This is a genomic window from Streptomyces sp. B6B3, assembly GCF_039871525.1.
In the GTDB taxonomy this organism is placed as follows: domain Bacteria; phylum Actinomycetota; class Actinomycetes; order Streptomycetales; family Streptomycetaceae; genus Streptomyces.
Genome location: NZ_JBDPLU010000001.1, coordinates 337450 through 568135, shown reverse-complemented (window position 1 = coordinate 568135; position 230686 = coordinate 337450). Strand labels below are relative to the sequence as shown.

The 230686-nt window shown below is 73.8% G+C and carries 191 protein-coding genes and 9 pseudogenes (2 of these 200 running past the window's edge); 103 read left to right on the top strand and 97 right to left on the bottom strand.

What is annotated here, in order from left to right; all coding sequences use genetic code 11:
- The 3 genes in view from ABGB06_RS02425 to ABGB06_RS02415 are tightly spaced (at most 1 nt apart) and all read left to right on the top strand, a layout consistent with a single transcriptional unit that may run on beyond the window.
- Window positions 1–1372: the end of an SDR family NAD(P)-dependent oxidoreductase gene (locus tag ABGB06_RS02425; protein WP_347584928.1), read on the top strand. Its footprint begins 2309 nt before the window's first position; 1372 of the gene's 3681 nt are visible here — the last part of the coding sequence; the start codon falls outside the window, past its left edge; its stop codon occupies window positions 1370–1372.
- A 1-nt stretch (window position 1373) separates the two neighbouring features.
- The gene (locus ABGB06_RS02420; RefSeq protein WP_347584927.1) at window positions 1374–2756 is read left to right on the top strand and encodes an MATE family efflux transporter; all 1383 of its coding nucleotides are present in this window, start codon (window positions 1374–1376) and stop codon (window positions 2754–2756) included.
- Window positions 2753–3943, top strand: a complete 1191-nt coding sequence (locus ABGB06_RS02415; protein WP_347584926.1) for a glycosyltransferase family 4 protein — start codon at window positions 2753–2755, stop codon at window positions 3941–3943. The genes ABGB06_RS02420 and ABGB06_RS02415 overlap by 4 nt, the downstream gene beginning before the upstream one ends.
- 97 nt (window positions 3944–4040) lie before the next feature.
- On the opposite strand, the gene ABGB06_RS02410 is transcribed toward ABGB06_RS02415, so the two are convergent.
- Window positions 4041–4667: a TetR/AcrR family transcriptional regulator gene (locus ABGB06_RS02410; RefSeq protein ID WP_347584925.1), complete on the bottom strand. Its 627-nt coding sequence runs from the start codon at window positions 4665–4667 to the stop codon at window positions 4041–4043.
- A gap of 56 nt (window positions 4668–4723) precedes the next feature.
- Between ABGB06_RS02410 and ABGB06_RS02405 the strand changes: the two genes are divergently transcribed.
- Complete coding sequence (locus ABGB06_RS02405) at window positions 4724–6322, top strand: MFS transporter (RefSeq protein WP_347584924.1); 1599 nt, start codon at window positions 4724–4726, stop codon at window positions 6320–6322.
- A gap of 13 nt (window positions 6323–6335) precedes the next feature.
- Here the strand turns inward: ABGB06_RS02405 and ABGB06_RS02400 are convergent, their stop codons facing one another.
- Complete coding sequence (locus ABGB06_RS02400; protein ID WP_347584923.1) at window positions 6336–7088, bottom strand: class I SAM-dependent methyltransferase; 753 nt, start codon at window positions 7086–7088, stop codon at window positions 6336–6338.
- 196 nt (window positions 7089–7284) lie between these two features.
- Window positions 7285–8166 (bottom strand): annotated as a pseudogene (locus tag ABGB06_RS02395) (family 43 glycosylhydrolase); the annotation flags it as partial.
- A gap of 498 nt (window positions 8167–8664) precedes the next feature.
- On the opposite strand from ABGB06_RS02395, the gene ABGB06_RS02390 reads away from it, so the two are divergent.
- From ABGB06_RS02390 to ABGB06_RS02365, 6 genes and pseudogenes are all read left to right on the top strand, one after another.
- A complete protein-coding gene (locus ABGB06_RS02390; protein ID WP_347585429.1) occupies window positions 8665–9993 on the top strand; it encodes a DUF2252 domain-containing protein in 1329 nt (442 codons plus the stop codon).
- Between the two features lie 495 nt (window positions 9994–10488).
- Window positions 10489–11469 (top strand): sugar phosphate isomerase/epimerase, encoded by a 981-nt coding sequence (locus ABGB06_RS02385; RefSeq protein WP_347584922.1) that lies wholly within the window; start codon window positions 10489–10491, stop codon window positions 11467–11469.
- 205 nt (window positions 11470–11674) lie between these two features.
- A complete protein-coding gene (locus ABGB06_RS02380; protein ID WP_347584921.1) occupies window positions 11675–13810 on the top strand; it encodes a PQQ-dependent sugar dehydrogenase in 2136 nt (711 codons plus the stop codon).
- A gap of 141 nt (window positions 13811–13951) precedes the next feature.
- Window positions 13952–15133 (top strand): annotated as a pseudogene (locus ABGB06_RS02375) (lycopene cyclase family protein); the annotation flags it as partial.
- A gap of 394 nt (window positions 15134–15527) precedes the next feature.
- A pseudogene (locus ABGB06_RS02370) lies at window positions 15528–16274 on the top strand (methyltransferase domain-containing protein); the annotation flags it as partial.
- Between the two features lie 208 nt (window positions 16275–16482).
- A complete protein-coding gene (locus ABGB06_RS02365) occupies window positions 16483–18063 on the top strand; it encodes an FAD-dependent oxidoreductase (RefSeq protein WP_347585427.1) in 1581 nt (526 codons plus the stop codon).
- 153 nt (window positions 18064–18216) lie between these two features.
- On the opposite strand, the gene ABGB06_RS02360 is transcribed toward ABGB06_RS02365, so the two are convergent.
- The 4 genes and pseudogenes from ABGB06_RS02360 to ABGB06_RS02345 form a co-directional block, all read right to left on the bottom strand.
- Entirely contained in the window at window positions 18217–19182 is a 966-nt protein-coding gene (locus ABGB06_RS02360; protein WP_347585425.1) for a DUF5914 domain-containing protein, read from the bottom strand.
- A gap of 296 nt (window positions 19183–19478) precedes the next feature.
- Window positions 19479–20534 carry a phytoene/squalene synthase family protein gene (locus ABGB06_RS02355; RefSeq protein ID WP_347584920.1) on the bottom strand — a complete coding sequence of 352 codons (1056 nt, stop codon included), beginning with the start codon at window positions 20532–20534 and terminating at the stop codon, window positions 19479–19481.
- 413 nt (window positions 20535–20947) lie between these two features.
- A pseudogene (gene crtI, locus ABGB06_RS02350) lies at window positions 20948–22423 on the bottom strand (phytoene desaturase family protein); the annotation flags it as partial.
- Window positions 22420–24384, bottom strand: coding sequence for a polyprenyl synthetase family protein (locus ABGB06_RS02345; protein WP_347584919.1), 1965 nt, complete (start codon window positions 24382–24384; stop codon window positions 22420–22422). The pseudogene crtI and the gene ABGB06_RS02345, both read right to left, overlap by 4 nt.
- Window positions 24385–24554: 170 nt before the next feature.
- On the opposite strand from ABGB06_RS02345, the gene ABGB06_RS02340 reads away from it, so the two are divergent.
- The 3 genes from ABGB06_RS02340 (at window position 24555) to ABGB06_RS02330 (ending at window position 28713) form a co-directional block, all read left to right on the top strand.
- Entirely contained in the window at window positions 24555–25949 is a 1395-nt protein-coding gene (locus tag ABGB06_RS02340; RefSeq protein ID WP_347584918.1) for a deoxyribodipyrimidine photo-lyase, read from the top strand.
- 56 nt (window positions 25950–26005) lie between these two features.
- Complete coding sequence (locus ABGB06_RS02335; RefSeq protein WP_347584917.1) at window positions 26006–27553, top strand: SDR family oxidoreductase; 1548 nt, start codon at window positions 26006–26008, stop codon at window positions 27551–27553.
- Between the two features lie 581 nt (window positions 27554–28134).
- On the top strand, window positions 28135–28713 hold the full coding sequence (locus tag ABGB06_RS02330) for a sigma-70 family RNA polymerase sigma factor (RefSeq protein ID WP_347584916.1): 579 nt from the start codon (window positions 28135–28137) through the stop codon (window positions 28711–28713).
- A 45-nt stretch (window positions 28714–28758) separates the two neighbouring features.
- Here ABGB06_RS02330 and ABGB06_RS02325 read toward each other — a convergent pair whose 3' ends face one another.
- The 10 genes from ABGB06_RS02325 to ABGB06_RS02280 form a co-directional block, all read right to left on the bottom strand.
- Complete coding sequence (locus ABGB06_RS02325; protein WP_347584915.1) at window positions 28759–29025, bottom strand: DUF6332 family protein; 267 nt, start codon at window positions 29023–29025, stop codon at window positions 28759–28761.
- A gap of 32 nt (window positions 29026–29057) precedes the next feature.
- Window positions 29058–30446: a nucleotide pyrophosphatase/phosphodiesterase family protein gene (locus ABGB06_RS02320; protein WP_347584914.1), complete on the bottom strand. Its 1389-nt coding sequence runs from the start codon at window positions 30444–30446 to the stop codon at window positions 29058–29060.
- Window positions 30443–31636 (bottom strand): metabolite traffic protein EboE, encoded by a 1194-nt coding sequence (eboE, locus tag ABGB06_RS02315; protein WP_347584913.1) that lies wholly within the window; start codon window positions 31634–31636, stop codon window positions 30443–30445. Before eboE ends, ABGB06_RS02320 begins: the two co-directional genes overlap by 4 nt.
- Window positions 31637–31643: 7 nt before the next feature.
- Complete coding sequence (locus ABGB06_RS02310; protein ID WP_347584911.1) at window positions 31644–32516, bottom strand: TatD family hydrolase; 873 nt, start codon at window positions 32514–32516, stop codon at window positions 31644–31646.
- Complete coding sequence (locus tag ABGB06_RS02305; protein WP_347584910.1) at window positions 32516–33076, bottom strand: EboA domain-containing protein; 561 nt, start codon at window positions 33074–33076, stop codon at window positions 32516–32518. The genes ABGB06_RS02310 and ABGB06_RS02305 overlap by 1 nt, the downstream gene beginning before the upstream one ends.
- Window positions 33070–34113 carry a sugar phosphate isomerase/epimerase family protein gene (locus ABGB06_RS02300; protein WP_347585423.1) on the bottom strand — a complete coding sequence of 348 codons (1044 nt, stop codon included), beginning with the start codon at window positions 34111–34113 and terminating at the stop codon, window positions 33070–33072. Before ABGB06_RS02300 ends, ABGB06_RS02305 begins: the two co-directional genes overlap by 7 nt.
- A gap of 283 nt (window positions 34114–34396) precedes the next feature.
- Window positions 34397–35827: an SCO3242 family prenyltransferase gene (locus ABGB06_RS02295; RefSeq protein ID WP_347584909.1), complete on the bottom strand. Its 1431-nt coding sequence runs from the start codon at window positions 35825–35827 to the stop codon at window positions 34397–34399.
- Entirely contained in the window at window positions 35824–36966 is a 1143-nt protein-coding gene (locus tag ABGB06_RS02290) for an inositol-3-phosphate synthase (protein WP_347584908.1), read from the bottom strand. The genes ABGB06_RS02295 and ABGB06_RS02290 overlap by 4 nt, the downstream gene beginning before the upstream one ends.
- A 139-nt stretch (window positions 36967–37105) precedes the next feature.
- Complete coding sequence (locus tag ABGB06_RS02285) at window positions 37106–38491, bottom strand: ThuA domain-containing protein (RefSeq protein WP_347584907.1); 1386 nt, start codon at window positions 38489–38491, stop codon at window positions 37106–37108.
- An 8-nt stretch (window positions 38492–38499) separates the two neighbouring features.
- Window positions 38500–40968 carry a PQQ-dependent sugar dehydrogenase gene (locus ABGB06_RS02280; RefSeq protein WP_347584906.1) on the bottom strand — a complete coding sequence of 823 codons (2469 nt, stop codon included), beginning with the start codon at window positions 40966–40968 and terminating at the stop codon, window positions 38500–38502.
- A gap of 290 nt (window positions 40969–41258) precedes the next feature.
- Here ABGB06_RS02280 and ABGB06_RS02275 point away from each other — a divergent pair, with 290 nt between their 5' ends.
- Window positions 41259–41480: a type II toxin-antitoxin system CcdA family antitoxin gene (locus tag ABGB06_RS02275; RefSeq protein WP_347584904.1), complete on the top strand. Its 222-nt coding sequence runs from the start codon at window positions 41259–41261 to the stop codon at window positions 41478–41480.
- Entirely contained in the window at window positions 41477–41800 is a 324-nt protein-coding gene (locus ABGB06_RS02270; RefSeq protein WP_347584903.1) for a type II toxin-antitoxin system PemK/MazF family toxin, read from the top strand. Before ABGB06_RS02275 ends, ABGB06_RS02270 begins: the two co-directional genes overlap by 4 nt.
- A 51-nt stretch (window positions 41801–41851) precedes the next feature.
- Here ABGB06_RS02270 and ABGB06_RS02265 read toward each other — a convergent pair whose 3' ends face one another.
- Window positions 41852–44995, bottom strand: a complete 3144-nt coding sequence (locus ABGB06_RS02265; RefSeq protein ID WP_347584902.1) for a glycoside hydrolase family 38 C-terminal domain-containing protein — start codon at window positions 44993–44995, stop codon at window positions 41852–41854.
- 178 nt (window positions 44996–45173) lie between these two features.
- Here ABGB06_RS02265 and ABGB06_RS02260 point away from each other — a divergent pair, with 178 nt between their 5' ends.
- The 3 genes from ABGB06_RS02260 to ABGB06_RS02250 all read left to right on the top strand — a co-directional run bounded on the left by ABGB06_RS02260 (window position 45174) and on the right by ABGB06_RS02250 (window position 49773).
- Window positions 45174–47639, top strand: coding sequence for an ROK family protein (locus ABGB06_RS02260; RefSeq protein WP_347584901.1), 2466 nt, complete (start codon window positions 45174–45176; stop codon window positions 47637–47639).
- Between the two features lie 74 nt (window positions 47640–47713).
- Window positions 47714–48736 carry a hydroxyacid dehydrogenase gene (locus ABGB06_RS02255; protein ID WP_347584900.1) on the top strand — a complete coding sequence of 341 codons (1023 nt, stop codon included), beginning with the start codon at window positions 47714–47716 and terminating at the stop codon, window positions 48734–48736.
- 101 nt (window positions 48737–48837) lie between these two features.
- Window positions 48838–49773 carry an NAD-dependent epimerase/dehydratase family protein gene (locus ABGB06_RS02250; RefSeq protein ID WP_347584899.1) on the top strand — a complete coding sequence of 312 codons (936 nt, stop codon included), beginning with the start codon at window positions 48838–48840 and terminating at the stop codon, window positions 49771–49773.
- On the opposite strand, the gene ABGB06_RS02245 is transcribed toward ABGB06_RS02250, so the two are convergent.
- Window positions 49760–50686: a LysR family transcriptional regulator gene (locus tag ABGB06_RS02245; RefSeq protein ID WP_347584897.1), complete on the bottom strand. Its 927-nt coding sequence runs from the start codon at window positions 50684–50686 to the stop codon at window positions 49760–49762. The two genes, ABGB06_RS02250 and ABGB06_RS02245, sit on opposite strands and share 14 nt — an antisense overlap.
- Window positions 50687–50813: 127 nt before the next feature.
- Here ABGB06_RS02245 and ABGB06_RS02240 point away from each other — a divergent pair, with 127 nt between their 5' ends.
- Together ABGB06_RS02240 and ABGB06_RS02235 are read left to right on the top strand one after the other, a co-directional pair.
- Window positions 50814–52064, top strand: a complete 1251-nt coding sequence (locus tag ABGB06_RS02240; protein ID WP_347584896.1) for an MFS transporter — start codon at window positions 50814–50816, stop codon at window positions 52062–52064.
- A gap of 107 nt (window positions 52065–52171) precedes the next feature.
- Complete coding sequence (locus ABGB06_RS02235) at window positions 52172–53518, top strand: MFS transporter (protein ID WP_347584895.1); 1347 nt, start codon at window positions 52172–52174, stop codon at window positions 53516–53518.
- 87 nt (window positions 53519–53605) lie between these two features.
- On the opposite strand, the gene ABGB06_RS02230 is transcribed toward ABGB06_RS02235, so the two are convergent.
- Entirely contained in the window at window positions 53606–54079 is a 474-nt protein-coding gene (locus ABGB06_RS02230; RefSeq protein WP_347584894.1) for a carboxymuconolactone decarboxylase family protein, read from the bottom strand.
- Window positions 54080–54166: 87 nt separating this feature from the next.
- Window positions 54167–55657 (bottom strand): ATP-binding protein, encoded by a 1491-nt coding sequence (locus ABGB06_RS02225; RefSeq protein WP_347584893.1) that lies wholly within the window; start codon window positions 55655–55657, stop codon window positions 54167–54169.
- A 287-nt stretch (window positions 55658–55944) separates the two neighbouring features.
- Between ABGB06_RS02225 and ABGB06_RS02220 the strand changes: the two genes are divergently transcribed.
- The 3 genes from ABGB06_RS02220 (at window position 55945) to ABGB06_RS02210 (ending at window position 57296) form a co-directional block, all read left to right on the top strand.
- On the top strand, window positions 55945–56247 hold the full coding sequence (locus ABGB06_RS02220; protein WP_347584892.1) for a hypothetical protein: 303 nt from the start codon (window positions 55945–55947) through the stop codon (window positions 56245–56247).
- Between the two features lie 159 nt (window positions 56248–56406).
- Complete coding sequence (locus ABGB06_RS02215; RefSeq protein WP_347584891.1) at window positions 56407–56808, top strand: ATP-binding protein; 402 nt, start codon at window positions 56407–56409, stop codon at window positions 56806–56808.
- Between the two features lie 104 nt (window positions 56809–56912).
- A complete protein-coding gene (locus tag ABGB06_RS02210; protein WP_347584890.1) occupies window positions 56913–57296 on the top strand; it encodes a hypothetical protein in 384 nt (127 codons plus the stop codon).
- Between the two features lie 102 nt (window positions 57297–57398).
- Here the strand turns inward: ABGB06_RS02210 and ABGB06_RS02205 are convergent, their stop codons facing one another.
- Window positions 57399–58274 (bottom strand): glycoside hydrolase family 16 protein, encoded by an 876-nt coding sequence (locus ABGB06_RS02205; protein WP_347584889.1) that lies wholly within the window; start codon window positions 58272–58274, stop codon window positions 57399–57401.
- Window positions 58275–58420: 146 nt separating this feature from the next.
- Here ABGB06_RS02205 and ABGB06_RS02200 point away from each other — a divergent pair, with 146 nt between their 5' ends.
- Window positions 58421–59779 carry a WD40 repeat domain-containing protein gene (locus ABGB06_RS02200; RefSeq protein WP_347584888.1) on the top strand — a complete coding sequence of 453 codons (1359 nt, stop codon included), beginning with the start codon at window positions 58421–58423 and terminating at the stop codon, window positions 59777–59779.
- 50 nt (window positions 59780–59829) lie between these two features.
- The gene (locus tag ABGB06_RS02195; RefSeq protein ID WP_347584887.1) at window positions 59830–60000 is read left to right on the top strand and encodes a hypothetical protein; all 171 of its coding nucleotides are present in this window, start codon (window positions 59830–59832) and stop codon (window positions 59998–60000) included.
- Here the strand turns inward: ABGB06_RS02195 and ABGB06_RS02190 are convergent.
- Complete coding sequence (locus ABGB06_RS02190; protein ID WP_347584886.1) at window positions 59997–61418, bottom strand: MFS transporter; 1422 nt, start codon at window positions 61416–61418, stop codon at window positions 59997–59999. The two genes, ABGB06_RS02195 and ABGB06_RS02190, sit on opposite strands and share 4 nt — an antisense overlap.
- Before the next feature lie 26 nt (window positions 61419–61444).
- Here ABGB06_RS02190 and ABGB06_RS02185 point away from each other — a divergent pair, with 26 nt between their 5' ends.
- A complete protein-coding gene (locus ABGB06_RS02185; protein ID WP_347584884.1) occupies window positions 61445–61966 on the top strand; it encodes a CGNR zinc finger domain-containing protein in 522 nt (173 codons plus the stop codon).
- Between the two features lie 24 nt (window positions 61967–61990).
- On the opposite strand, the gene fdhD is transcribed toward ABGB06_RS02185, so the two are convergent.
- Window positions 61991–62827 (bottom strand): formate dehydrogenase accessory sulfurtransferase FdhD, encoded by an 837-nt coding sequence (gene fdhD, locus ABGB06_RS02180; RefSeq protein ID WP_347584883.1) that lies wholly within the window; start codon window positions 62825–62827, stop codon window positions 61991–61993.
- Window positions 62828–63147: 320 nt separating this feature from the next.
- Here fdhD and ABGB06_RS02175 point away from each other — a divergent pair, with 320 nt between their 5' ends.
- Both ABGB06_RS02175 and ABGB06_RS02170 read left to right on the top strand, forming a co-directional pair.
- Window positions 63148–63813, top strand: a complete 666-nt coding sequence (locus tag ABGB06_RS02175; RefSeq protein WP_347584882.1) for a lytic polysaccharide monooxygenase — start codon at window positions 63148–63150, stop codon at window positions 63811–63813.
- Window positions 63814–64121: 308 nt separating this feature from the next.
- Window positions 64122–66176 (top strand): translation factor GTPase family protein, encoded by a 2055-nt coding sequence (locus ABGB06_RS02170; RefSeq protein ID WP_347585421.1) that lies wholly within the window; start codon window positions 64122–64124, stop codon window positions 66174–66176.
- A gap of 207 nt (window positions 66177–66383) precedes the next feature.
- Here the strand turns inward: ABGB06_RS02170 and ABGB06_RS02165 are convergent, their stop codons facing one another.
- The gene (locus ABGB06_RS02165; RefSeq protein ID WP_347584881.1) at window positions 66384–67331 is read right to left on the bottom strand and encodes a DNA-formamidopyrimidine glycosylase family protein; all 948 of its coding nucleotides are present in this window, start codon (window positions 67329–67331) and stop codon (window positions 66384–66386) included.
- A 113-nt stretch (window positions 67332–67444) separates the two neighbouring features.
- On the opposite strand from ABGB06_RS02165, the gene ABGB06_RS02160 reads away from it, so the two are divergent.
- Window positions 67445–67600, top strand: coding sequence for an LPFR motif small protein (locus ABGB06_RS02160; RefSeq protein ID WP_347584880.1), 156 nt, complete (start codon window positions 67445–67447; stop codon window positions 67598–67600).
- A gap of 128 nt (window positions 67601–67728) precedes the next feature.
- Here the strand turns inward: ABGB06_RS02160 and ABGB06_RS02155 are convergent, their stop codons facing one another.
- Window positions 67729–69234, bottom strand: a complete 1506-nt coding sequence (locus tag ABGB06_RS02155) for a vanadium-dependent haloperoxidase (protein ID WP_347584879.1) — start codon at window positions 69232–69234, stop codon at window positions 67729–67731.
- 443 nt (window positions 69235–69677) lie between these two features.
- On the bottom strand, window positions 69678–71084 hold the full coding sequence (locus tag ABGB06_RS02150; RefSeq protein WP_347584878.1) for a glycoside hydrolase family 6 protein: 1407 nt from the start codon (window positions 71082–71084) through the stop codon (window positions 69678–69680).
- Window positions 71085–71313: 229 nt separating this feature from the next.
- Between ABGB06_RS02150 and ABGB06_RS02145 the strand changes: the two genes are divergently transcribed.
- The 5 genes from ABGB06_RS02145 to ABGB06_RS02125 all read left to right on the top strand — a co-directional run bounded on the left by ABGB06_RS02145 (window position 71314) and on the right by ABGB06_RS02125 (window position 74620).
- Entirely contained in the window at window positions 71314–71484 is a 171-nt protein-coding gene (locus tag ABGB06_RS02145; RefSeq protein ID WP_347584876.1) for a hydrophobic protein, read from the top strand.
- Window positions 71485–71622: 138 nt separating this feature from the next.
- On the top strand, window positions 71623–71979 hold the full coding sequence (locus ABGB06_RS02140; protein ID WP_347584875.1) for a PadR family transcriptional regulator: 357 nt from the start codon (window positions 71623–71625) through the stop codon (window positions 71977–71979).
- Complete coding sequence (locus ABGB06_RS02135) at window positions 71976–72704, top strand: hypothetical protein (protein ID WP_347584874.1); 729 nt, start codon at window positions 71976–71978, stop codon at window positions 72702–72704. The genes ABGB06_RS02140 and ABGB06_RS02135 overlap by 4 nt, the downstream gene beginning before the upstream one ends.
- A gap of 248 nt (window positions 72705–72952) precedes the next feature.
- Entirely contained in the window at window positions 72953–74188 is a 1236-nt protein-coding gene (locus tag ABGB06_RS02130; RefSeq protein ID WP_347584873.1) for a cellulose-binding protein, read from the top strand.
- 234 nt (window positions 74189–74422) lie between these two features.
- Window positions 74423–74620 carry a DUF397 domain-containing protein gene (locus ABGB06_RS02125; protein WP_347584872.1) on the top strand — a complete coding sequence of 66 codons (198 nt, stop codon included), beginning with the start codon at window positions 74423–74425 and terminating at the stop codon, window positions 74618–74620.
- A gap of 93 nt (window positions 74621–74713) precedes the next feature.
- On the opposite strand, the gene aceA is transcribed toward ABGB06_RS02125, so the two are convergent.
- The 3 genes from aceA to ABGB06_RS02110 form a co-directional block, all read right to left on the bottom strand.
- The gene (gene aceA, locus ABGB06_RS02120) at window positions 74714–75976 is read right to left on the bottom strand and encodes an isocitrate lyase (protein ID WP_347585420.1); all 1263 of its coding nucleotides are present in this window, start codon (window positions 75974–75976) and stop codon (window positions 74714–74716) included.
- Between the two features lie 242 nt (window positions 75977–76218).
- Window positions 76219–77154, bottom strand: a complete 936-nt coding sequence (locus tag ABGB06_RS02115) for an NAD(P)H-binding protein (RefSeq protein WP_347584871.1) — start codon at window positions 77152–77154, stop codon at window positions 76219–76221.
- Window positions 77151–77576: a nuclear transport factor 2 family protein gene (locus ABGB06_RS02110; RefSeq protein ID WP_347584869.1), complete on the bottom strand. Its 426-nt coding sequence runs from the start codon at window positions 77574–77576 to the stop codon at window positions 77151–77153. The genes ABGB06_RS02115 and ABGB06_RS02110 overlap by 4 nt, the downstream gene beginning before the upstream one ends.
- Window positions 77577–77662: 86 nt before the next feature.
- Here ABGB06_RS02110 and ABGB06_RS02105 point away from each other — a divergent pair, with 86 nt between their 5' ends.
- Window positions 77663–78271 (top strand): TetR family transcriptional regulator, encoded by a 609-nt coding sequence (locus ABGB06_RS02105; RefSeq protein WP_347584868.1) that lies wholly within the window; start codon window positions 77663–77665, stop codon window positions 78269–78271.
- Between the two features lie 163 nt (window positions 78272–78434).
- Here ABGB06_RS02105 and ABGB06_RS02100 read toward each other — a convergent pair whose 3' ends face one another.
- Window positions 78435–79088, bottom strand: a complete 654-nt coding sequence (locus ABGB06_RS02100; RefSeq protein WP_347584867.1) for an SDR family NAD(P)-dependent oxidoreductase — start codon at window positions 79086–79088, stop codon at window positions 78435–78437.
- Window positions 79089–79194: 106 nt separating this feature from the next.
- Here ABGB06_RS02100 and ABGB06_RS02095 point away from each other — a divergent pair, with 106 nt between their 5' ends.
- Window positions 79195–79566 carry a MerR family transcriptional regulator gene (locus ABGB06_RS02095; protein WP_347584866.1) on the top strand — a complete coding sequence of 124 codons (372 nt, stop codon included), beginning with the start codon at window positions 79195–79197 and terminating at the stop codon, window positions 79564–79566.
- Window positions 79567–79699: 133 nt separating this feature from the next.
- On the opposite strand, the gene ABGB06_RS02090 is transcribed toward ABGB06_RS02095, so the two are convergent.
- The gene (locus ABGB06_RS02090) at window positions 79700–80059 is read right to left on the bottom strand and encodes a zinc ribbon domain-containing protein (RefSeq protein ID WP_347584865.1); all 360 of its coding nucleotides are present in this window, start codon (window positions 80057–80059) and stop codon (window positions 79700–79702) included.
- Between the two features lie 197 nt (window positions 80060–80256).
- On the opposite strand from ABGB06_RS02090, the gene ABGB06_RS02085 reads away from it, so the two are divergent.
- The 4 genes from ABGB06_RS02085 to ABGB06_RS02070 all read left to right on the top strand — a co-directional run bounded on the left by ABGB06_RS02085 (window position 80257) and on the right by ABGB06_RS02070 (window position 86193).
- Entirely contained in the window at window positions 80257–81699 is a 1443-nt protein-coding gene (locus tag ABGB06_RS02085; protein ID WP_347584864.1) for an integrase, read from the top strand.
- 83 nt (window positions 81700–81782) lie between these two features.
- On the top strand, window positions 81783–83609 hold the full coding sequence (locus ABGB06_RS02080; protein WP_347584863.1) for a hypothetical protein: 1827 nt from the start codon (window positions 81783–81785) through the stop codon (window positions 83607–83609).
- A gap of 41 nt (window positions 83610–83650) precedes the next feature.
- Window positions 83651–85756, top strand: coding sequence for a hypothetical protein (locus ABGB06_RS02075; protein WP_347584862.1), 2106 nt, complete (start codon window positions 83651–83653; stop codon window positions 85754–85756).
- On the top strand, window positions 85756–86193 hold the full coding sequence (locus tag ABGB06_RS02070) for a hypothetical protein (RefSeq protein ID WP_347584861.1): 438 nt from the start codon (window positions 85756–85758) through the stop codon (window positions 86191–86193). The genes ABGB06_RS02075 and ABGB06_RS02070 overlap by 1 nt, the downstream gene beginning before the upstream one ends.
- On the opposite strand, the gene ABGB06_RS02065 is transcribed toward ABGB06_RS02070, so the two are convergent.
- From ABGB06_RS02065 to ABGB06_RS02055, 3 genes are all read right to left on the bottom strand, one after another.
- A complete protein-coding gene (locus ABGB06_RS02065) occupies window positions 86173–87543 on the bottom strand; it encodes a hypothetical protein (RefSeq protein ID WP_347584860.1) in 1371 nt (456 codons plus the stop codon). The genes ABGB06_RS02070 and ABGB06_RS02065 overlap by 21 nt on opposite strands.
- Before the next feature lie 140 nt (window positions 87544–87683).
- Window positions 87684–88625, bottom strand: a complete 942-nt coding sequence (locus ABGB06_RS02060) for a hypothetical protein (RefSeq protein ID WP_347584859.1) — start codon at window positions 88623–88625, stop codon at window positions 87684–87686.
- Window positions 88626–88629: 4 nt separating this feature from the next.
- A complete protein-coding gene (locus ABGB06_RS02055) occupies window positions 88630–89028 on the bottom strand; it encodes a hypothetical protein (protein ID WP_347584858.1) in 399 nt (132 codons plus the stop codon).
- A 378-nt stretch (window positions 89029–89406) separates the two neighbouring features.
- On the opposite strand from ABGB06_RS02055, the gene ABGB06_RS02050 reads away from it, so the two are divergent.
- Window positions 89407–93102, top strand: a complete 3696-nt coding sequence (locus ABGB06_RS02050; protein ID WP_347584857.1) for a tetratricopeptide repeat protein — start codon at window positions 89407–89409, stop codon at window positions 93100–93102.
- Window positions 93103–93555: 453 nt separating this feature from the next.
- On the opposite strand, the gene ABGB06_RS02045 is transcribed toward ABGB06_RS02050, so the two are convergent.
- Window positions 93556–93732 (bottom strand): hypothetical protein, encoded by a 177-nt coding sequence (locus ABGB06_RS02045; protein ID WP_347584856.1) that lies wholly within the window; start codon window positions 93730–93732, stop codon window positions 93556–93558.
- Window positions 93733–93914: 182 nt separating this feature from the next.
- On the opposite strand from ABGB06_RS02045, the gene ABGB06_RS02040 reads away from it, so the two are divergent.
- A complete protein-coding gene (locus ABGB06_RS02040; RefSeq protein WP_347584855.1) occupies window positions 93915–97526 on the top strand; it encodes a CHAT domain-containing protein in 3612 nt (1203 codons plus the stop codon).
- A gap of 275 nt (window positions 97527–97801) precedes the next feature.
- On the opposite strand, the gene ABGB06_RS02035 is transcribed toward ABGB06_RS02040, so the two are convergent.
- The 12 genes from ABGB06_RS02035 to ABGB06_RS01980 all read right to left on the bottom strand — a co-directional run bounded on the left by ABGB06_RS02035 (window position 97802) and on the right by ABGB06_RS01980 (window position 113022).
- The gene (locus ABGB06_RS02035; RefSeq protein WP_347584854.1) at window positions 97802–97939 is read right to left on the bottom strand and encodes a helix-turn-helix domain-containing protein; all 138 of its coding nucleotides are present in this window, start codon (window positions 97937–97939) and stop codon (window positions 97802–97804) included.
- Complete coding sequence (locus ABGB06_RS02030) at window positions 97936–98511, bottom strand: IS607 family transposase (RefSeq protein ID WP_347584853.1); 576 nt, start codon at window positions 98509–98511, stop codon at window positions 97936–97938. The genes ABGB06_RS02035 and ABGB06_RS02030 overlap by 4 nt, the downstream gene beginning before the upstream one ends.
- Window positions 98512–98788: 277 nt before the next feature.
- Window positions 98789–100939 (bottom strand): exo-alpha-sialidase, encoded by a 2151-nt coding sequence (locus ABGB06_RS02025; protein ID WP_347584852.1) that lies wholly within the window; start codon window positions 100937–100939, stop codon window positions 98789–98791.
- A 530-nt stretch (window positions 100940–101469) separates the two neighbouring features.
- Complete coding sequence (locus ABGB06_RS02020; protein ID WP_347584851.1) at window positions 101470–102516, bottom strand: dihydrodipicolinate synthase family protein; 1047 nt, start codon at window positions 102514–102516, stop codon at window positions 101470–101472.
- Window positions 102516–104135, bottom strand: a complete 1620-nt coding sequence (locus ABGB06_RS02015; RefSeq protein ID WP_347584849.1) for an FAD-dependent oxidoreductase — start codon at window positions 104133–104135, stop codon at window positions 102516–102518. Before ABGB06_RS02015 ends, ABGB06_RS02020 begins: the two co-directional genes overlap by 1 nt.
- Window positions 104136–104167: 32 nt before the next feature.
- Entirely contained in the window at window positions 104168–106339 is a 2172-nt protein-coding gene (locus tag ABGB06_RS02010; protein ID WP_347584848.1) for a trehalase family glycosidase, read from the bottom strand.
- Window positions 106336–107157, bottom strand: coding sequence for an ATP-binding cassette domain-containing protein (locus tag ABGB06_RS02005; protein ID WP_347584847.1), 822 nt, complete (start codon window positions 107155–107157; stop codon window positions 106336–106338). The genes ABGB06_RS02010 and ABGB06_RS02005 overlap by 4 nt, the downstream gene beginning before the upstream one ends.
- Complete coding sequence (locus ABGB06_RS02000; RefSeq protein WP_347584846.1) at window positions 107154–108317, bottom strand: ABC transporter ATP-binding protein; 1164 nt, start codon at window positions 108315–108317, stop codon at window positions 107154–107156. The genes ABGB06_RS02005 and ABGB06_RS02000 overlap by 4 nt, the downstream gene beginning before the upstream one ends.
- Window positions 108318–108532: 215 nt before the next feature.
- Window positions 108533–110086 carry an ABC transporter substrate-binding protein gene (locus tag ABGB06_RS01995; RefSeq protein ID WP_347584845.1) on the bottom strand — a complete coding sequence of 518 codons (1554 nt, stop codon included), beginning with the start codon at window positions 110084–110086 and terminating at the stop codon, window positions 108533–108535.
- Window positions 110087–110111: 25 nt separating this feature from the next.
- Window positions 110112–111008 (bottom strand): ABC transporter permease, encoded by an 897-nt coding sequence (locus ABGB06_RS01990; RefSeq protein ID WP_347584844.1) that lies wholly within the window; start codon window positions 111006–111008, stop codon window positions 110112–110114.
- Window positions 111005–111934, bottom strand: a complete 930-nt coding sequence (locus ABGB06_RS01985) for an ABC transporter permease (RefSeq protein ID WP_347584842.1) — start codon at window positions 111932–111934, stop codon at window positions 111005–111007. Before ABGB06_RS01985 ends, ABGB06_RS01990 begins: the two co-directional genes overlap by 4 nt.
- On the bottom strand, window positions 111931–113022 hold the full coding sequence (locus ABGB06_RS01980; RefSeq protein ID WP_347584841.1) for a LacI family DNA-binding transcriptional regulator: 1092 nt from the start codon (window positions 113020–113022) through the stop codon (window positions 111931–111933). The genes ABGB06_RS01985 and ABGB06_RS01980 overlap by 4 nt, the downstream gene beginning before the upstream one ends.
- Window positions 113023–113295: 273 nt before the next feature.
- On the opposite strand from ABGB06_RS01980, the gene ABGB06_RS01975 reads away from it, so the two are divergent.
- The 3 genes from ABGB06_RS01975 to ABGB06_RS01965 all read left to right on the top strand — a co-directional run bounded on the left by ABGB06_RS01975 (window position 113296) and on the right by ABGB06_RS01965 (window position 115787).
- A complete protein-coding gene (locus tag ABGB06_RS01975) occupies window positions 113296–114192 on the top strand; it encodes a phytanoyl-CoA dioxygenase family protein (protein ID WP_347584840.1) in 897 nt (298 codons plus the stop codon).
- The gene (locus ABGB06_RS01970; protein ID WP_347584839.1) at window positions 114189–115268 is read left to right on the top strand and encodes a helix-turn-helix transcriptional regulator; all 1080 of its coding nucleotides are present in this window, start codon (window positions 114189–114191) and stop codon (window positions 115266–115268) included. The genes ABGB06_RS01975 and ABGB06_RS01970 overlap by 4 nt, the downstream gene beginning before the upstream one ends.
- An 84-nt stretch (window positions 115269–115352) precedes the next feature.
- Window positions 115353–115787, top strand: coding sequence for a CBS domain-containing protein (locus ABGB06_RS01965; protein WP_347585418.1), 435 nt, complete (start codon window positions 115353–115355; stop codon window positions 115785–115787).
- A 98-nt stretch (window positions 115788–115885) separates the two neighbouring features.
- Here the strand turns inward: ABGB06_RS01965 and ABGB06_RS01960 are convergent, their stop codons facing one another.
- Entirely contained in the window at window positions 115886–116482 is a 597-nt protein-coding gene (locus ABGB06_RS01960; RefSeq protein ID WP_347584838.1) for a DUF6328 family protein, read from the bottom strand.
- Between the two features lie 99 nt (window positions 116483–116581).
- Here ABGB06_RS01960 and ABGB06_RS01955 point away from each other — a divergent pair, with 99 nt between their 5' ends.
- The 5 genes and pseudogenes from ABGB06_RS01955 to ABGB06_RS01935 all read left to right on the top strand — a co-directional run bounded on the left by ABGB06_RS01955 (window position 116582) and on the right by ABGB06_RS01935 (window position 120785).
- A complete protein-coding gene (locus ABGB06_RS01955; protein ID WP_347584836.1) occupies window positions 116582–118438 on the top strand; it encodes a thiamine pyrophosphate-requiring protein in 1857 nt (618 codons plus the stop codon).
- Window positions 118439–118515: 77 nt separating this feature from the next.
- Window positions 118516–119061 (top strand): type 1 glutamine amidotransferase domain-containing protein, encoded by a 546-nt coding sequence (locus ABGB06_RS01950; RefSeq protein WP_347584835.1) that lies wholly within the window; start codon window positions 118516–118518, stop codon window positions 119059–119061.
- A gap of 13 nt (window positions 119062–119074) precedes the next feature.
- Window positions 119075–119305 (top strand): annotated as a pseudogene (locus ABGB06_RS01945) (MFS transporter); the annotation flags it as partial.
- Window positions 119306–119331: 26 nt separating this feature from the next.
- Window positions 119332–119550 carry a hypothetical protein gene (locus ABGB06_RS01940; RefSeq protein ID WP_347584834.1) on the top strand — a complete coding sequence of 73 codons (219 nt, stop codon included), beginning with the start codon at window positions 119332–119334 and terminating at the stop codon, window positions 119548–119550.
- A 128-nt stretch (window positions 119551–119678) separates the two neighbouring features.
- The gene (locus ABGB06_RS01935) at window positions 119679–120785 is read left to right on the top strand and encodes a Vms1/Ankzf1 family peptidyl-tRNA hydrolase (protein WP_347584833.1); all 1107 of its coding nucleotides are present in this window, start codon (window positions 119679–119681) and stop codon (window positions 120783–120785) included.
- A 146-nt stretch (window positions 120786–120931) separates the two neighbouring features.
- On the opposite strand, the pseudogene ABGB06_RS01930 reads toward ABGB06_RS01935, so the two are convergent.
- The 5 genes and pseudogenes from ABGB06_RS01930 to ABGB06_RS01910 form a co-directional block, all read right to left on the bottom strand.
- Window positions 120932–121496, bottom strand: a pseudogene (locus ABGB06_RS01930) (MBL fold metallo-hydrolase); the annotation flags it as partial.
- 346 nt (window positions 121497–121842) lie between these two features.
- Window positions 121843–122355, bottom strand: coding sequence for a hypothetical protein (locus ABGB06_RS01925; RefSeq protein WP_347584831.1), 513 nt, complete (start codon window positions 122353–122355; stop codon window positions 121843–121845).
- A gap of 100 nt (window positions 122356–122455) precedes the next feature.
- Window positions 122456–122803 (bottom strand): annotated as a pseudogene (locus ABGB06_RS01920) (DUF6766 family protein); the annotation flags it as partial.
- Window positions 122804–122822: 19 nt separating this feature from the next.
- Entirely contained in the window at window positions 122823–123167 is a 345-nt protein-coding gene (locus tag ABGB06_RS01915; RefSeq protein ID WP_347584829.1) for a DUF3140 domain-containing protein, read from the bottom strand.
- A 207-nt stretch (window positions 123168–123374) separates the two neighbouring features.
- On the bottom strand, window positions 123375–125510 hold the full coding sequence (locus ABGB06_RS01910) for a catalase (protein ID WP_347584827.1): 2136 nt from the start codon (window positions 125508–125510) through the stop codon (window positions 123375–123377).
- A 170-nt stretch (window positions 125511–125680) separates the two neighbouring features.
- On the opposite strand from ABGB06_RS01910, the gene ABGB06_RS01905 reads away from it, so the two are divergent.
- The 5 genes from ABGB06_RS01905 to ABGB06_RS01885 all read left to right on the top strand — a co-directional run bounded on the left by ABGB06_RS01905 (window position 125681) and on the right by ABGB06_RS01885 (window position 128614).
- A complete protein-coding gene (locus tag ABGB06_RS01905) occupies window positions 125681–125971 on the top strand; it encodes a hypothetical protein (RefSeq protein ID WP_347584825.1) in 291 nt (96 codons plus the stop codon).
- A 112-nt stretch (window positions 125972–126083) separates the two neighbouring features.
- Window positions 126084–126635 carry a hypothetical protein gene (locus ABGB06_RS01900; RefSeq protein WP_347584824.1) on the top strand — a complete coding sequence of 184 codons (552 nt, stop codon included), beginning with the start codon at window positions 126084–126086 and terminating at the stop codon, window positions 126633–126635.
- Between the two features lies 1 nt (window position 126636).
- Window positions 126637–127080, top strand: a complete 444-nt coding sequence (locus ABGB06_RS01895) for a phage holin family protein (protein WP_347584822.1) — start codon at window positions 126637–126639, stop codon at window positions 127078–127080.
- Window positions 127056–127643 (top strand): DUF3618 domain-containing protein, encoded by a 588-nt coding sequence (locus tag ABGB06_RS01890; RefSeq protein ID WP_347584821.1) that lies wholly within the window; start codon window positions 127056–127058, stop codon window positions 127641–127643. The genes ABGB06_RS01895 and ABGB06_RS01890 overlap by 25 nt, the downstream gene beginning before the upstream one ends.
- Window positions 127637–128614: a YihY/virulence factor BrkB family protein gene (locus tag ABGB06_RS01885; protein ID WP_347584819.1), complete on the top strand. Its 978-nt coding sequence runs from the start codon at window positions 127637–127639 to the stop codon at window positions 128612–128614. The genes ABGB06_RS01890 and ABGB06_RS01885 overlap by 7 nt, the downstream gene beginning before the upstream one ends.
- A gap of 89 nt (window positions 128615–128703) precedes the next feature.
- Here the strand turns inward: ABGB06_RS01885 and ABGB06_RS01880 are convergent, their stop codons facing one another.
- Together ABGB06_RS01880 and ABGB06_RS01875 are read right to left on the bottom strand one after the other, a co-directional pair.
- Entirely contained in the window at window positions 128704–129114 is a 411-nt protein-coding gene (locus tag ABGB06_RS01880; protein ID WP_347584818.1) for a ChaB family protein, read from the bottom strand.
- Window positions 129115–129160: 46 nt separating this feature from the next.
- On the bottom strand, window positions 129161–130174 hold the full coding sequence (locus ABGB06_RS01875) for a polysaccharide pyruvyl transferase family protein (RefSeq protein ID WP_347584816.1): 1014 nt from the start codon (window positions 130172–130174) through the stop codon (window positions 129161–129163).
- 90 nt (window positions 130175–130264) lie between these two features.
- Here ABGB06_RS01875 and ABGB06_RS01870 point away from each other — a divergent pair.
- From ABGB06_RS01870 to ABGB06_RS01860, 3 genes and pseudogenes are all read left to right on the top strand, one after another.
- Window positions 130265–131110: pseudogene (locus ABGB06_RS01870) on the top strand (glycosyltransferase); the annotation flags it as partial.
- A gap of 51 nt (window positions 131111–131161) precedes the next feature.
- A complete protein-coding gene (locus ABGB06_RS01865) occupies window positions 131162–132070 on the top strand; it encodes a glycosyltransferase (RefSeq protein WP_347585416.1) in 909 nt (302 codons plus the stop codon).
- A 323-nt stretch (window positions 132071–132393) separates the two neighbouring features.
- Window positions 132394–132804: a PPOX class F420-dependent oxidoreductase gene (locus tag ABGB06_RS01860; RefSeq protein WP_347584815.1), complete on the top strand. Its 411-nt coding sequence runs from the start codon at window positions 132394–132396 to the stop codon at window positions 132802–132804.
- On the opposite strand, the gene ABGB06_RS01855 is transcribed toward ABGB06_RS01860, so the two are convergent.
- The 10 genes from ABGB06_RS01855 to ABGB06_RS01810 all read right to left on the bottom strand — a co-directional run bounded on the left by ABGB06_RS01855 (window position 132782) and on the right by ABGB06_RS01810 (window position 144266).
- Window positions 132782–133759 carry a glycosyltransferase family 9 protein gene (locus ABGB06_RS01855; protein ID WP_347585414.1) on the bottom strand — a complete coding sequence of 326 codons (978 nt, stop codon included), beginning with the start codon at window positions 133757–133759 and terminating at the stop codon, window positions 132782–132784. The genes ABGB06_RS01860 and ABGB06_RS01855 overlap by 23 nt on opposite strands.
- Before the next feature lie 157 nt (window positions 133760–133916).
- A complete protein-coding gene (rfaE2, locus tag ABGB06_RS01850) occupies window positions 133917–135446 on the bottom strand; it encodes a D-glycero-beta-D-manno-heptose 1-phosphate adenylyltransferase (RefSeq protein WP_347584814.1) in 1530 nt (509 codons plus the stop codon).
- Window positions 135443–136126 (bottom strand): SIS domain-containing protein, encoded by a 684-nt coding sequence (locus ABGB06_RS01845; RefSeq protein ID WP_347584813.1) that lies wholly within the window; start codon window positions 136124–136126, stop codon window positions 135443–135445. Before ABGB06_RS01845 ends, rfaE2 begins: the two co-directional genes overlap by 4 nt.
- A 126-nt stretch (window positions 136127–136252) precedes the next feature.
- Complete coding sequence (locus tag ABGB06_RS01840) at window positions 136253–137545, bottom strand: glycosyltransferase (RefSeq protein WP_347584812.1); 1293 nt, start codon at window positions 137543–137545, stop codon at window positions 136253–136255.
- Entirely contained in the window at window positions 137542–138525 is a 984-nt protein-coding gene (locus ABGB06_RS01835; RefSeq protein ID WP_347584811.1) for a glycosyltransferase, read from the bottom strand. Before ABGB06_RS01835 ends, ABGB06_RS01840 begins: the two co-directional genes overlap by 4 nt.
- Window positions 138522–139583, bottom strand: coding sequence for a glycosyltransferase family 9 protein (locus ABGB06_RS01830; RefSeq protein WP_347584809.1), 1062 nt, complete (start codon window positions 139581–139583; stop codon window positions 138522–138524). Before ABGB06_RS01830 ends, ABGB06_RS01835 begins: the two co-directional genes overlap by 4 nt.
- A complete protein-coding gene (locus ABGB06_RS01825) occupies window positions 139580–140230 on the bottom strand; it encodes an HAD-IIIA family hydrolase (protein ID WP_347584808.1) in 651 nt (216 codons plus the stop codon). The genes ABGB06_RS01830 and ABGB06_RS01825 overlap by 4 nt, the downstream gene beginning before the upstream one ends.
- Before the next feature lie 7 nt (window positions 140231–140237).
- Window positions 140238–141296, bottom strand: coding sequence for a glycosyltransferase (locus ABGB06_RS01820; RefSeq protein ID WP_347585412.1), 1059 nt, complete (start codon window positions 141294–141296; stop codon window positions 140238–140240).
- A 56-nt stretch (window positions 141297–141352) separates the two neighbouring features.
- Window positions 141353–143236, bottom strand: coding sequence for a carbamoyltransferase C-terminal domain-containing protein (locus ABGB06_RS01815; protein ID WP_347584807.1), 1884 nt, complete (start codon window positions 143234–143236; stop codon window positions 141353–141355).
- Window positions 143237–143321: 85 nt separating this feature from the next.
- Entirely contained in the window at window positions 143322–144266 is a 945-nt protein-coding gene (locus ABGB06_RS01810) for an NAD-dependent epimerase/dehydratase family protein (RefSeq protein WP_347584806.1), read from the bottom strand.
- Between the two features lie 204 nt (window positions 144267–144470).
- Between ABGB06_RS01810 and ABGB06_RS01805 the strand changes: the two genes are divergently transcribed.
- From ABGB06_RS01805 to ABGB06_RS01780, 6 genes are all read left to right on the top strand, one after another.
- The gene (locus ABGB06_RS01805) at window positions 144471–145529 is read left to right on the top strand and encodes an NAD-dependent epimerase/dehydratase family protein (protein ID WP_347584805.1); all 1059 of its coding nucleotides are present in this window, start codon (window positions 144471–144473) and stop codon (window positions 145527–145529) included.
- Window positions 145530–145589: 60 nt separating this feature from the next.
- A complete protein-coding gene (locus ABGB06_RS01800) occupies window positions 145590–146546 on the top strand; it encodes a TIGR03557 family F420-dependent LLM class oxidoreductase (RefSeq protein WP_347584804.1) in 957 nt (318 codons plus the stop codon).
- Between the two features lie 60 nt (window positions 146547–146606).
- The gene (locus tag ABGB06_RS01795; protein ID WP_347584802.1) at window positions 146607–147485 is read left to right on the top strand and encodes an SDR family oxidoreductase; all 879 of its coding nucleotides are present in this window, start codon (window positions 146607–146609) and stop codon (window positions 147483–147485) included.
- A gap of 117 nt (window positions 147486–147602) precedes the next feature.
- On the top strand, window positions 147603–148022 hold the full coding sequence (locus ABGB06_RS01790; protein WP_347584801.1) for a CBS domain-containing protein: 420 nt from the start codon (window positions 147603–147605) through the stop codon (window positions 148020–148022).
- A 63-nt stretch (window positions 148023–148085) separates the two neighbouring features.
- Window positions 148086–148472: a DUF2267 domain-containing protein gene (locus ABGB06_RS01785; protein ID WP_347584800.1), complete on the top strand. Its 387-nt coding sequence runs from the start codon at window positions 148086–148088 to the stop codon at window positions 148470–148472.
- Between the two features lie 187 nt (window positions 148473–148659).
- Window positions 148660–149406, top strand: a complete 747-nt coding sequence (locus ABGB06_RS01780) for a methyltransferase domain-containing protein (protein ID WP_347584799.1) — start codon at window positions 148660–148662, stop codon at window positions 149404–149406.
- 13 nt (window positions 149407–149419) lie between these two features.
- Here ABGB06_RS01780 and ABGB06_RS01775 read toward each other — a convergent pair whose 3' ends face one another.
- Both ABGB06_RS01775 and ABGB06_RS01770 read right to left on the bottom strand, forming a co-directional pair.
- Window positions 149420–150418 carry an aldo/keto reductase gene (locus tag ABGB06_RS01775; RefSeq protein WP_347584798.1) on the bottom strand — a complete coding sequence of 333 codons (999 nt, stop codon included), beginning with the start codon at window positions 150416–150418 and terminating at the stop codon, window positions 149420–149422.
- Window positions 150419–150449: 31 nt separating this feature from the next.
- On the bottom strand, window positions 150450–151022 hold the full coding sequence (locus ABGB06_RS01770; protein ID WP_347584797.1) for a dihydrofolate reductase family protein: 573 nt from the start codon (window positions 151020–151022) through the stop codon (window positions 150450–150452).
- 153 nt (window positions 151023–151175) lie between these two features.
- On the opposite strand from ABGB06_RS01770, the gene ABGB06_RS01765 reads away from it, so the two are divergent.
- From ABGB06_RS01765 to ABGB06_RS01740, 6 genes are all read left to right on the top strand, one after another.
- The gene (locus ABGB06_RS01765; RefSeq protein WP_347584795.1) at window positions 151176–152267 is read left to right on the top strand and encodes an NAD-dependent epimerase/dehydratase family protein; all 1092 of its coding nucleotides are present in this window, start codon (window positions 151176–151178) and stop codon (window positions 152265–152267) included.
- Between the two features lie 68 nt (window positions 152268–152335).
- Window positions 152336–153886, top strand: a complete 1551-nt coding sequence (locus ABGB06_RS01760; RefSeq protein ID WP_347585410.1) for an NAD(P)/FAD-dependent oxidoreductase — start codon at window positions 152336–152338, stop codon at window positions 153884–153886.
- Window positions 153887–153939: 53 nt separating this feature from the next.
- A complete protein-coding gene (locus tag ABGB06_RS01755) occupies window positions 153940–154404 on the top strand; it encodes an SRPBCC family protein (RefSeq protein WP_347584794.1) in 465 nt (154 codons plus the stop codon).
- A gap of 73 nt (window positions 154405–154477) precedes the next feature.
- Window positions 154478–156193 carry a cytochrome c oxidase subunit I gene (gene ctaD, locus ABGB06_RS01750; RefSeq protein ID WP_347584793.1) on the top strand — a complete coding sequence of 572 codons (1716 nt, stop codon included), beginning with the start codon at window positions 154478–154480 and terminating at the stop codon, window positions 156191–156193.
- Between the two features lie 2 nt (window positions 156194–156195).
- A complete protein-coding gene (locus tag ABGB06_RS01745) occupies window positions 156196–156567 on the top strand; it encodes a hypothetical protein (RefSeq protein ID WP_347584792.1) in 372 nt (123 codons plus the stop codon).
- A 39-nt stretch (window positions 156568–156606) separates the two neighbouring features.
- Window positions 156607–157782: a zinc-dependent alcohol dehydrogenase gene (locus ABGB06_RS01740; RefSeq protein ID WP_347584791.1), complete on the top strand. Its 1176-nt coding sequence runs from the start codon at window positions 156607–156609 to the stop codon at window positions 157780–157782.
- Window positions 157783–157911: 129 nt separating this feature from the next.
- On the opposite strand, the gene ABGB06_RS01735 is transcribed toward ABGB06_RS01740, so the two are convergent.
- A complete protein-coding gene (locus tag ABGB06_RS01735) occupies window positions 157912–158103 on the bottom strand; it encodes a DUF2795 domain-containing protein (RefSeq protein ID WP_347584790.1) in 192 nt (63 codons plus the stop codon).
- Window positions 158104–158328: 225 nt separating this feature from the next.
- Between ABGB06_RS01735 and ABGB06_RS01730 the strand changes: the two genes are divergently transcribed.
- From ABGB06_RS01730 to dpgD, 3 genes are all read left to right on the top strand, one after another.
- Entirely contained in the window at window positions 158329–160998 is a 2670-nt protein-coding gene (locus ABGB06_RS01730) for a SpoIIE family protein phosphatase (RefSeq protein WP_347584788.1), read from the top strand.
- Window positions 160999–161171: 173 nt separating this feature from the next.
- Window positions 161172–163058: a sialidase family protein gene (locus ABGB06_RS01725; RefSeq protein WP_347584787.1), complete on the top strand. Its 1887-nt coding sequence runs from the start codon at window positions 161172–161174 to the stop codon at window positions 163056–163058.
- A 71-nt stretch (window positions 163059–163129) separates the two neighbouring features.
- Window positions 163130–163945, top strand: coding sequence for an enoyl-CoA-hydratase DpgD (gene dpgD, locus ABGB06_RS01720; RefSeq protein ID WP_347584786.1), 816 nt, complete (start codon window positions 163130–163132; stop codon window positions 163943–163945).
- A gap of 133 nt (window positions 163946–164078) precedes the next feature.
- Here the strand turns inward: dpgD and ABGB06_RS01715 are convergent, their stop codons facing one another.
- Window positions 164079–164888: an SAM-dependent methyltransferase gene (locus tag ABGB06_RS01715; RefSeq protein WP_347584785.1), complete on the bottom strand. Its 810-nt coding sequence runs from the start codon at window positions 164886–164888 to the stop codon at window positions 164079–164081.
- Window positions 164889–165077: 189 nt separating this feature from the next.
- On the opposite strand from ABGB06_RS01715, the gene ABGB06_RS01710 reads away from it, so the two are divergent.
- Genes ABGB06_RS01710 through ABGB06_RS01700 form a run of 3 tightly spaced genes read left to right on the top strand, consistent with a single transcriptional unit; the run spans window position 165078 to window position 166176 of the window.
- A complete protein-coding gene (locus ABGB06_RS01710; RefSeq protein ID WP_347584784.1) occupies window positions 165078–165284 on the top strand; it encodes a type II toxin-antitoxin system VapB family antitoxin in 207 nt (68 codons plus the stop codon).
- Window positions 165275–165694 (top strand): PIN domain nuclease, encoded by a 420-nt coding sequence (locus tag ABGB06_RS01705; protein ID WP_347584783.1) that lies wholly within the window; start codon window positions 165275–165277, stop codon window positions 165692–165694. The genes ABGB06_RS01710 and ABGB06_RS01705 overlap by 10 nt, the downstream gene beginning before the upstream one ends.
- Window positions 165695–165705: 11 nt before the next feature.
- Complete coding sequence (locus ABGB06_RS01700) at window positions 165706–166176, top strand: hypothetical protein (RefSeq protein ID WP_347584782.1); 471 nt, start codon at window positions 165706–165708, stop codon at window positions 166174–166176.
- On the opposite strand, the gene ABGB06_RS01695 is transcribed toward ABGB06_RS01700, so the two are convergent.
- Window positions 166131–167147, bottom strand: coding sequence for a LacI family DNA-binding transcriptional regulator (locus tag ABGB06_RS01695; protein ID WP_347584780.1), 1017 nt, complete (start codon window positions 167145–167147; stop codon window positions 166131–166133). The two genes, ABGB06_RS01700 and ABGB06_RS01695, sit on opposite strands and share 46 nt — an antisense overlap.
- A 187-nt stretch (window positions 167148–167334) precedes the next feature.
- On the opposite strand from ABGB06_RS01695, the gene ABGB06_RS01690 reads away from it, so the two are divergent.
- The 3 genes from ABGB06_RS01690 (at window position 167335) to ABGB06_RS01680 (ending at window position 170819) form a co-directional block, all read left to right on the top strand.
- Window positions 167335–168693 carry an extracellular solute-binding protein gene (locus ABGB06_RS01690; RefSeq protein WP_347584779.1) on the top strand — a complete coding sequence of 453 codons (1359 nt, stop codon included), beginning with the start codon at window positions 167335–167337 and terminating at the stop codon, window positions 168691–168693.
- A 120-nt stretch (window positions 168694–168813) separates the two neighbouring features.
- Window positions 168814–169845 carry a sugar ABC transporter permease gene (locus ABGB06_RS01685; protein ID WP_347584778.1) on the top strand — a complete coding sequence of 344 codons (1032 nt, stop codon included), beginning with the start codon at window positions 168814–168816 and terminating at the stop codon, window positions 169843–169845.
- Between the two features lie 5 nt (window positions 169846–169850).
- The gene (locus ABGB06_RS01680) at window positions 169851–170819 is read left to right on the top strand and encodes a carbohydrate ABC transporter permease (RefSeq protein WP_347584777.1); all 969 of its coding nucleotides are present in this window, start codon (window positions 169851–169853) and stop codon (window positions 170817–170819) included.
- A gap of 33 nt (window positions 170820–170852) precedes the next feature.
- On the opposite strand, the gene ABGB06_RS01675 is transcribed toward ABGB06_RS01680, so the two are convergent.
- Window positions 170853–172034: a substrate-binding domain-containing protein gene (locus ABGB06_RS01675; RefSeq protein WP_347584776.1), complete on the bottom strand. Its 1182-nt coding sequence runs from the start codon at window positions 172032–172034 to the stop codon at window positions 170853–170855.
- 302 nt (window positions 172035–172336) lie between these two features.
- Here ABGB06_RS01675 and ABGB06_RS01670 point away from each other — a divergent pair, with 302 nt between their 5' ends.
- From ABGB06_RS01670 to ABGB06_RS01655, 4 genes are all read left to right on the top strand, one after another.
- Window positions 172337–173641, top strand: coding sequence for an ABC transporter substrate-binding protein (locus ABGB06_RS01670; protein WP_347584775.1), 1305 nt, complete (start codon window positions 172337–172339; stop codon window positions 173639–173641).
- 140 nt (window positions 173642–173781) lie between these two features.
- Window positions 173782–174744, top strand: coding sequence for a sugar ABC transporter permease (locus ABGB06_RS01665; protein ID WP_347584773.1), 963 nt, complete (start codon window positions 173782–173784; stop codon window positions 174742–174744).
- Window positions 174741–175649 (top strand): carbohydrate ABC transporter permease, encoded by a 909-nt coding sequence (locus ABGB06_RS01660; RefSeq protein WP_347584772.1) that lies wholly within the window; start codon window positions 174741–174743, stop codon window positions 175647–175649. Before ABGB06_RS01665 ends, ABGB06_RS01660 begins: the two co-directional genes overlap by 4 nt.
- Window positions 175650–175723: 74 nt before the next feature.
- Window positions 175724–177373: an alpha-amylase family glycosyl hydrolase gene (locus ABGB06_RS01655; protein ID WP_347584771.1), complete on the top strand. Its 1650-nt coding sequence runs from the start codon at window positions 175724–175726 to the stop codon at window positions 177371–177373.
- Window positions 177374–177427: 54 nt separating this feature from the next.
- On the opposite strand, the gene ABGB06_RS01650 is transcribed toward ABGB06_RS01655, so the two are convergent.
- Complete coding sequence (locus tag ABGB06_RS01650; RefSeq protein WP_347584770.1) at window positions 177428–178039, bottom strand: hypothetical protein; 612 nt, start codon at window positions 178037–178039, stop codon at window positions 177428–177430.
- A 165-nt stretch (window positions 178040–178204) separates the two neighbouring features.
- Here ABGB06_RS01650 and ABGB06_RS01645 point away from each other — a divergent pair, with 165 nt between their 5' ends.
- Complete coding sequence (locus ABGB06_RS01645; protein WP_347584769.1) at window positions 178205–178411, top strand: heme-binding protein; 207 nt, start codon at window positions 178205–178207, stop codon at window positions 178409–178411.
- A gap of 88 nt (window positions 178412–178499) precedes the next feature.
- Here ABGB06_RS01645 and ABGB06_RS01640 read toward each other — a convergent pair whose 3' ends face one another.
- Entirely contained in the window at window positions 178500–178853 is a 354-nt protein-coding gene (locus ABGB06_RS01640) for a hypothetical protein (protein ID WP_347584768.1), read from the bottom strand.
- Window positions 178854–179086: 233 nt separating this feature from the next.
- On the opposite strand from ABGB06_RS01640, the gene ABGB06_RS01635 reads away from it, so the two are divergent.
- The 3 genes from ABGB06_RS01635 to ABGB06_RS01625 all read left to right on the top strand — a co-directional run bounded on the left by ABGB06_RS01635 (window position 179087) and on the right by ABGB06_RS01625 (window position 181242).
- Complete coding sequence (locus ABGB06_RS01635; RefSeq protein WP_347584766.1) at window positions 179087–179647, top strand: putative glycolipid-binding domain-containing protein; 561 nt, start codon at window positions 179087–179089, stop codon at window positions 179645–179647.
- A gap of 129 nt (window positions 179648–179776) precedes the next feature.
- Window positions 179777–180691, top strand: a complete 915-nt coding sequence (locus ABGB06_RS01630) for a MerR family transcriptional regulator (RefSeq protein ID WP_347584765.1) — start codon at window positions 179777–179779, stop codon at window positions 180689–180691.
- 215 nt (window positions 180692–180906) lie between these two features.
- Complete coding sequence (locus ABGB06_RS01625; RefSeq protein WP_347584764.1) at window positions 180907–181242, top strand: YnfA family protein; 336 nt, start codon at window positions 180907–180909, stop codon at window positions 181240–181242.
- A gap of 25 nt (window positions 181243–181267) precedes the next feature.
- On the opposite strand, the gene ABGB06_RS01620 is transcribed toward ABGB06_RS01625, so the two are convergent.
- From ABGB06_RS01620 to ABGB06_RS01560, 13 genes are all read right to left on the bottom strand, one after another.
- A complete protein-coding gene (locus tag ABGB06_RS01620; protein WP_347584763.1) occupies window positions 181268–182734 on the bottom strand; it encodes an MFS transporter in 1467 nt (488 codons plus the stop codon).
- 117 nt (window positions 182735–182851) lie between these two features.
- Complete coding sequence (locus ABGB06_RS01615) at window positions 182852–183232, bottom strand: VOC family protein (protein ID WP_347584762.1); 381 nt, start codon at window positions 183230–183232, stop codon at window positions 182852–182854.
- A 21-nt stretch (window positions 183233–183253) separates the two neighbouring features.
- On the bottom strand, window positions 183254–184351 hold the full coding sequence (rhaS, locus tag ABGB06_RS01610) for a rhamnose ABC transporter substrate-binding protein (protein ID WP_347584761.1): 1098 nt from the start codon (window positions 184349–184351) through the stop codon (window positions 183254–183256).
- 4 nt (window positions 184352–184355) lie between these two features.
- Window positions 184356–185456 carry an ABC transporter permease gene (locus tag ABGB06_RS01605; RefSeq protein WP_347584759.1) on the bottom strand — a complete coding sequence of 367 codons (1101 nt, stop codon included), beginning with the start codon at window positions 185454–185456 and terminating at the stop codon, window positions 184356–184358.
- Window positions 185446–186747 carry an ABC transporter permease gene (locus ABGB06_RS01600; RefSeq protein ID WP_347584758.1) on the bottom strand — a complete coding sequence of 434 codons (1302 nt, stop codon included), beginning with the start codon at window positions 186745–186747 and terminating at the stop codon, window positions 185446–185448. The genes ABGB06_RS01605 and ABGB06_RS01600 overlap by 11 nt, the downstream gene beginning before the upstream one ends.
- Entirely contained in the window at window positions 186744–188384 is a 1641-nt protein-coding gene (locus ABGB06_RS01595; RefSeq protein ID WP_347584757.1) for a sugar ABC transporter ATP-binding protein, read from the bottom strand. Before ABGB06_RS01595 ends, ABGB06_RS01600 begins: the two co-directional genes overlap by 4 nt.
- 347 nt (window positions 188385–188731) lie before the next feature.
- Window positions 188732–189277, bottom strand: a complete 546-nt coding sequence (locus ABGB06_RS01590; RefSeq protein WP_347584756.1) for an ATP/GTP-binding protein — start codon at window positions 189275–189277, stop codon at window positions 188732–188734.
- A gap of 31 nt (window positions 189278–189308) precedes the next feature.
- Window positions 189309–189695, bottom strand: a complete 387-nt coding sequence (locus tag ABGB06_RS01585) for a DUF742 domain-containing protein (RefSeq protein WP_347584755.1) — start codon at window positions 189693–189695, stop codon at window positions 189309–189311.
- Entirely contained in the window at window positions 189692–190123 is a 432-nt protein-coding gene (locus ABGB06_RS01580) for a roadblock/LC7 domain-containing protein (protein WP_347584754.1), read from the bottom strand. Before ABGB06_RS01580 ends, ABGB06_RS01585 begins: the two co-directional genes overlap by 4 nt.
- Window positions 190123–193071 carry a nitrate- and nitrite sensing domain-containing protein gene (locus tag ABGB06_RS01575; protein ID WP_347584753.1) on the bottom strand — a complete coding sequence of 983 codons (2949 nt, stop codon included), beginning with the start codon at window positions 193069–193071 and terminating at the stop codon, window positions 190123–190125. Before ABGB06_RS01575 ends, ABGB06_RS01580 begins: the two co-directional genes overlap by 1 nt.
- 237 nt (window positions 193072–193308) lie before the next feature.
- Window positions 193309–194493, bottom strand: coding sequence for an NAD(P)/FAD-dependent oxidoreductase (locus ABGB06_RS01570; RefSeq protein ID WP_347584752.1), 1185 nt, complete (start codon window positions 194491–194493; stop codon window positions 193309–193311).
- A gap of 59 nt (window positions 194494–194552) precedes the next feature.
- Window positions 194553–196106: an amino acid adenylation domain-containing protein gene (locus ABGB06_RS01565; RefSeq protein WP_347584751.1), complete on the bottom strand. Its 1554-nt coding sequence runs from the start codon at window positions 196104–196106 to the stop codon at window positions 194553–194555.
- Window positions 196103–198103 carry a beta-ketoacyl synthase N-terminal-like domain-containing protein gene (locus ABGB06_RS01560; protein WP_347584750.1) on the bottom strand — a complete coding sequence of 667 codons (2001 nt, stop codon included), beginning with the start codon at window positions 198101–198103 and terminating at the stop codon, window positions 196103–196105. The genes ABGB06_RS01565 and ABGB06_RS01560 overlap by 4 nt, the downstream gene beginning before the upstream one ends.
- Window positions 198104–198843: 740 nt before the next feature.
- Between ABGB06_RS01560 and ABGB06_RS01555 the strand changes: the two genes are divergently transcribed.
- Window positions 198844–199887 (top strand): GAF domain-containing protein, encoded by a 1044-nt coding sequence (locus ABGB06_RS01555; protein ID WP_347584749.1) that lies wholly within the window; start codon window positions 198844–198846, stop codon window positions 199885–199887.
- A gap of 119 nt (window positions 199888–200006) precedes the next feature.
- Here the strand turns inward: ABGB06_RS01555 and ABGB06_RS01550 are convergent, their stop codons facing one another.
- Window positions 200007–200738, bottom strand: coding sequence for an FHA domain-containing protein (locus tag ABGB06_RS01550; protein WP_347584748.1), 732 nt, complete (start codon window positions 200736–200738; stop codon window positions 200007–200009).
- A gap of 271 nt (window positions 200739–201009) precedes the next feature.
- On the bottom strand, window positions 201010–203043 hold the full coding sequence (locus ABGB06_RS01545; protein WP_347584747.1) for a serine/threonine-protein kinase: 2034 nt from the start codon (window positions 203041–203043) through the stop codon (window positions 201010–201012).
- A gap of 135 nt (window positions 203044–203178) precedes the next feature.
- Here ABGB06_RS01545 and ABGB06_RS01540 point away from each other — a divergent pair, with 135 nt between their 5' ends.
- Together ABGB06_RS01540 and ABGB06_RS01535 are read left to right on the top strand one after the other, a co-directional pair.
- Window positions 203179–203817 carry a nucleoside/nucleotide kinase family protein gene (locus ABGB06_RS01540; RefSeq protein WP_347584746.1) on the top strand — a complete coding sequence of 213 codons (639 nt, stop codon included), beginning with the start codon at window positions 203179–203181 and terminating at the stop codon, window positions 203815–203817.
- Window positions 203818–203868: 51 nt separating this feature from the next.
- Window positions 203869–205155, top strand: a complete 1287-nt coding sequence (locus tag ABGB06_RS01535; protein WP_347584745.1) for an MFS transporter — start codon at window positions 203869–203871, stop codon at window positions 205153–205155.
- A 153-nt stretch (window positions 205156–205308) separates the two neighbouring features.
- On the opposite strand, the gene ABGB06_RS01530 is transcribed toward ABGB06_RS01535, so the two are convergent.
- From ABGB06_RS01530 to ABGB06_RS01520, 3 genes are read right to left on the bottom strand one after another with little or no spacing between them, the layout of a single operon-like run.
- On the bottom strand, window positions 205309–206154 hold the full coding sequence (locus ABGB06_RS01530; protein WP_347584744.1) for a DUF4232 domain-containing protein: 846 nt from the start codon (window positions 206152–206154) through the stop codon (window positions 205309–205311).
- The gene (locus tag ABGB06_RS01525; RefSeq protein ID WP_347584743.1) at window positions 206138–206620 is read right to left on the bottom strand and encodes an RNA polymerase sigma factor; all 483 of its coding nucleotides are present in this window, start codon (window positions 206618–206620) and stop codon (window positions 206138–206140) included. The genes ABGB06_RS01530 and ABGB06_RS01525 overlap by 17 nt, the downstream gene beginning before the upstream one ends.
- Window positions 206621–206642: 22 nt before the next feature.
- On the bottom strand, window positions 206643–207968 hold the full coding sequence (locus tag ABGB06_RS01520) for a hypothetical protein (RefSeq protein WP_347584742.1): 1326 nt from the start codon (window positions 207966–207968) through the stop codon (window positions 206643–206645).
- A 211-nt stretch (window positions 207969–208179) separates the two neighbouring features.
- Between ABGB06_RS01520 and ABGB06_RS01515 the strand changes: the two genes are divergently transcribed.
- The 3 genes from ABGB06_RS01515 to ABGB06_RS01505 all read left to right on the top strand — a co-directional run bounded on the left by ABGB06_RS01515 (window position 208180) and on the right by ABGB06_RS01505 (window position 211140).
- On the top strand, window positions 208180–209112 hold the full coding sequence (locus ABGB06_RS01515; protein WP_347584740.1) for an endonuclease/exonuclease/phosphatase family protein: 933 nt from the start codon (window positions 208180–208182) through the stop codon (window positions 209110–209112).
- A 156-nt stretch (window positions 209113–209268) separates the two neighbouring features.
- Window positions 209269–209703 carry a type II 3-dehydroquinate dehydratase gene (gene aroQ, locus ABGB06_RS01510; RefSeq protein ID WP_347585409.1) on the top strand — a complete coding sequence of 145 codons (435 nt, stop codon included), beginning with the start codon at window positions 209269–209271 and terminating at the stop codon, window positions 209701–209703.
- 153 nt (window positions 209704–209856) lie between these two features.
- Window positions 209857–211140: a phosphoribosyltransferase family protein gene (locus ABGB06_RS01505; RefSeq protein WP_347584739.1), complete on the top strand. Its 1284-nt coding sequence runs from the start codon at window positions 209857–209859 to the stop codon at window positions 211138–211140.
- A gap of 372 nt (window positions 211141–211512) precedes the next feature.
- Here the strand turns inward: ABGB06_RS01505 and polX are convergent, their stop codons facing one another.
- Window positions 211513–213243, bottom strand: a complete 1731-nt coding sequence (polX, locus tag ABGB06_RS01500; protein ID WP_347584738.1) for a DNA polymerase/3'-5' exonuclease PolX — start codon at window positions 213241–213243, stop codon at window positions 211513–211515.
- A 105-nt stretch (window positions 213244–213348) separates the two neighbouring features.
- Between polX and ABGB06_RS01495 the strand changes: the two genes are divergently transcribed.
- The 3 genes from ABGB06_RS01495 (at window position 213349) to ABGB06_RS01485 (ending at window position 217300) form a co-directional block, all read left to right on the top strand.
- Entirely contained in the window at window positions 213349–214548 is a 1200-nt protein-coding gene (locus ABGB06_RS01495; protein WP_347584737.1) for a site-2 protease family protein, read from the top strand.
- 134 nt (window positions 214549–214682) lie between these two features.
- Window positions 214683–215687, top strand: coding sequence for a sulfotransferase (locus ABGB06_RS01490; RefSeq protein ID WP_347584736.1), 1005 nt, complete (start codon window positions 214683–214685; stop codon window positions 215685–215687).
- A 104-nt stretch (window positions 215688–215791) separates the two neighbouring features.
- Entirely contained in the window at window positions 215792–217300 is a 1509-nt protein-coding gene (locus tag ABGB06_RS01485) for a sulfatase-like hydrolase/transferase (RefSeq protein ID WP_347584735.1), read from the top strand.
- 63 nt (window positions 217301–217363) lie between these two features.
- Here the strand turns inward: ABGB06_RS01485 and ABGB06_RS01480 are convergent.
- Together ABGB06_RS01480 and ABGB06_RS01475 are read right to left on the bottom strand one after the other, a co-directional pair.
- A pseudogene (locus ABGB06_RS01480) lies at window positions 217364–218365 on the bottom strand (glycoside hydrolase family 5 protein); the annotation flags it as partial.
- A gap of 239 nt (window positions 218366–218604) precedes the next feature.
- Complete coding sequence (locus ABGB06_RS01475) at window positions 218605–220566, bottom strand: ATP-binding protein (protein ID WP_347584733.1); 1962 nt, start codon at window positions 220564–220566, stop codon at window positions 218605–218607.
- A 211-nt stretch (window positions 220567–220777) separates the two neighbouring features.
- On the opposite strand from ABGB06_RS01475, the gene ABGB06_RS01470 reads away from it, so the two are divergent.
- From ABGB06_RS01470 to ABGB06_RS01460, 3 genes are all read left to right on the top strand, one after another.
- Window positions 220778–221509 (top strand): helix-turn-helix domain-containing protein, encoded by a 732-nt coding sequence (locus ABGB06_RS01470; protein WP_347584732.1) that lies wholly within the window; start codon window positions 220778–220780, stop codon window positions 221507–221509.
- A 37-nt stretch (window positions 221510–221546) separates the two neighbouring features.
- Window positions 221547–221864 (top strand): hypothetical protein, encoded by a 318-nt coding sequence (locus ABGB06_RS01465; protein WP_347584731.1) that lies wholly within the window; start codon window positions 221547–221549, stop codon window positions 221862–221864.
- Window positions 221865–222254: 390 nt separating this feature from the next.
- Window positions 222255–223223: a hypothetical protein gene (locus ABGB06_RS01460; RefSeq protein WP_347584730.1), complete on the top strand. Its 969-nt coding sequence runs from the start codon at window positions 222255–222257 to the stop codon at window positions 223221–223223.
- A gap of 361 nt (window positions 223224–223584) precedes the next feature.
- Here ABGB06_RS01460 and ABGB06_RS01455 read toward each other — a convergent pair whose 3' ends face one another.
- Both ABGB06_RS01455 and ABGB06_RS01450 read right to left on the bottom strand, forming a co-directional pair.
- Window positions 223585–224106 (bottom strand): roadblock/LC7 domain-containing protein, encoded by a 522-nt coding sequence (locus ABGB06_RS01455; RefSeq protein WP_347584729.1) that lies wholly within the window; start codon window positions 224104–224106, stop codon window positions 223585–223587.
- Window positions 224103–226766: a nitrate- and nitrite sensing domain-containing protein gene (locus ABGB06_RS01450; protein ID WP_347584728.1), complete on the bottom strand. Its 2664-nt coding sequence runs from the start codon at window positions 226764–226766 to the stop codon at window positions 224103–224105. The genes ABGB06_RS01455 and ABGB06_RS01450 overlap by 4 nt, the downstream gene beginning before the upstream one ends.
- Before the next feature lie 430 nt (window positions 226767–227196).
- Between ABGB06_RS01450 and ABGB06_RS01445 the strand changes: the two genes are divergently transcribed.
- From ABGB06_RS01445 to ABGB06_RS01430, 4 genes are all read left to right on the top strand, one after another.
- A complete protein-coding gene (locus ABGB06_RS01445; RefSeq protein ID WP_347584726.1) occupies window positions 227197–227994 on the top strand; it encodes a hypothetical protein in 798 nt (265 codons plus the stop codon).
- A gap of 322 nt (window positions 227995–228316) precedes the next feature.
- Window positions 228317–229105: a lysozyme gene (locus ABGB06_RS01440; RefSeq protein ID WP_347584725.1), complete on the top strand. Its 789-nt coding sequence runs from the start codon at window positions 228317–228319 to the stop codon at window positions 229103–229105.
- A 71-nt stretch (window positions 229106–229176) separates the two neighbouring features.
- A complete protein-coding gene (locus ABGB06_RS01435; RefSeq protein ID WP_347584724.1) occupies window positions 229177–229938 on the top strand; it encodes a spermidine synthase in 762 nt (253 codons plus the stop codon).
- Between the two features lie 156 nt (window positions 229939–230094).
- A protein-coding gene (locus ABGB06_RS01430; protein WP_347584723.1) for a response regulator transcription factor crosses the window boundary here: on the top strand, window positions 230095–230686 show its 5' portion. It continues 254 nt past the right edge of the window; 592 of the gene's 846 nt are visible here — the first part of the coding sequence; its start codon is at window positions 230095–230097; its stop codon lies beyond the right edge, outside the window.

The window sequence follows — 230686 nt, the reverse complement described above, 5'->3', positions numbered from 1 at the left end:
CGTCACGGTGCGGGTGCTCGACGTCGACGACGCGGTGCCGGCCGAGCGGCTGCGCGCGGAGATCCTCGCCCCACAGGCCGGCGTGTACGCGCTGCGCGGCACGGACAAGTACCGCGAGACCTTCGTCGAGTTGCCGGAGATCCCGGCGGTCCGCGACACGTACCTGCGACCCGGCGGCGCCTATCTGATCACCGGCGGTCTCGGCGCCATCGGCCTGGAGACGGCCCGGCACTTCGCGGCCGCCGCCCCCGGCATCCACCTGTACCTGCTCGGCCGCACCGGCCTGCCGCCGCGCGCCGAACGGGACGCGGTCGCCGCCGACCCGCGGCATCCCGCCGCGGCGCGCGTCACGGCGGTCCGCGAGATCACCTCGCTCGGCGCGACGGTGCACCCGGTGGCCGCCGACGTCGCCGACGAGGCCGCGCTGGCGGCCACGTTGGACGCCATCCGCGCCGCGCACGGCCGGGTGGACGGCATCGTGCACGCCGCCGGCGTGCCGGGAGACAACCTCGTCGCGTACCGCGAGGCCGCGGAGTTCGCGTCCGTGCTGCGGCCGAAGCTGCGCGGCGCGTTCCTGCTGCACCACCTGACCCGGGCCGACCGGCCCGACTTCGTGCTGCACATGTCCTCGGTCGCCGCGGTGTTCCCGGCGCTCGGGCAGGCCGACTACGCGGCCGCGAACTTCTACCTGGACCATCTGGCCCGGACCCTGGACACGCCGGAGCACCGCGTGGTCAGCATCCAGTGGGTGGCCTGGCGGGAGGTCGGCATGGCGGTCGCCGCCGGCGTCAACGAGGACCTGATGTTCCGGTCGCTGCGCACCCGCGCCGGCCTCGACCTGATCGACGCGGCGCTGCGCGGCGACCGGGCCGGGTTCTTCGCCGGCGAGGTCAACTACGGCAGCGAGCTGATGGGCGTCCTGCCGACCTACCACGTGGCCCTCGCCGAGGAGATCACGGACAAGATCGACACCGGGTTGGCGGCGCTCGACGAGCGGATCAGGCAGAAGGTCGCCCGTGTGCGGGAGGCCGTGGAGGCCACCGAGGTGCGGCTCACCGGGCGCCCCGACGGCGACTACACCGAAAGCGAGTGGCTGGTGGGCCGCTGCCTGTCGCACGCCGTCGGCTACTCGACGATCGACGTGCACGCCGACTTCCGGGACATGGGCGGCGACTCGATCATGGCGCTGACCATCGGCAGCAACATCTCCGCCTGCCTGGGCCGCCCGTTCGACACCGTCGACCTGATGAGCGAGCGCACCGTGGTCGCCATCGGCCAGCTCATCGACACCAAGTACGACGCCGACGCGGCGGACGCGGCGGACGATGACGACGCCTGGCTCGACGAGTTGCTGACCGCGCCAGGGGACTGACGTGCCGGACCTCATCCAGGGGCCGCCGCTGACCGGCATCGTCGGGATCGCGGCCCCGTTGGCCCTGGCCAGCCTGCTCCAGCAGGGCTACCTGCTGGTCGACAGCGCGGTCGTCGGCCGGTACGTGGGCGTCACCGGGCTGGCCGCGATGGGCGCGGCCCAGCCGCTGTACGCGATCCTCAGCTCGCTGTTCACCGGCGTCTCCGGCGCGTTCGCGGTGCGGTTCGGGCACCTCACCGGCGCCGGGCGGCAGCACGACGACACGAGCGCGCTGGTGGCGCTCGCGGTCTGCACCGCGGCGTGGTCGGCGGTCTGCGCCGCGGCCGCGGTGCTGGCCGCCCGGCCGCTGCTGGCGCTGATGGGCGTGACCGGCGAGGTCGCCGCCGCGGCCCACACGTTCGTGGTGACGCTGTGCTCGGGCATGGGCGCGATCTTCGCGCTCGGCGCGGTGTGCGCGGTCCTGACCGGCCGCGGCGACGCCCGCCGGGCCACCGGCCTGATGATCGCCGCGAGCGTGCTGAACGCGGCGTTCGCCTGGCTCTTCGTGGGCGGCTGGCGGCTCGGCATCGCCGGCGCGGCGCTGGCCGTGCTCGCCGCCAACGCGCTGACCGCGGTGGTCGGGGTGGCCCGCCTGGTGCGCGAACAGCGGCGGCGGCCGTCCGGGGCGGCGGCGGTCACGGCCGCCACGGTGCGCGCGGAGGTGCGGCGGGCGCTGCGGATCGGCACGCCGATGGCCGTGCAGTACCTGCTGATCGGCGTCGGCGTGCTGGTCCTGGTGTGGATCATCACGCCGTTCGGCGAGGCGGCGCTCGCGGCGCTGACCGTGGTCGCCCGGCTTGAGCTGCTGACCAGCGTGCTGTTCCTGACGCTGTCCGGCGCCCTGATGGTGTTCACCGCGCAGAACACCGGCGCCCGGGAAAACGGGCGCGTCCGGGACGGGATCCGCCACGCCGTCTGGCTCGGCACCGCGCTCACCGCGCTGGTGTCGCTGCTGCTGCTCACCCAACGCGGGCCGATCGCCGCGCTGTTCTCCGACGGTCCGGAGACCCGGCTGATCACCGAGCGGTACATCCTGGTCACCGCGCCGTTCTTCCTGTGCTACACGCTGACGGTCGTGCTGCACGGCTGGTTCAACGGCATCGCCCGCACCGTCGTGCCGTTGGTCTGCACGGTGGTGTCGCTGGGCGCCGTGCGGCTGCCGTTGTCGTACACGCTGGGCCACGCATGGGGCGTCGACGGCGTCATGTGGGCGACGGTGATCGGCTGGGCCGTCGGCCTCGGCTACACGCTGCTGGCCACCCGGAGCGCGGTCACCGCGCCGCTCCCTCCTCCGGATCGAGAGGGCGAACCGATGACGGCCACGGACGCCGGGGGCGAACGGTGATCCGCTCACTCTTCGTCAGCGACATCCTGCCCCGCCGCCCCGCCGGGGGCGCGGTGCAGCGGATGCACGTGGTCACCGGGGCGCTCGCCGACCTGGGCCCGGTGGACGCGCTCTACCTCGTGCCGCCCGGCACCCCCGCGCCGGCGCCCGACGAGGCCGGCCACTTCGTCCGCACCGGCGTCGCCGCCGTGCCGCCGTACACCGGCACGCGCGCCTTCCTGGAGATCGCCGCGCGCGGTCCCTCCGCCGCCTACGCCGGTCACCAGCGGCGCGTGCTCGCCCCCACCGCCCTGCCTGCCTGGTCCACCGAAACCCGCTACGACGTGGTGTGGTTCAACCGGGAACGCGCCTGGCTGCCGCTGCGTGGCCGGTTCACCGGCCGCACCGTCGTGGACGTGGACGACTTCGAGGACGTGCTGATCCGCCGCTGGGTGCGGCTCGGCCGGGGCGTGTGGGGCGCGCCGCTGACGCCGTGGCAGCGGCTGCAGGCGCGCCGTTCGATCGCCTGGTGGGGCCGCGTGCACCGGCGGGTGGCGCGGGACGCGGCCGTGGCCGTGGTCGCCTGCGCGGGCGACGCGGCCCGGCTGGGCGCGGGGCGGACGGTGGTGGTGCCGAACACGTATCCCGTGCCCGCGCCGGGGCCGCCGCGCGCCGACGGCGGCGCGACCATCCTGTTCCAGGGCTCCTTCGACTGGGCGCCCAACGCGGACGGCGCCGCCTGGCTGACCGGCGAGGTCCTGCCGCTGATCCGGGACCGGGTGCCGGAGGCGAGGGTCGTGCTGGCCGGCGAGTCCACCCCGGACGTCGCGGCACTGGCCGGCCCGCACGTCGAGGTCACCGGCGCGGTCCCGAGCATGACGCCCCGACTGCGGGCCGCCGATCTGGTGGTGGTCCCGTTGCGGGTGGGCAGCGGCACCCGCATCAAGATCCTGGAGGCGTTCGCGCACGGTGTGCCGGTGGTCAGCACCACGATCGGCGCCGAGGGCCTCGACGCCGTCCCCGGTGAGCATCTGGCCGTCGCCGACACCGCCGACGGCCTGGCCCGGCACTGCGCGGACCTGCTCACCGACCCGGCCCGGCGGACCACGATGGCCGCCGCCGCGAGCCGACTGCACGCCGGCCGGCACCTCCCCGAACACGCGGCCGGCCTCGTGCGGTTGGCGGCCCGGCGGGGGGCGGTGGGGTAGCACCTGCGTGCGGTTTCGTGATCCGCCGCGCCGCCACCAACGGTACGGCCCGACTTGTCCGCCGGCTCCGGCCACAGCCGGGAATCCCACGCGCGGCTCAGTCCCCCGGTGGTGGTCCGGGCGGCGGTGCCTGGGCGGGCAGGAGGGCGTCGAGCCAGCCGGTGACCACCGCGCGGATCAGCTCGGGCGGCGTCTGGTCGGGCCACATCGCGGCGCGGAAGGACAGGCCCTCGGTGAGGGCGCGGAACTCGGCGACCAGGGTCTCGACGTCCCGGCCCGGCGCGATGCCGCCCTCCCCGGCCAGCCCCTCGATGCCGCTGCGGCACAGGTCGGTGATCTCGTCGTTGACGGTGGCGGCGATCTCGCGGAACGCCGGGACCACCCGGGCGCGGGCCATGAACGCGTAGTAGATGGCGTTGGACTGCCGGGACTCCTCGTCCAGCGGGAGGAGCGCCCACAGGTAGCGCTCGACGACCTCCCGTGCGGTGCCCTCGTGGGAGATCGCGGCGAGCCGGGCGGCGTCGCGTTCGTCCACCAGCCGGAGGGCGTAGCGCTGGAGTTCCTCCTGGCTGCCGAAGTAGTGGCTGATCGCGCCGAGCGACAGCCCGGCCTCGGTGGCCACCGCGCGCACCGTGGCGCGCTCCAACCCCTCCCGGGCGACGACGCGCCACAGGGCCTCGGCCACCTGACGGCGGCGCTGGTCATGATCGACATGGCGGGGCACTCGTGACATGGTAGCCGCGGGACGTAGTAGATCAATTGTTCTGTTACCGTGGGTACATGACTGGGGGGAGCGCAGAGAACGGGGAGTGGGCGACGCGGCGCGAGTCGCACGCCCTGTGGGCCGCCGCGCTGGCCAACGGCCCGGCCGAGCTGGTGGACTTCGTGCTGCCGCTCTGGTCAGGGCTGGAACTCGGCCTGAGCGCCACCGAGGCGGGGATCCTGATGGCGCTGGAGATGGCGGTCTCGGTGCTGGTTCGCCCGCTGGCCGGGGTGCTGGCCGACACCCGCGACCGGCGCCGGGTGGCGGCCGTGGGCGCCGTGCTGTACGGGGTGGCCTGCGTCGGATACGCGGTGGCCGGCGCGTTCGCCGTGGCCGCGGGCGCCGCGGTGCTCAGCGGCGTCGGCGGGGCGCTGCTGTGGGTGACGGTCCGGGCCATGGTCGGGGAGCGGCTGGCCGAGGACTCGGCGGTCTACCCCCGGCTGATGGGCGCCCAGGAGAACGGCGCGTGGGTCGCCTTCCTCACCGGCCTGTCCGTGCTGGGGGTGGCCGGCTTCCCCGGACTGTTCCACGGCTGCGCCGCGGCCTGCCTGCTCGCCGCCGCGATGCTGCTGACGGCACCCCGCCGCCGGGCGGCTCCGAGCCCGGCGACGGCCGGGGGTCGCGGTGGCGGCGCGGGCCTGGTCCGCGGGTTGCGGCCGATGCTGTTGGCGGTGGCGTTCACCATGACCGCCGAGGCGGCGGTCGCCATGCTGCTCCTGCTGCACCTCGAACGCGGCTTCGGGATGGGCGTGGTGGAGGCGGCGTACGTCTTCCTGCCCGGCGCGATCGTGATGGGCCTGCTGCCGGAGCGGCTGCACGCCCTGGTGGTGCGGTTCGGCCGCACCCGGCTGCTGGCGGCGGCCTCCGTGTCCAGCGCGGGCTTCGCGGTCGGACTCGCCTGGGCGCCGAACCCGTGGGTGATCGCCGGGCTGTGGGTGCTCAGCGGCGTCGCCTGGGCGGTGGTGATACCGGTTCAGGAGGCCGTGATCGCGGAGGCGTCCGGCGGGCGGATCGGACGCGGCATGGGCCTGTACGAGGCGGCGGCGCTCGTCGGCGCCGCGGTCGGCGCGCTGGCGGCCGGCATCCTGTACGACGCCAGCTCCTGGACCGTCGCCTGCCTGGTCGCGTCCTGCATCATCCTGGCCGGGGCCGTCGTGGTCCCCCGCGCGGTCCGCTCCCTGGGCGTCGCGGAGCACCCACCGCCGGCGCCCGTGCGGCCCGAGCGGCCCGAGCGGGCGCCAAGCGCCGCGGCCGGCGCGACGGAAGCCCCGGCGCCCGGACCGGCCGCCGCCGCGGAGATACCGGAGGCACCGGTCGCACGGGCGCCCGCGGCGGGCCCGGGCCCGCGTCGCCAGCTGGCGGAGCTGGCCGCGCACGCCGCGTTGTTCGCCGGCGCGCACGTCGCGCTCGGCCTCGCCGACCTGTCCTGGCTGGTGGACCTGGCGACCGAGGACACCCGGGAGACGCTGCTGCGCGGCAACGGCGCACGCGAGGACCTCGACGACGGCCTCTCCGACGTCCTCTACGGCGCGGGCCGGATATGGGTGTTCGTGCTGCTGGTCGACGTGGCCGTGCGCGGCTACCGGATGATGGCCGCGACGGCCCGCGCCCGGTAGGGCGGATCAGGTCTCAGGTCCGGATCATCGTCCAGGTCAGGAACGTGTACCGCAGGTCGTGCTCCGCCCAGTGCACGCAGCGTTCCTCCGACCGCAGGTCCACCGGTCCGGTGAGCTCCAGACCGTGGGTCGCCGCCAGCGCGAACGCCGCCTCCATCTCCCGCCGGTCGAACACCCGGATCGGCCCGCCGTAGGCGCGTCGGCCACGCGTGTCGGTGGGCTCCGCGAAGTAGTCGGTCGACGTGACCAGCACCCCGCCGGGACGCAGGATGCGCGCCATCTCCGCGAAGTACGCGGCCAGGTCGACGCCGTGCTCGATAACGCTCAGGCAGGTGACCGCGTCGAAATGCCCGTCGGCGAAACGGGTCGCGGTGAGGTCGCCGTGCTCCAGCCGGATCGGTCCGCAGCGGACCGGGCGTTGGAAGACCAGGTTGATGCCGGTCAGGTCGCGATAGCCGTACAGATAGAGCCAGCGCAGGAGTTGCGAATAGTACTCGGCGCCCGCGTCCAACACCCGCGCCTCGGGCCCGGTACGGCTCAGCACCTCGTGCAGCGCCCCCAACGAGTCCCACGTCTTCGGCGCGTCCCACACCGGCGGCAGCCCGAGCCGTTCGGCCTCCGCGACCGCGGCGTCGATCTCGTCCCGATCGCGCAGCACGGCGTTGACCGGAAACGTCGCCGGCGGCTCCCGGTGCCCGAGCCGCCAACGCAGGGCCATGTAGAGCGGAAACCCGAACCGGGTGTACTCCAGCAACGTGGTGGTCATGACCGCCACGCTAGGCATTTCCGTGGCCGCGTCGGGGAGTTGACGTGCCCGGCACGACGAGGGTGCGCTAATTCCTGGCGGTGTTGCCCGATCGGCGGGTGAGGCGTTGCCTGTGGGGACACGGAAGGCGGGGCCGCGGGGCCTGGGAGGGTGCGCGGCACCCGCCTTCCGTGCGTTCGGTCGCGCGGTCGCGCGGTCAGCGGTCTCCCTGGGGGATGGGGTGGGGGTCGACGCCGTCCAGCGTCGGGGTGACCGGCTGCATGAGGTTGTCGTCGGAGAAGCGCAGCTCGTCGATGGCGGTCTCGCGGTGCGTGCCGTCGCCGTCCGGGATGGCGAACCGGTGGTAGACGACGTACCAGGCGTCGGTGCCCGGCACCTGGATCACCGAGTTGTGGCCGGTGCCGAGGATGCCCTGCCCGGGGTCCTTCTGGAGGATCACGCCGTGGTTGGTGAACGGGCCCGTGGGGGTGGGGGCGGTGGCGTAGCCGACCCGGTAGTCCTCGCTGCGGGTGTCGTCGATCGAGTACGTCAGGTGGTAGGTGCCGTCGCGTTTCACCATGAACAGGCCCTCGCGGAAGTCGGCGAGGTTCGGGATCTCCACCACCCGGTCGGGGTCGAAGGAGACCATGTCGTCGTTGAGCGGGACCACCCAGGCGGAGCCGTTGCCCCAGTACAGGTACGGCTGGCCGTCGTCGTCGGTGAACACGGCGGGGTCGATGGCCTGTCCCGAGCCGTCCGGGTTGGCGGGGATCAGCGGCTCGCCCACGTCGGTGAACGGGCCGAGCGGCGAGTCCGAGACCGCGACGCCGATCTGGGCCTCGGCGCAGAAGTAGAAGTAGTACCTGCCGTCCCGTTCGGCGATGGTGGGCGCCCAGGCGCGCGACTCGGCCCAGTCGACGTCGGGGCCGAGATCGAGGATGACGTCGTGCTCCTCCCAGTGGACCAGATCCCTGGACGACCAGACGCTGAACGTCGTTCCGCTCCAGCCCTCGAAGCCGTCGGTGGTCGGGTAGAGGTAGTAGGTGTCGCCGAAGGCGACGATGTTCGGATCGGCGTGGTAGCCGGGGAGCACGGGGTTGCTCCGCGGCTCGGGGGATTCGGCGGCGGGCCCGGCGGCGGGCTCGGCCGCCGCGGTGGCCGGGGGCGCGTCCACCAGGCCCACGGCCGTGGCCAGGACGAGGGCCAGGGCCGCCAGCAGGGCGCGGAGTCGGACCGCCCCGGCCTCACATGCGCGCATCACTCCCATAAACCATCAAACTCCCTCGAAGCGGGGCGTGTTTGCGTAAACATCAACGTGCGGACGTTGGTGAGTATGGAGTGATCCTGTCCACAGTCAAGCCCTCTCGCACAGGAAACCTCAGAAACCAACGCGCCGGGTCGGCGCCGTACCGACCCGGTCGTGGCCCGGGACTGACCGCGAGTAGCCTCGGCGCGGTGGAGGGTCGGCGCGGCACGCGCCGGCGGGGAACACGTCGCCAGGAGGCGCATCACGATGTCGTCCGAGTCGTCCGAGTCGTCCGAGTCATCGGATCTGCCTGACTCCTCGACCCAGCGGGCCGTGCGGGCCAAGCGGGCCATGTCCGCCCACGCGGAGCGGCGCGGCGAGGAGATGCTCACCGTGTTCGACACCGCCTTCGGGCAGCTGCTCACGGCCGACCCGACCGCGTTCCGGATGAAGTTCCGGAAGATGGCGGCCTCGGCCTTCGCGTTCTACCGGGGCACGGCCTGCCTCTTCTACCACGACGTGGACACCCGGCGGGCGCGGAACGCGGACAGCGACTTCCTGGACGAGCACACCTCCCGGGTGTGGATCCACGGCGACCTGCACGCCGAGAACTTCGGCACCTACCTGGCGTCCAACGGCCGGCTGATCTTCAACGTCAACGACTTCGACGAGGCGTACGTCGGCCCGTTCACCTGGGACCTGAAGCGGTTCGCCGCCTCGGTCGCGCTGATCGGCTACACCAAGGCGCTCAGCGACGAGATGATCAGCGAGCTGGTCCGCACCTACGCGGCCGCCTACCGGGAGCGGATCGGCGCGCTGGCCGCCGGCGTCGCGCCCGCGGAGGTGCCGCCGTTCACCCTGGACACGGCCCGCGGCCCGCTGCTCGGCGCGCTGCATGACGCCCGCGCCCGCACCCGTTTCCACCTGCTCGCATCGATGACCGAGATCCGTGGCTTCGAGCGGCGGTTCACGCCGGGCGGCGGGGCGTTGGAGCTGGACGCGGCGACCCGGCGGAAGGTGCTGGACGCGTTCGAGGGCTATCTGGCGACGCTGCCCGAGTCGAGCCTGACCCGGCCCGACTCGCACCGGGTGAAGGACGTGGTGGGGCGCCGCGGCATCGGCATCGGCAGCGCGGGCCTCCCGTCGTACAACATCCTGCTGGAGGGCAACAGCGACGCCCTGGAGAACGACGTCGTGATCTACCTGAAGCAGGCGGGCGTCCCCGCGGTCTCCCGGCACGTCACGGACGCGGCGGTGCGCGAGTACTTCCTGCACGAGGGCCACCGCACGGTCATCTCGCAGCGCGCGCTGCAGGCGCATGCCGATCCGTGGCTCGGCTGGACCGAACTGGACGGCGAGGGCCAGCTGGTCGCCGAGGTGTCGCCGTACGCGGTGGACCTGGACTGGTCGGACCTCGACGAGCCGGAGGAGATCGCCGAGGTGGTCGCCGACCTGGGGCGGGCCACCGCGACCATGCACGCCGCGGCCGACGACGAGTCGAGCGGCCACTCACTGGTGCCGTACTCCACAGAGCGGGCCATCGACGCGGCGATCGGCTCGGACGAGGCCGGATTCGCCGACCTGCTGGTGGACTTCGCGCACGACTACGGCGCCCGGGCCAGAACCGACCACCAGATCTTCGTGGACCTCTTCCGCAACGGCCGCATCCCCGGCCTGTGACCGCCTGAGTCCCACGGGCCGAGCCCGATGGGGGCCGCCCGCTGCCCGGCGGCCCCCTCGCCGCCCGCGACACCAGCGGCGGCGGCGCCTCCCGGGGCTCCGAGGGCCCGGGGGCACGCGCCGCTCTGCCGTGATCCTCCCCGCGCCCCCGGAACGCGGGCCGATCCACGGCTCGTGCGGGCCGCGCGGAGGGCCGCTCGACGCGTCGCGGGATCCCGCGCGGCGAGCGCCACGCTCAGCCGATCCGTGCTCGCGCACCGTTCGCCTGACGGTCCGTCGGGTGACCGCGCGTGCGCCGATGTGCACGGGGCGAACACTTTGCCCTTGGGCCTCACGAGTTTCGCATTCGAGTGCGGAACTTTCTATTGACGCCGTTTAAAGTCCTTCCTACTTTGTCCGCACTGGTGCCGTCGCACCCCCGCCCAGGAGTACGAGGACCACTACCCCACCCGACCTCCGCCAGCCCTGCCCAGAGATGAGTGACAGGAGAGCCGTATGTGTTACGGATTGCCGGACGATCAGGCGCTCGCCGCGGCGCGCGCCCACCGCGCGCCAGGCAGGCGTTCGCTGCTGAAGGGCGCGTTCGCGGCGGGGCTCGGCTCGGTCGCCGCCGTCGCCGCCTCCGCGGGCACGGCCAGCGCGCACGGTCGCGGCCAGGACTGGGACTGGGACTGGGGGTGGGGATCGGCCCACGTGCCGCGCCATCGCATCAGCCTCCAGCTGTACTCGATGCGGGACGACCTGAACGGCGACGTCGGCTTCGACGAGACGCTGCGCCAGGTCGCGGAGCTGGGCTACCCCCGGGTCGAGCAGGCGCTCGGCTACTTCGGCCGCACCGCCGAGGAACTGCGCGACTTCTATGACGAGTTGGGCATCCGCTGCACCTCCAGCCACGACGGCATCAGCGAGGACGAGGACGCCCTGCGGACCAAGCTGCGCAACGCGCGGACCCTCGGCCAGTCCTTCATGGTGGTGCCCTACCTCCAGTCCGAGAAGCTGGACGACTGGAAGCGCTGGGCGGAGCAGATGAACCAGGAGGCGGCGGCCGCCCGCCGGTTCGGGCTGCACTACGGCTACCACAACCACGCCCACGAGTTCACCACCGACCTCGGCCGCGGCCGCACGCCGTGGGACGTGCTCACCTCGGAACTCGACCCGCATCTGGTGCACCTGGAGATCGACATCTACTGGGCGGTCACCGGCGGCATCGAGAGCGGCGACGGCGTCCGCGACCCCGAGGGCTTCGCGATCGACGTGATCCGCCGCGCCCCGCAGCGGGTGCTCCAGTACCACGTCAAGGACCGCGACCCGGAGACCGGCGACATGTGCGACCTGGGCACCGGCATGATCGACTTCCGCCCGATCTTCCGGGCCCACGACGTGCTCGAGTACATCGTCGAGAACGACACCCCCGACGTCACCCCGCAGCAGACCGCCGCGGTCGGCTACGACTACCTGCGCGGCCTGCGCTGCTGACGCCGCGCCCCGCGCGCGGCCTCCCCCGATCGCTCCCCCGGGTCCCGGGTCCCCCCACCCACCTCTCCCCCGCCTTCCAGGATCAGCGCCGCCGGCCGGCGGCCACCAACCGCCGGCCCCTCGCTCCCCCGGCCCGCGGCCCGGCAGCCGCGAAGCCGTACCCCCCACCTCGTTGGGAAGCCACGGAACGCCATGAAAGGCAACCATGCGTCGCACCATCCCCGTACTCGCCACCGTGGCCCTGGTCGCCACGGCCCTCATCAACGCGCCCATCCCCTCGGCCGCGCACGGCGGACACCATCCGGACGATCCACCCGCCGACAGCGACTTCCAGAAGGTCACCCTCAACGACACCCCGGGTGAGCCGATCGACCTGGTGGTCCTGCCGGACAGCCGGGTGCTGCACACCACCCGCGCCGGCGAGGTCTGGCTCAACGACGCCGACACCGGCACGAACACCCTCGCCGCGGAGCTGGACGTCTACCAGCACGACGAGGAGGGCCTGCAGAGCATCGCGGTGGACCCGGGATTCGGCATCACCAACAAGTGGATCTACCTCTACTACGCGCCGCCGTTGAACACCCCGGAGGACGACCCCGACACCCCGGACGTCAACGAGGGCGACGCGCCGACCAGCGGCGAACCGGCGGACTTCGAGCCGTTCGAGGGCGTCAACCGGCTGTCCCGCTTCAAGCTGACCGGCGACGAGATCGACCTGTCCAGCGAGCAGCAGATCATGGAGGTGGAGACCAGCCGCGGCCAGTGCTGCCACGTCGGCGGTGACATCACCTTCGACAGCGACGGCCACCTCTACCTGTCCACGGGTGACGACACCGACCCGTTCGCCTCCGCCGGCTACACGCCGATCGACGAACGGGAGGGCCGCAGCCCGTACTTCGACGCGCAGCGCACCGCCGCCAACACCAACGACCTGCGCGGCAAGGTGCTCCGCATCGACGTGCGGCGGGACGGCTCGTACGACATCCCCGAGGGCAACCTCTTCGAGCCCGGCACGGAGGGCACCCGGCCCGAGATCTACCTGATGGGGCTGCGCAACCCGTTCCGAATAGAGATCAACCCGCGGACCGACGAGCTGTACGTCGGCGACTACTCGCCGGACGCCGGCCAGGCGGACCCGGAGCGCGGACCCGCCGGCACCGGCAAGTGGTTCTCCACCCAGGAAGCCGGCAACTACGGCTGGCCGTACTGCGCGACCGCCGAGCTGCCGTACGTCGACTACGACTTCGAGACGCAGGAGTCGGGCGAGGAGTTCGACTGCGCGGCCCCGGTCAACGAGTCGCCGCACAACACCGGCCTGACCGAACTGCCGCCGGTGCAGCAGCCGCAGATCTGGTACCCGGGCGCCGAGTCGGCGGAGTTCCCCGAGCTGGGCACCGGCGGCATCGCCCCGATGGCCGGACCCGCGTACGACTGGAGCTTCTGGACCGCCCTCGACCCGACCCCGGTCGCCTGGCCGAAGAGCTTCGACGGACTGCCGCTCTTCTACGACTGGACCCGGGACTACATCAAGGGCTTCGAGCTCGACGGCCCGGCCGGCGAGCTGAGCAGCATCCAGGACGTCCTGCCGAGCATGGACGTCGTCGGCGTCATCGACATGGAGTTCGGCCCCGACGGCGCGCTGTACGTGCTGGAGTACGGCTCCGGGTACTTCGCCGAGAACGAGGAGGCCCAGCTCGCCCGCATCGACTACATCGGGCCGAACGGCAACCACTCGCCGGAGCCCGCGGTCGCCGCGGACGTCACCAGCGCCCAGGAGCCGCCGCTCACCGTGAACTTCTCCAGCGAGGGGACCACGGACGCGGACGGCGACCGGCTGCGCTACGAGTGGGACTTCGACTCGGACGGCCGGGTCGACTCCCGCGAGCCCAACCCGACCCACACCTACACCGAGGTCGGCGCCTACGCGGCCAGCCTCCAGGTCACCGACGTGGGCGGCCGGCACCGGGGCCGCTCGGCCTCCGCGGAGGTGCAGATCGTGGTGGGCAACGAGGCCCCGACCGTGACCTTCGCGACCCCGGAGGACGGGCAGGAGTTCCACTTCGGTGACCGCGTCGCGTACGAGGTGCAGGTGACGGACGACCAGCCCGTGGACTGCTCCCGGGTGTCCGTGGACTACGTCCTCGGCCACGACGACCACGGGCACGGCATGTCCACGTCCTACGGGTGCACCGGCACGATCCTGACGTCCGTGCCGGACGGCCACGATCCGGAACACGACGACCTGCACGGCGTCTTCCACGCCAGCTACACCGACCCGGGCGAGGACGGGCTCCCCGAGCTCAGCGGCAGTGCCGAGGTGGTGTTGACCCCGGCGCACTGACCGATCTCGGGGGCCGACCCCCCGTTCCCGCCCACCCGGCCCCGCCGCGGGCGCGGAATGTCGGGGAGCCGGGCGCGCGAGGGCCCGGGACCCGAGCAGCGGGAGGCAGCGGTGGGCGACGGGCGCGGGCACCAGGGGGATGTGGCGGACGTGGCGATCGTCGGGGCCGGGGCCGCCGGGCTCTGCCTCGCCCACCAGCTCCGCTCCCCCGCCGCCGGCCCCGAACCGCCCAGCGTCGTGCTGCTGGACGCGCCGCCGGGCCCGCTCCGCCCGCCGCCGCGCACCTGGTGCTTCTGGGAGGGCGAGCACGGCGACCACGACGACGCGGTCTCCGCGGTGTGGCGGCGGCTGCGGGTGCACGGCCCCGACGGCCGGCGCCTGGAGGGCCGCCCGACGCCGCTGCGGTACAAGCGGATCCGCTCCGACGACCTGGCCGCCACCGTGCTGGCCCGGCTGGTCGGCCGCCCCGGCTTCCGGCTGCTGCACGCCACCGTCCACCGGGTGCGGGACGTGCCGGGCGGCGCCGAGGTGCGGGGCGTGCACGCCGACGGCACGCCCCTGGTGCTGCGGGCGCGCTGGGCGTACGACTCCCGGCCGCCCGAGCGGCTGCCCGCCGCCCGCACCACGCTGCTCCAGCACTTCCGCGGCTGGTTCGTGCGCACCGAACGGCCGGCGTTCGACCCCGGGGTCGCGGAGCTGATGGACTTCCGCACCCCGCAGCCGGCCCGCGGCGTGTCGTTCGGTTACGTGCTGCCCACCGGGGAACGCGAGGCGCTCGTGGAGTACACCGAGTTCTCCCCGGTGTCCTCGCCCACGGTGCTCGACACGGCCGGATACGAGGCGGCGCTGCGCCGGTACGCCGGCGAGGTGCTGCGGCTCGGCCGCTACCGGATCACCGGCGTCGAACAGGGCGTCATCCCGATGACGGACGGCCGCTTCCCGCGCCGCGCCGGCGCCTCGGTCTTCCGGATCGGCACCGCCGGCGGCGCGACCCGGCCGTCCACCGGCTACACCTTCGCGGCGGTGCAGCGGCAGAGCCGGGCCGTGGCCGCCGCGTTCCGCGCGGGCCGGCCGCCCGTGCCGCCACCGCCGCACGCGGGGCGCTGCCGCGCGATGGACGCGGTGCTGCTCCGCGCCCTGGCCGAGGGGAGGGTGGCCGGGGCGGAGCTGCTGTGGCGGCTGGTCGCCGGGGTGCCGATGGAGCGGCTGCTGTGCTTCCTCGACGGCGAGACCCGGCTCCTGGAGGACGTGGCGATCGGCCTGCGCCTGCCGCTTCGCCCGATGCTGCTCGCCGCCGCCGGGCTCCCCCTGCGGCCGCGCCGCGTCCCGCCGGCGCCCCTCCGGGCGCCGGCGGACGGCCGACCGGGGGCGCCGCCCCCGACGCCCCCACCGGCGCACCGGCCTCCCACCGCGGGCAACGCACTCACCGGCGGCGCCCGGACGTCGGGCTCCTGGCCGACGGACCGGCCGCCTCCCGCGTACGGCCCCGCCGGGGCCGATGCCCCGGCCCTCCGGCCGGCCGGCCCGCGCCCCTCCGAGGCCAACACCCCCGGCCCGGCCGGCGACGGCGGCGGGGACGGCGGCGTCGACGCGGCCCCGACGCCGGACTCGTCGACGGGACGCCGGGGCCGCGCCGCCCCGACCTCGGAACGGGATGGCGCGGCCGGCACGGTCACGCTCGGCATCCGGCCGCCGCACCCGGAGAGGGGAGCGCGACATGGCCACCGTTGATGCACGCGCGGCCGGTTCGGGCCCGGGAAGCGCGGCCGTGTTGCGGGAGGGGGTCCTGTCCGCCGCGTTCGATCGGGCGGCCGGGCGGTATGACCTGATGGTCGCGCTGAACCCCGGCTACCACGCCGGCCTGCGGCGGTCCGCGCGGCGGCTCGGCCTGCGGGACGGCGGGGCCCGGCCGCGGGTGCTGGACCTCGGCTGCGGGACCGGCGCGTCCACGGCCGCGCTGCTGGCCGCCGCGCCCGGCGCGCGGATCACCGCCGTGGACGCCTCGGCCGGGATGCTGGCCCGCGCCGCGGCCAAGTCGTGGCCGCCGCACGTCCGATGGGTGCGGGCCGACGCCGGGAGGCTGGCCGGGGCCGGGGTGCGCGGCCCGTTCGACGCGGTCTTCGCCGCGTACCTGGTGCGCAACTTGCCCGAACCGGCGCGGGTGCTCGACGAGGCGCGCCGGCTGCTGGTGCCGGGCGGCCGGCTGGTCGTGCACGAGTACACGCTGAGCGGCCGGCGCGCGCACCGCGCCGTCTGGGGCGCCGTCTGCGGCGCGGTGGTGCTGCCGCTGGCGACGCTGACCGGCGACGGCCGGCTGTACCGGCATCTGTGGCGCAGCGTGGTGGAGTTCGACACGGCCGCGGAGTTCCACGCCCGGCTGCGCCGCGCCGGCTTCACCGACGTCCGCACCCTGCCGCTGCCCGGTTGGCAGACCGGCATCGTGCACACGTTCACGGCGCGCCGGGCCCATGGCGCCGAGGACCCCGACCCCTCGGGCACGTCGGACCGCGCGGCCCTCCTCGACGACGCGGGACGCCCGGTCCCCTCGGTCAGCGACGGTGGCGGAAGCGGCGGGCTCGGCGGCGACGGCGAGTCGGGCGAGGCGGCGGACCCCGGCCCCGGCCGCCGCGGCAGCGGGCGTCGTGCGGGGCGGGGCTGACGTGGGTGGGGTGTTGACGCGCGGGGTGGTGGCGCCGGGTGGGCGGGACGCGCGGGCCTGCCGGTTGGCGCCCCGGCCGGGGCGGGTCGGCATCACCGGCCGGCCGCCCGCCGTGGCCGTGGCGGGCGGCGGCATCGCCGGCCTCGCCGCCGCCACCGCGCTGGCCGAACGGGGCGTGCGGGTCACGCTGTACGAGCGGGACGACGTGCTCGGCGGCCGGCTCGCGGGCTGGTCCACCGAACTGGCCGACGGCTCGTCCGCGACCATGACCCGCGGCTTCCACGCCTTCTTCCGGCAGTACTACAACCTCCGCGCGCTGCTCCGCCGGGCCGATCCGGGGCTCGGAATGCTGACCGCGCTGCCCGACTACCCGCTCCAGCACGCCGACGGCTCGCGCGACAGCTTCCGCCGGGTGCCGCGCACCCCGCCATGGAGCGCGCTCGGCTTCGTGGCCGCGAGCCCCTCGTTCGGCTGGGGGGACCTGCTGCGGATGAACCCGCGCGGCGCGCTGCCGTTGTTCGACGTCCGGGTGCCCGGCGTGTACCGGCGTCTTGACGGGGTCAGCGCGCACGACTTCCTCTCCGCGATCCGGTTCCCGCCGGCGGCGCGGGCGTTGGCCTTCGAGGTGTTCTCGCGGAGCTTCTTCGCCGACCCGCGGGTGCTGTCGGCCGCCGAGATGGTGCTGATGTTCCACATCTACTTCCTCGGCTCCAGCGAGGGCCTGCTCTTCGACGTGCCGCGCGAGCCGTTCCCGCAGGCGCTGTGGCGGCCGTTGGCCCGGCATCTGGAGCGGCACGGCGCGCGGCTGCGTCCCGGCACCGCCGTGCACAGCGTGACGCCCGTGCCGGGCGGCGGGCTGCGGGTGGTGACGGACGGCTCCGACGGCGGCGCGGCCGAGCGGCACGACGCAGTGGTGCTGGCGCTGGACACGGCGGGACTGCGGGCGGTCGTCGCCGCCTCGCCGGGGCTCGGCGACGCGGCCTGGCGGAACCGGATCGAACGGCTGCGCACGGCGCCGCCGTTCCTGGTCTCCCGGCTCTGGCTGGACCGCCGGGTCGCCGCCCGGCGACCCGGCTTCCTCGGCACCAGCGGCTTCGGCGGTCTGGACAACATCAGCGTGCTGGAGCGGTACGAGGGCGAGGCGGCCCGCTGGTCGGCGCGCACCGGCGGCTCGGTCGTCGAGTTGCACGGGTACGCGGTGCGGCCCGGCACGGACCGGCGCGCGGCGCAGCGCGCGCTGCTGGACGGGTTGCGCCGGGCCTGGCCGGAGACCGGCGCGGCGCGGATCGTGGACGCCCGGCACGAGTGGCGGGACGACTGCCCGCTGTTCCCCGTGGACCGCTTCGCGGACCGTCCGGGCGTGCGCGGCCCGCATCCCACGGTGCTGCTGGCCGGCGATCTGGTGCGCACCCCGTATCCCGTCGCGCTGATGGAACGGGCCGCGACGACCGGCTTCCTGGCCGCCAACGCCCTGCTCGAACGCTGGGGTGTGCGCGGCCACCCCCTCTGGTTCCCGCCCGACCGGGGCCGCACGGGCGCCCTCCGCGCCCTCGCCCGCCTGGCGCCTCCCCGTCGGGGCGACTACGCGACCTAGCCACCGGCCGCGGTCGTCGCGGCGCTCGCGGGCGGGCGTCTTCACGATCTTCCTGACGCTGTCCGCCATCGAGTACAGGATGCTGGGCCTCGGCATGGCCACGGCCATCCTGGTCGACGCCACCCTGGTGCGTGGCGTCCTGCTCCCGGCGGGTCAGCCGGGGAAGGTGCCGGTGGTGCGGAGGGTGTGGCGGCGTTCGGCGTAGGCGAGGTCGTCGCGCCAGAGGCGGGCGGCGGCCGCGCGGATCAGCGGGCGGACCAGCGGTGACAGGGCACGGGCCAGGGCGAATCCGGGGCGGTCCGAGGTGGCGACCACCGCCTCGATGACGGCGGTGCGCGGCGCGCCCCGGGCGTCGGGGGCCAGCGGCGTCGCGTGCGTCTCGACCACCGAGCCGCGGCCCTCCCCGTCCGTGATGCGCATCAGCACCGTGCGCGGCCCCGGCGCGGTGAACTCCGCCCGCACCGGCACCACCGCGCGCCCCGCGACCCGGAACGACACCTCGACCACGAAGGCGTCGCGGTCGTCGGCGGACGGGGTGTCCAGCACGGTCAGGCCGACGAAGGCGTACGGGTGGAACCACGCGCCGTGCCACGGGTCGAGCCGGTTGGCGACGACGTCCTCCGGCTCGCACCGGCCGATGCCCGTGTAGACGGCGCTGATCGCGGCGGCGGTCGCCGGCCGGATGGGGACCGGCGGCCGGTCCGTGGGCCGCTCGCCGCCCGCCCGGTCGAGCCGCACCCAGGCCAACACGCCGTCGTCGTGGGCCGGATACGGCTCCCAGCCAGCGAACGGGCCGCCGTCCAGGGCCAGTCCGTGCCAGTGGCACACCAGCCGCCCGCAGTGCACGACGCTGTCCCGCAACGGCGCGCCCAGGTGCGGGCAGGCGCCGGGCCCGGCGCGCAGCCGGCCGGCGGCGTCCCGCCAGGCGACGACCTCCGTGCCGGCGACGGTCCGGCCGAACGGGCGGCCGGATCCGACGGCGGTCGACGGGCCGAGCACGAACCAGTTGCCGGTCGGCCGCGCCTGGGCCCGCTTCAGGGCCTCGGCGATCAGCGCGGGACTGGCCGCCCGCCAGGTGGGCGCCTGCTCCGCCCACGGCTCACCCCGCCGCAGCCGCAGCGGCAGGCGCGACGGGCGCTCCGCGCCGTCGTGCCCCGGCGCGGAGCGCCCGGCGTCCCGCGCGCCAGGGGCGGGAGGGCGGTCCGGACGCTGCTGTGGTGCGGCGCTGTCGGCGCTGTCGGAGGGCCGCGTCGAAGGCTCGGGGAGAAGCGACCCGACGGCCTCGACCGAGCCGGACGCCCGGACCGGTGCGTCCCGCGTGGCCGGCGGGGCCGGTGCCGCCGAGCCGGCCGGACCGGTCGCCGCCGCCCGGGCGGGGGCACGGCCAGGCCGGGACGTCGGGTCGTGGGGGGCCATCAGACCGCTCCTCGGGGCGTGTCGGTTCCGGGAGTGCGGGCCGCCGTCCGCAGGCCGGACGACCCGGCGGTGCCGGCCGCCGGGCCGGTGCCCGGCACCGGGACCGCGGCCTCGGCCGCACGGGTCGGGCGGGCGCGGCGCCGTGCGGCCCTCGCCTCGAACAGGCCGGCAAGGGCAACCGCGGCGCGGCGGCGCCCGGGCACGGCGACCCGGCGGTGCAGCGCGGCGTATCCGCTGGCGGCCACCGCGTCGAGGATCTCGCCGTACAGCGTGAACGCGGTCCGCACACACGGCCGGGACACCGGATCGAGCAGCGCGAGGCCCGGCGCCGCGCGCCGGTACGCGCGGCGGGTGAGCTCCTCGGCGTCGCGGAGCGCGGCGCGCACCCGGGGGTCGGTGCGCCCGGTGTCGCGGCAGTTCCGCAGCAGCGCGCGGTCCACGCCGTGCGCGGCCAGCACGTCGGCGGGCAGGTAGACACGGCCCCGGTCCAGGTCCTCGCCGACATCGCGCACGAAGTTCGTCAGCTGGAACGCCACGCCGAGCTCGGCGGCGTACGGGGCCGCCTCGTCGGGCGGCCCGACGGTGCCGAGCACGGGCAGCACCTGGAGCCCGATGACGGCCGCCGAACCGTGCATGTAGCGGCGCAGGTCGGCGTAGGTCGGATAGTCCGTGACGTACAGGTCGCTGCGCATCGCGGCCATGAAGTCGTGGAAGTGCCGGTGGTCGATGGCGTACCGGCGCGCGGTGTGCGCCAGGGCGAGCACCACCGGATCCGTGCTGTGTCCCGAGCGCAGCCCGCGCATCAGCCGGGAGCGGAGCACGGCGAGCCGGTCAGCCACGCCGGCCTGGCCGGTGGTGGGGTGGTCCACGATGTCGTCGGCCCAGCGGGCGAAGCCGTACAGCGCGTGCACCGCCGGGCGGCGGTCCGGCGGCAGCAGCCGGGTGGCGAGGAAGTACGTCCGCCCGTGCCGGGCGTTGAGCCGGCGGCAGACCAGGTACGCGGCCCGCAGTTCGGGGTCGGTGATGCCGGCCGCGTCCAGCTCCCGGGCGCTCATCGCGGTTCCCTCGCCGGGGCCCCGGGCGCCGGCCCGGCGCGCCTCGGCGCCGCGGACTCGGCGCGGGACCGCGCCGACGTCGGCGCCCCTCGCGGAGCTGCCTCGTCCGCCGGGGCCCCGTCCGCCGGGACCGCCAGGACCGGCGGATGCGGATGCGGTGGGTCGACGACGAGCTCCGCCGCCGACGCGGCCGCCGGAGGCAGCGGGGATTCCAGGCCGGCCGCGTCCGCCCGAGCAGCCGAGGGCGCCCAGGCGGTCGGGCCCGCCGGCGCCTCCTCCGCTGCGCCCACCGGAGCCGCCGCGGCCGGCGGAAGGGGCGGAGCCGCGGCGTCCGCCGAATCCGGCCCGGCCGCCGGTGCGCCTGCGTCCGCCGCGCGGCGCGCCGGGCGGCGTCGCGCGGGCGAGGGCGCCGCGCCGGTCACTCGGGCCGCCGCGAGTTTGCCGGAGATCAGGACGGGTGGCACGCCGACGCCGGGCGTCGTGCCGCAGCCGGCGATGACCGCGTTGTCCAGGCCACGCACCAGGTTCCGGGGCCGGAAGGGGCCGGTCTGGGCGAGGGTGTGGGCCAGCGAGAACGGGGTTCCGGCCGGATGGCCGCGCGCGGTCCAGGTCGCCGGGGTGACCAGCACCTCCTCCTCGATCGCCGCGCCCAGACCGTCCAGGCCGCGCCGCTCCAGCTCGCCGACCAGCCGGTCCCGGTACCGGGGGCCGAGCTCCCGCCAGTCCACGGCGCGCGGACCCAACTCGGTGTTGGGGCAGGGCGCGAGCACGTAGAGCAGCTGGCGGCCGGGCGGGGCGAGCGAGGGGTCGGTCGCGGTGGGCCGGGTGACCAGCAGCGACGGGTCCGTCATCAGCCGGCCGTCGCGGGTGAGTTCCTGGAACGTCTGGCGCCAGGCCGTGCCGAACGACAGCGTGTGGTGCGCGAGCCGCGGCCAGTCGCCGCGGGCGCCGAGGTGCAGCACGACGGCCGAGGGCGCGTGGCGCGGCGCGGTCGGCCGGCGCGGACGGTGGCCGAGCAGCCGGTAGACGACCGGCAGGTCGGGGGTGAGGACCACGGCGTCGCACGGGATCCGGCGCCCGCGCGCGGTGCGCACGGCGGCGATCCGGGTGCCGATCCGCTCCAGCGCGGTCACCTCGCTGCCCCAGTGGATCTCGGCGCCCGCCTCGGCGGCCGCGGCGGCCATCGCCCGGGGCAGCGCGTGCACGCCGCCGCGGGGGAAGAACACGCCGGCGACGGTGTCCATGTAGGCGATGACGGCGTAGGCGGCCAGCGCGCGGGCCGGCGGCACCCCGGCGTACAGCGCCTGGAAGGTGAACACCCGGCGCAGCCGGGCGTCGGACAGGAACCGCCCGATGGTGGCGTCCAGGCGGCCGAAACCGCCGAGCGCGGCGAGCCGGGCCAGGTCGGGGGTCAGCAGCCGCAGCGGCGAGTCGAAGTTGGCGTCGATGAAACGGTCCCGCTGCACGGCGTGGAGCCGGGTCAGCCACCGGCGCAGCCGCAGGTAGCCGGCGGCCTCGCCGGGGCCGGCGAACCGTTCCACCTCGGCGGCCATCGCCTCGGCGTCCGTGTGCACGTCCAGCCGGCTGCCGTCGACGAACTCGGCGCGGTAGGCCGGGTGCAGCGGGAGCAGTTCGACGCGGTCCCGCAGCGAGGCGCCGACGGCGGCGAACGCCTCGTCGATCACGTCCGGCATGGTGAGCACGGTGGGCCCGGTGTCCATCCGGTAGCCGCCGCGCTCCAGCAGCCCGGCCCGGCCGCCCGGGATCCGGTCGCGCTCCACGACGGTCACCCGCCGGCCCGCGCCCAGCAGGTGCAGCGTGGCCGCCAGCCCGGCCAGCCCGGCCCCGACCACGACCACGTGGTCCGTGGGCCCGGCGACCCGCCTCACGCCCCCGCCTTTCCGGCGTCGTCACCCTCGCCGGGGCCCCGGAGGGCCCGGGAGGTGCCGTCGCTTCGCCCCGGGGTCTCGGGGACGGGGTGGGCGTCGCCCGGTTCGGAGGCGCTGGTCAGCGGCCCGATGGGGTCCCGGTCGCGGCGGCTCCGCCACCACGGGTTCGCGGGCTCCTGGGCGCCGGCCGTTCGTTCCTCGGCCGGAACTCCGGCGGCGCTCCGGCGGCGGGCGCCGTCGACCGTCGAGCCGCCGCCACCGGGCGCCGCGCCGTCCGAGGCCCGGCCGGGCTCCGAGCGGCCAGACGGAACACGTCGGACCTCCGGTCCGGGCGGGGCGGGGGACGCCCCGGCCCGGCCCGGGTCGTCGCCCTCCTCGCCCGCCGCCCGGCGCCGTGGCGCCGACGCGTCCGAACGACCCTTCCGGGGTTCGGCGGCCGGCTCGCGAGGGCCTGACGGCCCGTCGCCTCGATCCGGTGGCGGCGTCATCCCCGGCGCGACGCCGGGATTCGCCGCACCGCCGAATCCGGCCGGCGGCGCCGGCTGCGCGGCACTCACCCAGCCCTCTCCGGACTCGGCCGCCAAGGCCCGCCGGCCAGCGGCGACCCGATCCCCGAGCTCGGGCGCCGGACCCGCTTCGGCGGAGGCGGACGACGACGCCGGGCGCGGAGCGTCGGGCCCCGGCTGCGGAGCAGCACATCCGACCCCGCCGGATGCGGACGACAGGGTCTGCCGGGGGGCGGCGGGCCGCGGCGTTGCGGGCTCGGCCGGCAAGGCCGGTGGCGGGGTGGGAAGCCCCGCCGCGCGGTGGAGGAGGGCGTCGAGGCGGCGGCGGGCCTCGGGATTGACGTTCGTCTCCGCGAGCCGCTGCCGGGCCCGGCCCAGCAGCAGGGTGATGCGGTCCTCCACCTGCGCGCGGGCGCCCGTGGTCTCCAGCACCGCGCGGACCCGTTCCAGCTCACGGTCCCCGAGTTCGGGGCGGCCCAGGCCGTCCCACAGCACCGCGAGCGCCGCCGTGTCGCCGGCCGCCTCGGCGCGGCTCTTCGCCACCGCCACCAGATAGGTGAGCTTGCCCGCCCGCAGGTCGTCGCCGGACGGCTTCCCGGTCTCCGCCGGGTCGCCGAACGCGCCCCGCAGGTCGTCGCGGAGCTGGAAGGCGATGCCCGCGCACCGGCCCGCGCCGCGCAGCGCCGCGATCGTCGCCTCGTCGGCGCCGGCCAGCGTCGCGCCCAGCGCCAGCGGCCGTTCCACCGTGTACCGGGCGCTCTTCAGCCGGGCGATGCGCAGCGCCCGGGTGACCGACAGGGACGCCGTGGCCGGGGCCAGCAGGTCGAGGTACTGGCCCGCCACCATCTCGGTGCGCAGGTCCCGCCAGACCCGCCGCACGTCGTGGCACAGCCCGGGCGCCAGTTCCACCTCGGCCACCAGGTCGTCGGCCCAGCTGAGCGCCAGGTCGCCGGCCAGGATCGCCGCGGCCCGGCCGAACTCCGCCGGGCAGCCGCGCAGCTCCGCGCCGACGTGCCGCGCGGCGAACGCGGCGTGCAGCGCGGGCGCCCCGCGCCGGGTCTCGGAGCCGTCCATGACGTCGTCGTGCACCAGCGCGCAGGTCTGGATGAGTTCCAGCGCGGCGGCCACCCGCAGCGTCGCGGCGGCGGCCCGGCCGCGCTCCAGGCCGCCACAGGCCCGCCACGCCCACCAGGCGAACGACGAACGCCACCGTTTGCCGCCGCTCAGGGTGAAGCCGGCGACGCGCTCGGCCACGTCGCGGGCGAAGGTCTCGTCCGCCGCCCTGGCGTGGGCCAGTCGGTCGTCCAGGTAGTCGCGGAGCACCCGGCCCACGGCGCCCGGCACGTCACCGTCGACCGAGCCCGGTTCGCCGCCGATACGCGGCGGCGCCACGGGCCGGCCGCCCGCGGTCCCGGGTCGCGCGGGACGGGGTGCGACCGCACCTGCAGGGCGCATCGCCCCTCCTTAGGTCGGAGTCCGGGGTCGGTGTCGGTTCCCGCCGGGCGGCCGCACCGGATGCACCCGTGACCCGAACGCCGCACCGGGACCACCCCGGACGCCCGCATCCGGGCCGTCGCCCGGTGTCGGGGGTCGCGCGCGGGACCCGGCCGGACGAGAGTGGTGTCATGCGCGTCTCGGTCGCCCTGTTCACCTCCGACCTGCGGCTGCACGACAATCCGGTGCTGCGCGCCGCGGTCCGCGAGGCGGACGCGGTGGTGCCGCTTTTCGTGCGCGACTCCGGCATCGAGGCCACCGGCTTCGTGGTGCCCAACCGGATGGCCTTCCTGGCCGACTGCCTGGCCGATCTGGACACCGGCCTGCGGCGGCGGGGCGGACGGCTCATCGTCCGTTCGGGTGAAGTGGTCGAGCAGGTGTGCGCGCTGGTCACCCAGTGCGAGGCCGGCGCGGTGCACGTCGCGGCCGGGGTCAGCCTCTACGCCCAGCGCCGGGAGCGGCGGCTGCGGGAGGCGCTGGAGGCGATCGGCTGCCGGCTGACCGTGCACGACGCCGTGATCACCGTCGTGGCCCCGGGCCAGCTGACGCCGCAGGGCAACGACCACTTCGCGGTCTTCACCCCGTTCTTCCGCCGCTGGTCGGCGGAGCCGCTGCGGGAACCGCAGGCCCCGCCCCGGGAGGTGCGGGTGCCCGAGCGGATCCCTTCGGAGCGGCTGCCCGAACGCGACCGGATCCCGGGGGTGGCACCGGGCCTGGCGCCGGGCGGCGAAGGCGCCGGGCGGGAGCGGTTCACCGCCTGGCTGCGCTCCGGCCTGGCGGACTACGACGAGTGGCAGGGCGACCTGGGCGCCGACGCCACCTCCAGGCTGTCGCCGTACCTGCACTTCGGCGCGCTGTCCCCCGTCGAGGTGGTGCACCGGGCCAGATCCCGCGACCCCGACTCCGTCGACTTCGTGCGGCAGATGGCCTGGCGCGACTTCCACTACCAGCTGCTGGCGGCGCGGCCGCGCGCGTCGTTCGAGAACTACCGGGAGCGCGGCGACCGCTGGCGGGACGAGCGGATCGCGCGGGAGGACATCGAGGCGTGGCGGGAGGGCCGCACCGGCTACCCGGTGGTGGACGCGGCGATGCGGCAGATGCGGCACGAGGGCTGGATGCACAACCGCGCCCGGCTGCTGGTGGCGAGCTTCCTCACCAAGACGCTGTACGTCGACTGGCGGATCGGGGCCCGTTTCTTCCTCCGGCACCTCGTGGACGGCGACATCCCGAACAACCAGATGAACTGGCAGTGGGTGGCCGGCACCGGCGTCGACACGCGCTTCAACCGGGTGCTCAACCCGGTGGCCCAGGGTCGCAGGTACGACCCGGACGGGGAGTACGTCAGGCGCTGGGTGCCGGCCCTGGAACATCTGACGGGCTCCGCGGTGCACGAGCCGTGGAAGCTGCCCGAGGACGAGCGCGCCAAGCTGCGCTACCCGGATCCGCTGATCCCGCTCTCCCGCGGCCTCGAACGGTTCAAGGAGGCCCGGGAGCTCGGGTACGACGACGACGGCGGCGGCCGGTGAGGGCGGGACCGGCCGGGGCAGGGCCGGAGGGGCCGGGGTCGGGCCGGCGCTGCCTGGTGACCGGCGCGACGGGCTACGTCGGGGGCCGGCTGGTGCCGCGGCTCCTCGCCGCCGGGTACGCGGTGCGCTGCCTGGCCCGCCGGCCCGCGAAGATCGCGGAGCGGCCGTGGGCGGACGACGTGGAGACCGCGGAGGGCGACATCGCGGATCCGGACGCGGTGGACGCCGCCCTGCGCGACGTGGACGTCGCCTACTACCTGGTGCACGGTCTGGGCCGGGGCGACGACTTCGAGGCGGCGGACCGGCACGCGGCCCGGCTGTTCGGCGACCGCGCCCGGGCCGCCGGGGTGCGGCGGATCGTCTATCTCGGCGCGCTCACCCCGGCCGGTATCCCGAACGACCGCCTGTCCCCGCATCTGCGGTCCCGGGCCGAGGTCGGGCGGATCCTGCTGGCCAGCGGGGTGCCCACGGCGGTGCTGCGGGCCGCGGTGGTGATCGGTTCAGGCTCGGCGTCGTTCGAGATGCTGCGCCAGCTGACCGAACGGCTGCCGGTCATGGTCACCCCGCGCTGGGTCCGCACCCGGCTCCAGCCCATCGCCGTCGACGACGTGCTGCGGCTGCTGGTGGGCTGCGCCGAACTGCCGGACGACGTGAACCGCGGCTTCGACGTCGGCGGGCCCGACGTGCTGACGTACCGGGACATGATGCGCGCCTACGCGGCGGCGTCCGGCCTCCGCCGGCGGCTGATCGTCCCGGTCCCGGTGCTCACCCCGCACCTGTCCGGCCTGTGGATCCGGCTGGTCACGTCCGTGCCGCCGGGGCTGGCCCGGCCGCTGATCGAGTCACTGCGGCACGAGGTGGTGTGCCAGGAGCGGGACATCACGGCCTACGTGCCGGATCCCCCGGGCGGGCCCGCCACGTTCCGGCGGGCACTGACGCTGTCGCTGCGGCGGGTGCGGGGCGGGCAGGTGCCGGGCCGCCGGGTCGTCGCGGCTCCGCCGTGGACCGGGCCCGCCGACCCGCTGCCCACCGACCCCGGCTGGTCGGGCGGCAGCCTCTACACCGACGTGCGCGAGCGGCCGGTGGCGGCGCCGCCGGCCGCGCTGTGGCGAGTGGTCGAGCGGATCGGCGGGGACAACGGCTGGTACTCCGCGCAGCTGGCGTGGGTCGCGCGCGGCTGGCTGGACCGGCTGGTCGGCGGTGTCGGCCTGCGCCGGGGGCGGCCGGATCCGGAGCGGCTGCGGGTGGGCGACCAGGTCGACTTCTGGCGGGTGGAGGTGGTCGAGCCCGGCCGGCTGCTGCGGCTGCGCGCGGAGATGCGGCTGCCCGGGCTGGCGTGGCTCGAACTCCGGGTGGACGAGGACGCGGCCGCCGGCGGATCGCGCTACCGGCAGCGGGCGCTCTTCCACCCGCGGGGCCTGGCCGGACACGCCTACTGGTGGGCGATCTCCCCTTTCCATGCCGCCGTCTTCGGCGGCATGGCCCGCACCATCGCCCGCACGGCCGCCTCCGGCGGTTCCGCCGCGTCACCCGACCGGGCCGGCGGCCCGGTCGGGAAGGAGCGGCGCCGCCCGGGCCGGGGCGGCCCGGGCGGCGGCCACTGACGCCCCGGCCGGCCCCGGCGGCTCCCCACGACACCGCGGGCGCGCCCCGGACCCCGACCTGACGGCCTCGACCCGCGCCCGGCCCAGCCCGGCGACCGCCGCGCGACGCGCGGACCGCACGGCCCCAGGGCCTCGCCCCCGACACCCGACCGGGCAGCCCGACCCGCGCCCGGCCCAACCCGGCAGCGACCACGCGACGCGCGGACCGCACCGCCCCGGGGCGCGCCCCCGACACCCGACCGTCGGCCAGCCGCACACGGCGGCTGCCGCCCAGTCCCGGGAGCGCGGCTCCCGGATCCCGAGCCTGACGACCCGGCCCGCGCCCGGCCCAACCCGGCGACCGCCGCGCGACGCGCGGACCGCACGGTCCGGGGGCGCGCCCTCGGGCCGCCGACCTGACCGCCCGGCGGCTGCCGCGCGCAGCGCGGGCCGCTCGGGCCGCGCGGCCGCGGCCCCGGATCCCCCGGCAAGGGGCATGCGGCCAACCGTGCGATGTCGGGGCACTCGTGCGGTGTGCGGGAACGCTCCCGGGCCCGCGTCCGGGGACACTGCGGTGGCCCCGACCGGAAGGAGCAGTCGTCATGGCGATCACCACCGTGCCCGCGCCGTCGTCGCTCACGGACGCGGAGGTGGCGGCCGGCCTCGTGCGCGGCGAGGAGGCCTGTCTGGGCGTCGCCTACCAGCGCTGGGGCGGGCTGGTGCAGGCGCTCGCCTGCCGCGCGCTGGCGGACGCCAGGGAGGCCGAGGACGTGGTGCAGCAGGTGTTCGTCGCCGCGTGGCACGGCCGGGAGGGCTACCGCCCGGACCGCGGGCCGCTGCCGTCCTGGCTGGTGGGCATCGCGCGGCGGAAGATCGCGGACGCGTGCGCGGCCCGGGCCCGGCGGGCCGAGCTGGTGTCGGCCGCCGGCGGCGCGCTGCCGGCGGACGGAGCGGCCGCCGAACAGCCGGACGCGGTGCTTGACCGGGTGCTGCTGCTGCGCGAGCTGGGCAAGCTGCCGCCCGCGCAGCGCCGCGTGCTGTGCCTGGCGTTCTACGGGGAGCTGTCCCAGGCACAGATCGCGGAGCGCACGGGCCTGCCGCTCGGCACGGTCAAGAGCCACACCCGCCGCGGCCTCCGCCGCCTCCGCCGCGGCCTGAGCGCGGACCCGACGCGCCCCTGAGCCGCGCCGGCCCCCGCGGTCCTGGCCGCCGCGGGAGCATGCCGGTCAACGCTGTTCGCGGAGGTGGCGGGCGTGTCCGCGCAGCACGTGCACGACACGGAGCACCGCGAGGAGTCCCGCCGCCACCGCGCCGGTGCGGACCAGGAGGTCCTCGACGCGGTGCGGAAGGTGCCAGACGGCGGCGGGGCCGGCGATCGCCGCCAGGACGAGGGCGCCGAGGAGCGCCGCGCTGAACAGCGCGTAACCGATCTCGACGGTGATGCCGTCCCGTTCAGCCTGGCTCCACGGTCCTCTCCCCTTGCCTCTCCCCATGCCAGCGAGTATCACACCGAACCGACGGCCCGTCACACCCCGGACAGGCGCAGCATCAACGGCTTGACGTCCGTCGCGTTCAGCGGGGCGCCGGTGAGGGCGTCGGGGTCCGAACACAGCAGCACCGGCTGGTCGCGTTCGTCGTCGGGAAGCCGCCCGTGGCTGCCGCGCACGTACGAGGGGTCGAGCGGGATCACGTTCATCCGGTAGCGCAGCCCGAGCTTCTTCCTGGCCAGGGCCAGGGCGGCGCGTGGTTTCGCCATCCTGTCCGCCGGGTCGAAGAACAGTTCGGCCGGGTCGTAGCCGGGCTTGCGGTGGATCTCGACGGTGGGCGCGAAGTCGGGGGCGCGCTCGTCGTCGAGCCAGTAGTAGTACGTGAACCACGCGTCGGGGTCGGCGACCGCGAGCAGTTCGCCGGAACGCGGGTGGTTCAGGCCGTGCTTGGCGAGCCCGTCCGCGTCCAGCACCTCGGCCACGCCGGGCAGTTCGGCGAGCACCTCGCGGGTGCGCCGCAGGTCCTCGGGGCGGCGCACGTAGACGTGCGCGACCTGGTGGTCGGCGACCGCGAAGGCCCGGGAGACCCACGGGTCCAGGTACTCCATGCCGGCCTGTTCGTGCACCTCCAGCAGCCCGGCGCGGCGCAGCGCGCGGTTGATGTGCACAGGGTGCTGCACGGGCGTGATGCCGTATTCGGAGAGCACCACCACGGTCGCGCCCGCGGCCCGGGCGTCGGCGAGCAACGGGCGCAGCACCGTGTCCAGTTCGGCCGCGGCGGCGCGCGCCTCCGGCCCGTGCGGACCGAACCGCTGCAGGTCGTAGTCCAGATGCGGCAGGTAGACCAGGGTGAGGTCGGGGCGGTGGGTGCGCAGCAGGTGGCGGGCCGCGTCGGCGATCCAGCGGGAGGAGGCGATGGCCGCGGTCGGCCCCCAGTACTGGAACAGCGGGAACGGGCCGAGCTTCCCGGTCAGTTCGTCGTGCAGCGCGGCGGGCCGGGTGTAGCAGTCGGGGTCCTTGCGGCCGTCGGCGTGGTAGATCGGGCGGGGGGTGACGGTGAAGTCGGTCTCGGCGCCCATCGCGTACCACCAGCAGACGTTGGCGACGGTGTAGTCGGGGCGGGCGCGGCGCGCCGCGTCCCACACCTTCTCGCCGCCGACCAGCGCGTTGTGCTGCCGCCACAGCAGCACGTCGCCGAGGCCGCGGAAGTACCAGCCGTTGCCGACGATGCCGTGTTCGGCGGGCGGCGCGCCGGTGAGGAACGTGGCCTGGGCCGAGCAGGTCACCGCCGGCAGCACGGTGCGCAGCGGGGCGCGGGAGCCGTCGCGGGCCAGCGCCGTGAGGCTGGGCAGGTGCGGCAGCAGCGCCGGGGTGAGGCCGACGGCGTTGATCACGACCAGGGGTGAGGCGTCCTGCGGGCCGGTCATGGCAGCTCCTTGAGGCCGAGAGAGATCAGCTGGTCGCGGGCGAGGGCGAGTTCGGCGGCGATCCCGTCGGCGAGGCGGTCCGGGGTGGTGGGGCGCAGCGCCGGCGGCAGCACCTGCCAGGTGTAGGTCTCGACCTCCAGGTGGCGGGTGAGCGGGGTGGGGCCGCCGACCAGCCGGGCGAGGGTCCTGGTGACCAGCGGCAGGGTGGCGGTGAGCGGCGACGCGGGTTGGGCGTGCAGCGGGACGTGCAGGTGCACCCGCCAGGGTCCGTCGCCGGGCAGGGCGTCGGGCCCGTCCAACGCGATGTCCAGGTCGTCCCGGGCGGCGACGGGGCCGGTGTTCGTCCCCTGCGGACGTTCCCGGGTCTGGTGCAGGAAGCGCGGTTCGGCGAACTCCGCGAGCGCGGCCCTGACCTCGGGCAGGTCGGGCCGTTCCGCGTGCAGCGCGGCGGACAGTTGGGCCTTGACCACCGGGACGCCGGCCGCGTCCAGCCGGTCGACGGCCGCGTCGGGGTCCTCGAAGGCGGTCGCCAGGTGGCAGGTGTCCAGGCAGACGCCGACGCGGTGGGTGGGCGGCGCGCCGGACCCGGTGAGCAGGGCCGCGGCCTGTTCGGTGGTCTCCACGACGCAGCCGGGCTCGGGTTCCAGGGCGAGGCGGATGCCGCGCCCGGTCTCCTCGGCGAGCGCGTCGAGGCGTTCGGCGAGGTCGGTGAGCCGGGCCAGGGCGCGGTCCCGCGCGGTGTCGGGGAACGGTTCGCGCCAGGCCAGCGGCAGGGTGGAGATGGTGCCCTCGGGCTCGTCGTCGGGGAGCAGCGCGGCGAGGATCCGGGCGAGCGTGGTGGTGTGGTTCAGCCGCTCCGGCGTGGTCCAGTCGGGGTGGTAGACCCGCCGCTTGACCCGGGCCTGGCCCCAGCCGCGGTACGGGAAGCCGTTGAGGGTGACCACCTCCAGGCCGTTGGCGCGGAGTTCGGCGCGGAGCGCGCGCAGCGCCTCGGGCTGTTCGGCGAGGGTCTGGGCGGCGTCGGCGGCGAGCCACAGGCCGATGCCGAGCCGCTCCCGGCCGAGCCGGCGCCGGACCGGGGCGCAGTGGTCGCGCAGCTGCGCCAGCACGCCGTCGAGGGTCTCGGCCGGGTGCACGTTGGTGCAGTACGCGAGGTGGACGGTGCTGCCGTCGGGGTGCCGGAATCGCATCGGCGGCTCACCCCTTCGCCGGCTCGGCCGGCGCGCCACGGAGGATGGAGTTGCCCTCGAAAAGCTCGGGCTGGTCGGCCGTGGGGTCGTCGAGGTCGAGCCGGCCGCTCTGGCCGTAGAACGCCACGGGGTTGCGCCACAGCACGCGGTCCACGTCGTCGTCGCCGAACCCGGCGGCGAGCATGGCGTCGCCGACCTTGCGGGTTCTGAGCGGGTCGCTGCGGCCCCAGTCGGCGGCCGAGTTGACCAGGATCCGGTCGAGTCCGTGGCGCTGCAGCACCCGGATCATCCGGTCCACGTCCATCTTGGTGTCGGGGTAGATGGAGAAGCCGAGCCAGCATCCGCTGTCCTTGGCGCGGTCGACGGTGACCTCGTTGAGGTGGTCGAGCAGGACGCGCTCCGGGGGGAGTTCGGACTCGGCCAGCACGGCGAGGGTGCGCTCCAGGCCCGCGGCCTTGTCGCGGTGCGGGGTGTGCACGAGGGCGGGCAGGTCGTGCCGGGCGGCGAGCTCCAGCTGCGCGGCCAGGGCCTCGTCCTCGGCCGGGGTCATGGAGTCGTAGCCGACCTCGCCGACGGCGACGACGCTGTCCTTGTTCAGGTAGCGCGGCAGCTCGTCCAGCACCGGGGTGCACCGCGGGTCGTTGGCCTCCTTGGGGTTGAGCGCGATGGTGCAGTGGTGCGCGATGTCGTACTGGGCGGCCCGGTAGGGCTCCCAGCCGAGCAGCGCGTCGAAGTAGTCGAGGAAGCTGCCGACCGAGGTGCGGGGCTGGCCGAGCCAGAACGCCGGCTCGACGACGGCCCGCACGCCGGCCGCGCGCATGGCCTCGTAGTCGTCGGTGGTGCGGGAGGACATGTGGATGTGCGGGTCGAGGATGCGCATCACGGCTCCATCAGGCGGCGGACGTCGTCGGGTACCGGCCGTCCTGCGGCGGTCCGTTCGGCGGCGTAGTCGGCGAGCATGCGGACGAGTTCGGGGTCGGCGCGGTCGTCGAGCGAGGCCACGGCGTCGAGCGGGACGTCGACGAAGACGCACTTGAGCACGGCGTGCCGCCACAGGTGCTGGTCGAGGTGGCGGGCGGCGTACGGGCCGACGGCGGCGGCGACGAGACGGGCGTCGTTGGTCCGCAGCGCGTCCTCGACGAGGGGCAGCGCGGCGGCCTCCAGGTACGGCAGGTGCGGCAGCGCGAGCAGCACGGCGCGGCGCTCGGCGGCGTCGCCCTGGTGGTAGAGGCGGGCGACGGTGTCGGCGTCGGGGCGGGCGGCGTGCAGCAGCAGCACCCGGGCCGGCTCCGCGGCGCCGGCCCCGACGCGCCGGCGGGCGGCGGTGAACGCGGCCTCCCAGCCGCCGGCCTGGTCGGTCTGGTCGGCCTGGTCGGCCTGGTCGGCCACCCAGGCGCGGGCCTCGGGGGTGAGGCGGGCCTCCAGTTCGCTGATCAGCATGCGGCGGCGTCCCTCCGTGCGGCGGGGTGGACTGCGGCGGCCGGGCGACGGGTCCCGGCCAGGCCGGTCGCGAGGTCGGTGGGCCGCGGGGTGCGGGCCGCCTGGGCGGTGGCCGTGGCGCGCCGGAGGAACGCGATCGAGCTGCGGGCCAGCGCGGGACCGGCGTGCGAGTGGCGGGGCAGTTCGACGGAGACCAGGCCGTCGTAGCCGGTGTCGGCGAGCGCGGCCAGCACCGGCGGGAAGTCGATCTCCCCCTCGCCGAACGGCAGATGCTCGTGCACGCCGCGCCGCATGTCCTCGATCTGCACGTGGGCCACCCAGGGCGCGGCCGCCCTGACCAGGTCGGGGATGGGCTCGGATTCGAGGCACCGCAGGTGGCCGATGTCCAGGGTGAGGGCCAGGCCCGGCGGGTCGCCGAGCCGCTCGCGCAGCCGGTGGAACGCGGCGGTGGTGTCCAGCAGCATGCCCGGCTCGGGCTCCACGGCGAGCGGCACGCCGGCCCGCCGGGCGGCGGCGAGCACGGGCCCGAGCGCCCCGGTGAGCCGGTCCCAGGCGGCCTCCTCCGAGGTGCCGGGCGGGGTGATGCCGCTGAAGCAGTGCACGGCGCCGGCGCGCAACTCGGCCGCCACGGCGACGGCGTCGAGCAGCAGCCGAACCCGGCGGGCGCGGGCGTCCGGGTCGGGGTCGAGCAGGCTCGGGCCGTGCTTGGCGGTGGGATCCAGCACGTAGCGGGCGCCGGTCTCGACGGCCGCGCCGAGCCCGATCCGGTCGAGGTCGCGGCCGAGCCGGGCGGCCCGCGGCAGCAGGTCCGGGGCGCACGGGTCGAGGTGCATGTGGTCGAGGGTCACCGCGACGCCCTGATAGCCCAGATCGGCCAGCAGTCGTACCGCGTCGGTCAGCCGCAGGTCGGTGAGGCCGTTGGTGCCGTAGGCGAAACGGAGGCCCTGCGGGCGGTCCTGCCGGCCGGTGTCACCGTGACGACCGGGCGAGACGTCGGCGGCGGGGTGGGCGCGGGGTGGGTGGGCGGGGGTACTCATGTGGGGGTTACCTTCCTGGACGGCCGCCAGCAGGTGGCCGGTGCCGATGGCGCGGGGCGCGCCGGGAGGAACGTCGCCGGCGTTCATGGCGGAGCCGCGTCCCTGACCAGCGGCCACACGGCGGCCACCTCCTCCGCCACGCGGCGACGACCGCCGACGGGAGCGCCACCGACCGGGAGACCGGGGCGCCGCGGGGGGAAACGACGGGCCACCGCCGCACGGCGAACACCACCCGGACGACCGGAGCGCTCAGGGGCGACCGAGGCGCGGCCGCCGGAGGCGCTCATGTGGGGGTCACCTTCCTGGACAGCCGCCGGGCGGCGACGAGCGCGAGCAGCAGGGCGGGCGGGGCGAGACGGGGCGCCCCGGCGCGGGCGGCGAGCGTGGCCTGCAACGGCAGCAGGCCCTGGAGCCCGCCCACCACCCCGGCGCGCATCCGCGCCCCGGTCGGCTCCCGCACGGCCCGCACCAGCGGCGGCACGACGGTCGCCAGGTAGACGCCGACGGAGGCGGCGAGCGCCGCGCGGGTGGCGGGCGCGACCGGCTCCGCGGGCCGCTGCCGCGCCGCCTCGCGCACCGCGACCCACCCGGCGCCGGCGGCCAACGCGGCCTCGGCGGCCGCGGAGGCGGCGGAGGCGCCGCTGCCGGCCCCGGATGAGTCGGCCGCGCCGGTACCGGATGAGGTCCCGGCCGAGGAGCCGGGCGCGGAACCATCCGGCCGGGACAGGCCGGTGGCGCGGGCGGCCGTGACGAGGCCGAGCGCGGCAAGGCGGCCGCGCGGGCCGGCCTGCGGGGAGCGCACGCCCGACGGGCCCGCCCCGGGGCGGCCGCCGACCGGCGCTCGGGCCCCGGCGACCGCGCGGGCCGCTGTCAGGGCGGCGAACGCCGATCCCCAGCGCCGCCGCCCCGGCGCGGCCCCGTGGCCGGTGGCAGCGGCGGCGGGGCGGGTGGGGGGCACGTCCTCCGCCGCGTGGTCGGCGGCCCGGGCGGCGGCCACGGTGGCCAGAGCCGCCGCGCGGGCGCGCCAGCCGGCGGTGGGGCGGGCGGCGCCGGCCGCCGCGAGCGTCGCGACCCGGCCGGGCCAGGGCGAGCCGGTGCGGCGGGGGCGCGCGGTCGTGCCCGCGATGGCGGCGGTGGTGAGCAGGGCGGTGGCGGGGGTGGTGCGCGGGCCGCCGTGCACCTCGTGACGGGAGATGCTGGTCAGGGCCAGGGTGTGGGCGGCGAGCAGCGCGGCCGGGCGGGCCGCGGGACCCATCGGGCGGCCGGTGGCGGCGGCGCCGAGCAGCAGGTTGAGGCCGCGGGCGGAGGCCATCGCGGCGGGTCCCGCCGGCGTGTTCTTCAGCCACAGGTCGTAGCCCCAGACGGCGGCGGTCAGGGCGGCGGCGGTGGACAGCGTGCGGCGGGATCCGGTGGCGGCGGCGAGGCCGAGCCCGGCGCCGGTCAGCGCGGTCGCGGCGGCGAGCGCGGCGCCGGGGCGGACACGCCCGGACGGGATGGGCCGGCCCGGCCGCTCGGCGGCGTCGATGTCGCGGTCCGCCCAGTCGTTGAGCGCCATGCCGGCCCAGTACAGGCAGAGGGACGCGCCGATCACCGGGCCCGTGTGCCGGACGGTGGCGCCGCCGGCGGCGGCCGCGCCGGCGAGGAGGTCGCCGGGCACGGTCAGCGCGGCAGGGCCGCGCACGAGTTCCACCCAGGCGCGGGCCGTGGGGTTCACGGGCGGGCCTGCTCTGCGGGCTCGGCGGGCCGGGTGAGCCGGCCGGCCAGGTCGAGCAGCGCGGCGTACTGCTCGCCCAGCGCGGCGGGGCCCTCGTCGGGGTCCTTGAAGTAGAAGCCGAGTCCGGGCACCGGACCGGCCAGGCCGGCCGCGTGGGCGCTGGCGAGCAGCCGGACCAGGTCCAGGACGAGCGGCGCCGCGAGCGCGGAGTCGCAGCCCTGCCAGATGGTCTGGAGCAGCATCCGGGTGCCGAGGAAGCCGTCGAACGCGACGTGGTCCCAGGCGGTCTTCCAGTCGCCGAGCGCCGGCACGTTGTCGATGTGCACGGTGCCCTCGGGCTGCTCGCCGAGGATGTCGTTGAGCACCCGGGCCTTGCCGGCGTTCTTGGCCGCGGCGGCGGCCGGGTCGGCCAGCGCGGCGCCGTCGCCGCCGCCGAGCAGGTTGGCGCCGGACCAGGAGCGCACGGTCAGCGCCCGTTGCGTGAACATCGGCGCCAGGGCGGCGCGGAGCAGCGTCTGTCCGGTCTTGCCGTCCCGCCCGGCGTGCGGCAGCCCCGCGGCGAGGGCGCGTTCGGCGAGGCCGGGGGCGCGCATGCCGGTGGCGGGGGTGAAGTTCACGTAGGGGCAGCCGGCGGCGACGGCCGCCGCCGCGTACATCGGGCTCGGGTCCGTGCTGCTGCCCTCGGTGGAGGCGACGTTGACCACGACCGTGCGGGCCAGGCCGTTGCGCTCGGTGAAGGCGGCGATGTCGGCGGCCAGGCGGTCCGCGAGTTGTTCGCCGGGGTGCGCGGCGCCGGGGCGTATCTCGGCGTCGGCGGCGGCGAGTTCGGCGGCCACCGCGGCGGGCAGTCCGGGCGGCAGCACGCCGGCGGCGACGAGTTCCTCGGCGCGTTTGGGCAGCGGCGTGGCGGCGGTGTCGTGGCCGCCGAACACGAGGTCGTCGAGCGCGGGCAGCGCGCAGCCGGCGAACGGGGGCAGGGCCGTGACGAGCCCGGTGGGCGGGTGGAGGCCGGCCGCGAGCGCGGCCCGTCCGGCGGCGGTGGTGGTGGCGACCGAGCCGCGGGCGCCGACGAGCCATACGCCGACGCGTTCCCGGCCCGCGCGGTCCTGGCCGACATGATCCTGGGGAGACGTGGTCATGACGCACCTTCCTTGCCCTGTTTCCTGGCCCCGGGTCTCCGTGGTCCTGGGGGCCGTGCTCTCTTCGGTTGTCGCCACGGTGTCCGGCCGCGCTCGGGCGCGGCCGGACACCGTGGGGTCGTGCTCGGATCGGCCCGGGTCAGCAGCCCGGGTCGGCCGGCAGTTCCGCGATGCGCACGTCGCGGAACGACACCACGTCGGTGTCGCCGTGGTTCTGCAGACCGATGTATCCGTCAAGGAGGCTACGTGCGGGGTCGGTGTTGGTGAAGTCGTTGATCAGGGTCCCGTTGAGATAGACCCGGATCCGTTCACCCTCGACCCTGAGCTCGTAGGCGTTCCACTCCCCCGGCGGGTTGAGCGCCTCGTCGCGGGCCTCCAGATCGGCCGACTGGAAGCCGTAGATGGAACCGGTGGTGCGGTCGTCGGTGTCCGTGGCGTCGATCTGGATCTCGTAGCCGTTGTCCACCGCGGTCCACGGGTCGTCGGAGGCCGGGAAGCCCACGAAGATGCCCGAGTTGCTGTCGCCCTGCATGCGCCAGTCGAGCTTCAGCGAGTACGAGTTGTACTCGTCCGCCTCGTACCAGAACAGGCCCATGCCGCCCTCGGAGGTGAGGGTGCCCGCCTCCTCGTCCAGCACGAAAGAGCCTGGTCCGGCCTGCGACCAGCCGTCCAGGCTGGGGCTGGTGCCGTCGAAGATCGGCGTGTACTCGGGCTCGGGGTTGGTGTTCCCGCCGCCGCAGTCGGCCTCCACCACGCCGGCCGCCCAGCGGACGCCGCCGAGCAGGTGGCGCAGGAAGTCCGGCTCGGCGTAGGACTCGGCGGTGTGGCCGAGGCCGGTGTAGAACGACCGGCCGCCCTCGTAGTTCTGGCACCACGAGATCGGGTGGTCCTCGCCCATGCCCCCGCCCTCGTAGCTGGTCTCGTCGAGCGTGGCCAGCACGTGGGCGTCGGTCCGGGGGTTGGACTGGTAGTTGTACCACTCGTCGGTGCGGACCCACTGGTCGCCGAGGTGCGCGGTGGCGTCGTGCTCGTGGTCCTCGACCTGGATGGTGGCCTCCTGGATCGCCGGGTGCGACGCGAACCACGCGCCGGCGAGCCCGCCGTACCAGGGCCAGTCGTACTCGGTGTCGGCGGCGGCGTGGATGCCCACGTAGCCCCCGCCGCCCTCGATGTAGCCCTCGAAGGCGGTCTGCTGGGTCTCGTCCAGCACGTCGCCCGTGGTCGAGAGGAAGACCACCGCCTCGTACTGCGCGAGGTTCTCCGCGGTGAACGCGGTCGCGTCCTCGGTCGCGGTCACCGTGAAGTTGTTCTCGCTGCCGAGCTGGGTCAGCGCGGCGATGCCCTCGTCGATCGAGTCGTGGCGGAAGCCCGCGGTCTTCGAGAAGACCAGCACCTCGTAGGCGGCATCTTCGGGTGCCGCAGTGTCGGGCGCGGCGGCGGCGGACGCGGCCGGCAGGGCGGCGGCGCACAGCAGGCCACCGGCCGACCAGCAGGCGAGCCTGCGGATTCGTGGGGACAGCCTCATGGGTGGTGTCACTCCCCTTCGGCGGATGTGGGGGTTGTCGTGGGGGTTGAACTGGGGGTTGGACTGAGAGTTGAGGTGGGGGATGGGGTGAGGATGAAGTCGTCGACGTTGAAGAGGTCGCCGGCTCCGGTCGGGCCGGTGAAGACCAGGTACAGCTCGGTGGTCTCCGCCGGCTGGTTGGACAGGGTCGTGGTGACGTCCTGGTAGGTTTCCCAGCCACCCGTGACCGGCACCTCGACCGAGCCGAGCAGCGTCCCGTCGGGGGCGCCCGCGCGGACCTCTATGGTGCCGCCCGCGCCGGCCGATGCGACCCGCGCGGTGAACTCGCCGGCGTCGGCGAGGTGGTACGGGTGGTAGGAGATCCAGTCGCCGCCGGAGATGAACCCGGTGGCGTGCCCGCCGTGGGCCGACGCCTGGTCCACCACCTCGACGCCGCTGCTGTTCCCGAAGTGCTCGCCCTGCCGGTGGGTCGGCTGGGAGACGCGCTCGGTGACGCCGGTCAGCGGGGGCTGGCCGTTCGCGCCGCCGTCGGTGTACTCCGCCCGGAAGACGCCGTAGATGTTGGCGTTCGCGTCGTGCTCGCCGTCGGAGAGCGTCTGCAGGGTGCCGGAGCAGCCGGTGGTCGAGGTGAGGTCGTGGTGGTGGTTGTCGTGGCCGAGCGCGAAGGTCAGGGTGACGTTCGCGCAGTCGATCTCGCTTTCCTCGGGATCGGTGACCGTGATCTCGAACGGCACCGCGTCGCCGAAGTCCACGAGCTGCCCGTTGTGCGGGAGGTTCAACTGCACCGTGGGGGCGGTGTTGCCGACCGTGACGGGGATCGAGGCGTTGGCGGTGAGGCCGGCCCCGTTGGTGACCGTCAGCTCAGCCGTGTACTGGCCGTTGGTCTCGTAGGTGTGGGTGGGGTTGGCGTCGGTGGAGGTGCCGCCGTCGCCGAAGTCCCAGGCGTAGCCGAGCGCCGAGCCGCCGGGGTCGCTGCTGCCCTCGGAGCTGAACCCGACGGCCAGCGGCGCGGTGCCCGAGGTCGTGTCGGCGGCGGCCCTGGCGATCGGGGCGAGGCCGCCGGAGGTGTACTCGACGCGGTAGAGCCCGGCGACGTCCTGTCCGCCGATGCCGTAGTCGAGCACGTACAGCGCGCCGTCGGGGCCGAAGGTCATGTCCATCACCTGGGTGCCGGTCCAGGGGAAGTCGTTGATGGCCGTGACCCCGCCGCTGCCGTCCATCTCGACGCGCTTGATCCACTGCCGGCCGTACTCGCCGGCGAAGTAGTCCCCGTCGTACTCCTGCGGGAACTTCACGTCGGACTGGAGGTCGGGGTCGTAGTTGTAGACCGGGCCGCCCATCGGGGACTCCGAGCCGTTGCCGAACTCGGGTACGGAGTTGCCGTCGTAGGGGATCCAGGCGGGCTGGGCGGGCGGCAGGTCGGTGAGGCCGGTGTTGTTCCGCGAGGTGTTCCGCGGGGCGCCGCAGTCGAAGGTGCCGCCCGAGGCGCCGGAGCCGAAGTCGTAGTCCACGTAGGCGTCGTTGTCGCCGGTGCAGTACGGCCAGCCGAAGTTGCCCGGTTCGGTGATGCGGTTGAACTCGACCTGGCCGCCCGGTCCCCGGGTGTCGGAGGGGCCGCCGGCGTCGGGTCCGTAGTCGCCGAGGTAGACGACGCCGGTCGCGTCGTCCACGCTCATCCGGAACGGGTTGCGGAAGCCCATGGCGTAGATCTCGGGCCGGGTGCCCTCCGTGCCGGGCGGGAAGAGGTTGCCCTCGGGGGTGGTGTAGCTGCCGTCCGCCTGCGGGGTGATCCGCAGCACCTTGCCGCGCAGGTCGTTGGTGTTGCCCGAGGAACGCTGCGCGTCGAAGGCCGGGTTGCGGTCGCCGCGCTCGTCGATCGGGGTGTAGCCGTCGGAGGCGAACGGGTTGGTGTCGTCGCCGGTCGACAGGTACAGGTTGCCCTGGGCGTCGAAGTCGATGTCGCCGCCGACGTGGCAGCACTGGCCGCGGCTGGTGGTGACCTCCAGCATGGAGATCTCGCTGCCCAGGTCGAGCGTGCCGTCCTCGTTCAGAACGAACCGGGACAGCCGGTTCACGCCCTCGAACGAGGCGAAGTCCGCCGCGGAGCCGAACTCCGGCGCGTCGCCGGCCGGGGTGTCGAGCGGCGGGGCGTAGAACAGGTAGACCCAACGGTTGGCGGCGAAGTTGGGGTCCACGGCGATGCCCTGGAGCCCTTCCTCGTCGTGGTCGTAGACGGTCAGCCTGCCCGCGACGCTGGTGGCGCCCTCGGACGTGGTCAGGCGGACTGTGCCGTCGCGCGCGGTGTGCAGCACCGAGCGGTCGGGCAGGACGGCCAGCGACATCGGCTCGCCCATTTCGGCGTTGCCCGAGGCGAGCGACACCTGCTGGAACTCGGCGGCGGCGGGCTCCGCCGGCGCGGCGGGGTCGGCCGAGGCCGACGACAACGCGCTGGTGAGGGGGACGGCTGCGGCAAGCATGGCGCCCACCACGGCCGCGACAACGACTCTTGCTCTCCTGTGCACTTGGATCCTCCGCACTGAACCCCACGCCAGCGCACCGATACGCGACAGGACGGTAACAACTTTCCCCGACAATGGAACCCCTTTGAACGGAGAAAGTCGTATCTCCATCGCCGACTGGACAAAGGTCGGCGAGGGCTGAGCGGAAGGGCCGCAGGCGACCGCGCCAGCGCTGCGTAGCGCTCACTCGCACCATCGCATGTGCCCAACTCGCCTACCTCGGGTCATACAGAGGTATGCTCTTGTGCATGAGCCCTCGTTCGCGGACTACGGTCACCTTGCCGGACGACCTCCTCGCCCACGCTCGTGCCGTCGCCCCCGGCGGCAATCTGTCGGCCTACATCGAGCACGCGCTTCGAGCCCAGCAACTGCGGGACGCGGCCCTTGCACTACAGGCCTGGCGCGTGCGGGCGGCTCGCGAGGCCGAAGTCGAGGAGTTCGCCGACATCTTCGGTGAGGACGTCGCGTGACGCCCACGGTCGCCCGCGGCCAGGTCTGGCGCGTCCAACTGGCCACCAAGACCCGCGCGGTGGTCATCGTCGAGTCGGACGCCGCCCTTGCCGCGCTGCCGGGCACCGCCGTATGCATGATGATCGACGAGACCCAGGGCGCCCCGGACACGGTCGTCACCATCCCTATGGCGCGCCCGGTGCACGGGGCTGCCGTCGCCGTCGACCTCACAGCCCTGACCGACAAGCGCCTGACGGCCGGCGAGTTCCTCGGCGCCGTGGACACGGAGACCATGGACCGCATCTCCGCCGCCCTGCGCGTCACCCTGGATCTCACCTGACCGGCGCCGTCTCGCTCAGTGGGCGAGCCGGCGCCGGCGGAGACCCGCTCGTCAGGGAGCCGGCGTCAGGCGCAGCGTCCGGATCTCGAAGGGACGGAGCCGCAGGGCCACGTCGCCGCCCGCGGTGCGCGGGAGTTCGGCGTCGGTGGGGGCCTCCAGCAGATCGCATGCGCGGGCGTCGGCCAGCGGGAACGACGCGGACAGGGTGGCGGCCGCGGAGCCGCCGCGCGACTCGTAGAGCCGCACCACCACGTCGCCCGACCGGTCGTCGGCGAGCTTGACCGACTCGACGACCACCTGCGGGTTGTCCAGGGTCACCAGCGGCGCCACGTCGGCCGCGCCGGGGCGCGCCCGGAGCGGCAGGTTCGCCGCGTAGCCGCCGGCCACCGCCGCGCCCAGGTCGGCGCCGGCCGCCAGGGCGTAGCTGAAGCTGTGCCGGCCCCTGTCGGCATGGGGGTCCGGGCTGTGCGGCGAGCGCAGCAGCGAGAGCCGCAGCGTGGTCGTGGTGCCGCCGTCAGGCCGGGTGGTGCGGGACACGTCGTGGCCGTAGGTCGAGTCGTTGAGCACCGCGGCGCCCCAGCCGTGCTCGCCGACGTGCACCCAGCGGTGGTGCCACAGCTCGAAACGGGCCGCGTCCCAGCTGGTGTTCTGGTGGGTGGGCCGGCGCACGTGCCCGAACTGGATCTCCGCGCTCTCGTGTTCCGCGTGCACGTCCAGCGGCCAGGCGGCCTTCAGCACGGTGTCGCGCTCCTGCCAGTCGATCTCGGTGCGCACCACCAGCTCGCGGCTGCCCGCGGCGAGTTCCAGGAGCTGGGTGACGCGGGAGGCGCCGGCCGCGCCGAAGACCCGGGTGACCCGGACCGAGGCGAGCAGCGGGCCCGCGTCGACGGCCTCCACCGACTCGGCCTCGGTGAGGTCGGTGACGGTGTTCCGGTACGCCCGGTCGATGTTCCACGCGCTCCACTTGGTGGGGTCGTCCGGGTGCGTCTGGAGCAGGTTGCCGGCCGAACCGGGGGCGAGCGCCTCGCGGTCGGCGGTGAGGTCGCGCACCGAGCGGACCAGCCCGGCGTCGTCGATCCGCACCCGCAGCAGGCCGTTGTCGAGGACGTGACCCCCGCCGGCGGGCTCCAGGCTCACCGGCGCCGGCGCGTCGGCCGCGGCGCCGGCGGCGGCCAGGCCGGTGCCGAGGCCGGCGGCGGTCACCGGGACGGCGAGCCGGCCGTCGACCAGGCGCTGCGCGCCCGCCGGCTCCGGCGCGGTGCCGGCCGGCAGCACGCCGACACCCGCCCGCGCGAACGGTCCCGCGTTGAAGACCGTCAGACCCTCCCCGCCGTCGCCGCCGGCGAGCGCGTCGAGCGCCGTGCCGACGATCTCCTCCAGTTCCGCGTGCATCTCCGCGTAGGCGGCCTCGGCCTGCTGGTGCACCCAGGAGATGGAGGAGCCGGGCAGGATGTCGTGGAACTGGTGCAGCAGCGCGCGGCGCCACAGGCCCTCGAGGCGCTCGTGGGGGTAGTCGAGCCCGGTCGCCAACGCCGCCGTCGCCGACCAGAGTTCGGCCTCCCGCAGCAGCGCCTCGGCGCGCCGGTTGCCGCGTTTGGTGCGGGCCTGGGAGGTGTACGTGCCGCGGTGCGTCTCCAGGTAGAGCTCGCCGCGCCACACCGGCAGCGAGCCGTCGGCGTACTCGGCGCGCGCCGCCTCGAAGAAGGCGTTCGGCTGGTCCACGCTGACCTTCGCCGAGCCCTCCAGGTTGCGCAGCCGCCGCGCCCGCTCCAGCATGTCCCGGGTGGGCCCGCCACCGCCGTCGCCGAAGCCGAACGGGGCCAGCGAGCGGGTCGAGATCCCCTTGTCGGCGAAGTTGGCGACGGCGTGCGCGAGTTCGTCGCCGGTCAGCTGGGCGTTGTAGGTGTCGATCGGCGGGAAGTGGGTGAAGACCCGGGTGCCGTCGATGCCCTCCCAGTCGAAGGTGTGGTGCGGCAGCGTGTTCGTCTCGTTCCAGGACAGCTTCTGGGTGAGGAACCACTTCGCGCCGGACAGCCGGGCGAGCTGCGGGTAGGCGGCGGTGTAGCCGAAGGAGTCGGGCAGCCAGACGCCCTCGGTGCGCACGCCGAGCTCCTCGGCGAAGAAGCGCGTGCCGTAGACGAGTTGGCGGGCCAGCGCCTCGCCGCCCGGCAGGTTTCCGTCCGCCTCGACCCACATGCCGCCGACCGGCGCCCAGGTGCCGGCGGCCACCGCCTCCTTGATGCGCGCGAAGATCTCCGGGCGCCGCTCCTTCATCCAGGCGTACTGCTGGGCCGAGGAACAGGCGAAGACCAGCTCCGGGTACTCCTTGGCCAGGGTGGTCATGTTGGTGAAGGTGCGGGCGCACTTGCGGATGGTCTCGCGGATCGGCCACAGCCAGGCGGAGTCGATGTGCGCGTGCCCGACCGCCGAGAGGGTGTGCGCGGAGGCGTGCGCCGGGCTCGCCAGCACGCCGGCCAGCGCCTCCCGGCCGCGCTCCGCGGTGCCCGGCACGTCGGCCAGGTCCACGGCGTCCATGGCGCGCTCCAGGGCGACGAGGATCTCGTGCCGGCGCGGGCTGGCCAGCGGCAGCTCCCGCATCAGCTGGTCGAGCACCTCGATGTCGTGCATCAGGTGCCAGACGGCGTTGCGCCGGACCGCGAGGCCCGCGACGTTCAGCCGGTAGAGGTGCTCGCTGCCGGCGGTGGCCGGATTGCCGTAGTGCTGGCCGACCGCGTGCGAGCCGTTGATCGGCGGGTTGGCGGCCATCTCGACGTACAGGTCGACGGGCTCCCCGCCGGCGGCCGGCTCGGCCAGCAGCACGGAGCGGTGATACGGGTGTAGCCCCTGCAGCGGGGCGCCCGAGGCGTCGTGGACCAGGCCCTCGGCCTGGCCTCCCGGCCCGTCGGCGAGCTCGAAGCCGAGGTCGAAGACCGCCTCGACCCGCTCCCCCGCGAACGCGGCGGGGATCTCGCCGGTGACCCGCAGCCAGGTGGTGGCCCACGGGCCGCCCCAGGTGTCGCCGAGGGCGATCGGACCGTACTCGGCGGCCAGCGCCTCGCCGACCGGAACGGGTTCGCCCGGCACATGCCAGGCGGAGAGCGTGAAGGGGTGGACGGGACCGTGGAGGGCGGGGGCGAGGCGGGTCTCCAGGAAGCGGGTGACGCGCTCCTCGACGAGCATGCGGTTGTCGTGCACGGGTACGTTCTCCGTTGCTGTGGGCCCGACAGTGCTGAATTATGTAAATCCAATGGATTGATTTAGTCAATGCCCCGCCGTGCACTGCCCGGAAGTCGCCGAGATTTCGGCCGGAGTCGCCGGATCGTTGGCCAGTAAGTACTTTTACAGGGGTGGGAAAGCGTGTTGGATGGTGCCCATGCATGAGGGTCCGGAACTGGTGCTCACCCCCGCCGAGCGGGAGGCGCTGCGCGCCTGGTCGGCGGGGCGTCCCGATCGCGGGGTGCGAGCCCGGATCGTTCTGGACGCCGCGGACGGCGTCTCGGTCTCCGACAGCGCGCGGGCGCTCGGCGTCTCCCGGCCGACCGTGGCGTCCTGGCGCGGCCGGTACGCGGCGCAGGGCCTCGCCGGCCTGGAGCACCGTCCGCGCAGCGGCCGGCCGCCGCGCATCGACGACGCCGACGTCATCACCGTCACCCTCGCCGGGCCGCTGCCGCCCCGCACCGCCTGGTCGGCGCGGGGCCTCGCGGACCACCTCGGCGTCTCGCACACCGCGCTGAGCGCGGTGTGGCGGCGCTGGGGCGTGACCGGCGACGACCCCACGTCGGTGACGGTGCCCACGAGCCCGCCGTTGCCGTGCGCCCATCCGCGGCTGCTGGGGCTGTGGCAGCAGGCCAACGCGGGGGCGCTGGTGCTCGCCGAGGGCGCTCCTCCTCCCCCTGCTCCCCCTGGTTCCGAGGGCTCCGAGGGTCTGGGAGGCGCCGCCGGCGACCCGCCTGGCGCGCCGGCCGACGCGACGGAACGCCTGGACCACGCCGCCACCGTCACCGCCGCGTTCGGCCTGCTCACCCCACCGCCGCTGCCGCCGGTCCGGCACGCGGCGCCCCGCCGTCCCGGCGCGGCGGGCGCGGGGGCCTCGCACAGACCGCCCGGACCGCATGGACCGCCCGGGCCTCCGGCTGCTCCTCCGGTGGCTGTTCCGGCGGAGCCGGCCGCCGCGGTGTCCACCGAGGGGCGCGCGGCGTTCACCGCCCTGCTGCGCGACCTGCGCGAGCGGCATCCCGACCTCGACCTCCGGGTGCTGGTCTGGGATCCGGGCTCCGAGTTGCCGGACGCGCCCCTCGACCTGCGCGCCGCGCCGGAGTACGCGAGTTGGCAGGGCACCGCGGGCGTCGTCGCCCAGCTGGAGCTGCGGCACCGGCCCGACGACGCGCGCGCGGTGATCGACTCCGTGGTCGCGGCGCTACGCGCGCACGCCGCCGAGCCCGGCGGCGGCCACTTCGCCTGGCAGCGCCCTGGGGCCACCGCCCGGGCCCCCGTCGTCCCGCTCCAGGCCCTCGGCGGCCTGGCCGGCGCCCCCACGCGCGCCCCGCGCGCGTTCGACCAGCTCGCGCTCGGCTCGTTCAACGAGAAGCTCGTCATCGAGAGCATCCGCGAGGCCGGCGCGCTCAGCCGGGTGGAGATAGCCGAGCGGACCGGGCTGACGCCGCAGGCCGTCTCCCGCATCACCCGCAACCTGCTCACCTCCGCCTTCCTCGTCGAGACGCCGCCCGACGAGGACCGGCACCGGACCACCGGCGACGGGCCCACCGCGAAGGGCAAGCCCCGGGTGCCGCTGCGGCTGCGCGCCGACGCGGCCTGCGCCATCGGCATCCACCTCGACCCCGAGATGGTCACCCAGGTGCTGGTGGACCTGTGCGGCGGCGTGGTGGAGCAGCGCCGGCTCCCGCTGCTCGGCCGGCACGACCCGGACTGGGTCATCGACAGCGTGGCCCGGATGGCCCGCGAGACCATCGAGGCCCGCCGCCCCGCCACGGACGAGTTGCTCGGCGTCGGCGTCGCCGTGCCGGGACCGCTGGACGCCGAGGCCGGTGTGGTCCTCAACCCGCCGCTCTTCGACAGCTGGCGGAACGTGCCGCTGCGCGCCGCGCTCGCCGAACGCCTCGGCGTTCCCGTCACGGTCGAGAAGGACGCCACGGCGGCGGCCATCGGGGAGCGTTGGATCGGCGCGGGCGAGCGCGCCGGCGACTTCGTCTATCTCTACCTCGGCGCCGGCGCGGGCTGCGGCGCGTTCCTCAACGGCGACGTGTACCGGGGCCGGACGGGCAACGCGGGGGAGTTCGGACAGCTCTGCGCGCTCGCCGTCGGCCGGCTCGACCCGGAGGGCCGCCCGGGACTGGTACCGGAGTGCGCGCCGATGTCCAGCGTCGTGGAGAAGGCCACGGCCGCCGGCCTCGCCATACCGGCGGACATCCCCCCTGGCCCTGACGGCCCGGGAGGTGCCCCCGCGAGCGCCTACGAGCATGTCTGCGCCGCGGCGGTGGCCGGCGACGAGCGGGCCGCCGGCGCGATCCGGGACGTCGCCCGGGTGGTGGCCAGGGGCGCCATCGGCGTCACGGACCTGCTGGACACCACGCTGCTGGTGGTCGGCGGCCCCGCCGCGCCCGCGCCGGTCGCCGGGCTCTACCTGTCGGAGATCCGGGCCGCCGTCAACGCGTATCCGGTGGCCCGGCACGTCCGGCGGGTGCACGTGGCGCACTCGTTGCTGAACGAGTCGGCCGCCGCGATGGGCGCCGCGTCCGGCGTCTTCCACGCCTCCTTCGCGCCCCGGTTGCGCACCCACGCCCGCGGGCTGGGCCCGCGCGCCGTCAGCCACGGAAAGTAACCCGCACGCCCGCACGCCCGCACCGCACGCCCGAACCCACGCACGCCCGCACCGCCCCGTACCAGGAGCCAGCCATGCACCCGCGCCGCCCCGTCGCCGCCCTCGCCATGAACCGTTTCGGCGCCGAGCAGGTGCTCAGCGAGGACACGCTCGCCGCGCTGGGCGCGGTCACCGACCTCCGGTACCCGCCGCTGCTCGACGACTTCACCGCCGACGGTGCCGACGCCGTGCTGGCCGAGGCCGAACTGCTGGTCACCGGCTGGGGTTGCCGGCCGCTGGACGCCGCGGTGCTGGCGCGCGCCCCGCGGCTGCGGGCGATCGTGCACGCGGCCGGCACCGTGCGGCACCACGTCACCGAGGCGTGCTGGGAGCGCGGCATCCGGGTCTCCTCGGCCGCGGCGGCCAACGCGCTGCCCGTCGCCGAGTACACCCTCGCGATGATCCTGCTGGCCAACAAGCGGGTCCTGGAGATCAGCGCCGACTACCGCCGGACCAGGGCCCGCCGGGACTGGGCGGCCGGCCTGCCCGCGGACACGCCCCTCGGCAACTACGGCAGCACCGTGGCCGTGCTCGGCGCCTCGTTGATCGGGCGTCGGGTGCTGGAGCTGCTGCGCCCGTTCGGCCTACGCGCCCTGCTCTACGACCCGTACGTCTCCCCGGAGGAGGCCGAACGGCTCGGCGCCCGGTCGGTCGGCCTGGCCGAGGCGTTCCGCGCGGCGGACGTGGTCAGCGTCCACGTGCCGCTGCTGCCCGAGACCCGCGGGCTGGTGAGCCGCGACCTGATGGGCTCGATGCGGCGCGGCGCGATGCTGATCAACACGGCGCGCGGGGCGGTGGTGGACCAGGACGCGCTCGCCGAACTGGCCGGCGCGGGTCGGATCCGGGCGGTGCTCGACGTCACGGACCCCGAGGTGCTGCCCGCCGACCATCCGCTGTGGGCGTGCGAACACGTGCTGATCAGCCCGCACATCGCCGGTTCGGTGGGCAACGAGACGCGCCGGCTGGGCGAGCTCGCGGTCGCCGAGGCCCGCCGCTACGCCGAGGGGGACGACTTCGCCCACCCGGTCCTGCGCGAACGGCTCGGCGTCACGGCCTGACCCGCCGAACCGTGGGCCCGCGCCCCGTGTGCGGGAGGGCGCCGTCGGCGATGATGGGGGCGGCTTCGCCGTCCCGGTGAAGCCGTGCGAAGGAGATGCGGATGTCGTTACACGTGATCGTCGGCGCCGGTCCTGTCGGATCGGCCGCGGCGCAACTGCTCGCCGAGCGCGGTGACCGGGTGCGCGTCGTGACCCGGAGCGGCTCGGGCCCCGAGCACCCCGCGGTGGAACGGGTCGCGGCCGACGCCACCGACGCCGACGCCCTCGCCCGGCTCTGCGACGGCGCCGCCGCGCTCCACAACTGCGCCGCGGCGCCGTTTCACCGTTGGGCCACGGACTGGCCGCCGCTGGCCGCCGCCCTCCTCGGCGCCGCCGAGCGCTCCGGCGCGGTGCTGGTGACGGCGGCGAACCTGTTCGGCTACGGGCCGGTGGAGGGCCCGATGACCGAACAGACTCCGCTGGCCGCCACCGGCGTGCAGGGCCGGGTCCGCGCCGGCATCTGGCGGGACGCGCTGGCGGCGCACGAGGCCGGGCGGGTCCGGGCCACCGAGGTGCGCAGCTCCGACTACCTGGGCGCGGGTACCCAGTCCCTGCTCACGGTCCAGGTGCTGCCGCGCGTCCTGGCCGGACGCCGGGCCAGCGTGCCGGCCGACCTCGACGCCCCGCACAGCTGGACCTACACCGGCGACGTGGCCCGCACGATGGTCGCCTGCGCCGACGACGAACGGGCCTGGGGCCGCCCCTGGCACGCGCCGACCGCGCCGCCCGTCTCCATCCGCGACCTCGCCACCCGCGCGTGCGCCCAGGCCGGCGCCCCCGCCCCGCGCCTGTCCGTGATGCCCGGGCCCGTCTTCTGGTTGGGCGGCCTGACCAGCCCGCTGGTCCGCGCCCTCCGCGAGACCCAGTACCAGTTCCGCCGCCCCTTCGTGATGGACTCCACGACCACGACCACCACCTTCGCCCTCGAACCCACCCCCGTCACCGACTCGCTCCGCGAGACCGTCGACCACCTCGCCCGGTCCGCTACGCCCAGGTAGGCGTCCACGTCTCGGCGGCGGGGGGATCGGGGCACCGGGGGTGGAGGTGGGTGCGGAGGGCGGTGAGGGTGGGGTGGGGGTTGTCGCGGTGCCAGATCAGGGAGTGGGGGTAGACCGGGGTCGGGTCGCGTACGGCGATGCGCCGGAGACCGTGGTCGGCGGGCCAGACGAGGCGGGTCTGCTCGCCGACGAAGGTCGCCAGGGAACGGGAGTCGGCGATGGTGTCGAGCAGCGGCTCGGTGCCGAAGTCGGGCCCCGTGACCTCGATGGTGAGGCCGAACGCGGCGGCGAGGTCGCCGTAGTAGGCGGCCCATTCGGTCCCGGGCACGATGCCCGGCATCCAGATCCGGTGCCCGACGAGCTCCGTGGGCCTGACCGTGCGGGCGGCGGCGAGTTCGTGGGCCGGTCCGGTGAGGAGTTGTACGGCCTCGTCGAAGACCCGGGCGGCGTCGATGTCGTCGGGGAGGTGCCGTCCTGGCATGGTGACGGCGCGGAAGGACGCGTCGATGGTGCCGGATCTGATGGCGTCGACGGCCGCGTCGGCGTCGAAGAGGGTCACGACGTCGAGTTCGGCCTCGGGGTGCGCGCGGTGGAAGTCGCCCAGCAGGGCGGCCGGGGCGAGCTTCCGACCGATCACGTCGACGCGCAGCGCGCGGCTGCCGGGGCGCACGGAGGCGAGCGCCCGTTCCTCGGCCCGTAGCAGGTCGCGGGCGTGGGGCAGGAACGCCTGTCCGTCGATGGTGAGGCGCACGCCTCGTGCGGTGCGGGTGAACAGCCGCACGCCGAGGTGCCGCTCCAGCGTGGCGACGCGCTTGGAGACCGCCTGCTGGGTGATCGAGGCCTCGTCGGCGGCGTCCTGGAACCGTCCCGCGTCCGCCGCGGCCACGAAGCTGCGCACGGCGTCGAGATCCACGCCGACACGGTAGCGACACAACGGATGGTTGGGGCCACCCGGCCGTCCGGTTGTTTGATCTGGCGGTCGGATCGTCGCTTGGATGCCGGAGGTCAGCGGATGGTTGTGCGGCGGTAGGCGGGGTGCGGTGCGGAGGGCAAGTGAACGGTCGCTGGGGCGGCGGTTCGGGTGGTTGTGGGCGGCGTTCGCGATCAGCTCGTACGGCACGGCGTTCGGGTTCGGCGCGTTCCCCCTCATCGCGGTCCTCGTGCTGCACTGCGGGCCGACCCAGGTGGCGGCGCTGGCCGCGGCGGGACGTCTGGTGGGGGCCGTGGTCGCGGTGCCGCTCGGTCCCTGGGTGGAGTTCCGCCGGAAGCGACCGGTCATGATCGCGATGGATCTGGTCCGGTTCGTGGCGGTCCTGAGCATCCCCGTCGCGTTCGCGCTCGGCTGGCTCGGCTTCGCCCACCTCCTCGTCGTCTCCGTCGTCGTCGCCGCGGCGGGCATCGCCTTCCGGGCGGCCAGCGGCGCGTTCCTGAAGTCGCTGGTGCGGCCGGAGGACCTGCTCGTCGCGAACAGCCGGTTCGAGTCCACGACGTGGACCGCGACCTCGGTCGCACCGCCGCTCGGCGGAGCCGCGATCGGAGTGTTCGGCCCGGTGACGACCGTGCTGGTCGACGCGGTCAGCTACCTGCTCTCCGCGCTGGGCATCCGCGCCATCGGCGGAACGGAACCGCGCCCCGCGCGGGACGCCGCGCCGCGGCTGCGCGCGGGCGACCTCGTCGAGGGATGGCGTTTCATCCTCGGCGACCGCACGCTGCGCCCGCTGTTCCTCAACGCCATCGCGGTCAACGGCCTGATCATGGCGACGGAGCCGCTGCTCGCCGTGCTCCTGCTGGGCGATCTCGGCTTCTCGCCCTGGCAGTACGGCCTCGCGTTCGCGGTCCCCTGTGTCGGCGGTCTCGTCGGCTCGCGGCTGGCGCGCCGGCTCGTGGCGCGGTTCGGGCGGCACCGGATGCTGCTGGCCTCCGGGGTGCTGCGCGCGTGCTGGCCCGTCTGGTTGGCGTTCGTCGTGCCCGGCGTGCCCGGGATCGCGCTCGTCATCGCGGTCCAGTTCGGCCTGGTGACCTGCTGCGGCCTGTTCAACCCGGTGCTGGCCACCTACCGGCTCGACCACACCGCCCCCGACCGGATCGCCCGCACCCTTTCCGCGTGGGCGATCAGCGCCAGCGTCAGCATCGCGGCCCTCACCGCCCTGTGGGGTGTGCTGGCCGCCGTCACCAGCCCGCGCGCCGCGATCGCGGTCGCCGGGGTGCTGCTCCTCGCCACCCCGCTGCTGCTCCCCCGCCACGAGCGGACGCCCCGTGGGGCGGGGGAACGGGCCGCCAGCCTCATCTGACGGGGGTGGTGGCGGGCGGAGAAACGCGTTGGCGCGGGACCGTGGGCTCGTTACCATCCGTGGGTTCTTCCGGGCCCGGAGCCCGGGGCGAGGTGGGGAGGGACGTGATGGCGGAACCGGGGACGGAACCGGAACCGGAACCGGAACCGGGGCCGGGGCCGGGTGGCGGTGGGGCGGCGGCGCGGGGCCGCAGCCGGGGCGGCGCCGTGCTGATCGGCGCGCTGGTGGTCGACTCCGTGGGGAACGGGCTGTTCCTGCCGCTGTCCCTGGTGTTCTTCACGGAGCTGACCGACGTGCCGCTGGGCCTGCTCGGGGTGCTGCTGTCCGTCGCCAACCTGATCACGCTGCCCGTTCCGGTGTGGGCCGGACAGCTCACCGACCGGATCGGTGCCGTGCCGGTCGTGGTGGGGTCGCAGCTCCTCCAGGCCGCCGGCTACTGCGCGTACAGCCTGGTCAGCGAGCCGGTGGGGATCTTCGTCTCGGCCAGCCTCGTGGCGATCGGCGTCCGGTTCTTCTGGTGCGCGATCTTCACGCTGATCGCCGACTACGTCGACGGTCAACCGGCCCAGGGCCAGGGCCGGGGCAAGGGCCGGGGCAAGGACGCCTGGTACGCGTGGGCCGCCACCTCCCGCACCGCCGGCATCGGTGTCGGCGGGCTGGTGTCCGGCGCCGCCGTCTCGTTCGGCGGGGACACGCTGTTCCGGACCCTCGCCTACGCCGCCGGCGGCTGCTTCCTGGCCGCGGGACTGGCCATCGCCGCGCTGGTCCGCGCGCCCCGGCACCGGGACGCGTCCGAGCCGGCGGCGGACGCCGGCTACCGGACGCTGCTGCGGGACCGCCCGTTCCTCGGCCTGATCGGCGTCAACACGGTGCACGCCACGTCCACCATGATGCTCGCCCTGGCCATGCCCACCTTCGTGCTCGACGGGCTGGACGGGCCGACCTGGCTGACGCCCGCCCTGCTGGTCGGCAGCACCGTCCTGATCTCGGTGCTGACCGCGCCGGTCGTGGCCCGGCTCACGCATCTGCGCCGGACCCGTTCGATCATGCTGGCCGCCGCGCTGTGGTCCACGTGGGCGCTGGTGCTGGCCACGCTCGGGCCCGGGCACCCCGGTCTGGTGGTGCCCGTCCTGATCGGCGCGACGTTGCTCTTCACGCTCGCCGAGGTGATCCACGCGCCGATCTCCATGGCGCTGGCCGCCTCCGTCGCGCCGACCCACATCAGGGGCCGCTACCTCGCGACGTTCCAGTACTCCTTCGCCATCGGCGGCATCATCGCCCCCGCCTTCTTCACCAGCCTCTTCGAGCTGCACCGCTCGCTCCCCTGGCTGGCCCTCGGCGCGGCCAACGTGGCGAGCATCGCGGCCATGTTCCTGCTGGAACGGCACCTCCCGGCGGCGTCCCTCCGCGACCGTCCCCCGACGGCGGCTCCGGAGACCTCGCTGCCGGCCTAGCCGGTCGGCCGGCCCTCGGCCGGGACCGCCGCCGCCGGATGCGGCGGCGGCGGGCCCGGCCGCCCCCTCGTTACCCGGACAGGCTCGTCACCCGAACATGCCGGGCTGGTAGTCGCCGGCGGGCTGCTGGACGATGCAGTTGAGCCGGTTGAAGGCGTTGATCAGGGCGATCAACGACACCAGCGCGGCGAGCTGGTCCTCGTCGTGGTGCTTGGCCGCGTTCGCCCAGACGTCGTCGGGGACCCCGCCGGCCGCGTCCGCGAGGCGGGTGCCCTGCTCCGCCAGCTCCAGGGCGGCGCGCTCGGCGTCGGTGAACACCGTGGCCTCGCGCCAGGTGGCGACCAGGTTGAGGCGCACCTGGGTCTCGCCGGCGTGCGCGGCGTCCTTGGTGTGCATGTCGGTGCAGAAGCCGCAGCCGTTGATCTGGCTGGAGCGGATCTTCACCAGCTCCGCCGTCGCGTGCGGCAGCGTCGAATCCGAGATCGCCTTGTTCGCCCCGATGAGGTGCCTCAGGAACGAGGCGGCGACCTTGTTGTCGAAGAGGTTCAAGCGGGCGTCCATCGGTGAGCTCCTCTGCCGTTGTGCGGATGCTTCACCTGCTTGACACCGCAGCCCGAGGAGATGTGACGGCTCCGGATGTGACCTGCGTTACCCGTGCCCGTCCCGCGCGCCTCGCCCGTACAGCGTCGCCAGATCGACCAGATGAACGCTCGGATCGTCCTCCGCCGCCGCCCGCGCCCTGTCGTCGAAACCGGCACCGCTGAAGCACAACAGGCGCGTGGCGCGCGTGTCGTAGCGGCCGGACCGCGCGATCAGATCGCGGAGGCCCCGCAGGCGTTCGACGTGGCCGAGGCCCATCGTGTCGTTCCACTTGGCCTCGCCGATGGCCAGCAACGGTGTCGTCCCCCCGTCGCCGATGCCGAGGACGGCCACGTCGACCTCGTGGCCCACCCGGGCCTTCTCGTCGTGGACGACGCCGTGCCCGACGCGCGCGGGCAGTCCGCCGAGCAGATCGGGCTCCGCGTGGTGCAGGGCCCAGTCTCGGCAGAGCTGTTCGTAGTGCGGTCCCAGGACGTTGCCGGCGAAACGCCGCTGGCTGGCCTGCCAGACCCGGGCGGCGTTGCCGGGGCGCTCCAGTTGGTCCCAGACCGGACGCATGATCGCGTGGTAGAAGCCGATCAACGGTTCGGCGATGCGGTAGGTGGGCCGGTTCTGGCGGAACACGTCGGCGTCCCGGTGCAGGAGGCCGGCGTCCTCCAGCACGTTGATGGGGTGGGCGATGTCGGTGGCCTTGCGTTCCAGATAGCCGGCCATGCCACCGCGCGTCGCGTTCCCGTCGGCGACGGCGGCCAGCACGGACAGGTACAGGGCGGTGTCGCGGAGGTCGGGCTCCTCGGCGAGGAGATAGCGAGCCTCCCGGAAGAGGGGCGTCTCGGGATTGAGAACGGTGCGGACGACCCAGTCGTCGAAGTCCTCCGGGCCGCTGGGCGCGTCCCCCCGCGCGAACTCACGCCGGTACGCGGGCGTACCTCCGACGACCGCGCCGACCCGGACCGCCAGGCGGGGATCCGCGAGGCCCCAGAACTCCGCCGCGAGGCGGTAGTCGAGGGGACGCACGACCAGTTCCAGGCCCGCACGCCCCCGCAGCGGGGCGTTCCCGGACAGCAGCCGCCCCATGAACGACAGCGCCGAACCACACAGCAGGAGCCTGGACCGGGAGGCGGTGCGCTGGTCGCGCAGCGGACGCAACGCCTCCTGGATGATCGACGGAAGCTCTGGGTTGGCCTTGGCGAGGTACGGGAACTCGTCGATCACGACGGGCACGGGTCGTTCGGTGCCCAGGGCGAGCAGGGCGTCGACGGCCTCCGACCAGTCGGCGAAATGAAAGGGGCTGGCGGGGCGAACGTGGGCCGTCAGCGAGGCGCTGAGCCGACGCAACGACTCGGCGTCGGCGGCCTCGGTGGCGCCGAAGTAGAACCCGCCCGCCGCCCGGCAGGCGGCGTCAAGCAGGAAGGTCTTCCCCTGCCGGCGCCGGCCGGAGACGACGCCGAGTGTCGCGCCCGGCTGCACGTCGGTGATGAACCGCGTGAGCGCCGACCATTCGTGATCTCGGTCGAACATCTCGACGGGTTTGTCCATGCCGAGGACTCCCGAGAAGTAGGGGTACAGTTCTGTAAAGTGTAGCCCTATCTCCTTGACCTCACTCCCGAACGCGCCCGTGGGACGTCCTCTCGGCGTTCCGCCTCGCCTTCCGTACGGCTGCTGGCGGGCATAGTCTGAAGGGCTTTCCACGCTCGTGGATCGCGCCCGCCGACGCGGCGGGTCACACGGACGCGGGAAGGAGGGTGGTCACCGTGCGCTGGAGAACCTGGCCGCCCGCCCGGAAGGTCTCCGGGGGTTCGGGCGGCGGTTCCGGAAGGAACGAGATGTCCCGCACGGACAGGACCAAGCCGTTGTGGGTGCGCCACGCGGAGCACCGCCCCCGGCCGGTCCACGATCACCGTCACGGCGCCTGTGACCTGCCGCCCCGCCCGACCCGGGAGCTGGCGGACACCCGCTGCCGGTGGGAGCACCCCGCCGCGCAGCTCTACTTCGGCACCTGCTGCGCCGGATGCAAGGTCCGCTCCCACATCAGGGAGTGGCAGCAGATGGTCAGGGCCAGCAACCGCAAGGCCCGTTACGCCGGCCGCCGCGAGGCTCGCCGTTGGATCCCCGAGGACGACGGCTGAACGAAGACTGGGGGGAGCGTCACCTTGCGACCACCCAGACCCATCACATGGAGGGAAACCACCCCTCTCACCGTTGCACGTGACTGGTCACGTGACCCGTGCTTGACCTGGTGGGATGCGCTCAGCGACCGGCCGGGCGCGGTGGGTGAGGAGGGGCACATGCGGGAACGTGGGCATGTGCTGGCGGTGGGGCGGTATCGGCGGGAGCCTGGGGCCGTGGGGCGGGCGCGGCGGACGGTCGCCGCCGCGTACGCCGCGCATCCGTGGGTGGACGGTTCGCTCGTCGCCCTGCTGGTCTCCGAACTGGCGACCAACGCCGTGCTGCACTCCACCGGCCCGGACTTGCTGTGCCACTCCCCTTCGCCGCTCGACGGCAGCATCCAGGTCGAGGTGCACGACGGTGGCGGCGGGCCGCCGCTGCTCCGCCAACCGACGGCCGCCGACGATCACGGCCGCGGCCTCGTACTTCTGGACCTGCTGGCCAGCACCTGGCGCACCGAACCCACGTCAGCCGGTAAGAGTCTTGTCTTCACCCTGACCAGGGAAGCGTGCCTGCCCTGATCGGCCGTCGGCCGAGCACCCCACACTCCGTGGGAGGGGTCCCGGGCCGGTAGGGCCAGGATCGCGGGCGGGGTCGCTCGGGCCGCGCACGGATGGGAGGCGAGATGGCCACGGCTGCTGTGCTCTTCGGCGTGATCGTTGCATCGATCGGGCTGCTCTGGTTCCTTGCTACGCGACGTGATCGCCGATTGCTCAGGTACCTTGAGCGGCCCTCTCCGGGGCCCGTCCAGGGGCGCATGCGGGTGCCCGCTGGGGACGCCCGCGCCAACGAGCTCGCGAACGAGCTTCTCGCGATCGGCCGGCGCGGGGGATTCCTGACGATGCAGGGGAAGGACGCGCGGACCCGGGCCATCGGTGCCGAACTGGACCGGATGGGCGGGATGCAGATGATGCTCGATGTGCACGACGTCGTTGCTGCCGAGATCGGCAGGTTGCCCGCACGGGAGTTGGAGGCCGCGTGGGACGGAATCGGTGACTGGATGGGCTGATCCGCCGGGGACGACCAGTCCCCGCGGGCGCACGCGACGGCCCCGCCAGCCTGGTGGGGTGGCGGGGCCGAGAGGTCGGGCGGTGGTGAGGTTGGTGGGGTATCAGCTCGTTTCGACGCGGACGTAGTCGACGGTCATCTGTTGGGGGAAGACGGTGGTGTCGTCGGGGTAGCCGGGCCAGTTGCCGCCGACGGCGAGGTTGAGGATCAGGAAGAAGGGCTTGTCGAAGACCCAGGGGTCGCCGCCGAGGTCGGCCGGGGTGAGGGTCTGGAACGCGTTGCCGTCCACCGACCAGGTGATGGAGTCGGGGGTCCAGTCGACGGCGAAGGTGTGGAAGCCGTTGGCGAAGATGTCGCCGTTGGGGAGGGTGTAGCTGGAGCCGATGCTCTCGCCGCCGGAGTAACCGGGGCCGTGGATGGTGCCGTAGGCGGTGCCCGGCTGGTGGCCGACCAGCTCCATGACGTCGATCTCGCCGCAGTTGGGCCAGCCGACCTGCCCGATGTCGTCGCCCAGCATCCAGAAGGCGGGCCAGATGCCCTGGCCCTGGGGGAGTTTGATGCTGGCCTCGACGTGGCCGTACTGGGCGGTGAACCGCCCCGAGGTGTTCATCCGGGCCGAGGTGTACTCGCAGGGGCCGTAGTAGCACTGGTAGTTGTTCGGGTTGCCGGCCTCGGCGGTGATGACCAGGTTGCCGTTGCCGTCGAGTTCGGCGTTCTCGGTGCCCTGGGTGTAGTACTGGAGCTCGTTGTTGCTGATGTTGTCGCCCGTCTCCAGCTGCCATTTGGCGCCGTCGACGGCGGAGCCGGCCGCGCCGTCGAAGGTGTCCTCGAAGACCACCTCGTAGGGCCGGGGCTCGGACGTGGCGGTGGGTTCGGGACCGGCCTGGGCGTTGGTGGTCAGCAGCGTGGTGACGCCCAGGGCGAGCACCGTCGCGCCGACGAGCCAGCGGCGGCGGTGTGCGCGCGTGGGACCTCGCATCGAGATCACATCCATCCATCGTTCCGTGGGGGGACCTTCATTGGACCGTCGCCCCACGGGCCCCGCAAGGCATCCGGTGCGGTTCCGGAACCGGAGGACGGGATGACGGGCGGTCACTGTCAGTGGCGACCAGTAGCGTGGCCGGCATGAATGGTGTGGAGACCACGACGACGCTGCGGTCGTCGGCCGGGGCGGGGAAGACGCGGTTCTACCGGATCGCGGTCGACGGGTCGCGGCTGGTGCGCGTCGCGTGGACCGAGGGGCGGACGCCGCGCGAGACGGTGGTCGAGTGTGACAGCGAGCGCGAGGCGGCGCGGGAGTCCGCGAAGCTGCGCGGGAAGAAGCTGCGGGAGGGCTTCGCGTACGTGGCCGACGCGGAGCGGGCGGCGCACGGTGACGTGGTGTTTGACGTGCAGGTGCCGAACCGCTGCTCGGCGGAGGCGTTCGACCTGTCGCCGGACGGCCGGACCCTGGTGGTCGGGACGATGCTCAGGGAGGCGTACGGCGCGGAGCTCCACCTGATCGACGTCGGCACCGGCGAGCGGCGGCTGGTGCACGCCGAGGCCGTCGCCCCCACGGGCGAGGGGGCGGGCGGGCCGACGCAGACGTTTCTGCACGCCGCGCTCTTCGACGCCACGGGCACCCGCTTGGTCTACGCGATGAACGGGGAGACGCGGCTGCTCGATCTCGGCTCGGGGGAGACGCAGGTGCTGGCGCGGTACGAGGAGTTCGCGGACGCCCGGTTCAATCCGTTCCGACTGCGGCCGGCCCTGGACGCCGCTCGCCGGCGTCTGCTCCTCTTCGACGCGGGCGACCGGGTCCGCGTGCTGGGCCCGGAGCGCAGCGATGGGGGCGCCTCCCAGGCCTCCGGGGCCTGGGGGAGGGACCCCCTCTTCGAGACGGGCACCGCGCGGCCCGGCTTCGAATGCTGGGCCGCCGGCCTGTCGCCCTCCGGGCGGCTGTTGGCGCTGTGCTTCTCCAGGGGCTCGCGCTATCGGGCGGACGATCCGCAGGTCACCGAGGTCGAGATCTGGGATGTCGACCGGGGGGTGGAGCTGTGCCGGATACCGATGGGCCGGCCGGCGTACGTGGTCGGGTTCGACCCGTCGGAGACCGAGTTGGTGGCCGCCGTCGAGTTCGCCGACGGGCCCTGCGCTTTCTCGGTGGAGACGGGCCGACTGCTGTGGCACTTCCCCGACCCGTTCCGGGACGACCGCTGGGCCACCTGCTACGGCTGGGCGTACTCGCCGGACGGCGGGACGCTGGCCATAGGCCGGCGTGGGGAGACCGAGGTCGTCGACGCCGCCACGCGGCGGGCCGATCCGGCCTTCGCGCCCATCCCCGGCGACGCGGGCACGGGCCGGACCAGGACGGTCAGGTTCTCCGCGGACGGCGGGCTGATGGCCGCCGGCGGCGACTCCGGCCGGATCATCCTGCGCCGCCGCTGCGGGCCCGGCCCGGCATCCGCCCCGGCTACCGCGCCGGCTCCGCCGGGTACGCGCTGATCATGGTGCCCGGATAGGCCTCGGGCGGCTCGGCCAGGTAGTGCTCCTGGTTGTCCAGGAAGGCGCGCGGCTTCGCGGACGACGGCTCCTCGCTCGACGCCTGCGTCCTGGACCGGCTGAGCGCCCAACTGTCCGACCTGGACGCCCGCATCGCCGACCTGTGCCAGGCCCGCACCGCCCTGGCCGGGCTCCTCACCGCCTCCCGGGCGAACGCCGCCTAGGCAGTGTCGCGGGCCGGGGGGTCGGTGGCCCGGCCGTTTCGGGTGGCGGCGTGGCGGCGGCGTTCCGCGGGGGCCGTGATGATCAGGGCGACGGCGGTCATCGCGGCCAGCAGGCCCCAGGCCGGGGCGAAGCTGCCGGTGAGGTCCCTGAGCAGGCCGAGCACGGGCGGCACCAGGATGATGGCCGTCTGGTTGACGGACATGGCGAGGCCGAGGGCGAACCCGGTCCGTCCCGGCGGCGCGGATTCGGCGACGTACGCCACCCAGGGGCCGTACCAGCCGAAGCCGAAGAAGCCGAGGCCGACGAGCACGACGCAGGCCACCACCGGTGCGCGTCCCGCCGGGGTCATCAGCACCCCCGTTCCGGCGATCGCGGCGACCATGCAGAGCATGACGGTCGGGTAGCGCCCGGCACCGCCGGAGCCACCGGAGCCGCCGCGGTCGCTCCAGGCCGCCAGGCCGATCCGCCCGAGGACGCCGGCGCCCTGGGCCGCCACCAGGACGAGGGCCGCGGTACCCGCGCCGACGGACGCCACGTCGTGGAGGTACAGCACCGTCAGGATCCCCACGCCGTACTGCACCGAGATCAGGCTGACCCCGGACAGCATGATCGTCACCATGGCGGGTTCGCGCAGCATCCGCAGCCGCCCGGCGAGGCCCGAGCCGCGCCCGTCACGCCGCCGCGCGCCCGGACCGGGCGCCGGTTCGGGCGCGGGAACGGGTGCGGGAACGGGCGCCGGCTCGGGCGGCCGGCGGTGGAAGGCCGTGAAGACGCCGGCGCCCAGCAGCGCCACGAGCGCACCGGCCACCAGCGCCGCCCGCCAGCCGTGGGCCTCGGCGAGCAGCGGCAGCGCGGCCGAGGCCAGCGCGGCGCCCAGCGGCAGCCCCGCCTGCCGGACGCCCATCGCCAGTCCCCGCTGCGACGCGTGGAACCAGGACGCCACCGACTTGCTGCCGCCGGGCTGAACGGTGCTGTACCCGGCGCCGACGACCAGCAGGACGACGAGCAGCCAGGCGTATCCCGGCGCCAGGCTCCCCACGCCCAGGCCCACCGCGACCACACACGCGCCCAGCCCGACGATCCACCGCTCGTCGTAGCGGTCCAGCAGTTCGCCGGCCACCAGCAGCCCGACCAGCGGCACCAGTTGGACGGCGGAGACCAGCAGTCCCAGCTGGGTCGTGCTCAGGCCCAGGTCACGCTGGAACTGGAGGCCCAACGCCCCGATGCCCTGCACGAAGAAGCCGGCCGCGGCCTGGGTGAAGGTGGCGATGCCGAGGATGACCCAGCGGTACCGCCACGCGTCACGCGCCGAGGCGCCGGGCGTGGAGGCGCCGGGCGTGGAGGCGTCGGGCGTGGAGGCGTCGGCGCCGGGCGGGCCGCCTCGGGCCGGTGCGGGGCCACCGGTGCGTGGTCTCATGCGGACCAGCCTGTTGTAATGGTCTTATGCATCTCAACCCTTACGGCGAGGGTGCCGTGAAACTGGCCGCGGACCTCGCCAACCGGCCGCCGACGAGCGCCGAGGAACTCGCGGACCGCTGCCGCACCGCCGGGATGGCGCTGGAGCTCCCGGTCACCCCGCACGACCTCGACGCCACCCTGGCCACGCTCGCGGCGTGGGAGGAGGTCGTCGACGCCGCCGACGAACCCCGGCGCGCCGCGTCGCTCAACCAGATGCTCGCCGCGGCCAGCGCCCATCCGCGGCTGACCGACCACGCCGGCAGCGGCTGGCACCTGCACTACCGCGACGACCGGCAGCCGCTGGGCGCCCTGCTGTCCTCGCTGATCGCCGTCGGCACCGCACTGCACCTGGCGGGCCGCGGCATGCACCGGCTCCGACGCTGCGCCGTCACGGACTGCACGGCGATCTTCGCCGACACCTCCCGCACCGGCCGCCAGCGCTACTGCTCGCAGCGCTGCGCCAACCGGGACGCGGTACGCCGGCACCGCGCCCGCGCCACGGGGTGACCCGCGCCCGGCACGCCCCCGGCCCTACGGGACGAGGGCGGCGTCGAGGCGATGCGGCGCGGCGTAGATGTTCATCGAGGTGCCACGCAGGAAGCCGATCAGGGTGAGGCCGGTCTCGTCGGCCAGGTCGGCCGCGAGGGAGGAGGGCGCGGAGACCGCGGCCAGCGCCGGGATGCCGGCCATCACCGCCTTCTGCACCAGCTCGAACGACGCCCGGCCGCTGACCATCAACACCGTGCCGCGCAACGGGAGCAGACCGGCCCGCAGCGCGTGCCCGACCACCTTGTCCACCGCGTTGTGCCGGCCCACGTCCTCGCGCAGGCACAGCAGGTCACCGGCCCCCGAGAACAGCCCGGCCGCGTGCAGCCCACCGGTGGAGTCGAAGACCCGCTGGGCGCGGCGCAACCGGTCGGGCAGCGCGCTGAGCAGCTCCGGGCTCAGCTCCAGCGGGTCCTCCGCCACCGACCAGGCCGCGACCGTGCGGACCGCGTCCAGACTGGCCTTGCCGCACAGCCCGCAGGAGGAGGTGGTGTAGACGTTGCGCTCCAACGAGGCGTCCGGAGGCGCGACCCCGGGCGCCAGGGCGACGTCCACGACGTTGTAGGTGTTGCCGCCGTCCGCCGTGGCCCCCGCGCAGTACCGGATACCCGCGACCTGGTCCGCGCGGTGCAGCACACCCTCGCTCACCAGGAAACCGACCGCGAGGTCGAAGTCGTGCCCCGGGGTACGCATCGTCACGCTCAGCGGACGACCCCCGACCCGGATCTCCATCGGCTCCTCGGCGACCAGCGTGTCAGGACGATGACTCACCACCCCGTCCCGGATCCGCAACACCCGCCGCCTCGCGGTCACTCGCCCCATGGGCCACGTCCTCTCCTGGTCCGGTGCTGGTCCTCGTCCGGTGCCGGTCCTGGTCCTGGACCACCGGTCGGGGCCCGCGGCGCTCCGGCCGGGTCGGCCGAGGGCGCGCCCAGCACGCCGGGCGTCCAGCGTAGGCGGCCCGGCACCGGCCGGCTCCGCGAAACTCCTCGTTTTCCCCTTCGAATCACCATCTGCCGTACACATAGCGCCCATTGAGAGACCATCAGGTGTTTCGAATGTGCCCCTCCGGGTAAAGCCTGGGTAATTTGGGAGCGCTCCCAACGCTGGGACTCATCGCCGGAAGAGGGAGATCGCACGAGATGAACAACGCCCTGGTACACAAGAGATGGACGCTCCGCGTCTTCGCGCTGCTGTCGGCGGCGCTGATGCTGTGCCTGATGCCCTTCTCGAACTCGGCCAACGCCCACGGTTCGACCATCAACCCCGCCTCGCGCAACTACCAGTGCTACCGGGACTGGGGCAACGACCACCTGAACCCGTCCATGGCCCAGCAGGACCCGATGTGCTGGCAGGCGTGGCAGGCCAACCCCAACGCCATGTGGAACTGGAACGGCCTGTACCAGAACAACGTCGGCGGCAACCACCAGGGGAAGGTGCCGAACGGGACGCTGTGCAGCGGCGGCCACGCCGAGAGCGGTCGCTACGACGCCCTCGACACGCCGGGCGCCTGGCGCACCACCAGCGTCGGCAGCAGCTTCACCGTCCAGCTGTACGACCAGGCCAGCCACGGTGCCGACTACTTCCAGGTGTACGTCACCCGGCAGGGCTTCAACCCCGACACCGAACGCCTCGGCTGGGACGACCTGCAGCTGGTCACCACGACGGGCCGCTACGGGCCCAGCCAGAACTACTCGATCCCCGTCAGCGGCGTGACCGGACGCAGCGGCCACCACGTGGTCTTCACCGTCTGGCAGGCCTCCCACATGGACCAGGTCTACTACCTGTGCAGCGACGTCCGGTTCTGAACCGCTGAGCCACCGCGAGAGCCGCACCAGAAGCCTGAGCCGCACCACCACCGTCAGAGCCGCACCAGCAACCTGAGCCGCACCACCGGCTCGGGAGCCGCACCGCCGGGCGCCACCGCGCGCCCGGTGGTGCGCTCGTTTTAATGCCGCGACCGGCCGAGCGCGGTGCGCTAGGGTCGGCCGCGTTCACATACGTCACGGGCGGGCCGGAAGCACCGGCCACGGGAGTGAGGAGAGCGAGATGCGGCGTTGCCTCGGAGTTTTCGAGTCGCTGTCTTCCCACTTTCCGACTCCCGAGGACCCAGGTGATCAGCAACACCCTCAATATCGGCATTCTCGCCCACGTCGACGCCGGTAAGACCAGCCTCACCGAGCGGCTGCTGTACGACAACGGGGCCATCCCCGAGCTCGGCAGCGTCGACGCCGGCAGCACCCAGACCGACTCCGGCGACCTGGAACGGGCTCGGGGCATCACGATCCGTTCCGCGGTCGCGGCGTTCGCGGTCGGCGACCTCCAGATCAACCTCGTCGACACCCCGGGACACCCCGACTTCATCGCGGAGGTCGAACGCGCGCTGTCCGTGCTGGACGGCGCGGTGCTCGTGCTCTCCGCCGTGGAGGGCGTGCAGGCGCAGACCCGCGTCCTGATGCGGTCGCTCCGCGAGCTTCGGCTCCCGACGCTCCTCTTCGTCAACAAGATCGACCGCAGGGGCGCCCGGCACGGCGACCTGCTCGCCGACATCCGGCGGAAGCTCGCCCCGCACCTGGTGCCGATGAGCACGGTGCTCGACCCCGGCACGCCGGGCGCCCGGGTGCGCCCCCGGGCCGACCGGCGGCAGGCGGTCAGGGAGCGGACGGCGGAGACGCTCGCCGAACACGACGACGCGCTGCTGGCCCGGCTGGTCGACGGCGCGGTGCCGCCGGCGGCGGAGCTGCGGCGGCTGCTCGTCGAGCAGACCGCCGCGGGCCTCGTCCATCCGGTGTTCTTCGGCTCGGCGCTGACCGGCGAGGGCACCCGGGAGCTGGTCGACGGCATCAGGTCGCTGCTCGTGCCACCCACCGCCCGCCGCGACGCGCCCACGCGCGGCACGGTGTTCGCGGTGGAACGGGCGGCCGGCGGCGAGAAGGTCGCCTACCTGCGGCTGTTCGCGGGCGAGGTGCGGGAGCGGGAGCGCGTCACGTTCCGCCGACGCGAGCCGGGCGGCGCCTCGTTCGCCTACGACGGGCGGATCACCGGCGTCGAGGTCGTCGCCGCGCCCGATGCGGCGACGGGCGGGGCGCCGGGGCGGGGTCGGCTGGCCGCGGGCAGCATCGGTCGGCTCCGGGGCCTGGCCCGGGTCCGGGTCGGCGACCGCCTCGACGCCCCCGATCCGGTCGCCGACCCGGACCCGGCGCGGACACCGACCTCGGGCTTCCACTTCTCCCCGCCCAGCCTGGAGACCGTCGTGCGCCCCCGGCGCGCCGGCCAGGAGGCGCGGCTGCACGCCGCGTTGACGAGCCTGGCCGACGAGGACCCGTTCATCCGCACCCGGCCGGCCGGCGACGGCGGCACCTCGGTGCTGCTCTACGGCGCCGTGCAGCAGGAGGTCATCGCCGAACGGCTGCTTCGCGCCCACGACATCGAGGCGGTCTTCGAGGAGATCCGGCCCGTCTACGTGGAGCGGCCGGCCGGGGTCGGCGAGGCGAGCCAGGAACTGGGGCCCGGCACCGACCAGTTCTGGGCGACGATCGGGCTCCGGGTGGCGCCGGCGCCGACCGGCTCCGGCGTGGCCTACGCGAGCGACGTGGAGTGGGGTGCGCTGCCCCGCTCGTTCCACCGGGCGATCGAGGAGACGGCGCTGCGGACGCTGGAACAGGGCCTGTACGGGTGGGAGGTCACCGACTGCACGGTGACGCTGTTCCGGGTGGGCTACGACGCGCCGAACAGCGTGGCCGCGGACTTCCGCAACCTCACGCCCCCGGTCCTGCTGCGGGCGCTCCGCGCGGCGGGCAGCCGGGTCTACGAGCCCTGCCAGTCGGTGGAGGTCGAGGTCCCGCGCGACGCGCTCGGCGCGGTCGTCGGGTTCCTCGCCCAGCTCGGCGCGGACGTGACGGGGTCGGCGGAGCGCGGCGCGTCCTGGGTGGTGACGGCCGACCTGCCGGTGCGGCTGGTGCAGGACCTGACGCGCGCCCTGCCCGGCCTGACGCACGGCGAGGGCGCGCAGTGGGCCCGCCCGGGCCGGGACCGCCCGGTCCGCGGCACGCCGCCGCTCCGCGAGCGGTTCGACGGCAACCCGCTCAACTACGACGAGTACCTCCGCTTCCTGTCCAACCGCGACCTGGCCGGCACGACGAGCGCCACGCGCGGCGGGGCGGGAGGCTGACACAACCGGCCACGGTGCGGGCCCACAACGGTGCGGGGCCTTCCGGCCGGGGCGGTCCCGGGCCCGCGACGGCCGGCGCGGGGACCGGATACCCCCGGGGGCCCCGTCTCCCGCACGGGCCGGACGGCGGGGCCCCGGCCGCCCTCGGATTCGAAGGGCGAACCACCACCGGCCACCGCCGCGCGGCCCGGACGCGGCCGACTCGGCTCAGGGCGTGGTCGGGGAGGGGCCGGGCTGGCAGTGGGGGCACCAGTAGGTGGGGCGTTCTCGGCCGATCTCGCCGTGGGTCTCGTCGGCGACCCGCACCGGGGTGCCGCAGCGCGGGCAGGGGCGCCCGGCCCGCCCGTAGACGTGCAGGCGCTGGCGCGGCGCGTCGGCGGGCACCCCGGCGACGGGAACGCGTCGCGAACCCCCGCGGGTCCGGGCGAGCGGGGGGTGCCGGGCCGCTCGTTCGCCGCCGCCCGATCCCCCGCCCCCGGCGGGGCCCGCGGGGCCGGTACCACGGTCGGCCGCCAGGCCGACCGTGGTCCGCATCGGGCGGTCCCGGTTGGCCTCCAGCAGTCGCCGGGCCAGCGCGAGCAGCCGCTCCGGCGCCGGCACCTCGCCGACCGGCAGCCACGGCGTGACTCGCACCAGGAAGCAGAGCTCGGCCATGTACACGTTGCCGATGCCGGCCAGGTTGCGCTGGTCGAGGAGCGCCGAGCCGATCGGCCGGGCCGGGTCGGCGAGCAGCCGGCGCAGCGCCTCGTCCTGGTCCCAGTCGGGCCCGAGCAGGTCGGGTCCGAGATGGCCGACCACGCGCCGCTCGTCGGCGGTGCGCAGCAGGTCGAGAACGGGTAGCCGGTAGCCGACGGCGGTGCGGTCGGCCGTGCCGAGGATGGCGCGGATCTGGTGCGCGGGGCCGCCACGCCACCGCTCCCCCGGCGCGTACACCTGCCACGCGCCGTCCATCCGCAGGTGCGAGTGCAGGGTCAGCCCGCCCTCGATCCGGGTCAGCAGGTGCTTGCCGCGCGGCGTGACGTCGAGGACCTCGCGGCCGCGCAGGTCGGCGGTGGCCAGCCGGGGCACCCGCAGGTCGGAGCGGACGAGGCGCCGCCCGGCCAGCGCGGTGTGCAGCCGCCGGGCGGCCTGCCAGACGGTGTCGCCTTCGGGCATGCCCCCATGATGCGGTATCGCGTGATGCGGTATCGCGCACCTTCTCCGGCGCCGGCCGACCCGGGGCGGCGGACCCGGTGTTTCCGCTGTCGGCAGCGGGTTACCCGTGATGCATGTTCCGAGCGATAGCAGACATCCTCCGCGCGACCGGTGGCCTGCTCGCCACCATCGTGACCTTCCCCTTCCGTGTCGTGGCGCGGCTCTTCGGTGGAGCCTCGGACACCGCGCACCGGGGGCGGCGCGCCACGCCGCGTCGCCGCCGCGTCTGAGAAGAACACTGGCGCACGTCCGAGCGCGACGGCCGGCCGGCATTCGCCGGCCGGCCGTTCTCCGCGCCGGAGCCGGCCGTCGGTCCCGCCGGTCGACGTCAGTCCCCGCCGGTCGACGTCAGTCCCCGTCAGTCCACGTCGCCGTCAATGTGGCGGCGCACGAACGCGTAGGCGCGCTCGGCGACCCGCGGGCCCAGCTCCCAGCTGGCCTCGACGGTCGCCGGGAAGTGCACCCCGCCCCACACCCGGCTCATACCGCAGTCGTGGTTGTACTCGTCGAACGTGTCCCAGCGCAGGTTCAGGTCGGTCGCCGGCGTGAGCCCCGGCTCGACCAGTGAGGAGCCCTGCGGCAGGGTGACCGCGTAGCCGATCTCGTCCGAGTCGAGGTAGAGGCTGGCGGCGTGGGCCTGCGCGGCGGCGAGCGTGGTCGAGCCCGACGGGTACTCCGCGTGGTCGCCCACCCTGATGAAGCTGGTCCACTGGGTGGCCGGGAGGCTGACCGTCCCCTGCCCCGCCCCGCCCCAGGCGGTGATCTCGCCGTCCCCGTACACGTACCGGACGGCGCTGAACGGCCGCACCGCGTCGTGCCGCACCTTCTCGCTCCAGGCCGCGATGCCGGCGTCGAACGTGGCCGTGGAGCAGACCAGGCACAGCTCGATCCAGCCGTCGAGGTCCAGCTGGTGGTGCTCGCACATGGCGGCGACGGCCCGGCCGATCCCGGTGAACTTGTTGTCGAAGAACTCGGCCATCATCTTCTGCTCGTCCGTCAGCGCGGCGGACGCGGCGACCACCTCCTCGACCTGCTCGCGGTAGCCGGCGCCGCGGGGATCGCTGGTGGGCGGCGGCGGGATGCGGAACTCGGCCGGGTCGTCGAACGAGTACGGCTTCGTGACGGACCAGTGCGGCAGCGAGAACGCCTGCACCGTGAACGCGCCGAAGTCGGACGGGAAGCTGGGGTCCAGGCGCCGCAGGTGCGGGCCGAGCTCCGGCTGCCAGTGGGCGGGCTCGGTGAGCTCGAAGGCGGTGTTCCGCGGCTGGTAGCCGATGTAGTCGGCGTACGGGCGGCGGTTGAACCGGCGTCCGCCCTCGTCGCCGAGCTGGTTCATCCCGTCGTGCATCCTGGCCTCGACGACGCCCCATCCGGCGAGGTTGCCGATGCCGATCGGGTTGTCGGTGCTCTCCTGCCGGTCGTCCGGATCGAGGCCGAACCGCAGCATCACCTCCCGGCGGTCCTCCACCACCTGGGGCAGCAGCCCTTCCAGCACCCGGAACGCCCCGTAGAGCACCGCGATGTTCTTGTTCCGGTTGGTGTGCTCGCTCGTGGGCCGGCGGTCCAGCCGCGTGTAGATGCCGACGGCGGTCGCGTGGTACGGCGCGGTCGCGTCGAACCAGGCGGTCTGCGAGAGGTGCGTGACGCGGAAGATGATCGGCACGTCCATCGCGGCGACCGGCTCGTACAGGATGGTGCTCCAGCCGAAGAAGAAGTCCCGGATGATGTTGCCGTTGTCGAAGTCGAAGTCCTCCGGCTCCACGATCGTCCGGTCGCTCGGCGCGGCCGTCGAAACGGCCGCTCTCGCCGTGGAGTTCCCCCCGACGAAGCCCAACCCCGCTGCCCCGAGCGCACCCTTCAGCACGTCACGACGCTGTGGCCCGTAACCACGCATCCCCGGTCCTCCCCTCTCGTTCGCGTGAACACTCACGCGCTCACATGAGAGCAGCGGCCGGAGAGGCCCAACAAGAACACCCTGACCAGCGTCACCCCGACGAGCGAAATCCGTCGAATCCACATCCGATCCGCCCCGCCCCCACCCCACCCCGACGCACTACGGCGCACGCCGGGCGCCACGACCGCGTGCCGATGGCAGGACGGCGCCTCAGGCCGGTGTCCCTGGGGTGCCCGGGTGACGCGTAGACCAGGTGCACAGTGCGTCGAGCCCCGTCGACGGGACAGCGGACCCGGCCGCCCGCCGTCACCTCGTACTCCCACTGCGGATACTCCCGTCCGCCGATACTCCCGTCCGCCGAGCGTTCCCTGGCGTAGCGGCCGGCCGGGGTTCCGACCGGGGTCAGGGCCGGGTCAGGGGAGCGGCGGCCAGGCGTTGGCGAGCAGGCTCGCGAAATGCTCGGCGAACCACCGGCCGGTGGGCGGTGCGGCGAGCAGCGCCCCGGTCGGGTTGTTCCCGTTGCCGGCGTTCCCGGTGTACGTCGGATCGCAGAGCGGCGTGAAACCGGCGTTCTCCTGCGGCAGCGGGATGCTCGCGCCATCCGACTCCCCCGGCGGCTTGACCCACGCGTAGGCGTCGATCCCCGGTTCGGGCGCGGCGGTCGGCCGCTCGCCGAGGCCGGCGCCGGCCTGGTTGCACCAGTTGCCCTGGTGCAGGCGGCGGTCGGTGCGCCCGGCCTCCACGTACTCCTCCGCGGTGGTGGCGGGTCCTGGTCCGGTCGGGCGGTCGGGCCCGCCCCAGCCGTTCCGCGAGGTGTCGACCAGCGCGCCGATCCCGGGGTCGAAGCCGCGCTCGATCGCCGCCTCCCGGAAGGCGAGCGCGTACGGCACCTCGTCGGCGAAGCCGTTCCCCGCCAGCCAGCCGCTGCCCTCGCTGACCGGCTCGCCGTCCACCACGTCGTCGGCGGCGAAGTACGGCTCGTGTGTCGCCGCGTAGCCCGCCACGTTGGTGACGAGGCCGTGCACGGCGTCGACGGTGCCGCCGGCGGCCGTCGCGGCCCGGTACATCACCTCGACCGCCGCGTCGAAGGTGTCGTCGAAGCCGAGCTGGCCGTGGTTGCCGATGTCGAGGTAGGGATAGACGTTCGGCAACGTCCCGAGCCGGGCGAGCGCGTAGCCCACGCCCTCCAGGTACACCCCGTTCGCCGCCACCTGCCGGCAGCCCTCGGTGGCCTCCGGACGGTCGCCGGTGTGGGTGACCATCCTGGCCAGCGAGTCCGGTTCGACGACGGCCACGACCCGCAGGTCGGCGTAGGCCGGGTCGGCCAGGATGTCGGCGATCGGGTCCACGAACTCCTGCCGGTAGCGCGGCAGCTCGTCGAGCCACATCTCGGCGTTCGACATCAGCCAGTCGCAGTCCCGGTACGGCAGGTCGTTCAGCACCACCTGGACCACGTCGGCGCCCTGCTCCAGCGCCGCGTCGAGGTGGTCGCGCAGCCCCATCGCGCCGTCGAGCCCGGCCACGGAGGCGATGAAGTCCAGCCACACGGCGGTCGGCTCGCCGGCCACGGCCGCGCCGCCGGGTTCGGCGGCGGCGCGCGCGGACCACTCGGGGTTCACGTAGACCCGGGCGCCGGCGTACGGGTTGTCCACCCGGACCGCCGCGGCCTCGGCATACGGGTCGGCGGGTGCGGCAGGCGCGGCGGTCGCTGCGGGAGCGGCACCCGCGGTGCTCAACAGCCCGGCGGCCAGCGCGAACGCGCCCACGACGGGCAGCACCCGGCAGGTGCGGCCGGAACGGGCACGGCTACGGGGTTCCATGGCATCTCCTACCGTGGGAGCGCTCCCAGACGAACGGAGCCTAGCGGCCCTCGACCCGCCCGAGAAGGCGTCCGACGGCCCCCACCCGGCCCGCCCGAACGGCCCACCCACACAACCCGGGCGTATCGCCCGCGGAAACGGGGGTACTCGTTCAACTTCCCGGAACGACCCCGAGGATCCGAGAGATCAGAGAGATCACGAGAGACGAGAAAGGCAAGGAGGACCCGACATGGTCGCCCTTCTTCTGGTGCTGCTGCTGGCGTTGCTGTTGTTCGGCGCCGGCTTCGCGCTCAAGGTGCTCTGGTGGTTCGCGGTGGCCGTGCTGGTCATCTGGCTGGTCGGCTTCTTCATGCGCTCCACCACGGTCGGCGGCACCAGGTCCCGCTGGTACCGCTGGTAGCTGACGAGCACTCAGGCGGACGAGCACGCCGCCCAACACGCCCACGGCCCGGGCCGCCCCACACGGAAGGCGGCCCGGGCCGAGCGCTCAATCCCGGAGGGTTGGTGCAAGGAGGCGCGGCCAGGTACCTTGTGGTGCATGGTACTGGATGGGGGGTCCCGGTCCGGCGTGAGTCAACTCCGGCGGGGGGTTCTGCAGTTCTGCGTGCTGGCGCTGCTGCGGGACCAGGAGAAGTACGCCTTCGAGCTGGTGCGGGAGCTGTGCGACGCGCACGGGATGGTGACCAGCGAGGGCACCATCTACCCGTTGCTCTCCCGACTCCGGAAGGAGGAGTGGGTCAGCTCGTCGTGGCGGGAGTCCGACACGGGGCCGCCGCGCCGCTACTACGCGCTGACGCCCGAGGGACGCAAGGCCCTCGCCGACTTCACGGCCGAGTGGGGGCCCTTCCGGGCCACGGTCGATCACCTGCTGGACAGTGAGGAGAAGCACCCGTGACGTCAGTGCGGCACTACCTCGTCGAGGACTACCTGCGACGCCTCGACAACGCCTCCACGCCCCTCTCCTCGGACCGGCGCGCGGAGCTGCGGCAGGAGATCACGGAGCACATAGACGCCGGCCTGGAGGAGGCGGAGGGCGTCTACGCCGCCGCGGTGCGGAACCTGCTGAAGCGGCTGGGACCGCCGGGGGACATCGTGTCCGCGGAGCTGTCCGCGGCGCGGTCCTGGAGTTCGCTGCCGGCCATCAGGCCGCCGGCCCCGCCCGCCACCTCGGTCGATCCGCCGGAGCCCGTCGCCCCGCCGGAGCCGGCCGCACCGCCCGCCGCCTCGGTCGATCCGCCGGAGGCCGCCGCGCTCCCGGAGGCCGCCGCGCCCCCGGAGGCCGTCGACGCGCCGGAGCCCGCTGGTCCGCCCGTTCCGCCGAAGCCCGCGAACCCTCCGCTTCCGGCCTTTCCGCCGGCTCCGGCGAAGCCGCCGAGGCCGTCCGCGTTAGGGCCGGGCGTCGCCGACAGAACGCGTTCACCAGCGGTTCCGCCCGTTCCGGCGGTTCCTCCGCTCCCGACGGCGGTCGTCCTGTGGGTCGCGGCGTTGGTCAGCATCGTGCTCGCCGTCGGCCTGTTCGCCACCGCGAGCGACGGAGCGTCCGGCCCGGCCGAGGAGCCCGCCATCCAGGAACCCGGACCGTTTCCCACCCCGGGGGGTCCGCGGTTGACCGAGCAGTGACGCTGCGTCAGTTCGTCGCTCACCAGCCGTAGTACGTGCGTGTTACAGGGGGGTTGCGCGGGCGAGGAGCGCCCTTGTAGCGTTTCCGTTTACTGGGCCACAGTTGGGGCCTGGGGGCAGCTTCGACGATCTACCTGGTCCGGTGTTTCTCGCCGCTTGGCGTGTACCGGCAGGCAATATCACTCCATGCCGTAGGGCGTGGAGGGCTTTTCTTGTCGGCTGCGCGCCTTCTCATGGAGGTCCCCCCAATGCGCTTCCATCGCTATCGCCCCAGGTGGGTCGTCGCGGTCTTCGTGGCCCTCGCCGGCCTGACCGCCACCATCCTCCCCCAGGCAGGCGCCGCCGAGGTCGTGCCCCTCGCCGAACACAATGGTGCCGACTGCAACGTGCAGAACCCGGGCAGTCCGTCGTCCAACTCCATGCTGCCGGACCCGTTCCTCTCGAACGACGGTTCGCGCATCACCGCCGCCTCCGAATGGGAGTGCCGGCGGGCGGAGATCCACGAACAGGCCGAGCAGTACGCGTACGGGTCGAAGCCCGCGCCGCCGGACAGCGTCACCGGCACGGTGTCGTCGAACAGCATCACCGTGAACGTGTCGGACAACGGCAGGAGTTCCAGCTTCTCCGCGTCGGTGTCCCTGCCGAGCGGCACCGGTCCCTTCCCCGCCGTCATCGTCTACGGCGGCTTCGGGGCCGACACGGCCACCATCCGCAACTCCGGCGCCGCCGTGATCAGCTACGACCCCTTCTCGGTCGGACGCGAGGGCACGCCGCGCAACAACAAGCAGGGCGCGTTCTACAGCATCTACGGGAACACCAGCAGCACCGGGTTGCTCATGGCCTGGGCCTGGGGCGTCAGCCGCATCATCGACGTCATCGAGCAGTCGGGCGGCAACATCCTGAGCGCCGACGCGACCGGCGTGACCGGGTGCTCGCGGTACGGCAAGGGCGCCTTCGTGGCCGGCGCGTTCGACCAGCGCATCGCCCTGACCATGCCGATCGAGTCGGGCACGGGCGGCGCTCCCATCTGGCGCGGGGTGAACTCGGAGAGCGGTGCCCAGTCCCTGGGCAGCGCCTACGGTGAACAGCCGTGGATGGGCGACGCGTTCGGCTCCTACACCGGCAATCCGAACGGCCTGCCGGTGGACACCCACGAAATCATCGGCATGGTCGCGCCGCGCGGACTTCTCATCATGGAGAATCCGCATATCGACTGGCTGGCCGCCAGGTCGGGAAGCGTGGCCGCGCTGGGTGGCGCCGAGGTCTACAAGGCACTCGGCGCGGAGGAGAACATCACCTACTGGTCCGCCATCAGTGACGGCAACCACTGCGCCGTCCGAAACGAATGGCGGGCGCCTCTCCAGAACTACATCCAGGCGTTCCTGACCGGAAACGGCACTCCGAACGGCCAGATGCAGATCGCGTCCAACAAGGCCGGAAATCTTTCGCAGTGGCGGAACTGGACGACTCCGACCCTTAACTGACAGAAATCAGGCTTCTTTCCGAACAGGACCCGAAACGAGACCCGAAGCCCGGCGCGCGAGCGCCGGGCTTCGGCGTTTCCCGCGCTCACCACCCGGTCACGCCACACGGTGACCGTCCCACCCCGCGACGCCGAGCGGTGCGGCGGTCGAAGTTGTCCTACGATCAGTTCGAGACGCGGCGCTCGTCCCCCGGGAATCCGTCGCGCTCATCCCGCGCCTGATGGAGGAGAGCAGATGCGAGTCCCCCGGCCCGACCTGAGTTCCGCTGCGTGGCGCAGCAGCAGCTACAGCAATGCGAACCGCGGCGAATGCGTGGAGGTTTCGGGGGACTTCCTCGGATTCGTCCCTGTCCGGGACAGCAAGAATCCCGGGGCCGCGTTGGTCATACCGACCGCGGCGTGGCGGGCGTTCGTCGATCACGTGAAGCGCTGAGCCCGCCGGGGCCGGTCCCGTGCCCCGGACGACGCTGTCGCGCCGGGGCACGGACGGGCCGGGCAGGTGGGTGGGCCGGGCCGGGCCGGGCGGTCAGTGGAACTGCTCGGCCTCGGTGGAGCCGGCCAGGGCCGTGGTCGCCGACTCGGGGTGCACGGTCGTGGAGACCAGGTCGAAGTACCCCGTGCCCACCTCGCGTTGGTGCCGCACGGCGGTGAACCCCTGCTTCCGCGCCGCGAACTCGCGCTCCTGGAGCTCCACATAGGCCGTCATGCCGTGGTCGGCGTAGCCCTGCGCCAGGTCGAACATGCCGTGGTTGAGCGAGTGGAACCCGGCGAGGGTGATGAACTGGAAGCGGTAGCCGAGGGCCGCCAGTTCGCGCTGGAAACGGGCGATCTCGTCGTCGTCCAGCGCCGCCTTCCAGTTGAAGGAGGGCGAGCAGTTGTAGGCCAGCAGCTGGTCCGGGTACCGCTCGTGGATCGCCTCGGCGAACTCCCTGGCCTGGCCCAGGTCCGGGGTGCCGGTCTCCATCCACAGCAGGTCGGCGTGCGGCGCGTAGGCGAGGCCGCGGGCGATGGCCGCGGCCATGCCGTTCCGCACGCGGTAGAAGCCCTCGGCCGTGCGTTCGCCGGTGCAGAAGCGGGCGTCGCGCTCGTCCACGTCGCTGGTCAGCAGGTTCGCCGCCAGCGCGTCGGTCCGGGCGACGATCAGCGTCGGGACGTCCAGCACGTCGGCGGCCAGCCGCGCGGCGTTGAGGGTGCGGACGTGCTGGGAGGTGGGCACCAGGACCTTGCCGCCGAGGTGGCCGCACTTCTTCTCCGAGGCCAGCTGGTCCTCGTAGTGGATGCCGGCGGCGCCGGCGGCGATCATCGCCTTGGTGAGCTCGAACGCGTTGAGCGGCCCGCCGAATCCGGCCTCGGCGTCGGCGACGATCGGGGCGTACCAGTCGGTGGGGTCGGCGCCGCCCTCGGCGACGGCGATCTGGTCGGCGCGCTGGAGCGCGTTGTTGATCCGACGCACCACCTGGGGCACGGAGTTGGCGGGGTACAGGCTCTGGTCGGGGTAGGTGTGGCCGGCCTGGTTGGCGTCGGCGGCGACCTGCCATCCGGAGAGGTAGATCGCCCGCAGCCCGGCCCGCACCATCTGCACCGCCTGGCCGCCGGTCAGGGCGCCCAGCGCGTGCACGTACCCGCCCTCGCGCAGGTCCCGCCACAGCCGTTCGGCGCCGCGTCGGGCGAGGGTGTGCTCCTCGCGGACGCTGCCGGACAGCCGGAGCACGTCCCTGGCGTCGTAGCTGCGCTCGATCCCCGCCCAGCGCGGGTCCGTCGCCCAGCGTCGGGCGAGGCTCCCGGCCATCGCCTCGATGGCCTCCGTCCGCGTCGGCGCGGATGTGGCGCTGGTGATGGCGCTGGGCGCCGGGGTGGATGTCGGGGTGGATGTCGGGGTGGAGGTCATGGCCGTCTCCCGTCTCTGCTGCCGCATGGGTGTCACTGAGTGTCGTTCTCGCGGGGCGCCGCGGCCACGACGGCGCCCCGAATGTGGCCATGAAGCCACTGTGTCAGTGGCACTCAGTGCCGTCAACAGATGAGACTGATCGATCACAGATGAGCGCTCGGCGGCCGTCCCAGGGCCCCCTGCGGCCGCTCCGGGCTCGGTCCGGAACCACCGGTCGCCCCGAAACCGTCGCCGCCGCCGCACCGCATCTCCCTTCCCAGGAGGGCGCGGAAGGCGCCGGGAGGCCGACCCGTGAGGCGCTGGACCGTGTCGGTCAGGCGCTCCTCCGACCCCTCGGCGATGGCCTGGTCCATGGCGGCCAGCATGGTGGCGAACCGGATCGGTATGAGTCCCGTGAGGCGATCGCGCAGTTGCTCGTAGGACAGACGGCGGTGGACCACGAGCCGGCCGGTGGCCTCGGTCATGATCGCGGCGACGTCGTCGTAGCTGAGCGCCTCCGGTCCGGTGAGGACGAGATCGGCGTTGGGAGCGCGTTGGTCGGTCAGCGCGCGGACGGCGACGGCCGCGATGTCCTCGGCGTCGACGAAGCCGACCCGGCCGGCCCCGGTGGCGGTCCGGATGACGCCCTCCTCCCGGATGCTGAGGGCGTGCGCGTGTGCGCCGGTGACGTTCTGCATGAACCACGAGGGCCGCAGCACCGCCCACTCCGCGAACAGACCGGGCAGCGCCTGGTGCACCGCCCCCACCGCCGGGCCGCCCTCGGGGATGGCCGAGGAGCTCAGCAGCACCGCCCGCCGGACGCCCGCGGCGCGAGCCCGTCGGAGGAACGGCAGCATGACCGCCGCCGGGTCGAAGTCGCCCGGGGGCGGTACGAGGTAGACGCGGTCGGCGCCGTCCAGGGCGGCGGCATGGGTGGCGGGCTCGTACCAGTCGAAGGCGACCGGCTCGGCGCCGGCGATCCGGGTGGCGTGGCGGCTGGCGGCCCTGACGCGGTGACCGGCGACCGTCAGCCGCGCGGCGGTGCGGCTTCCGGTGGTGCCGGTGGCGCCGATGACCAGGGTGGTGCCGGTGGTGGTCATCGGCTGCTCCCGGCGAAGTCGGCGCCAGGCTCCTGGACGGCGAGGGGGTTCCAGTAGTCGCGGTAGGAGGTGATGTGTCCGTCTCGAACGGTCACGACGACGATGTAGGTCATGTCGAAGGGAGCGTCGCTCTCCACCAAGCGGCCGACGCCGCGCATCTCGACCACGATGGTCTGTGGGTCGGTGGTCTGATGGATCCGCAGGTCGGGGAAGTCGTGCAGGTCGATGTGGTCGGGGTAGTGGCGCATGTAGGCGGCGATGGCCTCCTTGCCCTCCAGACGCCGGGGCCAGCCGTCGGGGGCGAAGGGGAACTCCGCGACGCCGTCCTCGGCCCACAGGGCGACCCACGCGGGTATGTCCTTGTCGAGCAGCAGTCGCAGGCTGTGGCGGTACAGATCCGCCGGGGAGGTCGGTGCGGACATGGGTATCCTCCAAGTCATAGAATCCGGACCCTAGGTCCGCTTTGACGATACGGACCGCTAGTCCGTTTTGCAAATGGAGGTGCGGCATGCCCGAGCGCAGGCCCCGCAAGGACGCCGTCCGTAACCGGGAGGCCCTACTCGCGGCCGCCGACGCCCTCTTCGCCCGCTGCGAGAGCCCCGAGGACGTCACCATGGCCGATGTCGCGGCGGCGGCCGGCGTCGGTAAGGGCACACTCTTCCGAGCCTTCGGCGATCGCGCCGGGCTGATCCGCGCGCTGTACGAGGCACGACTCGAACCGATCGGGGAGGCCGTCGAAGCCGGCCCACCGCCCCTGGGACCCGGCGCCCCGCCCCGGGAGCGCGTGCTCGCCCTCCTCGACGCCGTTCTGTGCTTCAAACTCGACAACCGGCGCCTCGCGCTGGCCCTGGAGGAGGGCGGGAGCGGCAGCCCGTACCAGGCGGAGCACTACGGTCGGTGGCACGGCCTGCTCCTGGCCCTGCTGGAGCAGATCCCCGCCCTGACCGACCGCGACTTCACCGCTCATGCCCTCCTGGCGGCGACACGAGCCGACCTCGTCGAGCATCTGGCCGGACAGGAGCGCGTGCCTCGGGGGAGGATGCGGGAGCAGTTGGCGAACCTCGCCATCAGCATCCTGGTTTCCGACCCGCCGCGGGGATCGACCGCCGAGGGCTGATCGAGCCGAGCCACGTCGGGCCCCGGGGCCCAGGGCCGGGAACCCGGTCTGCGGGCCTCCCGGCGGATCTGCACCACCCCGAGCCGGCGGGTCGGTTCCCTGTACACCGTGCGGCGATGCGGCCGCCGAGGCACCCGTGATCCGGGAGGCGACCCGACGTCGCTCACCGCGCGGTCCCGCCCGTCCCTGTGCCGTGAACGACCTCGTGCCGCCACTCGGCGCGCGGCTGGGTGTGCAGGCGCCAGTAGTGCTCGGCGATGATCTCGGGATCGAACGGGGTGCCGGGCGCCACGGGCCCGTCGATGGTGACGCTGGCCGCGTGCACGCCAGCGGCGCCGTAGGTCTGGTCGAGGAGCGTGACCAGGGTGCGGACGGCGGCCTTGCCGAGGGAGAGCGAGACGTACTCCGGCTTCGGCTCCGGCATCCCGCCGGTGACGAGGAACGAGCCGCCGCCGTGGTCGGCCATCGCGGGAGCCAGGTGCGCGGCGGCCGTGAGCGCGCCGAGGACGTTGACCGACCAGGCGCGGAGCTGGCCCTCGGCCGGCAGCTCGCCGATCCGGTCGGGGCGGATCAGCGCCGCGTTGTAGACCACGACCTCGGGGACGCCGAACGCGGCGGTCGCCCGGTCGAGGGCGGCGCGCAGCGCGTCCTCGTCGGTGACGTCGGCGGTCAGCGCGAGCGTCCGCGCGCCGGGCGGCGCCAGGTCGCTCCGGTCGGTCCTGGCGACCAGGGCGACCGGCAGGCCGGCCCGCGCGAACCGGTGCGCCACGGCCCGCCCGACCCCCGGCCCGACCCCGATGATCAGCGCTCCCGCCATTGGTGGCCCCTTCCTCGCCCCTTGGAATGTCCCTGACGGCGCCGACGTTAGGGCGTGACATCGGTGTGAGGGTCAAGGCTGGCCCGCGTGGACGGGAGGCGGCGGAATGCGGATCGGCGCGCTGGCCGAGGCGACCGGGGTGAGCCGGCGGCTGCTGCGGTACTACGAGGAGCAGGGCCTGCTCCGACCGCGGCGGCTGCCCAACGGCTACCGCGAGTACGCCGCCACCGACGTCTCCGCCGTCCGGCGCATCCGCGTGCTGCTCGCCGCCGGGCTGCCCACCGCGGTCATCGCCCAGCTGCTCGACTGCGTGCACGACGAGGGCGCGGCGATCGTGCCGTCGTCCTGCCCCGGGATGGTCGGCCGGCTGCGCGACGAGCGACGCCGCCGGGCGACGGAGATCGCCCGTCTCCAGGCGTCCCAACGCGCCCTCGACACGCTGCTGACCGCCGCCCTCGCGCCCGCACCAGGCGACTGAGTGGTGGCCCACGGGGAGTGCGTGCCGTCGTGGCCGACGGCGGTGACGGCGAGTTGGCAGATCGCCAGGTCACGGTCGGCGAGCTGCGGGAGGTCGTGGACCGGGTTGAGCGTGGCCGTTGCCGAGACCGTGGTCAGGTCTCAGCATCCCGGACATTTCGGCCCGGGAGGTCCGTCACATCACAAAAGCGTGAGGGCTTCGGCTTGAGTACGGTCTCTCGCTTCCGTCTGCCGCTGGTGCGGCAGGGTTGCGCCACCTGCCCGCCCCGGGCTCGCCTTGCGGCGGGTGCGGGTGACGCGGGTCTTCTGGTCGGCTCCACGAGGCTTCGATACACCACCGGGGCGGTGTCCTGGTCTCCGGCCACTCCGGTACCAGTTACTGCGGCTGCCGCGAGCGCGGCGAGGTTGAGTGCGGCGTTGTCGTCCCGGTCCAGAACCAGGCCGCAGGCGTCGCATTCGTAGGCCCGGACGTGCAGCGGCAGCTTGGCTTTCACCGCTTCTCTACTCTTTCCTGACCTGTCGGATACGGGAGAGCAGTGAGAGGTCTGCGTGGGTGTCGGAACTGGGTGGCTGGTCGAGTTCTACGATTTCAACCGGCCCGTTGCCCCGCCGGAAGAGGAGTGGGCTCGCGAGCTCGGGGACGTCCTGGCACGGGCGCAACGGAACGGCGCGCGTCACCGGACTCCCTCTCTTGTTCCCGGTCGACGACCGGCGGCCGGACCCACGGGTCAACCTGTACTTCCGTAATAGCCGGATCGCCTCCCGACAACCGTCGACCTGGCGGCGGTACGCCTACTCACTCGCGGTGTGGCTCGGTTTCCTGGACAGCATTGGCATCGCGTGGGACGAGGCGACCGGCGAGGACTACACGGACTTCAAGTTCTGGCGGATCACCGACTTCCGCAACGACGAGCGCGTCCAACCCACGTCCTTCGACACCGACCGGGCGGCGCTGAACTCTTTCTACTCCTGGGCCGGCCCTCTCTACGGGTGCGCCAACCCCGTTGCGCCCGGCTACACCTTGAGACCGGCCGATCCGGGCGACATCGCTCCAGCACAAGGTCGGCGCGACCCTGCTCGTCCGGCCGGCTCGACCCGGCGGAGGGTGAAGTGGCTGCTGCGCGGAGCCTTCGAGCAGTGGCGGGATATCGGCTTCCGCGGCTACGGCTTCGACGGGTTGCGTGCCGAGGGTTGGCGCGGCGCCAACGAGGACCGGGACTGCGCCTTCGTCGACGGGCTGTACGGCACGGGCCTGCGGCTGGCGGAGTGGGGCAGTGTCCTGGACGTCGAGCTGCCTTCCCTGGAGATGGCCGGCCGGTTCCCTCGGGCCCTCCTGGCTCGTGCTTGTACGAAGGGCAAGCGGGACGGGCGGGAGTACCGGGTTCCTGCCGGTGTCGTGTCGTCCCTGAATGGCTACCTTGATCGGGTCGAGGGCTCCCGTGCGGAGGCGATCCGGCGGGCCCGGCGGGCGGGCCGCTACGACCGCATCCCGGGTATGAAGATCGTCACGGGATTAAGCCCGCGGGCCCGGACGCTGACCATCCTGACGGATCAGGGCAGCACCACGCGGTCGATGGACTCCCTGGAGCCCGAGGAGCGTCTGTTGCTGTTCCGGCCCACTGACGACGGCCTGGAGCCGCTGGCGGTTTGGCTCGGGGTGAACGGGCTGCCGATGCGGGCCCATAGCTGGCAGAAGCGGTTTGCCGAGGCCAACAAGCGCGTCGCCGCGGCGTGGCGGCACGCTGGTGGCCGGAGGGCGGTACCGCTGTTCTGTCGCCCGCACATGTGTCGGCATTCCTTCGCCCTGCGGTGGTTTTCGATCTTGTCGCTGGTGTGGAACCAGCGGGTGGAGGGCTTCACTGACGCCGAGCTGCGCGAGTTCCGGGACCAGTTCGGCGATGTGTGGTTCCAGCTGGCCGGTCTGCTGGGCCACGCGAACCCGCAGATGACGAGGGACTGGTATCTGGAGCCGTTCACCGCGCTGGAGACGGACTACCTGATGGCGCTGCTCGATGAGGAGGAGCACGCCGCCGTCAGCAGGCTCGCAGAGCGCATCGGGGCGACGAGCGACAGGGTGCTGCGCCGCGTCGGCCCGGCCGGCACGGCGGTGCGCCCGGCGGAGGGTCGGCCATGAATCGGCGAGGTCGACGGGCCTCCCTGCCTCCCGAGGGCTGGCAGGCGCCGGAGCGGCTGCTGGTAGAGGGCGGCCAGTGCGCGGTGCGGTACATCGAGGAGAAGGGCCGCCGCTCGCGCGTCTTCGACTTCAGCGGCGTACCGGTCTCCGGCGTGCTCCAGCGGTGGCTGGCTGAGGTGTTCGCCACGGCCACCGGGCCGCGCCGCGGGGTGAAAAGCATCGCCACGGCCGGCTCGTACTACACGATGCTGGTGCGGTTCGCGACGTTCCTGTCGAAGCGGAGCGACGCGCCGCAGCGGCCTGAGGACATCTCCACCGCCCACGTGGCAGCGTTCAAGCTTTCGCTGTCGCCGGGCTCGCGGCTGCCGTCGGCGTGGCGGCTGCGGACGCTGATGCGTGATGTGCCTCGCCTTCCGGCGGCAACGCGCGCGGCGATCGTGCATGGGCGGCTGCCGGAGCGGGAGACGGACGCGGTGCTGGCCTACAGCGAAGACGAGCGGCAGCAGATCCTGACCGCCGTCCGCCACGATGTCCGCTTGGCCCGCGACCGTATCCGCACATCCCGCGCTCTGCTGGATCGCTACCGCCGGGGCGAGGCGAAGGACGGTGAGGAACGGCTCGGCTGGGCCCTGGACGTGATCGACCGCACCGGTGACGTCCCGCGCGACGGTGGGGGCAGCCCGGTCACCTGGGCGAGGCGGTACGGCGGAGTCCGGGCGATGCTGGCCCGGTTGTGCCTGACGCGGCTGGAGGCGGCGGCGTTCTCCCTGCTGCTGGTGGACATGACCGGTGAGAACTTCGGCACGGTGGCGACGTGGCCAGCCGCGCACTTCCGCCCCGACGGCGGCGTAGCCGGCGCCCCGGCACTCGCTGTCCTGGAGGCAGCCAAGCCGAGGCGGGGACCAGACCGCGAGTACATGGCCACGCCAGTGGAAGACCTCCCCGACAGCCTGGCCAGTCTCGTCGAGGGCGCCGAGAGCGAAGCGCGGCTGTTCCGCTCGCCGCTGCGGGCGTACCTGCTGTTGCTGGAGCTGACCGATCTGTCGCGACGGCACGGCGACCACGGCCTGGCGCTCGGATACGTACGGACGACGATGCTTCACCACGGGCGCTGGGCCGGCGGGATCGCCTCCCACCACACGAGCGACTGGGCGGTGGGTCACGGTTTCCCGCTCCTGCCCCGGCGCGGCTGGCCGACGGCCGGCGCGCAGGAGGTCTCGGGCGCCGACAATGATCCGGGGCCAGACGATCAGGCCGGTGGACTGCCGAGCGTTGACGCGGGCAGGCTGCGGCAGACTGCGTTGGAGCGCACCCGGCACCCGGTCGCGCACAGCCGCCAGACCCTCAACGACCGCTATCTGCGGCGCAGCCCTGCGGTGCAGCGCGAAGGCCGCGAGATCGTTCGAACCGCGCTGGAGGAACAGGTCGCCAAGGCCCGCGACCGGCAGCAGACGCCGGTCTTCAGTGCCATGTTCGTGGCGATGGCCGAGGTTGATCCGCAGCAGGCAGCGGCCGAGATGGGTGTGGACGTCGAGGTCCTCAAGCGGATTCTGGTCGGGCAGGAGGACACCGTTCTGGCCAGCTGCGCCGACCACCACGACGGTCCCGACACCCCACCGGGCGAGCCGTGCACCGCGTCGTTCCTGGCCTGCCTGGGCTGTCGGAACGCCCGCGCCCTGCCCCATCACCTACCGGTACAGGTCTATGTCCGAGACCGGCTCGCGCAGTTGCGCACCCACCTGGACCCGGACGAATGGGACCTCCGTTACGGGGATGCCTTCGCCCAGCTGACCCACCTGCTCGGGCCACCCCACTACACGGCTACGGACGTGCAGCAGGCCCGCGAACGGCTCGCCAGGAGCGAGCGGCACCTGGCCGATGACCTCCTGAAGGGACGATGGGACCTGTGACCACCACACCGGCTTCCGCAGCCCAGAGGGATACGGCTGATGTGCCCTGGCCCGCCCCGGACACGATCGTGCTGCGGGGCCGACCGCTGCGGCCCGGGGTGGCGCGGGCCGAGCTGTCCCGATTCGCCGAGGAGCAGTGGGTGGTGGACCACGCCGAAACCGACGCGCACTGGGTCGGCCGCCGCCTGCACTGGGAGAAATTCCCGCGAGACTTCACCAACGCTGCCAAGGCGTTCGCCCTCGCGGTACTGGACCACCCCCGCCCTCCCGTCCTGACGGCGGGTCCGCAGGGCGACTCGGCGGCGCTCGACACGCTGCGCGCGTGGACTGAGAATCTGCTGGTCTTCACCCAGTGGCTGCACACCCAGCGCGTGCGCCGCTTCGCCGACGTCACCGGGGACGACCTGGAGCGCTACCTCGTTCATGTGCTCGACCTCCCCCGCAGCCCTGGCCGCCGCTCCCAGCTCCTCCAGGCGGTCCGCGTGCTGTGGGCCTACCAGGACCACCTGCCCGCGTCCTGCCGCCTTCCCGGGCCGCGACCGTGGGGCGCCCCCTCCAGCCTGGAGCTGGCCGACGCCGTGGTGAAAACCCGGCACAACCGCACCCCCCGCATCCCGCCGGAGACGATGGAAGCCCTGCTGGCGTGGTCGCTGCGCATGGTGGAGGACTTCGCCCCCGACATCCTCAGCGCGCACTCCGAGCACCGGCAGCTGCTGAACGGCACCCACCCGGTGACGAAGTCCTTCGTCGGCCAGCAACACCACCCGACCACAGACCTGGCCGTCGCGCACGTACGGCAGCTGGCCGCCACGGGCGGCAGCCTCCCGGGCAAGGCCGATGAACACGGAAAGACCGTACTGGACGTCTCGCACCTCGCCCGGCTGCTGGGCTGCCACCATCACCGGGTCCGCAGGATCTCCGCCAGCGTCCTCGCCCTCGCCCGCGAGTACGGCGTACCGCTCGCGCCGGATGCCGATCTCGGCACCATCACCGGCCTGCTGCACCAGGCTCCGTGGCGCAGCCGGCCGATCGGTCTGCGCGAGCTGCGGCCGCTCGTACGCCACCTATCCGCCGCGTGCTTCGTCGTGATCGCCTACCTGTCAGGCATGCGGCCCGGCGAGGCTCTCGGACTCCGCCGCGGCTGCCTAACGATCGACGACCAGGGACGGGTGAGCGTGGGCGGCCGTCCCAGCAAGGGCAACTGGCGCGACCCGGACGACCTTCAGACCGCCACCAAGACGTGGACGGTTGTTCCACCGGTGGCCACTGCGATCGGCGTGCTGGAATCGCTCGCTGACTGTCCGCTCCTGTTCCCCTGCTCCCGCTGGCAGGCCACCCGCCGCCAGCGCGAGCATCGGGCCGCGACGAGCCAGGAGACCAACAAGCAGGTTCGCGCCTTCATCGACTGGGTCAACGCCACCTTCCACCAGCCCGACGGAGGGCCAGCGATCCCGCCCGACCCCGGCGGCTGGAACCTCCACGCCGCGCGGCTGCGGCGCACCCTGGCGTACTTCGTGGTCCGCAAGCCCGGCGGCCTGATCGCCTGCGGCCTGCAGTACGGCCACGTCCACACCCGAGTAACGGCCGGCTACGCCGGGCACGCCGACTCCGGCTGGCTGGACGACCTCGCTGTCGAACGCCTGGAGATGATCGTCGACCAGATCGAGGACGACGTGGCGGCCCTGGACGCCGGCGAGCATGTCAGCGGTCCAGCCGCCGACGACTACCGGCGCCGTGTGAGGCGCGCCGCCCCGTTCGCCGGGCGGGTGGTCAACACGGTCCGCAACGTCGAACGGCTCCTGGACAGCGCCGACCCCGCCATCCACCACGGCCAGGCCATGACCTGCGTCTACCGACCCGAGACGGCCGCCTGCCGCACGACCCGCCTCGAAGCCGGGCTGCCCGCCGACGGCCCGGATCCGTCCGCATGCCGGCCCACCTGCCCGAACCTCGCCTACACCGACCGCGACATCGACACGCTGCGCGACCTCCTTGCCCACCAGGAAGCGGCCGCGAGTGACCCACTAGCCCCGCGACCCAGGCGGGACCGGGCCACGTTCCAGGCCCACCGCACGCGCGGCGTCATCACACGACACCAGGCCAGCAGCCCCGAGCCCGAGGCCGGCACCACCACGGAGGCAAGCTGATGGGCGGCACACCACGCGACCCCCTCGCCGATCGGGCGACGATCACGGCGGCCGCCGAACGGCTGCTGACCGGCAACCCGCTGCGGTCGAGCACCGGAAAGCTCACCACCAGCGAACTCGCCATCGAGGCCGGACTGCGCCGCGACATCCTCTACCAGCACCGCGACCTCGTGGAGAGCTACCAGGCGCAGATCAAGACCCGCGACGCGGTCCCCGAGGCGATGGCCGCCATGGCCCGCGAGCTGGAAGAGGCCCGCGAGGAGCTGAAGTCGGTCCGCCAGGAGCTGGCGGCCGAACGCGCCGCGACGGCCCTCCTTCGCCGAGCCGTCACCGAGCTGACCATCGAAGCCGAAGCCGCCGGGCGGCCAGGCGGCCGGGCCCCGCGGGGCGTAACACCGTTAGTTCCCGGTGTGAGGTCACGCCATCGGGCCGGATGATTCCTGGATGGCCTGCTCCAGTTCGGTGTAGCGAAACGGGCTATCCGGCTCCTCCAGCTCGCGCACACGACGTAGGAACACCTGCCACGCTTCGTCCCCCCGGACAGCCGAAGGGACGAGCGAGTAGAACCGAACAGCGAGTTCGGGCATCGCTGCCGCGGTGCGGCACTCGTAGTTTTCAGCCCACGCGGACAAGATGTCACCGAGCTGGCGCACGTCCAGGTGTGGGGCACAGCTCGGTACGGCCGACCTGGCAAGGGACTCAGCCATGCGCCAACTGCCGGCCGCCGTCAGGATGCCGGCCACATAGTCGGAGAGGTACGGCCCGGCTCGGTTATGAGCGATGACGGATGCCTGCTGATCCGGAGACAGACTGCGGAACTTCTCTTCGAGCGACGGCAGGGCCTGTCGGATATGCGGGATCTCCACGAGACCGAGCAGGCTGGTCTCCTCGACGGTCAGAGGCTGGTAGGGGATGGCGGCGATCCGCTCAGCGTAGTCCGCGAGCTGCGCCTTCATAGCCTCGTCGACCTCCTCCCAGAAAGCGTTAAGGTCACCGAGTCGCACAAGCGCCCGAATCTGTCGCTCAAGGGGCTGCTGCCCCAGGCGGCCGACTACGGAGGCGATCGCCCGCTGCACGACGACACCGTCGCGCCCGGCGAACGCACGCACGCACGCCGCATAACGGTCGGACATGACTCCGGCATCGAGAGCACCGTGGCTTGACAGTTCAAGGAGGGCTTCCTTGACTGCGAAAACGACGATGTTCCGCCGCGTCGCGGACTTCACCCGATCGAAGAAGGTCTGAGTCAGGTAGACCGGGCTGCCGACGAAGGACACCTCCTGGACGTGCTCGCGGAAGCGTTCCACCGCCTTCCGGCCCTGGCTCGGCGGATGGATCAGCAAGGCATCCACCGCTGCGGTCAGGTGGGCTCTGGCGTACTCGGTCGACGGTGTGAAGAGCTCGCCCAGCGGGCGCAGGGACGGGTGGGCAGCAAGGTTGCGATCTTCCTTCAGCCGCTCCAGTTCGCGTCTCTGCACGAAGTCGACCAGGTCCAGCTTCTCGGCGACTTCAAGAATCGTGTTCTCGACATCGAGCATGGTGCGCACGGCCTCACGGTCGGGCTTCTGCCGCGCTTCGTCGATCCTCTGCACGACCGCCTTGGCCTCACCCTCCTCGTCCTCTGCGAGCTGATACAACTTGTGGATCAGATCCGTGCACACAGCCGTCCACGTCAGGACCATGCACGCGCGCGCGGAGCCGGTGGTGTAGCAGCGGTAAGCCTCAGCTACCAGGGGCCGGACCTCCTGATGCCAGACCTGGTTGACTTTCCGCTCAAGATCCATCATCGGCACCGCTCCTCGGTCGGACGTGTCTCGTCGCCCCGGCGGCCGAAGGCGGACGCCGAGGAGGTCAACCTCGCCTGGCCCGAGCACGTCGGTCGGCGGGGCTTCGAACGGACCTTAAGGGGTGGGGCAGCGTAGCGGCTTTACACGATGGGGCGCGGAGGTGGCGTGGGCGTGAGGTGGCGGGTGAGGGTGTCACCGACCTCGGGGGTGAGAGGGCCAGTGGCATCCACGCCGAGGCGGTCGGCGAGGTCGCGAGCGTGGAGTCGGGTGGTGGCTTCCAGCAGCAGGGCGTAGGTGTGGCTGGCGGCTCGTGTGCGGACGCGGGCGGTGAGGGTGAGAGCGGTGGTGATGAGGGCGGCGGGCCACCACCATGCGGTGAGGGGGAGGTAGAGCAGGGCCCAGGCGGCCACGGTAGTGGCGCGGGTGAGGGCCTGGCGGGCGGCGGTGATCTCGGTGCGGGTCTCCTCGGGCAGGGTCAGCCACAGGGGGGGCCATACGATGACCAGGTCCAGGCCGTGGTCGCGGTCCAGGCGCACGGCCGCGGCGTTTAGGCGGTCGCCGCTCCAGGTAGGGCGGGCGGGCTTCTCGTAGGCGATGCGGGTCATGGCGCGTTCGGCGGCGTGCCGGGCGGTGGGGTCGGCCCACTGCCTGCGGGTCCGGATCTCTGCCGCATCGTCGCGGTGCTGGTGCCAGGCGTCGGCGGCGGAGGTCCACCGGCGGCGTCGGCGGATGGTTCGCCAGGCTGCGAGCTGGCGGAAGGGGGGTGGCCAGGTGGGCCAGTCGGCGGCCAGCCAGAGCCGTTCGACCAGCGAGCCGATGGCTTGGGCGGCAAGTCCCGCTGCGGCGGCGCCGGCCAGTACAGCAGCCAGCAGCAGCACTTGGCCGCCGGCCGTGTCCGTGGCGGGGTGGTGCTCGGCCCAGGTGGTGATCTGGTCGGTGAGGCGAGCCAGGTCGAAGGGATGAGTGTGACCGAGGGCGTGGGAGGTGGTGGCGACGGCGATGTAGAGGGCGCCGGGCAGGACCAGCAGGGACAGCCACCGCTCGGCGAGTTTCTGGCCCAGGGCCGTCAGGAAACCGCCCACCGGATTAGAGCCGGTCCCGGCGCAGGGCGGTGCCGCTGATCGCGCAATGTGGTACATCGACTGTGGCTTGGGGCCACCAGTAGCGTGCGCACCGGCTGGTCGGGCACAAGTACACCCGCTCGCCTGGTCGGTCGTCGCTGATGCCGACAGGCCGCAGACTGCGGAGCCCCTGGCCGTTGTCGGAGTAGCCGTCCAGCCCGAGCGGATCGCCGCCGGCCTGGAGGACCGCGTGCAGCACCGCGAGCGGACCGGCGAGGTTCCCGCCGCTCTGCGCCGCGGTCAACACCTGCTCCATCGGGACCTCGTCCCCGCCCGGCCCCTGTAGCAGATCCCTGCGGATCTCCCCCAGATACGCGCACACCACCGCCAGTCTCTCCGCCGCCTCCTGATGCTCTCCGGTCATGTATCCCCCCTCTTATCCCGTTCTCGCCCCCGATTGGCGCCCGGCCAACTACTCTGTCATGGTGCTTGGTTGCACGCACCACGGGCGTACGCGGGCCTTCCCCGCGAGCTCAGTGTGGGCACGCCACGAGGCGCTGACGGACATCGGGGATCATGGATGCGTGAGAGACTTCTGAGATCGATTATGGCCCGGATGCAATGGGTCACCAATACTGGCGACTCTTCCCTAGCCCTGGACCCAGAAGCCCTCACTGAAGCCCGGCAACTCGCCGAACACCTTCACACCAGCACCGGTGATGCAAGCGACATACCAGCCTGGGAGATGCTCGGTTGGTTTCACCTCCTCCGGTGGGCGAATCTTCCGGAGGACCAAGATGCTGTGGACCTGAACGCCGCGGTGGAAGCATTCCTCCCCGGTTTCCTCACCGGTTCCAGCACCGATCTACCCAAATACTTCCTTCCGCTGCTTGCCGAGGCCGCAGCTCCCCACGCCATTAGGCAGGTCAAGCAGGCACTAGTCTCCCCCGACGCGGACCAGCTCATTGCTGCCATTGACCTGTGCGAACGCCTGATACATGCCATCCCCACCGACAACCCGAACCAAGCAGCGATGCTGTCCACCCTCGGGATCGCGCTGCAGGGACGATTCGAGAGCACCGGAGACCAGACGGCCCTGGACGAAGCCATTACTACCGGGCGCGCAGCAGTGGAAGCCACCCCTACCGACCACCCCAACCAGGCCGTGCACCTGGTCAACCTGGGGGCCGCACTAGCGGTCCGGTTTGAGCGCAGCGGGGCCCTGGACGACATGGACGAAGCCATCGAGCGTCTTCGGGCAGCCGTCGAGGCCACCTCCACCGACCACCCCGATCGAGGAACGACGCTGTCCAAGCTGATGGGCACGCTGACCATGCGGTTCAAGCACTCGGAGGATCTGGCGGACTTGGATGAGGCCATCACCACCGGGCGCGCAGTTCTACAGGCAACCCCCACCGACCACCCCGACCAGGCCGGGCGTCTGTCCGTCACGGGCGCCGCCCTGCACATTCGGTTTGAGCGCAGCGGGAATCTGGCGGACTTGGATGAGGCCATCACCATCGGGCGCGCAGCAGTGGAGGCTACCCCCACCGACCACCCCGACCGTGCACGGATGTTGTCCAACCTGGGGACCGCGCTGCGGGACCGGTTCCGGCGGAGCGGAGACCCGGTGGACCTGGACCAAGCCATCGACCGGCTTCAGACCGCGCTGCAGGCTACCCCCACCGACCACCCCGACCGTGCACGGATGTTGTCCAACCTGGGGACCGCGCTGCGGGACCGGTCCGAATGGAGCGGGGATCTCGCGGACGCGGATGAAGCTCTCGACCGGCTTCAGACCGCGCTGCAGGCCACCTCCACCGACCACCCTGCCCGAGCAACGATGGTGGCCGACCTGGGGAACGCGCTGTGGGCTCGGTTCCGGCGGAGCGGAGACCCGGTGGACCTGGACCAAGCCATCGACCGGCTTCAGACCGCGCTGCAGGCCACCCCCACCGACCACCCCGACCGTGCACGGATGTTGTCCAACCTGGGGACCGCGCTGCGGGACCGGTTCGAGCAGAGCGGGGATCTCGCGGACCTGGACCAAGCCATCACCGCCGGACGCGCAGCGCTGCAGACTACCCCCACCGACCACCCCGACCGGGCAGCAATGCTGAACAACCTGGGGGGCGCGCTGCGGGCCCGGTTCGAGCAGAGCGGGGATCTCGCGGACCTGGACCAAGCTCTTGACTGGCTTCAGACCGCGCTGCAGGCCACCCCCATCGACCACCCCCACCAGGCCAGGCATCTGTCCGCCTTGGGTATCGCGCTGCACATCCGGTTTGAGCGCAGCAGGGATCTCGCGGACTTGGATGAGGCCATCACAGCCGGACGCGCAGCGTTAGAGGCCGCCCCCACCGACCACCCCGATCGAGCGCGGATGTTGTCCAACCTGGGGGCCTACCTGCGGGCCTGGTTCGAGCAGAGCGGGGATCTCGCGGACCTAGACCAAGCCATCACCGCCGGACGCGCAGCGCTGCAGGCCACCCCCACCGACCACCCCGCCCGGGCAGCAATGCTGAACAACCTGGGGGCCTCGTTGTCGGCTCGGTTCGAGCAGAGCGGGGATCTCGCGGACCTAGACCAAGCTCTTGACTGGCTTCAGACCGCGCTGCGGGCCACCCCCACCGACCACCCCGACCGTGCACGGGTGTTGTCCAACCTGGGGGGCGCGCTGCGGGACCGGTTCGAACGGAGCGGGGATCTCGCGGACCTAGAGGCGGCGGTGTCAGCCGGCGAAAGAGCCTTGGAGGTAGTCTCGGCGGCGCCTTCGAGCCGTATTCAGACGGCTTGGGTGACGGCCCGGCTAGTCGCGGGGTCGGATGCGGGGCGGGCCGCAGATACGGCGGAGGCTGCGGTGCGTCTGCTGCCCCAGGTAACTCCCCGCCAGTTGGGGCGGCGTGATCAGCAGTATGCGCTCAGCCTATGCGCCGGTCTGGCCGGGGACGCCGCCGCGCTGGCCCTGGCCGATCCTCGCGGGACTCAGCAGGAACGGGCAACTCGGGCACTACGGCTGCTGGAGGCCGGCCGGGCGGTCATTCTCAGCCACGCGCTGGATGTCCGCAGCGATCTCGCCGACCTGAGTCAGCGGCGCCCCGACCTGGCCACGCGATTCGTTCAGCTGCGCGACCAACTCGATCAGCCCACGGACATCGCCACCGCCACCGTGAGCGAGGACCTCGACGTCGCCGCGGTTCGCCAGGAGCGCACCGTGCGTGACCGACACGGTCTGGCCCGCGACTTCGCCAACATCCTGGCCGAGATCCGCGCGCTGGAGGGGTTCGCTTCCTTCGCGCTCCCACCCACCACCGAGGAACTTCTCACCGAGGCAGAACAGGGCCCGGTCGTCGTGTTCAACGTCAGCCGCTATCGCAGCGATGCCCTGTTACTGATCCACGATGGCATCACCCACCTGGAACTCCCCCAGCTCGCCGAAGACGCGCTGATCGAGCAGGTCAACACCTTTCACCAAGCGTTGCACGCCACCGCCTGGGGCGACAGCAGAGAGCAGCGGCGGCAGGCGCAGGACGTCGTGACCGGTGTCCTGCAATGGCTTTGGGACGCCGCCGCAGGGCCGGTTCTGAAGGCGCTGGGCCACCACCGTCAGCCGTCTACGGACGGCCATTGGCCGCGGGTGTGGTGGGCATTAGGCGGACTACTCGGACTACTGCCCCTGCACGCCGCCGGCCACCACACCGACCCCGCCGACGACCCGCACCGCCGCACGGTCATGGATCGGGTCATTTCCTCCCATACTCCCACCATTCGGGCCTTACGTCACGCACGCCAACACGCCCATCGGGAGACCCTTGCCCTGGACGCGCCCGCCCATGGGCTTGTCGTCGCGATGCCCACCACTCCCGGCCTGCCCGACCACGGCCGCCTGAACCACGTCGGTGCTGAGGCCGAGATGCTCCGCCGCCACCTACCCCGCACCGTCCTACTGTGCGAACCCGATCAGGCCGGCCCAGACAGCCTTTCCCCCACCACACCGACCAAGGCCGCCGTCCTGAACCATTTGCCCGATTGTGCCATCGCACACTTCGCCTGCCACGGCGCCAGCCATCCCACAGACCCCTCCCAAAGCCAACTGTTGCTCCACGACCACGAAAGCGACCCGCTCACCGTTGCTAGCCTCGCCCCCGTCCAACTCGAGCACGCCCGCTTGGCCTACTTGTCGGCCTGCCGCACCGCGGCCATCGACACCGCCAACCTGATCGACGAGGCTATCCACCTGACCTCCGCCTTCCAACTCGCCGGATTCCCCCACGTGGTGGGCACCCTGTGGGAGATCGACGACCAGACCGCCGTCACCGTCGCCGACACCTTCTACACCCACCTGCGCACCCCCGACGGCACCATCGACACCGGCCGGTCGGCTTGGGCCCTCCATCAAGCCGTACGTGGCCTGCGCGACGGCCACGACCTCCCAGCGCAGCTCGACCGGACCAAGGTTCCCTTCTTGTGGGCCGCATACCTCCACGCCGGCGCCTGACCAAATGGCCCGGGTGCTCGATCACCGCAGACGGGAGATCGCTTGGAGTCTTCGGGACGGTGGCGGTCGCGGAAGTTTCCTGATTCCAACCGAATTTGGGGCGGTGTACCAGCGACCAATGCGGATCACGCGTAGAAGTGGCAAGCGCTGCGCTCAGGGGCTGCCGAGGTATTGAACGATGCCCGCCTCAAAGCTGACAGGGCCATCCGACGCTCCCGTGGCCGCGCATAGACTGACGGCGTAGACCTCGAGCGCGAGAAGAGCCGGATCACCTCTCACTTCGCGGCACCTCTCACGGCCCCGCACTCAGCTGGAAGGATGCTGCGCGGATGCCGCTGCGGTCCGGAGGGCTACGAGCCCATCGCGACTGACACCGAACGTCACGGTATGTAGTGTGCTGACCGCAGAGCTTAGGTTGTGACGGACAATCCCATCGTCTCTCAAAGGCGCACCTCAGCACGTTGTGTCAACAACCCCGGTGAGATCTCCGCCGTCCCGCACGGCGGCCAGCACCCGATCCACCGGGGCCTCGTCCCCACCCGGCCCTTGGCGCAAATCCCGGCGGATGTCCTCCAGATAAGCGCACACCACCGCCAGCCGCGCCGCCGTCTCCCCGTGCTCCTCGGCCATAAATCCCTCCCCGTCTGGTTTCTCCTCCGGCCAGCTATTCAGCCAACTACCCTGGTTCAGTGCCGGGTTGCATGGCCCACATCAGGGTACGCAGGGGCTTCCCCCCGCGGCTCCAAGCTGAGCATGCCACGGTGCGCATTGGGATATAGGGGGTCAGGATGCTTGAGGAACGGCTGGCCGCGGTGCGGGCCCGGCTGCAACGGATCGCCGACACCGGGGACCTTTCCCCTGCGCTGGAACCCCAAGCGCTCACCGAGGCCGAGCAACTCGCCACACTCCTCCAGACCAACACCCCTGGTCGTTCAATCAACGTGCCTGCCTGTTATGCGCTCGGCTGGCTCCTCTTCCACCGATACGAGGCACTCCCGGACGGGCAAGGCGGGAGGGAACTGGACGCCGCGACGGCGATGTTCACCGGCTGCTTCCTCTTAGGCGCCAGCGGTTTGCCCGAACCGCTGCTGCCGCGGATTGCCGAAGTAGCAGCGCCGCACGCCGTCGGCCTGCTCCGGCAGGCGATGGCCTCCGGTGAGCCTGGCCTCCTTTCCGCGGCCGTCGACCTGTGGCAGCGCATGGCGCACGCTATTCCCGCCGACCACCCCCAGCGAGCGGCGGTTTTGTCCGATCTGCTGAATGCCCTGCGCATCCGGTATGAGCGTGTCGGGGAGCTGGCGGACTTGGAGGACGCCATCACGGCAGGGCGGGCCGCGGTCCAGGCGACCCCCACCAACCACTTCCAGCGAGCCGGGCGTCTGTCCAACCTGGGGGCGGTGCTGCACCTCCGGTTCGAGCGTGTCGGGGAGCTGGCGGATCTGGAGGACGCCATTGACCGGCTTCGGGCTGCGGTCGAGGCCACCCCCACCAACGACCCCGATCGGGCCGGGCGTCTGTCCAATCTGGGGGTCGCACTGGAGAGCCGGTTCGGGCGTGTCGGGGAGCTTGTGGACCTGGAGGACGCCATCACGGCAGGGCGGGCCGCGGTCGAGGCCACCCCCATCTACCACCCCGCCCGGGCCATGTTCCTGTCCAATCTGGGGGGCACGCTGGGGAGCCGGTTTGAGCGTGTCGGGGAGCTGGCGGATCTGAACGACGCCATCGACCGGCTTCGGGCCGCGGTCGAGGCCACCCCCATCTACCACCCCGACCAGGCCATGTTCCTGTCCAACCTGGGGGCTGCACTGGCGAGGCGGTTCGAGCGTGTCGGGGAGCTGGCGGACCTGGAGGACGCCATCGACCGGCTTCGGGCCGCGGTAGAGATCACCCCCACGGGTCACCCTGACCGGGCCGGGCGTGTGTCCAATCTGGGCGCCTCGCTACGCACCCGGTTTGGCCATGTCGGGGAGCTGGCGGACCTGGAGGACGCCATCACCGCCGGGCGGGCCGCGGTCGAGGCCACCCCCACCAACCACCCCGACCGCCCTGGACACCTGTCCAACCTGGGAAACGCGCTGGGGGACCGGTTTGAGCGTGTCGGGGAGCTGGCGGACCTGGACGACGCCATCGACCGGCTTCGGGCCGCGGTCGAGGCCACCCCCACCAACCACCCCGACCGGGCCGGACACCTGTCCAACCTGGGGATCGCCCTGCACACCCGCTTTGGGCGTGTCGGGGAGCTGGCGGACCTGGACGACGCCATCGACCGGCTTCGGGCCGCGGTCGAGGCCACCCCCACCAACCACCCCGACCGCCCCGGATACCTGTCCAACCTGGGGATCGCCCTGCACACCCGCTTTGGGCGTGTCGGGGAGCTGGCGGACCTGGACGACGCCATCGACCGGCTTCGGGCCGCGGTCGAGGCCACCCCCACCAACCACCCCGAACGGGCCGGCCGTCTGTCCAATCTGGGGAACGCGCTGGGGGACCGGTTTGAGCGTGTCGGGGAGCTGGCGGACCTGGACGACGCCATTACCGCCGGGCGGGCCGCCGCCGAGGCCACCCCCACCAACCACCCCGACCGGACCAAGTACCTGACGAGCCTGGGGATCGCGCTGCACACCCGCTATGTCCGAAATGGGGACCGAGCGGACCTGGACGCGGCGGTGACCGCCTACGACGAGGCATGGCGCATTGTCTCGGCGGCCCCTTCAGTCCGTATCAGGGCGGCTACTGCGGCGGCTCAGCTGGTCGCGGAGTCGGATGCGGCGAACGCGGCGGATGCGGCGGAGGCCGCGGTGCGGCTACTGCCCGAGGTCACCCCCCGTCAGTTGGGACGAGGCGATCAGCAGCACGCGCTCGGCCGGTTCACCGGCCTGGCCGGGGACGCCGCCGCGCTGGCCCTGGCCGATCCTCGCGGGACTCAGCAGGAACGGGCAACTCGGGCGCTGCGGTTGCTGGAGGCCGGCCGAGCGGTGCTCTACGGCCAGGCGTTAGAGGTCCGCAGCGACCTCACCGACCTGGGCCAGCGACATCCGGACCTGGCCGCGCGGTTCGTCAGGTTGCGCGACCAGCTTGATCAACCCACCCCCGCTGCGAGCGAGGGCATCCACGCCGCCGGGGGGCGGCCAACGCGCGCTGCGCCGGACCGGCACCGGCTCGCCCGCGACTTCGCGCAGACCCTGACCGAGATCCGCGCCCTGGAGGGATTCGCCTCCTTCGCCCTCCCACCCACCACGGAGGAACTCCTCACCGAGGCCGAACAGGGACCGGTCGTGGTGTTCAACGTCAGCCTCTACCGCAGCGACGCCCTGCTGCTCACCAACAGCGGCATCACCCACCTGGAACTGCCCCACCTCACCATCAGCGCCCTGATCGAAAATGGCCTCTCCTTCCACCAGGCGCTGCGCACCACCACCTCGGGCGGCAGCAGAGAACAGCGACGGGAGGCGCAGGATGACCTCACCAGAGTCCTGGAATGGTTGTGGGATGCCGCCGCGGGGCCGGTCTTGGAGGAGCTGGGCCACCACCGCCAGCCGTCGGCGGAGACCGAGTGGCCGCGGGTGTGGTGGGCGCCAGGCCCGCTGCTGGGACTGTTCCCCCTGCATGCCGCCGGCTACCACACCGACCCTGCCGACGACCCCCACCGCCGCACCGTCATGGACCGGGTCATCTCCTCCCACACCCTCACCGTCCGCGCCCTTCGGCACACCCGCCAGCACACCCGAAGCCAACCGCCAGTCTCGGACACGCCCGCCCAGGCACTGGTCGTCGCGATGCCCACCACCCCCGGCCTTCCCGGTCACGGCCGTCTGCACCACGCCGCCGCCGAGGCCGAGATACTGCACCGCCACCTGCCACGCACCGTCCTACTCCGCGAACCCGACCCCGCCAGTCCGCCCAGCTCTTCCCCGAGCACGCCGACCAAAACCTCCGTTCTGGGCCACCTCCCCACCTGCTCCATCGTGCACTTCGCCTGCCACGGCGCCAGCCACCCCACCGACCCCTCCCAAAGCCTGCTGTTCCTCCACGACCACGAATCCGACCCGCTCACCGTTGCCAGCCTCGCCCCGGTCCGCCTCGATCACGCCCAGCTTGCATACCTATCGGCCTGCCGTACTGCGGCCATCGACGCGGCGGTCCTAGCCGATGAGGCCATTCACCTGACGTCTGCGTTCCAGCTCGCTGGATTCCCCCACGTCGTGGGCACGCTGTGGGAGATCGACGACCAGACCGCCGTCACCGTCGCGGACGCCTTCTACACCTGCCTGCGCGCCCCAGACGGGACCATCAACACCAGCCGGGCTGCCTGGGCCCTCCACCACGCCGTGCGCGGCCTGCGCGATGGCCACGACCTGCCCGCGCAACTCGACCGGACCCGGGTCCCCTTCCTGTGGGCCGCTTACCTCCACGCCGGCGCCTGAACCGATCTCGAACTCGGCAATCGCGCGCACGGTGGCTTTCGTGCCCCGACCGTGGTCGAGGCACGAAGCATGGCCCTACCCGAACTCCGCCCGGCTCTTCTCGGAACCCGACAACGTCGCTTCCGACAAGCGACTTGACTAGTGAATGGCTCGCCGCACCCCTGGTTGAACGCCTTCCGCAGCGACGGCAGCGACCACGGCCGCCACTCGGTCAGCTCCGCCTCGGCGATGCCGTACGTTTCCTCGGCCTTGCGCTGCCACCAGGAGGCGGTTACTCAGCCGACAGCCCAGTTGTACGCGGCACGCGCGGCACCGCAGTGCGAGCGCAGCGCGTGCTCCTGGGTGGCATTCGGGTCCAGGGCGAACCGGTACGCCTGCACGACGAACCCGGGCTGCGGCTGGAACTTCTTCACTCGGCGGCCTCGCCGGTCGCTACCGCGACCGCGCGGGCGGCCTGGTACTTCGCCGCCCGCCGTCCGTACAGGCGGGCGCACATCGAGGTCAGTACCTCGGTGATGTCCCGCACCAGGTCATCGGCGGTCTCGGTGGGGTCGAGGACGACCAGGCGCCGCCCGGATGCGACCAGGACGGCTTCGAGGTGTTCGACGCCGAACCGGGCCAGCCGGTCGCGGTGCTCAACCACGATCACCGCCACCTGCGGGTCGGACAGCAGGCGGTGCAGCTTGCGGCGCCGCCCGTTCAGCCCTGAACCCACTTCGGTGACGACCTCGGCAACGGCCAGGCCCAGCCTGTTCGCGCCGGACACGACCCGGGCGGCCTGCCGGTCAACGTCACACTTCTGGTCGGCGGACGACACGCGGCAGTACGCCACGACACGCCCGTGCGACTGGCCGGCGACCTCGTCGACCAGCCACGTCCCGGACGGCGCCTGGCGAACGGGGACGGGCATCTTCCCGTCCTTCACCCACCGCCACGCGGTCTGGTAGCTCACGCCCTGCTGACGCGCCCACTCCGAAAGCTTCACAAGGCCACGCCAATCAAGACATGTGACTAGAGATGACTATGACGACTAGAAAATCTGTAGCAGCTTTCACCCCCCAGGAACGTGGCGTCCGCAGGGGAGCCGGCGGCCTCGTAGACCTCGTAGTGGTGCACGGCGGTCGCGTCCCCGGGCGGTGCCCAGGCCAGGCGCGCGGACATGCGTCCGGTGCCGGTGCGCTCCACCCTGACCGCCAGCCGCCCGGGGGCCGGCGGGGCGGCGACGTGCTGGGCCATGCGGGTGATCGGTGACCGTCGCCGGTTCAGTCGGTGCGGATGATGCGGAGGGCGTCGGCGACGACGTAGCCGTCGGCGGCGTTGGTGAGGCGGACGGTGGTGGACCGGCCGGCCAGCAGGTCGTAGTGGCCCAGTGAGGCCCAGGTGCCGCCGCGCGGTTCGACTGAGCCGGGCGCGCGCTGGTCGATCCGGACGGTCTCGGTGCCGCCGGCGTGCGCGACGGCGTACGGGGCGTTGCTCGCGCGGTTCTCGTGCGGCGTGTACGAGACCTGGATCTCGTAGCGGCCGTCGTGCGGGACGACGGGCTCCCAGCGGACCTCGTGGTCGCCGGTGCCGGCCGGGGCGGTGCGGTAGTTGCCGCCGTAGTAGCCGGGCACGCCGGTGGCGGCGCTCCAGGTGCCGCCGAGCACCCGGTAGCCGGCCTCGTCGTTGTCGACCAGCACCTCGTTGCGGAGGTCGGGCCCGGCCGGGGCGGTGAGCAGGCTCAGCGTGTCGAGCGCGATCAGCGAGCCGCCGCCGCGGCCCGGGCCGGCCAGGGCGAAGCGGACCGTGTGCCGGCCCTGGGCCAGCTCCAGGCCGCCGAGATGCGCGACGTCGTAGCCCTCGGCGTGCTCCTGGGTGGTGTCGATGACCGCGGTGCGGGGCGGGGCGGTGCCGTCGACGGAGATGCCGACGAGCCCGCCGGCCGCCGGCCGGTGGTAGCGCAGCAGCAGTTCGTACGCGCCGGCGCGCGGGACCTCGACGGCGTACTCCAGGTAGGCGCCGGACGGGGCGTTCGGGGTGTCGGGGGTTAGGACGGCGCGCGCGCCGCCGCGCGCGAGCGGGTCGGGCACGACGGCGAGACCGCCGCCGGCGACGACCGGCTGCCCGTCGGCCAGGTCGATCCGCTGCTCGGAGAGACCGGGGCCGCGCTTCAGGCTGTCCCGCCCGTCGGTCAGCCAGTCCAGCGAGAAGCGGCAGACGTTGACCCGGCGCGGGAAGCTGGGGATGTCGCCGTCGCAGCCGTAGACCAGCACGATGGTGCCGTCGGAGAGCCGGGCGAGGTCCGAGTAGTACGAGCGGGCCTCGTTGATGACCCGGCTGTAGCGGAACGAGTGTGCCTCGTCGTAGCTGACGGAGACGGTCATGTTCGTCCGCACCGGCGCGTCCGGGCGGCTGAACAGCACCCGGTCAGGACCGCCGGCAGGGCCGCCGGAGTAGCGCAGCAGGCTGGCGTCCACGGCGTTGAACGTGCCGGTGCCGCCGTCCAGCGCGGGCGCGCACCAGGTCAGCCCGCGGTCGGCGCTGACCGAGACGATGCGGTGCCGGTTCCCGCCCGCCGCCGGGCGCCCGTTGATCAGCACCGTGCCGTCCGAACGCTGCACCAGGCGCGCCTCGTTGATCGGGTAGGCGGTGCTGACCGGGATCTCGCCCGTGGTCTGCCAGCTGGCGCCGTGGTCGTCGCTGTAGATCGGCGCGACGCCGTAGTGGCGCTCCTCGACGCTGTTGCCGACGATGACCCGGCGGTGGGAGCAGTTCAGGAGAAGCCGGCCGGTGTCGAGCTGGATGCCGTGCCCGGGCCCCGGCCCGTGCAGCGCCCACTCGTAGGGGAAGTGGTCGAACAGCCCGGCGAGGGAACGGGGTTCGCCCCACGTCAGGCCGCCGTCGATGCTGGAGACCAACGACAGCTCGCCGCTGTCGCCCGAGCAGGTGGTGTTCTCGGGCAGCTGGATCGAGAGCATGTAGAAGAGGAAGACCTCGCCGGTCAGCTGGTCGACGACGAACGTCGGGTTGCCCCATGACTGGCCGTCGACGGACGGGATCACGGTCCGCTCGGCCTCCCAGGTGTCGCCGCCGTCCGGGCTGCGGCGCAGCACGAGTTCGCGCGGTCCGGCGTCGCACACCTCGTGCCGCCCCTCGGTGGCGACCAGGATCGTGTCGTCGGGCAGCACGGCGAGGCCGTGCACGTGATAGTTCTCCAGGCGGTCGGTGACGGAGTCCCAGAGGGTCGTCTCGTCGAAGAAGCCACGCGCGCGGCGGCCTTGCCGGCCGGCAGCGACGGCGTGGGCCTGGCCGAGGGCGGCGGCCACCGGCACCCCGGCGAGGCCGAGGGCGAACGAGCGGCGACTGAGCATGGCCCTTGCCGGGCGGAGGGCGGCGACGGCGGGTCTGTGGGTGGGGCGGTCGGCTGGGGTCACTGTTGCTCCTGGGTTTGGAGGGGCGATCCGAGAGGCGTTTCCGGCCGTGCGGAACCGGCGGCCTTGCCGGCCGCAGGCGGCGACGTGGGCGGCCGGTCAGGCTCGGCCTGACCGGCCGGATGGATGGCGCGGATCAGAGCGGCGCGCAACCGAGAGCCCGGCGCCGGAGGGACGCGGACTCAGGGAGCGCGACGCCCGGCGGGCGCTGGTCACGGGACGCGGAATCGGGCATGGCGGGTCGAAGGAACCGGGTCAAGGGACGCAGACTCGGGACACGGAGTCGGGCGTGGCGGGTGGAAGGGAACGAGCCGGAGACCACGAGCCCTGAGGGCGCGAGCCCAGGGAGCGCGACGCCCGGCGGGCCCTGGTCACGGGACGCGGAGTCAGACGTGGTGGCTCGAAGGAAACGGGGTCAAGGGGCAAGAGCTCAGGGAGCGCGGCGCAAGCGGGCCCTGGTCACGGGACGCGGAGTCAGGCATGGCGGGTCGAAGGCAACGGGGTCAGGGCGCGCGGGCTCAGGGGGCTCGGGGTCAGGGGGCGGCGTGGAGGAGGTGGGGGTCGTGGGGGGACAGGAGGGTGAGGAGGGCCTCGCGTTCCGCGTCGGTGCAGGGGGTGAACGGGGCGGCGGTGTGCGGCGGGCACAGCCCGCGGGCGTGCAGGATCGCCTTCACCGACGGGACGCCGGACCGGACCCGGTGCAGCGCGGTGAGCTCGTCGATCAGCCGCTGCGCCCGTTCCGCGTCCTCGTCCCGCCCGGCGTGGTGCGCTCCGAGCAGGTCCTTCCCGGGACCGGGCGCGAGGTTGGCGATGCCGGGCACGATGCCGTGCGCGCCGAGCCGGAGGCCGGCCAGCAACTGCCCCTCCGCGCCCTGGCTCACGCCGAAGCCCGGGTGGCGGCGGGCGGCGGCGACCGCGTGGGCCAGCAGTTCCACGTCGCCCGAGCTGTCCTTGAGGCCGACGACGTGATCCAGGGTGGCCAGCGCGTCGATCAGGGCCGGGGTCAACGGGCAGCTGTACCGCGGGGCGTTGTAGGCGACGACGGGCACGCCGAGGTCGGCGAACGCCGCGTAGTGCGCGAGGATCTCGTCCTCGCGGTGGTGGAAGTAGATCGGCGGGCTGAGCACCAGCGCGTCCGGCCTCGCCGGCAGCACGGCCTCGGCGCGGGCCAGCGCCTCGGCCGTTCCGGCGGCGGTGACGTTGATCAGCACGGGACCGGCACCGCCGGCGGGCACGGCCCGGATCGCGGACGCCGACGCGTGCGGCGCCCCCGCTCCCCGCGTCGGCACCCGGCCGGCAGGGCCGGTCGCGGGCTCGGCCGTCAGGCCGCGCCAGTGCCGCGTCACGCCGGAGGCGAACGCGCCGAGTGCGGTGGTCGGCAGCAGCGGTCCCTCGCCGTTGCTGCCGAACAGCATCAGGCCGCGCGCCCCCGCCTCGGCCAACGCCGCGAGCAGCGGCTTCGCCGCCCTGGCCGAGGGCACGCCGGGCCGGCGCATCGGCGTGACCAACGGCACCACCAGGCCGGCGAGCAGCTCGCGGCCGTCCCGCCGGGCGGGCGGCCTCTCATGACGGGACGTCATCAGTACCCCCTGATCTCCGGCCAGGCCAGCTCGACGCCGTCGCGCGCCAACTCCTCCTGGAACGCGGTCAGCCGCTCGGCGTCCGCGTGCACCTGCTGCGGCTCCACGCCCTGGTCCAGGCAGTGCGCGGCAAGCGCGCCCGCCACCTCGCCGACGTTCCACTCGACGGGGTGCAGGCGGTAGCAGCCGTTCGTGATGTGCGTGGTGCCGATGTTCTTGGCCGCGGGCAGCAGGTTCCGCAGCCGGACCGGCAGCAGCGCGCCCAGCGGGATCTGGAACGGGCAGCTCGCCACGTCGATGTACGTGTCGCCGCCGGTGGACGGGTGCAGGTCGATCCGGTACATGCCGACGCCGACCGTGTCCGGATAGCCGACCGCGCCGCGCTCGCCGCGCACCGCGAGGGACAGGTCCTGCTCGACGATCCGGCGGCGGGCCAGGACGCGCCGGGACTCGCGGATGTACGGGGCCTTGGCGAAACCGTCGTCGGTGCCCATCACGTCGCCGCGCAGCCGCAGCCCGGGCCACCCCGTACCGCCGTCCGGGCGCGGCGCCTCGGTTTGCAGCCAGTAGAGCATGCTCAGGCTCAACTCGCGGGAAGCGGCGAGGTGTTCGGCCGCCTCGTCCGGTTCGACGCCGATCAGCGGCCCGGGCAGGTAGTCGATCATCGGCCAGTTGACGATGGTCACGTCGCTGGCCGCGAAGCCCGGCCGCAGCACGCGGCGCGACAGCACCCGACGGAACGACCACAGCTCCTTGTCGCCCGGATCCCGGCTCTGGTCGGCGAACACCGGCCCGGTGTCGGCGTTCGGCAGGAACGCGCGCCGCACCGTCGCCAACGTCCGCGGGTCCGGGGCGTCGAGGCTGATCAGCGGGTTGGGCCACTTCGGCGGCTGGTACGCGGCCCATTCGGCGTAGCGGGCCGGGCGGTCGATGGTGTGGTCCTCGCCGGCCACGTGGTCCACGGCGAACACCCAGGAGAACGCCTGCATGTTGCCCGGCTGCGCCCGCTCGGGGGCGCTCGGCTCGCCCGTGTCCTCGCGGGACTCGAAGCCGGTGACGTGTTCCGCGCCGGTCAACGGCAGCAGGTCGCCGAGTTCGGTGGCGTCCAGCACGTAGCGCGCCTCGACCGCGACCCGGGCGCCCGCCCGGTCCTCCAACACGACGCCGCGCACCCGGTCGTCCTCGACGGTGGCGGCGACCGGCCGGTGGTGGAACAGGATCCGCAGCCGGCCCGCCGCCACGTACGGCGCGACCATCGCGTGCAGCACGGCGGCGGCCACCTTCGGCTCGTGGCACAGCCGGCTGACCCTGCCCTCCCCCGGGTTGAGGTCGCGGCGCGCCCTGGCCTCGTCGGTGAGCGGGTACCAGCGGCGGTAGTGCTCCCGGATCGCGTCGCGCAGCGCGCGGTAGCGGCGGGTGCAGCCGAACTGCTCGATCCACGGGTGCTCGTCGGGCGGCACGCCCTGGCTGGTCAGCTGGCCGCCGATCCAGTCGGTCTCCTCGGTGAGCAGCACGGACCTGCCCCGGTCGAGGGCGGCGAGCGCGGCGGCGACGCCGCCGAGGCCGCCGCCGACGACCAGGATGTCCGCGGACTCCGGGATGGGTGTGGTGTCGCTCACGCGATGCTTCCTTCTGCCGTGCTGGGTGGGGGTCATGGTCGGTGGCCTGGCTGGCGGCCGAGGTCGAAGGGACGGGGCGTGCCGTCCACGGCGAGCCGGACGGGCTCGCCGGCGGGCGGGGTGATCAGCAGGTCGCCGTGGCCCTCGGCCACGCCGGTGACGCGGTCCGCCGTGCGCCGATAGCCGCGGACCGTCACACCGGACGAGGCGTCGAGCAACGGCCGCCCGTCGAGCTCGACGCCCAGCCGCCGCTCGGTGGCGCGGACCGCCAACCGGCCCTCGCCGAGCGGTAGCCCGACCAGGTCCGCCGGCCGGCCCGGATGCGCGAACCGCCAGCCGTCCGGCCGGGCGTCGGCCAACTCCGCGAACGCCAGGTGCGCCAGCAGCCCGCCCCAGGCCATCAGCCCGTCCGAACGCGCCTGGAACGTGCGGATGTCCTCGCCGGCGTGCGCCGGGTAGTTCTCCCTGACGTGGCTGTGCGCCTCCCATTCGGCGAGGAACAGCCGCAGCAGCGCGTCCACCACCGGCCGGCTCAGGGCGGTGAGGCCGTAGCGGCGCAGGCCCTCGACGGCGAGGTACGCCATCGGCGCCCAGATCCGGCCGCGCCAGTACGTCGCGGCGAAGCCCGGATCGTTGCGGGCCACGCTGGGCAACGGGCGGTCCCCGCCCAGCGCCTCCGGACTCAGCAGTTCGGCGGCGAAGGCGGCGGCCCGGTCCGGGGTCGGCAGGCCGGCGAGCAGCGGGTAGAGCAACGTCGGCGACAGGTGCGGGTCGTGCTCACCGGACGCGCGCAGGTTGCGGTAGCCCGCGCGTTCCGGGTCCCACAGCAGCCTGTCCGCGGCGGCCCTGGCCCGGTCGACCTCGGCCCGCAGGCGGGCGGCGGTGGCGGCCTCCCCCGCGCCGAGGCGGTCGGCGATCCCGGCGAGCGCCTCCGCGTCGGCGATGTGCAGGGCGTTCAGCCCGACGTCCGCGAGGTCCATGGTGTGGGTCGCCGGATCGTAGGCCGCCTCGTCGTACATCGGCGAGTCGTCGAGACCCGACTCCCGCTTGGCCCGGTCCAGACTCCCGGACTCGGCGTCGCCCGGCACCGGATCCGAACCGTAGGCGAGCAGCCCGTGCGGGCCCCGGCGGGCGCGCGGCCACCAGTCGTGCCAGGCCAGCAGCGCGGGGAACGTGCGGGCCAGCAGGGCGTGATCGCGGGTCGCGTCGCACAGGCCGCCGGCGAGATACGCGCGGAACACCGTCAACGCGCCGACCGGCGGCTGCGAACGGTCGTCCGTGCGCCCGCGGTCGTCCGACACCCGGTTCGGGATCATGCCCGACTCTCCGACGGCGAACGGCAGGATCTGCTCGAAGACGCCGCGGGCGTAGTCGCGGTCGATGACGGAGGCGGCGAGCCCGGTGAAGAACGTGTCCCAGGCGTGCAGCGCCCAGGTCCCGTAGAAGCCGCGGCGGTCGACGGAGACGAAGTCCCGCGAGGTCGGCGTGAGGACCCGGTCCAGGTCCGGGACGTACACCGTGTTCCAGGTGACGGCCCGGGTCGCCGCGGCGGCGGCCTCGCCGAGCCAGCCACCGGATTCGAGGCGGGGGCCGCTGGCCGCGGCGGGCTCGGTCAAGGCCGCGGGAACGGCGTCCGCGGGTGCGATCCGGACGGTGACCGTGGGACCGGGGTGCACGAGGGTCAGTCCCCCACGAGAGGGCTCCGCCCCCCGGACCTCGGGGGGGAGCGGGGATACGTCCACGCGCCACGTGATGCCCCCGACCTGCAGGTACCGACCGGCGGCGCCGCCATCCGGGAGGCCCGGAGGGCGGAGCCCTCTGTCATGCGGCGGAGCCGCATGTCGATTGCAGCGGGGAAGGGGCGGGGTGGGGGACCACTCGTCGAGCGCCACCACCAGCGGCGCGTCGCCCGCCGTGCGGGCGACGTGGGCGTGCAGCGTGGGCGCGGAACCACCCGCCATCGTCAGGGCGACGGTCGTGTCCGCGGCCGAGACGGTCACCTCCGCGGAGGAGCCATCCACCGTGTGGTGGCCGAGCCGGACGAGGCCGTCGCGCCAGGTGAAGCCGTCGAGGACGGGGCCGTCGGGCCCCAGCACGCCGAAGCGGACCCGCAGGCCCGAGGGCAGGTGGACCATGCCGGTGTGGGTGGTCACGTCCCACGTGTTCCAGCCGGTCGGCGCGGGCGTCTGAGCGGGCGGGTTCACGGCGCCACCCCGGCGTCGTCCAGGTCGAGCGCCGCGTCGAGCAGCGCCCGGGTGTACTCGTGGCGCGGAGCGCCCAGCACCTGGTCGGTGAGGCCCTCCTCGACGATGGCGCCGCGGCGCATCACCGCCACCCGGTCCGCGATCTGGTGCACCACGCCCAGGTCGTGGGTGATGAAGAGCAGCGACAGCCGGTGCTCGCGCCGGAGTTCCACGAGCAGCCGGAGGATCTGCGCCTGTACGGAGACGTCGAGCGCGGAGACCGCCTCGTCGCACACCAGCAGCCGGGGCCGCACGGCCAACGCGCGGGCGATGCTGACCCGTTGGCACTGGCCGCCGGAGAGGTCGCCGGCGCGGCGGGTGGCCACGTCGGGGTCGAGGCCCAGGTCCGCGAGGAGTGCGCGAAGTGCCGCCGGGCGGTCGTCCTTCGGGGCGGTCTCCGGATGGGTCTGCCAGGCTTCGCCGATGATGGCGGCGACGGTCATCCGGGGGTTGAGCGACGAGCGCGGGTCCTGGAACACCATCTGGACGGCGCGCTGCAGATCCGCCGGGCGGCGTCCCGCGCGGGCCAGCGGCCGGCCGTCGAACGCGACGGTGCCGGCGTCGGGCCGGATCAGGCCGGCCACGCAACGGGCCACCGTGGTCTTGCCGGACCCCGACTCACCGACCAGCGCGAGGGTCTCCTCGGGTGCGACGGTCAGGCTGACGCCGTCGACGGCCAGGACCGCGCCGGCGCGGCGCCGGCCGCGCCCGCCGTAACTGACGTGCAGATCCCGCACGGTGAGGGATCCGGTGAGGGATCCGGTGAGGGGAGCGGTCACGGGTCGAGCACCTCCTCGGCGTAGTGGCAGGCGCTGAAGCGTTCCGGCGCCACCTCGCGCACGGCGGGGACCTCGGTGCGGCAGCGGTCGCGGGCCAGTGGGCAGCGCGGGTGGAAGGCGCAGCCCGGCGGCCGGTTGGCCGGCGTGGCGGGCGTGCCGGGAATCGGGTCGGCGAGGGCCGCGCGGGTGCGGACCGCGGGCACACTGCGCACCAGGGCGCGGGTGTACGGGTGGGCGGCGCGGCGCAACACCGCGCGGGCCGGGCCGCGTTCGGCGACGCGGCCGGCGTAGAGGACGACGACCTGCTCGGCGACGTTCGCCACCACCCGCAGGTCGTGGCTGACCAGCAGCATCGCCAGGCCCTCGGCCTGCTGGATGGAGCGCAGCAGGCGCAGGATGCGGGCCTGGACGGTGACGTCGAGGGCGGTGGTGGGCTCGTCGGCCAGCAGGAGGGAGGGGTTGCCGGCGAGCGCGAGGGCGATCATGGCGCGCTGGCGCAGGCCGCCGGAGAACTCGTGCGGGTAGTTGGAGGCGCGCCGCTCCGGCTCGGGGACGCCGGCGCGGTCGAGGAGTTCGACGGTGCGGCGGCGCACCTCGGCGCGGGGCAGGCCGTCGCGGCGGAGGATCTCCCCGACCTGACGGCCGATCCGCTGGGTGGGGTTGAGGGCGGCGAGGGGGTCCTGGAAGATCATCGCGATCTCGTGCCCGCGGGTTCGCCTGCGGCGGGCCGGGGTGGCGTGCAGGAGGTCCTCGCCGCGCCACTCGACGCGGCCGGTGGCGGAGGCGTGTTCGGGGAGCAGGCCGATGACGGCCAGGGCGGTCATGGTCTTGCCGCTGCCGGACTCGCCGATCAGGCCCGTGGTGGCGGCGGGCGGCACGTCGAAGCTGACGCCGTCGACGAGGGCCGTTTCCCGGCCGGTGGGGGCGGTGAGGGTGACCCGCAGGTCCGCGAGGCGGAGGAGGGGGTGTTGTTCAGAGGGCTCCGCCCCCTGGACCCCCGTGGTGTGGGCCTCCGGCCCCGCGGTCTGAGGGCTCCGCCCCCCGAACCCCCGGCGGGAGTGGGTGGCCCCGGGCTTCGCCGGGTCCGCCGGCCCGGCCGGGCGCTGCGCGCCGGCCGCCGGAGTGTCCGCCTGGCGTGGCCCCGTATCGGGTTCGGGCACGGAGCGCGCGGCTCCCGGTTCCCCGCCCGGCGAGCCGGCCGCCGAGGCCCCGCCCGCCGCTCGGTCCGAACCCGCCGGGCGCTCCGCGCCGTCTGCCGGGTCGCCGGCCGGCGGGCGGGAAGCCCCGGCCTCGCCAGCCTCCGACTCCTCGCCCGCGGAGCGGGCCCCCGCCGCCGTGGGGGTGTCCGCCCCGGAGGGGCCGTGTTGGTCGGGGCTCATGAGCCTTCGACCGTGACCTGGGAGAAGTCGGGGAGGCCGCTGGGGTCGGGGGTCATGCCCTGGAGGGAGTCCTGCCAGGCGTAGGCGATGCTGACCTCCATGGGGTACATCCCGACCGCGTCGGTCCAGATGATCTCGCTGGCCTGGGCGTAGAGGTCGACGCGCTGGTCCTCGTCGGCGGTGGCGGCGGCCTGGGCGAGCAGGTCGTCGAGGTCGGGGTTGCAGTAGCCGGTGCGGGCGGCGTCGCAGGTGTAGAGGCGGCCGAGGTTGCTGGCCGCGTCGAAGGTGGGGGTGGCGAGCTGCTGGAAGTTGATGTCCCAGTTCATCGCCAGCAGGTCCTCGGTGAAGACGGCCTGTTCCTTCTCCAGCGGGTCCACGGAGACGCCGATCTCCTCCAGGTCGGAGACCACCGCCTGGATGAACGGCCGGAACTCCGCGTTGGCGAACTGGAGTCGCAGCGTCCGGGAGAAGTCGAAGCCCGCGTCCTCCAGGGCGGCGCGCGCCGCGTCCGGGTCGTGGGTCACCGGGTCCTGTGCGGCGTGGCCGAGGACCAGCGGCGGCACCGGGGCGTCGGCGGGCGTGCCGGTCTCGGGGTAGAGCTCGGCGATGATGGTGTCGAAGTCCACGGCCTGCCACAGCGCGCGCCGCACCTCGGCGTCCTCCAGGGCGGGGACCGAGGAGTTGAACCACATGGTGTACTCGGCGGTGCTCTCCACCGTCTCGACGGTCAGCCCGTCCTCGCCCTCCAGCGTCGCCAGCTGGTCGTCGGGGATGCCCCAGACGACGTCGACCTCGCCGGTGCGCAGCGCGGTCAGGCGGGCGGAGAGCTCGGGGATGTTCCGCACCACGACGCGTTCCGTGGTCGGCACCTCGCCGGCGTAGCCGTCGTTGGGCACGAGCTCCAGGGTCTCCCCGGGGGTGAACTCGGCGACCTTGAACGGTCCCGAGCCGACGGGGTCGTTGAAGAACGAGCCGGCGTCCTCGGCGGCCTCGGCCTGCGCGGCGGGGATGACGTAGAAGAGGACGAGCTTGCCGGGGACGGAGGCGTCGGGGCCCGGGGAGGTGACCACGACCTCGTTCCCGGCGGCGGTCATGGTGTAGTCGGGGAAGTTGCCGGCGTTGGGGCCGTTCAGCCGCATCATCCGGTCGAAGGAGGCCACCACGTCCTCGGGGGTCACCGGCGACCCGTCGCTGAAGGTGACGTCGTCGCGGAGCGTGAAGGTCCACTCGGTGACGTCGGCGTTGGCCTCCCAGGACTCCGCGAGGTCGCCGGTGAGTTCGCCGTCGGGGCCGGGCCGGACGAGGCGGCTGAAGAGGGCCTGCCCGGCGAACTGGGTGCCGGTGGAGGCGCCCTGGGCGCCGTGCGGGTCGAGGCTCTCGATGGGGTAGGTGCCGGCGGCCGTGAGCACGGCGTCGTTCGCGCCGTCTCCCCCGCCGTCGCCGCCGCCGGTGGTGGTGGAGCAGGCGGCGAGCAGCGCCGCGCCGGTCAGGCCGGCGATCGATCTGGCGATCAGTCTGGCCAGCCTTCGCGGCTCGCGGGGCTCGGTCATGACGGTTCTCCTTGCGTCGTTCGGTTCAGTCGAGGCGCCCGCGCCGGTACCGGGCGGTGAGCTGGTCGCCGAGGATGCCGACGTTGATGATCAGCAGGGACAGCGCGATCCCCGGAAGCGTCGAGATCCACCAGGCCGTCTCCAGGTACTCCTTGCCGCCGGCGATGGTCTGGCCCCAGGAGGGCGTGTCGGGCGGCAGGCCGATGCCGAGGAAGCTGAGTCCCGCCTCGGCGAGCACCACCAGCGCGAACTCCAGGGTGGCCATGGCGACCACGGGCCCGGCGGCGAACGGCAGCACGTGGCGGCGGAGTATCCGGCGTCCTGGCACACCGAGCACCCGGGCGGCGTCGACCCAGGGCCGTTCGCGCACCGTGAGCGCGATGCTGCGGGTCAGCCGGGCGAAGGAGATCCAGCCGGTGGCCGACAGGGCGACGATGACCAGCAGCACGCTGCGGTCGAACGCGCCGGCGATGACGATGGCCAGCAGGATCGCGGGGAAGGCGAGCAGCACGTCGAAGATCCGGGCCAGCACCACGTCGATCCAGCCCCGGGCGTAGCCGGCGACGGCGCCGAGGACGACGCCGACCAGGCAGGACACGCCGACGGTGGCGGCGCCGATGAGCAGCGAGGTGCGGGCGCCGTAGACGATCTGGGCCAGCACGTCGCGGCCCAGGCCGTCGGTGCCGAGCCAGGCGGTGCGGCCGGTGGCGGTCTCCTCGCCGGGTGCCAGCAGGCGGTCCTCCAGCGGGGTGTGCACCGGGTCGTAGTCGACGAGCAGCGGGCCGAGGAGCGCGAGCAGCGCGTACAGGCCGAGCACGACGTACGGGATGCGGGCCAGCCAGCGGCGGCGCGCCGGGCGGCGGCGTTCGGCCGGGGGCGGGGCGGGCTCCTTGGCCAGCGGGGCGTCGGTGAGCACGGTCATGGCCGTCCCTCCAGCCGGATGCGCGGGTCGAGCCGGGCGCAGAGCAGGTCGGCGACCAGGTTGAGCAGCACCACCAGGCCGGCGATCAGCAGGGTGACGCCCTGCACGACGGCGTAGTCGCGGTTGGCGACCGCGTCGACGACGAGGGAGCCGAGTCCCGGCCAGGCGAAGACGTTCTCGACGATGACCGCGCCGCCGAGCAGGGCGCCCATCTGGAGGCCGACGATGGTCACGACGGGGACGAGGGCGTTGCGCAGCGCGTGTCCGAGCAGCACCTGCGGTTCGGTCAGGCCCTTGGAGCGCGCGGTGGCGACGTAGCCCTCGCGGAGCGTCTCGGCGACGCTGCTCCTGGTCAGCCGGGCGACGATGGCGGTGAACGGCAGGGCCAGGGTGATCGCCGGCAGCACCATGTGCTGGGGGGTGCCGACGCCGGAACTGGGCAGCCAGCGCAGGCCGAGGGCGAAGAAGAGGATGAGCATGATGCCGACCCAGAACGTCGGGAAGGACTGCAGCGCGATGGTGGCGGCGGACACCAGCCGGTCGAGGAGCCGGCCGGGACGCCCGCCGGCCAGCAGCCCGAGGGTGAGGCCGAGCAGCACGGCGACGGTGGTGGCGGTCAGGGTCAGTTCGACGGTGGCGGAGAGCCGTTCCAGGACGGCGTCCATGGCCGGGCGGCCGAGCCGGTGCGACTCGCCGAAGTCCAGCCGCGCGACGTTGCCGAGGTAGTCGAGGTACTGGGCGTACAGCGGGCGGTCCAGGCCCAGTTCGTCGTGCAGCCGGGCTATCTGTTCGCGGCTGGCGTCGGGTCCGAGCAGCACGGTGGCCGGGTCGCCGGGGGCGGCGCGGACGATAAGGAAGATGAGGGAGGCGGCGCCCCACATCACGAAGACGCCGACGAACAGCCGGGAGACGATCACGCGGGTCACGGCCGGCCCTCCCGACGGTCGGGAGCCGGCCCGACCGAGTCGCCGGGCACGAACGCGCAGGGCACGAAGAGCTGTCGGGGCGTCGGCGTGGTCTGGCCGAGCAGTTCGACCAGCAGCCGCACCGCCTCGCGGGCCATCTCCGCGCGGGGCAACGAGAACCTGGTCCAGTCACGCAGCTCCGGCGTCCAGGACGGCGGCTCGCCGAGCAGCGCGAGCGAGCAGTCCTCGGGAAATTGGAACGGGGTGCGGCGAGCCAGGTCGGCCAGCGCCTCGACGAGCCGGTTGTCCTCGGTGGGCTCGACGAGCAGCGCGGTCACGCCGTCCTCCTCGATCCACCGCCGGAGGTGCTCGGCGGACAGCTGGGCCGGATCGGCCAACTCCTGGACGAGCGACTCGTCCACCGGGATGCCGGCCTCGGCCAGGCCGCGCCGGTACCCCTCCTCGCGGTCCCGGGTGGGCTCGGCGTCCCCGACCGCCCGCAGGTGCAGGATCCGGCGGTGCCCCCGCCCGGTCAGCTCGGCGACCATCGCGCGGGTGGCCGCGACGTAGTCGGCGGCGACGTAGGACAGCTCCACCTCGTCCACCTCGCGGCGGCCGACGAAGACGAAGGGGAAGTCCTCGCGGGCCAGCGCGGCCAGCTCCTCGCGGCGCACGTTGCGGCCCAGCAGCACGCAGCCGTCGGCGAGCTTCAGCCGGTTGACGCCGCCGGCGTAGATGGAGCGGTCGGCGGCCGAGTTGACGGAGCTGACGGAGCTGAACAGCAGCAGGTCGTAGCCCTGCCGGGCGGTCTCCTCCTCGACGCCGAGCAGGAAGGGGAAGTAGAAGTCCCGCTGGTCGGTGGGGAAGAAGCGCTCGAAGGTGTAGAGGCCGAGCAGCTGGTTGCGGCCGCCGCGCAGGCTGCGGGCCGCGATGTTGGCCGAGTATCCGAGCTCCTGGGCGGCGGCCAGCACGGCGCGGCGCGTGGACTCGGCTATCTGGTCGCTGGCGGCGCCGCCGCTGATGACCAGCGACACGGTCGCCTGCGAGACGCCGGCGCGCCGCGCTATGTCCACCTGGGTGGGCCGGCGGCGGCGCTCGGTTGGGCTCACGGTCACTCCCCCGTCAACACGACGTTTAATACGTATTAATTGATGGGGCATGACGCTACTCGCGTGTTTCGGCGAGCGTCAAGGGTCTGGTACGCACCGGTCTCGGATGACAGGATTCGCCATCCGGCTGCGCGGCCCGGCCATGGCCGTGGAGCGCGGCCGGGGTCAGGCTCGGGTGAGGTCCGACGGACACCGGTCGACGCAGGGCGAGACGGATCGGGACCGATCGGGACCGACCGAGACCGACCGAGACCGACCGGAGAGGTGAAGGCGATGGCGAGGGTCACGACCGATCTCACGACCGACGCGGCGCGTGACGTGGCGGCGGGCGGGAGGCGCGGTGACTTCGAGCGGGACGGGTTCCTGGTGCTGCCGGACGCGTTGGGCCGGGCCGAGCTGGCCGTGCTGCTCGACGAGGCGCTGCGGATCTGCCGTGGCGAACGCGGCCGGGTGAACGGCGCGGAGCCGGGAACGGCCGGGGAGTCGGACGACGAGGTGATGCGGAGGTTCCTGTGCGTGCACTATCCGCACAAGCTGTCCCCGCCGATGCTCGACACGATGCGCCATCCGGCGATCGTCGAGGCGCTCACCGAGGTCATCGGTCCGAACGTCAAGGCGATGCAGTCGATGCTCTTCGTCAAGGCGGAGGGCAAGCCGGGTCAGGCGTGGCACCAGGACGAGATGTTCATCCCGACCCGGGACCGTTCGCTGACGGCGGCCTGGATCGCGCTGGACGACGCCACGGTGGAGAACGGCTGCCTGTGGGTGCTGCCCGGGTCGCACCGGCGCGGCGTGATCTACCCGAACCGGGAGCACGACGACCCGCGGTACGACTGCACGGTGGAGTCCTACGGGTTCCCGTACCGGGACGAGGACGCGGTGCCGGTGGAGCTGACGGCCGGTTCGGTGCTGCTGTTCAACGGCTACCTGCTGCACCGGTCGTTGCCCAACTCCGGCCGGCACGGGTACCGGCGGGCCCTGGTGAACCACTACATGAGCGCGGAGTCGCTGCTGCCGTGGGCGGAGCCCGAGCCGGGGGTGCCGATGGCGCAGACGGACTTCCGCGACATCGTGCTGGTCGCCGGGAGCGACCCGTACGCGTACAAGGGCGTGACGCGGGTGCGTGAGCCGTGGGTCCGGCCGGACCGGGAGGGTGGCTGCGACAGGTGACGGGGACCGGGCCCGGGCCGGCCGGTGCCGAGCACGCGCGGAGCGGCCGGTTGGCCGTCCGCCTCGCTGGCGCGCCGGACGGAGGCGCGCCGGACGAGGGTTCCGGAGGAACGGACGCCGCGGGGCGGGATGGGGCAGAGCCGGTCACCGTCGGGACGGGTGTCGCGGGGGCGGACGGTGCCGAGGCCGAGGTCGCGGCGCTGGACGTCGCGTTGGTGCCACGGCTCGGGCCCGCGGTGGCCGACTACCCGCCGGGCTCGTCGTTCGGGCCGCGCCGCGCCCGGTCCTACGAGTTCGTGTGGCTGCTGGCCGGCAGCGCGACCTGGACCAGGGACGCCGCCGACCCGGCCGACGCGGCGCTGGCCCTGGCGCCCGGCACGCTACTGCTGGTGCGGCCCGGCATGTGGGACGCGTTCCGTTGGGACCCGGCGCGGCCGACCCGGCACGCCTACGTGCACTTCCACACGCGCGGCGGGCCCGCCGACGCGGGCTGGCCGCTGACCCGGGAGCTGAGCGGGCGGCGGGATCCGATGGCCGCGCTGTGCCGGCACCTGCTCAGGCTCGGCACGGACCGGCCGCCCGACTGGCGGGAGCACGCCCGCGCCACGCTCCGGCTGCTGCTGTTGACGTTCGTCGGCGGCCCGTGCCCGGCGCGTTCGTCCGCGGAGCCGCTGCCCGAGCCGGTGCTGGCGATGCTGGCGGCGGTCCGCGAACGCTGGGCCGACGGGGTCGCGAGGCCGGTGCCACTGCCCGCCCTGGCCGCGGCGGGCGGGGTGTCGGTCAGCACGCTGTGCCGGATGTTCCGGCGGCGGTTCGGGCTGGGCCCGGTGGAGGCGCTGGAACGGCTGCGGCTGGCCAGGTCCGAGCCGCTGCTGTGGCTGAGCGACCTGCCGCTCGGCGCCATCGCCACCCAGTGCGGCTTCGCCGACGCGTACCACTTCTCGCGGCGGTTCCGGGCGGCCTACGGGGTGCCGCCGAGCGCCTTCCGGGCCCTGCCGCCGGAGGCCGCGCCGCCCTCTCCGGCCGAGTCCGGCGGCCTGGCCGCGCTGGCGGCGCTGTTGCCACCCGGGGTTTGAAACGCTCCGATGGTGGTACGGCCGTCCGGGACGGCCGTGAGGAAGGAGGACGCTCCAGTGACGACTCAGCGGGTACGGGACGTCATGAGGCCATCGGTGACGGTGGTGGGGCCGGACACCACGGTGGTGGAGGCAGCCCAACTGATGCGGGCGCAGGGCGTGGGAGACGTTCTGGTCGCGCGGAACGGGGTGCTGGTGGGCGTGGTCACCGATCGGGACATCACGCTGCGGGCCGTGGCCGAGGGCATGGATCCGCTCACCGTCAGCTGCCAGTCGGTGTGCACGCCCGATCCGGTGACCGTCGCGCCGGACGAGGAGGTCGCGACGGCGGTGCGGCTGATGCGGCGGCACGCGGTGCGCCGGCTGCCGGTCGTGGAGGACGGCTGGGCGGTGGGGGTGATCACCATCGGGGATCTGAGCGGGGATCCGCACCAGGACCGCGACCCCGGATCCTCCCCCGGGCCCGAAGGACCTGGGAGACACGCCCCCGACGGCGGGAACCCCGGGCGGCGGCGGTGAGCCGACCGCCGCCGCCCGAGGCGGCCGGAGGCGCCCGGTCCCGCCGGGCCCTGTGCCGTGCCTCCTCGACCCCTTTCCAGACCTTCTTGGCTACTTGTCTACTTCGACGCCGCCGGGCGGCCGTGATGGTCGCCCCGCTCGTCGCCGTCGTCCGCGTGCTCGTGCGGGCGGCTGGGAGAGCTGCGGCCGATGAGGGCCGGAAGCCCAGCCCACAGTCCGACGCAGAGCAGCAGGCAGCCCGCCGCCACGGAGATGCCGGCCGTCCGGCCCTCGACGACGTCCACCACCAGCGCCAGCGAGCCGGTGAAGGCCAGGGCCAGCACGCCCAGGCCCACGGTGGCGAGCCGCGACGAGGTGTGCACGATGGCCCGCTTGTGGCCACGCTGGAACAGCATCCGGTGCAGCGCGACGGGCGCGGTGAACAGCACCGTGGCCACCAGCGCCAGCACCAACGTGACCACGTAGAGGATGTGCTGGGACTCGCTCAGGTCCTCGAACCGGTCGGTGAAGGCGAGCGTCAGCAGGAAGGCGAACAGGATCTGCACGCCCGTCTGCGTCACCCGCAGCTCCTGGAGCAGCTCGGCGAGATTGCGGTCGTCCCGCTCCGCGGGCGTCTCCCGGCGCCGGCCGTACCGATCCTCGTTGTCGTCGTCGTACTCACGGTCGTCGCTGCTGTCGTCGGCGGTCGGAGGCATTCGTGGCGAGTGCCCGGGGCCCTGGGGCGCAAACCAGGTTTCCGGGCGCCCCGGGAGGTTACTCGTGCGCGGGTGACCGCCGACGTGTGAGGAGCCACCATGAGCCAGAACGTCGCCGACTTCGTGCTCGCCCGGCTACGCGAGTGGGGCGTGCGGCAGGTCTTCGGCTATCCGGGTGACGGCATCAACGGGCTGCTCGCCGCGTGGGAGCGGGCGGGCGACGAACCGCGGTTCATCCAGGCGCGGCACGAGGAGATGTCCGCGTTCGCGGCCGGCGGCTTCGCCAAGTTCAGCGGCGAGTTGGGGGTCTGCGCCGCGACCTCGGGCCCCGGCGCGATCCACCTGCTGAACGGCCTGTACGACGCGAAGCTCGACCACGTGCCCGTGGTGGCGCTGCTCGGGCAGACCAACCGCAGCGCGATGGGCGGCTCCTACCAGCAGGAGGTGGACCTGCACGCGCTGTTCAAGGACGTGGCCTCCGACTTCCTGGAGACCGTCACCGTCCCCGAGCAGCTGCCGAACGTGCTGGACCGGGCGATCCGCACCGCGTACGCGCGGCGCGCGCCGACCGCCGTGATCCTGCCGGCGGACGTGCAGCAGCTGGAGTACTCGCCGCCCCAGCACGCGTTCAAGATGGTGCCCTCCAGCCTGGGCAGCAGCTCCTGGACCGCGTCGCCCGAGCCGGAGGCGCTGCGGCACGCCGCCGAGGTGCTGAACGCGGGCGAACGGGTCGCGATCCTGGTCGGCCAGGGTGCGGCCGGGGCCCGTCAGGAGGTCACGGAGATCGCCGAGTTGCTCGGCGCCGGGGTCGCCAAGGCGCTGCTCGGCCTCGACGTGCTGTCCGACGAACTCCCCTACGTCACCGGCTCGATCGGACTGCTGGGCACCCGCCCCTCGTTCGAGCTGATGCGGGACTGCGACACGCTGCTGACCGTCGGATCCAGCTTCCCCTACAGCCAGTTCCTGCCGGAGTTCGGCGCCGTGCGCGGGGTGCAGATCGACCTCGACCCGCACATGATCGGGATGCGGTACCCGTACGAGGTGAACCTCGTCGGCGACGCGGCCGACACGCTGCGGGCGCTGATCCCGCTGCTGGAGCGCCGGAAGGGGAACGGCTGGCAGAAGAAGGTCGTGGCCAACGTCGAGCGCTGGCGGGAGACCATGCGACGCCGGGCCGAGGTCTCCGCCGACCCGATCAACCCCGAGTACGTGGCGGCGGAGCTCGACCCGCTGCTGCCCGACGACGCGGTGCTCACCGCCGACTCGGGCTCGGTGGCCAACTGGTACGCGCGGCACCTGCGGATGCGCGGCTCGATGCGCGGCACGCTGTCCGGCACGCTGGCCACCATGGGCTGCGCGGTGCCGTACGCGATCGGCGCGAAGTTCGCGCACCCCGACCGGCCGGTGATCGCCCTGGTCGGCGACGGCGCCATGCAGATGAACGGCCTGGCCGAGCTGATCAGCATCGCCAAGTACCGCAAGGAGTGGGCGGACCAGCGGCTGGTCGTCGCCGTGTGGAACAACCAGGACCTGAACCAGGTGACCTGGGAGATGCGGGCGATGGCCGGCTCGCCGCAGTTCCTGCCCTCGCAGCACATCCCGGACGTCCGGTACGCGACGTTCGCGGAGTCCCTCGGCCTGACCGGCATCCGGGTGGAGAAGCCGGAGGACGTGCCCGACGCCTGGCGGCGCGCGCTGGCCGCCGACGGGCCCGTGGTCGTGGAGTTCCTGACCGATCCGGCGGTGCCGCCGATCCCGCCGCACGCCACCTGGGAGCAGATCGAGGCGGCGGCCACGTCGATCCTCAAGGGCGACCCGGACCGGGTGTCGATGGTGCGGCAGGGCTTCAAGGCCAAGGTGCAGGAGTTCCTGCCCGGGCGCGGCCGGCGCAACGGCGAGAACGGCGGCAACGGTGCCAATGGCGGCAAGGGCGGCAACGGCGGCAACGGCCACTAGCCGCGGCGCGCCGCCCCGCCGGCGGCGGACGCCGACCCGAGCACTCACGCACGACAACGCAAGGACGGTGAACAACCATGCGCATCGCGTTCCTGGCGGCCCCCGAGGGCGTCGAACAGGTCGAACTGACCTCCCCCTGGGAGGCGGTGACCTCGACCGGTGAGACGCCCCAGCTGGTCTCCACCCAGCCGGGCAGCATCCAGGCGTTCAACCACCTGGACAACGGCGACACCTTCCCCGTGGACCGGACCGTGGACGACGTCACGGCCGAGGACTTCGACGCGCTGGTGCTCCCCGGCGGCGTCGCGAACCCCGACTTCCTGCGCCTCGACCCGCGCGCGGTCGCGTTCGCCAAGGGCTTCTTCGACGCCGGCAAGCCGGTGGCGGCGATCTGTCACGCGCCGTGGACGCTGGTCGAGGCGGACGTGGTGCGCGGCCGCACCATGACGTCCTGGCCGAGCCTGCGCACCGATCTGACCAACGCCGGCGCCACCTGGGTGGACGAGCCGGTGCAGGTCTGCGACGCCGGACCCAACACGCTCGTCACCAGCCGCAAGCCGGACGATCTGAAGTTCTTCAACGAGGCGCTGCTGACGGCCTTCGGCAGTCGCGCGGCCTCCTGATCCGGGGGGCGCCGTGACGACCCAGGCGTCGAGCGGTCATGCCCACACGACGGACGTGCCGGCCCGGTTCGACCGGCTGCCCTGGTCGCGGTGGCACCGGACCATCGTGATCGGCCTGGGCACCGTGTGGATCCTCGACGGGCTCGAGGTCACCGTCGTCGGCACCATCGCGAGCCGGCTGCCCGAGGAGGGCAGCGGGCTGCCCATCAGCGCCTCCGAGGTGACCGGCCTCGCCGCGGCCGTGTCCTCGCCGATCCGACGGAGAGCGGCGTGGTGGGCGACACGGTGCCGGCGTTCCGGCTCGGCGCCGGGGTGATGACGGTGGCGGGCCTGGTCGCGCTCTTCCTCGCCGTCCCGGCCGAGCGACGCTCGCTGGAGTCCCCGGCCCGGCCGCTGAGCGAGGTCGGAGGCCGAGGGCGCGAGCGCGGCTCCCCCGTGCCCAGCCCGGTGCCGGCGACACCGGCCAGACAACTGGACAGCAGGACGTGACCTGGGGTGACGGCCCCAGGTTCACACGGCCACCCGGGGCGCGCCCTCTCCCTCCTGCGCCCCGGGTGGTCCGGCGCCGTCCGGGGTACCCGGGGGGCGCACCGATCACAGCGCGCAGGAGGCAGACCATGAAACTCGCACACCTCAGCCCGCTGCTGCACCGCCCCGGGCCGTGGGCCTCGGTGTACTTCGACACGACGCGGACCACGGAGGACGGGGCCAGACAGCAGGAGCTGCGGGCCCGGGGCACCCGGGACCGGCTGGCGGAGGACGGCGCCGACCCGGCGACCCGCGAGGCGGTGTACCGGGCGCTCGTCGATCTGGAGCCGCGCACCCCGGGGCGTGCGCTCTTCGCGACCGGGGGCGAGGTGGTGCTCGACACGCCGCTGGGCGGCCCCACGCCGGAGTCGCTGAGCTACTGGACCCCGCTCCCCCGCGTCACGCCGCTGCTCGACCTGGCCCGGCCCGAGCCGGACTGCCTGGTCGCCTTCATCGACCGCAGGGGGGCCGACCTGGAGGTGCGGCACGCCGACGGCACCACCGAGGCGGCCGGCACCGCCGTGGGCGAGGACTGGCCGCTGCACCGCACGTCGTCCGCCGTGGACTGGTCCGAGCGGCACTTCCAGTTCGCGGTCGAGAACACCTGGGACGAGAACGCCGAGCGCACGGCGGACACGATCGCCGAATGCGTGGACCGGACCGGCGCCGAGGTGGTGGTGCTGGTGGGCGACCCGCGGCAGCGCCGGGCGGTGCACGAGCGCCTGCCCATGGCCGTGCGGGAGGTGGCGTCCGAGGCCGAGGGCGGTTCGCGGGCGCCGGGCTCGTCCAGCGAGGGGCTCCAGCGGGAGATCGGGGAGGCTCGCGCCGAGGCCGCCGGGGCCCGTGCGGACCAGGCGCTGGACGCCTTCCTGGCCGGTCGCGGCCAGGCCGGCCAGATCGCCGACGGGGTGCCCGCGCTGGTGGACGCGGCGCGGCAGCACCGGATCGGGACGCTGCTGGTGCGGCCCGACGGCCCGGAGCTGGAGCGACGGGTGTGGGTCGGCGAGGAGCCCGACGACGTCACGATGCGGCCCGAGGACACGCCGGACGAGGGCCGGCTCGAACGGGACACGGCGCGCGCCGACGACGCGCTGCTGCGCGCCGCGGCGGCGACCGGCGCGGACGTCGTGGCGCTCCCGCCGACCGGCGACGCCCCGGCAGGCGGCCTCGGCGCCCTGCTCCGCTGGTCCGAATGAGCCGGGTGAGCCCCGAGGCGGCACCGGGACCCCGTCGCGACGGGGTCCCGGTGGCCGTCGCCCGGCCACTCCCTTGAGTCGGCTGAGTCGGCTGAGTCGGCGCGGCCCGCGTGGTCCGGGCTCCCGGGCCGACGCCGCGCTACGCCGTCGCCGTGGCCGAAGCAGGCGATGTCCGCGTCCAGCCGGCTCAGTGCGCGGGCGCGGTCCACGTTGAACACGCCGAGCACGGTGCGGCCCGCCACGTTGGCCACGGTGTCCCCCAGGAAGAGCACCCCGGCGGCCGGCAGTTGGAGGGCGATGCTGCCGGGCGTGTGCCCGGGCGCGGCCACCACCCGGGCGCCGCCGCCGAACGGCAGCACGTCGCCGTCCTCGACCTCCCGGACGGCCGGCACCGGCGGGGCGGGCGGCGGGACGGTCGCCTCACCGCGCACCACCGGGGCGTCGAGCCGGTGCGCGAACACCTCGACGTCGCCGAGGGCGGCGATCTCCGCGGCCCCGCCCCGCATGGTCGTCGTGGCAGTGGGTGAGCACGATCCGGCGCAGGTCGCCGGGCCCGGCACCGAGCCCGGCGAGGGCGTCGGCGACGGCCCGGCCGGCCCTCACCGGACCCGAGCCGACCAGCGTCAGCCCGGTGGCGTCCCGCCACAGGTGGGCCTGTCCGATCTCGAAGGTGAGCTGGTGCAGGTCGGGCGTCAGCCGGATGATCTCCATGCGCCGACGCCAGACGCGGGGAGCCGGCCGCGTCCGGGCCCTCAGCTGAGGGCAGAGCCCGGATCAGCCGGGGCCCGGTTGGGGTTCGGGTTCGGGGGGGTGCGGGGCCGGCGGCCTTGGGATGTCGGGGCCGGGGTCAGGGCTGGGCGCGGGGCCCGGCTGCGGCCCGCCGGGCTGCGGCGGCGGGGTGGGCGCCGGCGGAACGGGCTCCGGTTGAGGGCGGGGCGTCGTCATCGCCGAGGTCATCGTCAACCTCCACACGGCTGTGGATCACAGGTCGCGTCCGCTGCTGCGAACGCAGGCTGGGCGGGTAACCCGGCGAGGCGGGGCGCAAACCGCGGACCGCTCAGCGATCGCCGAGCCCGGTCGCCTCCCGGGCCCGTCTGACCAACTCGTCGAGCGGAACGTCCACGCCGTCGCGCGGTCCCGCCAGGTCCCGGGCGGTCACCTCGTGACCGCCCGGCTCGGCGAGGCCGAGCCGGGCGACGGGCTCCGACACCAGGGCGTCGAGCGGTCTCCTGATCTCCTCCTCCAGCTCCTCGATCCGGCGGCCGACCTGCTCGGCCCGGCTCTCCTGCTCGGCCGGGGCCTCCGGCGGGTTGGTGGTGATGACGAAGGCGGCGCAGCGGTAGACGCAGTAGCCGGGCACGGTCGCCGGCCAGGCGAGCCCGAACAGGAAGGCGCTCGTCGCCGCGCTGGACTGGTCGTGCTCCTCGAACGCCTCGACCGGATCGTCCCCCGCGTGCCAGTCCGCCGCGCGCTCGATCAGCCGGGCCCGCTGGACGCCGTAGGCGGCGCGTGCCGTCAGGAGAGTGACGGCCAGATACCCCAGCACGAAGATCAGACACCAGGCGAGCATGACACGTCCTCTCCTTCCTGCACGAAGTGCCCACTTCCGGGTAACTTCCGCGAAAACACCGGCAAAGCGAGTTCTCTCCGGTTACCCAACTTCCCGTCTCTCACCCTTCCACCACGGTCTCGTGGTGCGGCGCGCCGACCGGCTTCGACTCGGGGGATCCGCGTTGCCGCAGGTAGACGGAGAGGATCGCCATCGAGGCCATGGCCAGCAGTTCCGACTGCCAGTTCTGCAGCGTGCGGCTCCAGAAGTCGGCCCGGGTCAGGTACTCCGCCCAGCCGACCGGATCCTGGAACTGCCGCGGCCGCTGCTCGTTGTACGCGGCCACGCCGGCGACCGACCGGGCCAGCCGGGACAGCAGGAACAGACCGCCCATCACCAGGCCGAGGGACCGGGCGAGGACGACCCCGCGCCAGCCGCGGGCCGCGGCCCAGCGCGGCGAGTCGGGGCGGCGCGCCGCCGCCGGCCGTTCACACCGGCTTCAGCGGGTCGTGCCCGACCGACATCAGCCGGTGCCGCCAGTGCGCCTCCCCGGCCGTCGGCGCCAGGTCGTCCCGGCGCTGCTCGTCGACCATCCCGACCACCTGCCGCATCACGCGCACGTCGCCGTCCGTCAGGTCCATGCGACGCTTCTGCAGGACGGCGAGCACCCGCCGCCCCTTGCCGGTGATGGCGTCCTCGGGCAGTTCCTCGCTGTCCTCGTGGGCGTGCCGCGTGCGCAGCCACTCGCTCAGCTCGTGCGACGTCATGTTGACCACGCGGTGGAAGTCGTTCCACAGCGCGTCCAGCTCCACGTCGGAGGTCTCGTCCGTCATGGCTCCCGAGTAGGCAGAACGGGAGCTTTTACACCTCTCGTCCGCCCCCTGCTCGTCCCGCCGCAGGCGCCGGCGGCGAGACGAGCAGGGGCCCGGATCGGCGCGGGAGCGATGCGCTGACGGAGAGCGACGCGACTGGAGACCCGGGCGGCGAGGCAGCGCTGGGCGCGCGTCGTCGCGGCTTGCGCGCCGGGAAGGCGCTGCGCGCTACGCCGCTATCTGGTCGGCGTCGCGGTCGAAGTGGCGGTGTGCCGCGATCGCCTCGATCAGGGGCGTGACGAAGTCGCCGGCGGCCACGGCGGTGCCCGCGCCGGTCACCACGCCCCGGTCGTGCACCACCTCGTCGCCGGGACCCGCCAGCCGCACGCCGGGCAGCCCGACCCGACGCAGCAGGTCCGCGCCGTCGTCGAGCGCGGCCACGCACTTACCGTGCTTGAACGCCTCCGCGACGTAGTGCCGGGCCAGCCCGTCCCCGGCCAGGGCGGCGACGCTCGCCGCGCCGCCCGGCACGCACACCGCGTCGTAGAGCACGGAGGTCATGGTGTTCATGGCCCGGTCGACGCCCAGCCGGCCGCCGTCGGCGGTCCCCAGCTCTCCGTCGTGCGGGCCGAGCACCTCGACGATCGCCCCCGCCTCGGCGAGCGCGCGGCGGAGCGCCGTGACGTGGCCCCCGGACACGCCGTCGGCGGCCAGGACCGCGACGCGGCGGGTGGCCGCGGAGTCGGCGCGGTTGGTCGCGCGGTTGGCCAGGCTGAGCGCCGCCGACCGCCGGCCGTGGTTCTCGGCCGGCGGCCCCTCGGGGGCCGGCACGCCGATGCCCTCGGCGACCGCGGCGGCGAGCCCAATGTCGATATGCCCCAGCTGCTCGACGGTCCGCCGGCGCACGGTCCGGTCCACGACCTTGCCCAGTTCGAAGCGGTAGGCGGCGACGATGTGTTCGCGCTCCCAGCCGCTCATGCTGTTCCAGAACAGCGTGGCCTGGCCGTAGTGGTCGGCGAAGCTGTCGCTGCGCCTGCGGATCCTGGCGCCGTCGACCCGCTCCTGGTGGTGGACGTACGCGCCCGCGTCCGGATCCGCGAGCATCGGGCAGCCGCCGCCGAGGGAGTTGGGGGCGTAGCTGCTCTGGCCGGGGTGGATCCGGTGCTGGCCGTAGCCGTCGCGCTGGTTGTTGCGGGTCTCGGCGACCGGGCGGTTGACGGGCAGCTGCTGGAAGTTCGGGCCGCCGAGCCGGATCAGCTGGGTGTCCAGATAGGAGAAGTTGCGGCCCTGGAGCAGCGGGTCGTTGGTGAAGTCGATGCCGGGAACCACGTGCGCGGTGTGGAACGCGACCTGTTCGGTCTCGGCGAAGTAGTTGTCCGGGTTGCGGTCGAGCACCATGCGGCCGACCGGGCGGACCGGCACGATCTCCTCGGGAATGATCTTCGTGGCGTCGAGCAGGTCGAAGTCGAAGCGGAACTCGTCCTCCTGCGGCACCAGCTGCACGCCGAGCTCGTACTCGGGGAAGTCGCCCTGGTCGATGGCGTCCCACAGGTCGCGGCGGTTGTAGTCCGGGTCCCTGCCCGCGACCTTCTGGCACTCGTCCCAGACCAGCGAGTGCGTGCCGAGCAGCGGCTTCCAGTGGAACTTCACGAACGTGCCCTGGCCGTGCTCGTTCACCAGGCGGAAGGTGTGCACGCCGAAGCCCTGCATCATCCGGTAGCTGCGCGGCAGCGCCCGGTCGGACATCAGCCACATCACCGTGTGCAGCGACTCCGGCTGGAGCGAGACGAAGTCCCAGAAGGTGTCGTGCGCGGACTGCGCCTGCGGGATCTCGTTCGGCGGCTCCGGCTTCACCGCGTGCACGAAGTCGGGGAACTTGATGGCGTCCTGGACGAAGAACACCGGGAAGTTGTTGCCCACCAGGTCGTAGTTGCCCTCCCTGGTGTAGAACTTCGTCGCGAATCCGCGCACGTCGCGCACGGTGTCGGCGGAGCCGCGGGAGCCGGCGACGGTGGAGAACCGCACGAAGACGGGCGTGCTGCGCTCCGGGTCCTGGAGGAAGTCGGCCTTCGTGAACTCGGCCAGCGAGGCGTACGGCCGGAAGTGCCCGTAGGCGCCCGCTCCGCGGGCGTGCACCACCCGTTCCGGGATCCGCTCGTGGTCGAAGTGGGTGATCTTCTCCCGGAAGTGGAAGTCCTCCATGAGGGTCGGCCCGCGTTCCCCGGCGCGCAGCGAGTTGTCGGTGTCGTCGATCCGGGTGCCGGTGTTCGTGGTGAGGTGGGTTCCCTCGGCGTGGTCCCGGACCGGGTCGAGCTGCTCCTGCTTGTCGGGCGGATCGGGCACGGGTGCCTCGTGGGCGGACATCTGCTCTCCTTCCGGGCCGAAGCTCGGCTCGTGGTGGCGCGAGCGCCTGACCGGTTACCCGGACGTTCCGGAACAAACTTCCCTTTTACCTACTTCCCGGGTTTCTTCGCTCCCCCCGGGGGAACCGGGGTGCGCACCCGCGGTGAGCCGAGGAGGAGGAGGAGAGGCGGATGGCACGAGTCGACCGGATCGCCGAGCCCTGGGGGTCGCGCACACCGTCCGGAGCCGGGGAGCCCTGGCCGGTCCGGGCGGACAGCCCTCCCCGAGCCCCGGGGGCCTGGGAGGAGGTGCGCCCAGGGCCCGGGGCGGCGCCCGAGGACGTGGACCGCTGGGCGCGCACCGCCTCGGTGCCGCACTCCAACGGGGACGCGCTGGACGTCGCGGTGCGGGACACGCCGCGCCAGGCCCGGTGGGCGAACGCCGAGCTCAGGGAGCCCTCCCCGCGGATCCTGGTCAGCTGACCGCGGCCGGGGCCCGACCTCATGGCCACATGCCCGTTTGTCCAAATTGTTCCGTTTGGCGGGAATGCCGGCGGTTACCCGCCCGGTGTTGTCAAGGTATCGGGAGTGGTCCATGACTGACACCGCCAAGCCACACATGGGCAGGCAGCACACGCAGGAGTCCGGCTCCGGCACGGAGCGGGACCGGTCGCACCAGGCCGCGAACACGATGCGGCAGTGGGCGGACGACCTGGCCGCGATGGCGGACCGGGCCCCGTCCGACTCGCCGGCCCGCACCATGGTCGCCCGCGCGGCCGAGGGCGGCCACCGCGCCGCCGACCGGCTGGAGGAGCGGGGCATCGGCGGCATGCGGGACGAGCTGCAGGGCTTCGCCCGGGAGCGCCCCGCCGCCTTCTGGGGCGGCGCGGCCCTGGCCGGCTTCGCCCTCGGCCGGCTGGCCAGAGCCGGGCGCGACCAGGCCGGCCAGTCCGGCCAGTCGACCAGCCACCCGGACGGGTACCCGACAGGGCAGCAGCCGGACGGCGGGCCCGCCGAACAGTCCGGGCAGCCCGGGCAGTCCGCGCAGCCGGCGCAGCCGGGGCAGCCCGGGCGGTCCGACCGGCCGTACATGTCTCCGGGTATCGCGCCGGACCTCGGTCCCGACTCACTGTGGGAGGAGGAGTGAGATGGCCACCACGGCATCCGGATCCCAGCAACGGGCGGAGGAGCGCGTCCAGGAGCCGGCGCGGGAGCACGACGGCTCGATCGGCAGGCTCGTCTCGGCGGTGACGTCGGACGCCCAGTCGCTGGTCCGCAAGGAAGTGGAACTGGCCAAGGCGGAGATGCGCCAGGAGGCCACCAACGCCGGCAAGGCCGCCGGCATGTACGGCGGCGCGGGCTTCGCCGGCTACATGGTCGCCCTGCTGCTGTCGCTGACGGCCGTGTTCGCGCTGGCCCACGTCCTGGACGAGGTCTGGGCGGCCATGATCGTCGCCGGCGGCTGGGCGGTCATCGGCGCCTGCCTGTTCCTGCTGGCGCGCGCCCGGATGAAGCGCGTGCACGCCAAGCCCGACAAGACCATGCAATCGCTGAAGGAGAACGCGCGATGGGCACGTCACCCGAGCGGCTGAGAGCCGAGATCGACGAGACCAGGGCCAGGCTCACCGACGAGTTGGACCGCCTGGCCGACCATGTCAGCCCGCGCCGGGCCGCCGGCCGGCAGGGCGAACGACTGCGCGGCGCGGCGTCCGGGCTGCGCAGCCGGATGCCCGGCGGCGACGGCCAGGGCACCGAACAGATGCGGGGCCGGGCCCGGCATGCCAGCCAGTCCATGCGGGGCGCCGCCGGGCAGGCAGGCGAGGCCGCGCGGCACGCACCGGGCCGGGCCGCCCACCAGGCCGGCGGCAACCCGCTGGCCACCGGCATCGTCGCGTTCGGCGCCGGGCTGCTCGCCGGGGCCGCGCTCCCGGAGACCGACGCCGAACGGCAGGCCGCCACCCGGGTGACCGAGCGGGCCGGCGAGTACACCGGGCCGGCGAAGGCCACCGCCCGGGAGTCGGCCCAGCGGCTGCGGGACGAGGCCAGGGCCACCGCCAGGCACGCCGCGATGGACGTCAAGGCCAGACACGACCACTCGGCCGAGTCCACCGAGGCCGGCCCCGCCGGCACGGGAGGAGCCAGCAAGCCATGGTGACCCACCACAGGGCTTCCGCCTCCTCCGCGCCCCCGGACCGCCCGGGGGCGCGGCCGGCGCCGGACGGCCCCACGAAGCTGAGCGGCCGCTCCTGGAAGGAGGTGCTCAAGCGCACCGTCAAGGAGTACCGGGCGGACAACCTCACCGACCTGGCCGCCGCCCTCACCTACTACGGGGTGCTGGCCATCTTCCCCGCCCTGCTCGCCCTGACCTCGATCCTCGGACTGGTCGGCAGCTCCGCGATCAACCCGCTGCTGGACAACGTGGCCACGCTCGCGCCGGGCCCGGCCCGCGACGTGCTGACCAGCATGCTGGAGCAGATGCGCGGCGCCCGCGGCGCGGCCACCGTGGGCCTGATCTTCGGTGTGCTGGTCGCGCTGTGGTCCGCCTCGGGCTACGTCGCGGCGTTCATGCGGGCCGCCAACAACGTCTACGACATCGGCGAGGGCCGGCCCGCGTGGAAGACGCTGCCGGTGCGGCTGGCCATCACCGTGACCCTGGTGCTGCTCTCCGCGGTCATCGCGGTCGGCGTGGTGTTCACCGGGGCGGTGGCCCGCCGGGCCGGGGACGTTCTGGGCGTCGGCGACACCGCGGTCACCGTGTGGAACTGGGCCAAGTGGCCGGTGCTGCTCCTGCTGGTCAGCATCGCCATCGCGGTGCTCTACTGGGCCGCGCCGAACGTCCGGCGCCGCTTCCGCTGGGTCACCCCGGGCAGCGTGCTGGCCGTCGTGCTGTGGGTCATCGCCTCGGCGGCGTTCGGCCTGTACGTGGCGTGGTTCGGCAGCTACGGCGAGACCTACGGCAGCTTCGCCACCGTCGTGGTCTTCCTGGTCTGGCTGTGGATCAGCAACATCGTCATGCTGCTGGGCCTGGAGCTCAACGCCGAACTGGAGCGCGGCCGGGCCATCGAGAGCGGCCACCCCGAGGAGGAGGAGCCGTACGCGGAGCCCCGCGACACCCGCAAGCTCTGAGGTTTCGCTCAGAGCCTGCGGGCTCGCGGGGCTGTTCTCCGCTGCTTCCGCTCTCCGACCCTGATCGGGGGGCGCGGCGGCACCCGGCTCTAACGGCTGCGGCCGCGGGCCTTCCTGGTCCTCGAACGGTTCTCCTTGCGGATGGCCTCAAGCAGCTCGCCCTTGTCCATCTGGGAGCGGCCCCCGATGCCCAGCTCCTTCGCCACCTGGTACAGGTGCTGCTTGGACGCCTTCTCGTCGACGCCCTGGCCGCTGCGCCCACCCTGCTGGCGAGGCCGCGCCGACTGGGGGTCGGACGGGGCCTTCCGGCCCTTCTCCTTGCGCTCCCAGTGGTCGCCCACCTTCTCGTGGGTGTGCTTGAGCGCGCCGAAGGCGACGCGGTGGGCCCGCTCGCCTTCGCCGTACTGCTTGATGGCCGAATCGTGCGCCTTGATCCACGTGCGCTGCGCCCCGGCGGGGGAGCGTTCCAGCGTCGACGGCAGTTCCTTGCGTCCCGGCACCCTCATCACCTCCTCGGCTTCCGAACGTCTCGTTACTCCCGCAGGTTCACGGGACCTGTTCCGAGTGCCCCGGGACACCGTTCGGAAACAACGCCGCCGGCAGCGCGTCCGCCGCGTCCGGGGCGCTGGACAGCACGGCGCGGCGTTCGACCGCGGCCCGCCGGCCGCGGCCCAGGCACCACATCAGCCACGCGTCGAGGTAGCGGGCGCTCGCCCTCCCCCGGGTCCCGGAGGCCCGGGAGGTGCCCCCCTCGCTCAGGATCCGCTCCACGGGCAGCACCGCCGGCCAGCCGCAGGCCCGCGCCTGGGCGGTGACCTTGGCGCCGCCCGCCACCGGATCCACCGCGATCGGCGGCACGCCCACCCGCAGCGCCAGCACCAGGCCGTGCAGCCGGTCGGTGAGCACCACGTCGAGCCGGGCGATGATCGACAGCAGCTCGTCGGCGCTGCCGCACAGCCGCCCGTCGGCGGCGTCCAGCCGGCTCTCCAGCACCACCGGCGCGCAGCCGGTGGTGGCCAGCCAGTCCGTGACGGTCGCGGCCACCTCCGCGTGCCGGCGGCGGTCCCCGTACTCGTGCTGGCCCTCCGTCAGCATCAGGCCCACCACCGGGGTGGGCGTGGCGCGCGGGGCGCGCAGCGAAAGGTCGCGGCTCGGCGGTCTGGCCGAACCGTCGCGGGCGAGCAGGGTGTGGAAGCCGGTCACCGCCGGGTCACTCGGGTCGACCACGGAGGTGCCGACGGCGATCCGCTCGCAGTGCGCGAAGCGCTCGTGCAGTTCCACCAGGCGCGGGCCGTGCAGCGGGCCGCACACGAAGATCAGCCGCTGGTAGTCGGCGGGCCTGACGTCGTCGAGGGCCAGGGCGCGCGGGGCGAAGCCGGGGCTCCAGGCCACGTCGTAGGGGACGCCGAGCCGGTCGAGCACCTGCCGCACCCGGTTCAGCGCCAGCACGTCGCCGGCCGTCGCCTCGCCCTGGAGGAAGCTGAACCAGCCGGTCACCAGCGTCCGCCGGCGCAGCCGCGCGCCGGCCTGTCGGTTCGTCCGATCACTGGGAGTTGTCACCACAGCCGGGTCCCCTGGCCCGGTGGGAACAAACGGCTTTCGCCGGTTTCGGGGCGTTTCGCGCGCCCGCCGCCGGGCACCCGGCCGCTCGTGCCCCCCGTCTCGGTGGTCATCGCCACCCGGAACCGCGCCGCCGGCCTGCTCGACACGCTGGACCGGCTGACGGCGCTGCCCGACCGGCCCGAGGTGGTCGTCGTGGACAACGCCTCCACGGACGGCACGTCCGCGCGGGTCGCCGAACGGTTCCCGGCCGTGCGGCTGCTGACGCTGCCCGACAACCGCGGTGCGCCGGCCCGCAACGAGGGCGCGCGCGTCGCCTCGCATCCCTACGTCGCCTTCAGCGACGACGACTCCTGGTGGGAGCCGGGCGCCCTGACCGCCGCGGCCCGACTGCTGGACGCGGAGCCCCGCCTCGGGCTGCTCGCCGCCCACACGCTGGTGGCGCCCGAGGGCTCCCCCGACCCGATCAACGAGGCCCTCGCCGGCTCGCCGCTCGTCGGCCCGTCCGGTCTGCCGGGACCGCCGGTGCTGGGCTTCCTCGGCTGCGCGGCGGTCGCCCGACGCGCGGCGTTCCTCCAGGTCGGCGGCTACCATCCGCTGCTGTTCCTCGGCGCCGAGGAGACGCTGCTGGCCTACGACCTGGCCGCGGCGGGCTGGCTCACCTGCTACGCGCCGCGCGTCACCGCCGTGCACCGGCCGGCCGCCGGCGACCGGCCGGGACGCGCCGCGCTGGTCCGCCGCAACGAGCTGCTCACCACCTGGCTGCGCCGCCCGCTGGGCCGCGCGCTCCACGACACGTGGACGCTGGCCCGCCACGCCCCCCGCGACCCCACCGCCCGCCAGGCCCTCACCCAGGTGACCCGCCGCCTCCCCACCGCCCTCCACTCCCGCCGCGCGCTGCCTCCGGCGGTCGAACGCGACATCCGCCTGTTGGAGTCCGACGAGCCGCGCGTCCGCGCCGACGGCGGAGCCGACGAACCGGACCTGATCCCCATCGCGGCGGAGGGCGGGCGGGTGACCGTGGTGGTCATCACCCACGACCGGCGGAAGGAACTGCTGCACACGCTGGACCGGTTGGAGCGGCTGCCGGAGCGGCCGCCCGTGGTGGTCACCGACAACGGGTCGGGGGACGGAACCGCGGCGGCGGTGGCGCGGCGGCATCCGGGGGTGCGGGTGCTGCGGCCCGGCGCCAACCTGGGCGCGGTCGGCCGCAACCTGGCGGTCCGGCACGTCAGCACGCCGTACACCGCCTTCTGCGACGACGACACCTGGTGGTCGCCGGGGTCGCTGTCCGGCGCCGCCGACCTGCTGGACGAGCACCCCGAGGTGGCCGCGGTCACCGCCCGGATCGTCGTCGAACCGGACGGCGCCGAGGACCCGATCGTCGAGGAGCTGCGCGGCTCGCCCCTCCCCCGCCCCGACGGCCTGCCGGGGCCCGCCCTCGGCTCGTTCCTGGCCGGCGCCACCGTGCTGCGCACCGACGCGTTCCGGGCGGCGGGCGGCTTCTCGCCGCGGCTGTGGCTGGGCGGCGAGGAGGAGTTGCTGGCCATGGACCTGATGGCCGCCGGCTGGTGGCTGGTCTTCGACGAGCGGCTGACGATCCATCACGCGCCCTCCGCGCTCCGCGACGCGAGCCGCCGGCGCGCGGACGGCATCCGCAACACTCTATGGACCACCTGGCTGCGCCGGCGCCCCGTCGCCGCGTCGCGCCGCACGGCCGGACTGCTGCGCCGAGTGCCGCGCGACTCCACGACGGCGGGCGCGCTACTGCGGGCCACGGCCGGACTGCCCTGGCTGCTGCGCGAGCGGCGAGCCGTGCCCCGCGAGGTGGAGCGCCGCCTGCGCCTGCTCGACGCCGCGCAACGCACCTCCCGCGCCCGCCGCTACGTGGGCTGACGCAGACCTCGGCCAGCGAGGAACCCGACCCGGCCGGACCACCGGTACGCGCGCCTGCTCGACAACGCGCAACACACCTCCCACGCCCGCCGCTACCTGGGCCGACGCCGCATCCCGCCCCGGACCCGACCGCGGCACCGGCATCTACCGCCCCCCGACGGCGCGAAGCGCGCGTCCCGGGCAGACGGCCGCATGGGCCGCCCCCGCACCGGCGGTTGACGCGGAAAGCGCAACGCGGGGAGCGCGACGCGGGAATCTCCGGCGGAGCCGGATCGTTGCGGCGAACAGGTCGATGATCCCTACCGTGACCAAGGAGTCCCCCCGTGGCAGCCACCCTCTCCGACGAGCTGAAGTCCTACCTCGACGACTCGAAGCCCTTCGCGACCGTCGCGACCGTCTCCGCGGACGGGCGCCCGCACCTGACGGTGGTCTGGGTCAAGCGGGACGGCGAGGACCTGCTGTACTCGACGACCGACGAGCGGCTCCAGGGCCGGAACATCGCGCGCGACCCGCGGGTCACCGTGATGATCAACCCGGCCGAGAACCCGTACACCTACGCGGAGATCCGCGGCACCGCGACGCTCACCCCGGACCCGGAGGGCTCGCTGCTCGACGAGCTGTCGCTGAAGTACACGGGCAAGGGCTACCGGGAGTTCAACCCGAACGGCCAGGACGACATGGCGCACCGGGTCATCGTCCGGATCACGCCGGTCAAGGTGGCGGGCCGGCTCTGACCTGCCACGGCGCGGGCAGCGCCGCGAGCGCGGCCAGCACCTCGGCGGGCGCGATCCGCAGCAGCCGCGGATCCGGCGTCCGGCCGTGCGGGTCGCCGGGCCGGCCGCCCGGATGCGCGCCCGGATGCCACAGCACCCGGTGCCGCGCGGTGCGCGGCGGGCCCCAGCGGTGCGGCGCGACCGGGCCGAAGAGCACCACGGACGGGGTGCCGAACGCGGTGGCGAGGTGGGCGACGCCCGTGTCGCCCGCCACCACCGCGGCGGCGCCCGCGACCAGCGCGGCCAGCCGCGGCAGCGACAGGCCGGACACCACGGAGCCCGGCGGCAGGCCGGCCAGCGCGGCGACCCGGCGGGCCAGCGGTTCCTCCCCAGGGCCCGCGGTCAGCACGATGGGCCGCCCGGCGGCCCGCAGTTCCCGGGCCACGGCGGCGAACCGCTCGGCCGGCCAGCGCCGGGCGGCGGCGTCCGCGCCCGGGTGCAGCACGGTGGCGTCCGGGGCCGGGGACGGTTCGGCCGGCGCCGCGATCCGCACGTCGGCCGGGTCGGCCGGCAGCCCGTACCAGGCCAACAGCCGGCACCAGCAGTCGCGTTCGTGCTCCTCGGGGCGCCAGCGGGGTCCGTCGGGGTGCGCGTAGCCGTAGAGCCGGCGCGGGCGCAGGGCGCGCAGCGGGACCAGGCTCGCGGGGCCGCTGCCGTGCAGGTCCACGGCGTGCTCGGGGGGCGGTCCGGTCCACGGGATGCGCGCGGGTACGGCCCGTCCCGGCGCGGCGGCGGGCAGCAGTTCGTCGACGGCGCCGGTCAGCGCGGCCACCGGCGCCAGCCAGGCGGGCGCGGCGAGCAGCAGCCGGTGCCCGGGGAGCCCGCGGCGCAGGCCGCGCAGCGCGGGCACCGCGGCCAGCAGATCGCCGAGCCCCAGCGCCCGCAGCACCACCACGCGCTCGGCGGCACCTCCCAGGCCGCCACGGCCAGGAGGAGCGTCCGCCGCACGCCCTTCGTCGGGCACGCCGGTCACGGCTCGCCTCCGGCGACATGAACCGGCCCGACGCCCGCTGGGCACGTGGTCGCCGCGCCGGCCGGCGCGGGTGGGCGGCGCGGGTGGCGCGACACGGCCGTCACGGGCCCGTGGTGTGGGGGTACCTCCCGGGCCCGTCGGGCCTGGAGGAGGCCCGGCGGGCCAGTTCGGTGGTGGAGCGGCCGTCGAGGTAGGGGAGGACGAGGGTCTGGCCGCCCCATTCGCGGAGCGCCGCCGCCTCGGGCAGGTCCCGGACGCTGTAGTCGCCGCCCTTGACCCAGACGTCGGGCCGCAGCCGGCGCAGCAGTTCCTCGGGGGTGTCCTCGTCGAACTCGGCGACCGCGTCGACGCAGCCGAGGCCGCGCAGCACCCTGATCCGGTCGGGGGCCGGGTTCAGCGGCCGGTCGCGGCCCTTCAGGCGGCGCACCGAGGCGTCGGAGTTGACGCAGACGATGAGGCAGTCGCCGGTGCGCCTGGCGTTCTCCAGGAACTGCACGTGCCCGGCGTGCAGCAGGTCGAAGCAGCCGCCGGCGGCGACGACGGTGCCGCCGCGCGCCCGGACCGCGTCCACCAGGGCGCGGACGTCGCCCGCCGTCCCGCCGGAGGAACGGCCCGGGCTCCCGGACGGTGCGGGCGCCGCGGGCCGGGAGCTGGCGGCGCGGCCGGCGCCCTCGGGGCCGGGGAGGGGTTCGAGGTCGCGGCTCCACCAGGAGCCGTCCGCCATGCCCCCGCCGACGACGAACGAGGAGGCCGCCTCGGTGGCCCGGCCCACCGCCTCGGGCGGCAGCCCGCCGTCGGCGAGCACGACGGCGGCGGTGCTGGCGAAGCAGTCGCCGGCGCCGCAGGGGTCGCCGTCGCCGGTCTCGGCCACCGGCACGTAGAGCGGGTCGTCGCAGTTCGCCCGGGCCAGCACCGCGCCGCGCCCGCCGAGCGTGACGGCGACCGCACCGGCCCGCCAGCGCTCCGCGAGTAGCGAGCCGCGCAGGCTGTGCGCGCGCAGCGTCTCGTCGTCGTCGCGCACGGTCCGGGCGGCGGTGCCGAGGACGCCGGTGGTCTCCCGCAGGAAGTAGCGGGCCTCGCGCTCGTTGGGCGTGACCAGCCGGGCGGCGGCCACGGGTCGCGGGCCGCGCGGGTGCGGGTCCCAGATCAGCGGCACCCGGCGGGCCGCGGCGGCGAGCGAGGAGCGCAGCGCCGCGACGGTGCCCTGCCCGTAGTCGGCCACGAGCACGGCGAGCGCCTCGGCGAGCGCCCGGTGCACGACGGCGCCGGGCGGGCCGGGCGCGCCGCCGCCCCGGTCCAGTCGGACCACCGGGCGGCCGTCGGCCAGCACCCGGGACTTCACGGGCAGCGAGCCGTCCAGCGGCAGTTCGGCCAGCCGCACGCCCGGCGGCAGCAGGGCGCGGACGGACTCGCTGGCCCGGTCGGTGCCCAGCGCGGTGACCAGCACCACCTCGCGGCCGTCGCGGGCGGCGAGCGCGGCGGCCAGTCCGGCCCCGCCGGGGCGGCAGCGCTCGGCGTTCACGTCGACGACGGGGACGGGCGCGTCGGGCGCCAGCCGGGTGGCGTCGCCCTCCACGTCCTGGTCGAGGAGCACGTCCCCCACCACGACGATCGGCTGCCGGGCACTCATCGGGACCCCCGGCGGGACAGGTGGGAGACGGAGGGCGGGTCGTTCGGGGCGCCGGCGGGGACGGCGGCGGACGCGGCGGACGCGACGTCGGTCAGGGCCTCGTCGAAGGACTCGCACACCACGTGCAGGGCGACCAGATGGGCCTCCTGGACGGTGGCGGTGTTCGGCGCGTCGATGCTGACCGCCTCGTCGGCCTCGCCGGCGAGCGGGTTGGGCGCGGGCCCGGTCATCGCCCAGACGCGCATGCCGGCGGCCCGGGCCGCGGTGGCGGCGCCGAGCAGGTTGTCGCTGCGGCCGGAGGTGGACAGCAGCACCAGCACGTCGCCGGGCCGGCCGTGCGCGGCCACCTGGCGGGCGAAGACCTCGTCGAAGCCGTAGTCGTTGCCGATGGCGGTGACGCTCGACGTCTCCGCGTGCAGCGCGATCGCGGAGTACGGCGGCCGGTCGGTGGCGTAGCGGCCGACGAGTTCCGCGGTCAGATGCTGGGCCTGCGCGGCGCTGCCGCCGTTGCCCGCGGCGAGCAGCCGGCCGCCGGACGGCAGCACCCCGGCGAGCCGCCGGCCCCAGGCCGCGGCCTCGGCGAGGCCGTGGTCGCCGAACCGGCGCAGCGCCTCCCGGAGCGACCGGCAGTGTTCCCGGGCGGCGGCCGGCGCCTCGGGGGATGAGGGTGAGGGGTGCACGATCGTCTCCTTCCGTCTCCCCCGATGGACTGCCGGCTCTGGACTGCCGGTTGGCCTGCGGGTCGGTCCGCCGGTCGGTCCGCGGGTTGGTCCGCGGACGGTGCCGGGTCGGGTCCGCCGGGCGGCTCAGGCGGCGCTCGCCGCCGGCCCCGAGGTGCCGCCGTCCCGCGGGGGCCTGGGTGGCGCCCCGACCAGCACCGGGTGGCGGTCGCGGATGGCGTGGTAGGCGTCCTCGGTGGCGGCGGCGACGGCCGCCCAGCGGTAGCGGGTCAGCACCCGGCGCCGGCCGGCGGCGCCGCGCGCGGCGCGGTCCTCCGGATCGGCCAGCAGCGCGGCCGCGGCCTCGGCCAGCGCGGCCGGGTCGCCGGGCGGCACCAGCCGGCCGGTGCCCGGATCGGCGACCGTGTCCCGCTGGCCGCCGACGGCACTGGCCACCACGGGCACGCCGCACGCCATGGCCTCCAGCGGCACGATGCCGAACGGCTCGTAGTCCGCCGGGCATAGCACCAGATCGGCGGAGCGCAGCAGCGGCGGCACGTCCGTCCGGCCGACGCCGCCGGTGAAGTGGACGCGGTCGGCGACGCCCAGCGCGCGGGCGGTGGAGCGCAGCCGGCGGATGTCGGGATCGGCCTCGAGCGGTCCCGACCGGGGCCCGCCGGCCAGCACCAGTTCGGCGTCGGGCAGTCGGGTCAGCGCGGCCAGCGACACGCCGGCGCCCTTGCGGGGCACCAGGCGGCCCAGTTGCAGCAGCCGGTGCCGGCGCGGGCCGCGCGGGGCCGCCGGTCCCTCCGGGGTGAAGAGCTCGGGGTCCACGCCGCAGGGCACGACGCTGATCCGCTCCGCCGCCAGGCCCATGGCCAGCAGCTCGTTGACCTCCTCGCGGCAGGTGGCCACCATCCGGTCGCAGGAGAGGCCGAGGTGGCGCTCCCAGGCGACGCGGCCCGGCGGGCTGGTGTCGGCGGGGCCCTGGTGGCGGCGCTTGACCGTGCCGAGGGCGTGGAAGGTCTGGGCGAACGGGATGCCGAGCGGGCGGGCGGCGCGCAGCGTGGCGATGCCGGACATCCAGAAGTGGGCGTGCGCCACGTCCGGCGGGTCCGCGGCCCATTCGCCGGCGAGGAAGTCCCCGAACGCGGCCATGTACGGCTGGAGTCGGTCCTTGGGGATCGGTTCGGGCGGTCCGGCCGGCACGTGCCGCACGGTGACGCCGGGGCGCGGCGAGACGGCGGGCGGCAGGGCGGCCGAGTCGCGCCGGGTGTAGACGGTGACGGTGTGGCCGCGGTCGGCCAGCCCGCCGGCGAGCTGCGCGACGTGCACGTTCTGGCCGCCGGCGTCCTCGCCGCCCAGCGTGGCGAGCGGGCTGGCGTGTTCGGAGACCAGCGCGACGGCCAGTCCCTGGGCGCGGGATCCGGTGCGGGTCATCGGCGGATCGCCTCCTCCAGCAGCGCGTCCCAGTCGGAGAGGAAGCGCTTCAGCCCGTACCGTTCCAGCGCCGCCTGGCGGGCGACGCGCCCGGCGGCGGCGGCCGCGTCGGGGTCGCGCAGGAAGCCGGCGGCGGCGGTGGCGAGCGCCTCGGGCCGGGTGGACAGCACGCCGGCCTCGGGGGGGACGGCCTCGACGGCCTCGGTGGTGGCGAGCCCGACGACGGGCATGCCCAGGTGCATCGCCTCGATCAGCGACAGGCCGAGCGAGGTCCAGCGGACCGGGTGCAGGTAGAGGCGGCGGCGGGCCATGGCCTCGTGCAGTTCCTGCTGCGGCAGCTCGTGGGCGCGGCAGCGGTCGCGCGGCAGGCCGAGCCGGCGGGCCAGGCCGGCGGTGCGCATGCCGAAGACGTCGAGCGGCGCGGCCCGGGCCAGTTCGGGCAGCAGGTCGGTGCCGGTGGTCCGGCCGCGGCGCAGCGGCTCGTTGACGACCACGGCGGCGCGGCCGAGTTCGCCCGTGTAGCGGTGGCCGGGGTCGACGACGCCGTGCTCGATGACCCGGGTCGGGGTGCCGCCGCTGTCCCACAGCAGCCGGTTGAAGTGGGTGACGTGCACCAGCAGCAGGTCGTCGCGGTCGGCGCAGGGGTGCCGGAGGTCGGCGGGGGTGCCGTCGTCGGGCGGTCGGCCGTGCGGGGCGTTGTGTTCCAGGTAGACGGCGGGCACGTCGCGGCCCGGGCGGCGGCCGAGCCAGCGTTCGGCCAGCGCGGCCTCGTGCGGGCGTTGCAGCACGAGGAGGTCGACGGGTTCCTCCCGCAGCCGCTCGGGCGGCAGTTCCACGACGGTGTCGGGCCAGTCGAAGGTGCGGGCCAGGCCGAGCCCGTCGGGGCCCCGGCCGGGCAGCACGGGCACCAGGTAGCGGTGGGCGCCCTGGACGAACGAGGTGGTCCAGGAGCCGTGGACGTGCCAGAGCAGGATGTTCATGCGGGTGCCTTCCGGGCGGCGGGTTCGGTGCGTCCGGCGCCGACGGTGAGGGCGGCGACGGCGTGGAGGACCTCGTCGTCCGTGATGGAGTCCAGGCAGGGGTGGCCGGCGACCGGGCAGAGCCGGGCGCGGGTGCCGGCGCAGGCCGCGTCCTGGCGGCCGAGTCGCACGTGCGGCACCTGGTACGGCAGCCAGCGGTCGGCGCTGACCACGGGCGAGAACAGGCTGATGATCGGGGTGCGGACGGCGGCGGCCAGATGGGCGGGGCCGGTGTTGCCGACGATGACGACCCGGGCCCTGGCCAGCACGCCGGCGAGTTCCGGCAGTCCGGTCCGGCCGCCGAGGTCGAGGCCGTGGCGGCCGGCGACGGCGGCGGTCAGCGACCGTTCGCCGGGTCCGCCGGTGACCACGACCCGGTGGCCGGCCGCGGCGAGCGCGGCGACCGCCCCGGCGGCCCGGGCGGCGGTCCACATCCGGGCGGGGACGGCGGCGCCCGGGTGCAGCACGAGGTAGGGCCCGTCGCCGGTGAGCGCGGTGGTGTCGGGGTGCTCGGCGATCCGCAACGAGCCGGCGTCGCCGGGCGGCAGCGGGAAGCCGGCGGCGTCCGCCAGTTCCAGGGCGGCGGCGGCCTCGTGCCGGTAGGGCTCGCGGCGGTGGCGCAGCTGCAGCAGCGAGCCCGGGTAGTGCTCGCTGTCGGCGGCGACCCAGGGCACGCCGGCCATCTTCAGGAGCAGGGCGGCGGGCAGCGGGCTCTGGTGGTGCGAGGCGAAGATCAGGGCGCGGTCGAAGCGTTCGGCGGCGATCCTGGCGACCAGGTCCGTGAGGTCGTCGGGCAGGACGGCGGGCGGGCTCAGGCTGACCCAGGGCGCGTCGTAGACCATGATCCGGTCGACGCCGGGCAGCAGCCGTCCGGCGGCCTCGCCGCGCGGGCCGCAGAGCAGGGTGGTGCTGGCCGAGCCGGCCGCGAGGGCCCGGATGGCGGGTCCGGCGAGCAGCACGTCGCCGGCGCTGTCGAGCCGGACGGCGAGCGTGCGCGGGGTGTCGGGGCGGCGGGTCATGGGCCCCCACTCCTCTCGCCGCCGTTGCCCGCGCCGACCGGCTGGCTGATGAGCAGCGTCTGCACGGCGGTGAGCAGGTCGGGGGCGGTGCGTTCGGCGGCGTCGATCTCGGCGCGGCGGGTGGCCGGGGTGGGCACCAGAACGCCGCGGGCGCCGGCGGCGTGGGCCGCGTCCAGGTCGGCGGCGATGTCGCCGACGACGGCGACGCGGTGCGGCGCCACGCCGAGCCGGTCGCAGGCGGCGTGCACCAGACCCGGCGCCGGCTTGCGGCATCCGCAGCCGTCCTCGGGCGCGTGCGGGCAGATCGCCCAGACGTCGAAGGCGCCGAGCAGCGACTCCACGCAGAGCCGGACGGCGGCCACGTCGGAACGGGTGAGCAGGCCGCGGGCGACGCCCGACTGGTTGCTCACCACACCGGTGCGGATGCCACGGACCCGTAGCAGGCCCAGCGCGGCGCGGGCGGTCGGGAGCGGGTGGACCAGGCTGGGGTCGCCGTTGTAGGGCACGTCCTCGATGAGGGTGCCGTCGCGGTCGAAGAGCACCGCGTCCACGCCGAGGTCCACGCCCCGTTCGGCCGGGACGGGAGTGGTCCGACGGGCTCGGGAGGCTGGAAGGATCCAGGGTGACGACTTTCTGCTATCACTCATACGCTCCCTAGTTGCCCGAAATGACCGAATCAAACGGCGCACGGCCGGCAACCTGCTCACCCCCCTCCCCTTCCGTCGCGTCGCCCGCCGGTCCCCCGGTCCAGGGCGCCGCGCGCCGGTGCGCGACCAGCCCGGCGAACCAGTGCCGCACGGCCGCCGGCGGGATCGCCACGCTCGTCACGACCATCCGGCCGATCTCGTCCGCGGTCCGGGGCCCCGGCAGGATCCGGGTCAGCGCGAACTCGGCCGTGCCGGCCAGCCAGAGCGCGGCGCAGCCGGCGGCCGTCCGCGGGCGGCGCGCGGCGGCGGCCAGCAGCGCGGCGGCGCCGGCGGCGGTGACGGCCAGGTGCCGGGGCAACCGCCCGCGCGGCGCGCCGGCCCGGGTCCACCAGTCCCCGCCGTGCAGCCGGTTCATCAGCACGTCGTCGGCGTTGCCGGCCTGGACGCGGACGGAGACCCAGGGGCCCGCGGGCCTGACCGGATGCGTGGTGCGGCGTTGGCCCATGGTCAGCCGCCAGCCGCGGTCGAGCATCCGGAGCGCCAGGTCGGCGTCCTCCCGGAAGGCACGGGGGAAGCGTTCGTCGAAGCCGCCGACCGACTCCAGGGCGGCCCGGCGGTAGACCAGGTCGGCGGTGATCCACCGGGCCGTGGCCAGGCCCGCGGTGGTGCGCTCCCAGTCGGTGGGGCGACGGCCGTCGGGCAGCGGGACGGTGATCCGGGCCTGCACGCCCGCGGTGCGGTCGCCGGCCAGCGCCAGATCGGCGAGCAGCGCGGCGCACCAGGCGGGTCCGGGCACCACGTCGTCGTCCAGGAAGGCGATCCAGGGCTCCGGCGCGGCGCGCCAGCCGGCGTTCCGCGCGGCGGCGGGTCCGGCACCGCGCCCGGGAACCACGGTCACCAGATCGCGGAGCGGCGCGGGGACGGCGACGGGCAGCGGGGTGGGGTCGTGCGGCGGGCGGTCGTCCACCAGCACGATGCGGGCCGGCCGGGGTCCGGTGGACTCGGCCAGCGCGGCCAGCAGCCGGCCGAGGCTGGGCCGGCCGAGCGTGGGCACCACCACGGCCACGTCGGTGCTCCCGCCCGGGCTGGCACCGGCGCCGGCCCGGGCGCCCGAACGCGCGCTCACGTCGGCTCCCCGAACCGGTCCGCGTCGGCCTTGCCGGCCGCGCCCGCCGTGCCGGCCGCGCGGGACATGCCAGCCGAGCCCGACACGCCCGAGGCGCCCGACATGCCGGCCACACCGGACGCGCCCGACCTGCGGGACGCGCCAGCCACACCGGCCGCGTCGGCCGCGTCGGCCGTGCGGGATGTGCCAGCCGTGTCCGACGTGTCGGCCGCGGCAGCGGCGGTCGCGGCCCAGTTCCGCGCGAACAGCGCGCCGCGTCGGACCACGAAGGGGCCGATCGCCAGCAGGTCCACGGGCGCCGAGCCGAAGCACTCCAGCGCGTCCCTGGGATCGTCGACCATCGGCCGGCCCGCGGTGTTCAGGCTGGTGTTCACCACCACCGGCAGCCCGGTCAGCCGCTCGAACGCGGCCAGCATCCGCGCGGTCAGCGGCTCGCGCTCGTCGTCCACGGTCTGGATCCGCGCGGTGCCGTCCACGTGCACCACGGCCGGGATCCGGTCCCGCCATTCCGGGCGCACGTCGTGCACGAAGAGCATGTACGGGCTGGGCAGCGGTCCCTCGAAGAGCTCGGCGGCCCGGTCGGCCAGCACCATGGGCGCCACCGGCCGGAACTGCTCGCGGCCCTTGATGTCGTTGAGCCGCTCCAGGTTGCCCGAGCGCCCCGGGTGGGCGAGCAGCGAGCGGTGCCCCAGCGCCCGCGGGCCGTACTCGGCGCGTCCCTGGAACCAGGCCACGACGGCGTTGCCGGCCAGCGCCTCGGCGACCGTGGCGGCCACGTCCGGCGGCCGTTCGAACGGCACCGCCGCCGTCTTCAGCCACGCCTCCAGCTCCGCCTCCGACCAGCCGCGCCCGAGGTCGGCGCCGGACGGCGGGGTGGTGGGCTCCGGGTCGAACTCGGCGGCGTGCAGCAGCGCGCCGCCCAGCGCGGTGCCCGCGTCGCCGGCCGCCGGCTGCACCCACACCCGGCCGAACGGGCCCTCGCGGGCGATGCGGGAGTTGGCGACGCAGTTGAGCGCCACCCCGCCGGCCATGGTCAGCACCCGGTCGCCGGTCTGCCCGTGCAGCCAGCCGACCAGGTCGAGCAGCACCTCCTCCAGGCACGCCTGGGCGCTGGCCGCCAGGTCCGCGTGCTGCTGGCTCCACGCCTGCCCCGCGCCCAGCGCCGGACACAGCTCCGCCCACGGCACGTCCGCGGCGTGGAAGCCGCCGTCCCCGGTCGCGTACACGTGCCGGCGCAGTTCGGGCAGCAGCCGCGGGGTGCCGTACGAGGCCAGCGCCATCACCTTGTACTCGTCGCTGGAGCGCAGGAAGCCGAGGTGTTCGGTCAGCTCCTCGTAGACCAGGCCGAGCGAGTGCGGCAGTTCCTGGCCGCGCAGCGGCACCAGATGGTCGCCCACCCGGCGGGCCGCGAGATGGGAGGTGGCCTCGCCGCGGCCGTCGAGCACCAGCACCGACGACGTCTCGGCGCCGGGCGCGGCGAACGCGGAGGAGGCCGCGTGCGCCATGTGGTGCGGCACGAACCGGACGCGCTCGGGGTCGAGCCCGGGCAGCGCGGTGGTCAGGAACGCCGGCGCCTCGCGGGCGTAGGACAGCCGCAGGTGGTCCCACGGGTCGGACAGGCCCAGGGCGTCGGCGGTCCTGGCGCGGTCCGGATCGAACGAGTAGGTGACCGCGTCCAGGTCCTCGGGACGCAGCCCGGCCTGTTCCAGACACCAGGCGGCGGCCTGCTCCGGGAGCTCCCAGGCGGCGAACGGCACGGGCCGCTTGCCGTGCTTGCGGCGCGAGAACCGCTCCTCCTCGGCGGCGGCGACCGGCCGGCCGTCGATCACCAGGGCCGCCGCGGGGTCGTGGAACAGGGCGTTGATACCGAGGACGCGCATGCGGGGGCCTCCGGGGGGACGGGACGGGATGGCGGGAACCGGGGAAGGCAGGGGAGGAGGGGGAAGAGGGAGGAGGGGGCAGGCCCTAGGCCGGGACCGCCTGCCGGTACCAGGCGATGGTGCGGGCGAGGCCCTCCTCGGCCGGCACCTCGGGCTCCCACAGGAGCTTGCCGCGGGCCAGCGTGATGTCGGGGCAGCGCACCCCGGGATCGTCGGTGGGCCGCTCGACGAGCCGGACGGTGGAGTCGGAGCCGGTCAGCCGCAGCACCGTGCGGGCCAGCTCCAGCATGGTGATCTCCACGGGGTTGCCCAGGTTGACCGGGCCGCGCAGTTCGGAGCCGGCCATCGCGAGGATCCCGCGCACCGTGTCGTCGACGTAGGTGAGGGAACGGGTCTGCCGCCCGTCGCCGGTGACCGTCAGCGGCTCGCCGGCCAGCGCCTGCCGGATGAAGGTGGGCACCGCGCGGCCGTCGTAGCCGCGCATCCGCGGCCCGTAGGTGTTGAACAGCCGGACGATCGCGGTGTCGGTGCCGTGCACCGCCGCCTCGGCCACGGTCAGCGCCTCGGAGAACCGCTTGGCCTCGTCGTACACGCTGCGCGGCCCGACCGGGTTGACGTTGCCCCAGTACGACTCCGGCTGCGGGTGCTGCCGCGGGTCGCCGTACACCTCGGAGGTGGAGGCCAGCACGAAACGGGCGCCGTCGCGGCGGGCCAGGGCCAGCGCGTTGCGGGTGCCGAGGCTGCCGGTGTCCAGGGTGTGCAGCGGCATCCGCAGGTAGTCGGCGGGCGAGGCGGGGGACGCGAGGTGCAGCAGCAGGTCCGCCGGCTCCCCGGCCTCGAACGGCTCGCAGACGTTGGCGTGCAGCAGCGTGAACCCGGGCCGGTCGGTCAGGTGGGCGACGTTGTCCCGCTGCGCGGTGGACAGGTCGTCCACGGCGGTGACCGCCGCGCCCTGGTCCAGCAGCGCCGTGCACACGTGGGAGCCGAGGAACCCGGCGCCCCCGGTCACGACCGCGTGTCGGAAACGCATCTTCGCTCCTTTCCTCGGCGGAGGCGTCGGACGTCGGCGTGATGTGCTGACCGCGGCGCGAGTACCCGGGGCATATCACCGCAAACCACTCAATTACGGCACGTAGCGCTGCTCGGCCGCCGGCCTCCCCGGCCCCGCCAGCCGGTTGACCAGCGGCGGGCCGGGGTACCCGGGCGCCCTGCCGCGATCCGGGAGGTGACGCTCATGCGTGTGGTGGTCGTGGGGGCGACGGGCAACGTCGGAAGCGCCCTGGTCCGGGCGCTGTCCGAGGACCCCGACGTCGCCTCGGTGCTCGGCCTGGCCCGACGAACGCCGGACTGGGAGGTGGAGAGGACGTCCTGGGCCGCCGTCGACCTGCGGGACGAGGAGGCCGAGGAGCGGCTGACCGAGCACTTCGCCGGCGCCGACGCCGTGGTGCACCTGGCCTGGATGATCCAGCCGGCGCGCGACCCGGTGACGACCTGGGCCACCAACGTGCTGGGCACCGAACGGGTGCTGCGCGCGGTGACCGCCGCCGGCGTCGGCACCCTGGTCTACGCCTCGTCCGTCGGCGCCTACACGCCGGGCCCCAAGGACCGCGCGGTGGCGGAGGACTGGCCCACCCACGGCTGGCCCGAGGCCCCGTACACCCGCGAGAAGTCCTACGTCGAGCGGATGCTCGACGCCTTCGAGCCCCGGCACCCCGACGTCCGGGTGGTGCGGATGCGCCCGGGGTTCATCTTCGCCAGGGAGGCCGCCGCCCACCAACGCCGCCTGTTCCTGGGCCCGTTGGTGTCCGGCCCGATGGTGCGGCCCGAGCTCAGCCCGGTGGTGCCCGACGTGCGCGGCCTGCGCTTCCAGGTGGTGCACGCCGCCGACGCGGCCGAGGCGTACCGGCTGGCGCTCTTCCGCGACGTGCGCGGCGCGTTCAACCTGGCCGCCGAGCCCGTGGTGGACGCCGCCCTGCTGGCCGGCCTGTTCCGCGCCCGGGTGCGGCGGCTGCCACGCCGGCTGCTGCGCGGCGCCATGGCCGGCGCCTGGCGGGCGCGGCTCACCGCGGCGCCGCCGCAGCTCTTCGACGCGCTGGTGCGGCTGCCGGTGATGGACTGCTCGCGCGCCGCGTCCGACCTCGGCTGGCAGCCGCGGCACACCGCCGAGGAGGCGCTGCTCGACCTGGTCTACGGCCTGCGGCATGGCATCGGCATGAACACCCCACCCCTGGCGGCCCGGCTCCCGCACGGCCGGCGCGACGAACTCACCACCGGCGTCGGCCGCCGCCCGTGAGACCGCCGGGCCGGCGAGACGAAGCGACGAGACGATCGGGAGAAGGAGCGTGTCAGCGCGATGACGACGTACGGATACTTCCTGGCCAGCGAGGATCACGGACCCAGGGAGCTGGTGGAACAGGCCCGGCTGGCGGAACAGGCGGGCTTCGACAGCCTGTGGATCTCCGACCACTACCACCCCTGGCTCGACGCGCAGGGCCACAGCCCGTTCGTCTGGTCCACCATCGGCGCGCTCGCCCAGGCCACCAGCCTGCCCGTCGAGACCGCGGTGACCTGCCCCACCGTGCGCGTCCACCCGGCCGTGATCGCCCAGGCCGCCGCCACCAGCGCGGTGCTGCTCCAGGGCCGTTTCCGGCTCGGTGTGGGCAGCGGTGAGGCGCTCAACGAGCACATCCTGGGCGGCCACTGGCCGCGCGCGGCGGTGCGCCTGGAGATGTTGGAGGAGGCCGTGGACGTGATCAGGCGGCTGCTGACCGGCGACCGGGTCAGCCACCGCGGCACCCACTACACGGTCGAGAACGCCCGGATCTACACGCTGCCCGACGAACCGGTGCCCATCGACGTCTCGGGGTACGCGCCCGCCGCCACCGACCTGGCCGCGCGGATCGGCGACGGCTTCGCGACCATGGGCCCGCAGGCCGACCTGCTGAAGCGGTACCGCGAGGGCGGCGGGTCGGGTCCCTCCTCGTGCGGTATCAAGGCGTGCTACGACACGGACCAGGACCGGGCCGCCCGCACGGTGCTGCGCCGCTGGCCGAACATGTTCCTGCCCGGCGAACTGGCCGCCGTGCTGCCCGAGCCGAGCCACTTCGAGCAGGCCACCGAGCTGGTGACCGAGGAGCACGTCAGGAACGGCCCGATGCCGCTGGGCGACGACCCCGAGGCGCACGTGAGGTCGCTCGCCGCTTGCGCCGAGGCCGGCTTCGACCACGTCTATCTCAGCCAGATCGGCGACGACATGACCGGCTTCTTCGACTTCTACCGCACCAAGGTGCTGCCCCAGTTGCCCCGTTGACCCCCCCGTTGACCGCCCGCTGACCGCCCCGTTGACCGCCCGCAGGACCTGGAGCGAACGATGAGCGAGCAGGAGAACCCGACCGAACGCCACCCGAGCCCGGCGTTCCCCGACCAGTCGCAGCGCCCGCCCGGCGACACCGAGGAGATGGCGCCGCGCCCCGACCACGGCGAGGACTCGTACCGGGGCAGCGGCCGGCTGGGCGAACGGAGGGCGCTGATCACCGGCGGCGACTCCGGCATCGGCCGCGCCGTGGCCCTGGCCTTCGCCCGGGAGGGCGCGGACGTGGCGTTCACGCACCTCGGTGCGGAGGAGCACGAGGCCGACGAGACGATCCGGCTGGTGACCGAGGCCGGCCGCCGGGCGGTCGCGGTGCGCTGCGACATCCGCGAGGAGGAGGCGTGCCGCCGGCTGGCCAACTCCACGGTGGCCGAACTCGGCGGCGTGGACGTGCTGGTCAACAACGCGGCGTACCAGATGTCCCAGCCGGAGAGCATCGAGGGCATCAGCACCGAGCAGTTCGACCGGGTGATGCGCACCAACCTCTACGGCATGTTCTGGCTGACGAAGATGCTGCTCCCCCACATCCCGTCGGGCGGCAGCATCATCAACACCACCTCCGTGCAGGGCTACAACCCGAGCCCGCACCTGCTGGACTACGCCATGACCAAGGGCGCCATCATCACCTTCACGCAGGGCCTGGCGGCCCATCTGGCACCGCGCGGCGTCCGGGTGAACGCGGTGGCCCCCGGCCCGGTGTGGACGCCGCTGATCCCGGCGACGATGCCGGACACCACCGGGTTCGGCGGCAAGAGCCCGCTCGGCCGGCCCGCGCAGCCCGCCGAGATGGCCCCGGCGTACGTCTTCCTCGCCTCCCAGGAGGCGAGCTACGTCACCGCCGAGATCCTCAACGCCACCGGCGGCTCGCCCCTGCCCTGAACGGGATCGCCGAGGCCTGCTTCGCACCTCTCGGGGCGTTTTGCCGTGGCACCACCGGTTACCCGGGTCGGGACCGAACAATCGTCCGTTCCCACGACCCAGCAGGAGGCACCTGCCATGGCACGCACGGTTGAGGAGATCATGACGCGGCAGCCGGCCACGGTCGGCCAGCGGGACAGCGTCGCGCAGGCGGCGCGGCTCATGAAGGACAACGACACGGGCGACGTCGCGGTGGTCGAGGACGGCCACGTCGTCGGCATCATCACCGACCGCGACATCACCGTCCGCGTGGTGGCCACGGACCGCCCCACCTCGACGACGGTCGCCGACGTGGCCAGCAAGGGCGAGGTGGCGACCATCAGCCCGCGCGCGACGCTGACCCAGGCCGCGTCGGTGATGCGGGACAAGGCCGTACGACGGCTGCCCGTGGTCGAGGACGGCCGGCTGCTCGGCATGATCAGCCTGGGCGACCTGGCGATCGAGCGCGACCCGGAGTCCGGCCTGGCCGACATCTCCGCGGCCGAGTCGAACGAGTAGCCGCCAGCCACGCGCCGACCCACGAACGAGCGAAACGAGCGACGAGACCGCCGGAGGCGAGAAGTGTCCTACGGAGAGTTCCTGTCCAGCGTGCGTGAGCGCGGTGAGTACGCCGCCGACGAGGCCGAACGGATCGTCGAGGCGGTGCTGGCCACCCTCGGCGAGCGCCTGCCCGAACAGCCCGCCCAGCACCTGGCCGACCAGCTGCCCACCCCGCTGGACGACATCCTGGAGGACGCGGCGGACGGCCCCGGACGCAGTTGGGGGGTGACGGAGTTCGTCACCCATGTCGCGGAACGCACCGGCGAGGACGAGGACACCGCCGAGGCCGATGCCCGGGTGGTCTTCTCGGCCCTCGGCGACCAGGTCACCGGCGGCGAGTTGAACAAGCTGCTCAGCCAGCTCCCGTCGGGCTACGCCGAGCTCTTCGGCTACCCCGAACTGGTCTGACGGCCCCGGCCCGGTCGGGGGCGAAAACCGATGGACACGGCCACGGCCGGGTCCTAGCCTCGTGGAGGTTCCGAAGATCCACGTCCGAACGAGGTGCTTTTGATGACGGTTCTGGCAACGGCGGCCCGCGCCAACAGGCCGTCCTCCGCGCACGTCATCAGCCCATCGGACACAAGGAACCCCAACAGTGGATCTTCCACGTAGCTTCACCATCCGCGAGAGCAGCCACCGCATCCACAACCCGCTCACCGGCGAGAAGCTGGCGACCCTGGGGAAGGCCCTGCAACTGGCCCCCGGAACGCGCGTGCTCGACCTCGCCAGCGGCTCCGGCGAGATGCTGTGCACCTGGGCGCACGCCCACCGCATCGTCGGGACCGGAGTCGACATCAGCACCCAGTTCACGGCCCGGGCCCGAGCCCGGGCGGTCGAGCTCGACGTCGCCGACCGGGTCGACTTCATCCACGCCGACGCGTCCGGCCATGTCGCGGACGAACCCGTCGACCTCGCCGCGTGCATCGGCGCCACCTGGATCGGCGACGGAGTGGTCGGCACGATCGAGCTGCTGCGCCGCAGCCTCCGCTCCGGCGGCATGCTGCTGATCGGCGAGCCGTTCTGGCGTCAGGATCCTCCGGACCAGGACGCCGTCGAAGCCTGCCATGCGACCAGCAGGGACGACTTCCGACCGCTGCCCGAGCTGCTCGAACAGTTCGGGGAACTGGGTTACGACGTCGTCGAGATGGTGCTCGCCGACCAGGACAGCTGGGATCGGTACCGGGCCGCGCAGTGGCTCAACGTCCGGCGCTGGCTGGACCGGAATCCCACCGACGAACTGGCCCCCGAGTTGCGGGCCGAGCTCGCGAGCGGCCCGGTCAACTACGCCAGGTACGAGCGCGAGTATCTCGGCTGGGGCGTCTTCGCTCTCATGGGCCGCTGACGCCCACGTCCGCTCACGCCCCGTCGGGGGTCGGCACCCGCGCGGGCAGCAGCCCTGCTGCCCGCGCGGCGGCCCAGAACCCCGCCGGGACCGGATGCGCGAGCATCCGGGCGGTGCCGTCCACCTCGTCCGGCGTCCGGGCGCCGACCACGACGCTCGCCACCGCGGGATGGCCGAACGGAAACCGGACGGCGGCCGCCGTCGGAGGCACGTCCCACCGCCGGCAGACGTCGTGCCACCCGGCGACCCGCCGGGCCAGTTCCGCCGGCACCGTGGCGTAGCCGTGCGGCGCGCCGGGACGGGGGTCGGCGAGCAGGCCCGACTGGTAGACCCCCGCGGCCATCACGGCGACGCCGCGTGCCGCGCACAGCGGGAGCAACTCGTCGAGCCCGGACTGGTCGAGCAGGTTGTACCGCCCCGCGAGCATCACGCAGTCGGGTCCCGGCGCCTCCGCCTCCCGGAGATAACGAGCCGCCACCGGCGCGTGGTTGACGCCGATCGACACCGCGCCGACGGCGCCCCGGGCCCGCAGCTCGGCGAGCGCGCGGTAGGCGTCCGACACGGCCACCGGGAAGTCCTCGTCGGGGTCGTGGACATGCAGAACGTCGATCCGGTCCAGGCCGAGCCGCTCCAGGCTGTCCTCCACCGAACGCATCACCCCGGCGTACGAGTAGTCCCGCCGCGGCCCGACCCCGGGCGGCGGGTCGGCCCAGATGGGCTGCGTGTCGCCGCCTCCGGGCACGATCAGCCGACCGACCTTGGTGCACAGCGCGTACTCCGCGCGCGGCCGGCGGCCGAGAGCGGCCCCGGCACGGCGCTCCGACCGGCCGTAGCCGTAGACGGGCGCCGTGTCGAAGAGCCGGACCCCGAGATGCCACGCGCGGTCGATGGTGCGCGCCGCGTCGTCGTCGGACACGGGCGCGAACAGCCCGCCGAGCGACGCGAGCCCGAGCCCGAGCCGGGTGACCCGCAGGTCCGTGCGGCCCAACGCCACCGGCTCGTCGGCCCTCATCCGCGGCAACGCTTCGGATCGCGGCCCATGGTCAGCGGACCACGTCGAAGACGTTCTTCTGCAGGCCGTTGGCGTACGCCTCGTGCTCGACGAGCCGCAGCTTCTGGGTGTCCTTGTCGGTGTCGCTGAACAGGCGCTTGCCCGCGCCGAGCAGCAGCGGGAACACCAGCAGGTGGTAGCGGTCGATCAGGCCGGCGTCCGAGAGGCTCCAGTTGAGGGAGGCGCTGCCGTGCACGATGATCGGGCCGCCCTCGGTCTCCTTGAGCGCGGCGACGTCGTCCAGCGAGCGGAGGATCGTCGTCTCGCCCCAGTTCGCGACGAGGTCGTCCTCGGCGAGCGTGGTGGAGACGACGTACTTCGGCATCACCTTGTACTCGGCGAACTCCGCCATGTCCGGCCAGACGGGGCTGAACGACTCGTAGCTGATCCGGCCCAGCAGCAGCGCCGCCGCCTCCTGCTGCTCCCGGCCCTTGATCTCGTACGCCTCGGGCAGGAAGTCGACCTCCTTGAAGGTCCACCCGGTGTTCCGGTAGCCGGGCTCGCCGCCCGGGGCCTCCATGACGCCGTCGAGCGAGACGAAGGCGGTGCTGATGAGGGTACGCATCGAGGTCTCCCACAAGTCCCGCGGCCGGTTCCCCGGCCGGTTCCGTCACCATCTTTCCCTGACAGACCACCGCTCGCGGCAAAACTCATCGGGCCGCCCCGGCGGAGCGCCGGAGAGGGTTTCTCGGCGCGGTTGGCGGGTTACCCGGGGCGCGTGAGCGATGACCCTGTGCGTGTCGTGGTGGTGGGCGCGACCGGCAACATCGGTGTCGCGCTGACCCGCCGGCTGGCCGCCAGCCCTCGGGTCGGTTCGGTGCTGGGGCTGGCCAGGCGCGTGCCCGACGGGCCTCCCGCCGACGTGCCGAATCCGGCGAGGATCGGGTACGCGCGCCTCGACATCACCGACGATGCCGCCGAGCCGGAGCTCGCCGAGGTTTTCGCCGGCGCCGACGCCGTCGTGCACCTGGCGGCGCTGTTCCAGCCCTCGCACCGGCCCCGGACCACGTGGCGCACCAACTGCGTCGGCGCCGCGCGGGTGTTCCGCGCGGTGGCCGCCGCCGGCGTGCCCGCGCTGGTGCACGCCTCCTCCTTGGTGGCCTACTCCCCCGCGCCGCGGGACGACCGGCGCGTGGACGAGAGCTGGCCCACGCACGGCTGGCCCACCGCCGCCTACCCGCGGGAGAAGGCGTACGCGGAGCGGCTGCTGGACGCGTTCGAGCCCCGGCACCCCGACGTCCGGGTGGTGCGGATGCGGCCCGCCGTCGTGGTGACCGGTGAGTCGGCGCCGCAGCAGCGGCGGCTGTTCGGCGGGCCGCTGTTCCCCGCCCGGCGCCCGCCCCGGCCGCTGCGGCTGTTCCCCGACGTGCCGGGCCTGCGCTTCCAGGTGGTGCACGCCGACGACGTGGCCGAGGCGTTTCACCAGGCCGTCGTGGCGCCGGTGGCCGGCGCGTTCAACCTGGCCGCCGAGCCCGTCGTGGACCCGGTGCTGCTGGCCGAGCTCGACGGCGGCCGGGCGGTGCGGGTGCCCCGCCGGGCGCTGCGCGCCGGCGTCGCCGCGGGCTGGGGCCTGCGGCTGGTGCCGACCTCGCCGTCCATGCTGGACGCGGTCCTGCGGTTTCCGCTGCTGGACGCCGGGCGGGCGCACCGCGAGCTGCGCTGGGCGCCGCGGCGGTCCGCCCAGGAGGCGGTCACCGACTTCCTGGCCGGTCTCCGGCACGGCGCGGGCGGCGACACCCCGCCGCTGCGCCGCAGGGTGCCCGGCGGGCGACTCCGGGAGGCCGCGGCGGGCGTCGGGGAGCGGCCGTGACCAGCGACCACGGCACGGAGCGGCGGCCCGCCATCGCCAGTGATCTGGACGGCACCGCCGACGCCGTGGTGGTCGGGGCCGGGCCGAACGGGCTGGTGGCCGCGAACGTGCTGGCCGACGCCGGCTGGCGGGTGCAGGTGCTGGAGGCGCAGGAACGCCCCGGCGGCGCGGTGCGCAGCGACCGCGGGGTGCACCCGGACTACGTCAACGACCTGTTCAGCTCGTTCTACCCGCTGGCCGTCGCCTCCCCCGCGCTGCGCGGCCTGGAGCTGGAGCGCTGGGGCCTGGCCTGGAGCCACGCCCCGGCCGTGCTGGCGCACCCGCTGCCCGACGGCCGCTGTCCGGTGCTGTGGCGGGACCCGATGCGGACCGCGGCGAGCCTGGAGTCGCTGGGCGTCGGGGACGGCGAGGCGTACCTGCGGCTGCTCGACCTGTGGGACCGGGTGGGCGACGTGCTGCTCAACGCGCTGCTCACCCCGTTTCCGCCGGTCAGGGCCGGCCTGCGGCTGCTGCGGAACGTCCACGCCGCGGGAGGGCTGCGCGCGCTCCGGACGCTGACGCTGCCGGCCCGGCGGATGGGCGAGGAGGAGTTCTCCGGGCCCGGCGGCGGGCTGCTGCTCACCGGCAGCGGCCTGCACGCCGACTTCTCGCCCGAGTCGCCGGGCAGCGGCGCGTTCGGCCTGCTGCTGGTCATGCTCGGCCAGCGGCTGGGCTGGCCGGTGCCGGTCGGCGGGTCGAACGGCATCACCAACGCGCTGGTCCGCCGGCTGGCGGCGCGCGGCGGCGCGCTGCGCTGCCGGGCGCCGGTGGCCGAGGTGGTGGTCAGGGAGGGCCGGTGTCTCGGCGTCCGCACCGCCGACGGCGAGCCGGTGCGGGCCCGGCGGGCGGTGCTGGCCGACGTGTCCGCGCCGGCCCTCTACGGCGGCCTCGTCGACTGGGCGCACCTGCCCGACCGGCTGCGCGGGGAGCTGCGGCGCTTCCAGTGGGACTTCGCGACGTTCAAGACCGACTGGGCGCTGTCCCGGCCGATCCCGTGGGCCGCCGAGGGCGCGGCCACCGCCGGCACCGTGCACGTCGCCGACGGCCTCGACCACCTCACGAGGAACACCGCGGACCTCGTCACCGGGCGGACGCCCGAGCGGCCCTGCCTGGTGCTCGGCCAGATGACCACCTCGGACCGGAGCCGCTCCCCCGCCGGCACCGAGTCGGCGTGGGCCTACACGCACCTGTCCCAGCGGTCCGGTCAGGGCGGCCGGGACGGCGGCTGGAGCGCGGCCCGGCGCGCCGACCTGGCGGACCGGATGGAGCGGGCCGTGGAGCGGCTGGCGCCCGGGTTCCGCGACAGCATTGTGGCGCGTCGGGTGCTGGCCCCGCCCGATCTGCAGCGGTTGAACCGCAACCTGGTGCGGGGCGCGCTCAACGGCGGCACGGCCGCGCCGCACCAGCAGCTGGTGTTCCGGCCCACGCCGGGCCGCAGCGGCCCGCACACCCCGGTCGCCGGCCTGTACCTGGCCTCGGCGTCCGCCCACCCGGGCGGCGGCGTGCACGGCGCGTGCGGCGCCAACGCGGCACACGCGGCGTTGCGTTCACGCTTCCTGCCCCGCCGCACACGCCGGTAGCGCCGAGGCCGTCAGCACCGAGAGAGCCGGTGGCACCGAGAGAGGAGACCCGTATGGCCGTCCGACCCGTTCTGATCAGGCGCCCGCCCGCGGCGGTGTGGGCCGTGCTCGCCGACGGCGACCGGTACGCGGACTGGGTGGTGGGCACGCACGACTCCCGCCCGCTGGAGGGGGACTGGCCGTCGGTCGGTGCCACGCTCCGCTACGTGGTGCGGGTCGGGCCGTGGCGGCTGGGCGGCGAGACCGTGGTCCGGGTGAACGAGCCGGGCCGGCGGCTCGAACTGGAGGCGCACAGCGGGCGCCTCGGCACCGCCCGGATCGCCATCGAGATCCGGCCCTGGGGCGACGACGCGCTGGTCATCGTGGACGAGCACCCGCTGCGGGGCCCCGGCGGCCGGATGCACAACCGGAGCAGCGAGGCGCTGCTGCAACTGCGGCACCGCCGGATGCTCCGGCAACTGGCCCGGGTGGTGGAGGGCGACGAGGCGTCACGCCATCCGGCGGGAAACGCCCACTAACGAGTCAATTCGGTCGGAGCCCGGCGACCGCCGCTACAACAGGGCCCGGACAGCTGCCGAAAGGACCGGACCGATGGCCACCTTGACCGAGCCGAAGGCGCCGCCGCCCTCACCGCCACCGGCGCCCCGCACCCGGGGGCAGATCCTCGTCGCGTGGGCGAGCACCACCGACCACAAGAAGATCGGTGCCCTGTACATCGGCAGCGCGTTCGGGTTCTTCCTCGTCGGCGGCGCGCTGGCCATGGCGATGCGGGCCGAGCTGGCCCGGCCCGGCATGCAGATGCTCACCGCCGAGCAGTACAACCAGGCGTTCACCCTGCACGGCACCATCATGATGCTGCTCTTCGCGACGCCGCTGTTCGCCGGTTTCGCCAACGCCATCATGCCGCTGCAGATCGGCGCTCCCGACGTGGCCTTTCCGCGCCTGAACGCCCTGTCGTACTGGCTGTTCCTCTTCGGCGGGCTGCTCGTGGTCGGCTCCCTGCTGACTCCCGAGGGCGGCGCGAGCTTCGGCTGGTTCTCCAACGCGCCGCTGAACGACCAGGTGCACTCGCCCGGCATCGGCCACGACATGTGGATCATGGGCCTGGCGCTCTCCGGGTTCGGCACCATCCTCGGCGCGGTCAACTTCGCGGCCACCATCATCTGCATGCGGGCGCCCGGCATGACGATGTTCCGGATGCCGATCTTCACCTGGAACGTGCTGCTGACCAGCGTGCTGGTGCTGATGGCCTTCCCGGTGCTCGCCGCCGCCCTGTTCGCGCTGGAGGCCGACCGGGCCTTCGGCGCGCACGTCTTCGACGCGGCCAACGGCGGTTCACTGCTGTGGCTGCACCTCTTCTGGTTCTTCGGCCATCCCGAGGTGTACATCATCGCGCTGCCGTTCTTCGGCATCGTCACCGAGATCATCCCGGTGTTCAGCCGCAAGCCGATCTTCGGCTACCTCGGCCTGGTCGGCGCCACCATCGCCATCGCGGGACTGTCGATGACGGTGTGGGCGCACCACATGTTCGCCACCGGGGCGGTGCTGCTGCCGTTCTTCTCCCTGCTCTCCTTCCTGATCGCGGTGCCGACCGGCGTGAAGTTCTTCAACTGGATCGGCACCATGTGGAAGGGCTCGCTGAGCTTCGAGACGCCGATGCTGTGGTCGATCGGCTTCCTGGTCACGTTCCTCTTCGGCGGCCTGACCGGCGTCATCCTGGCCTCGCCGCCCCTGGACTTCCACGTGCACGACAGCTATTTCGTGGTCGGCCACTTCCACTACGTGGTGTTCGGCACGGTGGTCTTCGCGATGTTCGCCGGCTTCCACTTCTGGTGGCCCAAGCTGACCGGGCGGATGCTCGACGAACGGCTGGGGAAGATCCACTTCTGGACGCTGTTCGTCGGCTTCCACGGCACCTTCCTGGTGCACCACTGGCTCGGCGCCGAGGGCATGCCGCGCCGCTACGCCGACTATCTGGCGGCGGACGGTTTCACCGCGCTGAACACCGTCTCCAGCATCGGGGCCTTCCTGCTCGGCCTGTCCACGCTGCCGTTCCTCTACAACGTCTGGTGGTCCGCCCGGCACGCGCCGAAGATCGAGGTGGACGACCCATGGGGCTTCGGTCGCTCCCTGGAGTGGGCCACCTCCTGCCCGCCGCCCCGGCACAACTTCGTCTCGCTGCCCAGGATCCGTTCCGAGTCGCCCGCCTTCGACCTGCACCATCCGCGGGTCAGCGAGCTGGACGAGGCCAGGCACGCGGGCCGCCGGGACGTGGGCGAGTCCACCGCGGACACCCTGGGCGGCTGACCGTGCGGGAGTGGGAGCGGCGGCGCGCCGCGGCCACCGGCATCACCAGGATCGAGGGCTACCTGCGCTGGCAGGCCGAGCTCGGCACCCCGCGCGCCGCGGCCGAGCGCTTCGCCGCCCGGCTGTCCTGGCTGACCCGCGACGAGCGCGAGGAGCTCGTGGAGCGCTACGTGGAGGAGCGGCTCGGCATGGCCCAGCGGCTGGCCGCCGGGGTCGAGGAGCGCTGCCGGGAGATCGAGGCGGCGCACGCCGCCCGCTACCGGCGGCTCCGGCAGCGGATGCTGTGCGCCAGCGTCTGCGTGCTGGTGGCGACCGCGAGTCTGGTCACCGCGGTGGTGGGGATGCTCGCCGGTTCTGGGTACCCGGGGCGGTGACCGCCGGCCGGACACGAACCGTGAGGGAGGCGAGGCCCCATGAAGGCGGCAGTGTGGCACGGGAAACGCGACGTACGGGTCGACGAGGTGCCGGAGCCGACGATCCGGGAGCCGACGGACGCGCTGGTGCGGATCACGTCCACCGGCCTGTGCGGATCCGACCTGCACCTCTACGAGGTGCTGGCGCCGTTCATGACCCCGGGCGACGTGCTCGGCCACGAGCCGATGGGCATCGTGGAGGAGGTCGGCGACGAGGTCACCTCGATCCACCCCGGCGACCGGGTCGTCGTGCCGTTCCAGATCGCCTGCGGCACGTGCTTCATGTGCCGGCAGGGACTCCAGACCCAGTGCGAGACCACCCAGGTCAAGGACCAGGGCATGGGCGCCGCGCTGTTCGGCTACACCAAGCTCTACGGCCAGGTGCCCGGCGCGCAGGCCGAGTACCTGCGGGTGCCGCAGGCCCAGTACGGGCCGATCCCGGTGCCCCACGAGGGCGCCGACGACCGCTACCTCTACCTCTCTGACGTGCTGCCCACGGCGTGGCAGGCGGTGACCTACGCGGCGGTGCCGGAGGGCGGCACGCTGGCAGTGCTCGGCCTGGGCCCGATCGGCGACATGGCCTGCCGGATCGCGCTGCACCAGGGCATGGCCGAGGTCTTCGGCATCGACCTGGTCCCGGAGCGGCTGGCCCGGGCCAGGTCGCGGGGCGTGACGACGCTGGACCTCACCGCACACGAGGACGTCGCCGAGGCGGTTCGCGAGCGCACCGGCGGCCGGGGGCCGGACGCGGTGATCGACGCGGTGGGCATGGAGGCGCACGGCAGCAGGGGCACCAAGCTGGCGCAGGACCTGGCCGGGCTGTTGCCGGGGCGGCTGGCCGAGAAGGTCGCCGGCAGGGCGTCCGTGGACCGGCTGGCCGCGCTGACGCTTGCCATCGACATGGTGCGGCGCGGCGGCACCGTCTCGCTGTCCGGGGTGTACGGCGGGATGACCGACCCGATGCCGATGCTGTCCCTCTTCGACAAGCAGATCCAGCTGCGCATGGGCCAGGCGAACGTGCGGCGCTGGGTGCCCGACATCCTGCCGCTGCTGACGGACGACGACCCGCTGGGCGTCGACGACTTCGCCAGCCACCACGTGCCGCTGGCCGAGGCGCCCGAGGCGTACCGGATGTTCCAGCGGAAGGAGGCCGAGAAGGTCGTGCTGCGCCCCTGACGGCCGCTCCCGACGCGCCCCGGATTCCGTCCGCGCACCGGACACGCCCGCGCCGCCGGCAGCAGGTCGCCGGCGGCGCGCGGGGCGGTGCGTGGTGCACCAGGGCGTACACCAGTCGGGCACGTGGGGTCAGGAGCCGAAGACCTCCTTCTCCACGTCGTTCGGGCCGTTGTAGCGGTTCCGCCGCAGGTGCTCGAACGTGTCCACCAGGCCCCGGTCGGCGTGGTTCTTCCTGGCCTGTTTGACCACGGTGTCGCGGTTGGCCGGGTAGTTGATCCCCTTCAGTGCCTTCTGCACCTCTATGGGGTTCGCCTTGGCCATGATCATCCCTCCGATCACTGTGCGTTCTGGTGTGCTACGGCACCCGCGTACCCGCCGGCCTCGCGGCCCAACCCGGCCGCCGGCGCCGTACGCCGTGTTTCGACCCGTCCCCGAGGGAAACCCGCGTTGGGCACCATGCCCAGGCGGCAGCGGGCGGCCCGCCCGAGCAGCCGCAAAACCTCATCTTCCAGGCGGTAATCGTCCAACCAACGCATTCCGGCTAGCATGAGCCCCGTCCGTAACTCCTCCACCTCCGGGACCACGATGGAGCAGGGTCGCATCGACGACGTGATCGACCAAGCGGCGACGGCCAGGGCGACCGTCGACGAGCGAGGCGTCATCACGGGCTGGAACGAGGGCGCGCGGGCGCTGCTCGGCTACCCGCCGGACGAGGTGGTGGGCCGGCCCGCGGCGGAGCTGCTGGCCGAGGACCTCGGCGCGGTCTTCGGCCGGCGACGCCCGGACGGGCAGCCGCTGGAGGACCACGACGCGGACGGCGGCGGAGCCGGCAGGGCGGACGGCGGGGACGCCGGGCCACGGCGCCGGTTCGATCCGCTGCTGGGCCGCTGGAGCGGGTCGGTGCGGCTGCGGCACCGGAACGGCGGCACGGTCACGGCCCAGATCCTGGGCCACCACCGCAGGCCGGCGCACGGCCCCGCCGACTGGCTGCTGGTCTCCGCGCTGCATCCCGAGCCGGTCCCGGGTCCGGGCACCGACGAGTTCTCGCTGGGCGACGAGGGCTTCGCCCAGTCGCCCTGCGCCATGGCGCTCTACGACGCCGGGCTGCGGCTGCGGCGCGCGAACACGTACATGGAGCGGGCCGTGGGCCTGCGGGAGGACGACGCCCGCGGGCTGCGGCTGCCCGAGATCCTGATGCATCCCGGGGTGGAGCAGATCGAACAGCGGATGCGCGAGGTGCTCGGCTCCGGACGGACCGAGGACCTGCAGCAGTACGTGCACCTCATCGGCCGGGACCAGCGCGCCTGGTCCGTCATCCTCGCCCCGCTCCGCGGCCGCTCCGGCGAGGTGCGCGGGGTCTGCCTGTCCGCACACGACGTGACCGAACAACACCAGGCCAGGCAGCGACTGCTGCTGCTGAACGAGGCGAGCACCCGGATCGGCAGCACGCTGGACGTGCGCCGGACCGCCCAGGAGCTGGCCGACGTCGCCGTGCCCAAGCTGGCCGACCTGGTCACCGTGGACCTGCTGGCCTCCCCGGACAGCGGGCCCGAACCGCCGCTGGGCCAGTCGGTGGGCGGGAAGGTGACGCTGCGCCGCGAGGCCCAGCGGTCGATCATGGAGGGCATTCCCGAGTCGGTGGTCGAGGTGGGCGCCGAGGCCAGCTACCCGCCGAGCTCGCCCCCCGCACAGGCCCTGGCCACCGGCCGGACGACGCGACACCGGGTGAGCGACCCGGAGTTGGACACCTGGATGGCGGACGACCCGACGCGCCTGGAGCGGCTGCGGGAGTTCGGCCACGCCTCGTTCATGGTGGTGCCGATGCGGGCCCGCGGGATCACCCTGGGCCTGGTGATCTTCTACCGGCACCAGCGCAGCGAGCCGTTCGAGCAGGACGACCAGCTGCTGGCCGAGGAGATCGCGGCGCGCGCCGCGATCTGCATCGACAACGCCCGGCGCTACACCCGGGAGCGCGGCACCGCGGTCACCCTGCAGCGCAGCCTGCTGCCCCAGGAGCTGCCCGAACAGGCCGCGGTCGACGTCTCCTTCCGCTATCTGCCGGCCGGCGCGCTGGCCGGGGTGGGCGGCGACTGGTTCGACGTGATCCCGCTGTCCGGCGCCCGGGTCGCGCTGGTCGTCGGCGACGTGGTCGGCCACGGCATCCACGCCTCGGCCACCATGGGCCGGCTGCGCACCGCCGTGCGCACGCTGGCCGACGTGGACCTGCCGCCGGACGAGCTGCTGACCCACCTCGACGACCTGGTGCTCCGGCTGGCCACGCACGGCAGGCCGGAGGGGCGGGCCGGCACGGGGGCGCCTCCCGGGCCGTCCAGGACCGGCGGGATGGTGGGGGAACGCGGGGAGGAACGGCCGGAGACCGAGGACCGGACGCCGGGCGAGATCGGCGCCACCTGCCTCTACGCGGTGTACGACCCCGTCTCCCGCCGGTGCACGCTGGCCCGCGCCGGCCATCCGGAGCCCGCCCTGGTGCGTCCCGCCGGCCGACCCGGCGCGAGCGACACGGCCGACGGGGACGGCGAGGCGACCGTCGAGTTGATCGAACTGCCCGCGGGGCCGCCGCTCGGCCTCGGCGGGGTGCCGTTCGAGGCGGCGGAGGTCGAGGTGCCCGAGGGCAGCCTGCTCGCCCTCTACACGGACGGCCTGATCCAGGCGCGCGACCGGAACATGGAGGCCGGCCAGCAGCGGCTGCTGGAGGCGCTCGGCCAGCCGGCGGCCTCGCTGGAGACCGTCTGCGACACCGTGCTCGGCGCGCTGCTGCCCGGCCGCCCGGCCGACGACATCGCGCTGCTGGTCGCCCGCACCCGGGCGCTCGACCGCAGCCAGGTCGCCACCTGGGACGTGCCGGCCGACCCGGCCGTGGTCGCCCAGGCCCGGAAGAACGCCTCCGACCAGCTGGTCGAATGGGGCCTGGAGTCGGCCATCTTCGTCACCGAACTGATCGTCAGCGAGCTGGTCACCAACGCGATCCGGCACGCCGAGGCGCCCATCCAGTTCCGGCTGATCCACGACCGCTCGTTGATCTGCGAGGTCAGCGACTCCAGCAGCACCGCGCCCCATCTGCGCCGGGCCCGCAGTTTCGACGAGGGCGGGCGGGGCCTGCTGCTGGTGGCCCAGCTCACCCAGCGCTGGGGCACCCGGCAGACCAGCGGCGGCAAGGTGATCTGGGCCGAACAGGCGCTCCCGCCGGCCCTCTGACGCCCCATCGACCCCTGCTGATCACCAAGGTTTCACGGATGTTGCCTGTTGTTTCCCTTCCGGCCGGGAAGGGTGACAGAAACTTCCTCCGAACAACGGGTCGTGACGTGATCTCACCAAGACTGGCCTGGTCATCGGCGCGCGCATTGGCATGGTCATGCACATTGTGCGTGATGGCCGCCCTGCTGGCCGTCCTCCCCGCACCGGCCGCGGCCACCCCCGCCACCCCGGCCGCGGCCGCCGCTCCAGAACCCGCCGAACTCGACGAACAGGTGCTGTTCCGCGCCGCCGAGGAGGAGGGCTACGCCTGCTTCCGCATCCCGGCCGTGGTGGAGACGACCACGCCCGGCACCCTGCTGGCGTTCGCCGAGGGCCGCCGCGACAACTGCGGTGACGCCGGCGACATCGACATCGTGGTCAAGCGCTCCGTGGACGGCGGCGCCACCTGGGGCCCGCTGCGCGTGGTGCTCGCCGGCGACGGCGACACCCGGGGCAACCCGGCGCCCCTGGTGGACGCCGAGACCGGCCGGATCCTGCTCGCCAGCACCCACAACGCCGGCCGCGCCGACGCCGGCAACTGCGAGGTCCCCTGCGAGCGGGTCCCGTATCTCCAGTACAGCGACGACGACGGCGAGACCTGGTCCGAGCCCCGCTCCCTCGACGCCGAGCTGCGCCCCGACTCCTGGAACTCCTGGTACGCCACCTCCCCCGTGCACGGCATCCAGCTGACCCACGGCCCGCACGCCGGCCGCCTGGTCTTCTCCGTCAACGGCGGCAGCTGGGCGGACGGCCGGGTCACCGCCCACCACGCCGGGCTCGCCTACAGCGACGACGGCGGCGACACCTGGCAGCTCGGCGCGGTCGACAGCTGGGAGGTCGGCGCCGACCAGACGGTGCGCCAGATCCCGCAGGAGACCACCCTGGCGGAGCGCGAGGACGGCTCGATCTACGTCAACGCCCGCGACAACGCCGGCACCGACCTCGGCCACCGCACCGCCGCGGTCAGCAGCGACGGCGGCGAGAGCTTCGACGCCCCGTTCACCGCGCTCCCCGACCTCTACACGCCCGTGGTCCAGGGCTCGCTGCTGCCGCTGCGCACCGAGAGCCAGGACGGCTACGACCGGTGGCTGTTCGCCGCCCCGGCCGACCCGGACCGGCGGCGCACCATGATGATCCGCTCCTCCTGGGACGAGGGCGCGACCTGGGACGGCGTGGACCGCGGCATGGTGGTCAGCACCGACTGGTCCGGCTACTCCGACATGGTGGCGCTCGGCGACAACGCGGTGGGTCTGATGTACGAGGGCGGGGCGGTCGACGCGCGGGACGAGATCCGCTTCACCCGCTTCACCGAGGAGGACCTCGGCCCGCGCCGCGGCCCGGACCCGACCACCCCGGACGGCGCGCCCTCCGCGAACCCGGCCGCGGTGCTCGGCGGCCCGGTCGGCACCGCCGGCGCGTACGACGGCGCGCTGACGTTCGACGGCACCAACGACGCGGTGCGGCTGCCGTACCGCGAGACGCTGCCGCTGGGCGAGAGCGACTTCACGGTCAGCCTGTGGTTCCGCTACGACGCCGACACCGGCACCCAGCCGTTCCTGTGGATGGGCGGGGTGGGCGGCGCCGCCCCGCAGGTGTGGGTGCGCGGCGAACCGGACAGCGGCCGGCTGCGCGGGCTGATGACCGCGGTGGACGGCGCCAACCCGGCGGCGAGCGCCTCGGTCAGCACGCGCGAGGCGTACAACGACGGCGCGTGGCACCATCTCGCGCTGACCCGCGCCGACGGCACGTTCACGCTGACCGTGGACGGCGCGGAGACGGTGTCCACGGCCGACGTGCCGGGGACGGTGAGCCGCAACTCGGTCTTCGGCGTGCACCTCGGCCAGGGCGTGGACAGCCGGACCCACCTGTCCGGCGCGCTCGACGAGGTGCATGTCTTCGAACGGGTGCTGTCCGCAGAGGAGTTGACGGCCCTGCGGACTGCCAACACGCTGCCGGCGGCCACCCCGGCGCTGTCCCTCGCGCTCGACGAGACCACCGCGCCCGCCGGAGAGGCCGGCTGACGCCACCGAGTACGGTGTGACCCGCGGCCGGGCGGACCAGCCCGGCCGCGGGGCTGAGAGGGGACACCGGGGTGTTGGACGAGCTGACGCGGGTGCGCTACGAGAAGCGGGGACGCGTCGCCCACGTCACGCTGGACCGGCCGGACGTGCTGAACGCGATGGACCTCCGCATGCACGAGGAACTGGCCGCAATCTGGGACGACTTCGAGGCGGACGACGAGATCTGGGTGGGGGTGCTGACCGGTGCGGGCGACCGCGCGTTCTCGGTCGGCCAGGACCTCAAGGAGCTGGTGCGGCGGATCGAGAGCGGCGAGCAACAGCAGGGCCCGCCCGCCACGTTCGGCAGCCGGGGCCGGCCGGGCTGGCCGCGGCTCACCGAGCGCTTCTCGCTGGCCAAGCCGCTGATCGCCCGGGTCAACGGCTACGCCCTGGGCGGCGGTTTCGAGCTGGCCCTGGCCTGCGACGTCGTGCTGGCCGCCGAACACGCCGAGTTCGCGCTGCCGGAGGCCCGGCTGGGGCTGGTGGCCGGCGCCGGCGGGGTCTTCCGGCTGGCCCGGCAGGCGCCGTACCGGGTCGCGCTCGGCTACCTGATGACGGGCCGTCGGATGCCGGCCAGCCGGGCGTACGAGCTCGGCCTGGTCAACGAGGTGGTGCCGGCGGACCGGCTGGACGAGTGCCTGGACGGCTGGCTGGCGGACATGCTGCGCTGCGCCCCGCTCTCGCTGCGCGCGGTCAAGGAGGCCGCCGCCGCCTCGGTCACGATGCCGCTGGAGCAGGCGTTCGCCACCCGGTACGCCTCGGAGGAGCGCCGGATGCGCAGCGCCGACGCCGAGGAGGGCCCACGCTCCTTCGTGGAGAAACGCGACCCGATCTGGCGCGGCGAATGACCCGCCGCCGTGGCGAAGGCTGCCGCGCCGAGCCACCACGGTGCCGGAGGCACGTGTGCGACGAGGTGCGATACGACCTGCCCGAGGTGCACGGCGAGGGCCGCGGATCGTTCGGTCCCCGGGCGGCGACCCGTCAGCGCTTGCGGGCGATGGCCGCGTAGGCGCAGATCTCGGCGTCGGCGATCTCGGGCAGGTCCTGGTCGGGCCGCGGGCGCCAGCGGTGGGTGGGCACCAGGCCGGGATCGACCAGGTCCATGCCGTCGAAGAACGTCATCACCTCGGCGTGCGTGCGGAGTTGGCCGCCCGTCGTGGTGGTCTTCCCGTACATCTCCGCCACCGCCGCCATCTGCTCCGGGTTCAGGTCGGCGGTGGCGTGCGCGAGCATCAGGTAGCTGCCGGACGGCAGCACGTCCATCAGCCCCTCCACCAGCTCGTGCGCCCCGCGCTCGTCGGAGATCAGGTGCAGCAGGGCGACCAACGACAGCGCCACCGGCTCGTCGAGGTCGATGGTGTCGGTGAACTCGGGCGCGTTGATGATGGACCGGGCGTCGGTCGCGTCGGCGTGCAGGTACGCCAGCCGGCCGCCGGGCGCGCTGCGCAGCAGCGCCGAGGCGTAGACCAGGACGATCGGGTCGTTGTCCACGTAGACCACGCGGGCGGTCGGGTCCACGCCCTGGGCGATCTGGTGCAGGTTGGGCTGGGTCGGTATGCCGGTGCCGATGTCGAGGAACTGCCGGACCCCGGCCTCGGAGGCGAGGTAGTGGACGGCGCGGTGCATGAAGGCCCGGTTGTGCTGGGCCCCCCGGCGCACGCTCGGCCACACCTTCTGGACCTGCTCGGCCGCCGCCTCGTCCACCTCGTAGTTGTTCTTGCCGCCCAGCCAGTAGTCGTAGACCCGGGCGGAGTGCGGCTTGGTCGTGTCGACATGCGAGGAGTGGGTCATGAACCTGTCCGAGGCGGTCGGGGACGGGGATCGCGCGGTTCACCCATCCAACCCCGCACGGCCCGCGCGTCGCAACACCACACCCGCCGGCCGCTGGCGGCCGACACCCGCCGCCCCGGGAGGTCGATGCCTGAAATTCGGGTATCCTGATATCGAATTTCGCCAGAAAGCTATGCATGGAGGCAGCCCATGTCCCGCACCGTGATCGATCTGGACGATGCCTTGATCGAGGAGGCCGCCGCCATACTGGGCACCACGACGAAGCGGGCCACGGTGAACGGAGCGCTGGAGGAGTTCGTCGCGGCGGCCAGGCGACGCCGCTTCCTGGACCTGCTCGACGATGGGGTCTTCGACGACCTGGCCGACGCGGACGTCATGGCCCGCGCATGGCGCTAGCGAGGTACCTGGTCGACAAGAGCGCGTGGTCCCGCGCCCGGCAGCCGGTCGTGCGCGCGGCTCTCCTGCCGCTGCTGGAACGGGGCCTGCTGGCCACATGCGCGGTGGTCGACCTTGAGGTGCTCTTCAGCGCGCGCGGCGCGGACGACTACGCCCGAGGCCGGGCGGCCCGCGCCGGATTCGAGTGGCTGCCGCTCACCGACGAGGTCGGGAGCCGCGCCCTGGAGGTCCAGTCGCTGCTCGCCGCGAAGGGGCAGCACCGAGCGGCCTCCATCCCCGACCTGCTCATTGCCGCCACGGCCGAGCGCCATGGCGTCTCGGTGCTGCACTACGACGCCGACTTCGACACGATCGCCACGGTCACCGGCCAGCCGGTGCGGTGGGTCGTCGAGCCAGGATCGGCGGACTGAGCCGTTGCGGGATGCCCATAGCCTCGGCCCGGGCCGAGGCGGCGTCCGACGCCACGTCGCCGATCCGCCAGCGCCCCACGGCCCGCCGCTCTCGCGCGGGCGCGGACCGGCCAGGCCCCTGCTGCCCCTACCCCCAGGCTGAGGGCCTGGGCACCGTGTTCCCGCTGGTCACCGCCGTGGGCACGCCGGTCGTCGGCTGCACCGACCCGGAGCTGAGCGTCCCCGACTACCTGCTGGCCGTCTGCTCGTCCACCCTGGGGGTACCTCCCAGCCGCCAGGCTGGGGGAGATCCGGCCGAGGCCGTCGCGGCGGTGGCCGGCGCGCGGCTGCCGGACCGGGCGACGCTGGAGGACGCCGTGGGCCCGGTGGGCGGCTCGGCGGCCCGGCTGCTCGACGCCTGGCGGGAGCGGCTGGGCGGCGCCGCGCACGGCGTGGGTCAGGCGGACTCGCGGATCACCAGGGAGGTCGGCAGCACCACCTGACGCCGGACGCCGGCGGGCTCCGAGATCTGGGCGAGCAGCAGCTCCGTGATGGTGCGGCCGATCTCCTCGACCGGCTGCCGCACGCTGGTCAGCGGCGGGTCGGTGTGCTGGGCGACGAACGAGTCGTCGTAGCCGACCACCGCCACGTCGTCGGGCACCCGCCGGCCCTGCCGGCGCAGTTCGGCCAGCGCGCCGGCCGCCATCACGTCCGAGGCGGCGAACACCGCGTCCAGGCCGGGACGCCGGCCGAGCAGCTCGCGCATGGCCCGCCGGCCGCCCTCGTGGGTGAAGTCGGCGAACGCCACCAGGTCCTGGTCCACCGGCAGCTCCCGGCGGCGCAGGCCCGCGCGCCAGCCGGCCAGCCGGCTGCGCCCGACGTCCATGTCGCGCGGTCCGGCGATCGTCGCCACGGTGGCCCGGCCGCCGTCCAGCAGATGCCGGACCGCCTCGGCCGCGCCGCCCACGTTGTCGGAGTGCGCGTGGCTGAGCGATTCGCGGGTGGAGCGGCGTCCGGCCAGCACCGTGGGCAGGCCGAGTCCCTCCAGCAGCCCGGGCAGCGGGTCGTCCTGGTGCACCGAGACCAGCAGCACCCCGTCCACCCGCCGGGCCGTCAGGAACTCGTTGAGCCGGGCCAGCTCCTGCTCGTTGCGCACCAGGATCAGCAGCAGCTGCATCGCCGTGTCGGCGAGGCCGGAGCTGACGCCGCGGATGACGTCGGAGAAGTACGGTTCGGCGCCGAGCCGGCGCTCCGACTCCGGGATCACCAGGGCTACCGAGTTGGTCCGGCTGGTGACCAGCGAGCGCGCCACGGAACTGGGCACGTAGTCGAGTTCGGCGATGGCGTCGAGCACCGCCGCCCGCGTCGACGGGCTCACCCGGGACGAGCCGTTCAACACCCGGGAGACGGTGGCGCGTCCCACCCCGGCCCGGGCGGCCACCGTCTTGATCGTCGGTCGCCGACTGGCGCCCATGGCCTCCCCTGAATTCTCAGCCGAATTCTCTGCCCGCTCGGTCCTTGACACCGCCGACCGCCAACGGAGAGTCTTCCACAGCTGCATGGGATCGATTCCACCGAGGGTGAACCGGGAGACGTCGTCCGCGACTTGGGCAACGCGACCCGCGCTCTGCCCGCGCCACCGCCGCCGCCAGGAGGACGTCATGGACACCACCCGTACGTTGCACAGCGCGCGGAAGAGAGCGCGCACGTTGTTCCCCGCCAAGGTCCCCATCAGGGTCACCGCCACCGCCGCGGCCCTCGCCTCCGTCGCCCTGCTCGCCGGCTGCGGGGGCGGCAGCGACTCGCCGACCGGCGGCGGGATAGCCGACGACGGGACCGTGACGATCACCATGGGCCTCTTCGGCGTCATGGGGTTCAAGGAGACGGACCTGCTCGAGCGGTACATGGACGAGCATCCGAACGTCGTCATCGAGGCCGAGGTGTCCGGCGACGAGCAGGCCTACTACACCGCGCTGCAGACCCATCTGGCCGCCGGCAGCGGGCTGAAGGACATCCAGGGCATCGAGATCGGCCGGGCCAAGGAGATCGTGGACACCCAGGCGAACACGTTCGCCGACTTCTCGGGCATGCCGGGCACCGACCACTTCCTGCCCTGGAAGCTCAGCCAGGTGACCACGGACGACGGCCGGGTGCTCGGCCTCGGCACCGACATCGGCCCGATGGCGGTCTGCTACCGCAAGGACATGTTCGAGCAGGCCGGGCTGCCCACGGACCGCGAGGAGGTGGCCGCGCTCTGGGAGAACGGCTGGTCGGAGTACGTGGACGTGGGCGAGGAGTTCATGGCCAACTCCGAGGACGGCGACCTCGCGTTCATGGACAGCTCGACCGGCCTGTTCAACGGCATGATCTACGGCGACTCGGAGCAGTTCTACGACGCCGACGGCGAGCTGATCTATGCCGACAACCCGGTGGTCAGCGACGCCTGGGACCTGTCCGCCCGCGCGGCCACCGGCGGGATGACCGCCGAGCTGCAGCAGTTCCAGCCCGGCTGGGACCCCGGCCTGGCCAACAGCACGTTCGCCACCACCGTCTGCCCGGCCTGGATGTTGGCGCACATCAGCGAGAAGGCGGGCGAGGAGAACGCCGGCAACTGGGACGTCGCCCGGGCACCGCAGGGCGCGAACTGGGGCGGCTCGTTCCTCGGCGTGGTGGAGGAGAGCCCGGTGCGGGACGAGGCGATGGAGCTGGTCGCCTGGCTCACCGCGCCGGAGCAGCAGGCGTACCTGTTCCAGGAGTTGGGCAACTTCCCGTCCTCGCAGGAGGCGTTGGAGTCCGAGGAGGTGACCGGCGCGACCTCCGAGTACTTCAGCGGCGCGCCGATCGGCCAGATCTTCGGCGACGCGGCCCTGGAGATTCCGGACGAGCAGGTGCTCGGGCCGAAGGACGGCACGATCAAGGACCTGTTCGTCCAGGGACTCCAGCAGATCGAGTCGCAGGGCACCAGTCCCGACGACGCCTGGCAGGACACCCAGGAGGACATCGAGCGCGCGGTCGGTTGATCTCCCCCGCCGGGCCCCGGCCGTGACGACGGGCCCGGCCGGGGGCCGGCCCCCGGCCGCACGGCCGGGGGCCGCCCTCGTGGCCCGTCGGGCCCGACCGTCTCAGGAAGGAAGCCGTCCGTGGCCACCTCCACCTCGCCCCCCACCGCCCCCACCGCCGAACCGCCCCACCAACGGCGCCGCAGCCTGCTCCACCGGATCGACGTCAAGGGCGCGCCCTACGGGTTCATCGCGCCGTTCTTCATCATCTTCGGCGCCTTCAGCCTCTACCCGCTGATCTACACCTGCTGGCTCTCCCTGCACCGCGTGGAGCTCGCCACCCTGAACTCCCGGGAGTGGCTGGGCCTGGAGAACTACACCCGGCTGTGGCAGGACGACCGGTTCTGGAACGCGCTGTTCAACACGTTCACCATCGGCGTCATCTCGACGGTGCCGCAGCTGCTGATGGCGCTGGGCCTGGCGCACCTGCTCAACTACCGGATGCGCGGCGCGGTGTTCTTCCGGGTCGCCGCGCTGACCCCGTACGCGACGTCGATCGGCGCCGCCGCCCTGGTGTTCACGATGCTCTTCGAGCGCGACTTCGGCATGATCAACTGGGGCCTCGGGCTGGTCGGCTTCGACGCCGTGGACTGGGAGAACGACAAGTGGCCGGCGCAGGTGGCCATCTCCTGCATCGTCATCTGGCGGTGGACCGGCTACAACGCCCTGCTGTACCTGGCCGCGATGCAGGCGATCCCGCGCGAGCGGTACGAGGCGGCGGCGATCGACGGCGCCTCGCGCTGGCAGCAGTTCACCCGGGTGACGGTCCCCGGTATCCGGGCCACCATCGTCTTCACCATCGTGCTGTCCACCATCGGCGCCACCCAGCTCTTCGGCGAGCCGCTGATCTTCGGCCAGGGCGCGAACGGCATCACCGGCGGCGCGGACAACCAGTACCAGACCCTCGGGCTGCTGCTCTACGAGGAGGGCTGGAAGAACTACCAGATGGGGCGGGCGGCGACGGTCGCCTGGGCGATGTTCCTGCTGCTGGTCCTCGTCTTCGTCGCGCAGCGGGCGCTGTCCCGGCTCACCACGCGCGGACGGGCGACGGCCGCGCGGCGCGCCCGTGTCCGCGCCAGGACCGGCGTCGCCCGGACCGGAAGGGAGCGCTGAGCCCGATGACCCTGGAGACACCCGAGACCGCCAGTGCGGCGGGTGCGGCGAAACCGACGACCGCCACCACAACCGGGACGTCCCCCACCAGCCCGGCCCGGGAGGCGGGGGGCGCGGACCGCCAGCGCCGTCCCGGCTTCCGGATGGGCGCCGGACGCCAGCACCACGCCGGACCGCTGGCCTACACGCTGCTCGTCATCGCCGCGCTGTTCTCGCTCTTCCCGCTGTACTGGACGATGGTGGCGGCCTCGACCGACAACACCCGGGTCACCCAGACGCCGCCGCCGTTCCTGCCGGGTCCGAACCTCTTCGACAACCTCGCCGCCGCGTGGAACGACGCCGCGATGGGCCAGGCCATGGTCAACAGCCTGATCGTGGCCGGCTTCATCGCGCTGTCCACGGTGCTGTTCGCCACGCTGGCCGGCTTCGCGTTCGCCAAGCTGCGCTTCCGCGGCAGGAACATCCTGCTGATGCTGGTCATCGGCACCATGCTGGTGCCGCCGCAGCTGGGCGTGGTCCCGCTGTTCATGATGATGACCGAGCTGGGCTGGGGTCAGAAGCTGCCGTCGGTGATCTTCCCGACGCTGGTGAGCGCGGTCGGCGTGTTCTTCATGCGGCAGTACCTGACGGAGGCGCTGCCGGACGAGCTGGTGGAGTCGGGGCGGGTGGACGGGGCGCACTCGCTGCGGATCTTCTGGTCCATCGTGCTGCCGATCGCCCGCCCGCCCATGGCGGTGCTGTTCATGATCACCTTCGTGCACGCCTGGAACGACTTCTTCTGGCCGTTCATCGCGCTCGACATGTCCAACCCGACGGTGCCGGTCGCGTTGACCCAGCTCAGCGCTGGCTACGTGCGCGACCAGTCCCTCATCATGGCGGGCGCGCTGCTGGGCACCCTGCCGCTGCTCGTCATGTTCGTCGTCTTCGGTCGGCAGATCGTCGGCGGCATCATGCAGGGCGCGGTCAAGGGCTGAGCGGGTCGCGCGGGCCCGGGTCCGCGCGCCGGCTCAGCCGCCGGCCCGGCCCGGGCCGCGGGGTCCGGGCACGTGCCCCCAGCCGCCCGCGCCGGGGGTCGGGGGCACCTCCCAGCCGCCGGACCGGGGGAAGGGCCCTCGGCCCGGGTCCTCCGTGCGGGGCGGTCCGGGTGCCTGGTGCGGGCCGGCGGGCAGCCGGGTCGGCGGGGGCGCCGTGCTGCCCCGCGGGATCAGCTGGTTGGGCAGCACGATGTGCCGGTCGAGCTCCGGCTCCGCCCCGTCGATGAGCAGGCAGGCCAGCTCGCCCGCCACCCGGCCGATGTCCTCGGGGGCCTGGGCGATGGTGCTCAGGTCCATCCACTCGGCCATCTCGTGGTCGTCGAAGCCGAGCACCGAGATCCGCCCCGGCACGTCGACGCGGGCGGCGCGCAGCGTCCACATCACCTCCATCGCCAGCTGGTCGAACTCGGCGAAGATGGCGGTCGGCGGGTCGGCGAGGGCGAGCAGCCGGCCGACGGCCTCGGTGATCGCCCTGCGGCCCCGGGCGGTGGCCACCACCAGCGACTCGTCCAGCGGGATGCCGGCCGCGTCCAGCGCCTGCTGGTAGCCGATGCGCCGCTCGTGCGAGCAGAAGTCGAAGCCCTCGCTGAGCGAGTGCACGTACGCGATCCGCCGGTGGCCGAGGTTCAGCAGGTGCCGGGTGCCCCGGCGGGCGCCCTGCGCGTCGTCGACGTAGACGCTGGCCCGGTCGGGCGCGTGCTGGCTGACGTAGATCACCGGCACGCCGAGGCTGTCCAGCCGGGCGCTCTCGGCCTCGCTCAGCGCGAAGGACATCACCAGCAGCGCGTCCGCGTTGCGCCGGGCCGGCAGCCGGTCGAAGAACGCGGCCCGCTCCGCCAGGTCGGCGACGTTGTAGAGCAGCAGGTCGCGGCCGGCCTGCCGGAGCGTCGCCGCCAGTCCGGTGAACGCCGCGCCCATGAACCAGGAGTTGACCGACTGGGTGAGCGTGGCGACCGTGCCGGTCTTGCCGGTGACCAGGCTCGACGCCTGTCGGGAGACGACGAACGACAGGGCGCGGACCGCCTCCTCCACCCGGGCCCTGGTCTCCGGGGAGACGGTCGCGAGGCCGCGCAGGGTGCGCGAGACCGTGGAGACGGACACCCCCGCCCGCTGCGCCACGTCGGCCATCGTGGGGTGACGCTGTGCTTCCGACATGGCGGGAAAGTAGCACAGCGAAGCGTGGCCGAAGAGGCCCGTGAGAAAGCGCTGTCAGACGCTGACAGATGTGCCCAGGGCGGCGATTGGTCCGCTGTTCCGGTTTCGCCGCTGCTCCTCGGCGGTAAATTACCGCTCAGTAACACATTGACTTCGGCCGCTCGGCCTTCCTACGGTGCGAGCGCTGTCATCAGACGGCCGTGTGCTGGTGCACGGTGCGGGTCAGCTATGGCTTTTTGCCCGTATTTACCCGCACATAGGCCCGCTTCTGACTCGTGATAACGATGTCACAGGAGGGACTTATGAACGCCTGGCAGAGGAGAGCGGCGCTCCCGGTCGCCGCACTGGCCGCGCTGGCCACCCTGGCCGCCTGTGGTTCGGACGACGACTCCGGGTCGTCCGGCGGCGCGAGCGGCGAGTTCGAGGGCCGCGGCCCGATCACCTACGTGCAGGGCAAGGACACCTCCGGCAGCGTCCAGGAGCAGATCGACCGCTGGAACGCCGACCATCCCGACGAGAAGGTCACCCTCGTCGAACTGCCGGAGGACGCCGACTCCCAGCGGCAGCAGATGATCCAGAACGCGGAGACGCAGTCCGATGCCTACACGGTCATCTCGGTGGATGTCGTGTGGACGTCGGAGTTCGCCGCCCACCAGTGGATAGATCCGCTGCCGGCCGAGGAGTTCCAGCTGGACCGGATGCTCGAACCGGTCGTCGAGACCGGCATGTACCAGGACCAGCTGTACTCGGTCCCGAAGACCTCCGACGGCAGCCTGCTGTACTACCGCACCGACCTGCTGGAGGCCGCCGGCTTCGAGGAGCCGCCCACCACCTGGGACGAGATGCGGCAGATGTGCGACGAGGTGCTCCAGCTCCCCGAGGCGCAGGGCATGTCCTGCTACGCCGGCCAGTTCGAGAAGTACGAGGGCCTGACCGTCAACTTCGCCGAGGCGGTGCAGTCCGCCGGCGGCCAGATCACCGACGAGGCCGGCGAGCCCACCGTGGACACCCCCGAGGCGCGCGAGGGCCTGGACTTCCTGGTGGACTCGTTCGAGGACGGCACCGTCCCCCAGGACGGCATCACCTACAAGGAGGAGGAGAACCGCCGCGCCTTCCAGGGCGGCGACCTGGTCTTCTCCCGCAACTGGCCCTACATCCACGCCCTGCTCTCCGCGGACGACGGCTCCAGCGACGTGGCCGGCGACTTCGACGTGGCGCCGCTGCCGGGACTCGACGGACCCGGCACCTCCAGCCTGGGCGGCCACAACCTGGCGCTGTCCTCGTTCGCCGAGAACAAGGCCACCGCCATCGACTTCATGCGGTTCTTCGCCAACGAGGACAACGCCCGCCTCAACCTGGACATCAACTCCCAGGCGCCGGCCTACGCCTCGCTCTACGACGACCCCGAACTGGTCGACGAGTTCCCCTACCTGCCGGTGCTGAAGGACTCCATCAGCAGCGCCGTGCCGCGCCCCCGGGTGGTGGAGTACGGCCGCACCACCGCCGCCATCCAGGACGAGATCTACGCGGCGTTGAGCGGCGAGAAGAGTAGCGAGGACGCGCTCGCGGACCTCCAGAGCGCGCTCCAGGAACTCTCCGGGGCCTAGGAGTCGACGTGGCGCAGACACGCACTCCCGCGCCCGCCGCGCCGGCGCCGCGCCGACCCGCCCCCGAATCCGGAGGGGCGGGCCGGCGCGGCCGGCGATCGCGCGGACCCGAGACCGGACCGGCCCGCAGGGAGGCCCGGATGGGCGCCCTGCTGGTCTCCCCGACGCTGCTGGTGCTGGTCGTCGTCATCCTCTACCCGACGATCAGGGCCTTCCAGCAGTCGCTCTACGGCGTACCGGGACTCGACAAGGAGACCGGCTTCTTCAACGAGTCCGAACCGTTCGTCGGTGCCCAGAACTACTCGGACATCTTCGGCGCCGGCGGCGAGCGGTTCTGGAACGCCTTCTGGAACACCTCGTTCTTCACCCTGACCACGGTCGTGCTGGAGACCGTGATCGGCGTCTGCATGGCGCTGATCATGCACCAGCAGCTGAAGGCCCGCGGCCTGATCCGGGCCAGCATCCTGATCCCCTGGGCGGTGCCCACCGCGATGTCCGCGCTGCTGTGGCGGTGGATCTTCCAGAGCGACGGCGCCGCCAACGCGCTCCTCGGCACCGACATCCTGTGGACGGCCGACGGCGTCGAGTCCCGGATCGCGGTGATCGTCGCCGAGGTGTGGAAGACCTCCCCGTTCATCGGGCTGCTGGTGCTCGCCGGGCTCCAGCTCATCGACCGGGAGATCTACGAGGCGGCCCGCATCGACGGCGCCAGTCCGGCCCGGCAGTTCTGGCTGATCACCCTGCCGCTGGTGCGCCCCGCGCTGCTGGTGGCCGTGCTGTTCCGGACCATGGACGCGCTGCGCATGTTCGACCTGCCGTTCATCCTCGTCGGCGCGCAGAAGGACTCGGTCGAGACGCTCTCGATGCTCGCCCAGGACGAGGCGTCCAACATCCGCTTCGGACCCGGCGCGGCGTACGCGGTGATCCTCTTCCTGTACGTGTTCCTCGTCGCGCTGGCCTTCGTCCGGCTGCTCGGCGCCGACCTGCTCGGCGACGGCGGTGTCCGCGGCGCGGCCAGGCGCCTCCGCTCCGCCGGCAAGGCCGGCGGCGGGGCGGGCGGCACGGGACGCGGCGCGGCCGACCGGGAGGCGACGACGACATGAGCACCCTCAGCCCACCCCCCCTCAGCCCGCCCACCGCACCCGCACCCACCCCCACACCCGCCCCCGCGCCGTCCGGCGGCTCGCGCCCGGTGCTCACCGTGCTGCGCTACGTGGGCCTCGCCGCCATCGTGCTGTTCTGCCTGGCGCCGTTCTACTGGATGGCGGTCTCCAGCCTGCGCCGCACCTCCGACATCTTCGACATGTCGCTGTGGCCCTCGCCGCTGTCCCTGGAGAACTACCGCGCCGTCTTCCGCGGCAACCAGAACTTCGACCAGGCGCTGCTCAACAGCACCATCGTGGCCGGCACCACCACGGTGCTGTCGCTGCTCTTCGCGACCTTCACCGCGTACGCCCTGGCCCGCCTGGAGTTCCGCTTCAAACGCCTCATCCTCACCCTGATCGTCGCCTCGACGATGTTCCCCGTGGTGGCGATCGTGGTGCCGCTGCTCCAGGTGTTCACGGACATCGGCTGGATCAACACCTACCAGGCGATGATCGCGCCGAGCATGTCGTTCGCGCTGCCGCTGGCCGTCTGGCTGCTGACCGCGTTCTTCCGGCAGATGCCGGCGGAGCTGGAGCACGCCGCCATGGTCGACGGCTGCACCCGCGGCCAGGCGTTCCGCAAGGTCATCATCCCGCTCGCCGCGCCCGGCATCTTCACCACCGCCATCCTCGTCTTCATCTGCGCGTGGAACGAGTTCCTCATCGCGGTGTCGATGGCCAACGACCCGGACGTCGAGACGGCACCCGTGGCCATCTCGAAGTTCACCGGCGCGGTCGAGTTCGAGACCCCGTTCGGCAGCCAGATGGCCGCCGGCGTCCTGGTCACCATCCCGCTGGTGATCCTGGTGCTGGTCTTCCAACGCCGCATCGTCGCCGGGTTGACGGCCGGCTCGAGCAAGTGACCCCCGTCCCCGCCCCTGTCCCTCGTCCCCACGACCCGTACCACCCGCACGTCCAGCGAGGAGTCCTGCCACCCATGTCCCGGACCGCACCCTGGTGGCGCAGCGCCGTCATCTACCAGATCTACATCCGCAGCTTCGCCGACGGCAACGGCGACGGCGTCGGCGACATAGCCGGCATCCGGGCCCGGCTGCCCTACCTGCGGGACCTGGGCGTCGACGCGCTCTGGATCACCCCCTGGTATCCGTCGCCCATGGCCGACCACGGCTACGACGTCGCCGACTACCGCGACATCGAGCCGCTGTTCGGCACCCTCGCCGAGGCGGAGGCGCTGATCGAGGAGGCGCACCAGCACGGGCTGCGCGTCATCCCCGACATCGTGCCGAACCACACCTCCGACCAGCACCGGTGGTTCCGCGCGGCCGTGGCCGCGGGCCCCGGCAGCCCCGAGCGGGCCCGCTACCACTTCCGTCCCGGTGCGGGTCCGGACGGCGCCGCGCCGCCGAACAACTGGCAGTCGGTGTTCGGCGGCCCGGCCTGGACCCGGATCACGGAACCCGACGGCAGCCCCGGCGAGTGGTACCTGCACCTCTTCGACTCCGCGCAGCCCGACCTGAACTGGCACGACGCCGAGGTGCGCGAGGAGTTCGAGTCGATCCTGCGCTACTGGTTCGCGCGCGGCATCGACGGCTTCCGCATCGACGTGGCGCACGGCCTGATGAAGGATCCGGAGCTGCCGGACCTGGCCCCCGAATCGCCGGGCGCGCCCTACGCGTCCGCCTTCCTCGGCCACCCGCACTGGGACCGGGACGAGGTGCACGAGATCTACCGCGGCTGGCGCCGGGTCGCCGACGAGTTCCCCGGCGACCGGATGTTCGTCGCCGAGGCGTCCGCCGGCAGCCCCGAGCGGCTCGCCGCCTACGTGCGGCCCGACGGCCTGCACACCGCGTTCAACTTCGACTTCTTGATCTCCAGCTGGGAGGCGAAGCGGCTGCGCTCCGTCATCGACACCACGACGGGCACCATGCGCGCGGTGGGCGCGCCGGTCACCTGGGTGCTGTCCAACCACGACGTGGTTCGGCACGTCACCCGCTTCGGCCGCGCCATGTCGGCCTGGCGCGGCCGGCACGACTTCCCGCGGGACGAGCCCCTCGACCTGGCCCTCGGCACCCGGCGGGCCAGGGCCGCGGCGCTGCTGATGCTGTCGCTGCCCGGCGGCTGCTACGTCTACCAGGGCGAGGAGCTGGGCCTGGAGGAGGTCGAGGACCTGCCGGAGGAGGCGCTGCAGGACCCGATCTGGGAGCGGTCCGACCACACCAAGCGCGGCCGCGACGGCTGCCGCGTCCCGCTCCCGTGGTCCGGACAGGCCCCGCCGTTCGGCTTCAGCCCGGCGGGACGCTCCGGCGATCCGTGGCTGCCCCAGCCCACCCGCTGGGCGGACCGCACGGCCGCGGCGCAGACCGGCGACGAGAACGGGATGCTGGAGCTCTACCGCCGGGCGCTGCGGCTGCGCCACGACCACCCGGCGCTGGGCGACGGCGACCTGGCGTGGCTCCCCACCCCGGAGAACGTCCTCGCCTTCGACCGCGACCCCGGCTTCACCTGCGTGGTGAACCTATCCGCCGAGCCCTACCCGCTGCCCCCGCACCGCGGCATCCTGATGACCAGCCAACCCCTCGTCGACGGCCTGCTCCCGCCGGACACGACGGCCTGGCTGGCCCGCTGAACCCCTCGGCCCGGCCGGCGGAGGGTGGGGCTCCACCGGTCCGGGCCGAGGCCCTCACGGCCAGGTCGTCGGGCAGGTCTGCCCGTCGTTCCCCTCGCTCAGGGTGAGGTCCGTCGCCGCCATGTCGACCCCGCCCTCGGCCGTGTAGACCAGTTCGTCGATCGTCCACGCGGCGTCGCCGCCCGCGCCCTCGCCCCGGACCCGCAGGTAGGCGGTGCCGTCCGGCAGGTCCTCCGGCACGCGCTGCCCCACCTGGGTGAACCGGCCCTCGGCGTCGGCCTGGACGGCCCGGTCCAGCGCGAACGGCGTCCGGAACACCTCGGTGTCCGTCGCGTCGAAGGCGACCCAGAAGAGATCCACCTCGCCCGGCGCGAACTCGTCGCCGCACAGCGTCATGCCGCTGCCGTCCTCGTAGACCCAGTGGTACATCCAGGGTTCCCCGGCCTTGCTCCCCGTCTCGTCCCTCACCTCGTCCTCAGGATCCCCGGAGGGGTCCAGGGGCTGCTCGGCCCCCGGCGTCCCGCCCGGCTCCTCCGACTCCCCCGGCGACTCCCCCGGGTCGGCACCCGCCCAGTCCGGCAGGTACACCATCACCAGCGCGGTGAGGATCCCCCCGACCGTGGTGATGACCGCGGCCGTGATCACTCCCGACTCGCCTTTCGCCACCGTCTCTCAACTCCCCCGGAACTCGCGGCCGTCATCGATGCGACCTCTGAGTGACGAAGACGTCACCGGAAGCCGTCGGGGTTTCGACCGCAGCCATCTCTGGCCACTCCCCACAGAACGCCGACAACGCCCGTGGCGGCCGGGACACCAGCCCTCTCCCGGGACGTGGACCCGCCAACCGGCACCGGAGCGCGGCCGCCCCGCCTCCGCCCTAGGGACCGTCTCCGCGGCACGCCCGTCGCACCCGGCGGCGGCCTGCCGCTCACCGACCCGGCGACCGGCCACGTCCTCGGCGCGGTCGGCGTCTCCGGCGGCACCGCCGACCAGGACGTCCACGTGGCCGCGGCGTGCGCCCGCGCCCTCCCGGACTGACCCCCGCCGGGCCCGCCCCGGGGTCAGTTGGTGAGGTCCCGTACCGCGGGGGCGACGCGCGGCGGGCGGGGGCCCGGCGGGTTCGTCGTCACACGTCGGGATCGGTCAGATGCGACTGCCAGCGGATCGTTTCCGACGAGGCGTCGACGGCGACAACGATGGTGCCGAAGTCGAGCTCCTCCTCGGGGATCACCTCCGCGCCGATGCCGACCGCGTCGGCCGGACACTCGACGGTGAAGTCCGCGAGGACCACGTCGAACTGGGTGAACGTGACGTCCACGGATCCGTCGTCCGTGCAGGCGACCGTGAGGGTGACCGGCCAGTTGCCCCCCACGAACGACACGTACCCGCCGTCCCCCGTCCGCACGGGGGTGTAGACGATCACACCCGGGTGGTCCGGATCCGGCAGCAGCGGCTCGTCCGCCGCCGCACCGCTCGTCATGCCCCCCGCGAGAGTGGCGGCCACCACGGCCGCCACGAAAGTGGTCCTTCTCCCCATCGGGCTCCCCTTCCCTGGTCCCTCATCGCTCGCCGCAACCGTCACACGTCGCGTCACGCGCGGACAAGGGACCACCGAACGAACGACCGGAAAACGCTGACGCGTACCGAGAACAGGCGCATCCGGAAACGAGCGGGAACCGCTTTGTCCTCTTATCGGAGTGTTAGGGTGCGCACGTGACGGTCCATCGGGTGTGGCGGGCAGTAGACGGCGAGGGCACGGAGGAGCTGGAGCTCACGCATGAGCCCTCCGGCGCGGGCGTGCGCGTGCGGTCCACCGTGACGGGCGAGGACACCGCGCTGGGCACCGCCTGGGACGCCGACTACGCGCTGGCCTGCGACGCGCACTGGGCCGTGCGCCATCTGGTCGTCGACGAACGCCGGACCGGCGCCCATCTGGAGCTGCGCGCCGACGGCGAGGGCGGCTGGACGGACGGCGACGGCACCGCCCTCCCCCATCTCGACGGATGCGTCGACGTGGACTTCCGCGCCACCCCGTTCACCAACACGCTGCCCATCCGGCGCCTCGGGCTCGCCACGGGCGAGTCCGCGATCATCGAGGTCGTCTACGTCGACGCCCCGGACCTGACGACGACCCGCGAGCGGCAGATCTACACCCGGCTCACCGGTAACGTCTGGCACTTCGAGCAGCCCAGCGCCGAGTTCACGGCCACCATCTCGGTCGACGAGGACGGCCTGGTCGTCGACTACCCGGGCCTCTTCCTCCGCCAGTCCTAACCGCCCAGCCCAGCCCGAGACGCGGCTGATCCATCCGGTCACGCTGTCGGAACGCTGTCGGAACCGGACGCTCCCGGCACGGAAAAAGGGCTGGTCTCTCCAGCGGCTGGAGGGATGAGAGTGGACCCCGTGAGCGACCACCCCGAGACGCTGACCATCGGCGAGCTGGCCCGGCGCACCGGTATCCCGGTGCGCACGATCCGCTTCTGGTCCGACAGCGGCGTCGTCCCGCCGACCGGCCGCTCGGTGGGCGGCTTCCGACTCTACGACGTCGAGGCCGCCGCCCGGGTCGAGCTGGTCCGCACCCTGCGCGAGCTGGGCCTCGACCTTCCCACGGTGCGCGCGGTGCTGGACCGGCAACTGACGGTCGGCGACGTGGCCCGCGCCCACGTGCGGGCGCTGGACGCCGAGCTGCACACGCTGCGGGTGCGGCGCGCGGTGCTGGACCGGGTCGCTCGTCAGGGCAGTACGACCGAGGAGATGAGAGTGATGCACGAGCTGGCCCGGATGTCCGCCGACGAGCGGCGGCGGATCATCGACGACTTCGTCCAGGAGACCTTCGACGGCATCGACCCCGACGCCCCCGGCGCGCACATCGCCCAGGGCATGCGCACCATGCCGGCGCAGCTGCCCGCCGACCCGACACCCGAGCAGGTGGACGCCTGGATGGAGCTGGCCGAACTGGTCAGCGACCCGGACTTCCGGGCACGGGCCCGGGAGATGGCCGTCGCCGGGGCGCACGGCGAGCGGCAGCCGGAGGAGCCCGCGCCCGACCCGGCGAAGGTCACGGAGCACGGCGGCCGGGCCGTGCAGGAGGGCGTCGCCCCCGAGTCGGCGGCGGCCGGGGAGATCCTGCACCGGATCGTCGACCCCGACCTCGACCCGGCGGAACGCGCCCGACTGGCGGACCGGCTGGCCACCTTCACCGACCGCAGGGTGGAGCGGTACTGGCGGCTGCTGGGCGTGCTCAACGGCTGGCCGCCGTTCCCCTCCCAGGTGCCCGCGTTCGAATGGCTGATCGCCGCCCTGCGGGCGCGGTCCTAGCCGGCCTCGTGCGCGGCCCCGCCCGGGGTCCCGGGCGGGGCGCGCACCAACGCCGGCGGCGCTCAACGAGTTCGTGTCTGCCGGCACACCCCCAACCCGCCGCGGGCACGCACTACGGTCGGCCGGGTGGGCACGCCGGCCGAGGCGTTCGTCCCGATCACCTCACCCGCCGCCCGACCGCCCCCTCCGCTCCCCCAGGACCAGAAGGAACCGCCGTGTTCGTTGCCCGTTCCGTCGCCCTGTTCGTCCTCGCCGCGCTGTTCGAGATCGGCGGCGCCTGGCTGGTCTGGCAGGGCGTCCGCGAGCACCGGGGCTGGATCTGGGTCGGCGCCGGGGTGATCGCCCTGGGCCTCTACGGCTTCGCGGCCACCCTCCAGCCCGACGCCCACTTCGGCCGCGTCCTCGCCGCCTACGGCGGCGTCTTCGTCGCCGGCTCGATCGCCTGGGGCATGATCGCCGACGGCTACCGCCCCGACCGCTACGACCTCCTCGGCGCGACCGTCTGCCTCGCCGGCATGGCCCTCATCATGTTCGCCCCCCGCGGCGGCTGAGCGAGGCCCGGTCGATGCCTCCGCCTCACCCCGGAACGCCGTCGCCGACCTCGTGGCGGGCCACGGGCGCCGCACCCCTCAGCCGGCCGCCGGGCCGCCCGGTGTCGCGCAGGCCGAAGGCGGAGACCGCCGCGCCCAGCAGCACCATGACCACCGGGACGACGAGCGCCGTGCGATAGGCGTCCAGCACCGCGCCCGGTGAGCCGTCGGCGTCGGCCGCGGCGATCCCGTACACCGCGGTCACCGCGGAGATCCCGACCGCCGAACCGAACTGGGTGAACGTGTACAGCAGCCCACCGGCCAGGCCCTGTTCCTCCTCCGCCACGCTGTCGGTCGCCGCGATGGTGAGCGGACCGTAGGCGAGGGCGAAGGCGACGCCCGCGATGACCAGACTGGGGAACATCGCCGCGTACGACCAGTCCATCCCCACGGGCAGGAAGAGACCGTAGGACACGATCGCCAGCAGGAAGCCGCCGAAGATCACCCGGCCGTTGCCGTAGCGGTGCACCAGCCGCGGGGTGAGGGTGGGTGCGAGCACGACGTCGCAGCCCATGGCGACCAGCGCGATCGCGGTCCGCAGCGAGGACCAGCCGCGCAGCTCCTGCAGGTAGAGCGTGACGATGAACTGGAAGCCGAAGAACGCGCCCAGAAAGAGCAGCGCGCCGACGTCGGCCCGCACCATCGCGGCCCTGCGGAAGATCCCCAGCCGGACCAGCGGCGCCCTGACCCGCCGCTCGACCAGGACGAACGCCACCACCAGCGCCAGCCCGGCGGCGAGCGCGCCGAGGGTCAGCCCGAGGCCCTCGCCCCCGTGCTCCAGCCGGACGATGCCGTAGGCGAGCAGCAGCATCGCGGAAGCGGCGCTGGCCGCGCCGACCACGTCGAAACCGCCTGGGGCCCGCTCGGGGCGGACCTCGGCCGGCACCAGCCTGAGCGCCGCGAGCAGGAGGGCACCGGCCAGGAACACCGGGGCGAAGAACACCCAGCGCCAGCCGAGTTCGGTCAGCAGCCCGCCGATGACGAGCCCCAGCGTGAAACCGCCGGCGCCGACGCCGGCGAAGACCAGCAGGGCCCTGTCCCGCCGCGGCCCCTCCGGATACGAGGTGGTGATGATCGACATGGCGGCGGGGGTCATGAAGGCCGCCGCCACACCGGTGACGAACCGGGCCACCACCAGCATCCAGCCGTCGGTCGCGAAGCCGCCCAGTATGGAGAAGACCAGGAAGACGCCCAGCCAGACGAGGAACATCCGTCGCCTGCCCAGCAGATCGGCGGCGCGGCCGCCGAGCAGGGTGAAACCGGCGTAGCCGAGCACGTAGCCACTCATCACCCACGCCGCGGTGCCCGTGGAGAGGCCGAGGTCGGCGCGGATGGTGGGGACGGCCACGGCCAACATCGCGACGTCGCTGCCCTCGAGGAAGATCGTGCCGCACAGGACGAGCAAAAGGGCCCTGGATCGTCCGCTCTCGCGGTCCACGGGGACGGCGGACACGGTGTCGCTCCTCACCCGTCGGATCGCATGGTCGTGTGCCGCGACCGTACCGAGCGGCCGCTGCCCGGGCCACACCTTTTCTCGTTCCCCGGCGCGCGGCGGCCGGCGGGCCGCCGGCTAGTCGTCGAGGTAGAGGCAGAACGGGTGGCCGGCCGGGTCGAGGCAGACGCGGACGTGGGGTTGGGGTTGGTGGGCGGAGACGGTGGCGCCGCAGCTGGTGGCGTGGGCGACGGCGGCGTCCAGGTCGTCGACCGACACGTCGAGATGGGACTGCGTCTGCTGGTCGCCGGGACCCGGCGGCCAGACCGGCGGGGTGTGGTCGGGCTCGACGTGGAAGGAGAGCCCGACGCCGCCCGCCGGGTGGCGCAGTTCGGCCCAGCCCGGCTCCTCGGTGGTGATCTCCCAGCCGAGGAGCCGGGCGTAGAAGCGGGCCAACGCGGCCGCGTCCGGGGCGTTGAGCGTGACGGCCGCGAGTCGGAGTCCTGGACGTTCACTCATGGCACCCGCGTACCCGGATTCTCAGAAGTCGTAGTCCCCGATGTTCCCGGTGTCGAAGACGGTCGGCGGGCCCAGCACGATCTCGCCGTCGGCCTCGATGGTGTACTCGCCCAGGTCGCCGGCCGTGAAGGTCTGGCCCTCGGCGCCCGTGATCTGGCCGGAGGCCAGCGCCGCGCCCGCGTACGCGGCCAGGTAGCCGAGCTGCGCCGGGTCCCAGAGCGCGAACGCCTCCACCGTGCCGTCGTTCACGAACTCCCGCATCTGGTTCGGGGTGCCGAGCCCGGTCAGCGCGACGTCCCCCTGGTACGAGGAGCCCGAGAGGTAGCGGGCGGCGGCGGCCAGGCCGACCGTGGTGGGCGAGATGATGCCCGCCAGGTCCGGGTACGAGCGCAGCAGGCCCTGGGTCTCCTGGAACGACTTCTGGTCGTCGTCGTTGCCGTACGCGACGGTCACCAGCTCGATGTCCGCGTACTCATCCTTCTCCAGCTCCTGCCGCATCAGGTCGATCCAGGCGTTCTGGTTCGTGGCGTTGGGCGTGGCGGAGAGGATGGCGATCTGTCCCGAACCGCCGATCTGCTCGGCGATCAGCTCGATCTGGGTCTGCGCGATGCTCTCCGCGGTCGCCTGGTTGACGAAGAGGTCGCGGCAGCTCGGGTCCGTGTCGGAGTCGAACGTGACCACCGTCGCCCCGGCGTCGCGCGCCGTGTTGAGCGCGCCGCACACGGCGTTCGGATCGTTGGCCGCGGTGACGATGACGTCGGTCTGCTGCTGGGAGAGCGTGTTGATGTAGCTGACCTGCGAGGAGGCGCTGGCCTCTGAGGGCCCGACCTCCTTGTAGTTGCCGTCGAACTCGGCGACCGCGTCCTCCCCGCCGCCGTCCGCGACCGTGAAGTACGGGTTGTTGACCTGCTTGGGGAGGAACGCGACGTCCAGGTCCTGCTCGATCGGGGCGTCCGGATCGGCCTCACCGGTGGGCTGCTGCTCCGGGCCGCCGCCCCCCTCGTCGTTGTCGTCCCGGGTGGTCCCCGAGCAGGCGGCGCTGGTGAGGACGGTCAGCGCGGTCAGCAACGCGGCGGCGGCCACGCGCCCCCTCGCCGTGCGAGTGCGCACACTGCGCATCGGACTACTCCTTCCGGTCGTTCAGGCTCAGGTCGTTCGGGCGGGCGCCCGCGCGCCGGGCGCGGAGCCGGGCGCGGGTCATGGTGACGGCGTTGGGCACCACCACCGAGGCGATCAGCAGGGACCCGGTCACGATGTCGAGGGTCTGGGCCTGCACGTCGGCCAGCTGGAGCGCGTTGCGCAGCGTGCCGAGCAGCAGCACCCCCGCGAGCACGCCGGGCAACGTGCCGCGGCCGCCGAAGATGGACACGCCGCCGAGCAGAACGGCGGCCACCACGGCGAGTTCGAGACCCTCGCCGTTGTCGGCGCGGGCGCTGGCGTAGCGCAGCGTCCAGTAGACGCCGGCCAGCGCGGCGACCGCGCCGGACGCCACGAAGAGCCAGAACTTCCTGCGCGCCACGGGGAGTCCGGTGAAGCGCGCGGCCTCGGCGTTGTTGCCGATCGCGTAGAGGGAGCGGCCGAACGGGGTGCGGTGCAGGACGACGCCGAAGCCGACCGCGAGCACCAGCGTCAGCACGGCGACGGTGGGCAGCACGTCGCCCAGCACGGTGCCGGTGGCGGCGTCGGTCCAGTCGAACGGGAAGTCCGCCACGGCCTCGTCGCCGAGCACGACGAACGCCAGGCCGCGGTAGGCGGCCAGCGTGCCGATGGTGACGGCGAGGGAGGGCAGGCCGAACGCGGTGACGAACAGCCCGTTGACCGCGCCGAGCACCGCGCCGAGCAGGACGACCAGCGGGACGATCAGCTCCAGCGCCAGCCCTTCCATCCACAGGTGCCCCATCACCGCGCTGCACAGGCCGAGCGTGCTCGCCACGGACAGGTCGATCTCGCCGGTGACGATCACCAGCGTCATCGGCAGCGCGATCAGTGCGATGGCCACGGCGTCCAGCAGCAGGAACCGGATGTTCTGGCTGGCCGCGAAGCCGTCGACGAGGAGCGCGGAGCCCAGCACGACGAGCAGCAGGGCGACCACCACGGCCGAGTCCCAGCGCAGCAGCGGGGCGAGCCGGGCCGGCACGGGCGCCTTGCCGGCGCCGGCGCGCGGCCCGCCGGCCGGCGAGGGCTGCGGCGCCTGCGGCTGTGCGTAGAGCGAGTCATGCGCCACGGGGCGTGCTCCTTCCCGTCGTCGGACCGGGATCGGGACCGCGGCCCGGCGGCCCCGTCACGGTGTCGGTCGCGGTGTCGGTCAGCGTCGAGTCCGCCGCCGGTTCGGGCGGCGGCCCCGGCGGGCTGGACGAGCCGGCTGGCTCACCGGCCGGTCCCCGCTGGCCCGGCGGAGCCGGGCCGCGTGCGGTGCGCGCGGCCAGGGAGGCCCGGGCGGCGCGGGCCGCCCGCAGGGCGAGCACCCGGTCCAGGCCGATCGCCGCCAGGATCAGCCCGCCGACCACGGCCTGCTGCCAGAACGGGTTCACCCGGAGCACGGCGAGCGAGCTGTCGATCGTGGACAGCAGCAACGCGCCCAGCGCCGCGCCGTACGCGGTGCCGCTGCCGCCGAAGATGGCCACGCCGCCGACCACGGCCGCGGCGACCACCTGGAGCTCCATGCCGGACCCGACCGTGGCGTCCACCGTGCCGAACCGGGCCGCGTACATCACGCCGGCCAGACCGGCCAGCGCGCCGCTGACCACGAACGCGCCGAAGACGCGCCGCCCGACGGGAATGCCGGACAGCCGCGCGGCGGCCGGCTCGGAGCCGATGGCGTACAGCTCGCGGCCGCTGCGGTAGGAGTGCAGGTAGCCGGCGACGACCAGCAGCACGAGGACCGCGAGCAGCGCCAGCACCGGGACGCCGAGCAGCGTCCTGGTGCCGAGCCGCAGGAACGAGCCGGGCATGTCGGCCGCGTTGATCTGCTGGCCGGAGGCCCAGGAGTGGTCCACGCCGCGGAACACGTAGAGCGTGCCGAGGGTGATCACCAGGGCCGGCACCCGGGCGGCGGCGATCAGCGCCCCGTTGACGATGCCGCACAGCGCGCCGATGCCGACGCCGGCGAGCACGGCGAGCACGATCGGCGCGTCGGGCGCGGCGACGAAGAGCTTGCCGGTGGCGAACGCGGTCAGGCCGAGCACCGAGCCCACCGACAGGTCGATGTTGCGGGTCACGATGACCACGGTCTGGCCGACGGCCAGCACCATCAGGATGGCCGCGCTGAGCAGCACGTCGCGGATGCTCTGCTCGGACAGGAAGTTGGCGTTCGAACTGGCCGTCACCGCCACCAGCAGCGCGAGCGCCAGCAGGATCCCCAGCTCCCGCACCCCGGCCAACCGCCGCAGCGCGCTTGCCGCCTGCCGCGGGTTGACGCCGCCCGCCGCTCCGCGCCCAGCGCCGCTCGGGGCCTCCGGCCCCGTGGGGGGTGTCGCCGGGGGGCGGTCCGCGTTGTCTGGTCGTGGGTCGGTCATCCGCCGTTCCTTCCGCCGGACTCCTGCGTGTCCTTCCGCGACGCCCGCACCACGCCTCCGCCCTCGTCCCCGCCCTCGTCGCCGCGTGCGGACGTCGAGCGACCGCCCGGCGCCGCCCCCGCCGTCGCCAGTCCGGTCCCCACGCCGGAGGCGGGTCGCATCACCGACTCCTCCGTGGCCTCCGTGCGGGGGAGGGTCGCGACGACGCGGCCCTCGCGCATGACGAGTACTCGGTCGGCCATGCCGAGCACCTCGGGGAGTTCGGAGGACACCATCAGCACCGCGAGTCCCTGTGCGGCGAGTTCGGACATGATGCGGTGCACCTCGGCCTTGGTGCCGATGTCGATGCCGCGGGTGGGCTCGTCGACGATCAGCACGCTGGGCCCGGTGGCCAGCCACTTGGCCAGCACGATCTTCTGCTGGTTGCCGCCCGACAGGGTGGCCACCGGGTCGGCGAGCCCGCCGTACCTGACCTGGAGGCGTTCGGCCCAGGAGCGGGCCGCGGCGCGTTCCGCGCGGCGGGAGAGCAGGCCGAGGCGGGTGAGCGAGCGCAGCCGGGTGAGCGTGGTGTTGCGCTCCACGGACATCTCCATCACCAGGCCCTGCTGGCGCCGGTCCTCGGGCACCAGGGCGAGCCCGGCGGCCATGGCCGCGGCCGGCGAACCGGGGGTGAGTGGTTCGCCGTTGACCCACACCCGGCCCTCGTCGTAGCGGTCGATGCCGAAGACGGCGCGCACCACCTCGCTGCGGCCGGCGCCGACGAGTCCGGCCAGGGCGACGATCTCGCCGCGCCGGACGTCGAGGTCCACGTCCTGGAAGGCGCCGAGCCGGCCCAGGCCGCGGACCCGCAGCGCGACCTCGCCGGGGTCGGTGTCCTGGCGGGGGAAGAGCGCGGAGACCTCGCGGCCCACGATGCGCCGCACCAGGCTCTCCTCGTCCAGGTCGGCGGCGAGGTCGGTGGAGACCAGCCGGCCGTCGCGGAGCACGGTGATCCGTTGGCAGAGCGCGAAGATCTCGTCGAAGCGGTGGGAGATGAAGAGCACCGCGGCGCCGGACGCGCGCAGCGCCCTGACCACCGAGAAGAGCCGCTGCACCTCGACGCCGGAGAGCGCCGCGGTCGGCTCGTCCATCACCAGCACCCGGGCCTCGAAGGACAGCGCCTTGGCGATCTCGACGAGTTGCTGGTCGGCGATGGACAGGCCGCGGGCCGGGCGGCGCGGGTCGAGGTGGACGCCGAGCCGCGCGAAGAGGCGGGCCGCGGCGTCGTACATGGCGGGCCGGTCGATCCGGGCCAGGCGGCCGGTCGGCTGACGGCCCATGAAGATGTTCTCCGCGACCGACAGGTCGGGGAAGAGCGTCGGCTCCTGGTAGATGACGGCGATGCCGGCCGTCTGGGCGGCCGCGGGGCTGGCCAACGGGGCCGGGCGGCCGTCGAGTTCGACGCGTCCGGAGTCGGGCTGGTGCACTCCGGAGAGCAGTTTGACGATCGTGGACTTGCCGGCGCCGTTCTCGCCGACGAGCGCGTGCACCTCGCCGGGGCGCAGTTCCAGCGTCACTCCCGACACGGCGACGACCGGGCCGAATGCCTTGGTCACGGCGGCGAGCCTGAGCAGGGGGACGTCGTGATCTCCGGTCATGTCGCTCCGCACCGAGCTCGGTTGATCGCGGTCAGGACAGTGCCCACACCGCCGCCGTGAAGGCCGTGAAACGTCGTGAAACGATTCAAGCACCTGCCCAACTACGCTAGGGAAAGGCGTTCGATCGCGTCAAGACGCGGGACAACGTCACTCATGCCCACATCAGCATCAGGAGACACCCCCGCTGAACGTGTCCCTGTCCCCTCGCCCCCGTGCGTCCCCGTCACCGCGGCCCGCGCCCCGTTCGCGCCCCCGCGGTTCCCCGTTCTCGCCCCGTCGTTCCCCGTTTCGCGCCGTCCGCCCCGGCGCCGTCCCCGGTACCGTCCCGCCCGCCCGTCGTCCTCCGGTCAGCGCACCGCCAGCGCCTTCGCCGACTCCAGCAGGGCCAGGAGCACGGTCTTGCTGGAGTGGCGCTGGCGGACGTCGCACATGATGACCGGCGCCGGCGAGCGCAGGTTCATCGCCGTGCTGATCTCCTCGGCGGTACAGTCCCGGCGCCCGTAGAAGCAGTTGACCCCGATGGCGAACGGGATGTGCCGCTGCTCGAAGAAGTCCACCGAGGCGAAGCTGTCGGCCAGGCGGCGCGGGTCGGTGAGCACCACGGCGCCCAGCGACCCGAGCGCGAGATCGTCCCACATGAACCAGAAGCGCTCCTGCCCCGGCGTGCCGAAGAGGTAGAGCACGTGCTGCGGGTCCAGGGTGATCCGACCGAAGTCCATGGCGACCGTGGTGGTGGACTTCTCCGGCGTGCTGGCGAGGTCGTCGATGCCGATACTGGCTTCCGTCATGTACTCCTCCGTCTCCAGCGGAGGGACCTCGCTCAGCGAGCCGATCATGGTGGTCTTGCCCACCCCGAAACCGCCGGCGACCAGAATCTTGAGCGCCGTCGGCATGACGACGGGCGAATCGTCACCTCTCAACCGGTCATAGCTTGCGGATACCATGGATAACCCTCTCAAGTAGTTCCACACTCGGGGCGCCCGCCTCCTGGCTCGGGGCCTTGACCGAGATCATCGATTTGTCGAGCAGGTCTCCGCAGAGCACTTTCACGACGCTCGCCGGCAGGTCGAGACGCGCGGCGATCTCCACGACCGCCAAGGGGCGCTCCCAGCACAGATCGAGGATCGCAGTTAATTCCGGCTGCTCTGCCTGCCGGTCGCGGGAGAGGGCGGAAGCGCTCGTCACCACCAGTGTGATCAGGGTGAAGTCGGATCCGTCCGGATGGGTACGCCCCCCGGTGATGGCGTAGGGCCGGACAAGATATCCGGCCCCCTCGTCGAAGTAGGACGACGAGCTTCCCGAAGCCGTCACGGAGTCTGACCGTGCCGACCGGTCGGAATGCCAGAACGCGGTGCGGCGCTGAGGTACTCGCCGACCTGTTGAACGATGCGGGTCATCTCGTAGGCCGCCATGCCGGCGTCCACCTTGTCGGAGGCGAGCACGGCCAGTTGGGCGCGCTGGCCGGCGTTGGTCACGAAGAGGAAGGCGTTGTCCATCTCGATGACGGTCTGGCGCACGTGCCCGCCCTGGAAGCGGAGCGCGGCACCACGGGAGAGGCTCTGGAGTCCGGACGCGACGGCCGACAGGTGCTCGGCGTCGTCCTGGTTGAGTCCGGCGGAGCGAGCGAGCGGCAGACCGTCCTGGGAGAGCACGATCGCGTGGTGGGTCTCCGGGACGCCGGCCACCAGGTTGTCGAGGAGCCAATTGAGATGGCTACTGGCATGGGTCTGGTCAGTCATCACTGATCCTTCCTCGCAGGTCCTTCCGCTTCGGGGACGTGTCCAGGCGTCCCCGCCTGGGAGTCAGGTCCGCCGGTAGGCTGTGCGGGCTTCGCGGCGCGGGCGCGCTTGTTGCCTGACTGGATGGCGGCCATGGTGGCGCCGGCCCGGTCGGGGGAACGCCTGGCGCCGGGGTCGTTCTCCGGGTCACCGGACGGCGGCGTCCCCATGCGCAGCGGCTCTGCGAGGCTCTCTCCCCTCACCCGGATGGGCAGCCGGAGAGAGCCCGACGTCTGGAGGGACTCGCGTGGCGGCTCGTCATCTCCTGGGGTGAAGCGCTCGGTGCCGGCCGTGCGGTCCCGTGGGGCCGGGTCGCCGGTCGGGTGACCCGAGGAGGCCGGCTGGTCGACGGCCGCGTGTCCCGACGCGGCGGTCCGGACCGGCAGTCCCGTCGTCGACGGCTCGGGCAGTCCCGTCGGCTCCCGGTGGGCCGTCTGTTCCCGCTGGGCCTCCAACTGGGAGTAGCGGTCCATGTGGCCCATCGGGTCCCGGTGTTCGACGTGTTCGACACGGTCCACCGGTGGGTGGGTGCGCGCCATCGGCTGGGAGGGGTCCTCCGGGGGGGTGCCGGGCGTGCCGAACGTGCTGGGCAAGAGGCCGGCACCTCCATACGCGGGGTATCCGCTGTGGTCGTACTCGATGTGCGTGAAGGCCGGTTCTTCCACCGGGCCACCACCGGCCGGCGCGTCGACCAGGCCGCCACCGATCGGCGCGTCCATCAGGCCGCCGCTGGTCGCGGGGGCGGGGATCGGCAGCGGCGCGGGCTCCGGCGCCGGCGCCGGCGCCGACAGCGGGAGCTCCCACTCGTCGCCCGGGACCCCGGTGTTGTCCCGGGTCCGGATCGGCAGCGCCTCGTCGGCCTCCGGCTCCTCCCGGTCCTCGACCGGGTGCTTCCCGACCTCGTCGACCGGGCGCGCCCGCCGCGCGTCGCCGTTCGGCTTCGCCTCGTTCTGCGCGGCGTCCGCCATGATGCCGGACAGCAGCGACTTGGCCTCCTCCAGCAGTTCGCTGGGCAGCAGCACCACGGCGAGGGTGCCGCCGTACGGCGACCGGCGCAGCGAGACCTCCAGGCCGTGCCGCTTCGCCAGCCGGGCGACCACGAAGAGGCCGAGGCGCGGAGCCTCGCCCAGGGTCATCATGTCCAGCTTGGGCGGGTCGGCGAGCAGCGTGTTGACCCGCTCGTACTCCTCCTCCGACATGCCGAGGCCGCGGTCCACGACCTCCAGCGCCAACCGGCCGCGGGCGACCACCTCGGCGCTGACCGAGACCTTGGTCTTGGGCGGGGAGAAGGAGGTGCCGTTCTCGATGAGTTCGGCGAGCAGGTGGACGACGTCCGCGACGGCGCGGCCGACCAGCGAGACCTTGGGTGCGGGCAGCGCGTCCACCCGGCTGTAGTCCTCGGTCTCGGAGATCGCGCTCCGCATCACCTCGTAGATCGGCACCGGCTTGCCCCAGCGGCGGGCCGGCAGGGCGCCGCCGAGGATGAGGAGGTTCTCGGTGTGCCGCCGGACGCGGGTGGCCAGGTGGTCGACGCCGAAGATCTCCTTCAGCAGCCGGGAGTCCTGGTGCTCGCGCTCCAGCTTGTCGATCTTCGGAATCATCCGGTTGATCAGGATCTGGGTGCGGCGGGCGAGGCCGAGGAAGACCGTCTCGGTGCCCTCCCTGCCGCGGGCCTGCTGGACGATGGTGTCGACCACGAGCCGCCACTGCTCGTCCATGGTGTCGGCGAGCTGGCCCACCTCGTCGCCGCCGTAGTCGCGGTCGCGTGCCTGGGGCGTGGGGTCGACCCGCTGCTCCCGACCCAGCTGTTCGAGCATCTGCGGCAGGGCGGTGTCGGCCTGTTCCCTGGCGCTGGCGCGCAGCTCGTTCAGCCGGCCGACGACGGACCTGATGGAGCGCCAGGCGAGCAGGATCGCGAGGGCCAGGACCAGGGCCGCGAGGAAGGTGCCGACCGCCGCGACGAGCAGCAGCCGCATGCCGCGGTCGTCGCCGTCCGTGGCCATGCTGGCGAGCGAGTCGGTGCTCAGCTGGCGCAGTTCGCCGTCGACGACGTCGACGGCCTCGCGCCACTCGCCTTCGGCCGGGGGCAGCGCGACGGTGCCGGAGGCCTCCGGATCCTCGGCGGCGACGAGCGCGTCCCAGCGAGGGCTGCCGGTGAGGCTGGAGAACACCTCGGCCTGCGGGTCGGGCAGGTCGAGGGGGTTGAGCGAGAGGCGGCTCTCCCGCTGCAGCGCCAGGGCCTGGGCGAACTCCTCCCGGACGGCCGCGGACGGGTCCTCGCCCGACGGCACGCTGGCCTGCAACGCGTCCTCGCGGGAGAGCATCTCGGCGATCCGCATCAGGTCGGCGGTGGCCGTGGCGGCGGCGGTCAGCCGCCAGTCGTCGACGCGGCTGGCGGCCTCGATGAGGGCGATGCCGTTGCCGACGGTCGTGGTGAACGAGCGGAACGCCTCGATGTTGGTGGCCGCTCCCCCGTCGATCGCGCCGCGGCTACCGGTCAGCGCCGTCAGGGAGGTCTCCAGGGTGCCGGCCCGGTCGCGGACCGCGGACCGCGCGGCGTCCAGGCCGCCGCCGGTGGCGCGGAACTCCTCGACGGCCGTGTCGGTGGCGCTGCGCGCGGTGTTGAGCGCGTCGCGCGTGGTCTCGGTCGGGCGGGCCTGCCAGGCGGCGGTGAGGCGGCGCTCGTCCTGGAGCCGCGCGACCATCGTGTGGGCCGGATCCCCCACGGACTCGGCGAGGCTCGCGTCGTCGCGCAGCTGGAGCCCTTCCCTGGCGAGGCCGCTCGCCACGTACCCCCACAGTCCGGTGAGGGCGAGCGCGGCGATGAGCACCGGCAGGGCCAGGGAGAGTCGAAGAGACTTGCGAAACGCCCTGGGCACTCTGTTGTGTCGGTCGCGTATGCCTGACATCTGATTCCTCGAACTGCTGCGGAACGACGATAGCGATAGGGATGCGCAAAGACGGGATGGGGACTGTGGCCGGTCGTCCGGTTGTCCCCGTGGGGAGGAGTTGCGACGGGTTCGGATGCAGCGTCAGCAACGGTCAACCGACCGGTGCACCGTACCAGGTCATGCCGCAGTTCGATCGTTTGAGGGCGATGATCTTGACACCCTGATCACTCCCTGGCTTCTCCCGAAAGTCTTCGATCACAGCAGCGCCATCAGTCGTGGGGTGTACAGGGCCTTCGGGCTCTCGATGCCGGCGACCAGATCGAAGTAGGTCGCCGTCAGCTCGGCGTCCCGGCCCACCGCGCGCAGCAGCGAAAGGCGCTGCTCGTGCGTCTCCAACCGGGCCACCGAGAGGGTTGCCTGGTACCCCTCGGTCAGCGCGGCGTCCCGGTCCTCCGCGTACCGGCGCAGCGCGTCGTCCAGCCAACCCGGATCCCCCAGTCCCGCGCCGACGTGCCGCACCAGGGACTCGGCCTGGAAGAAGGCGTCACTGATGCCGCGCGCGGTGATGGAGTCCTTGTGGTGCCCGGCGTCCCCGACCAGCGCCCAGCCGGGTCCCGACGCCTGCCGGAAGAAGTTCTGCTGGTCGCCGGTGCCGCGCAGCCGCTCCACCCGGCGGCCACGGCCGGACATCCGCTCGTACAGGCCGGGGGCGGTGGTGCGGATCTGCTCCAGATAGGCGCCGTACGCGTCGGTGCGCACCTCGTCGAACCGGCTCTGCGGGAAGTAGGCGAGCACCAGCGTCGCGCCGCCGTGGGTGGCCACCGCCGCCACCCAGCTGCCGGGCCGCTCGTACAGCTCGAAGACCGCCGGCACGTCCTCCCAGTACGCGTAGTAGGCACAGGTCAGCGGAGCGGTGCTGGTGGTGAACGGGGCGCCGCACAGCGCGGCGACCCGGGAGCGCATGCCGTCCGCGCCGACCACCAGCCGGGCCCGCTCGACGAACCGGTGCCCCTGGTGCACGCCCTCCACCCCGACGACCCGTCCGGACTCGTCGCGCAGCAGGCCGGTGACGGAGCAGCGGGGGCGGAACTCCACCCCGGACGCGACCGCGGCGTCCACCAGCATCGCGTCGAGCACGTGGCGGCGCGGCGCGTACGCCGCGCGCTGGCCGGCCACGCCCCGACTGCACCCCTCGAGCCGGACGTCGGCCACCTCGTACACCGCCCGGTCCAGCGGCGGACAGCCGGTGACCCGGAGCCGGTCGAGCAGCCCCCAGCGGGCCAGCGCCGCGACGCCCGGCTGGTGGACGAGGTGGGTGGACAGCGTGTCGGAGGGGAACTCCGCCCGGTCGAGCAGCAACACCCGGTACCCGGCGCGGGCGAGCAGCATGGCCGTGGGCGAGCCGGCGCACCGCGCGCCCACCACGATGGCATCGAACATGTGCGAGCCTCACAGACAGTCGGAGAGAGGGCTTCCGGGAGTCAGTCGTTGCTGGGGGGTCACTCGCGGGTGCTCCGCAGCGCGCCTGCCAGGGCGCGGCGGTCGATCTTTCCGTTGGCGTTGAGGGGCAGTTGGTCGAAGACGGTGATCCGGCGCGGCACCATGTACGACGGCAGCCGCGAGCTCAGCGCGGTGTACATCGGCTCGGTGTCGCAGCCGTTGCCGCTGACCGCGGCTTCCAGGTCCTTCTCCCCGTCCCGGCCGTCCACGGCAAGCACCACGGCGTCGCGGACGCCGTCCTGCTCCCGGAGCAGCGCCTCGATCTCGCCCAGTTCGATCCGGTAGCCGCGGATCTTGACCTGGTGGTCCACCCGGCCCATGTGGACGAACTGGCCGTCCTGCACCACCACCCGGTCGCCGGTGCGGTACCAGTGCCGTTCGGTCAACGGCTCCGCCCCGGTGTACGGGCGCGCCGTGCCGTTCGCGTCGAGAGAGAGGAAGCGGCCCGCGTTGTTCGCGGGCACCAGATAGCCGGGGAAGCGTTGGGGGCCGCGCACGCAGAGCTCGCCGTCGGCCGCCGGTCTGCCGTCCTCGCCCAGCACCACGCACTCCAGGGTGGGGTAGCAGGTGCCGATCGGCACCGTCCCGTTGGCCGGGCGCGGCCAGTCGGCCGGGTCGCGGGGCAGCCGGTACTCGGTGCAGGAGACGGTCAGTTCGGTCGGGCCGTAGAGGATCTCCAGCTCGCTTTCGGGCGCGGCGGCCCGCCACGCCTCGGCCAGTTCCACGGTCAGCGGCTCGCCGCCGAAGACGCTCCACCGCAGGGTGGGCATCACGCCGGGCCGCAGGGTGCCGAGGCGCGCGGCGAACGAGACCAGCGACGGCACCGAGAACCAGTGCGTGAGCCGGTGCGCGTTGACGAACTTCACCGGCGACATCAGCTGGCTGCGCATCGGCACCACCAGCGTGCCGCCGGAGAGCCAGGCCACGAACAGGTCGTACAGCGAGCCGTCGAAGGTCAGGTCGAAGGACTGCGACAGCCGGCTGCCGGGCCCGGCCTGGTACCGGGGCACGATGTGCCGCAGATAGGCGCAGGCGTTCCGGTGCAGGATCGGCACGCCCTTCGGGGAGCCGGTCGAGCCCGAGGTGAAGATGACGTACGCGATGTCGTCGGGGCCGGCGGGGCAGGGCGGCGCCGGCAAGGACGGCGGTCCGGCGGCGGCCAACTCGGCCGCCTCCACCGCCAGATGCCGCACGCCCAGCTCGGGCGCGGCCTCCCCGGCGTCGGACAGCACCAGCTCCAGGTCGGCGGCGGCGGCCATGGCCGCGTTGCGCGTCGCCGGGAACTCCGGGTTCAGCGGCACCACCGCGGCGCCGGTCCGCAGCACCGCCAGGTAGCCGGCGTAGGCGGCGACCGAACGCCCGGCCATCAGCCCCACCCGACGCGGCGGCGCGCCACCGTTGGCGGCGACCAGCCGGGCCGCGAGCGTCTCGGCGAGGTCCCGTAGCTGACGGTACGTCAGCCGCTCCTCCCCGACCTCGAGGGCCGGCTGGTCGCCGTGCCGGTCGGCGGACCCGGCGAACCAGTCGTACAGCGTCTGCGGTCCGGTGGTCATGCGGCCTGTGCCTCCAGCACATGGAGCCATTTACGGAACTCACCCACGGTGCGGAGCTCGGCCAACTCCTCGGCCTCGACGTCGTAGCCGTGTTCACCGGCGAGCTTGAGGATGATCTGCAGCCTGGCCAGCGAGTCGATGCCCATCTCCGACAGTAGGGAACTATCCGAGTAATCCGAGTACGAGCTGCGCGCGTGCTCGCGCAGCACCGCGGTGGCCAGGTCGCCGTCCGACGCCTCGTCCGTGCGCTCGCCCGGCCAGTAACGCCGGGTCTGCCACGGGTATCCGGGCAGCGGAACGTAGCGGCTGTCGGGGCCGAAAACGGCCCCCCAGTCCACCGGGTGGCCCTGACGGTAGCGTTCCGCGAGCGCGGCGGGAAGGGCCGCGGGCTCGTCGCCGAGCGGCGAGAGGGTCGCCGCCCACCGCGGATCGCCGAGCGCGGCCACCATCTCCTGGTGCGAGGTGGCCACCACCGCCATCCGGTACGGGTGGTGCTGCCGGCGCGTCGCGGCGCTGAAGCAGATGTCGCGCAGCGAGTACGCCGAGCCGGCCCCGTCGGGCCCGAGGTAGGCGGCGTAGGACCGGGCCAACTCGTCGAGCGCCTCGGGCGAACGGGCCGAGAGGACCAGCACGTAGGCCTCGGCGCTCGGTCCGTACCACCGGGTCTCGGCGTGGTCGGCCGGCCGCGGTTCGGCCTGCCGGACCACCAGATGCGCGTTGAGGCAGGACGCGCCCTGCCCGTTGACCCCGGCGACGGCGTGTCGGCCGTGGGGGCGCAGCGGCTGGAGGCTCAGCGGGATGGTCAACGGCAGCCGCTCCCAGGGCACGGACGGGGAGGGCTCGGTGAGGTTGAGGCTCGGCGGCACCTGGCCGTGCTCCAGGCACAGCACGGTCTTGATCAGGCCGGCCATGCCGCCGGCCGCCTCCGCGTGCCCGATGTTGGTCTTGATCGAGCCGACGAGGGCCCGGTCGCCCGCCGGCCGACCCTCGCCGAGCACCTCGCCGAGCGCGTGGAACTCCGCCTGGTCGAGGTTGGGCGAGCCGGAGCCGTGCGCCTCCACGAAGTCGACCTCCGCCGGGGTGACCGCGGCGTCCTCGTAGGCCCACCTGAGCACCTCGGTCTGGCCGGCCACCGAGGGGTTGAGCAGCGAACCGCCGCTGCGGCCGTCGTTGCTGACCGCGCTGCCCTGGATGACGGCGCGGATCCGGTCGCCGTCGGCTATCGCGTCGGACAGCCGCTTCAGCACGACGACGCCGACGCCGTCGCTGGGCGCGAAGCCGTCGGCGTTCGCGTCGCCGAACTTGCTCCTGCCGTCCCCGGCGATCGTCCCGGCCTGCGTCATCATCACGCCCTCGTCGGGGCGGAAGGCGAGGCTGACCCCGGCGGCCAGCGCCAGCGGGCTCTCCCCCGCCCGCAGGCTCTGCACCGCCGAGTGGACCGCGACCAGCGAGGACGAGCACGCGGTGTCCACCAGCACGCTGGGGCCGCGGAAGTCGAAAACGTACGACAGCCGGGCCGGGATCATGGAGCGGAAGTTGTGGTAGTACCCCGGCGACACCGACTCCAGGCCCTTCCGGAACTGGCCCTCCAGGTAGTCGGCGCGGGCGTTGCCGACGAAGACGCCGGTCCGGCTGCCGGCCAGCGCCTCCGGGCACTGGCCCGCGTCCTCCAGCGCCTCCCAGGACGTCATCAGCAGGAGCCGTTGCTGCGGGTCGAGTTCCACCGCCTCCGCGGTGGACAGGCCGAAGAACTCCGCGTCGAACTCGGCCACGCCGTCCACGTAGCCGGCCCGGCGGCTGCCGATCGTGCCGGGCGCCGCGTCCGTGGCGTACAGCGCGTCCACGTCGTACCGATCCTGCGGCGTCTCGCTCGTGGCGTCGACGCCGTCGCACAGCAGCTGCCACAGCTGGTCCGGCCCGGAGGCGCCGGGGAACCGGCAGGCCATGCCGATCACGGCTACCGAGCGGGCTTCGACATCCGCTGTCGACCTCTTCACCAGTTCTCTCCTTCGAAGTTCCCTGACGTCGTGCGATGGTGCCGGTGGCGGCGTCGGCGCCGGCCGGGCGCGGCCCGCGCCCGAACGCGGACAGCACGAAGCCGCCACGAGCTGGATTGGATGATGCTGAACCAGGTCCTGGTCAGCGACACCCGGGCGGGCGTCTCACCCGGTCCGGGGCCGGGCCGCCGAACGGCCGTCGGCCACGCGCCTCGCCGATGCGGACTTTTCCGACCACCCGTCGCGACCCGGGGGTCAGGGAGAGCCAACCGGCCAGAACCCTCTCCGGTGATGGTTTCGAACGGACCAACCCACGCGTCAATGTGAGATAGTTCATAGTCCTGAGGGTGACGAAACGGCGAGAACGCGATCGAACCCGCGCCGACCTCGGCGGGAGCACGGTCGCAGGATGCCCCAGGCACGGGTCGTCCGCGCGGTCGAACGCGGCCGGGCACCTGGGTGGCAGTACGCACGTTGGTGATGACGACAAGCCCACGGCATGTCATTGTCGTACGACTGAGCGCATCTGCTTGTTGTTCTTTCAAGGAATGACGGGAAGTGATCGCTTGGTGATTGAGAGCCAACGAAGTTGGACAAGCTCATGGGTTGGGCATATGCCGACCGCACGGGCCGAGTCCCCCGCCAGCGGGGCAACGGTGCCGATGAGCTTGTGACCAGACAGGGCCGAAGTTCAGTCTGGGGCGGCGCACAAGGATTCAGTTCTGGTTTCATGTTCGACCATGGACCCCCTGACACCCGATCAAGCCCGGAGCGAGGGTGAGCAGCGCCGGCGCCGGCTGCAGGTACTTGGCCTGAACGAACCCGAGCCAGAGGCCAAGTTCGACCGCGTCGCGCGTCTCGCGGGCACCCTCGCCCAGGCCCCCCTCGCCATGGTCAACTTCATCAACGACGAGCGGCAGATGTTCCGCGGGATGTACTCGCCGCCGACCGATCCCGACGATGGCGAGCCCGGTGCGGACCGGAGCATCGCCTTCGACCTCAGCGACATGCCCGACCTCCCCCGCGAGGCGCCCAGCGACTACGGCTTCTGCCCGCACGTCGTCGCCCAGGGATCCCCGCTGGCCCTGGACGACGTCTTCGACTACCCGAGGTTCAAGGGCAATCCGCTGGTCAACGAGATGGGGGTGCGCGCCTACCTGGGCACGCCGCTGGTCGACCACACCGGCATGATCCTCGGCACGGTGTGCGTCGCCGACGTCCGGCCCCGTCAGTGGGGCACCCAGCACGTGGAGGGCGTGCAGAGCCTCGCGCAGACGCTGCTGTCGGAGTTCCAGCTACGCGACAGCCTGCTGACGCAGCAGCAGGAGATGTTCGCGATCTTCGACGGGGCGCCGTTCCCGATCATGCTCACCCAGGGGCCCGAGCACCTGCTGCGCTACGCCAACGCCAAGCAGGGCGCGGCGTTCGGGCGGGTGCAACAGCTCAGCCCGGGGCGGCGGGTGCTGCCGGGGCTGGACTCGGTCGGGGTCTTCACGACCATGGACCGCGCCTTCCGCACCGGTCAGTCGGCGACCCTCTCCGAGGCGCGGATCGCCTCCTACGACGCCCCCTCGGCGCAGGTCTTCACCTTCACCTGCACGCCGGTGCGGCTGTCGCCGAAGGCGCCGGTCAGCGGCGTGCTCACGGTCGCGGTGAACATCACGGGGCAGTCCACCGGCGAGGAGGCACAGCAGATCGCGGCCGACTTCTCCTCGCACGTCGAACGCCTCGGCGCGGGTGGTCAGTGGCCGGGCTCGGGCCAGCAGTACGAGAACAGCGTGTGAAGGTTCTGGGGTACCGGAGCGGCCACCGCGTGAGGCTCACGGGAACGGGTGAACGGTTCGCGGATCCCGTGCGGTGGCCGATTCCCAGCCAGAATCGATCGGGTGCCGGCCGGTCCACGTCAGTCGGGCCGGGCGTCCAGCTCGGCCAGGTCCGGCGGCACCAGGGTGGTGGAGACCAGCAGCTCGGTCAGGAGGTTGTGGTTGAGCGCGTTGCCGACCGGCTGGCCCACCTCGGCCTCGGTCAGGCCGGCGACGCCGGCCCGGGACAGCCGCTCGCGGACCGCGGCGACCCGGTTCGCGACCTTCCGCGGTCCCCAACCGGCGCCCGGCTGCAACGCGTCGAGCTGCGCCGCGGCCTGGTGCCACGTCAGCGGCTGCGGCGACGCCTCGTGCAGCAGGTACCGCTGGCCCAGCACGATCAGCGCGAGCCGCTCCTTCGGCCTGAGCCACCAGGTCCGGGGCGGCCGGGTGGGATCGTCGGGCCGCGGCGGCCTCGGGCCCTCCCCCGCACCCGCCACGTACAGTTCGAGCACGTGCTCCCGGCCGGCGGAGCCGCGCACGAAGAGCGGGGTGTAGCCGTCGGCAAGCGGCACCGGCTCCTCGCTGGTGAACAGCATCAGCGATCCCGGCATCCGGATCGGCGAGCGCCCGGTGTTCGCCAGCCACCAGCGGCTCTGCCGGTGCGTCAGCATGCCCTGCTGGCGGCTCACCCTGGCGTCGTCCTCGCCGACGCAGACGTGCACGTCCGGCCGGTTCCGGCCGAACAGGATCTCCCGGCCGTCGCCCGGTCGAAGCCGGAAGCCGCCGGCGAGCGACCGCACGAAGATGGTCCCGGGCGGTGAGTCGGGCACACCGAACGCCAGACTCGCCTGCCCCGGCGGAAGCCCGTGATCTCCGCCATTCGTCGGCCTCGTAGGCATCCGGACGCCTCCCGTTCTCTGGTACCCCCGGGACCTCTTCGCCCCCGTGCCGTCATGGTCCCGCGCCCGCCCGGGACCGGTCCCGGTTTTCGGCGGCCCGCGCCTCCCGGTTGGGGGCACCTCCCAGCCTCCCGGGCTGGGGGACGGTCCCGGTTTCCGGCGGGCGCGGTCGCGGGAGGGGCCGCGGATCAGGGGAGGGGGATCAGGGGAGGGGGAGCTCGCCGGCGGCGGCGCTGAGCAGGTCGCGCGCCACCTGGCACAGCTCGTCGACCGGCTCCGAACCCCACACCGTCAGCCGCACCGACTCCATCGCCTCCCCGCCGTCCGTGTCCACGTAGGGGCGGTACTCCAGCTGCGCCAGGCAGCTGTCGTCACCCTCGCCCTCGGGCAGCAGGGCGCCCGTGTAGCCGGCCAGTTGGGTGGGCTGGCCGTCGTCGGGGCCGAGGAAGGACGGTCGGTCGAAGCGCAGGTCGACGAAGTAGTCGCCGGCGCCGCCGCCCCATTCGCACTGCCAGTCGCCGAAGCCCGCCTCCGGATCGGTGGGGTCGAGGCCGGGCACCACCCGGGTGAACGCCTCCTGGCTGATCAGGTGGCAGGCGTTCCGCCAGGCCAGGGAGTTCTCCGGAAAGGCCCCGGTCCGCCGGGCGATCTCGCCCGTGCCCTCGTTCAGCACGCCGACGGCGTGCTCGGTGGCGGCGTCGGCCATGGCGCACAGGTCCACGGGATGGTCGTCCCAGTACTTCGCGGCGATCCAGATCCAGTACCCGTCGGCCAGCAGCAGATTGCGCCCGCACTGGTGCTCGTCGCCCGGCTCCGGCAGCACACCCACCCAGCCGTCCGGCTCCGCCGCCAGGAGTTCCTCGGGCGCCGGGGTGTTGTTGATGTCCAGCATCACGTCGACCTCGGTGCCGTCGGGCAGCTCGACCACCACGTCGCAGCGGTCGAAGTTTCCGTAGTCGCGGTCCAGTTCGGCGGGGCCGAACTCGCCCAGCGGGGCGGGATCGATCAGCGAACAGGGATCGGCGGCGGTGGGCTCGCCGACGACGGAGTCGGGCGGTCCCACGTCGTCGGGCGGGGGGAACTCGAAGGGGAAGCCGAAGACCGTGGGGAGGACCACGGCGGCCACCGCCAGGCCGACGCCGGTCGCCACGGCGGGCGGCCGGCGCCACCACGGCCCCGCGCGGGTGCCTCGTCCGGCGCCGCCGGACGCACCACCGGACGCACCACCCGATGCCGTGCCCGGGGCGCCACCGGCCGCGACTGGCCGCGGGGCCCGGTCGGCCTCCGGCACGTCCGCGCCCGCGTCCGGGTCCGGGCGGGGGGCGGGCGGTTCCCGCGTCTCCCAACGCGTCCCCGTCTCCGTCCCTGTCTCCGTCCCGGTCCCCGTCCCGGTCCCCACCCCGGTCGCCGGCCCCTCGCCGAGCAGCAGCAACCGGGCCTCGGCCACCGTGGGCCGGCGATCCGGGTCGGGATCGAGCAGTCCCGCCAGGCCGGGCACCGGCAGCCGTTCGCATTCGGACGGCGGTTGCCGATAGCCGCGGGCCGCCCACATCAGGGCCTGGGGCGTCTCGCCCGTCCCGTACGGCGAGGTGCCGACCAGCGCCGCGTACAGCGTGGCGCCGAGGCTGAAGACGTCGGCGGCGCGGGACGGCCGCCCGCCCCAGGCCGTCTCGGGCGCCATGTACGCGGGCGTGCCGTCGACCACGCCGGTCTCGGTCCGGGTCACCTCCTCGCCCTCGATCCGGGCGGTGCCGAAGTCGATGACCTTCACCGCGTCCCCGGCCGCGACCAGCACGTTCCCGGGCTTGATGTCGCCGTGCACCAGTCCCCTGCCGTGCAGCGCCTCCAGCGCGCTGGCGAGCTGGGTGGCGATGTGCACCGCCCGCCGCGCGGACAACGGTCCGTGTTCGTCGAGCAGTTGCGCCAGGGTGTGGGCCTCCAGGTACTCCATCACCAGCCAGCAGGTGACCTCGGACCCGCCCTTCCGCCGCTCCCTGTCGAAGGCGACGTCCATCAGGGTGATGACGTGCGGGTGCGGCACCCGGGCGGCGTTCCTGGCCTCCTCGCGCATCCGGCGCTGGGTCCGCCGGGTGAGGTCGCCGTCCACATGGGCGCGTTTGAGCGCCACCGGCCGTTTCAGCCTCCGGTCGGTGGCCAGCCACACCACCCCCCTCCCCCCGGTGCCCAACTGCCGGTCCAGCAGGTACCGGCGGGCGACCAGCTGCCCAGCGAGCACGGGCCCTTCCCCTCCCTCGACGGCGGAACGGTGCCCGTCCTATCAACCGGGGCCGGAGCGATGCGGCGTTTTCCCACAATCACCACACGGAAGGGCTGCCGCGGAACGGCGTGGGTCGCGGGGGATGATGGGGGCGTGAGCAGCGAACTGGCGCGGTTGGCCGAGGACGCGCGGCGGCTGGTGCCGGCCGATCCGGGAGTGCGCGCGGTGCTCGGGCTGGCCGGCGCGCCGGCCGCCGGCAAGTCGACGCTGGCCCGGGCGCTGGTCGCCCGGCTCGGCGGCCTCGCGGCGTACGTGCCGCTGGACGGGTTCCACCTCTCCAACGCCCAACTCGACCGGCTGGGCCTGCGGGACCGCAAGGGCTCGGCGCCGTCGTTCGACGTCTGGGGCTACGAGGCGCTGCTGCGCCGGCTGCACGACGAGGGCGCCCGCGAGGTGTACGTGCCCGACTTCGACCGCATGCTCGACGAGCCGATCGCCGCCCGCCACCGGGTGCCGCCGGCCACCCGGTTGATCATCACCGAGGGCAACTACCTGGCCTGCGACGCCCCCGGCTGGCGCGAGGCCCGCGCGCTGATGGCCGAGCTCTGGTACGTGGACGCGCCGGACGGGCTGCGGGACGCCCGGCTGATGGAGCGGCACACCGCGACCGGCCGAACCCCCGCGGCGGCCCGCGCCTGGGTGGACTCCAACGACGCGCCGAACGCCGAGTTGGTGCGACCGTCCCTGGCCCGCTGCGACCGGGTCGTGCGCGGCTTCCCCGTTGTAGATTGAGATCACGGGGAGTACGGCTCCCGGGTGGGTGGGCTGTCTCGGAGGCATGCCGTGCTCCAGCACCCCTCGTCCGGCTCCACGTCCGATCCCGTACCCGGCTCCACGTCCGGGCCCGTTTCCGACCCCGCGTCGGACCTCGCACCCCGTTCGTTCGCGCGCTACCGCTCCGTGCTCCGCGTCCCCGGCGTGGCCGGGCCGCTGGCGTCCGTGCTCGCCGGCGCCGCCGCGATCGGGATGCTCGACCTGGCGCTGCTGTTCCTCGGCCGCCACCTCACCGGCTCGCTCGCCGTCGCGGGCGCGGTCACCGGCGCGTTCGGCGTGGGCAACGCGCTCGGGCTCCCGGCCCAGGGCCGGCTCATGGACCGTCTCACCCCGACCCGGGCGAAGCTCGTGCCGGGGGTGGCCGGTGCGGTCTGCGGCCTGCTGTTGCTGCTGGTGGGCGCGGCGCTGCCCACGGGGGTGCCGGCCTGGCTGCCGGTCGTGCTGGCCCTGCTGGCGGGCTTCAGCCTGCCGGCCACCACCGCGGGCACCCGGGTGCTGCTGCGTGAACTGGTCGCCGACCCCGCGCTCCGACCAGCCGCCTACGCGCTGCTCGGCGCGCTCTTCCAACTCGGCTTCCTGCTCGGCCCCGCGTTGGTCTCCGGCCTGTGGGTGGTGGCAGGACCGCGCGCCGCGGTGCTGGTGTCGGGGCTGCTGGCCACCGGCTCCGGGCTGCTGTTCGCCACGGCCGGGTCGGCCCACGGACACCCGCCGGGCGAGGCGGCGCCGAACGAGGCGCCGGCCTCCCGACCCGGCGGGCGCGGGGTCCGCACCCTGGCGGTCGGCAGTCTGGTCGGCGGCCTGGCCGCCGGGCTGATCGGCGTCGGCGTGCCGGCCGTGGCGCTGGAGGCGGGCGCGCCGGCCTGGGGCGGGGTGCTGCTGTCGGTCAGCGCCGTGGGCACGCTGGCCGGCGGCGTCGCCTTCGGCGCGCTGTGGCCGGCGCCGCGGGGCCGGGACCTGCCGACGTCGCTCGTCGCGGCCGCCTGCGCGGCGCTGCTGGCCGCGGCCTGCGCGGGCAGCCTGCCCGCGTTCGGCGTGGCGCTGTTCGTGTCCGGCGTGTGCGCGGCGCCGGTCGGTCTGATCGGCTCCGCGCTGCTCGACGTGGTGGTCGCGCGGCACGTGCTCACCCAGGCGTACGCGCTGCTGATCTGCGCCCAACTGCTCGGCGCCGCGGCCGGGTACGCCGCCGGCGGGGCGCTCGCGGGCGCGGCGGGGCCCGCCGTGCTGTTCGGCTACGCCGCCGCCGCGCTGGCCGCGGCGGCCGGCTGGGCGCTGGCCCGCCGGCGCACCCTCGGCTGAGCCCCGGACGCCGCCGAACCAGCGGCACAGCGAAAGGGAGAACCGGAGCAACGGAGCCCCGCAGGAGCAGAGGAACGGCGCCTGCCGCCGGAGCCGCTCTGGCACCGGACCGACGGCGGGCGCCGCGTCCGTGAGGACCTGACCGGGGTTGGGTCAGGGCTCGTGGACGACCTGGACCTCGAGCAGCGTGACGTCCCTGTCCGCGCAGCCGAGGATGCCGTTGTAGGAGATGAAGAGGGATTCGGTCTCGTCCGGCGGGTAGACCAGCAGCCCGCTGGTGTCCACCGGGTCGCAGTCCTCCGTCGGGTAGTTCTCCGCCCGGGTGAGGCGCACGTCGGACTGGGCCATGGCGCCCGGTTCGAGCAGCACCTGCTCGGGGTCGCCGCCCTGGTCGGAGCGCGTCGCGGCGCTGCCGACCTGTTCGGACCCGTCCTCGGCCAGCAGGGAGACCCCGGGATAGCCGGTCATGGTGCAGGCGACGTCGCTGGTGTTGGTGAACCGCAGCGAGAAGTACACGGAGCCGGCGCCCGAGTTGGCGGGCCCGTCGGTGAGTTCGAGCTGCGAGACGTCGCACGTCTCCGGCGCGCTCTCGACCGGGTCCGGGTCGTCCGACTCCTGGGGCGGCGACTGGTTCGAGGGATCCGGGTCCGGCGCCGGGTCCTCACTCGCCTCCCCGGTCGGCTCGTCCGTCGGCGGTTCGCTCCGCTCGGTGTCGGGGTCGGGGTCGGCGCTGACGTCACGCTCGTCGCTGGCGAGCGGCGCCGGGCCGGTGGTGTTGTCGTCGGACGGTGTCAGGCTGAGCACCGCCATCGTGGATCCGGCCAGGCAGACCACGACGCTGGCCGCGACCACGGCCACCCGGCGGCGGCGCCGGGCGGTGGCCCGGCCGCGCAGTGCCTGGAACGTGCCGGGCGTCGGTTCCAGGCGGGTGTCCGCCGGCGGCCCGAACGCCTCGGTGATCTCGGACGGCTCGTCGCGGCCGTCACGTGGTGATTTCATGGAGTCCCCTCAACGCGATCCGCAGGCGCTCTCTGGCCTTGTGGAGATCGCTCTTGACGGTGCCGGGGCGACGACGCAGCGCGGACGCTATCTCGTCCACCGGCAGACCGGCGTAGTAGTAGAGCAGGACCGGCACCCGCAGCCGGTCGGGCAGTGCCTCGACCAGGGAACGCACCTCCAGGCCCTGGTCGGCGGCTGGTGCGTGCTCCCGGTAGCCGGCACCCAGCCGCCGGGTGGCACGCCGCTCGCGCTCGAGGCCGCGCCAGTGCTTCTTCACCAGGTTGGCGGCGACCCCGAACAGGTAGGACTCCGGGCGCTGCACCGTGGACCATCTGGACCACAGGCGGGTGAACGCCTCGGAGGCGATGTCGTGAGCGGTCGCGTCACTGTCCACCAGGCCCCGGCACCAACCGGCCAGCCGTGGATAGAAGTCCTCGAAGAGTGCCTCGGCGTCGTCGCCGCTCATCACGATCCCCCTCAGAACCGGTCTAGGCCACCACCACCATCTCCCATCCTGAGCTCGGTGTCTCGCCGACCTCCAGGTTCTGGAGGTTCGTGACCACCTGCGGGTCCTGCGCCTCCAGCCAGTCGCAGAGCTGCCGGAACGAAACGAAGCGGACGTCGTCGTAGGTCGCCATCTCGCGCAGCGACTCCTCCACCGCGTCCATGTAGATGCCGCCGTTCCACTGCTCGAAGTGGTTGCCGAGGAACAGCGGCGCGCGGTTGGTGGTGTAGGCGCGTTCGAAGCCGGCCATGAACGCCCCGCGGGTCTCCTCCTGCCACGTCGGGTACGCCGCCGGGTCCCCGTCGGTGCCGCCCGACTGGTTGGCCAGCATGCTGTAGTCCATGGTCAGCACCTCGAAGTCGTGGCCGGGGAACGGCACGGTCTGGAGCGGGAAGTCCCACAGGGTGCGGCCGTCGCCGGCGTCCAGCCGGACCGGCCAGCGCTGGTAGCCGCCGGGCGAGCTCGCGTCGTAGCGCCAGCCGAGGTCGGCGGCGACGGGCAGCAGGTTCTCCTGGCCGAGCAGACAGGGCGTGCGGCCGCCGACCAGTTCCTTCGTGTAGTCGAACGGCAGCGGGTCGAGGTCGTCGAAGCCGGTGTTGCCGCGCCATTCGCGGACGAAGGCGATGGCCTGGTCGATCTCGGACCGCCAGTCCTCGGGCGACCAGTTGGCCACCGAGCCGGCGCCGTCGCAGAAGTGGCCGTTGAAGTGGGTGCCTATCTCGTGGCCCTCCAGCCAGGCGGCGCGGAGCTGCTCCAGCGTCTCCCGGATGTGCGCGTCGGTCAGGTAGCCGATGGCCGAGGCACCCTGCGGGTTGCCGGGCGGCAGGTAGCGGTCGCGGAGGCCCTCCGGCAGCAGGTAGAGGCCGGACAGGAAGAAGGTCATGGAGGCGTCGAGTTCGGTCGCCAGGGCGCGGAACCGCTCGAAGAGGCCGTCGTCCAGCGCGGCCGCGCCGTCCCAGGAGGCGACCACGAACTGCGGCGGCCGCTCACCCCTGGCCAGCCGGCGGGCCTCCGGCTGGTGCGGCTGCGGTCCGGTGTCCGCGGTGGACCCGTCGCCGATCAGCCGCGGATGCTCCAGGCTGGGCTCGGGGTCGCCGCCCGGGCCGGGCGAGGGGTCGTTCCCCGGCGGTAGATCGGTGGGCGGGTCCGACGGCGGGGACACCGGTAGCTGCGTGCGGAGCCGGGAGTTGCCGCAGGCGGCGGTTCCGAGGAGAGCGGCGGCCCCGAGGGCGAGCAGACTCCGGCGGCGCGGGTCACGACGCGGGGTGCGGTGGGGGGTGCGGCTCGGGTGCTCTGCCTCGGTGCTCACGGCGCGGCTCACTTCCTGTCGGATGGTTCACCGCGTCGATCCCGCAGGCGGCCCTCCGGTTGTCACGAACACATAACGACCGCCGCGGGGGTGGAAAACCTCGCGCATTTCGATTTCCGTTTGGGCGCGGGCCATCCGCGGTCCGGCGGGACAACACGGTCGGGGCGGACAGTCCTCGTCGAACGAGCGAACGCGAACAAGGGAGACAGCGATGGGTGTGTCACGGCGTGAGGTGCTCGGCGTGGCCGGGGCCGCGGGCGTCGCCGGGATGGCCGGGGTCTCGGGCGTGGTGGGAGCCGGCACGGCGGGCGCGACCGAGCGCCGCCAGCGGGCCGTGATCGGTGAGGCAAGCGGCGACCGGCTGCACGTGGTCTCCTTCAACATCAGGTACGACGCCCGGGCCGAGCCGGGCACGCCGGACTCCTGGACCGACCGGCGGCCGGTGCTCGCGGAGTTCCTCGCCACGGAGCGGCCGACCGTGCTGGGCGTGCAGGAGGCGCTGTACCAGCAGGTCAAGCAGGTCTCCGACGATCTGCCGCCGTACTTCGAGTGGATCGGCCTGGGCCGGGAGGGCGGCGGGCGCGGCGAGTTCATGGCGGTGTACTTCGACGCCCGCCGGGTGGAGCCGCTGGACTACGACCACTTCTGGCTGTCGGACACGCCCTCCGTCATCGGCTCCGCGTCCTGGGGCAACACCGTGGTGCGGATGGTGACCTGGGTGCGCTTCCGGGACCGCCGCACGAACCGCGAGTTCGTGCACCTCAACACGCACTTCGACCACCAGTCGGAGAACTCCCGGCAGCGCAGCGCGGCGTTGGTGCGGGACCGGATCGCGGAGTTCGACCCCGGCCTTCCGGTCGTGGTGACCGGAGACTTCAACACCCCGGCGGGCGACTCCGAGTCCTACCGGATCCTGGTCACCGAGGGCGGCCTCGTGGACGCCTGGGACGCCGCCGAGCAGCAGGTGACGCCGGCCTGGGGCACGTTCCCCAACTACGGCGACCCGGTCGAGGGCGGCACCCGGATCGACTGGGTGCTGGCCAACGGCGGGGTGACCGTGCTGAAGGCCGCGATCAACCCGTTCCGGGTGGACGGCCGCTACCCCTCCGACCACATCCCGGTCCAGGCCCTGGTGCGGCTCTGACCCTCGCCCCGCCCCCGCCGGCCCCCGGCGCGGCCCGCTCCGGGAGCCGTGCCGGCCTCACGTCGGGGCCCCGCGCCCGCCACCGCGTCCGGCGGTGGCGGGCGCGCCTATGCTGGGGGCGTGCCGACACCGCAGCCCTCCGCGCCGCCCGCCCTGATGCTCCTGAACGGGCCGAACCTCAACCTGCTGGGCCGGCGCCAGCCGGAGGTGTACGGCACCGACACGCTGGCCGACGTCGAGAAGCTGTGCGCCGAGGTCGCCGCCCGGCACGGCGCCACGGTGGACGCGCGACAGAGCAACCACGAGGGTGAGCTCGTCGACTGGATCCACGAGGCGCGCGAGCGGCACGCCGGCATCGTGATCAACCCGGCGGCGTACTCGCACACCTCCGTCGCGCTGCTCGACGCCCTCGCCACCTGCGACGCGCTGCCCGTCGTCGAGGTGCACATCTCCAACATCCACCGGCGCGAGGCGTTCCGCCACCACTCGTACGTCTCGGGCGTCGCGGACGCGGTGATCGCCGGCTGCGGCATCCAGGGGTACGGCTTCGCCGTGGAGCGGGTCTGCCGGCTGCTCGCCGAGCGCGGCTGACCCGCCGGCCGCCCCTCCCGGCCCTCCGGCCCGGTCGACCCGCGCGGCGTGCGGGTCCGGCCGGGTCGCGGTTCGATGGAATCGAGAGATCCGGGGAACCCGGGAGGGACACGGCAGCGAGGAACGCGGACGACGCGGGAAGAGGGTGATCCCATGGCGGTCTCCTATGCCGACCGCTCGGAGGCCGGGCGGCGGCTGGCCAGGGAGCTGATGGGCCTGCGGGGGCGGGAGCTGGTGGTGCTCGGCCTGCCGCGCGGCGGCGTCCCGGTGGCCACCCAGGTGGCCAGGGCGCTGGACGCCCCGCTCGACGTGAGCGTGGTGCGCAAGCTGGGCGTGCCGTACCAGCCGGAGCTGGCCATGGGGGCGATCGGCGAGGACGGCACCCGGGTCATCAACGAGCAGGTGCTGAGCTCGGCCCGGATCGACGAGCGGGACGTGGCCAGGGTCGAGGCGGTGGAACGGGCCGAGCTGGAGCGACGCGCCGAGGCCTACCGGGGCCGGCGCGGCCGGGTCACGGTGCGCGGCCGGACGGCGGTGGTGGTGGACGACGGCATCGCCACGGCGGCCACGGCGCGCGCGGCCTGCCGGTCCGCCCGGGCGCGCGGCGCCGGGCGGGTGGTGCTGGCCGTTCCCGTGGCGCCCGCGGACTGGGCCGACCGGGTGGGCGACGACGCGGACGAGCTGGTCTGCCCGGAGACGCCGGCGGAGTTCTACGCGGTGGGGCAGTTCTACCGGGAGTTCGAGCAGACCACGGACGAGGAGGTGGTGGCCCTCCTCGACCAGTCGCGCGGCGGCGAGATCGGCGTCCCCGTGGACGGCGGCGAGGTGCGGCTGAGCGGCGAGCTCACCGTGCCGGCGGGCGCGACCGGGGTGGTGGTGTTCGCGCACGGCAGTGGCAGCAGCCGGCACAGCCCGCGCAACCGCTTCGTGGCCGACGCGCTGAACGACGCCGGCCTCGGCACGCTGCTGTTCGACCTGCTGACGCCGCAGGAGGAGCTGGACCGGGGCAACGTCTTCGACGTCGGCCTGCTGGCCCGGCGGCTGACCGCGGCCGCGCGCTGGCTGACCGGCGAGGGCGGCGGGGCGACGGGCCTGCCGGTCGGCTACTTCGGCGCGAGCACCGGCGCCGCGGCGGCGCTGTGGGCCGCGGCGGAGCCCGGGGCCGTTCCGGTGTCGGCGGTGGTCAGCCGGGGCGGCCGCCCCGACCTGGCCGGCGAGCGGCTGCGCGACGTGACCGTCCCGACGCTGCTGGTGGTGGGCGGCCACGACGAGGCGGTGCTCGACCTCAACCGCGCGGCGCAGGCCCAGCTGGCCGGCCCGAGCGACCTCGTCGAGATCCCGGGGGCGACGCACCTCTTCGAGGAGCCGGGCGCGCTCTCCGAGGTCGCCGAGGTGGCCCGCACCTGGTTCCACACCCACCTGACCAGGGCCCGCTGAGCCCCTTCCCTGGGACGAACGGCGGCGACGAGCCCCGGCCGGCCGGCTCACCCCGGCCGCCGCCGACGGCGACCACGTCCGCACCGTCCGCACCGCCGACGACGCCCCGACCCCGGGCACATCGCCCGAGGTCCCCGAAGTGGCCCGCACCTGGTTCCACACCCGTCTGCCCCCGACCGCCGAGCCTCCCCAGGCACTGCGGCCTCGGAGTGCCACGGCAACCGCCGCCAACCCGCGGCTGGCCGGCCCGGTCCCTCTGTGCCCCACCACGCGGGCACCGGCTGCGGCCCTCGCCCCGGGCCGCACCGGCGCCGGACAGACCTCACTGCGGCGGGCCAGCAGCGCCCCGGCAAAGTCCCCGGCAGGGGGCGCTCACTTCTTCCTGAGGAAGGCCCGGAGGCGGGTCAGCGGCCAGGTGTTGATGACGTCGTCGCGGGTGAGCCAGCCGCGCTGGGCCGTGCCCACGCCGAAGCGCAGGTGCGCCAGGTGGCCCGGCGAGTGCGCGTCGCTGTCGATGGAGAACCGCACGCCGAAGTCGCGGGCCCGCAGGATCCGCTCGTCGGCCAGGTCGAGCCGGTCGGGGTGCGAGTTGATCTCCAGCGCGGTCCCGGTGCGGGCGCACGCCCGGTACACCTCGTCGAAGTCCGCGTCGATCCCGGCGCGGCGCCCGACGCGCCGGGTGGTCGGGTGGCCGATCACGTTGACGCACGGGTTCTCGCAGGCCCGGATCAGCCGGCGGGTCTGGGCGGCGCGGTCGAGGCCGAAGTGCGAGTGGATCGACGCGACGCACACGTCGAAGCCCCGCAGGAACTCCTCCGGCCAGTCCACGTTCCCCTCGGGGTCGATGTTGAGCTCGGTGCCGTGCAGCAGCCGCATGCGGCGCCGCCCGCGCCCGTACTCGCCGTCCAGCTCGCGCACCCGTTCCCGCTGGGCGAGCGCCTTCTCGTCGGTCATCCGCTGCATGAAGAGGTTCGGCGCGTGGTCGGTGACCGCGTAGTACGCGTAGCCGCGCCGGGCCGCCGCGTCGAGCATCTCCTCCAGCGGGGCCGTGCCGTCCGTGAGGTTGGTGTGGGTGTGCAGGTCGCCCCTGATGTCGGCCTCGGTCACCAGTTCGGGCAGCTCGCCGCGCTGCGCTGCCGCGATCTCGCCGCGGTCCTCCCGCAGGGTCGGCGGGATCCACGGCAGGCCGAGCCGCTCGTAGACCTCCTCCTCGGTGCGGGCGGCCAGCCGCTGCCCGGTCTCGGAGTCGAAGAGTCCGTACTCCGACAGCTTCAGGCCGGCGCGCCCCGCGATCGTGCGGGTGCGGATGTTGTGCGCCTTGGAGCCGGTGAAGTACTGCAGTCCCGCGCCCCAGGCGTCGGGCGGCAGCACCCGGAGGTCGAGCTGGAGGCCCTGCGTGGTCCGGATCGACGTCTTCTTCTCGCCGTGCAGGATCGTCTCCGCGGCCAGCGGCAGTCGGGTGAACGCGTCCATCAGCGGCCCGGAGTCGTCGGCGGAGGCCAGCAGGTCGATGTCGCCGATGGTCTCCTTCATCCGGCGCAGCGAGCCGGCGTAGACGCAGGAGCGGCAGCCGCTGACCCCGGAGAGCTCGGCGACCGCCTCCTCGGCGATCTCCGTGGCCTTGTCCAGCTGGATCCGGCCGCCGGACTGCCGGAGCAGCTCGACGCCGTGCAGGAGGTTCTGCTCGGTCTTGGGTCCGAAGCCCTTCAGGTCGCGCAGCCGGCCCTGCTCGATCGCCTCGACCAGCTGGTCGAGGGAGGCGATCTCCAGGTCCTGGTAGAGCGTCATCGCCTTGCGCGGGCCCAGGGTAGGGATGGCGATCAGCTCCCGGACGCCGGCCGGGATCCGGGTGCGCGCCTCCTCCAGGACGGGCAGGTGCCCGGTGCTCAGGTACTCGGCGACCTTGTCGGCGATGGACTTGCCGACGTTGGGGATGTCGCGCAGCCCCTTGGGGTCCAACGTGGACACGTCGGTCTGGTGCGCGCCGATGGCGCGGGCGGCCTTCTCGTAGGCGCGTGCCTTGAACGCGTCGCCGCCGGTGATCTCGATGAGGTCGGCGTACTCCCGCAGCAGCGCCTCGACCTCCTGGTTCGGCCGGGCCATAGCGCCAGTCTAGGGAGCGGGGCGGCGGTCGGCACGGCGACGGATAACCTGGACAAACAGCTCATGACTCGCTTAGCGGTCACTGGCCGTGGGTACCCAGCGGCCATGCGGCCGACGTTCAGCCTGGGGCGGATCGCGGGGGTGCGGGTCGGCGTGCACTGGAGTGTGCTGCTGATCTTCGGCCTGATCGCCTTCGGCCTGGCGGCCGGCCGGCTGCCCGAGGCGCATCCGGGCCACTCCTGGGCGGCGTACGCCCTGGCCGGGCTGGTCACCGCCGTGGTGTTCTTCGCGTCGCTGCTCGCGCACGAGCTGGCGCACGCGGTGGTGGCCCGGCGCAACGGCGTTCCGGTCGACGACATCGTGCTGTGGCTGCTGGGCGGCGCGACCCGGATGCGGGCGGAGGCGCCGTCCCCGGCGGCCGAACTGCGGATCTCCGGCGTCGGCCCGCTGGTCAGCCTGGTGCTCGGGGTCGGCTTCGCGCTGCTGGCCGGCGCGCTGGCGGCGCTGTCCGCCTCCCGCCTGCTGGTCGAGTCGGTGGCCTGGCTGGCCGGGATCAACGTGTTGCTGGCGCTCTTCAACGCGATTCCGGCGGCGCCGCTGGACGGCGGACGGCTGCTCCGGGCGTTCCTGTGGTGGCGCACCGGCGACCGGTTGCGGGCCACGGCGGGCGCCTCGGCGGCCGGGCGGATCTTCGGCTGGCTGCTGGTGGCGCTCGGGGTGTGGGGGTTCCTGTGGACCACGGCCTTCGGCGCGCTGTGGCTGGCGCTGGTGGGCTGGTTCCTGGTGGTGGCCGCCACCCAGGAGGAGCGCCAGGCCCGGCTGCGCGAGCTGCTGTCCGGGGTGGCGGTGGACGAGACCATGACCCGGGACCCGGAGACGGTGCCCGCGGGGCTGACGGTGGACCGGCTGCTCGCCGACCCCGGCTACGCGCACGGGCACTCCGCGCTCCCGGTGACCGACGACGGGCCCGCGGGCCGGGTGCTCGGCCTGATGACGCTGGACCGGGCGGGGAAGGTGCCGGAGCCCGGCAGCACCACGGTCGGCGAGGCGATGCGGCCGCTTTCGGAGACTCGGGTGGCCACGCCCGGCGAGGCCCTCGTGGACGTGCTGCCCCGGCTGGAGCCCGGCGCGGAGAACCGGGTGGTGGTGCTGGACGGCGACCGGCTGGCCGGCATCGTCTCGCCGTCGGACGTCAACCGCACCGTGCGCTGGCTGTCCACCCGCCGCTCGCGCGACGGCGGGGACCACCGGGGCCACCGGGGCCGCCGGGGGCGCTGGGACCGCCACGACCGTTCGGACCACTGAGACACGGGGGCGACGCCCGGCGCTACGCCCACCCACTCACCACACTGTGAACGCACCATTGCTGGCGTCTAACGATTCACCTACTGTTTGGCGCGGTGAACGGCAGTAGTCGGGGGACATGGACGGGAAACCAGATGGGAATCGTGCACACGGGCCTCAAGCGGCGCGCGCGGCTGCTGGGCGAGGCGTTGCGGCCACCGCGGCCGACCAGCCTCTCCGGACGGCAGCCGACCGCGGCGCCCGACGACCAGACGCCGCGGCAGCCGGCGGTCGCCACCGAGGAGCAGCCGGGCGGCGGGGCCGTGAAGGCCGGGAAAGCGGTCAGGGCCGATGGGGCCGAGAAGGCTGAGAAGGCCGAGAAGCCGCGCCGCCCGGAGAAGAAGACCGCGGTGATGACGTACAGCGTCCCCACGGCCACCCGCCTCGTGGAGTCCCCGGTCTTCGTGCTCGCGCCCGTCCGCTCGGGGTCCACGCTGCTGCGCATGCTGCTGAACAGCCACTCCCGGATCCGCGCCCCGCACGAGCTGCACCTGCGGGCCATCGACGTACAGCTGACCCCGGGATTCTCCGACCGGTCGATGCGCGAGATGGACCTGGACCAGGTGGAGCTGGAGCACGTGCTGTGGGACCGGGTGCTCAGCCTGGAGCTGGAGCGCAGCGGCAAGGACGTCATCGTCGACAAGACCCCGGGCAACGTGTGGACCTGGGAGCGGCTCCAGTACGCCTGGCCGAAGGCCCGCTTCCTGGTGCTGCTGCGGCACCCCGCGGGCATCGTGTCCTCGCTGGTGAACCGGCAGACCAACACCAGCACCTGGGAGCAGCTGGAGGCCAACGTCCTCAAGTACCTGCTGCCGTTGGAGCAGGCCCGGCAGACCCTGGACTGCCACACCGTGCGCTACGAGGACCTCACGTCTGACCCGGAGCAGGTCACCCGGGAGATATGCGGCTACCTGGGCCAGGAGTGGGAGCCGGCCATGCTCGACTACGGCGAGCACGACCACGGCCCCTTCGTGCCCAACCTGGGCGACCGCAGCGCCAAGATCCGGTCGGGGAAGATACAGCCGGCCGGGCGGCCCGAGGGCGCCGACCGGCTCTCCCCGAGGCTGCGCGAGATCGCGTCGGCCTGGGACTACGACTGACGGACCGCGACCGGCCGCGGACAACGGGCGGCACGGGACGGACACCGGGCGACACGGCACAGGCGACAGGCGACACGGGACAGGCGACGGGGACACGAACGGACATGGCACGGCCCAACATCCTGCTGATCACCAGCGACCAGCAGCACTGGAACACCCTCGGCGCGTTCAACCCGGAGCTGCGCACGCCGAACCTCGACCGCCTGGTCGCCGAGGGCACCGCCTTCCGCCGGGCCTACTGCCCGAACCCGACGTGCACGCCGACCCGGGCCTCCATCATCACCGGCAAGTACCCCAGCCAGCACGGCGCCTGGACGCTCGGCACCCGGCTGCCCGAGGACCAGCCCACCCTCGGGGCGATGCTGGGAGAGGCCGGCTACCGCACGTCGCTGGTCGGCAAGGCCCACTTCCAGCCGCTCCGCGGCACCGCGGAGCACCCGTCGATCGAGTCCTACCCGCTGCTCCAGGACCTCGACTTCTGGCGGGACTTCCACGGCCCCTACTACGGCTTCGACCACGTCGAGCTGGCGCGTAACCACACCAGCGAGGCGCACGTCGGCCAGCACTACGCGCTGTGGCTCCAGGAGCGCGGCTGCGCCGACTGGCAGCGGTACTTCAGCCCGCCCACCGGCACCCTCGACGACGACGTCAGGCACAGCTGGCCGATCCCCGAGGAGTACCACTACAACGCCTGGATCGCCGAGCGCACCAACGCGCTGCTGGCGGACCACGCGCGGCGCGACGAGCCGTTCTTCGCCTGGGCCAGCTTCTTCGACCCGCACCCGCCGTACCTGGTGCCGCCGCCCTGGGACACGCTGTACGACCCGGACGCGCTCACCGTGCCGGAGGTGACCCCCGGCGAGCACGAGCGCAACCCGCCGCACTTCGGCCTGACCCAGGAGCCGGACCCCGACTTCTCGCCGTGGCGCGAGTCCGGGCACCTCATCCACGGCTTCCACACCCATCTGCTGCCGCCCGAGGAGCGCCGCCGGCTGGTGGCCACCTACTACGGGATGGTCAGCCTGCTGGACAAGTACGTCGGCAGGATCCTGGACCGGCTGGACGAGCTGGGCCTCGCGGATGACACGATCGTGGTGTTCTCCACCGACCACGGCCACTTCTTCGGCCAACACGGGCTCCAGGCCAAGGGCCCGTTCCACTACGAGGATCTGCTGCGGGTGCCGTTCGTCGTGCGCCATCCGGACCAGGTGCCGGCCGGGCGGGTGTCGTCCGCGCTCCAGTCGCTGGTCGACCTGGCGCCGACCTTCCTGGACTGCGCCGGCCTGCCGATCCCGGACACCATGACCGGGGTGAACCAGCGCCCGGTGTGGACCGGGGAGGCGGAGGCGGTCAGGGACCACGTGATCTGCGAGTTCCACCACGAGCCGACCACCGTCAACCTGCGCACCTTCGTGGACCGCCGGCACAAGCTGACGATCTACCAGGGCCGGACCTACGGCGAGCTGTTCGACCTGGCGGCCGACCCCGGCGAGACGCACAACCTGTGGGACGAACCGTCCGCCGCCGCGCTCAGGTCGGAGCTGCTGCTGCGGTACGCGTGGGCGGAGCTCGCCAAGGAACCGACGCCGATGCCGCGGATCGCCGTCGCGTAGCCGCGGCCGGGCCGGGCCGCCCGGTTCCCGCCCCGGGCGACCCGACCGCCGTGCGGCCTACTGGTAGATCGTGGCCTCTTCCGAGGTCTCGGCGATGCCGTTCGCGCCGTTGAAGAAGCGCTCGCCCCATTCGGTGAGCTGGTTGGGGTCGAAGCCCGTCACCATGTCGAGGTACTCGACGCCGCCGCTGTTGCCGCTCCAGGACCAGCCGATGTAGCCGAGGCCGAGCTGCGTGGTGGTGGCCATGATGGTGTCCTCGTCGGGGTTGCCGTCCGAGTGGTTGATGCCGAACTCGCCGACCACGAGGGGCAGTCCCGCGTCGACGAACGCGTTCAGGTAGTCGTTGACCTCCTGCGCGGTGTCGTAGACGCCGTACATGTGCACCGAGAAGATCGTGTTGCCCGTCGGGTCGGAGTCGTACACGGACTGGGCGTTGGAGCGCATGATGCCCTCCCAGTCCTGGCCCCAGTTCGGCGCGTCCACCATCAGCGTGTGCTCGAACCCGGCGTTGCGCAGCTTCTGGATCGCGCCGGTGGTGGCGTCGGTCCAGCCGGCGGCGTTGGTGTTGCCCCAGGGCTCGTTGCCGATGTTGACGATGACGTGGTCCTCCTCGCCGGTGAGGACGTCCTGGAGGCTGATCCAGTAGTCGGCCGCCTGGTCGAGCGTAGCGGCGGCGCCCTCCTCGCCGTAGCCGGTGGTGTCGTGCACCTCCAGCACGCAGATGAGGCGGTTCTCCTTGCACTGCGCCACGACGTTCGCCACGTCCTCCGGGCTGTTCGGGCCCCAGCGCTGGCCGCTGCCCAGCACGACGCGGACCGTGTTGGCGCCCTTGGCCTTGATGTCGGCCAGCGACTGCGTCTCGCCGGGGTACCAGACGTGCGCGTGGCTGACGCCCCGGATGACGAAGTCGTTGCCGTTGCTCTCGACGAGCCGGCCGTCGCTGATGGTCAGGCCGGTGGCCATGGTGCTCGGCTGGCCGTTCGCCGTCGACATGGACAGCACCAGTCCGAGCACCGCGGCGACGCCGGCGGCCAGCACGGCGCCGATGCGGGTCTTTCTTCTCATGACGTCCTCCTCGAAGGGCCCCGTCCCGTGGGGCCCCGAGTGTGTGGGGGGATGGAGAAGAGGTAGAGGTGTTGGTGAGAATCTTTGATTGGTTACGAAACTTTGTCCCGGCCGCAGGAATGCGCTCTGGGAGCGCTCCCATTGGGCCCTCCCATCACGCCACTGCTGTCAGTGCCCTGTCAAGAGAGCCGACGCGGTGAACCTGCCGTCGAACCGCGCGGCCCGAGCCGGTTCCGGGGTTACGTTCCCGGGCTCGCCGCCGGTTCCGGGGCGGACGCGGGGTGCGGCGCCGGGGCGCCCGCGAGCACCCGCGGCGGGAGGGCGACGTACGCCGAGACGCCGGCGCCGCGGCCGCCCGGCGACTCCGGCGGGGTCTGGGTGTGCCGCACCTCGACCTGCGCCCCGAGCCGGGCGGCGATGGTGCCCACCACGTGGTGGCCGAGGAAGCGGGTGGGCGCCACCAGGAAGCTCTCCTCCCCCGCCAGCCGGCCGTTGGCGCGGGTCAGCTCCTCCTCGGTCATCCCGGTGCCGCGGTCCACGACCGCCAGGCAGTACTCGGCGCCGTCCCGCCAGCCGTAGACCTCGACGGGCCGGCCGGGCGGCGAGGCGGTCAGCGCGTTCTCGATGAGCTCGGCGAGCAGGTGCGAGAGCTCGAAGACGGCCCAGCCGTGCACCTGGCACTCGTCGGCCTCCACCAGCGCCACCCGGCGGTAGTCCTCGACCTCCGAGACCGCCGACCTGACCACCTCGCCGATGCCCGCCGTGCCGGTCCACACCCGGGGCGGCAGCGGCTGTCCCGTGAGGATCAGCAGCGAGTCGGCGTTGCGGCGCATCCGGGTGGCCAGATGGTCGAGCTCGAACAGCTCGCCCAGCGCGTCGGGGTCGGTCTCCTTGCTCTCCAGCGCGGTGATCAGCCGCAGCTGCCGGCGCACCAGCAGTTGGTGCCGGTGGCCGAGGGCGGCCAGCGACTCGGCGCCGTTGCGGCGCAGCACGGTCTGCTGGGTGGCGAGGCCCAGCGCGACGCGTTCCACGTCGTGCAGCGCGGCGGCCAGCCGGACCACCTCCTCCGCCTCACCGCGGCGCCGCTGCGTTCCGCGGCCCGGCGGCACGAGCCGCTCCGCCTCCTCCGGTTCGGCCTCCTGCACGGCCCGCACGGTCTCCGGCAGCCGACTCCCCGCGACGTTCTCGGCCTGCCGGGTGAGCTCGTCGAGCGGGCGGGCGATGGACCGGGAGGCCAGCAGCGCCAGAACGCCGGCCACGCCGAGGATCAGCGCGCCGAGCGCGAGGAAGCCGACGAGCTGCCGGGTGGCGGAGGCCCGCAGCTGCGCGGCCCGGGCGGTGATGTCCTCGCCGATCTCCTGCTGCACGAGGTGCAGTTCGTCGGTGAGCGCGGTGCTGGCGTCCCACCACCGGACCGGGTCCACGGTCAGCGGCGAGCCGTCGGCGCCGGCGTCCGCGCGTGCCTCGAACCCGGCGACCCGGGTCGCCGCCTCGGTGGCCAGCGCCTGTTCGAGCGCGGCGCGCTGCTCCTCGGTGGCCAGCCCGTCGTAGCTGCGTTCCGCGGACAGCCGGGCGGCGCGGGCGCTGACGAACTCCAGGTACTGGGCGGGCTCGAAGACGCCGGCGACGAAGACGCCGTTCATCAGGCCGCGTTCCTGGGACAGCGCCTCGGTGGCGCCGGAGAGCGTGCGCAGCGCGCCCATGCCGTCGGCCAGCGACTGGTCGCCGTGGGCCGGGCCCTCGACGCGCTGGGCGTCGTTGAGCGCGGCGATGGCGTCGGTGTAGAAGCCGAGGCTCTCCTCGGGGTTCAGCGTGCCGTCGTCCACGCCGTCGCGCACCGTGGCGAGCCGGTCGAGCGAGCCGAGCGCCCCGGCGACCGCCGGGGCCGAGCCGTCCTCCACCCGGCGCAGCAGCTCGGCGAGGATGGCGTCGACCCGGCGCCGGGTGTCGGCGAGTTCGGGCCGGTACCGGCCGGCGCCGACCAGCAGACCGCTGGTCAGGCCGTGCTCGCTCTGCAGCTCGCGGACCAGGTTCTGCGCGTCGAGCGCGAGCTGCACCCGGTCGCCGCTCTCCCGGGCCGCGGACCAGTCGGCGGCCCGGTCGGCCACGCCGGCGCCGGTCAGTATCAGCAGCAGACACGTGGGCACGGCCAGGACGATGGCCACCCGACCGCGGATGGTGCTCCAGGGTGTCTGCTTCATCTCTGCCCCCGACTGGACACAAGGGTGGGGAAGGTCCACCAGCACAGCGCGGCGTGGTTACCTCAACACCCGGTAACCGTGGCCGGAAGGTGAACATGCGGCGGGAAACCGGGAGAGATTCGCAGGTATGTTGCGCAGTATTGACGTGCTGACAGGTCGCCCGGTCAGCCGTTCACCCGATCGGGTGAGCTGCCGGGTTAGGCTGCACCGCATGAGCAGCCGCCCCGTCCGGCCAGGTCCGGCCTACCGCAGGCTGAGCGTGGAGCAGCGCCGCGACCAGCTGATCGCCACGGCACAACGGCTGTTCGCCACCCGGGCCCCGGAGGACGTCTCCCTGGACGACGTGGCCCGCGAGGCCGGGGTCTCCCGGCCGCTGGTCTACCGGTACTTCCCCGGTGGCAAGCAGCAGCTCTACGAGGCGTCGCTGCTCAGCTCGGCGGAGGAGCTGGAGCAGTGCTTCGCGGTATCGCCGCGCGGGCCGCTCAGCACCCGGCTGGCCAACGGCCTGGACCGCTACCTGGCCTTCGTCGACGGGCACGGCGAGGGCTTCACGGCGCTGTTAAAGGGCGGCAGCGTCGTCGAGACCTCGCGCACCACGGCGATCGTGGACCGGGTGCGCCGGGCGGCGGCCGACCAGATGCTGGCCCACATGCAGGTGCGGCAGCCGGGCAAACGGCTGCGGATGGTGGTGCGGACCTGGATCACCTCGGTCGAGGCCGCCTCGTTGATCTGGCTGGACGAGGACCGGCACCCACCGCTGACCGAACTGCGCGACTGGCTGGTCGACCAGTTCGTGGCCCAACTGGTGGTCACCGCCGGCTACGACAAGCAGACCGCCCGGGTGCTCGCCGCCGCGGCGGCGCTGGAGCCGCCGGGCGGGCGCATCGACGACCTCATGAAGCGCACGCTGCACGTGTTCGCGCCGGCCGGCGCCGACTCGTGAGACATTCGCCGGATGAGGCGTCGCCCGTGAGGTGCGGATGAGGAGCGAGGCGGTGCGCTTCCTCGGCGGACCGCTCGACGGCCGGGAGCTGCCGGTGCTGGTGGGCGCCACGGGCAAGCCACCCGCCAGATACGAGGTGCCGGTGCCGGCGGAGCGGCCCGAGGGGGACGCGCCGGACGTGGTGCATGTCTACCTGCTGGAGCCCGCCGGACACACTCCCCGCCTCGGCCTGCCGAAGGGCTGGGTGTACCGGTACGCCCCCGACGAGCCCCCCGCGGCGGGCCCGCGCTGGCCCTGGCGCAACCGCCCTGCCGGCGGCGAACGCCCTGCCGGCGGCCCGGCCCACGACGGCTGACCGCCCGCACCAGGGCGCGCCCGCCGGTGCGGAGCGGAGGCTCGGCAGCCGCACCACGCGGTGTGGAGCCGTTCCACGAAACCGTTGATCGTCCCGCTCCCGGGACCCCGCCACCTGGCTGCCTCCGGGCCGGGAAGGGGCCTCGCCGAGCCTGGCCGCGGCCGAGCGGGCGGATGCCGACGAGGGCGAGCGGAGCGGGTGTCGGCGGCCTTCGGAGTCCTCCGCCGCGCCTCGCACGGTCGTTCGGGGCCGGGACCGCGCGGGCCGGTGCGGCGCCGTCGGGGGAGCGCGGAGGTCGGCACCACCCGTTCGCGTCGCCCGGGGTGCCCCGGGGGGCGTCGTGTGCGCACGATCGGTCCTGGGTCGTGGGGGTGCGACGGAGGTGAGTCGGTGTCAGGAAGACGGCGGAGCGGAGCGGTACGCCTGCTGGCCGGGCTCGCCCTGGCCACGCTGCTTCCGCCGGCGCCCGCCGCGAACGCCCTGCCCGGCCAGCCGCAACGCGACGCCGCGGGCGCCCCGGCGGTGCCAGGCCCGGACGGTGACAGAGGGCTGGCCGTCGAAGAGGCGGCAGCGGAGTCGAGCGGTGGCCTGGCCGCGGACGACACCCCGGAGGACGCCACGGACGACACCGCGGAGGGGCCTGGCTCGGGCGCCGCGGAGGCGCGGGGGGCCGGGCCGGAGGCACCCGCAGAACCGCCGGCCGAGGACGGTGAGGAGCCCGGCGCGGGAGCCGGGCCGGCCCCCGACGAGGTCTCGGCGGAGGACACCGCGACCGGGGAGGGCGACTTCGGTGGCACGCCGGCGGGGGACGAGCTCGCCGCGTCGCTCGCCGAGCTGCGCACCGGGTACGAGGAGGCGGAGGCGGCCGAGGAGGCCTACCGCGAGGCGGCCGATCGGCTGCGGGCCGTGCGGGAGCGCGTCGAGTCCGTGTCCCACGGGCTCGCCGAGATCCGGACCGAGCTGGCCGAGGCGCAGCGGCTGGCCGGGCTGCTGGCCCGGCAGCAGTACCAGGACGGCGGTCTGGAGCTGCCGGCGGCGCTGCGGCTGCTGCTCGGCGAGGAACCGGCGCTGGAGCCGCACGACCAGGCCGTGGCCGACCGGGCCGTGGCCGCGCACGTCGCCACGCTGGAGGCGCTGCGCGAGGAGGAGCGGAAGACCGACCGGCGGGCCCGCGAGGAACGGGCGGCGCTGGACGCCGCGCAGGCGGTGGCCGACGAACTGCGCGGCGAACGGGACGACGCGCGGGACCGGTTGGACGACGCGGCGGCGGCCCTCGCCAGCCTGGCCGAACCCGCGCCGACGCTGCCGGACGACGGCCTCACCACCCCGGAGGCCGGTGCGACTCGACCCGGCGCCTGAGCGGACGTCAGGAGCCCTACCCGCACCGCGCCAGATGCCCCGGCCCCCCGGCGCCCGCGCAGGCGGGACGTCAGGACCGCCAGACTCGCCGCCTCAACAGCCCGCTTCTGGCCGGCGGCTCGTCACGCACGGCGCCCGCCGACCCGCCCGCCTGAGGATCGCCCACGAGCCCACGGGTCCGCGAGGAGCGAACGACGCAGACGCCGCGCGGTCCCTGGCCACCCACGCCCGGAGGCCGGTGCGACGCGACCCGGCACCCAACCGACCTCGGAATCCCCCACCCCGCCGCGCCAAGGGGCTCACGCCCGCCGAACCCGGCCGGGCCGGAGCCGCGCGGCCCGGTGCCCGGAGGGCGGGCGCGTCAGGACCGCCAGCCGCGCTGTGCCAGCGGCTCGGTCCTGGCCGGGGGTTCGGCGTGCGCGGCGCTGCGCAGCTGGGCCCGCAGCCGGGGGGTGAGCAGGTGTCCGGCGCGGCCGACGAAGAGCGCCATGTGGTAGGCGACCAGGCCCATGTCGGCGTCCGGTTCCGCGTAGACGCCGAGCAGCGAACCGTCGCTGATGGTCATGACCAGCAGGTTCCCCGCGTTCATGGCGACCAGGGTCTGCCGCACCCGGCCGCCGTCCATCAGGGTGGCGGCGCCGCCGGTGAGGCTGGCGAGGCCGGAGACGATGGTGGCCAGGTCGCCCGTGGAGCCGCGCGGGTCGGTCGCGGAGCGGCTGCGGCGCGGGCGGGGGACGGTGGTCAGCAGCGGCAGTCCGTCGGCGGAGACCACGGCCACCGAGAGCAGCCCCGGCACCTCGTCGACCAGCCGGTCGAGCAGCCAGCGAAGGTCGCGGGCGGCGTCGCTTGACGCCTCGAAGGGAAGGGGAAGAGAGCCGTTCATGAGGGTGCCTCCTGGCCGGTGCCGGAGTCGGTGGCGCGGGCGGCGTCGCGGTGGCCCTCCCGGGCGCCGCGTTGGAAGCCGCCGAGCCGGCGGCGCAGCTCCTCGGCGTCCACGCCGCGGGCCGGCGTGCCGGCCGCCGCGGGGTCGTCGCCGTGGCCCCCCGAGCCGAGTTGGGCGCCCGCGGTGCGCAGCGGCAGCCCGCTCTCGGTGCGGGCGTGCCCGTGCGGAGCCGAGTCGTCGGCTCGCGCGTGCTCCGGCCCCGGGCCGCCGCCCTGGGCCGGGTGCGGAATCGGAACGCCGTGGGCGGGCGTGGCCCCGGCGTACGGCGCGACCACCGGGTGTCCCCCGGTCGCTCCCACGGCGCCCGGCATCCCGGCCGCCCCGGACAGTTCACTCACACCCGACACTCCCGCAATGCTCGTCCCACCCGTCACACCCGTCACGTCTGACACGCCGGCCACTGCCGGGCCGCCGTCCTGACCGGGCATCCCGATGCCGTGCGTCCCCCGCCGCGCGCCCCCCGCGCCCGGCACCGCGGTCGCGCCGGTCGCGGTGGTCAGCCCGGCGAGCTCGGACAGCACGGCGACGCCCTGCGTCTCGCCGAGGTCGGTCAGCAGCGAGGTCGGAAGCACCACCTCGGCCAGCGTGCCGCCGCCGGGCCGGCGGCGCAGCCAGCAGCCGAGCCGGTGCCGGGCGGCCAACCGGGCCACGGTGTAGAGGCCCATGCCGATGCCCGCGCTGGCGCCCTGGGCGTGCGGCAGCGCGCCGTCCGCGCCGGGCGGCGGCGTCACCGGATCGGCCAGCCGGGCGTTCAGCTCGACCAGCCGCTCGTCCGAGAGCCCCATGCCCTCGTCCTCGACCAGCAACGTCAGGCCACCCTCCAACCACCGGCCGGTCAGCCGGACCCGAGCCCCCTCTGGGGAGAACGCGGTGGCGTTGTCCAGAAGTTCCGCGAGCAGGTGGCTGAGGTCCCGCACGGTCGGGCCGATCACCCGCACCTGGGGCGGCGGCGAGATCTCCACCAGCTCGTACCGCTCGATCTCGCTGACGGCGGCGCGCAGCACGTCGATCAGCGGCAGCGGTTCGCCCAGCCGGCCGGCCGGGCCCGCGCCGGCGAGCAGCAGCAGGTTCTCGCCGTGCCGCCGCATCCGGGCGGCGAGGTGGTCGAGGGTGAACAGCACGGCCAGGTGGTCGGGGTCGGTCTCGTGCTCCTCCAGGCCCTCCAGGACGGACAGCTGCTCGCTGACCAGGCTGAGCAGCCGCTGGGCGTGGTGCGCGAACATGCCGTGCACCGCGCCGTGCAGGGCGGTCAGCCGGGAGCTCAGCTGGCGCTGTTCGGCCAGCAGCCGGTCCCGCTCGGCGCGCAGCCCGCCGCTGTCCCTGGCGGTCTCCGCGGCCCGCCGGTGCAGCTCCACGGCGCGGGCGTGCAGCGAGTTGACGGAGTTGACCACCTCGGCGAACTCGTCGTTGCGCCCGGTGTACCTGACCGGCTGCTGGCCGGCCGGATCGGCCGCGACCCGGCGGCTGCCCAGCCGCACCGCGGCCAGCGGGCGGGTGAGGGACCGGGCGGTGCGCACGCTGATGCCGAGCGCCAGCACCAGGGCGGCGAGCACCAGCAGCACGCGCAGTTGCAGCGACAGCAGGTCGTCGCCGCGCTGGGCCTTGAGGGCGGCCAGGTGGTCGGTGGAGAGCTCGACCAGCACCGAGCGCTGCGCCTCGGTGCGGGTGGCGAGCGCGTCCGCCACCGCCGCCGCGTCGAGTTCGCGGTCCTCCGCGCTGAGCACGGGCTGGTCGGTGAGCTGGTCGAGGTAGTCCTCCGCGGCGGTCACCTCGGGTCCCGCGACGTCCCGCGCGTACGCGTCGCGCGCCGCGGCCTCGGCGGTCGCGTCGAAGTCGGCCAGCGCCGCGGCCTCCCTGGCCGCCTGGTGCTGGGCGGTGCCGGTCAGCCCCGGCTGCTCGCCCTCGCCGCGCAGCGCGGCCAGCACCAGGCCGCGGACGGCCGACGAGGCGTCAGCGGCGCGGGCCAGGTCGGGCAGCGCCGAGGCGGTGGCGTTGGCGGCCTCCCCGTGCCGCGCGTGGCTGCCGGCCAGGAAGAGGTCGCCGAGGTCCTCGATGATCCGGGTGTAGGCGGTGTGCAGCTCCGCCGCGTCGCTCTCCTCGGAGGCCGCCCGCTCCCTGAGCCCGGGCAGGGAGTCGAGCCCGGTGCGCACCGCCTCGGGGGCGTCCGGCAGCAGCCCGGCCACCTGCCGCTCGACGCGATCGAGGTGCTCCGGCGTCAGCACGTGCTCGGTGGCCGCGGGCTCTGGTCCCGCGGCGAGCAGGCCGTCGCGCTCGTCGGCGAGCGTGTGGGAGAGCGCGAGCGCGCGCTGGCCCAGCTCGGCCTCGTCCAGCTGCCGCTGGTCCTGGTCCATCCGCTGGTAGGCGGACAGCACGGCGGGGGCGCCGGCGGCCAGCACGGCCAGGCCGGTCAACAGCACGCCGGCCAGCAGCCGGTTGCGCACCCGGCCGCGGCGGCCCCGGGCGGCGTGGGAGCGCGGCCCGGCGGCGCCCGGCGCGGCGTCGTCGGCGGGCCCCGTGGCCGTGGCGGACGTGGTGGACGTGGTGGGCGAGGACACGGACGTGGAGGCTTCGGCGGGATCGTGCAGTCTCTTCTTCCGCACCTGTGCTCGCATTCTCATCCCGGCCGCCGGCGAGGGGGCCTGGCTAGTGGTCCAGCTCGCCGGACCCTACGACGGTCCGGCTGTCGAGGCTGCACGTCGGCACCGACCATGCCAGCGCGGTACGGGCAGCAGGCGGCCTCCCCCGAGCGGCCACCCGAAGGAGTGAACATCACCAGGTTCCGGCGGACAAGCCGGGTGTGCCGGCGCCCGCGCCGAGCCCGGTTTCGGGCTGGCGTTCACGCACGTGTCCTGGCAAGATCCACCTTTCCTCTGGCTACTGACCGGCTATCACCCGAGATCCGCTCACCGGCACCGATAGGCCCCGAGATGGGCGGGGGCGAACCGGTGGATCCCGGGCGCTCCGCGCACCCCGGGTGACGGGTCGTCACGGGGACGCCACGCGCCGCACAGCCTAAGGCAGACTGAGCGCATGCGATTCCGGTCAGCCAGCGAACCGGGCACCCCGGGCGTGCCGAACGAGGACTTCGCCGCCGTGGCGAGTCCGGCCGGCGGGGCCGGCGGGGTGCTGGTGCTGCTGGACGGAGTGACGGCCGGGGAGATCGACGGAGGTTGCCGGCACGGCGTCGCCTGGTTCACCGCGCGGCTCGGCGGCGCGCTGCTGGAACTCGCGGGCGCCCGACCCGAGCTGACGTTGCCGGCCTGCCTGGCGGCCGCGATCACCCGGACGGCTGACGCGCATCGCGGCACGTGTGACCTTTCTCACCCGAGAACGCCGCAGGCCACGGTCGTCTGCGCGCGCTGGGACGCGGCCGAGCTGGAGTACCTGGTGCTCTGCGATTCGGTGCTGCTGGTCGAGGAGCCGGAGGGCGCGGTGCGCCCGGTGCTCGACGCCCGGCTGGACGCGCTGCGCCCGGCCGCCAGGCGACTGCCGGCCGGCGAGCGGGTGGCGTTCGTGGAGGGCCTGCGGAACGCGGAGGGCGGGTTCTTCACGGCCGCCGCGGATCCCGGGGTGGCCGGCCGGGCGGTGACCGGCTCGCTGCCGCGCGGACGGGTGCGCGCGCTGGCCGCGCTGAGCGACGGGGTGGGCCGCTGGGTGGAGACCTTCCGGTTCGGCGACTGGAGCGCGTTGTTCCGGGCGCTGACGAAGGAGGGCCCGGAGGCGGTCATCGAGCGGGTGCGCGCCGCGGAGGCCGCCGACCCGCGCGGCGAGACCCACCCCCGGGGCAAGGCACACGACGACGCGACCGCCATCGTGGCCGAGCCCTGACCCTCCCCGGCTCTCCCTGGCTCCCCAAGTTCGAACGTTTCCCGGGGATTTCACGGATGAAAGTTGGAGGACGCGACCGCGTGTGGGCACCCGGTTGACGGCCGCCACCGGCGTAGACCAACGGCGTGTGCGGGCGCCTCTTCCCTGCCACCAACTGCGCGCATTACCTTCACGATCGGCATGTTCACATCATGTGACAAGCCGACGAGCTGGTTTCTCGTCCCCCCACCGAGGTCTCCGAAAGGCAGATCTGCCCATGCACGGAACCGGAACGACCAGTCCCCTCGTTCGTTGGCACCGCAAACTCCCCACCCTGTTCGGAATGGTGTGCGCCGCGCTGGCCCTGCTCGTCGCCTCCCCGGGGGTGGCGACCGCCGACGCCACCCCGTCCATCGAGCCTGGCGAGGCGTACATGGGCGTCGGCGTCGCCATGCACGAGGGCGGCGCCACGGCGTCCGCGGAGCCCGACGTCTCCCCGCTGGCCACCGTCGAGGGCGTCGACGTCTCCAGCCACCAGGGCAACGTCTCCTGGTCCACCCTCTGGAACAGCGGCGTGCAGTTCGCCTACGTCAAGGCGACCGAGGGCACCTCCTACGAGAACCCGTACTTCGCCCAGCAGTACAACGGGTCGTACAACGTGGGCATGATCCGCGGCGCCTACCACTTCGCGCTGCCCAACAGCTCCAGCGGCGCCTCCCAGGCCAACTTCTTCGCCGACAACGGCGGCGGCTGGTCCCGGGACGGCAAGACGCTGCCCGGCGTGCTGGACATCGAGTACAACCCGTACGGTTCGACCTGCTACGGCCTCAGCCAGTCCGCCATGGTGAGCTGGATCAACGACTTCCTGGACACCTACCACGCCCGCACCGGCCGGTACGCGGTGATCTACACCACCACCGACTGGTGGACCACCTGCACCGGCAACTACAGCGGCTTCGCCGCCAACCACCCGCTGTGGATCGCCCGTTACGCCTCCTCCGCGGGCACCCTGCCGGCCGGCTGGGGCTTCTACACCTTCTGGCAGTACACCTCCACCGGCCCCACCGTCGGCGACCACAACGTCTTCAACGGCGCCTACGACCGGCTGCAGGTGCTCGCCAACAACGGCTGACCCGGGCGCGGGGGTCCGGGCGGCCGCGCGCCCGGCCGGGACCTGGCCGGCCGGCCAGGCAAGATGGGCGCATGTCCCCCGACCCCCGCGACGATCCGCGCCCCGAGCCGTCCGACGCCGGGCCCCACATACGGCCCGGCGGCCCGCCGGACGGCCCGGGCCCGGTGACCCTCGACCGCAGGGAGGGCCCGCACGGCGAGGTGGTGCTGCGCCGGCACGGCGCGCTGCTGCAGATCATCGCCAACGGGTGCTTCCTGATGGACACCTCGGACGGCCGCTCCGAGCGGCTGCTCGTCGGCGCGGCGCTCGCCGCCCTGGACGACCGGCCGGCGCCGAGCCTGCTGATCGGCGGCCTCGGCGTCGGCTTCTCGCTGGCCGAGGCCGCCGCCGACCCCCGCTGGGGACGGATCGCGGTGGTCGAGCGGGAGACCGCCATCATCGACTGGCACCGCGCCGGCGCGCTGGCCGAGTTCACCGCGGACGCCCTCGCCGATCCGCGCACCGAGGTGCTGCACACCGACCTGTTGACGCACCTCCGCACCACCGACGTCCGGTACGACGCCATCTGCCTCGACGTCGACAACGGGCCCGACTGGACGGTCACGGACGACAACGACCACCTCTACTCCTCCACGGGCCTCGACCTGTGTCGCGCACATCTCGCCCCCGGAGGCGTGCTCGTCGTGTGGTCCGCGCACCCTTCCGACACCTTTGTGAAGAACCTCGGAGATGCCGGATTTCGCAACGTTCGCACCAGAGAAGTACCAGTCGCCCGGGGCACTCCGGACGTGCTCTTTCTCGCCAGCCATCATCTCGCCACCCGATCCGCGTAGCCGTGAGCTGACTTAGCGCTCTACGCTGCTTGTCAGTGCCCTTCGGCACATTCACAGCACAATCAGCGCACATTCCATACTCGACAGCACATTCGACGGCACCCAGGCATGCCAGTTCCAGCCGACTGGCACCGCAACGATCCCGGGGGCGGGAGCATGAACCAGACAGAGACCAGGACGAACCACCACACCGATCCGGCAGGCCCCACCGAGCCGGCCGCCCAGGACCGACCGAGCCACCACAGCAGCACCGCCACCACACCCGGTGCCCAGCGACGCGTGCTGGTCATCGAGGACGACCCCACCATCGTGGAGGCGATCGCCGCGCGGCTCCGTGCCGAGGGGTTCCTCGTACAGACCGCGGCCGACGGCCCCGCGGCCGTGGAGACGGCCGCCGCATGGCACCCCGACCTGCTCATCCTCGACGTGATGCTGCCCGGCTTCGACGGACTCGAGGTGTGCCGCCGGGTGCAGGCCCAGCGCCCGGTACCGGTGCTGATGCTCACCGCGCGGGACGACGAGACCGACATGCTGGTCGGCCTCGGCGTCGGTGCCGACGACTACATGACCAAGCCGTTCTCCATGCGCGAGCTGGTCGCCCGCTCGCACGTTCTGCTGCGTCGGGTGGAGCGTGCGGCCGTGGCGGCCACCACGCCCCGGCCGGGCAGCGTGCGTCTGGGTGACCTGGAGATCGACCGCACCCAGCGCCGGGTCCGCGCCGCGGGTAAGGACATCCACCTCACTCCCA

Coding starts and splice junctions, on each gene's coding strand:
- ABGB06_RS02405 (WP_347584924.1), top strand. CDS start 4,724: ATGACTGGGGGGAGCGCAGAGAACGGGGAGTGGGCGACGCGGCGCGAG.
- ABGB06_RS02400 (WP_347584923.1), bottom strand. CDS start 7,088: ATGACCACCACGTTGCTGGAGTACACCCGGTTCGGGTTTCCGCTCTAC.
- ABGB06_RS02390 (WP_347585429.1), top strand. CDS start 8,665: ATGTCCGCCCACGCGGAGCGGCGCGGCGAGGAGATGCTCACCGTGTTC.
- ABGB06_RS02385 (WP_347584922.1), top strand. CDS start 10,489: ATGTGTTACGGATTGCCGGACGATCAGGCGCTCGCCGCGGCGCGCGCC.
- ABGB06_RS02380 (WP_347584921.1), top strand. CDS start 11,675: ATGCGTCGCACCATCCCCGTACTCGCCACCGTGGCCCTGGTCGCCACG.
- ABGB06_RS02355 (WP_347584920.1), bottom strand. CDS start 20,534: ATGAGCGCCCGGGAGCTGGACGCGGCCGGCATCACCGACCCCGAACTG.
- ABGB06_RS02345 (WP_347584919.1), bottom strand. CDS start 24,384: ATGCGCCCTGCAGGTGCGGTCGCACCCCGTCCCGCGCGACCCGGGACC.
- ABGB06_RS02340 (WP_347584918.1), top strand. CDS start 24,555: ATGCGCGTCTCGGTCGCCCTGTTCACCTCCGACCTGCGGCTGCACGAC.
- ABGB06_RS02330 (WP_347584916.1), top strand. CDS start 28,135: ATGGCGATCACCACCGTGCCCGCGCCGTCGTCGCTCACGGACGCGGAG.
- ABGB06_RS02325 (WP_347584915.1), bottom strand. CDS start 29,025: ATGGGGAGAGGCAAGGGGAGAGGACCGTGGAGCCAGGCTGAACGGGAC.
- ABGB06_RS02320 (WP_347584914.1), bottom strand. CDS start 30,446: ATGACCGGCCCGCAGGACGCCTCACCCCTGGTCGTGATCAACGCCGTC.
- eboE (WP_347584913.1), bottom strand. CDS start 31,636: ATGCGATTCCGGCACCCCGACGGCAGCACCGTCCACCTCGCGTACTGC.
- ABGB06_RS02310 (WP_347584911.1), bottom strand. CDS start 32,516: ATGCGCATCCTCGACCCGCACATCCACATGTCCTCCCGCACCACCGAC.
- ABGB06_RS02305 (WP_347584910.1), bottom strand. CDS start 33,076: ATGCTGATCAGCGAACTGGAGGCCCGCCTCACCCCCGAGGCCCGCGCC.
- ABGB06_RS02300 (WP_347585423.1), bottom strand. CDS start 34,113: ATGAGTACCCCCGCCCACCCACCCCGCGCCCACCCCGCCGCCGACGTC.
- ABGB06_RS02290 (WP_347584908.1), bottom strand. CDS start 36,966: ATGACCACGTCTCCCCAGGATCATGTCGGCCAGGACCGCGCGGGCCGG.
- ABGB06_RS02285 (WP_347584907.1), bottom strand. CDS start 38,491: ATGAGGCTGTCCCCACGAATCCGCAGGCTCGCCTGCTGGTCGGCCGGT.
- ABGB06_RS02280 (WP_347584906.1), bottom strand. CDS start 40,968: ATGCTTGCCGCAGCCGTCCCCCTCACCAGCGCGTTGTCGTCGGCCTCG.
- ABGB06_RS02275 (WP_347584904.1), top strand. CDS start 41,259: ATGAGCCCTCGTTCGCGGACTACGGTCACCTTGCCGGACGACCTCCTC.
- ABGB06_RS02260 (WP_347584901.1), top strand. CDS start 45,174: ATGCATGAGGGTCCGGAACTGGTGCTCACCCCCGCCGAGCGGGAGGCG.
- ABGB06_RS02255 (WP_347584900.1), top strand. CDS start 47,714: ATGCACCCGCGCCGCCCCGTCGCCGCCCTCGCCATGAACCGTTTCGGC.
- ABGB06_RS02250 (WP_347584899.1), top strand. CDS start 48,838: ATGTCGTTACACGTGATCGTCGGCGCCGGTCCTGTCGGATCGGCCGCG.
- ABGB06_RS02235 (WP_347584895.1), top strand. CDS start 52,172: ATGGCGGAACCGGGGACGGAACCGGAACCGGAACCGGAACCGGGGCCG.
- ABGB06_RS02230 (WP_347584894.1), bottom strand. CDS start 54,079: ATGGACGCCCGCTTGAACCTCTTCGACAACAAGGTCGCCGCCTCGTTC.
- ABGB06_RS02225 (WP_347584893.1), bottom strand. CDS start 55,657: ATGGACAAACCCGTCGAGATGTTCGACCGAGATCACGAATGGTCGGCG.
- ABGB06_RS02220 (WP_347584892.1), top strand. CDS start 55,945: ATGTCCCGCACGGACAGGACCAAGCCGTTGTGGGTGCGCCACGCGGAG.
- ABGB06_RS02215 (WP_347584891.1), top strand. CDS start 56,407: ATGCGGGAACGTGGGCATGTGCTGGCGGTGGGGCGGTATCGGCGGGAG.
- ABGB06_RS02210 (WP_347584890.1), top strand. CDS start 56,913: ATGGCCACGGCTGCTGTGCTCTTCGGCGTGATCGTTGCATCGATCGGG.
- ABGB06_RS02205 (WP_347584889.1), bottom strand. CDS start 58,274: ATGCGAGGTCCCACGCGCGCACACCGCCGCCGCTGGCTCGTCGGCGCG.
- ABGB06_RS02200 (WP_347584888.1), top strand. CDS start 58,421: ATGAATGGTGTGGAGACCACGACGACGCTGCGGTCGTCGGCCGGGGCG.
- ABGB06_RS02190 (WP_347584886.1), bottom strand. CDS start 61,418: ATGAGACCACGCACCGGTGGCCCCGCACCGGCCCGAGGCGGCCCGCCC.
- ABGB06_RS02185 (WP_347584884.1), top strand. CDS start 61,445: ATGCATCTCAACCCTTACGGCGAGGGTGCCGTGAAACTGGCCGCGGAC.
- fdhD (WP_347584883.1), bottom strand. CDS start 62,827: ATGGGGCGAGTGACCGCGAGGCGGCGGGTGTTGCGGATCCGGGACGGG.
- ABGB06_RS02175 (WP_347584882.1), top strand. CDS start 63,148: ATGAACAACGCCCTGGTACACAAGAGATGGACGCTCCGCGTCTTCGCG.
- ABGB06_RS02165 (WP_347584881.1), bottom strand. CDS start 67,331: ATGCCCGAAGGCGACACCGTCTGGCAGGCCGCCCGGCGGCTGCACACC.
- ABGB06_RS02160 (WP_347584880.1), top strand. CDS start 67,445: ATGTTCCGAGCGATAGCAGACATCCTCCGCGCGACCGGTGGCCTGCTC.
- ABGB06_RS02150 (WP_347584878.1), bottom strand. CDS start 71,084: ATGGAACCCCGTAGCCGTGCCCGTTCCGGCCGCACCTGCCGGGTGCTG.
- ABGB06_RS02145 (WP_347584876.1), top strand. CDS start 71,314: ATGGTCGCCCTTCTTCTGGTGCTGCTGCTGGCGTTGCTGTTGTTCGGC.
- ABGB06_RS02140 (WP_347584875.1), top strand. CDS start 71,623: ATGGTACTGGATGGGGGGTCCCGGTCCGGCGTGAGTCAACTCCGGCGG.
- ABGB06_RS02130 (WP_347584873.1), top strand. CDS start 72,953: ATGCGCTTCCATCGCTATCGCCCCAGGTGGGTCGTCGCGGTCTTCGTG.
- ABGB06_RS02125 (WP_347584872.1), top strand. CDS start 74,423: ATGCGAGTCCCCCGGCCCGACCTGAGTTCCGCTGCGTGGCGCAGCAGC.
- aceA (WP_347585420.1), bottom strand. CDS start 75,976: ATGGCCGGGAGCCTCGCCCGACGCTGGGCGACGGACCCGCGCTGGGCG.
- ABGB06_RS02115 (WP_347584871.1), bottom strand. CDS start 77,154: ATGACCACCACCGGCACCACCCTGGTCATCGGCGCCACCGGCACCACC.
- ABGB06_RS02110 (WP_347584869.1), bottom strand. CDS start 77,576: ATGTCCGCACCGACCTCCCCGGCGGATCTGTACCGCCACAGCCTGCGA.
- ABGB06_RS02105 (WP_347584868.1), top strand. CDS start 77,663: ATGCCCGAGCGCAGGCCCCGCAAGGACGCCGTCCGTAACCGGGAGGCC.
- ABGB06_RS02100 (WP_347584867.1), bottom strand. CDS start 79,088: ATGGCGGGAGCGCTGATCATCGGGGTCGGGCCGGGGGTCGGGCGGGCC.
- ABGB06_RS02095 (WP_347584866.1), top strand. CDS start 79,195: ATGCGGATCGGCGCGCTGGCCGAGGCGACCGGGGTGAGCCGGCGGCTG.
- ABGB06_RS02070 (WP_347584861.1), top strand. CDS start 85,756: ATGGGCGGCACACCACGCGACCCCCTCGCCGATCGGGCGACGATCACG.
- ABGB06_RS02065 (WP_347584860.1), bottom strand. CDS start 87,543: ATGATGGATCTTGAGCGGAAAGTCAACCAGGTCTGGCATCAGGAGGTC.
- ABGB06_RS02055 (WP_347584858.1), bottom strand. CDS start 89,028: ATGACCGGAGAGCATCAGGAGGCGGCGGAGAGACTGGCGGTGGTGTGC.
- ABGB06_RS02045 (WP_347584856.1), bottom strand. CDS start 93,732: ATGGCCGAGGAGCACGGGGAGACGGCGGCGCGGCTGGCGGTGGTGTGC.
- ABGB06_RS02020 (WP_347584851.1), bottom strand. CDS start 102,516: ATGACGTCCCGTCATGAGAGGCCGCCCGCCCGGCGGGACGGCCGCGAG.
- ABGB06_RS01995 (WP_347584845.1), bottom strand. CDS start 110,086: ATGACCGAGCCCCGCGAGCCGCGAAGGCTGGCCAGACTGATCGCCAGA.
- ABGB06_RS01990 (WP_347584844.1), bottom strand. CDS start 111,008: ATGACCGTGCTCACCGACGCCCCGCTGGCCAAGGAGCCCGCCCCGCCC.
- ABGB06_RS01975 (WP_347584840.1), top strand. CDS start 113,296: ATGGCGAGGGTCACGACCGATCTCACGACCGACGCGGCGCGTGACGTG.
- ABGB06_RS01965 (WP_347585418.1), top strand. CDS start 115,353: ATGAGGCCATCGGTGACGGTGGTGGGGCCGGACACCACGGTGGTGGAG.
- ABGB06_RS01960 (WP_347584838.1), bottom strand. CDS start 116,482: ATGCCTCCGACCGCCGACGACAGCAGCGACGACCGTGAGTACGACGAC.
- ABGB06_RS01955 (WP_347584836.1), top strand. CDS start 116,582: ATGAGCCAGAACGTCGCCGACTTCGTGCTCGCCCGGCTACGCGAGTGG.
- ABGB06_RS01950 (WP_347584835.1), top strand. CDS start 118,516: ATGCGCATCGCGTTCCTGGCGGCCCCCGAGGGCGTCGAACAGGTCGAA.
- ABGB06_RS01935 (WP_347584833.1), top strand. CDS start 119,679: ATGAAACTCGCACACCTCAGCCCGCTGCTGCACCGCCCCGGGCCGTGG.
- ABGB06_RS01925 (WP_347584831.1), bottom strand. CDS start 122,355: ATGCTCGCCTGGTGTCTGATCTTCGTGCTGGGGTATCTGGCCGTCACT.
- ABGB06_RS01915 (WP_347584829.1), bottom strand. CDS start 123,167: ATGACGGACGAGACCTCCGACGTGGAGCTGGACGCGCTGTGGAACGAC.
- ABGB06_RS01910 (WP_347584827.1), bottom strand. CDS start 125,510: ATGTCCGCCCACGAGGCACCCGTGCCCGATCCGCCCGACAAGCAGGAG.
- ABGB06_RS01905 (WP_347584825.1), top strand. CDS start 125,681: ATGGCACGAGTCGACCGGATCGCCGAGCCCTGGGGGTCGCGCACACCG.
- ABGB06_RS01900 (WP_347584824.1), top strand. CDS start 126,084: ATGACTGACACCGCCAAGCCACACATGGGCAGGCAGCACACGCAGGAG.
- ABGB06_RS01895 (WP_347584822.1), top strand. CDS start 126,637: ATGGCCACCACGGCATCCGGATCCCAGCAACGGGCGGAGGAGCGCGTC.
- ABGB06_RS01890 (WP_347584821.1), top strand. CDS start 127,056: ATGGGCACGTCACCCGAGCGGCTGAGAGCCGAGATCGACGAGACCAGG.
- ABGB06_RS01885 (WP_347584819.1), top strand. CDS start 127,637: ATGGTGACCCACCACAGGGCTTCCGCCTCCTCCGCGCCCCCGGACCGC.
- rfaE2 (WP_347584814.1), bottom strand. CDS start 135,446: ATGAGTGCCCGGCAGCCGATCGTCGTGGTGGGGGACGTGCTCCTCGAC.
- ABGB06_RS01840 (WP_347584812.1), bottom strand. CDS start 137,545: ATGACCCGCACCGGATCCCGCGCCCAGGGACTGGCCGTCGCGCTGGTC.
- ABGB06_RS01835 (WP_347584811.1), bottom strand. CDS start 138,525: ATGAACATCCTGCTCTGGCACGTCCACGGCTCCTGGACCACCTCGTTC.
- ABGB06_RS01830 (WP_347584809.1), bottom strand. CDS start 139,583: ATGACCCGCCGCCCCGACACCCCGCGCACGCTCGCCGTCCGGCTCGAC.
- ABGB06_RS01825 (WP_347584808.1), bottom strand. CDS start 140,230: ATGAGTGATAGCAGAAAGTCGTCACCCTGGATCCTTCCAGCCTCCCGA.
- ABGB06_RS01815 (WP_347584807.1), bottom strand. CDS start 143,236: ATGCGCGTCCTCGGTATCAACGCCCTGTTCCACGACCCCGCGGCGGCC.
- ABGB06_RS01810 (WP_347584806.1), bottom strand. CDS start 144,266: ATGCGTTTCCGACACGCGGTCGTGACCGGGGGCGCCGGGTTCCTCGGC.
- ABGB06_RS01805 (WP_347584805.1), top strand. CDS start 144,471: ATGCGTGTGGTGGTCGTGGGGGCGACGGGCAACGTCGGAAGCGCCCTG.
- ABGB06_RS01800 (WP_347584804.1), top strand. CDS start 145,590: ATGACGACGTACGGATACTTCCTGGCCAGCGAGGATCACGGACCCAGG.
- ABGB06_RS01795 (WP_347584802.1), top strand. CDS start 146,607: ATGAGCGAGCAGGAGAACCCGACCGAACGCCACCCGAGCCCGGCGTTC.
- ABGB06_RS01790 (WP_347584801.1), top strand. CDS start 147,603: ATGGCACGCACGGTTGAGGAGATCATGACGCGGCAGCCGGCCACGGTC.
- ABGB06_RS01775 (WP_347584798.1), bottom strand. CDS start 150,418: ATGAGGGCCGACGAGCCGGTGGCGTTGGGCCGCACGGACCTGCGGGTC.
- ABGB06_RS01770 (WP_347584797.1), bottom strand. CDS start 151,022: ATGCGTACCCTCATCAGCACCGCCTTCGTCTCGCTCGACGGCGTCATG.
- ABGB06_RS01755 (WP_347584794.1), top strand. CDS start 153,940: ATGGCCGTCCGACCCGTTCTGATCAGGCGCCCGCCCGCGGCGGTGTGG.
- ctaD (WP_347584793.1), top strand. CDS start 154,478: ATGGCCACCTTGACCGAGCCGAAGGCGCCGCCGCCCTCACCGCCACCG.
- ABGB06_RS01740 (WP_347584791.1), top strand. CDS start 156,607: ATGAAGGCGGCAGTGTGGCACGGGAAACGCGACGTACGGGTCGACGAG.
- ABGB06_RS01735 (WP_347584790.1), bottom strand. CDS start 158,103: ATGGCCAAGGCGAACCCCATAGAGGTGCAGAAGGCACTGAAGGGGATC.
- ABGB06_RS01730 (WP_347584788.1), top strand. CDS start 158,329: ATGAGCCCCGTCCGTAACTCCTCCACCTCCGGGACCACGATGGAGCAG.
- ABGB06_RS01725 (WP_347584787.1), top strand. CDS start 161,172: ATGGCCGCCCTGCTGGCCGTCCTCCCCGCACCGGCCGCGGCCACCCCC.
- ABGB06_RS01715 (WP_347584785.1), bottom strand. CDS start 164,888: ATGACCCACTCCTCGCATGTCGACACGACCAAGCCGCACTCCGCCCGG.
- ABGB06_RS01710 (WP_347584784.1), top strand. CDS start 165,078: ATGTCCCGCACCGTGATCGATCTGGACGATGCCTTGATCGAGGAGGCC.
- ABGB06_RS01705 (WP_347584783.1), top strand. CDS start 165,275: ATGGCGCTAGCGAGGTACCTGGTCGACAAGAGCGCGTGGTCCCGCGCC.
- ABGB06_RS01700 (WP_347584782.1), top strand. CDS start 165,706: ATGCCCATAGCCTCGGCCCGGGCCGAGGCGGCGTCCGACGCCACGTCG.
- ABGB06_RS01695 (WP_347584780.1), bottom strand. CDS start 167,147: ATGGGCGCCAGTCGGCGACCGACGATCAAGACGGTGGCCGCCCGGGCC.
- ABGB06_RS01690 (WP_347584779.1), top strand. CDS start 167,335: ATGGACACCACCCGTACGTTGCACAGCGCGCGGAAGAGAGCGCGCACG.
- ABGB06_RS01680 (WP_347584777.1), top strand. CDS start 169,851: ATGACCCTGGAGACACCCGAGACCGCCAGTGCGGCGGGTGCGGCGAAA.
- ABGB06_RS01675 (WP_347584776.1), bottom strand. CDS start 172,034: ATGTCGGAAGCACAGCGTCACCCCACGATGGCCGACGTGGCGCAGCGG.
- ABGB06_RS01670 (WP_347584775.1), top strand. CDS start 172,337: ATGAACGCCTGGCAGAGGAGAGCGGCGCTCCCGGTCGCCGCACTGGCC.
- ABGB06_RS01665 (WP_347584773.1), top strand. CDS start 173,782: ATGGGCGCCCTGCTGGTCTCCCCGACGCTGCTGGTGCTGGTCGTCGTC.
- ABGB06_RS01660 (WP_347584772.1), top strand. CDS start 174,741: ATGAGCACCCTCAGCCCACCCCCCCTCAGCCCGCCCACCGCACCCGCA.
- ABGB06_RS01655 (WP_347584771.1), top strand. CDS start 175,724: ATGTCCCGGACCGCACCCTGGTGGCGCAGCGCCGTCATCTACCAGATC.
- ABGB06_RS01640 (WP_347584768.1), bottom strand. CDS start 178,853: ATGACGAGCGGTGCGGCGGCGGACGAGCCGCTGCTGCCGGATCCGGAC.
- ABGB06_RS01615 (WP_347584762.1), bottom strand. CDS start 183,232: ATGAGTGAACGTCCAGGACTCCGACTCGCGGCCGTCACGCTCAACGCC.
- rhaS (WP_347584761.1), bottom strand. CDS start 184,351: ATGCGCAGTGTGCGCACTCGCACGGCGAGGGGGCGCGTGGCCGCCGCC.
- ABGB06_RS01600 (WP_347584758.1), bottom strand. CDS start 186,747: ATGACCGACCCACGACCAGACAACGCGGACCGCCCCCCGGCGACACCC.
- ABGB06_RS01595 (WP_347584757.1), bottom strand. CDS start 188,384: ATGACCGGAGATCACGACGTCCCCCTGCTCAGGCTCGCCGCCGTGACC.
- ABGB06_RS01590 (WP_347584756.1), bottom strand. CDS start 189,277: ATGCCGACGGCGCTCAAGATTCTGGTCGCCGGCGGTTTCGGGGTGGGC.
- ABGB06_RS01580 (WP_347584754.1), bottom strand. CDS start 190,123: ATGACTGACCAGACCCATGCCAGTAGCCATCTCAATTGGCTCCTCGAC.
- ABGB06_RS01575 (WP_347584753.1), bottom strand. CDS start 193,071: ATGTCAGGCATACGCGACCGACACAACAGAGTGCCCAGGGCGTTTCGC.
- ABGB06_RS01570 (WP_347584752.1), bottom strand. CDS start 194,493: ATGTTCGATGCCATCGTGGTGGGCGCGCGGTGCGCCGGCTCGCCCACG.
- ABGB06_RS01565 (WP_347584751.1), bottom strand. CDS start 196,106: ATGACCACCGGACCGCAGACGCTGTACGACTGGTTCGCCGGGTCCGCC.
- ABGB06_RS01555 (WP_347584749.1), top strand. CDS start 198,844: ATGGACCCCCTGACACCCGATCAAGCCCGGAGCGAGGGTGAGCAGCGC.
- ABGB06_RS01530 (WP_347584744.1), bottom strand. CDS start 206,154: ATGAAATCACCACGTGACGGCCGCGACGAGCCGTCCGAGATCACCGAG.
- ABGB06_RS01525 (WP_347584743.1), bottom strand. CDS start 206,620: ATGAGCGGCGACGACGCCGAGGCACTCTTCGAGGACTTCTATCCACGG.
- ABGB06_RS01515 (WP_347584740.1), top strand. CDS start 208,180: ATGGGTGTGTCACGGCGTGAGGTGCTCGGCGTGGCCGGGGCCGCGGGC.
- aroQ (WP_347585409.1), top strand. CDS start 209,269: ATGCTCCTGAACGGGCCGAACCTCAACCTGCTGGGCCGGCGCCAGCCG.
- ABGB06_RS01505 (WP_347584739.1), top strand. CDS start 209,857: ATGGCGGTCTCCTATGCCGACCGCTCGGAGGCCGGGCGGCGGCTGGCC.
- polX (WP_347584738.1), bottom strand. CDS start 213,243: ATGGCCCGGCCGAACCAGGAGGTCGAGGCGCTGCTGCGGGAGTACGCC.
- ABGB06_RS01495 (WP_347584737.1), top strand. CDS start 213,349: ATGCGGCCGACGTTCAGCCTGGGGCGGATCGCGGGGGTGCGGGTCGGC.
- ABGB06_RS01490 (WP_347584736.1), top strand. CDS start 214,683: ATGGGAATCGTGCACACGGGCCTCAAGCGGCGCGCGCGGCTGCTGGGC.
- ABGB06_RS01485 (WP_347584735.1), top strand. CDS start 215,792: ATGGCACGGCCCAACATCCTGCTGATCACCAGCGACCAGCAGCACTGG.
- ABGB06_RS01475 (WP_347584733.1), bottom strand. CDS start 220,566: ATGAAGCAGACACCCTGGAGCACCATCCGCGGTCGGGTGGCCATCGTC.
- ABGB06_RS01470 (WP_347584732.1), top strand. CDS start 220,778: ATGAGCAGCCGCCCCGTCCGGCCAGGTCCGGCCTACCGCAGGCTGAGC.
- ABGB06_RS01465 (WP_347584731.1), top strand. CDS start 221,547: ATGAGGAGCGAGGCGGTGCGCTTCCTCGGCGGACCGCTCGACGGCCGG.
- ABGB06_RS01455 (WP_347584729.1), bottom strand. CDS start 224,106: ATGAACGGCTCTCTTCCCCTTCCCTTCGAGGCGTCAAGCGACGCCGCC.
- ABGB06_RS01445 (WP_347584726.1), top strand. CDS start 227,197: ATGCGATTCCGGTCAGCCAGCGAACCGGGCACCCCGGGCGTGCCGAAC.
- ABGB06_RS01440 (WP_347584725.1), top strand. CDS start 228,317: ATGGTGTGCGCCGCGCTGGCCCTGCTCGTCGCCTCCCCGGGGGTGGCG.
- ABGB06_RS01435 (WP_347584724.1), top strand. CDS start 229,177: ATGTCCCCCGACCCCCGCGACGATCCGCGCCCCGAGCCGTCCGACGCC.